This window comes from Streptomyces sp. NBC_01446 (assembly GCF_026340095.1).
GTDB lineage: Bacteria > Actinomycetota > Actinomycetes > Streptomycetales > Streptomycetaceae > Streptomyces > Streptomyces aureus.
The window spans coordinates 4,085,776-4,292,500 of record NZ_JAPEPO010000001.1 but is presented as its reverse complement, the minus strand read 5'-3'; the positions used below and the strand labels follow the sequence as shown (position 1 = coordinate 4,292,500).

176 protein-coding genes, 14 tRNA genes, 1 other RNA gene, 1 pseudogene and 2 riboswitches (2 of these 194 running past the window's edge) are annotated in these 206,725 nt (G+C 70.6%); of the genes and pseudogenes, 99 read left to right on the top strand and 93 right to left on the bottom strand.

The window, feature by feature from the left end; genetic code table 11:
* Nucleotides 1–1,048 carry the 3' portion of an MFS transporter gene (locus OG456_RS19265; RefSeq protein ID WP_266562616.1) on the top strand. The gene continues 254 nt to the left of window position 1, outside the view, so the window shows 1,048 of its 1,302 coding nt (coding positions 255–1,302); its start codon lies beyond the left edge, outside the window; it ends in the stop codon at nt 1,046–1,048.
* A 13-nt stretch (nt 1,049–1,061) separates the two neighbouring features.
* Here OG456_RS19265 and OG456_RS19260 read toward each other — a convergent pair whose 3' ends face one another.
* Both OG456_RS19260 and OG456_RS19255 read right to left on the bottom strand, forming a co-directional pair.
* Nucleotides 1,062–2,744: an ATP-binding SpoIIE family protein phosphatase gene (locus tag OG456_RS19260; protein ID WP_266562614.1), complete on the bottom strand. Its 1,683-nt coding sequence runs from the start codon at nt 2,742–2,744 to the stop codon at nt 1,062–1,064.
* 187 nt (nt 2,745–2,931) lie between these two features.
* Nucleotides 2,932–4,356 (bottom strand): NAD(P)/FAD-dependent oxidoreductase, encoded by a 1,425-nt coding sequence (locus OG456_RS19255; protein ID WP_266562612.1) that lies wholly within the window; start codon nt 4,354–4,356, stop codon nt 2,932–2,934.
* A gap of 378 nt (nt 4,357–4,734) precedes the next feature.
* On the opposite strand from OG456_RS19255, the gene OG456_RS19250 reads away from it, so the two are divergent.
* Together OG456_RS19250 and OG456_RS19245 are read left to right on the top strand one after the other, a co-directional pair.
* On the top strand, nt 4,735–5,526 hold the full coding sequence (locus tag OG456_RS19250) for a TetR/AcrR family transcriptional regulator (RefSeq protein ID WP_266562610.1): 792 nt from the start codon (nt 4,735–4,737) through the stop codon (nt 5,524–5,526).
* 270 nt (nt 5,527–5,796) lie between these two features.
* Nucleotides 5,797–7,749 (top strand): sigma-70 family RNA polymerase sigma factor, encoded by a 1,953-nt coding sequence (locus OG456_RS19245; protein WP_266562608.1) that lies wholly within the window; start codon nt 5,797–5,799, stop codon nt 7,747–7,749.
* 20 nt (nt 7,750–7,769) lie between these two features.
* Here OG456_RS19245 and OG456_RS19240 read toward each other — a convergent pair whose 3' ends face one another.
* Both OG456_RS19240 and OG456_RS19235 read right to left on the bottom strand, forming a co-directional pair.
* Nucleotides 7,770–11,033 carry a BTAD domain-containing putative transcriptional regulator gene (locus OG456_RS19240; RefSeq protein ID WP_266562606.1) on the bottom strand — a complete coding sequence of 1,088 codons (3,264 nt, stop codon included), beginning with the start codon at nt 11,031–11,033 and terminating at the stop codon, nt 7,770–7,772.
* A gap of 73 nt (nt 11,034–11,106) precedes the next feature.
* Nucleotides 11,107–13,212, bottom strand: coding sequence for an asparagine synthase-related protein (locus OG456_RS19235; RefSeq protein WP_266562604.1), 2,106 nt, complete (start codon nt 13,210–13,212; stop codon nt 11,107–11,109).
* A gap of 613 nt (nt 13,213–13,825) precedes the next feature.
* On the opposite strand from OG456_RS19235, the gene OG456_RS19230 reads away from it, so the two are divergent.
* From OG456_RS19230 to OG456_RS19215, 4 genes are all read left to right on the top strand, one after another.
* Nucleotides 13,826–15,253: an MFS transporter gene (locus OG456_RS19230; protein ID WP_266562602.1), complete on the top strand. Its 1,428-nt coding sequence runs from the start codon at nt 13,826–13,828 to the stop codon at nt 15,251–15,253.
* 105 nt (nt 15,254–15,358) lie between these two features.
* Nucleotides 15,359–16,561 carry an L-2-hydroxyglutarate oxidase gene (gene lhgO, locus OG456_RS19225; RefSeq protein ID WP_266562599.1) on the top strand — a complete coding sequence of 401 codons (1,203 nt, stop codon included), beginning with the start codon at nt 15,359–15,361 and terminating at the stop codon, nt 16,559–16,561.
* A 154-nt stretch (nt 16,562–16,715) separates the two neighbouring features.
* Entirely contained in the window at nt 16,716–17,561 is an 846-nt protein-coding gene (gene trmB, locus OG456_RS19220; RefSeq protein WP_266562597.1) for a tRNA (guanosine(46)-N7)-methyltransferase TrmB, read from the top strand.
* Nucleotides 17,562–17,604: 43 nt separating this feature from the next.
* A complete protein-coding gene (locus tag OG456_RS19215) occupies nt 17,605–18,951 on the top strand; it encodes a PrsW family intramembrane metalloprotease (protein WP_266562595.1) in 1,347 nt (448 codons plus the stop codon).
* Nucleotides 18,952–18,964: 13 nt separating this feature from the next.
* Here OG456_RS19215 and OG456_RS19210 read toward each other — a convergent pair whose 3' ends face one another.
* The 3 genes from OG456_RS19210 to OG456_RS19200 all read right to left on the bottom strand — a co-directional run bounded on the left by OG456_RS19210 (nt 18,965) and on the right by OG456_RS19200 (nt 22,596).
* Entirely contained in the window at nt 18,965–19,909 is a 945-nt protein-coding gene (locus OG456_RS19210; RefSeq protein WP_266562593.1) for an aldo/keto reductase, read from the bottom strand.
* A 110-nt stretch (nt 19,910–20,019) separates the two neighbouring features.
* Nucleotides 20,020–21,075, bottom strand: coding sequence for a M23 family metallopeptidase (locus OG456_RS19205; protein WP_266562591.1), 1,056 nt, complete (start codon nt 21,073–21,075; stop codon nt 20,020–20,022).
* Nucleotides 21,076–21,086: 11 nt separating this feature from the next.
* A riboswitch (cyclic di-AMP (ydaO/yuaA leader) is annotated at nt 21,087–21,230 on the bottom strand.
* 259 nt (nt 21,231–21,489) lie between these two features.
* On the bottom strand, nt 21,490–22,596 hold the full coding sequence (locus OG456_RS19200; RefSeq protein WP_266562589.1) for a PP2C family protein-serine/threonine phosphatase: 1,107 nt from the start codon (nt 22,594–22,596) through the stop codon (nt 21,490–21,492).
* A 200-nt stretch (nt 22,597–22,796) separates the two neighbouring features.
* Between OG456_RS19200 and OG456_RS19195 the strand changes: the two genes are divergently transcribed.
* Nucleotides 22,797–22,870 (top strand) — tRNA-Met (locus OG456_RS19195).
* A gap of 51 nt (nt 22,871–22,921) precedes the next feature.
* Here OG456_RS19195 and OG456_RS19190 read toward each other — a convergent pair.
* The gene (locus OG456_RS19190) at nt 22,922–23,377 is read right to left on the bottom strand and encodes a tellurite resistance TerB family protein (RefSeq protein WP_116512218.1); all 456 of its coding nucleotides are present in this window, start codon (nt 23,375–23,377) and stop codon (nt 22,922–22,924) included.
* Nucleotides 23,378–23,555: 178 nt separating this feature from the next.
* Here OG456_RS19190 and mgtA point away from each other — a divergent pair, with 178 nt between their 5' ends.
* A complete protein-coding gene (gene mgtA / locus OG456_RS19185; protein ID WP_266562587.1) occupies nt 23,556–26,156 on the top strand; it encodes a magnesium-translocating P-type ATPase in 2,601 nt (866 codons plus the stop codon).
* 73 nt (nt 26,157–26,229) lie between these two features.
* Here the strand turns inward: mgtA and OG456_RS19180 are convergent.
* The 5 genes from OG456_RS19180 to OG456_RS19160 all read right to left on the bottom strand — a co-directional run bounded on the left by OG456_RS19180 (nt 26,230) and on the right by OG456_RS19160 (nt 31,695).
* A tRNA-Lys gene (locus OG456_RS19180) sits at nt 26,230–26,302 on the bottom strand.
* Nucleotides 26,303–26,423: 121 nt separating this feature from the next.
* The gene (locus OG456_RS19175) at nt 26,424–27,968 is read right to left on the bottom strand and encodes an amino acid permease (RefSeq protein ID WP_266562585.1); all 1,545 of its coding nucleotides are present in this window, start codon (nt 27,966–27,968) and stop codon (nt 26,424–26,426) included.
* A gap of 169 nt (nt 27,969–28,137) precedes the next feature.
* Entirely contained in the window at nt 28,138–30,456 is a 2,319-nt protein-coding gene (locus OG456_RS19170; protein ID WP_266562583.1) for a DEAD/DEAH box helicase, read from the bottom strand.
* 231 nt (nt 30,457–30,687) lie between these two features.
* Nucleotides 30,688–31,212: a hypothetical protein gene (locus OG456_RS19165; RefSeq protein WP_266562581.1), complete on the bottom strand. Its 525-nt coding sequence runs from the start codon at nt 31,210–31,212 to the stop codon at nt 30,688–30,690.
* A 132-nt stretch (nt 31,213–31,344) separates the two neighbouring features.
* Nucleotides 31,345–31,695, bottom strand: coding sequence for a metallopeptidase family protein (locus OG456_RS19160; RefSeq protein ID WP_266562579.1), 351 nt, complete (start codon nt 31,693–31,695; stop codon nt 31,345–31,347).
* A gap of 81 nt (nt 31,696–31,776) precedes the next feature.
* On the opposite strand from OG456_RS19160, the gene OG456_RS19155 reads away from it, so the two are divergent.
* The 4 genes from OG456_RS19155 to OG456_RS19140 all read left to right on the top strand — a co-directional run bounded on the left by OG456_RS19155 (nt 31,777) and on the right by OG456_RS19140 (nt 33,775).
* Entirely contained in the window at nt 31,777–33,291 is a 1,515-nt protein-coding gene (locus OG456_RS19155; protein WP_266562577.1) for a metallophosphoesterase, read from the top strand.
* Between the two features lie 199 nt (nt 33,292–33,490).
* Nucleotides 33,491–33,563 (top strand) — tRNA-Glu (locus OG456_RS19150).
* A gap of 39 nt (nt 33,564–33,602) precedes the next feature.
* Nucleotides 33,603–33,677, top strand: a tRNA-Asp gene (locus tag OG456_RS19145).
* A 24-nt stretch (nt 33,678–33,701) separates the two neighbouring features.
* A tRNA-Phe gene (locus OG456_RS19140) sits at nt 33,702–33,775 on the top strand.
* Between the two features lie 160 nt (nt 33,776–33,935).
* Here OG456_RS19140 and OG456_RS19135 read toward each other — a convergent pair.
* On the bottom strand, nt 33,936–35,018 hold the full coding sequence (locus tag OG456_RS19135) for an ABC transporter permease (RefSeq protein WP_266562575.1): 1,083 nt from the start codon (nt 35,016–35,018) through the stop codon (nt 33,936–33,938).
* Between the two features lie 121 nt (nt 35,019–35,139).
* Here OG456_RS19135 and hrpA point away from each other — a divergent pair, with 121 nt between their 5' ends.
* From hrpA to OG456_RS19120, 3 genes are all read left to right on the top strand, one after another.
* The gene (gene hrpA, locus OG456_RS19130) at nt 35,140–39,123 is read left to right on the top strand and encodes an ATP-dependent RNA helicase HrpA (protein WP_266562573.1); all 3,984 of its coding nucleotides are present in this window, start codon (nt 35,140–35,142) and stop codon (nt 39,121–39,123) included.
* A gap of 94 nt (nt 39,124–39,217) precedes the next feature.
* Nucleotides 39,218–39,292, top strand: a tRNA-Asp gene (locus OG456_RS19125).
* Nucleotides 39,293–39,608: 316 nt separating this feature from the next.
* Nucleotides 39,609–39,809 carry a DUF6274 family protein gene (locus tag OG456_RS19120; RefSeq protein ID WP_266562571.1) on the top strand — a complete coding sequence of 67 codons (201 nt, stop codon included), beginning with the start codon at nt 39,609–39,611 and terminating at the stop codon, nt 39,807–39,809.
* A 559-nt stretch (nt 39,810–40,368) separates the two neighbouring features.
* Here OG456_RS19120 and bldC read toward each other — a convergent pair.
* Both bldC and OG456_RS19110 read right to left on the bottom strand, forming a co-directional pair.
* Nucleotides 40,369–40,575: a developmental transcriptional regulator BldC gene (bldC, locus tag OG456_RS19115; protein ID WP_003949541.1), complete on the bottom strand. Its 207-nt coding sequence runs from the start codon at nt 40,573–40,575 to the stop codon at nt 40,369–40,371.
* 468 nt (nt 40,576–41,043) lie between these two features.
* On the bottom strand, nt 41,044–41,889 hold the full coding sequence (locus tag OG456_RS19110; protein ID WP_266562569.1) for a hypothetical protein: 846 nt from the start codon (nt 41,887–41,889) through the stop codon (nt 41,044–41,046).
* Between the two features lie 220 nt (nt 41,890–42,109).
* On the opposite strand from OG456_RS19110, the gene OG456_RS19105 reads away from it, so the two are divergent.
* Both OG456_RS19105 and OG456_RS19100 read left to right on the top strand, forming a co-directional pair.
* Nucleotides 42,110–43,201, top strand: a complete 1,092-nt coding sequence (locus OG456_RS19105; RefSeq protein ID WP_266562567.1) for a Glu/Leu/Phe/Val dehydrogenase dimerization domain-containing protein — start codon at nt 42,110–42,112, stop codon at nt 43,199–43,201.
* A 289-nt stretch (nt 43,202–43,490) separates the two neighbouring features.
* The gene (locus OG456_RS19100; RefSeq protein ID WP_116512208.1) at nt 43,491–43,748 is read left to right on the top strand and encodes a DUF3073 domain-containing protein; all 258 of its coding nucleotides are present in this window, start codon (nt 43,491–43,493) and stop codon (nt 43,746–43,748) included.
* Nucleotides 43,749–43,874: 126 nt separating this feature from the next.
* Here OG456_RS19100 and purM read toward each other — a convergent pair whose 3' ends face one another.
* The 7 genes from purM to purS form a co-directional block, all read right to left on the bottom strand.
* Complete coding sequence (gene purM / locus OG456_RS19095) at nt 43,875–44,948, bottom strand: phosphoribosylformylglycinamidine cyclo-ligase (protein WP_227295803.1); 1,074 nt, start codon at nt 44,946–44,948, stop codon at nt 43,875–43,877.
* 34 nt (nt 44,949–44,982) lie between these two features.
* Complete coding sequence (gene purF, locus OG456_RS19090; RefSeq protein WP_266562562.1) at nt 44,983–46,509, bottom strand: amidophosphoribosyltransferase; 1,527 nt, start codon at nt 46,507–46,509, stop codon at nt 44,983–44,985.
* Nucleotides 46,510–46,881: 372 nt separating this feature from the next.
* Complete coding sequence (locus OG456_RS19085) at nt 46,882–47,691, bottom strand: META domain-containing protein (protein WP_266562560.1); 810 nt, start codon at nt 47,689–47,691, stop codon at nt 46,882–46,884.
* Between the two features lie 53 nt (nt 47,692–47,744).
* Complete coding sequence (locus OG456_RS19080; protein WP_266562558.1) at nt 47,745–48,539, bottom strand: maleylpyruvate isomerase family mycothiol-dependent enzyme; 795 nt, start codon at nt 48,537–48,539, stop codon at nt 47,745–47,747.
* Between the two features lie 128 nt (nt 48,540–48,667).
* Nucleotides 48,668–50,917, bottom strand: a complete 2,250-nt coding sequence (gene purL / locus OG456_RS19075; protein ID WP_266562556.1) for a phosphoribosylformylglycinamidine synthase subunit PurL — start codon at nt 50,915–50,917, stop codon at nt 48,668–48,670.
* Nucleotides 50,914–51,597, bottom strand: a complete 684-nt coding sequence (gene purQ, locus OG456_RS19070) for a phosphoribosylformylglycinamidine synthase subunit PurQ (protein ID WP_116512202.1) — start codon at nt 51,595–51,597, stop codon at nt 50,914–50,916. Before purQ ends, purL begins: the two co-directional genes overlap by 4 nt.
* Complete coding sequence (purS, locus tag OG456_RS19065) at nt 51,594–51,860, bottom strand: phosphoribosylformylglycinamidine synthase subunit PurS (protein WP_100598945.1); 267 nt, start codon at nt 51,858–51,860, stop codon at nt 51,594–51,596. The genes purQ and purS overlap by 4 nt, the downstream gene beginning before the upstream one ends.
* Nucleotides 51,861–52,187: 327 nt before the next feature.
* On the opposite strand from purS, the gene OG456_RS19060 reads away from it, so the two are divergent.
* The 8 genes from OG456_RS19060 (at nt 52,188) to OG456_RS19025 (ending at nt 56,750) form a co-directional block, all read left to right on the top strand.
* Entirely contained in the window at nt 52,188–52,529 is a 342-nt protein-coding gene (locus OG456_RS19060; RefSeq protein WP_116512201.1) for an Lsr2 family protein, read from the top strand.
* 111 nt (nt 52,530–52,640) lie between these two features.
* Nucleotides 52,641–52,712: transfer RNA gene (locus tag OG456_RS19055), tRNA-Gly, on the top strand.
* A 79-nt stretch (nt 52,713–52,791) separates the two neighbouring features.
* A tRNA-Gly gene (locus OG456_RS19050) sits at nt 52,792–52,867 on the top strand.
* 124 nt (nt 52,868–52,991) lie between these two features.
* A complete protein-coding gene (locus tag OG456_RS19045; protein WP_266562550.1) occupies nt 52,992–53,963 on the top strand; it encodes an ABC transporter ATP-binding protein in 972 nt (323 codons plus the stop codon).
* Nucleotides 53,960–54,769 (top strand): ABC transporter permease, encoded by an 810-nt coding sequence (locus OG456_RS19040; RefSeq protein ID WP_266562548.1) that lies wholly within the window; start codon nt 53,960–53,962, stop codon nt 54,767–54,769. Before OG456_RS19045 ends, OG456_RS19040 begins: the two co-directional genes overlap by 4 nt.
* 17 nt (nt 54,770–54,786) lie before the next feature.
* Nucleotides 54,787–56,046 carry a sensor histidine kinase gene (locus OG456_RS19035; RefSeq protein ID WP_266562546.1) on the top strand — a complete coding sequence of 420 codons (1,260 nt, stop codon included), beginning with the start codon at nt 54,787–54,789 and terminating at the stop codon, nt 56,044–56,046.
* Complete coding sequence (locus OG456_RS19030; RefSeq protein ID WP_266562544.1) at nt 56,043–56,651, top strand: response regulator transcription factor; 609 nt, start codon at nt 56,043–56,045, stop codon at nt 56,649–56,651. The genes OG456_RS19035 and OG456_RS19030 overlap by 4 nt, the downstream gene beginning before the upstream one ends.
* A 23-nt stretch (nt 56,652–56,674) precedes the next feature.
* A tRNA-Gly gene (locus OG456_RS19025) sits at nt 56,675–56,750 on the top strand.
* Nucleotides 56,751–56,807: 57 nt separating this feature from the next.
* Here the strand turns inward: OG456_RS19025 and OG456_RS19020 are convergent.
* The 6 genes from OG456_RS19020 to ffs form a co-directional block, all read right to left on the bottom strand.
* The gene (locus tag OG456_RS19020; RefSeq protein WP_266562542.1) at nt 56,808–57,704 is read right to left on the bottom strand and encodes a phosphoribosylaminoimidazolesuccinocarboxamide synthase; all 897 of its coding nucleotides are present in this window, start codon (nt 57,702–57,704) and stop codon (nt 56,808–56,810) included.
* Between the two features lie 104 nt (nt 57,705–57,808).
* Entirely contained in the window at nt 57,809–59,350 is a 1,542-nt protein-coding gene (locus OG456_RS19015; protein ID WP_266562540.1) for a N,N-dimethylformamidase beta subunit family domain-containing protein, read from the bottom strand.
* 196 nt (nt 59,351–59,546) lie between these two features.
* Nucleotides 59,547–61,457 (bottom strand): hypothetical protein, encoded by a 1,911-nt coding sequence (locus tag OG456_RS19010; RefSeq protein ID WP_266569340.1) that lies wholly within the window; start codon nt 61,455–61,457, stop codon nt 59,547–59,549.
* A 274-nt stretch (nt 61,458–61,731) separates the two neighbouring features.
* Complete coding sequence (gene purD, locus OG456_RS19005) at nt 61,732–62,985, bottom strand: phosphoribosylamine--glycine ligase (protein ID WP_266562538.1); 1,254 nt, start codon at nt 62,983–62,985, stop codon at nt 61,732–61,734.
* Nucleotides 62,986–63,199: 214 nt separating this feature from the next.
* Nucleotides 63,200–65,440 (bottom strand): DNA polymerase III subunit gamma and tau, encoded by a 2,241-nt coding sequence (locus OG456_RS19000; RefSeq protein ID WP_266562537.1) that lies wholly within the window; start codon nt 65,438–65,440, stop codon nt 63,200–63,202.
* 63 nt (nt 65,441–65,503) lie between these two features.
* Nucleotides 65,504–65,598, bottom strand: an RNA gene (ffs, locus tag OG456_RS18995) — signal recognition particle sRNA small type.
* Between the two features lie 110 nt (nt 65,599–65,708).
* Between ffs and OG456_RS18990 the strand changes: the two genes are divergently transcribed.
* Nucleotides 65,709–65,796: transfer RNA gene (locus OG456_RS18990), tRNA-Ser, on the top strand.
* A gap of 103 nt (nt 65,797–65,899) precedes the next feature.
* Nucleotides 65,900–66,286 (top strand): VOC family protein, encoded by a 387-nt coding sequence (locus OG456_RS18985; protein ID WP_266562536.1) that lies wholly within the window; start codon nt 65,900–65,902, stop codon nt 66,284–66,286.
* Between the two features lie 27 nt (nt 66,287–66,313).
* Here OG456_RS18985 and OG456_RS18980 read toward each other — a convergent pair whose 3' ends face one another.
* Nucleotides 66,314–66,787: a DUF5994 family protein gene (locus OG456_RS18980; RefSeq protein WP_266562534.1), complete on the bottom strand. Its 474-nt coding sequence runs from the start codon at nt 66,785–66,787 to the stop codon at nt 66,314–66,316.
* A gap of 194 nt (nt 66,788–66,981) precedes the next feature.
* Between OG456_RS18980 and OG456_RS18975 the strand changes: the two genes are divergently transcribed.
* Entirely contained in the window at nt 66,982–67,182 is a 201-nt protein-coding gene (locus OG456_RS18975; RefSeq protein WP_266562532.1) for a hypothetical protein, read from the top strand.
* Nucleotides 67,183–67,203: 21 nt separating this feature from the next.
* On the opposite strand, the gene OG456_RS18970 is transcribed toward OG456_RS18975, so the two are convergent.
* The 5 genes from OG456_RS18970 to OG456_RS18950 form a co-directional block, all read right to left on the bottom strand.
* A complete protein-coding gene (locus tag OG456_RS18970; protein WP_266562530.1) occupies nt 67,204–68,157 on the bottom strand; it encodes an MASE1 domain-containing protein in 954 nt (317 codons plus the stop codon).
* Nucleotides 68,158–68,218: 61 nt separating this feature from the next.
* Nucleotides 68,219–69,055, bottom strand: a complete 837-nt coding sequence (locus OG456_RS18965) for a PP2C family protein-serine/threonine phosphatase (RefSeq protein WP_266562528.1) — start codon at nt 69,053–69,055, stop codon at nt 68,219–68,221.
* A 33-nt stretch (nt 69,056–69,088) separates the two neighbouring features.
* On the bottom strand, nt 69,089–69,895 hold the full coding sequence (locus OG456_RS18960) for an isocitrate lyase/phosphoenolpyruvate mutase family protein (protein WP_266562521.1): 807 nt from the start codon (nt 69,893–69,895) through the stop codon (nt 69,089–69,091).
* Nucleotides 69,896–69,960: 65 nt separating this feature from the next.
* The gene (locus OG456_RS18955) at nt 69,961–70,287 is read right to left on the bottom strand and encodes a cupin (RefSeq protein ID WP_116512189.1); all 327 of its coding nucleotides are present in this window, start codon (nt 70,285–70,287) and stop codon (nt 69,961–69,963) included.
* Nucleotides 70,288–70,338: 51 nt separating this feature from the next.
* Nucleotides 70,339–71,235 carry a LysR family transcriptional regulator gene (locus OG456_RS18950; RefSeq protein WP_266562518.1) on the bottom strand — a complete coding sequence of 299 codons (897 nt, stop codon included), beginning with the start codon at nt 71,233–71,235 and terminating at the stop codon, nt 70,339–70,341.
* A gap of 102 nt (nt 71,236–71,337) precedes the next feature.
* Between OG456_RS18950 and OG456_RS18945 the strand changes: the two genes are divergently transcribed.
* On the top strand, nt 71,338–72,099 hold the full coding sequence (locus OG456_RS18945; protein ID WP_266562516.1) for a sulfite exporter TauE/SafE family protein: 762 nt from the start codon (nt 71,338–71,340) through the stop codon (nt 72,097–72,099).
* 12 nt (nt 72,100–72,111) lie between these two features.
* On the opposite strand, the gene OG456_RS18940 is transcribed toward OG456_RS18945, so the two are convergent.
* A complete protein-coding gene (locus OG456_RS18940; RefSeq protein WP_266562514.1) occupies nt 72,112–72,684 on the bottom strand; it encodes a GNAT family N-acetyltransferase in 573 nt (190 codons plus the stop codon).
* Nucleotides 72,685–72,897: 213 nt separating this feature from the next.
* Between OG456_RS18940 and OG456_RS18935 the strand changes: the two genes are divergently transcribed.
* Nucleotides 72,898–74,100 (top strand): IS110 family transposase, encoded by a 1,203-nt coding sequence (locus OG456_RS18935; RefSeq protein ID WP_266562512.1) that lies wholly within the window; start codon nt 72,898–72,900, stop codon nt 74,098–74,100.
* A gap of 5 nt (nt 74,101–74,105) precedes the next feature.
* Here OG456_RS18935 and OG456_RS18930 read toward each other — a convergent pair whose 3' ends face one another.
* Nucleotides 74,106–76,154, bottom strand: coding sequence for a penicillin acylase family protein (locus OG456_RS18930; protein WP_266562510.1), 2,049 nt, complete (start codon nt 76,152–76,154; stop codon nt 74,106–74,108).
* A 99-nt stretch (nt 76,155–76,253) separates the two neighbouring features.
* Here OG456_RS18930 and OG456_RS18925 point away from each other — a divergent pair, with 99 nt between their 5' ends.
* The 3 genes from OG456_RS18925 (at nt 76,254) to OG456_RS18915 (ending at nt 77,527) form a co-directional block, all read left to right on the top strand.
* Nucleotides 76,254–76,847 carry an HhH-GPD-type base excision DNA repair protein gene (locus OG456_RS18925; RefSeq protein WP_266562508.1) on the top strand — a complete coding sequence of 198 codons (594 nt, stop codon included), beginning with the start codon at nt 76,254–76,256 and terminating at the stop codon, nt 76,845–76,847.
* A 101-nt stretch (nt 76,848–76,948) separates the two neighbouring features.
* The gene (locus OG456_RS18920) at nt 76,949–77,305 is read left to right on the top strand and encodes a hypothetical protein (RefSeq protein ID WP_266562506.1); all 357 of its coding nucleotides are present in this window, start codon (nt 76,949–76,951) and stop codon (nt 77,303–77,305) included.
* Nucleotides 77,306–77,374: 69 nt separating this feature from the next.
* The gene (locus OG456_RS18915) at nt 77,375–77,527 is read left to right on the top strand and encodes a hypothetical protein (RefSeq protein WP_266562504.1); all 153 of its coding nucleotides are present in this window, start codon (nt 77,375–77,377) and stop codon (nt 77,525–77,527) included.
* Nucleotides 77,528–77,593: 66 nt separating this feature from the next.
* On the opposite strand, the gene OG456_RS18910 is transcribed toward OG456_RS18915, so the two are convergent.
* Nucleotides 77,594–79,300 (bottom strand): helicase HerA-like domain-containing protein, encoded by a 1,707-nt coding sequence (locus tag OG456_RS18910; protein WP_266562502.1) that lies wholly within the window; start codon nt 79,298–79,300, stop codon nt 77,594–77,596.
* Between the two features lie 121 nt (nt 79,301–79,421).
* Between OG456_RS18910 and OG456_RS18905 the strand changes: the two genes are divergently transcribed.
* The gene (locus OG456_RS18905) at nt 79,422–79,718 is read left to right on the top strand and encodes a type II toxin-antitoxin system VapB family antitoxin (RefSeq protein WP_003955420.1); all 297 of its coding nucleotides are present in this window, start codon (nt 79,422–79,424) and stop codon (nt 79,716–79,718) included.
* A 101-nt stretch (nt 79,719–79,819) separates the two neighbouring features.
* A complete protein-coding gene (locus OG456_RS18900; protein WP_266562500.1) occupies nt 79,820–80,458 on the top strand; it encodes a LytR C-terminal domain-containing protein in 639 nt (212 codons plus the stop codon).
* An 83-nt stretch (nt 80,459–80,541) separates the two neighbouring features.
* Here OG456_RS18900 and upp read toward each other — a convergent pair whose 3' ends face one another.
* A complete protein-coding gene (gene upp, locus OG456_RS18895; RefSeq protein WP_266562498.1) occupies nt 80,542–81,177 on the bottom strand; it encodes a uracil phosphoribosyltransferase in 636 nt (211 codons plus the stop codon).
* Between the two features lie 95 nt (nt 81,178–81,272).
* Between upp and OG456_RS18890 the strand changes: the two genes are divergently transcribed.
* The 9 genes from OG456_RS18890 (at nt 81,273) to OG456_RS18850 (ending at nt 86,615) form a co-directional block, all read left to right on the top strand.
* Nucleotides 81,273–81,467: a hypothetical protein gene (locus tag OG456_RS18890; RefSeq protein WP_266562496.1), complete on the top strand. Its 195-nt coding sequence runs from the start codon at nt 81,273–81,275 to the stop codon at nt 81,465–81,467.
* A gap of 153 nt (nt 81,468–81,620) precedes the next feature.
* On the top strand, nt 81,621–82,175 hold the full coding sequence (locus OG456_RS18885; RefSeq protein WP_266562494.1) for a hypothetical protein: 555 nt from the start codon (nt 81,621–81,623) through the stop codon (nt 82,173–82,175).
* Between the two features lie 128 nt (nt 82,176–82,303).
* Nucleotides 82,304–82,735, top strand: coding sequence for a tRNA adenosine(34) deaminase TadA (gene tadA / locus OG456_RS18880; protein WP_266569339.1), 432 nt, complete (start codon nt 82,304–82,306; stop codon nt 82,733–82,735).
* A gap of 92 nt (nt 82,736–82,827) precedes the next feature.
* Nucleotides 82,828–82,912: transfer RNA gene (locus tag OG456_RS18875), tRNA-Ser, on the top strand.
* Between the two features lie 211 nt (nt 82,913–83,123).
* Nucleotides 83,124–83,300, top strand: a complete 177-nt coding sequence (locus OG456_RS18870) for a hypothetical protein (protein ID WP_116512180.1) — start codon at nt 83,124–83,126, stop codon at nt 83,298–83,300.
* Between the two features lie 31 nt (nt 83,301–83,331).
* A complete protein-coding gene (locus OG456_RS18865; RefSeq protein WP_116512179.1) occupies nt 83,332–83,625 on the top strand; it encodes a Dabb family protein in 294 nt (97 codons plus the stop codon).
* A gap of 173 nt (nt 83,626–83,798) precedes the next feature.
* Nucleotides 83,799–84,614 (top strand): RNA polymerase sigma factor SigF, encoded by an 816-nt coding sequence (locus OG456_RS18860; protein WP_266569338.1) that lies wholly within the window; start codon nt 83,799–83,801, stop codon nt 84,612–84,614.
* Between the two features lie 246 nt (nt 84,615–84,860).
* A complete protein-coding gene (locus OG456_RS18855) occupies nt 84,861–85,721 on the top strand; it encodes an RNA polymerase sigma factor SigF (RefSeq protein ID WP_266562490.1) in 861 nt (286 codons plus the stop codon).
* Between the two features lie 69 nt (nt 85,722–85,790).
* A complete protein-coding gene (locus OG456_RS18850; protein ID WP_266562488.1) occupies nt 85,791–86,615 on the top strand; it encodes a hypothetical protein in 825 nt (274 codons plus the stop codon).
* Between the two features lie 78 nt (nt 86,616–86,693).
* Here OG456_RS18850 and OG456_RS18845 read toward each other — a convergent pair whose 3' ends face one another.
* Nucleotides 86,694–86,903: a hypothetical protein gene (locus OG456_RS18845; RefSeq protein WP_266562486.1), complete on the bottom strand. Its 210-nt coding sequence runs from the start codon at nt 86,901–86,903 to the stop codon at nt 86,694–86,696.
* A gap of 174 nt (nt 86,904–87,077) precedes the next feature.
* Here OG456_RS18845 and OG456_RS18840 point away from each other — a divergent pair, with 174 nt between their 5' ends.
* The 4 genes from OG456_RS18840 (at nt 87,078) to OG456_RS18825 (ending at nt 91,704) form a co-directional block, all read left to right on the top strand.
* Nucleotides 87,078–87,572 (top strand): MarR family winged helix-turn-helix transcriptional regulator, encoded by a 495-nt coding sequence (locus tag OG456_RS18840; RefSeq protein ID WP_266562484.1) that lies wholly within the window; start codon nt 87,078–87,080, stop codon nt 87,570–87,572.
* Nucleotides 87,573–87,585: 13 nt separating this feature from the next.
* A complete protein-coding gene (locus OG456_RS18835; protein WP_266562478.1) occupies nt 87,586–90,120 on the top strand; it encodes an MFS transporter in 2,535 nt (844 codons plus the stop codon).
* Nucleotides 90,121–90,352: 232 nt separating this feature from the next.
* On the top strand, nt 90,353–91,171 hold the full coding sequence (locus OG456_RS18830) for a YceI family protein (protein ID WP_266562475.1): 819 nt from the start codon (nt 90,353–90,355) through the stop codon (nt 91,169–91,171).
* A 71-nt stretch (nt 91,172–91,242) separates the two neighbouring features.
* Nucleotides 91,243–91,704 carry a PPOX class F420-dependent oxidoreductase gene (locus tag OG456_RS18825; protein WP_266562473.1) on the top strand — a complete coding sequence of 154 codons (462 nt, stop codon included), beginning with the start codon at nt 91,243–91,245 and terminating at the stop codon, nt 91,702–91,704.
* An 11-nt stretch (nt 91,705–91,715) separates the two neighbouring features.
* On the opposite strand, the gene OG456_RS18820 is transcribed toward OG456_RS18825, so the two are convergent.
* Nucleotides 91,716–92,495, bottom strand: a complete 780-nt coding sequence (locus tag OG456_RS18820) for a TetR/AcrR family transcriptional regulator (RefSeq protein ID WP_266562471.1) — start codon at nt 92,493–92,495, stop codon at nt 91,716–91,718.
* Between the two features lie 87 nt (nt 92,496–92,582).
* Nucleotides 92,583–94,131: pseudogene (locus OG456_RS18815) on the bottom strand (MFS transporter).
* A gap of 138 nt (nt 94,132–94,269) precedes the next feature.
* Between OG456_RS18815 and OG456_RS18810 the strand changes: the two are divergent.
* Nucleotides 94,270–95,124: an endonuclease/exonuclease/phosphatase family protein gene (locus OG456_RS18810; protein WP_266562469.1), complete on the top strand. Its 855-nt coding sequence runs from the start codon at nt 94,270–94,272 to the stop codon at nt 95,122–95,124.
* A gap of 6 nt (nt 95,125–95,130) precedes the next feature.
* Here OG456_RS18810 and OG456_RS18805 read toward each other — a convergent pair whose 3' ends face one another.
* From OG456_RS18805 to OG456_RS18775, 7 genes are all read right to left on the bottom strand, one after another.
* Nucleotides 95,131–97,362: a glycosyltransferase family 39 protein gene (locus tag OG456_RS18805; RefSeq protein WP_266562467.1), complete on the bottom strand. Its 2,232-nt coding sequence runs from the start codon at nt 97,360–97,362 to the stop codon at nt 95,131–95,133.
* Nucleotides 97,359–98,696, bottom strand: coding sequence for a bifunctional glycosyltransferase family 2/GtrA family protein (locus OG456_RS18800; protein ID WP_266562465.1), 1,338 nt, complete (start codon nt 98,694–98,696; stop codon nt 97,359–97,361). Before OG456_RS18800 ends, OG456_RS18805 begins: the two co-directional genes overlap by 4 nt.
* Before the next feature lie 26 nt (nt 98,697–98,722).
* Nucleotides 98,723–100,204 (bottom strand): cell wall metabolism sensor histidine kinase WalK, encoded by a 1,482-nt coding sequence (locus OG456_RS18795; protein ID WP_266562463.1) that lies wholly within the window; start codon nt 100,202–100,204, stop codon nt 98,723–98,725.
* Nucleotides 100,201–100,950 (bottom strand): response regulator transcription factor, encoded by a 750-nt coding sequence (locus tag OG456_RS18790; RefSeq protein WP_266562461.1) that lies wholly within the window; start codon nt 100,948–100,950, stop codon nt 100,201–100,203. Before OG456_RS18790 ends, OG456_RS18795 begins: the two co-directional genes overlap by 4 nt.
* 101 nt (nt 100,951–101,051) lie before the next feature.
* Complete coding sequence (locus OG456_RS18785) at nt 101,052–101,891, bottom strand: amidohydrolase family protein (protein WP_266569337.1); 840 nt, start codon at nt 101,889–101,891, stop codon at nt 101,052–101,054.
* 67 nt (nt 101,892–101,958) lie between these two features.
* Entirely contained in the window at nt 101,959–102,282 is a 324-nt protein-coding gene (locus OG456_RS18780; RefSeq protein WP_266562459.1) for an antibiotic biosynthesis monooxygenase, read from the bottom strand.
* A gap of 201 nt (nt 102,283–102,483) precedes the next feature.
* Nucleotides 102,484–103,458, bottom strand: a complete 975-nt coding sequence (locus OG456_RS18775) for a DUF2797 domain-containing protein (RefSeq protein WP_266562457.1) — start codon at nt 103,456–103,458, stop codon at nt 102,484–102,486.
* Between the two features lie 121 nt (nt 103,459–103,579).
* Between OG456_RS18775 and OG456_RS18770 the strand changes: the two genes are divergently transcribed.
* Both OG456_RS18770 and OG456_RS18765 read left to right on the top strand, forming a co-directional pair.
* Nucleotides 103,580–103,732, top strand: a complete 153-nt coding sequence (locus tag OG456_RS18770; protein WP_266562455.1) for a hypothetical protein — start codon at nt 103,580–103,582, stop codon at nt 103,730–103,732.
* Nucleotides 103,733–103,764: 32 nt separating this feature from the next.
* A complete protein-coding gene (locus OG456_RS18765; RefSeq protein ID WP_266562453.1) occupies nt 103,765–104,628 on the top strand; it encodes a GNAT family N-acetyltransferase in 864 nt (287 codons plus the stop codon).
* 128 nt (nt 104,629–104,756) lie between these two features.
* Here the strand turns inward: OG456_RS18765 and OG456_RS18760 are convergent.
* Nucleotides 104,757–104,829, bottom strand: a tRNA-Arg gene (locus tag OG456_RS18760).
* A gap of 186 nt (nt 104,830–105,015) precedes the next feature.
* Nucleotides 105,016–105,106: transfer RNA gene (locus OG456_RS18755), tRNA-Ser, on the bottom strand.
* Nucleotides 105,107–105,349: 243 nt separating this feature from the next.
* Here OG456_RS18755 and OG456_RS18750 point away from each other — a divergent pair.
* Together OG456_RS18750 and OG456_RS18745 are read left to right on the top strand one after the other, a co-directional pair.
* On the top strand, nt 105,350–105,796 hold the full coding sequence (locus OG456_RS18750; protein ID WP_266569336.1) for an SSI family serine proteinase inhibitor: 447 nt from the start codon (nt 105,350–105,352) through the stop codon (nt 105,794–105,796).
* Nucleotides 105,797–106,083: 287 nt separating this feature from the next.
* On the top strand, nt 106,084–110,358 hold the full coding sequence (locus OG456_RS18745; RefSeq protein WP_266562452.1) for a PAS domain-containing protein: 4,275 nt from the start codon (nt 106,084–106,086) through the stop codon (nt 110,356–110,358).
* A 222-nt stretch (nt 110,359–110,580) separates the two neighbouring features.
* On the opposite strand, the gene OG456_RS18740 is transcribed toward OG456_RS18745, so the two are convergent.
* From OG456_RS18740 to OG456_RS18700, 9 genes are all read right to left on the bottom strand, one after another.
* Nucleotides 110,581–112,230: a long-chain fatty acid--CoA ligase gene (locus OG456_RS18740; RefSeq protein ID WP_266562450.1), complete on the bottom strand. Its 1,650-nt coding sequence runs from the start codon at nt 112,228–112,230 to the stop codon at nt 110,581–110,583.
* 109 nt (nt 112,231–112,339) lie between these two features.
* Nucleotides 112,340–112,981, bottom strand: coding sequence for a SigE family RNA polymerase sigma factor (locus tag OG456_RS18735; RefSeq protein WP_266562449.1), 642 nt, complete (start codon nt 112,979–112,981; stop codon nt 112,340–112,342).
* 196 nt (nt 112,982–113,177) lie between these two features.
* Nucleotides 113,178–114,230, bottom strand: a complete 1,053-nt coding sequence (locus OG456_RS18730) for a glycoside hydrolase domain-containing protein (protein ID WP_266562447.1) — start codon at nt 114,228–114,230, stop codon at nt 113,178–113,180.
* A 52-nt stretch (nt 114,231–114,282) separates the two neighbouring features.
* Complete coding sequence (locus OG456_RS18725; protein ID WP_266562446.1) at nt 114,283–115,449, bottom strand: lipid-transfer protein; 1,167 nt, start codon at nt 115,447–115,449, stop codon at nt 114,283–114,285.
* On the bottom strand, nt 115,446–115,949 hold the full coding sequence (locus tag OG456_RS18720) for a MaoC/PaaZ C-terminal domain-containing protein (protein WP_266569335.1): 504 nt from the start codon (nt 115,947–115,949) through the stop codon (nt 115,446–115,448). The genes OG456_RS18725 and OG456_RS18720 overlap by 4 nt, the downstream gene beginning before the upstream one ends.
* Nucleotides 115,950–116,002: 53 nt before the next feature.
* Nucleotides 116,003–117,103, bottom strand: coding sequence for an acyl-CoA dehydrogenase family protein (locus tag OG456_RS18715; RefSeq protein ID WP_266562445.1), 1,101 nt, complete (start codon nt 117,101–117,103; stop codon nt 116,003–116,005).
* Nucleotide 117,104: 1 nt separating this feature from the next.
* A complete protein-coding gene (locus tag OG456_RS18710; protein WP_266569334.1) occupies nt 117,105–118,058 on the bottom strand; it encodes a bifunctional MaoC family dehydratase N-terminal/OB-fold nucleic acid binding domain-containing protein in 954 nt (317 codons plus the stop codon).
* An 8-nt stretch (nt 118,059–118,066) separates the two neighbouring features.
* The gene (locus tag OG456_RS18705) at nt 118,067–119,290 is read right to left on the bottom strand and encodes an acyl-CoA dehydrogenase family protein (RefSeq protein WP_266562443.1); all 1,224 of its coding nucleotides are present in this window, start codon (nt 119,288–119,290) and stop codon (nt 118,067–118,069) included.
* A gap of 232 nt (nt 119,291–119,522) precedes the next feature.
* Nucleotides 119,523–119,840, bottom strand: coding sequence for a hypothetical protein (locus OG456_RS18700; RefSeq protein ID WP_266562441.1), 318 nt, complete (start codon nt 119,838–119,840; stop codon nt 119,523–119,525).
* Nucleotides 119,841–120,171: 331 nt separating this feature from the next.
* Between OG456_RS18700 and OG456_RS18695 the strand changes: the two genes are divergently transcribed.
* Nucleotides 120,172–121,056 carry a bifunctional DNA primase/polymerase gene (locus OG456_RS18695; protein ID WP_266562439.1) on the top strand — a complete coding sequence of 295 codons (885 nt, stop codon included), beginning with the start codon at nt 120,172–120,174 and terminating at the stop codon, nt 121,054–121,056.
* Nucleotides 121,057–121,171: 115 nt separating this feature from the next.
* Here OG456_RS18695 and OG456_RS18690 read toward each other — a convergent pair.
* Nucleotides 121,172–121,256: transfer RNA gene (locus OG456_RS18690), tRNA-Ser, on the bottom strand.
* A 61-nt stretch (nt 121,257–121,317) separates the two neighbouring features.
* Nucleotides 121,318–122,790 (bottom strand): S1C family serine protease, encoded by a 1,473-nt coding sequence (locus tag OG456_RS18685; protein ID WP_266562437.1) that lies wholly within the window; start codon nt 122,788–122,790, stop codon nt 121,318–121,320.
* Between the two features lie 189 nt (nt 122,791–122,979).
* Between OG456_RS18685 and OG456_RS18680 the strand changes: the two genes are divergently transcribed.
* The 3 genes from OG456_RS18680 (at nt 122,980) to OG456_RS18670 (ending at nt 125,563) form a co-directional block, all read left to right on the top strand.
* Complete coding sequence (locus OG456_RS18680; RefSeq protein WP_266562435.1) at nt 122,980–123,795, top strand: glycerophosphodiester phosphodiesterase; 816 nt, start codon at nt 122,980–122,982, stop codon at nt 123,793–123,795.
* An 80-nt stretch (nt 123,796–123,875) separates the two neighbouring features.
* A complete protein-coding gene (locus tag OG456_RS18675; protein ID WP_266569333.1) occupies nt 123,876–124,496 on the top strand; it encodes an ATP-binding protein in 621 nt (206 codons plus the stop codon).
* Nucleotides 124,497–124,600: 104 nt separating this feature from the next.
* Nucleotides 124,601–125,563, top strand: a complete 963-nt coding sequence (locus OG456_RS18670) for a DUF5926 family protein (protein ID WP_266562433.1) — start codon at nt 124,601–124,603, stop codon at nt 125,561–125,563.
* A gap of 229 nt (nt 125,564–125,792) precedes the next feature.
* On the opposite strand, the gene OG456_RS18665 is transcribed toward OG456_RS18670, so the two are convergent.
* Both OG456_RS18665 and OG456_RS18660 read right to left on the bottom strand, forming a co-directional pair.
* The gene (locus OG456_RS18665; RefSeq protein ID WP_266562431.1) at nt 125,793–126,515 is read right to left on the bottom strand and encodes a hypothetical protein; all 723 of its coding nucleotides are present in this window, start codon (nt 126,513–126,515) and stop codon (nt 125,793–125,795) included.
* A gap of 55 nt (nt 126,516–126,570) precedes the next feature.
* Entirely contained in the window at nt 126,571–127,266 is a 696-nt protein-coding gene (locus OG456_RS18660) for a bifunctional DNA primase/polymerase (RefSeq protein WP_266562429.1), read from the bottom strand.
* A gap of 458 nt (nt 127,267–127,724) precedes the next feature.
* Between OG456_RS18660 and OG456_RS18655 the strand changes: the two genes are divergently transcribed.
* Nucleotides 127,725–129,248 (top strand): PP2C family protein-serine/threonine phosphatase, encoded by a 1,524-nt coding sequence (locus OG456_RS18655; RefSeq protein ID WP_266562427.1) that lies wholly within the window; start codon nt 127,725–127,727, stop codon nt 129,246–129,248.
* A gap of 154 nt (nt 129,249–129,402) precedes the next feature.
* Complete coding sequence (locus OG456_RS18650) at nt 129,403–130,872, top strand: aminopeptidase P family protein (RefSeq protein ID WP_266562425.1); 1,470 nt, start codon at nt 129,403–129,405, stop codon at nt 130,870–130,872.
* 81 nt (nt 130,873–130,953) lie between these two features.
* On the opposite strand, the gene OG456_RS18645 is transcribed toward OG456_RS18650, so the two are convergent.
* A complete protein-coding gene (locus tag OG456_RS18645) occupies nt 130,954–131,415 on the bottom strand; it encodes an ATP-binding protein (RefSeq protein WP_266562423.1) in 462 nt (153 codons plus the stop codon).
* Nucleotides 131,416–131,631: 216 nt separating this feature from the next.
* Here OG456_RS18645 and OG456_RS18640 point away from each other — a divergent pair, with 216 nt between their 5' ends.
* The 9 genes from OG456_RS18640 (at nt 131,632) to OG456_RS18600 (ending at nt 141,721) form a co-directional block, all read left to right on the top strand.
* On the top strand, nt 131,632–132,438 hold the full coding sequence (locus OG456_RS18640) for a hypothetical protein (protein WP_266562421.1): 807 nt from the start codon (nt 131,632–131,634) through the stop codon (nt 132,436–132,438).
* A gap of 148 nt (nt 132,439–132,586) precedes the next feature.
* Nucleotides 132,587–133,348: a YcnI family protein gene (locus tag OG456_RS18635; protein WP_266562419.1), complete on the top strand. Its 762-nt coding sequence runs from the start codon at nt 132,587–132,589 to the stop codon at nt 133,346–133,348.
* Between the two features lie 104 nt (nt 133,349–133,452).
* Nucleotides 133,453–134,151 carry an SCO family protein gene (locus tag OG456_RS18630; RefSeq protein WP_266562417.1) on the top strand — a complete coding sequence of 233 codons (699 nt, stop codon included), beginning with the start codon at nt 133,453–133,455 and terminating at the stop codon, nt 134,149–134,151.
* Nucleotides 134,152–134,183: 32 nt separating this feature from the next.
* Nucleotides 134,184–134,654, top strand: coding sequence for a copper chaperone PCu(A)C (locus OG456_RS18625; RefSeq protein WP_266569332.1), 471 nt, complete (start codon nt 134,184–134,186; stop codon nt 134,652–134,654).
* Between the two features lie 14 nt (nt 134,655–134,668).
* Nucleotides 134,669–136,696 (top strand): copper resistance CopC/CopD family protein, encoded by a 2,028-nt coding sequence (locus tag OG456_RS18620; protein WP_266562415.1) that lies wholly within the window; start codon nt 134,669–134,671, stop codon nt 136,694–136,696.
* Nucleotides 136,697–136,704: 8 nt separating this feature from the next.
* Nucleotides 136,705–137,958, top strand: coding sequence for an iron uptake transporter deferrochelatase/peroxidase subunit (gene efeB, locus OG456_RS18615; RefSeq protein ID WP_266562413.1), 1,254 nt, complete (start codon nt 136,705–136,707; stop codon nt 137,956–137,958).
* A gap of 10 nt (nt 137,959–137,968) precedes the next feature.
* Nucleotides 137,969–138,904 (top strand): prephenate dehydratase, encoded by a 936-nt coding sequence (gene pheA / locus OG456_RS18610; protein ID WP_266562411.1) that lies wholly within the window; start codon nt 137,969–137,971, stop codon nt 138,902–138,904.
* Nucleotides 138,905–139,600: 696 nt separating this feature from the next.
* Entirely contained in the window at nt 139,601–140,872 is a 1,272-nt protein-coding gene (gene serS / locus OG456_RS18605; RefSeq protein ID WP_266562409.1) for a serine--tRNA ligase, read from the top strand.
* A gap of 24 nt (nt 140,873–140,896) precedes the next feature.
* Nucleotides 140,897–141,721, top strand: coding sequence for an HAD family hydrolase (locus OG456_RS18600; protein WP_266562407.1), 825 nt, complete (start codon nt 140,897–140,899; stop codon nt 141,719–141,721).
* Nucleotides 141,722–142,047: 326 nt separating this feature from the next.
* On the opposite strand, the gene OG456_RS18595 is transcribed toward OG456_RS18600, so the two are convergent.
* The 5 genes from OG456_RS18595 to OG456_RS18575 all read right to left on the bottom strand — a co-directional run bounded on the left by OG456_RS18595 (nt 142,048) and on the right by OG456_RS18575 (nt 145,915).
* A complete protein-coding gene (locus OG456_RS18595) occupies nt 142,048–142,272 on the bottom strand; it encodes a hypothetical protein (protein WP_266562405.1) in 225 nt (74 codons plus the stop codon).
* Nucleotides 142,273–142,417: 145 nt separating this feature from the next.
* Complete coding sequence (locus OG456_RS18590; protein ID WP_100597167.1) at nt 142,418–143,137, bottom strand: ABC transporter permease; 720 nt, start codon at nt 143,135–143,137, stop codon at nt 142,418–142,420.
* Between the two features lie 9 nt (nt 143,138–143,146).
* Nucleotides 143,147–144,058: an ABC transporter ATP-binding protein gene (locus OG456_RS18585; RefSeq protein WP_266562402.1), complete on the bottom strand. Its 912-nt coding sequence runs from the start codon at nt 144,056–144,058 to the stop codon at nt 143,147–143,149.
* Nucleotides 144,055–144,960, bottom strand: coding sequence for an ABC transporter permease (locus tag OG456_RS18580; protein ID WP_100597169.1), 906 nt, complete (start codon nt 144,958–144,960; stop codon nt 144,055–144,057). The genes OG456_RS18585 and OG456_RS18580 overlap by 4 nt, the downstream gene beginning before the upstream one ends.
* Entirely contained in the window at nt 144,950–145,915 is a 966-nt protein-coding gene (locus OG456_RS18575) for an ABC transporter ATP-binding protein (protein WP_100597170.1), read from the bottom strand. The genes OG456_RS18580 and OG456_RS18575 overlap by 11 nt, the downstream gene beginning before the upstream one ends.
* A gap of 243 nt (nt 145,916–146,158) precedes the next feature.
* Between OG456_RS18575 and OG456_RS18570 the strand changes: the two genes are divergently transcribed.
* From OG456_RS18570 to OG456_RS18540, 7 genes are all read left to right on the top strand, one after another.
* Nucleotides 146,159–147,001 carry a M24 family metallopeptidase gene (locus OG456_RS18570; RefSeq protein WP_266562399.1) on the top strand — a complete coding sequence of 281 codons (843 nt, stop codon included), beginning with the start codon at nt 146,159–146,161 and terminating at the stop codon, nt 146,999–147,001.
* Nucleotides 147,001–148,782: an SDR family oxidoreductase gene (locus tag OG456_RS18565; RefSeq protein WP_266562397.1), complete on the top strand. Its 1,782-nt coding sequence runs from the start codon at nt 147,001–147,003 to the stop codon at nt 148,780–148,782. Before OG456_RS18570 ends, OG456_RS18565 begins: the two co-directional genes overlap by 1 nt.
* Nucleotides 148,779–149,723, top strand: coding sequence for a metal-dependent hydrolase (locus OG456_RS18560; RefSeq protein ID WP_266562395.1), 945 nt, complete (start codon nt 148,779–148,781; stop codon nt 149,721–149,723). Before OG456_RS18565 ends, OG456_RS18560 begins: the two co-directional genes overlap by 4 nt.
* Nucleotides 149,724–149,823: 100 nt before the next feature.
* The gene (locus OG456_RS18555; protein WP_266562393.1) at nt 149,824–150,774 is read left to right on the top strand and encodes a MerR family transcriptional regulator; all 951 of its coding nucleotides are present in this window, start codon (nt 149,824–149,826) and stop codon (nt 150,772–150,774) included.
* A 115-nt stretch (nt 150,775–150,889) separates the two neighbouring features.
* Nucleotides 150,890–151,432: an RNA 2'-phosphotransferase gene (locus OG456_RS18550; RefSeq protein WP_266562391.1), complete on the top strand. Its 543-nt coding sequence runs from the start codon at nt 150,890–150,892 to the stop codon at nt 151,430–151,432.
* Nucleotides 151,433–151,517: 85 nt separating this feature from the next.
* Nucleotides 151,518–152,456: an LLM class flavin-dependent oxidoreductase gene (locus tag OG456_RS18545; RefSeq protein WP_266562389.1), complete on the top strand. Its 939-nt coding sequence runs from the start codon at nt 151,518–151,520 to the stop codon at nt 152,454–152,456.
* Nucleotides 152,457–152,544: 88 nt separating this feature from the next.
* On the top strand, nt 152,545–153,465 hold the full coding sequence (locus tag OG456_RS18540) for an HAD-IIB family hydrolase (protein WP_266562387.1): 921 nt from the start codon (nt 152,545–152,547) through the stop codon (nt 153,463–153,465).
* Nucleotides 153,466–153,777: 312 nt separating this feature from the next.
* On the opposite strand, the gene OG456_RS18535 is transcribed toward OG456_RS18540, so the two are convergent.
* The 5 genes from OG456_RS18535 to hisC all read right to left on the bottom strand — a co-directional run bounded on the left by OG456_RS18535 (nt 153,778) and on the right by hisC (nt 163,044).
* Nucleotides 153,778–155,523, bottom strand: coding sequence for a GAF domain-containing sensor histidine kinase (locus OG456_RS18535; RefSeq protein WP_266562385.1), 1,746 nt, complete (start codon nt 155,521–155,523; stop codon nt 153,778–153,780).
* A gap of 146 nt (nt 155,524–155,669) precedes the next feature.
* Nucleotides 155,670–159,164, bottom strand: coding sequence for a thiol reductant ABC exporter subunit CydD (cydD, locus tag OG456_RS18530; RefSeq protein WP_266562384.1), 3,495 nt, complete (start codon nt 159,162–159,164; stop codon nt 155,670–155,672).
* A 27-nt stretch (nt 159,165–159,191) separates the two neighbouring features.
* Nucleotides 159,192–160,196 carry a cytochrome d ubiquinol oxidase subunit II gene (gene cydB, locus OG456_RS18525; RefSeq protein WP_266562382.1) on the bottom strand — a complete coding sequence of 335 codons (1,005 nt, stop codon included), beginning with the start codon at nt 160,194–160,196 and terminating at the stop codon, nt 159,192–159,194.
* 20 nt (nt 160,197–160,216) lie between these two features.
* On the bottom strand, nt 160,217–161,749 hold the full coding sequence (locus OG456_RS18520) for a cytochrome ubiquinol oxidase subunit I (protein WP_266569331.1): 1,533 nt from the start codon (nt 161,747–161,749) through the stop codon (nt 160,217–160,219).
* A gap of 215 nt (nt 161,750–161,964) precedes the next feature.
* Nucleotides 161,965–163,044 (bottom strand): histidinol-phosphate transaminase, encoded by a 1,080-nt coding sequence (gene hisC / locus OG456_RS18515; protein ID WP_266562380.1) that lies wholly within the window; start codon nt 163,042–163,044, stop codon nt 161,965–161,967.
* 412 nt (nt 163,045–163,456) lie between these two features.
* On the opposite strand from hisC, the gene OG456_RS18510 reads away from it, so the two are divergent.
* The 3 genes from OG456_RS18510 to OG456_RS18500 all read left to right on the top strand — a co-directional run bounded on the left by OG456_RS18510 (nt 163,457) and on the right by OG456_RS18500 (nt 167,010).
* Nucleotides 163,457–164,569: a LacI family DNA-binding transcriptional regulator gene (locus OG456_RS18510; RefSeq protein ID WP_266562378.1), complete on the top strand. Its 1,113-nt coding sequence runs from the start codon at nt 163,457–163,459 to the stop codon at nt 164,567–164,569.
* Between the two features lie 218 nt (nt 164,570–164,787).
* Nucleotides 164,788–165,954 (top strand): metallophosphoesterase, encoded by a 1,167-nt coding sequence (locus OG456_RS18505; RefSeq protein ID WP_323136339.1) that lies wholly within the window; start codon nt 164,788–164,790, stop codon nt 165,952–165,954.
* Nucleotides 165,955–166,137: 183 nt separating this feature from the next.
* The gene (locus tag OG456_RS18500; RefSeq protein WP_266562376.1) at nt 166,138–167,010 is read left to right on the top strand and encodes a hypothetical protein; all 873 of its coding nucleotides are present in this window, start codon (nt 166,138–166,140) and stop codon (nt 167,008–167,010) included.
* 146 nt (nt 167,011–167,156) lie between these two features.
* Here OG456_RS18500 and thiC read toward each other — a convergent pair whose 3' ends face one another.
* The gene (gene thiC / locus OG456_RS18495) at nt 167,157–168,941 is read right to left on the bottom strand and encodes a phosphomethylpyrimidine synthase ThiC (RefSeq protein WP_116512117.1); all 1,785 of its coding nucleotides are present in this window, start codon (nt 168,939–168,941) and stop codon (nt 167,157–167,159) included.
* Nucleotides 168,934–169,090, bottom strand: a riboswitch (TPP riboswitch). (Overlaps the previous gene by 8 nt.)
* Nucleotides 169,091–169,161: 71 nt before the next feature.
* Between thiC and OG456_RS18490 the strand changes: the two genes are divergently transcribed.
* Nucleotides 169,162–170,514 carry a YibE/F family protein gene (locus tag OG456_RS18490; RefSeq protein ID WP_266562373.1) on the top strand — a complete coding sequence of 451 codons (1,353 nt, stop codon included), beginning with the start codon at nt 169,162–169,164 and terminating at the stop codon, nt 170,512–170,514.
* A gap of 79 nt (nt 170,515–170,593) precedes the next feature.
* Here OG456_RS18490 and OG456_RS18485 read toward each other — a convergent pair whose 3' ends face one another.
* From OG456_RS18485 to OG456_RS18470, 4 genes are all read right to left on the bottom strand, one after another.
* Nucleotides 170,594–171,055: an SsgA family sporulation/cell division regulator gene (locus OG456_RS18485; protein WP_116512115.1), complete on the bottom strand. Its 462-nt coding sequence runs from the start codon at nt 171,053–171,055 to the stop codon at nt 170,594–170,596.
* 100 nt (nt 171,056–171,155) lie between these two features.
* Entirely contained in the window at nt 171,156–171,869 is a 714-nt protein-coding gene (locus OG456_RS18480; RefSeq protein ID WP_266569329.1) for an IclR family transcriptional regulator, read from the bottom strand.
* 354 nt (nt 171,870–172,223) lie between these two features.
* Nucleotides 172,224–172,436 carry a DUF5326 family protein gene (locus OG456_RS18475; RefSeq protein WP_266569328.1) on the bottom strand — a complete coding sequence of 71 codons (213 nt, stop codon included), beginning with the start codon at nt 172,434–172,436 and terminating at the stop codon, nt 172,224–172,226.
* A 144-nt stretch (nt 172,437–172,580) separates the two neighbouring features.
* On the bottom strand, nt 172,581–172,898 hold the full coding sequence (locus OG456_RS18470) for a cupin domain-containing protein (RefSeq protein WP_100597187.1): 318 nt from the start codon (nt 172,896–172,898) through the stop codon (nt 172,581–172,583).
* Between the two features lie 80 nt (nt 172,899–172,978).
* On the opposite strand from OG456_RS18470, the gene OG456_RS18465 reads away from it, so the two are divergent.
* The 5 genes from OG456_RS18465 (at nt 172,979) to OG456_RS18445 (ending at nt 176,762) form a co-directional block, all read left to right on the top strand.
* Nucleotides 172,979–173,359, top strand: a complete 381-nt coding sequence (locus OG456_RS18465; protein ID WP_266562370.1) for a phage holin family protein — start codon at nt 172,979–172,981, stop codon at nt 173,357–173,359.
* A gap of 9 nt (nt 173,360–173,368) precedes the next feature.
* Nucleotides 173,369–173,860, top strand: coding sequence for a low molecular weight protein-tyrosine-phosphatase (locus OG456_RS18460; RefSeq protein ID WP_266562368.1), 492 nt, complete (start codon nt 173,369–173,371; stop codon nt 173,858–173,860).
* On the top strand, nt 173,857–174,993 hold the full coding sequence (locus OG456_RS18455; protein WP_266562366.1) for a cystathionine gamma-lyase: 1,137 nt from the start codon (nt 173,857–173,859) through the stop codon (nt 174,991–174,993). Before OG456_RS18460 ends, OG456_RS18455 begins: the two co-directional genes overlap by 4 nt.
* Nucleotides 174,994–175,230: 237 nt before the next feature.
* Nucleotides 175,231–176,136 (top strand): LysR family transcriptional regulator, encoded by a 906-nt coding sequence (locus OG456_RS18450; protein WP_227296002.1) that lies wholly within the window; start codon nt 175,231–175,233, stop codon nt 176,134–176,136.
* 143 nt (nt 176,137–176,279) lie between these two features.
* Nucleotides 176,280–176,762: an NUDIX domain-containing protein gene (locus OG456_RS18445; RefSeq protein WP_266562361.1), complete on the top strand. Its 483-nt coding sequence runs from the start codon at nt 176,280–176,282 to the stop codon at nt 176,760–176,762.
* Between the two features lie 32 nt (nt 176,763–176,794).
* Here OG456_RS18445 and OG456_RS18440 read toward each other — a convergent pair whose 3' ends face one another.
* Together OG456_RS18440 and OG456_RS18435 are read right to left on the bottom strand one after the other, a co-directional pair.
* Nucleotides 176,795–178,327, bottom strand: a complete 1,533-nt coding sequence (locus OG456_RS18440) for a globin domain-containing protein (RefSeq protein ID WP_266562359.1) — start codon at nt 178,325–178,327, stop codon at nt 176,795–176,797.
* 389 nt (nt 178,328–178,716) lie between these two features.
* On the bottom strand, nt 178,717–179,355 hold the full coding sequence (locus tag OG456_RS18435; protein ID WP_266562357.1) for an HAD family phosphatase: 639 nt from the start codon (nt 179,353–179,355) through the stop codon (nt 178,717–178,719).
* A 77-nt stretch (nt 179,356–179,432) separates the two neighbouring features.
* Here OG456_RS18435 and OG456_RS18430 point away from each other — a divergent pair, with 77 nt between their 5' ends.
* Nucleotides 179,433–179,969 (top strand): DUF2269 domain-containing protein, encoded by a 537-nt coding sequence (locus OG456_RS18430; RefSeq protein WP_266562355.1) that lies wholly within the window; start codon nt 179,433–179,435, stop codon nt 179,967–179,969.
* A gap of 5 nt (nt 179,970–179,974) precedes the next feature.
* A complete protein-coding gene (locus tag OG456_RS18425) occupies nt 179,975–180,841 on the top strand; it encodes a GNAT family N-acetyltransferase (RefSeq protein WP_266562353.1) in 867 nt (288 codons plus the stop codon).
* Between the two features lie 111 nt (nt 180,842–180,952).
* Here OG456_RS18425 and OG456_RS18420 read toward each other — a convergent pair whose 3' ends face one another.
* Together OG456_RS18420 and OG456_RS18415 are read right to left on the bottom strand one after the other, a co-directional pair.
* A complete protein-coding gene (locus OG456_RS18420; protein WP_266562351.1) occupies nt 180,953–181,375 on the bottom strand; it encodes a heme-binding protein in 423 nt (140 codons plus the stop codon).
* Between the two features lie 93 nt (nt 181,376–181,468).
* Nucleotides 181,469–182,683 carry an MFS transporter gene (locus tag OG456_RS18415; protein ID WP_266562349.1) on the bottom strand — a complete coding sequence of 405 codons (1,215 nt, stop codon included), beginning with the start codon at nt 182,681–182,683 and terminating at the stop codon, nt 181,469–181,471.
* Nucleotides 182,684–182,824: 141 nt separating this feature from the next.
* On the opposite strand from OG456_RS18415, the gene OG456_RS18410 reads away from it, so the two are divergent.
* Together OG456_RS18410 and OG456_RS18405 are read left to right on the top strand one after the other, a co-directional pair.
* Complete coding sequence (locus tag OG456_RS18410) at nt 182,825–183,283, top strand: MarR family winged helix-turn-helix transcriptional regulator (RefSeq protein WP_116512102.1); 459 nt, start codon at nt 182,825–182,827, stop codon at nt 183,281–183,283.
* Between the two features lie 76 nt (nt 183,284–183,359).
* Nucleotides 183,360–183,812 (top strand): GNAT family N-acetyltransferase, encoded by a 453-nt coding sequence (locus tag OG456_RS18405; protein WP_266562346.1) that lies wholly within the window; start codon nt 183,360–183,362, stop codon nt 183,810–183,812.
* Between the two features lie 139 nt (nt 183,813–183,951).
* Here the strand turns inward: OG456_RS18405 and OG456_RS18400 are convergent, their stop codons facing one another.
* Both OG456_RS18400 and dnaB read right to left on the bottom strand, forming a co-directional pair.
* The gene (locus OG456_RS18400) at nt 183,952–185,337 is read right to left on the bottom strand and encodes a serine hydrolase (protein WP_266562344.1); all 1,386 of its coding nucleotides are present in this window, start codon (nt 185,335–185,337) and stop codon (nt 183,952–183,954) included.
* A gap of 159 nt (nt 185,338–185,496) precedes the next feature.
* On the bottom strand, nt 185,497–186,972 hold the full coding sequence (gene dnaB / locus OG456_RS18395) for a replicative DNA helicase (RefSeq protein ID WP_266562342.1): 1,476 nt from the start codon (nt 186,970–186,972) through the stop codon (nt 185,497–185,499).
* 458 nt (nt 186,973–187,430) lie between these two features.
* Here dnaB and OG456_RS18390 point away from each other — a divergent pair, with 458 nt between their 5' ends.
* Nucleotides 187,431–188,768 carry an MATE family efflux transporter gene (locus tag OG456_RS18390; protein ID WP_266562340.1) on the top strand — a complete coding sequence of 446 codons (1,338 nt, stop codon included), beginning with the start codon at nt 187,431–187,433 and terminating at the stop codon, nt 188,766–188,768.
* Between the two features lie 95 nt (nt 188,769–188,863).
* Here the strand turns inward: OG456_RS18390 and rplI are convergent, their stop codons facing one another.
* From rplI to rpsF, 4 genes are all read right to left on the bottom strand, one after another.
* Complete coding sequence (gene rplI, locus OG456_RS18385; protein ID WP_116512098.1) at nt 188,864–189,310, bottom strand: 50S ribosomal protein L9; 447 nt, start codon at nt 189,308–189,310, stop codon at nt 188,864–188,866.
* 18 nt (nt 189,311–189,328) lie between these two features.
* On the bottom strand, nt 189,329–189,565 hold the full coding sequence (gene rpsR / locus OG456_RS18380; RefSeq protein ID WP_003949403.1) for a 30S ribosomal protein S18: 237 nt from the start codon (nt 189,563–189,565) through the stop codon (nt 189,329–189,331).
* Between the two features lie 58 nt (nt 189,566–189,623).
* Complete coding sequence (locus OG456_RS18375; RefSeq protein ID WP_266562337.1) at nt 189,624–190,223, bottom strand: single-stranded DNA-binding protein; 600 nt, start codon at nt 190,221–190,223, stop codon at nt 189,624–189,626.
* A gap of 75 nt (nt 190,224–190,298) precedes the next feature.
* On the bottom strand, nt 190,299–190,589 hold the full coding sequence (gene rpsF / locus OG456_RS18370) for a 30S ribosomal protein S6 (protein ID WP_052578287.1): 291 nt from the start codon (nt 190,587–190,589) through the stop codon (nt 190,299–190,301).
* 266 nt (nt 190,590–190,855) lie between these two features.
* Between rpsF and OG456_RS18365 the strand changes: the two genes are divergently transcribed.
* The 3 genes from OG456_RS18365 to OG456_RS18355 all read left to right on the top strand — a co-directional run bounded on the left by OG456_RS18365 (nt 190,856) and on the right by OG456_RS18355 (nt 193,559).
* The gene (locus OG456_RS18365; protein WP_266562333.1) at nt 190,856–191,170 is read left to right on the top strand and encodes a hypothetical protein; all 315 of its coding nucleotides are present in this window, start codon (nt 190,856–190,858) and stop codon (nt 191,168–191,170) included.
* A gap of 116 nt (nt 191,171–191,286) precedes the next feature.
* The gene (gene femX, locus OG456_RS18360; protein ID WP_266562331.1) at nt 191,287–192,408 is read left to right on the top strand and encodes a peptidoglycan bridge formation glycyltransferase FemX; all 1,122 of its coding nucleotides are present in this window, start codon (nt 191,287–191,289) and stop codon (nt 192,406–192,408) included.
* 119 nt (nt 192,409–192,527) lie between these two features.
* Nucleotides 192,528–193,559, top strand: coding sequence for an alanine racemase (locus tag OG456_RS18355; RefSeq protein WP_266562329.1), 1,032 nt, complete (start codon nt 192,528–192,530; stop codon nt 193,557–193,559).
* Between the two features lie 85 nt (nt 193,560–193,644).
* On the opposite strand, the gene OG456_RS18350 is transcribed toward OG456_RS18355, so the two are convergent.
* Both OG456_RS18350 and OG456_RS18345 read right to left on the bottom strand, forming a co-directional pair.
* Nucleotides 193,645–195,147 carry a glycosyltransferase family 87 protein gene (locus tag OG456_RS18350; protein ID WP_266562327.1) on the bottom strand — a complete coding sequence of 501 codons (1,503 nt, stop codon included), beginning with the start codon at nt 195,145–195,147 and terminating at the stop codon, nt 193,645–193,647.
* Nucleotides 195,148–195,296: 149 nt separating this feature from the next.
* Entirely contained in the window at nt 195,297–198,065 is a 2,769-nt protein-coding gene (locus OG456_RS18345; protein ID WP_266562325.1) for a transglycosylase domain-containing protein, read from the bottom strand.
* A 385-nt stretch (nt 198,066–198,450) separates the two neighbouring features.
* Between OG456_RS18345 and OG456_RS18340 the strand changes: the two genes are divergently transcribed.
* From OG456_RS18340 to OG456_RS18325, 4 genes are all read left to right on the top strand, one after another.
* Nucleotides 198,451–199,131, top strand: a complete 681-nt coding sequence (locus OG456_RS18340) for a PadR family transcriptional regulator (protein ID WP_116512092.1) — start codon at nt 198,451–198,453, stop codon at nt 199,129–199,131.
* 43 nt (nt 199,132–199,174) lie between these two features.
* Nucleotides 199,175–200,257 (top strand): inositol-3-phosphate synthase, encoded by a 1,083-nt coding sequence (locus OG456_RS18335; RefSeq protein ID WP_266562323.1) that lies wholly within the window; start codon nt 199,175–199,177, stop codon nt 200,255–200,257.
* 115 nt (nt 200,258–200,372) lie between these two features.
* Nucleotides 200,373–201,629, top strand: coding sequence for an MFS transporter (locus OG456_RS18330; protein WP_266562321.1), 1,257 nt, complete (start codon nt 200,373–200,375; stop codon nt 201,627–201,629).
* A 114-nt stretch (nt 201,630–201,743) separates the two neighbouring features.
* On the top strand, nt 201,744–202,232 hold the full coding sequence (locus OG456_RS18325; RefSeq protein WP_266562319.1) for a hypothetical protein: 489 nt from the start codon (nt 201,744–201,746) through the stop codon (nt 202,230–202,232).
* Nucleotides 202,233–202,342: 110 nt separating this feature from the next.
* Here OG456_RS18325 and OG456_RS18320 read toward each other — a convergent pair whose 3' ends face one another.
* Nucleotides 202,343–203,794, bottom strand: coding sequence for a CCA tRNA nucleotidyltransferase (locus tag OG456_RS18320; RefSeq protein WP_266562317.1), 1,452 nt, complete (start codon nt 203,792–203,794; stop codon nt 202,343–202,345).
* Nucleotides 203,795–203,987: 193 nt separating this feature from the next.
* On the opposite strand from OG456_RS18320, the gene OG456_RS18315 reads away from it, so the two are divergent.
* Both OG456_RS18315 and murJ read left to right on the top strand, forming a co-directional pair.
* Complete coding sequence (locus OG456_RS18315; RefSeq protein WP_266562315.1) at nt 203,988–206,324, top strand: DUF6049 family protein; 2,337 nt, start codon at nt 203,988–203,990, stop codon at nt 206,322–206,324.
* Between the two features lie 45 nt (nt 206,325–206,369).
* Nucleotides 206,370–206,725, top strand: partial view of a murein biosynthesis integral membrane protein MurJ gene (gene murJ / locus OG456_RS18310; protein WP_266562313.1) — the start only. It continues 1,882 nt past the right edge of the window; the window shows 356 of its 2,238 coding nt (coding positions 1–356); its start codon is at nt 206,370–206,372; the stop codon falls past the right edge of the window.

The window sequence follows — 206,725 nt, the reverse complement described above, 5'->3', positions numbered from 1 at the left end:
CGGTGCCCTCGGGCTGGGGCTCGCCGGCGTTCAGACGACCGCGATCCTGTCGGCGGCGGTGCTCGGTGCGGGCACCGCGGTGATCCAGCCGGCGCTCGCCACGATGATCGTGTGGACGTCCACGCCGGACACCCGTACGCGCGCCTTCGCCATGCAGTTCTTCCTGCAGAACCTCGGCCTGGGCATCGGCGGGCTCATCGGCGGCCAGATTGTCGACGAGAGCCGCCCGTCGAGCTTCACGCTGCTCTTCGGTATCGAGGCCGTGATGTTCCTGGTGCTCGCCGGGGTCGTGGGTTTCGTGCGGATGCCGTACGCGCCGACGATCGGCGGGGCGGTGCCGAAGGGTGGCTCCGGGACGGGCGGCGGGCTGCGGGCGCTGCTGCGACACCGGGCGATGGTGCAGCTGTGCGTTCTCGGGTTCGTGCTGTTCTTCGCCTGCTACGGGCAGTTCGAGTCGGGCCTGAGCGCGTACGGCGTGGAGGCGGCCGGGATCTCCCCGTCGACGCTGGGCATCGCGCTCGCCGCCAACACCGCGATGATCGTGGTCGCGCAGTTCGCGGTCCTGAAGTTCGTCGAGCGGCGCAGGCGGTCCCGGGTGATCGCCGCGGTCGGGCTCGTGTGGGCGATCGCGTGGCTCGCGGCCGGGTACGCGGGCGTCGGGCACGGCAGTCAGGCCATGGCGACGGCCGCGTTCATCTCGACGTACGCGCTGTTCGGTCTCGGTGAGGCGATGCTGTCGCCGACCGTGGCCCCGCTGGTCGCCGATCTGGCGCCGGCCGGGATGGTCGGGCAGTACAACTCGGCGTTCGCGCTGGTCAAGCAGCTCGCTCTGGCCGTCGGTCCGGCGGTCGGCGGGCCCATGGGGGCCGCGCTGCACGGTCCGTACATCGTGACGTTCGTGCTGTTCTCGCTGGGGATCACGTTCCTCGCGGTGCGGCTCGGGCGGCATCTGTCGCCCGTGCAGGACCAGCCGTCGCTGGCGAAGAGCCGGATCGTGGCGGAGGGCGGGGCGTCGGCAGAACCGGTGCCCGCGGCCGCGTCCGTCTGAGGCTCCGTCCGGATTACGGGGTCCGCGGCAGGGCGAATTCGCACCAGACCGCCTTACCGCCGCCCGGGGTGCGCCGTGACCCCCAGTTCGAGGCGATCGTGGCGACGATGGCGATGCCCCGGCCCGCCTCGTCGGCGGGTTCGGCGCGGCGGCGGCGCGGGAGGTGGTCGTCGCCGTCGGTGACCTCGATGATCAGTCGGCGGTCGGTGCGGCGGAGCCTGAGGCGCATGGGCGGGGTGCCGTGCTGGAGCGAGTTGGCGACGAGTTCGCTGGCGGCCAGGACGCCCAGGTCGTGCAGCTCGGGCGAGAAGCGCCAGCTGGCGAGTACCCCGGAGGCGAAGGCACGCGCGCGTGGGGCCGCTTCGACGCCACCGAGGAGTTCAAGGGCGGCGTTGCGGAACAGCTCTCCGTCGGGTCCCGTGCGCGCCGGGTGCTGGAGGACGAGGACGGCCACGTCGTCGTCGTGGTCCGCGGTGACCCCTGCCGCGCGGATGAGGCGGTCGCACACGACCTGGGGTGTGCCGGTGGCGCCGGCGAGCGCGCGCTCCAGGGACGCGATGCCCTCGTCGATGTCCTCGTCCCTGCGTTCGACCAGGCCGTCGGTGTACATGACGGCGGTCGATCCGGGGCCGAGCGGCACCGATCCCGAGGCGTGCAGCCAGCCGCCGGTGCCGAGCGGGGGCCCGGTGGGCTCTTCCGCGCGGTGGATCGTGCCGCTCTCGTCGCGTACGAGGATGGGGAGGTGTCCGGCCGACGCGTACACGAGGCGGCCCTCGTTCGGGTCATGGACCGCGTAGACGCACGTGGCGATCTGGTTGGCGTCGATCTCGATGGCGAGGCCGTCGAGGAGCTGGAGCACCTCGTGCGGCGGCAGGTCGAGGCGGGCGTAGGCGCGGACGGCGGTGCGCAGCTGGCCCATGACGGCGGCGGCGCGCACCCCGCGGCCCATGACGTCGCCGATGACGAGAGCGGTGCGCCCGCCGCCGAGGGTGATCACGTCGTACCAGTCGCCGCCGACCGCGGCCTCGGTGCCGCCCGGCTGGTAGGTGGCCGCGATGCGCAGGTCGTCGGGCTGTTCCAGCTCCTGGGGCAGGAGGGAGCGCTGGAGGGTGACGGCGGTCTCGCGCTGGCGGCGCTCGCTGGTGCGCAACCGCTCGGCGGCCTCGGCGTGGTCGGTGACGTCCGCCGCGAAGACCAGCACACCGGAGCCGCCCGCCCCTTCGTGCGCACTCTCTGCGCCGTCGGCCGGGACCGTCACGGGTGTGCAGGTGAACGTGTACGAGCGGCCGCCGGCCACCTTGCGGGACTTGACCGTGCGCGGCTTGGCGCTGCGCAGGACCTGGTCGAGCAGTGGCAGCAGGCCGAGTTCCTCCAGCTCGGGCAGCGCCTCGCGCGCGGGTGCGCCGGTGGGGCGGTCGCCGAAGGCCGCGACGTACGCGTCGTTCACGTACGCGATGCGGTGGTCGGGGCCGTGGACGAGGGCGACGAGGGCGGGGATGCGGTCGAGGACCTCGCGTGCGGGCAGTTCGTCGATGCCGGCGGCGGGCGTGGGCGCGTCGCCGTCGGAAGCGTGTTCGTGGCGGGCGGCGGGCACGGCGCCTTCCCCTCGCTGGCTTTGGGAGACGCCATGGTCGGACCGCGCTGCCGCGCGGCGCTGCGTTCCGGGGAGCCGGGCGCTCCAGCGCGTGAAGTTCACTATGGGGAAAGCCTCGTGAGGTCGGGTGGGGGCTCCCCTGCCCGGCCGGGGCCGGGAGCAGCGGGGAAGGGCAACGTGGCGGTCGGTCCGCCCACGGTCTGGGGCCGGCCAGGGTCATGGACCAGTCTGACCGACCGGACTGACATCCGTCAGACGCCGGTGGTTGAGGGGGAGTTCCCCGGTCCGGTCAGGTCGACCCCTTCGGGTCCCGCGGCGGGTTCGCCGGAGGGCTGCCGGGTGGGTTTCCCCCGGCAGCGAGTTCGAACTCCGCACGAGGGCGTTCGAGCGAGCCGAGGGAGACGATCTCGCGCTTGAAGAGCCCGGAGAGTATCCATTCGCTCAGGACACGGGCCTTCCGGTTCACGGTCGGCACCCGGCTCAGGTGGTAGACGCGGTGCATGAACCAGGCAGGGTAGCCCTTCAGCCTGCGCCCGTAGACGTGGGCGACACCCTTGTGCAGGCCGAGCGAGGCGACGGAGCCGACGTATGCGTGCGCGTAGTCCGTCAGGGGCTCGCCGCGCAGGGAGGCCGCGACGTTGTCGCCGAGGACTTTGGCCTGGCGCACCGCGTGCTGGGCGTTGGGCGCGCATTCCTTGCCCTCCTCGCCGGCCGTGATGTCGGGGACCGCTGCCGCGTCGCCCGCGCCCCACGCGTGCGGGGCGCCGTCGACGGCGAGCTGGGCGGTGCATTTGAGGCGGCCGCGTTCGTTGCGCGGCAGGTCGGTCGCGGCGAGCACGGGGTGGGGTTTGACGCCCGCGGTCCACACGACGGTGCGGGTCGGGAAGCGGGAGCCGTCGTCGAGGACGGCGACCCGGTCCTCGCAGGATTCGAGCCGCGTCCGCAGGCGTACGTCGATGTTGCGGCGGCGCAGTTCGCTGACGGTGTAGCGGCCCATCTCCTCACCGACCTCGGGGAGGATGCGGTCGCTGGCCTCGACGAGGATCCATTTCAGGTCGTCCGCGGTGACGTTGTGGTAGTAACCCGCGGCGTAGCGGGCCATGTCCTCGAGTTCGCCGAGTGCCTCCACACCGGCGTAACCGCCCCCTACGAAGACGAAGGTGAGGGCCGCGTCGCGGATGGCGGGGTCGCGGGTCGAGGAGGCGATGTCCAGCTGTTCGATGACGTGGTTGCGCAGCCCGATGGCCTCTTCGACGGTCTTGAAGCCGATGCCGTGGTCGGCGAGTCCCGGCACGGGCAGGGTGCGCGAGACGGAGCCGGGGGCCAGGACGAGTTCGTCGTACGTGATCTCGACGGCGCCCGTGCCCTCCTCCTCGGTGGCCAGGGTGGTGAACGTGGCGGTGCGCTTGCTGTGGTCGACGGACGTGACCTCGCCGACGATGACGCGACAGCGGCCGAGGACGCGGCGCAGCGGCACGACGACGTGGCGCGGCGAGATGGATCCGGCGGCGGCCTCGGGCAGGAACGGCTGGTAGGTCATGTACGGGTCGGGGGTGACGACGACGATCTCGGTCCGGCCGCTTCTCAGTTCCGGTTTGAGTTTCTGCTGGAGGCGCAGGGCGGTGTACATCCCGACATAGCCGCCCCCTACGACGAGGACGCGCGTACGCGGGACTTCCGGGGCCGTCCCCCGGGAAGAAGCAGTCTTCGGCATCGACACCACCCCATGACGCATCGGCCACCTGAGTTTGTCCACAGCCCCGGCAAATTGTGTGACCGGCGCTTGCGCCGGCCGCCGGGTGGGCGAATTGCCGGAGTCCGGGACATGTCCGCAGGTCAGCGCACATGTGGCGGGTGAGGTGCGGGGGTGCAATCGGGGTGGAATCGTCGCTTACTCCGTTCGGGGGGCGCTCCGTGCGGAACCTGCCCCTTCTGAATTGACTCCGGCTCAACTATGTTCGTGTGCTGTCGGGGTGTCGGGGGATGCGCTGACGGATCCGTCGGACGGATCCGTGGAACCTGTTCCTCACGCTCCGGTTGCCGATGGCGGGGAGAGTCTCCGGGGGGAGACGTCATTACCGGGGGAACACATATGCACATTCAGGACTCTCAATGGACTTCGACGGCTTCCGCTTCGGCCGTGGCCGGCGGACCGGCCGCCGCGAGCGGTAACGGTCGTGGCGCGGGCGACAGTTCGCGTGCGGCGCCGCTCCGGGTGGATGCCCAGCGCAATCTCGAGCACGTCCTGCGCGCGGCGCGCGAGGTCTTCGGCGAGCTGGGGTACGGCGCGCCGATGGAGGACGTGGCGCGGCGCGCCCGGGTCGGTGTCGGCACGGTGTACCGGCGCTTCCCGAGCAAGGACGTACTGGTGCGGCGCATAGCCGAGGAGGAGACCTCCCGGCTGACCGACCAGGCGCGTGCCGCCCTCGGCCAGGAGGACGAGCCGTGGTCGGCGCTGTCGCGCTTCCTGCGCACGTCCGTCGCCTCCGGTGCGGGGCGGCTGCTGCCTCCGCAGGTGCTGCGCGTCGGCGTCGCCGACGAGCCGGCCGACGCGGCGGGCGCGGTCCGGGACGAGACGCGGGTTCCGCAGCAGCGGCACGCCGTCGTCCCGTCCGACCTGCGTCTCGTGGAGCAGCGCACGTCCCCGGCCACCGAGGCCGTACCGGCGGACGACGCGGGCGTCGCCGCGCTGCTCGACGTCGTCGGGCAGCTCGTGGACCGGGCGCGCGCGGCGTCGGAGCTCCGCGAGGACGTGACGGTGGCGGACGTGCTGCTGGTGATCGCCACGGCGGCGCCTTCGCTGCCGGACGCCGCACAGCAGGCCGCGGCGTCGTCGCGACTTCTGGACATCCTGCTCGAAGGGCTGCGGTCGCGGCCCGCGTAGGGGCGGGCGGCACCGCGTAGGGGCTGGGCTCCCCGAGCGGACGCGACAGGCGTGGGGACGGCCGTGGGTGGCGCATGTGCGTCGCGCGCGGCCAACTCCCGTTTTTGGCACGCTCGTTGACCACTACCCGTACGAGTGAAAGCTAGTACTTCGTTGTGCGAAGTTTCCACGGATGAGTGGTTGCCGAGCACGGGCAGGCGATGCGGGCCACCCGTGTGGCACTCTTTCCCGCGTGTTCGGGTCTGAGTGTGCAGTCGGGGGCTTTCCGCGATGAGCGTTGACGGGCGGGACGAGCCACTCGAGAGCAGTGGTGCGGGCGGCACCGAGACCGGTGGGCTGCCCGCGCGGCAGGTGCCGAGCCAGGGAGGTCCACTCCGGGACGACTCGCCGGGCTCCGAACGCTCCGGCTCCTCCGGTCCCTCCGAAACCTCCGAAGCCCCGGGCGGGGACCTCCCCGGCCCGAGCGTCCCGCAGCAGCGCGAGCCCGGCGTCGGCTCCGGGAAGTCCGTCCTGCCGCCCCCGCGGGACACGCCTCCGGCGGACGCCGACCTGATCGCCCGTATGCGGTCCGGCGACGACACCGCGTACGAGGAGCTGTACCGCCGGCACTCGACCGCCGTCCACCGTTACGCACGCACCTGCTGCCGGGACGGGCACACCGCCGACGACCTCACGGCCGAGGTGTTCGCGCGCATGCTTCAGGCCGTGCGCGGCGGCAGCGGGCCCGAGCACGCGGTGCGCGCCTATCTGCTGACCACCGTGCGCCGCGTCGCCGCGGGCTGGACGAAGTCGGCGAAGCGCGAACACCTGGTCGAGGACTTCGCGGTGTTCGCCCAGCAGGCCGCCCGCTCCAGCGAGGTCTCCGACGACGACACGCTGGATCTCGGCGCCGACGTCCGCGCGATGCACGAGGCCGAGCAGTCCATGGCCATGCAGGCCTTCCGGTCCCTGCCCGAGCGCTGGCAGGCCGTCCTGTGGCACACGGAGATCGAGGACGAGTCGCCCAGCGAGGTCGCCACGCTCTTCGGGCTCGACGCCAACGGCACGCGCGTGCTGGCCAAGCGCGCCCGCGAGGGCCTCAAGGAGGCGTACCTCCAGGCCCATGTGAGTACCACCCTCACCCAGGACGAGGAGTGCGCGCGCTACGCCGACCGGCTCGGCGCGTACGCCCGCGGCAGCCTGCGCACCCGGGCCGAACGCGGTCTGCGCAAGCACCTGGAGGAGTGCGCCAAGTGCCGGCTCGCCGCCGGTCAGATCAAGGAAGTGGCCAGCGGGATCCCGGGTGTCGTGCCGGTCGCGGTCATCGGCTGGTTCGGTGCCGCCGGGTACGCGAAGGTGGTCGCCCTCATCGGGGGCGGCGCCGCGAGTGCGGCGGGCGCCGGTGCGGCGGCCGCGGCGGGGGGCGGCTCCGGAGGGGCCGCGGGCGGTGGCGCCGCGGCGTCCGAGGGGCTCGGCGCGCCCGTGAAGGCGGGCATCGCGGCCGGTGTGGTCGCGGCGGGCGTGGCCGTGGCGGTGGCGATCGCCCTCGCGGGCGACCCGCAGAAGTCCAAGCCGGAGGCGCACAAGGAGAAGCCGGCGGTCTCCCAGCCCAGCACCCCGCCGAAGCCGACGCCTCCCCCCGAGCCGAAGCCCGAGCCGCCGGCCCCGCAGCCGACGCCTCCCCCCGAGCCCGCGCCGAAGCCGACCCCCACCCCGAAGCCGGCGCCGAAGCCCACGCCCAAGCCGACGCCGCCTCCGAAGCCGACGCCCGAACCCACCCCGAAGCCCACGCCTCCCCCGCCGCCCGCCCCGGCCGTCTACCAGCTGAACCAGCTGTCGTACGGCGGGCTCGGTGACGGCACCAAGCCGGAGATCCGGCCCGGCGAGAGCAGTTGGGTGTGGCAGCGGTGGGGCCTGCGCGTCGCGGACAAGGAGTACGCGAACGGGGTCACCGTCCACGCGAACTCCTCCGTGACCATCGACCTCAACCGCAGCTGCACCGTGTACGACGCCTTCGCCGGTGTCGACGACATGACGCTGGGCACGGGAGCGGTGCGGTTCACCGTGTACGCGGACGGGGTGCGGCTGTGGAAGTCGCAGGTCCTCAGGGGTGGGGACCCGGCCGTTCCGATTCATGTGAATCTCGCGGGACGCAAGGCGATCCGGCTGGTCACCGAGCCGCAGACGAAGCTCGACTCGCTCGCGGTCGGGGACTGGGCGGAGTCCCGATTCACCTGCCGGTGAGCTGCCTCGGCTGAGGGGCCTCAGTTGAAGCGGCGGACGCGTTCCGTCAGGAACGTGACCTCCTCGGCCGCCGTGTGCCCGGCGCCCGCGGCGCGCGCGTCGGCGTACCGGGCGGCGCCCAGCGCGGCGGCCGCCTCCGCCTCCAGCGCCTCGATCTCGGCGCGTTCGGGCAGGGGCCGCTCGGAGTCACCGCGCCAGCCGTCGGACGCGGCGACCAGCCGTACCGCGCCCTCCGTGTCGCCCAGCTGGGCCAGGAAGAGCGCCCCGCGGCCCGCGAGGTCCGCGCAGACGCTCTCCGCACAGCGGTTCTCGACCGCGTACCGCAGGGCGTCGGTGAGGACCGCGAGGCCGCGCGCGGGCCCCGACTCGGCCGCCGTGATCCGCGCGTCGACACCGCCGACGAGCGCCGTGAACTGCGGTGGCGGGGTGCCCCGCGACGACTCCGTGGCCGCGTCGTCGCACAGCGCGCGGGCCCGCGCCACCTCGCCGTCCTCCACCGCCATCAGGGCGTTCAGGAGCAGCACGTACGCGTGGGGATCCGGCACCCCGTACCGGTCGGCCTCCCCGATCGCCTCGGTCAGGAGCTTGCGCGCCGCGTCGCGTTCGCCGGAGCGGTAGGCGATCTCGCCGAGCCGGGCGATGAGGAACGGCGCCTCCGCGTACGCGCCGACCTCGTAGGCGAGGCGCAGTGCCTCCTCGAACTCTCCCTTCGCCTCGTCGAACCGGCTGCGGGCGATGGCCGCCTCACCGGCGGCGCTGCACACCTGGGCGCGCATCCACCGGTCCCCGACGCGGCGGCTGATGGTCCGCAGCTCGGCGACGTCGTCGTCGACGCCCGTGAGGTTGCCCGGCCCGTCGACGGCCGTGTGCGTACGGAACATCAGGGTGACGCCGATCTCCCACTCGGCGCCGTACACACGGCAGTTGGCGACGGCCTGGTCGAGGGCGGTCCTGACGTCCTCCGGGTTGTTCAGGAAGTGCACGGTGAACGGCCAGATGATGCCGGGGAAGCGCGCCCCCGCGGGCCCGGGCCGCGCGAAGGCGTCGCGCACCCGCATGAGGTACTCCCGGTCGGCCTCGCCCCGCAGGGCGCTCTCGGGCAGGGTCTGGGCCACGAAGAAGATGTGCAGGAGGCGCAGCTCCATGAGCGGCCAGTACAGGGGGTCGTCCTCGTCCGCCAGGTCGTCCGCGGCGGGGAACGTCCGCCCTTCGCGCGGGGGGACCCGGCAGACGGACAGGGCCGGACGGTCCGGGCGGTGCGTCGGGAGCAGCTGCTCCAGGATGTGACCGACCCACTCGGCTCCCTCCCTGCGGTAGTTGCGCAGCCACCAGAACCAGCCGGTGGAGAGCGCGAGTGCGACCGCGGACTCCATGTCGCCGGTCACCGTGGAGCGGTGGAGCGCGGCGCGGAGGTTGTCGAGTTCTGTCTCCAGGCGCTCGATCCACGGGAGTTGTTCGGCGGAGCGCAGGAGCGGGTCGGCCTTCTCGACGAGGGCGCGGAAGTAGGCGACGTGGCGCCGCTCGGCCTCGGTCCGCAGCTGTGGTGTCTCGGCGGCGCGTTCGGTCGCGTACTCGTGGATCGTCTCCAGCATCCGGTACCGCATGCTGCCGTCGCCCGGGGTGGCGACCAGGAGGGACTTGTCGACGAGCGCGCCGATCAGGTCGGATGCGGGTCCGGTGCAGACGGCCTCCGCGGCCTCCAGGTCCCAGCCTCCGGCGAAGACGGACGCCTCGCGCAGGACCGTGCGCTCCTGCTCGTCGAGGAGGTCCCAGGACCAGTCGACGACGGCGCGCAGGGTCTGCTGGCGGGGCAGTACGGTGCGGCTGCCGCTGGTCAGCAGGCGGAAGCGGTCGTCGAGCCGGTCCGCGATCTGGCGGGGGGTGAGCAGTCTGAGGCGGGCCGCGGCCAGCTCGATGGCGAGCGGCAGGCCGTCGAGGCGGCGGCAGATCTCGGCCACGGCCTCGGGGTCGCCGGTGACGTCGAAGTCGGGGCGCACGGCACGGGCGCGCTCCGCGAACAGGCGGTGCGCGGGGTCGGGCGGCAGGGGTTCGACGGGGCGCACGGACTCGCCGGGCACGCCCAGGGGTTCGCGGCTGGTGGCGAGGACCGTGAGGCCGGGGCAGTGGGTGAGGAGGGTCTCGGCGAGCGCGGCCGCCGCGCCGATGACGTGTTCGCAGTTGTCGAGGATCAGGAGCAGGCTGCGCGCGGCACAGTGTTCGACGAGCAGGGCCACGGGGTCGTCCTGCGGCGCCGTGTGCTCGCTGGTCATCAGGACGGTCTCGCGCAGGCCGAGGGCGCTGACGACGGCGCCGGCCACGGCCTCGGGCTGGTCCAGCGGGGCGAGCTCGGCGAGCCAGGCGCGGGGGTGTTCGGCGGCGGCTTCCTCGGCGAGGCGGGTCTTGCCGGAGCCGCCGGGTCCGGTGAGAGTGACGAGGCGGGCCGCACGCAAGTCGCAACGGATGGCGTCGAGTTCGGGTTCCCGGCCGACGAACGAGTTGAGGCGTGGCCGCAGATTGCCGTCGCGCTGCGGCTGCCGGGGTGGTGCCGGGCGGCCGGAGTCGCGGGCGGGGTCGAGCAAGTCGGCGTACAGGGCGGCCAGTTCGGGTCCGGGGTCCGCGCCGAGGCCGTCGGCGAGGGTGCGGCGGGCCGTCTCGTATGCGGCGAGCGCGTCGGCGCCGCGGCCCGCGTCACGCAGGGCACGGATGAGCAGGGCGTGCAGCGGCTCGTCGTACGGGTGCGCGTGCGTGAGTTCGGTCAGCTCCGGTACGACGTCTGCGGCGCGGCCGAGGTGCAGATCGGCCGCCACGCGCGCGCGTGCCGCTTCGAGGCGCTGGGCCTCGGGGCGGGTCGCGGCGGTGCGGTCGGCGAGGTCGGCGAGCGCGGGCCCGCGCCACAGGGCGAGCGCGTCGCCCAGGGCACGGGAGGCGGTCGCCGGGTCGTGTGCCGTGAGAGCAGCCGTGCCCTCACGGACGAGGCGCTCGAAGACGTACAGGTCCACGTCCTCGGGGCGGGCGGCGAGGCGGTAGCCGCCGCCCGCCTCCGATGTGACGGCGTCCTTGCCGAGGGCGCGGCGGAGCCGGCCGACGAGGGCTTGGAGGGCGGCGGTCGCGTCGGCCGGTGGCTCGTCGGCCCATACGTCGTCGATGAGCGCGTCCGCGGGGGCGGTTCGGCCGGCGTGCAGCGCGAGCGACGTGAGCAGGGCGCGCAGCCGCTGTCCGCCCACGGGCAGGGGGGTGCCTTGATCGTCGTACGCCTCGGTGACGCCCAGAATTCGGTACCGCACGGGTCCATTCTCACGGGTGGGGGCGGCCTCAGTCGCGCGGATTCCGGTTCGGGGGTGCTGGGGGTGCGGCTCTTCAGCGCCCGGCGCCCAGCGCGCCTCGCTGCGGTGCGACGCTCCCCGTGGGGACGGCGCGCTGGCGGGCCGGGGTGCCGGTCCAGCAGGTGCCGCGGCGGGCGATGAGGCGGCGCAGCCAGAGTTCGAGGGAGACCAGGTCGGCGAGGCCGTCCAGCGGCAGGGGTTCGCCGTCGGCCGCCGCGCGCAGGGCCTTGCGGACGACGCGGGCCTCGATCAGGCCGGTCTGGGCGAGGAGCGGGGTGTCGAAGAGCTGGATGAGGTGGTCGGCACCGACGCGCAGGCCGGTGCGGGCCGCCGCGGCGGACGACGCGTGCGAGGGCGCGCCCCAGCCTGCGGGGAGTTCGCTGACGCCGGCGCCTTCGAGGACGGCGCGCAGGATGTCGGCGCGGGCACCGGGCCGCACGCGGAGCGCCTCGGGCAGGGCGCGGGAGGCGCGGACGACCTGGTTGTCCAGGAAGGGGGCGTGCAGGCGCTGGAAGCGGACCTCGGCGGCCTGTTCGAGGACGCGCAGGTCGGCCGCGTGGCGGGCGAGGGCGGCGCGAGCCCGGAACGCACCCGGCCGCTGCCCCGGTCCCGGGCCCGGCCGCGTCGCGCCGTCCTGGAGGCGAACCGATACTTCAGCGAGGGCCTCGCCCGTCAGCCAGCGCGCGGCGGGCCCCGGTCTCGCCCACGCGAGAGCCGCGAGCGATGCGCCGACGGCGCCCGCCTCGCCGCCCGGATCCTCGAAGTTCCGCTGCAACAGCCGCTCCGCGAGGCTTTCGACGCCCGCCCTGTACGGCGTGCGGGCCAGCTTGCGCGCCGCGCCGTACACGCGCGCGGGCACCAGCACGGATCCGCCGTCCGCCTTGGCGAGCGCGGCGACCGGCTTGACCATGTGGCGCCGGCGCCGGTCCATGAGGAGGTCGGCGAGGCGGGCGGGGTGCGCGTCGAGGACCTGGCGGGCGCCGTAGCCGGTGAAGTGGTCGGCGCTGCCCGACAGGAGGCGGGCGCGGTGGCGGGCGGCGGTGATCAGGGAGGGGCCGGGTTCGTCGGTGAGGGGGCCGTCCAACTCGGCGTAGGGGAGGGCCTCTTCGCCCGCGGTGACGACGACGTGGTGCAGCCGCGGATTCGCGGCGATGGCGCCCGCGCGCTGGAGTTCGGCCTCGCGCCCCTCGGCGCCCGCGGACAGGTCGTTGAAGGTGACGGCGAGGAGGCGCTCGCCCGCGCCCGTGCCGTGGCCGAGGACCGTGCCGGGCAGTCCGGGCAGTCCGGCCGCGAGCAGCGCGAGTGTCCCGGACGCGGGTCCTCCGGAGAGGTCGGAGCCGATGCCCGGCACAGGCATGCCGCGGGCGGCGCGCCGCTCGGCGGGGCCCATGCCGGGGACGGGCCCGGGGTCGATGTCGGCGCCGGGGACGTGCCGGGGCGCGGCGAGCCGGGCGCGTACGGCCTCGACGAGCGCGTCGCGCAGGGCGTCCACCGCGCCGGCCGGGTCGGCGGAGGGGGCGGCGACGGCGAGCGATGCGACCGGTTCGTAGCCGGCGATCTCACGGGCACCGGCGCGCAGGATCAGCGCGTGGCCCGGCGGGATGCGGCGCACGCCCTGGTACGGCGTCGAGTCGTGCAGGGCCTCGGGCACGTCGGGGGCGGCGAGCAGGGCCGCGAGATGGCCGATGTCGAGGTGGGCCTCGATGAGGTCGGCGAGCGGCAGGGCGGCCGTCGCGTACGCGGTGCCGCCGGCCCAGGGCGTGTAGAACACGGGGCGCGCGCCCGCGAGATCACCGGCGATCATGAGGCGCCTGCCGACCTGGACGACGGCGGTGTAGCTGCCGGACCATGCGGTGAGGTGGCGCAGGGCGCCCCCGCGCGCGGCGAACAGGCCGACCCGCAGCTGCTCGTCGGTGGCGCCGCAGGTGCCGAGTACGGCGATACGGGTCCGCTCGTCGGCGCTGACGATCCTGACCTCGTCCGGGCGCCAGTCTCCGACCGCCCACAGCGGGTCGGGGTCACCCCACAGGAGCTGGGAGCCCACGGGGTGGACGGTCTCCCCGTCGGGTCCGGTCGAGCCCGCGGACCCGAACCGCACGGGCCCGGCGGCGGTACTGCTCCACCCCACCAACCACCGCATCGCCGCCTCCACAGGTTGTGGACAGAACCTCGTCAGAAGGAATCAGAGGAAATCACAGGAACAGAGTCCCCATGCTGCCACGAAGGAGACGTACGGGAGGGGCGACGGGGCGGCACGTGCGCCACCGAATGCGCCCCTTTTGAGCGGTAGTTGAACCCCCCGAGGGCCACTCGGAGGCATCGGTGACGCCGTACGGCACCGTCGATATTCGGCCAAATCGACTGTGGATGGCCAGACCTGTGCACACCGCATCGGCCACGGCGCGCAACGCACGGTCCGGGAGGCGCCCTTCACCTCCCGGACCGGTCCGCCACCCGCGGGGATGAAGGCGGCGGTATCCCCCAGCCCGCTGGATCCAGTACAGCGGGCCGACCCACGCACCATCATGGAAGCGCTCCCCCCATGGCCGCAGAAGAGCGCACGCACAGGCGCACGGCCACACGGGCGGAGCACACCGTGACGGCGCTGCCCCGGGCACGTACTCCCGTACGGACAATATTCCCGCCATCCGGAACTATGCCCCTTAACGCTTGGGATCCGGCGAACTACGCTGGGTGTACGAATGCCGCGCGCTTATGCCACCGCGGCAGCCGGCTGTGTCGAGGGGTGGCGCATGTCCAGGGAGCAACGCGGGCCGAACGAGAAACTCGGCACCGTTCTCGCCCTCGCGGGAATCAGCAACGCAGGCCTGGCGCGGCGCGTCAACGACCTTGGCGCCCAACGCGGTCTGACGCTTCGCTACGACAAGACCTCGGTGGCCCGCTGGGTCTCCAAAGGCATGGTGCCGCAGGGCGCGGCGCCGCACCTCATCGCCGCCGCCATCGGCCAGAAGCTGGGCCGGCCCGTGCCGCTGCACGAGATCGGCCTGGCGGACGCGGACCCCGCGCCCGAAGTGGGCCTCGCCTTCCCGCGCGACGTGGGGGCGGCGGTGAAGTCGGCGACGGAGCTGTACCGCCTCGACCTCGCGGGCCGCCGCACGGGCGGCGGCATCTGGCAGTCGCTGGCCGGGTCCTTCGCGGTGAGCGCGTACGCGACGCCCGCGTCGAGATGGCTGATAACGCCGGCCGACTCGTCGGTCGCACGCGAAGCGCAGCCGCTGGAGAGCGGCGGGGACAACACGCCTCAGAAGGTCGGCCACAGCGATGTCCAGAAGCTGCGCGAGGCGGCCGAGGACGCGCGGCGCTGGGACTCCAAGTACGGGGGCGGTGACTGGCGTTCGTCGATGGTCCCCGAGTGCCTGCGGGTCGAGGCGGCTCCGCTGCTGCTCGGCGCCTACTCGGACGACGTGGGGCGCGCCCTGTTCGGGGCGAGCGCCGAACTGACGCGCCTGGCCGGGTGGATGGCGTTCGACACGGGCCAGCAGGAGGCTGCACAGCGGTACTACATCCAGGCGCTGCGGCTCGCGCGCGCGGCGGCGGACGTGCCCCTGGGGGGCTACGTGCTGGCGTCGATGTCGCTCCAGGCGACGTACCGCGGGTTCGGCGACGAGGGGGTGGACCTGGCGCAGGCCGCCCTGGAGCGCAATCGCGGGCTCGCCACCGCCAGGACGATGAGTTTCTTCCGGCTCGTGGAAGCACGCGCGCACGCGCGCGCCGGTGACGCGCACGCCGCGGGGGCCGCGCTGCGGGCCGCGGAGGGCTGGCTGGAGCGGGCGCGCGACGGGGACCACGACCCGTCGTGGCTCGGCTTCTACTCGTACGACCGCTTCGCCGCCGACGCCGCCGAGTGCTACCGCGACCTGAAGGCACCCCGCCAGGTGCGGCGCTTCACGGAGCAGGCCCTGTCGAAGCCCACGGAGGAGTTCGTGCGCTCGCACGGGTTACGCCTCGTGGTGTCGGCGGTCGCCGAGCTGGAGTCGGGGAACCTGGACGCGGCGTGCGAGCAGGGCACGCGCGCGCTGGAGGTGGCGGGGCGGATCTCGTCGGCCCGGACCACCGAATACGTGAAGGACCTGCTGCACCGCCTCGAGCCGTACGGGGACGAGCCGCGCGTGGTGGAGCTGCGCGAGCGGGCCAGGCCGCTCCTCATGGCGCCGGCGTAGGGCAGCGGTGTGAAGGTTCCGGCGCAGCCGAAGGCCTACCGCCCGGGTTTGAACGCGTTGTCAGTGGCGCAGTGCAGTATCGGGGGCGGGAGGTGAGGCACGGTGATGACGAGCGGGTACGACTGCGATGTGCTGGTGATCGGCGGCGGGATCGTCGGTCTGTCGACGGCGTACGCCCTCACGCGCGCGGTACCGGGCACCCGTGTGACCGTCCTGGAGAAGGAACACGGCCCCGCCAGACACCAGACGGGGCGTAACAGCGGGGTCATCCACAGCGGCGTGTACTACCGGCCCGGCTCGCTCAAGGCCCGCTTCGCGGTGCGGGGCGCGGCCGAGATGGTCGAGTTCTGCGCGGAGTTCGGCATCGCGCACGCGGTCACCGGCAAGCTGATCGTGGCCACCGAGCGCGACGAGCTGCCCCGCCTGCACGCCCTGGTCCAGCGCGGCCGGGAGAACGGGATTCCGGTGCGGGAGCTCGGCCCCGCCCAGATCGGCGAGTACGAGCCGTATGTGCGCGGCCTCGCCGCGATCCACGTGGGCACGACGGGCGTCGCCGACTACGTCTCCGTGGCGCGGCATCTCGCCGAGGCCTCGGGCGCGGACATCCGGTACGGCGCGGAGGTGGTGCAGATCGACCGCCGCGCGGAGCGTGGCGTCGCGGTGCGCACGGCCGCCGGGGACATCGTCCGCGGGCGCGTCATGGTGAACTGCGCGGGGCTGCACTGCGACCGGATCGCCCGCCTCGCGGGGGACGACCCCGGCATGCGGATCGTCCCCTTCCGGGGTGAGTACTTCGAGCTGGCCCGCCCCGAGCTGGTGCGCGGCCTGGTCTATCCGGTGCCGGACCCGGCGTTCCCCTTCCTCGGCGTCCATCTCACGCGCGGCATCGACAAGAGCGTGCACGTCGGACCGAACGCGGTGCCCGCGCTGGCCCTCGAGGGCTACGACTGGTCGACGGTCAGACCGCGCGAGCTCGGCGCCACGCTGGCCTGGCCCGGCTCCTGGCGGATAGCGCGCCGGCACTGGCGGTACGGGGCCGGCGAGCTGCGCCGCTCGGTGTCCCGGGACGCTTTCACGTCGGCGGTGCGCAGGCTGCTGCCCGCGGTGACCGCGGACGACCTGGTGCCCGCGCCCGCCGGCGTCCGGGCGCAGGCGGTCCTGCGGGACGGGACCCTGGTCGACGACTTCCTGATCCGCGAGGCCCCGCGCACGGTGCATGTGCTGAACGCGCCGTCCCCCGCGGCGACGGCCTCGCTCCCGATCGGCCGGGAGGTCGCCCGGCGGGCCCTGGCCGCGCTCGGGTCCTGAGCACGGGTCCTGGGCTCGGGCCCTGGGGGCTCCGGATCCTGAGCTCCGGGTTCTGGGCTCCGGTCCCTGAGCTCCGTGTCCTGAGCTCCGTGTCCTGAGCTCCGGGTTCCGGGCTTGGGCCCCGGCCGGATCCGGCGTCTAAAATCGCCTCACTGTGTCTGAGTCACCCCGCACCCCCGAAGCCCACACCCCTGAGGCCCCCGGTTCCGAAGCCTCCGGTCCCGTACGCGCAAAGGGCGAGCCGCGCTTTCCCGACGGGCCCGCGCCGGACCCCGCCGGTTCGCACTTCGAGCGGCGCATCCGCAGCTTCCAGCCCCGCCGCAGCCGCGTCACGACCGGCCAGGCGGACGCCCTCCAGCGGCTGTGGCCCCTGTGGGGCCTCGACATCGACGGGCAGCGCGTCCTCGACCTCGACGAGCTGTTCGACGGCAGGGAGCGCGTCGTTCTGGAGATCGGCTTCGGCATGGGCGAGGCGACGGCGCAGATGGCCGCCGACGACCCCGACACCGGCATCCTCGCGGTCGACGTGCACACGCCGGGCCAGGGCAACCTCCTGGGCCTCGCCGAGCGGAACGGCCTGACGAACGTACGGGTGGCGAACGGCGACGCGATCATCCTGCTCCGCGAGATGCTCCCCGCGGCCTCCCTCGACGGGCTGCGCGTCTACTTCCCCGACCCCTGGCCGAAGAAGCGCCACCACAAGCGGCGCCTGATCCAGCCGGAGTTCCTCAGCCTCGCCAAGGTCCCCCTCAAGCCGGGCGCGCTGGTGCACTGCGCGACCGACTGGGAGCCGTACGCCGAGCAGATGCTCGAAGTCCTGACCGAGCACCCGGACTACGAGAACACGCAGGCCGACGGCGGATACGCGCCCAGGCCCGCGTTCCGCCCCCTCACGCGCTTCGAGGGCCAGGGCCTGGACAAGGGCCATGTGGTCCACGACCTGCTCTTCCTGCGCGCGGAGCACGCACCGCAGTCCCCACCGGTCACCGCCGCGGACTGACACCCCGTCGCGGCCGGGCCCGTCGCTCGTTAGGGTCAACGCTGTGGCGACCTATCCCTCGTATCCGAATGCGTTTCCGCACGCGCCGCCCGGAGCAGGCGCTCCCGGGCCCGGCACGCTGCGGCATCCACGCTGGTGGGAGCGGAAGGCCGTGCACGCCTGGACGCTCGTCTCGCTCCTCGCGCTCTCCGGCCTGGTGATCCTCGCCCTCGTGCGGGAACAGACCGGCACCAAGGGGTTCCTGGTCGGGCTCTGCCTCGCGGTCCTGCCCGTCCCGCTGCTGATAGCCGCGTTCCGCTGGCTGGACCGGGTCGCGCCCGGCCCCTGGCGGAACCTGCTGTTCTCGTTCGCCTGGGGCGCCTGCGCCGCCGCGCTCATCGCGATCGTCGCCAACAGCTTCGCGACCCACTGGATCGCCACGAACTCGGCCGACCCCTCGAACGCCGACACCCTCGGCGCGACGGTCATAGCGCCCATCGTCGAGGAGTCAGCGAAGGCCTGCGCCGTCCTGCTCATCTTCCTGTTCCGCAGACGGGACTTCACCGGGATCGTCGACGGCGTCGTGATCGCCGGGGTCACCGCCACCGGCTTCGCGTTCACGGAGAACATCCTCTATCTGGGCAACGCCTTCGGCACCGACCAGCTGAACAGCGGCACCGGCATGGCCTCCGTGACAGCCGCCACCTTCTTCGTACGCATCGTCATGTCGCCGTTCGCGCACCCCCTGTTCACGGTGCTCACCGGCATCGGCTTCGGCGTCGCGGCGTGGACCGCGCCCGGCCGCGGGCCGGTGCGGCGCGTCCTGCTGCCCCTCGCCGGACTGCTGCTCGCCATGGGCATGCACGCCACGTGGAACGGCTCGTCGGCGTTCGGCCAGTTCGGGTTCTTCGGGGTCTACGCGCTGTTCATGATGCCCGCGTTCGGACTGCTGACCTGGCTCGCGATCGGGACCCGCCAGCGCGAACTGCGCACCGTGCGCTCCGAGCTGCCCGCGTACGCGGTGGCCGGCTGGGTCGGCCCGGACGAGCCGTTCGCCCTCGGTTCGATGCGCGCCCGCCGCCTGGCGCGCGAGTTCGCGCAGCACCACGGCGGCAAGGAGACGGGCAAGGTCGTCGCGCAGTACCAGCAGTACGCGACGTCACTCGCGCTGCTGCGCCACCGCGGCCGGCGCGGCAGGGCCGGCACGGACTATGTCGTGCGGGAGCGGGAGCTGCTCGACGAGCTGTGGGCGCGGCGCCACGCGGCCCGCCCCGCCCTCGCCTACGCGTCCCGCGCCACCGCGCCTCCCGTGTGGGTACCGCCGATGTACGCGGGGCCGGTGTACGCGGGGCCGGTCGCCCAGTTCCCCGCGCACCACGCCCACAACGCCCACAACCCGTACCGCTACTGAGAGCGCCTCCGGGTCAGGCGGACGCCTTCGTGAGCTTCGAGAGCTCCGCGTCCGTCAGCTCCAGGTCGGCCACGGCCACCAGCGCCGGCAGCTGCTCCACGGTGCGGGCGGACGCGATCGGGGCGGCCACCGTCGGGCGGGACGCGAGCCAGGCGAGGGCGACCGTCGCGACCTCGGCGCCGTGCGCCTGCGCCACCTCGTCGAGCGCCTTGAGGACGCGCACACCGCGCTCGGTCTGCAGGTGCTTGCCCGCGCCCGCGGCCCGCGCGCTGTCGACCTCGGTGCCCGGCCGGTACTTCCCCGTGAGGAACCCGGCCGCCAGGGCGTAGTACGGGACGGCCGCGAGACCGCTGCGCGAGGCGACCTCCTGGAGCCGGCCCTCGTAGGTGTCGCGCGAGACGAGGTTGTAGTGCGGCTGGAGCGCCGCGTAGCGGGCGAGGCCCTCACGGTCGGAGAAGTCCAGGGACTCCTGGAGGCGCTCCGGGGTCAGGTTCGACGCGGCGATGGCGCGCACCTTGCCGGCCGTCACCAGGTCGTCGAGGGCGGAGATGATCTCCTCGACCGGCACGGACGGGTCGTCGAAGTGCGTGTAGTAGAGGTCGATGTAGTCGGTGCCGAGGCGGCGCAGGGACTCTTCGGCGGCGGACTTGATGGTGTGCGCGGACAGGCCCTTGAAGTCGGGGTGGGCGCCGACCTTGGTGGCGATGACGACATCGGAGCGGTTGCCGCGCGCGGCCAGCCACTTGCCGATGACGGTCTCGGACTCGCCGCCCTTGTTGCCCGGGACCCACGCCGAGTACGCGTCGGCCGTGTCGACGAAGTTGCCGCCCGCGGCGACGTACGCGTCGAGTACGGCGAAGGACTGCGCCTCGTCGGAGGTCCAGCCGAACACATTGCCGCCGAGGGAGAGCGGGAACACCTCGAGGTCTGACGAGCCAAGCTTGCGAAGAGAAGTCATGGCCTGCCAGAACACCGATATGGATCAAGATATTCCGGGCACGGCGGACCGGCAGCCCTGACGTCGGGGGGTTGCCGTCAGGACCGCCGGGGTTCGGAGGGTTACGAGCCTCAGAACGTCAGGCCGTTGGAGCGCAGCCACGGCGCGGGGTCGACCCCGGTCGCCTGGCCGCCGGGGTGGACCTCCAGGTGGAGGTGCGGCCCTGTCACGTTGCCGGTGGCGCCGACACGGCCGATGACGTCGCCGCTGGTCACCTTCTGGCCCACGCTGACGTTGAGGGACGACTGGTGGCAGTACCAGAGCTCGGTGCCGTCCGGCAGCTCCAGGACGGTGCGGTAGCCGTACGCGCCCGCCCAGCCGGCCTCCTTGACGGTGCCGGAGTGGATGGCCTTCAGCGGCGTACCCGTCGGAGCGGCGAAGTCGAGACCCGTGTGGTAGCCGGAGGACCACATCGAGCCGGGCTGACCGAAGGTGCCGGTGATCGTGTAGGAGGCGACCGGCAGCGTGAAGCTCTTGGCGAGCTTGGCGAGGCGCTCGGCCTCGGCCTTCTTCTTCGCCGCCTCCTCCGCCGCCTTCTTGTCGGCGGCGGCCTTGGCCTTGGCGGCGTCCTGCTCCTGGGCGGCGTCCTCGGCGGCCTTCTTCGCGGCGGCCTCCTCGGCGGCCGCGGCCTCGGCGTCGGCGGCCTGGTCCTGCTGCTGCTCGGCCTGCTGCATGATGCGGGCGCGCAGGGCCTCGCCGGCGGTCGCGCTTTGCTGGGCATCCGCGGTGGTGAGGCCGGCGCCGGTCAGCGGGGTCGCGTGGGCGCCGGACTCGTCGTCATCCCCGGAGACGTCGGATATCAGCGCGCCCACGCCGGGCAGGGACTTGGCGTCGGGCAGCGAGTCCTTGACGGCCGAGAGGTCGGGCATCGAGATGTGTACGGGAGGCTTGCCGCCCTGCGCGGTGGCGATGCCGCCCGCGCCGACGGCCGCGATCACGCCGACACCGAGAACAGTGGAGCTGCGCGCGAGACCGCCGCGCTGCTTGGCTACGCGGTGCCTGCCGCGTACGGGACGGACGGAATCCTCGGTGGGGTTCCACTCCTCCCAGGTCCGCTCGTCCGTTTCGCCGAACTCGTCGTCGATCGGGGCGTAGGAGAACTCTGGGGCAGGCCGGTTGGACGCCACTGGGGCGCGCTCCTTTCCTTCCTTCTCGCCTACCGGGTTAGCTGACGGGTTCGGAGCAGGAAGGTCTCCTACCGACGCCTTCCGCAAGGAGACGTCCGATTCACCCCAAGTTGGTGGTTCCCCGGCTCCCTTGCGGGATTAGGCGCGTGCGCACGGAGCCATCTCTTGTGACGGCTGGGACGACCGCGCTGCGTTATCGAACGTTAATAGACACCGGGGCCCGATTCCAAGCCGTTCCGACTGATCGTTAACGCCTTTGGCCTGGACTTAACGGGGCACGAGCGGGCGGAATCGGGCGAGTTGACCCAGCGCCGGAACGGGCCGTTCATCTGACGGTTTGTCAAATGTTATGCGCAGCGACGCTGTTCGACTACGTAAGGTGATGACGGTGCTCACCGCTGCTTCACGGCTGCTTCACGGCCGCCTCACCGCGAGCAGTGCCATGTCGTCCGTCGTGCCGCCCCCGGTGTGCCTGCGGACCTCGGCGGTGAGCGCGGCAAGCAGCGGATCGGGCCCCGAGAACATCCGCCCCGCGAGCCGGGCCGCCGGGTCGTAGAAGGTGCCCTGCGCGTCGCGCGCCTCCGAGAGACCGTCGGTGTGGAGCAGCAGCGTCGCCCCGCTCGGGAACTCCGTCTCGGACGCGCGGTCGGGCCAGGTGCCGAGGTCCCCCATCCCGAGCGGCAGCGCGGGCTCCGGCGCCGACAGGACCTTGAGCGCCCCGTCGCCGCCCAGGAGCAGGGGTTCGGGGTGGCCACGGTTGATGACGCGTACGAGGCCGTTGCCGTGCGGGATCTCGGCGAGCACGGCCGTGGTGAAGCCCTCGAACGCGTCGAGGCCGTTGCGCCGCAGCCCCTCCCGCGCGAGCGCCCGCTCCAGGCGCTGCGCGACCGCCTCCAGGGTCGACTCCTGCTCGGCCGCCTCCCGGAAGGCGCCGATGACGACGGCCACGGCGGACACCGCGCCCATGCCCTTCCCGCGCACGTCGCCCACGACGAGCCGCACACCGTGCGGGGTGTCCTGCACCGCGTACAGATCGCCCCCGATGAAGGCCCCCTCCTGGGCCGCCTCGTAGCGGGCCGCGATCTCCAGGCCGCCGATGCGCTCGGCGGGCTCGGGCAGGACGGCGCGCTGGGCCGCCTCGGCGATCTGGCGCACGGAGGTGAGCTGCTCGCTGCCGCGCCGCACGACGCGGTTCATGACACAGGCGAGTACGGCGACGGTGGAGACCGTGACGAGTTCGGTGATGGCGTCGGCGTCGTAACTGCGGGTGTATCTGAGATGCACCCCGAGTACGACGGCGACCGTCGCGAGGCCGGTCAGGAGAGTGCCGCGGGGCGAGAAGAACGGGGCCCCGACGAGCGGGGCGGCGGTGAACAGGGGCACGCCGGTGAACGTCGACGGCGTGACGTAGTCGTAGATCGCCCCGACGACGATGAGCAGCACGGGCACCAGACGTACGAAGAACCGGGCCCGGGACAGGCCCTGCTCCGTCTCTCGCCCGTGTCCTCCTCGCTGCCCCACCACTCGTCTCCCGCCACCGTCCGCGTCGGTCCCGCGTCTGCGCACGTCATCGGGCCCCACCCCAGCGTTCACCCCGGACAGGCGGCGGGCGACCTGGTGGGACCGACCGGGTGAAAAGGGGTCCGAGACGGCGGAGCACGGAACTCCGGGCAACCGATTCGCGTTCTGTCGCCGCAATGGCGTAGAGTCGTGTTTACCGACGCGGGGTGGAGCAGCTCGGTAGCTCGCTGGGCTCATAACCCAGAGGTCGCAGGTTCAAATCCTGTCCCCGCTACTGAAGGCCGAAGGCCCGGAACCAATGGTTCCGGGCCTTCGGTGTATCCCCCTACAGGTCGAACTCGTGCGGCGGCAGGTCGAGCATCAGGCAGGCCTCGCGGACGACGGCCTGCTCGGTCTTGTCGAAGTCGCCGTCGGCGCCGCCGATGACGATGCCGATCTGGATGACCGCGCGCGCCTCGGCGGGCTTCTTCTTCGCCTTGGCGATCTCCTGGAGAACGCTGACCTTGCCGAAGTCGAAATCGGCGGTCAGCTTGTTCAGGTTCGCGTCGAAGCGGCTCTGGAGCTGGTCCGCCGGGAAGTTCTGCAGCACCTCGTTCGTGGAGATGAGCTGGGCCACGCGGCTGCGCTCGGCCGGGTCGACGTTCCTGTCGGCCGCCGCGACCAGCGCGCACATCGCCATGCTCGCGTCACGGAAGGCGCCGCTCTTCAGGTCGTTCTTCTTCGCCATGAGCTGCGTCTGCATCGTCGACGCGGACTCCTTGAAGCGATCCCACAGGGCCATGACTCTCCTCGTTCGGCGTGTACTGATCTTCTACAGCTCTGTAGAAACTAGCGGGGAGCGGCAAAAGTTCCGCCTCTAAACTGAAGACCCGAACTCTCTGCTGGGGAGCCTTTCGTGGTCCGATGAACGGGAGAAGACGACGGTGCCGACACCCGAGAAGCCCTGACGGCGCCCGAAAGTGACCGACACCGCCCCGGCCGACGTCGCCGCCCCGTCCCCAGGCCGTACGACCCTCCAGCTCCTGCGCTCCCTCGACAGCGGCCCGCGCGGCCTCACCGAGGCGGAGGCCGAGCGACGCCTGGCCCGGCACGGCGAGAACGTCCCGCCGGGTACGCGCCCCCTGTCCTGGCCCCTGCTCGCCGCCCGCAGCCTGCGCGACCCGTTCACCGTGGTCCTGCTCTGCCTCGGCCTCGTCTCGGCGACCGTCGCGGCCTGGGGCACCGCCTGCGTGATCCTCGTCCTGGTCGCCGTCAGCTGCTGTCTGCGCTCCGCGGGCGAGCGCCGTGCGGACAGCGCCATGGCGGGCCTGCGCGAGCTCGTCGCGACGACGGCGACCGTGCTGCGCCGCCCCGGCGCCGACGAGACAGCCTCACCGGCCGAACACGAGCTCCCGGTGAGCCAGTTGGTGCCCGGCGACGTGGTGCGGCTCGGCCCTGGCGACCTGATCCCCGCCGACGTACGCCTTCTACGGGCGCAGGGCCTGACCGTGCAGCAGGCGGCGTTCACCGGGGAGTCCGTGCCGGCCGACAAGCGTCCCGTGGACCTGCCCGCGGACGGTGAGTCGGCGCATCTGTGCTTCCAGGGCGGCAGCGTGGCCTCCGGGAGCGCGAGCGCCGTGGTGCTCGCGACGGGCGCCGGCACCCGCTTCGCCGCCGCCCACCGCACGGTCGGCGCGGAGCGCGGGGCGAGCGCCTTCGACCGCTCGGTGCACGGCATCTCCTGGACCCTGATCCGCTTCATGCTGCTGACGCCGCCGCTGGTCCTGATGGCCGGCGCCGCGCTGCGCGGCCGGGGCCTGGAGACCCTGCCGTTCGCCGTCGCGGTGGCCGTCGGGCTCACCCCGGAGATGCTGCCGGTCATCGTCACGACGGCGCTCGCCCGCGGCTCCGCGCTGCTCGCCCGCACCCACGGCGTCATCGTCAAACGGCTCCCCGCGCTGCACGACATCGGCGCCGTCGACATCCTCTGCGTCGACAAGACGGGCACCCTCACGCAGGACCGCCCGGCCGTCGACCCGGCCCGCACCGACCCCGACGCCCTGCACTGGGCGGCCGTCTCCGCCTGGTGGACGCTCCAGCTCGCCGACCTGCCGACCGCGGACGCGCTCGACGAGGCGGTCATCACGCACGCTCTCGCAAAGGACCCGGCCTTCACCGAGGCGTACGACGGCATCACCGCCCTGCCCTTCGACCCCGTACGCCGCCTCGCGACCGCCGTCGTCCGGCGGCCCGGCACGCTCGGCACCGTCACGCTCGCCGTCAAAGGCTCCGTGGAGAACGTCCTGGAGCGGTGTGCCCTCGACGACGCCGAGCGCGCGAGCCTGCTCGCCCGGGCCGCGGACATGTCCGGCGACGGGCTGCGGCTCCTCGCGGTGGCAACAGCCGATCGCCCCGCCCGGCACCGCCCGGGGGCCCTCCCGATCCCTTCAGGCGGTGGGGGAAGCACCGCCGACGAACGCGGCCTCACCTTCACCGGCTTCGTCGCCTTCACCGACGCCCTCGTGCCGACCGCCGCGCAGGCCCTGCGCGACCTGGGCGAGCGCGGCGTCATGGTCAAGGTCATCACCGGCGACCACCCCGGCACCACGTCCCGCGCCCTGCGCGATCTGGGCCTCGCCCCCGGCGACATACACACCGCGGACACCCTCGACGCGCTCACGGACGAGGAACTGGCCCGCCTCGCCAGCCACACCACCGTCTTCGCCCGCTGCACCCCCGCCCACAAGGCGCGCATCGTCACCGCCCTGCGCGCCGGCGGGGAGACGACCGTCGGTTTCCTGGGCGACGGTGTGAACGACCTGCCCGCGCTGCGCGCCGCCGACGTCGGGATCTGCCCGCGCGACGCGGTCGCGGCGGCGCGCGACGCGGCGGACATCGTGCTCGCGCAGCCCGCGGACCGGCCGGGCAAGGACCTCACCGCGATCGGCCACGCGATCACCGCGGGCCGTCACAGCAGCGGCAACATCGCCACGTATCTGCGCGTCACGCTCTCCTCGAACCTCGGCAACGTGATCGCGATGCTGTCGGCGGGCCTCCTGCTGCCGTTCCTGCCGATGCTCCCGGCGCAGGTGCTCGCGCAGAACCTGTGCTTCGACGCGGCCCAGCTGTCGTTCGCCTTCGACCGCCCGGCGGCCGCCGCCCTGCGCCGCCCCACGACGCTGCGCCCGCGCGACTTCCTGCGCTTCATCACCGGGTTCGGCGTCCTCAACGCCGCCGCCGACCTCGCGACCTTCGGCGTCCTCCCGCTCGCCCTGCACTCCACGGCGGGCCCGGCCGACGAGGCGGCGTTCCACTCGGGCTGGTTCACCGAGAACCTCCTGACACAGGGTCTGGTGATGCTGCTCCTGCGCACCGGCCGCGCCCCGCGCACCCCGGGACCGGTCCGCTGGGCGGTCGCGTCCCTGGCCGTCGTCGGCGTCGTGCTGCCACTGACCCCCGCGGCCCACCCGCTCGGCATGACTCCCCTGCCACCCGTGTACTACGCGCTCCTCGCGGCGGTCCTCGCCCTGTACGCGGTCGCGCTGACGGCGGTGAAGAGGCGGTACGTACGGCAGGCGTGAGGGGCAACGGAGTTCGGCGGGAACAGCGCAGCGGCCCGGCCGGCCGAAGCCGTCCGGGCCGCTGTTCACGCGGTAGACCCTGTGGGACTCGAACCCACAACCAATGGATTAAAAGTCCACTGCTCTGCCAATTGAGCTAAGGGTCCACACGCCGGCCCGCGCCGACGCATCCCCGAGCATAGCCCGCCGGGACCGGGAGGCCGATCGGGTATCGGCCTCCACGGCCTGTCGGAGGTCACACGGGCGGCCGGACGGCGCACCTGACGCTCACGGATCGACCGGTTCCGGCGCTCCCACACGCCCCGCCTCACGCGCGACGGTCCGCGCGTGCTCCGGGTTGAGGAACCAGTGCCGGGCCGACACCAGCCACCACACGCCGGCGAACCCGAGGACCACAAGGACCGCGATCGGGGCGTAGTTGAACGTCTCCCACGTGACCGGCGAGACCTGCGGCAGCATGAAGAGGACCGTGATGACGGCGACCCACACCACGGCCACGATCCCGATCGGCCGCGACCATCTGCCCAGGTGCCAGGGCCCGCGCTCGAAGGCGTCGCCCTTGCGCAGCCGCAGCAGGGTCGGCACGACGTACGCGATGTAGAGACCGATGACGGCGATCGAGGTCACGGCCGCGTACGCCGTGACGTTGATGAGGTACGGCAGTCCGAGCACGAGGGCGCCGAGCGCGGCGAGCCACACCGCGGCGACGGGAGTGCGGGTGCGCGGGCTGACGGTGTGCCAGACGTGCGAGTACGGCAGCGCTCCGTCACGCGAAAAGGCGTAGATCATACGGCTGTTGGCCGTGACGGAGGCCATGCCGCAGAAGAGCTGCGCGCCGATGACGACGAGCAGCAGCAGCTTCCCGGCCGTCGCCCCGAGCGCGTCGAGCAGGATCTGCGCGGGCGGTGCGCCCGTGGCCGAGCCGAGGGCTCCCTGGTACGACTGGATGGCGAAGGTGAAGCCGAGCAGCAGTACGAACCCGGCGATCCAGGACGTCCAGATGGAGCGCACGATGCCCTTCGGCCCCGCGGTGGACGCGTCGTGGGTCTCCTCGGTCATGTGCGCGGAGGCGTCGTAGCCCGTGAACGTGTACTGGGCCATCAGCAGTCCGATCAGGACGACGTAGAACCCGCTGCCCCAGCCGGTGTTGTTGACGAACTTCGTGAAGACGAAGGACGCGGACTGGTGGCTGTCCGGCGCGAAGGCGAGCGCGCCGACGATGACGGCGACGCCGACGACGTGCCACCAGACGCTGACGCTGTTGAGCAGCCCGACGATGCGCACGCCGAAGGTGTTGAGGAGCCCGTGCAGCACGAGGATCGCCGCGAACAGCAGGATCGTCCGCCCCGGCGTCACCGCGAAGTCGAACTGGAGGTTCAGGTACGCGCCGAGGAAGGACGCGGCGCCGAAGTCGATGCCGGCGGTCACCGCGACCTGTCCCAGGACGTTGAACCAGCCCGTGAACCACGCCCACGCGGCGGCCGTCCGCGCGGGTGCGAGCCGGTGCGCCCAGAAGTAGAGGCCGGCGGAGGTCGGGTACGCCGAGCAGATCTCCGCCATCGCGAGCCCGACGAACAGCGTCATCAGCCCGACCCCGACCCACCCCCAGGTGATCAGGGCGGGGCCGCCGGTGTTCATCCCGAACAGATACATCGTCAGGCACCCGGAGAGCACCGAGATGATCGTGAAGGAGACGGCGTAGTTGGAGAACGCCGACATCCTGCGGGCGAGGACCTGCGTGTAGCCGAGCTGGGCGAGACGTTCCTCGTCGGTCGAAGGCGGCGGTTGCTGCGCCACTGGGTCACTTGTCATGCCCCCAGCGATTCCCGTGCCGGGGGCGGGACATGCGCGGGCCTTGGCCAAATAATGCCCGCGGGTGGACGCCGGTACGGGGGCGGAAAAGAAGAAAGGGCCCGGGAGACGTGATCGTCTCCCGGGCCCTTCTCAGCTCAAGCCGTCAGGCCATCAGGCCCTGCGGCTGTCAGCCGTTGCGCTTCCAGCGCGGCTTCTCGTCGCGGCGGAACGAGGAACCGCCGGTCGAGCCGGAGCCCGCACCGCGGTGGTCGTCACGGCGGCCCTGGGGACGGTCGTGGCCACCGGCGCGGAAGCCGCCGCCGGCGGGACGGTCGTCGCGACGGTCACGGTTGAACGGACGGTCGCTGCCGCGGTGGCCGCCGGAGGGGCGGTCGTCACGGCGGAAGCCGCCGCCCGAGGGGCGCTCGTCACGACGGTCACGGTTGAAGCCACCACCGGACGGACGCTCGTCACGACGGTCACGGTTGAAGCCACCACCGGACGGACGGTCGTCACGGCGGAAGCCACCGCCCGAGGGGCGCTCGTCACGACGGTCGCGGTTGAAGCCACCACCGGACGGACGCTCGTCACGACGGTCACGGTTGAAGCCACCACCGGACGGACGCTCGTCACGACGGTCACGGTTGAAGCCACCACCGGAGGGACGGTCGTTGTCGCGACGGTCGCGGTTGAAGCCGCCACCGGTCGGACGGTCGTCGCGACGGAAGCCACCACGGTCGTTGTCACGACGGTCACGGTTGAAGCCACCACCGGACGGACGGTCGTCGCGACGGAAGCCACCACGGTCGTTGTCACGACGGTCACGGTTGAAGCCGCCCGAGGGACGGTCGTCGCGACGGTCGCGCTTCTCGTAGTTGCCCCGCTCGTCACGGCGCTGCGGGCGCTGCTCGTACGAGGACGAACGCTCCTGGCGCTCGGCCGGCGCGGCAGCCTGCTCCGGGACGGACGCCTCGGCGGCCTTCTCGGCAGCGGCGGCGACGGCGGCGGCGACACCCTCGGCGTCCTCGCCACGCTCACGGGCGGCACGCGCGGTGAGGCGGTCGGCCTCCTCGCGCAGCTCGCCGGCGCGGCGCGTGGCACGCTCCAGCTCCTTGGTGAGGGAGGTGACCTCACGCTCGGCCTGCTGCGCGGCGTTGCCCGCGGACTCGGCCTGGACCTCGGTCATGGACCGGGCACCGGTGATCTCGGCGACCTCCGGGTCGAAGGCCGCACCGCCCTGGATGATGTGGCGCGAGGCGTCGACGCCCGCGTCCTCCATGAGGCGGAAGATCTGGCGGCGCTGGTGCGGCAGCGACAGCGAGACGACGACACCGGACTTGCCGGCACGCGCGGTACGGCCCGAGCGGTGCAGGTAGTCCTTGTGGTCACCGGCCGGGTCCACGTTCAGGACCAGGTCGATGCCGTCGACGTGGATACCGCGGGCGGCGACGTCGGTGGCGACGAGCGTGTTGACGTAGCCGTCCTTGAAGTCGGCGAGGACGCGGGTACGAGAACCCTGCGTCATGCCGCCGTGCAGCGCGTCGGCCTTCACACCGGCGTCCTGGAGCTGCTCGGCGATGCGGTCGGCGCCCAGCTGGGTGCGGACGAAGATGATCGTGCGGCCCTTGCGGGAGGCGATCGCGGCGGTGACCGGCGCCTTGTCCTTGGGCTTCACGATCAGGATGTGGTGGGTCATGGTCGTGACGGCGCCCTGGGCGGCGTCGACCTCGTGCGTGACCGGGTTGGTCAGGTAGCGCTTGACCAGCGTGGAGATCTCGTTCTCCATCGTGGCCGAGAACAGCATGCGCTGGCCGTCGGCCGGGACCTGGTCGAGCAGCTCGGTGACCTCGGGCAGGAAGCCCAGGTCGGACATCTGGTCGGCCTCGTCCAGAACGGCGATCTCGACGTTCGCGAGCGAGCAGGCGCCGCGGTTGATGATGTCGCGCAGACGGCCCGGGGTGGCGACGAGGACGTCGACGCCGCGCTCGAGGGCGTAGATCTGGTTACCCATGGACGTACCGCCGCAGACGACCTTCATCTTCAGGCCGAGGACGTCGCCGTAGGGCTGGAGGGCGTCGGCGACCTGCATCGCCAGCTCGCGGGTCGGGGTCAGGATGACCGCGCGGGGCTTCTTCTTCTCGGTGTGACCGCCGGCGAGGCGCGCCAGGGTCGGCAGACCGAAGGAGAGGGTCTTGCCGGAGCCGGTGCGGCCACGGCCGAGGATGTCCTTGCCGGCCAGGGCGTCCGGGATGGTCGCGGCCTGGATCGGGAACGGCGCGGTCACGCCGTTCTGCGCGAGCTTGCGGACGATGCCCTCGGGCAGACCGAGGTCGCCGAAGGTCAGGGTGGGCTCGGCAGGGGTGTCGTTGTCGGTGTCGGCATCGGCCGAGGCGCTGACAGCGGCCTCTCCGACGGCAACGGCAGTCACGTCCTCGTCGACGGCGAGAACCTGCACGGCCTCGTCGTTCTCGGGCATGACGGAGTGGTCAGAACTGGAAATGGACATGCGAAATGCGAAACCTTCCGGAGTCTCGGCACGCGCCCGTCAACTCCGTGAATTTCGCAATCGACCGCCTCAATGCGGTCCAGCCACGGCTGGGGAGAGAACGCGCCACGCGGCGCTCTCTTAACGGCGCCGGGCAATGGGATCAAACGATCTACCACCATACTCACCGACCACCCGCCAGCGCAAACCGATCCCCTGAGACCCCGCTCACAACCACCCTCGCGGCCGCTCCTACGCAGGCGTCCCCGCCTGCGGCGCCGGCTCCCGGACGATCTGCACCCGGGCAGACGCCTGCTCGTGCGCCGACGACGAGGGCTCCGCGGTGGTCGGGTCGGGCGTGGGCGTGGGGGTGTCCTGGGTCGGCGTGGGCGTGTCCGGCGGGGTGCGCGTCGGGGTCGGCCGGGACGGCGGCGTGGTCCGCCCGCTCGCCGACGGCTTCACCGGACCCGGCCCGCCCTTCGTGGCGCTCGCGGAGGGCGAGGCGGCACCCGAGGCCGCGTCGGACGCGGTGCCGCTCGGCCCCGCCGGCGGCGACCCGTCCGCACCCTCCCGGCCGCCCGCCTGCGCCCCGCCGCCCCCGGGGACCACCGCGCCGCCGTCCGGGGCCGCCCGCCCCCCGTGCCGCCCCGCCGAGTGCGACGGGGCGGGCCCGCCCCCCTCGTGGGCGACGCTCATGCAGCCGGTGGCCGCCGCCGTGACGGCCACCACCGTCGCGGCCAGTCGAACCAGACGAGGGGGTACGGACAGCTGGCGCACGGGCGAGCACCTCCGGGGCGCTGAAAAGCTGGGGCTGAAGCTGAAACGGGAACGGGAACCGCCGGAAAACCGGCGTCACCGTTCCCAACTCCCGCCCCCCGCAAGAGGACACGCCCGCTCACGGCCCGGCCGTCACCCGTATCCGAGGGCGTGCAGCCGCGCGTCGTCGATCCCGAAGTGGTGGGCGATCTCGTGGACCACGGTGATCTCCGTCTCCCGGACGACGTCCTCGCGGGCCTCGCACATCCGCAGCGTGGGTCCTCGGTAGATGGTGATGCGGTCGGGCAGCACGCCCGCGTACCACTCGCCCCGGTCGGTCAGCGGCGTCCCTTCGTAGAGGCCGAGCAGCCCAGGGTCCTCGGTGGGGGGCTCGTCCTCGACGAACACCGCCACGTTGTCCATGAGCCGCGTCAGCTCCGGCGGAATCCGGTCCAGGGCTTCGGCGACCAGTTCCTCGAACTCCTCGCGCGTCATCTCCAGCACACGGCCATTGTCGGCCACCCGCTCGTAGATCGGCCTGTCCGTCCGGGCATACGGCACCATCCGCATGGGCATACGGGACCAATGGCCCGCGCCCCCGCTGTCGCCGCCCTGTCCGCCCTGCGGAACATCCCCTCCGCGGTCGGCCGCCGTCATCGCGGCCGCCGCCCCCGCCCCACCGGCGATCTCACCCTCCAGCCCCGCCCGTACCTCCGCGCCCTGGGCCTCGCCGCCGTCGTCCTCATGGGCGCGTGGCTCGGCCTGCTCGCCGTGGGGAACGTCCGCGTCCCGGTCGGCCCGATGGACACCCGGATGACGCTGCGCCCGTCCCTGACCGGCGGCACGAAGATCAATGTCTCGCCGCTCGGTTCCCTGGAGTTGAAGTCGCACACGGCCCCCGTCCGCCTCGACGTGGACGTCGACCGCCTCGACCCGGTCCGCTCGGAGGCCCTGGTCAACCACCCCGAGCGCCTCTCGGGCCTCCAGGACGAGATCACGCGCGACATCGAGCACGGCACCCTCGACCTCGCCCTGCGCTCCTGCGTCGCCGTCGTCTCCGGCGCCACCGCGCTCGGCCTCGCGGTCTACCGCCGCCCCCGCCGCGCACTGGGCGCCGGCGGTCTCGCGCTCGCCCTCCTGGCGGCCTCGGGAGGGGCGGCGTACGCGACTTGGAACCCCAATTCGGTCCTGGAGCCGAAGTTCTCCGGCCTGCTCTCCTCGGCCCCCTCGGTCGTCGGCAGCGCACGCTCGATCGTCACCGAATTCGACGTCTACCAGAAGGAGTTGGCGCGCCTGGTGACCAATGTGACGAAGCTCTACGACGTGACGTCGACGCTCCCCGCGTACCGGCCGGACCCGTCCACGATCCGCGTCCTGCACGTCTCGGACATCCATCTGAACCCGGCCAGCTGGAAGATCATCTCCTCTCTCGTCGAGCAGTACGACATCTCGGTCATCGTCGACTCCGGCGACACGATGGACCACGGCTCGGCGGCCGAGAACCCGTTCCTCGACCCGATCAAGGACCTCGGCGCCCCGTACATCTGGGTCCGTGGCAACCACGACTCGGCGACCACCCAGCGCTACCTCGAACACATCAAGAACGTCCGCGTACTCGACAACGGCAAGGCGGTCACCGTCGCCGGGCTGCGCTTCGCCGGCACCGGGGACCCCCAGTACACGCCGGACCGGGCGGTCAAGGCGCAGGGCGACCCGGCCGAGCGCTTGGCGGGCATCCGGCTCGCCTCCGCGCTGCGCGACCAGCGGGCGGCGGGCACGCCGGTGGACATCGCGATCGCCCACAACCCGGTGGCCGCCCGCGAGACGGACGGCACGGTCCCCCTGGTCCTCGCGGGCCACATCCATCACGAGCGGACCGAGGTGATGAAGCTGGGCACGCGGCTGCGCGTCGAGGGCTCGACCGGCGGCAGCGGTCTGCGCGCCGTCGACGACGCGTCCCCCGACCCGGTGCAGGCGTCGGTCCTCTACCTGGACCGCGACACCCGCCGCCTGCAGGCCTGGGACGAGATCGAACTGGGCGGCCTCGGCCTGACGACGGCGCAGGTCAGCCGCCATCTGCCCAAGGAGAACCAGCCTTGAGAGCGGCCTTCCCTATTCGGTTTGGCCCAGATCCCGGCCCCGTAGTACAGTCTGGTCGTGCCCAAGGGCCGCGGTCAGGGCTTGACCGTCCCGAACTCCGTGAGGAGCGAAGGAGAAGCTGAACCCTTCGGGGGGAGGCAGAGTCACATGCTTCTCACGTCCCTGGACGCACAGACGAAGCAGAGCAACATTGCTAGTCGCCCTCATCGTCTAGTGGCCCAGGACGCCGCCCTTTCAAGGCGGTAGCACGGGTTCGAATCCCGTTGGGGGCACGCAACACCCTGTGCGACACTTGTGTCGCACAACAGCTTGGTCCTGTGGAGCAGTTTGGAGTGCTCGCCACCCTGTCAAGGTGGAGGCCGCGGGTTCAAATCCCGTCAGGACCGCTGCGATTCGTTCGCGAACCGCGTGGCTGGGTAGCTCAGTTGGTACGAGCGATCGCCTGAAAAGCGATAGGTCGCCGGTTCGATCCCGGCCCCAGCCACAAGATTCAGGCCCCGTCCCCGGACGGGGCCTGTTGCGTTTCCCCGGCGGACCTCGGCCCGGGCCGTCTCCCGCCGCCCGAAGGCCGCGCCCAGTCACCTCCCGAAAGCCCTGTCTCCGGCGGGGCTTTCGGCGTATCCGGGTGCAGTCACCCGACTGGGTCACTCCCCCGGCGCCACCGCGTGGGCCGGTTCCGTGGTGCGGCCGCCCGGATGGCGGTGGCGCCAGACCCAGAAGATCGTGCTCGACAGGAGGGCCCACGCCGTGAGGACGACGAACGGGAACGCGTGCTGGTGCCCGCCGAAGTACACAGCCGTGTGCTGCGCGTTCACGGACGCGCCCGGCGGGAGCCACCGGCCGATGCGGCCGAGCACCGACGGCAGCAGCGGCCACGACACCGCGCCGCCCGACGACGGGTTGCCGAGGAGCACCATCAGCCCCCACGTCGGGATCATCGCCCAGCGGCCGAACAGCGTGTTGAACATCGTGAAGACCATCCCCGACGTGAACATCGTCAGCGCGAGGATCGCCCAGGACTCGGCGAACGGCAGATCGAGCGCGCCGAGCCACCAGTCCACGACCGCCGCGATCACGAAGGCCCCGAGCATCGCGTACGCCACCGTGTACGCGATGCGCTCCAGCGGTTCGAGGGCGCGCGCGTGCACGCTCAGCTGGATCGCGCCGACGAAGCCGATGATGACCGCGGCCAGCGAGATGTAGAAGATCGCGAGGCCGCGCGGGTCGCCCTTCTGGAGCGGTTTGATGTCCGTCACGGTGACGGGTACCCCGAGCCGGGCCCCGACCTCCGGGGCGGTCTCGGCCAGGACCTGCGCGACCGAGGCACCGGAGGCGCCCGAGACCTCGAGCGCGACGCGGTCACCCTGCCGCACGTCGAGGATCGCGAAGACCTTCTGCTGGTTCACGTCCTCCACGGCCGCCGCGATGCTGTCGTAGGGGTGCACTTCGAGGGACGCGTTCAGCGCCTTCTCCATGCCGGTGAGGAACGCCCCGCCGTGCGTCGCGTTCGCCGCCCCCACCACCGCCGCCGGAATCCGGTGCGGCGTCGGATTCGCCATCGTGTACGTGTACGAGCCCGCGAAGAGGCCCGCGGCGGCGGCCAGGATGAACACGAGGACGGTCGCCGGCAGGAACGGCGACTTCTTGAAGTCCTCCCAGCGCTCCCCGCGCGTGGGCGCTCGCCCGTGGGCGCCGTGCTCATGATCGTCGTCGCTCGGCTCCGGCATACGGACACGTTAAAACACTCATAACGGACCTTCAGCACCAATCACCCTGTTATCCGTCGAAACCGGCCCACCTCAAAACCATTCGCCACCCGTTTCTCCGAGGTGAGATCCTGGAGGACGTATGTCTACGCAGCCTGCCCCCGTCCTCGGCACCCTCGCCCAGCGCCTGTCCGAGCTGTCCCTGCGCGATGCGCACCGGCTCGGCCGCAGGCTCGAAGGCGCGCGCCGCATCCACAAGCCCGAAGCCCGGGCCGCCGTACTCGCCGAGATCGAGGCCGAGGCCGAGAAGGCCGAGGCCCGGACGGCGAAACGCCACGGCCGCTACGAGGCACTCGAGATCACGTATCCCGAGCAGCTTCCCGTCAGCCAGAAGAAGGACGAGATCGCCGACGCGATCCGCGACCACCAGGTCGTGATCGTCGCGGGCGAGACCGGCTCCGGCAAGACGACCCAGATCCCCAAGATCTGTCTCGAGCTCGGCCGCGGCGTGCGCGGCATGATCGGCCACACCCAGCCCCGCCGGCTCGCGGCCCGCACGGTCGCCGAGCGGATCGCGGACGAGATGGACACCCCGCTGGGCGAGGCCGTCGGCTGGAAGGTCCGCTTCACGGACCAGGTCAACCCGGACGCGACGTTCGTGAAGCTGATGACGGACGGCATCCTGCTCGCCGAGATCCAGACGGACCGCGAGCTGCGCGCGTACGACACGATCATCATCGACGAGGCCCACGAGCGGTCCCTGAACATCGACTTCCTGCTCGGCTATCTGGCGCAGCTGCTGCCCAAGCGCCCGGACCTGAAGGTCGTCATCACCTCCGCGACGATCGACCCCGAGCGCTTCTCGCGCCACTTCGGGGAGGCCCCGATCGTCGAGGTCAGCGGCCGTACGTATCCCGTCGAGGTGCGCTACAGACCCCTGCTCGAAGAGGACTCCGACGAGGCCGACCGGGACCAGATCACCGCGATCACGGACGCCGTCGAGGAGCTCCAGGGCGAGGGCAAGGGCGACATCCTCGTCTTCCTGTCCGGGGAGCGCGAGATCCGCGACACGGCGGACGCGCTGGAGAAGAAGAAGTTCCGGTTCACCGAGGTCCTGCCGCTCTACGCGCGCCTGTCGCACGCGGAGCAGCACCGCGTCTTCCAGCGCCCCTCGGGCTCGGTCCGCCGCATCGTCCTCGCGACGAACGTCGCGGAGACGTCCCTGACCGTCCCCGGCATCAAGTACGTGATCGACCCGGGCACCGCCCGCATCTCGCGGTACTCGCACCGCACGAAGGTGCAGCGCCTGCCCATCGAGGCGATCAGCCAGGCCAGCGCCAACCAGCGCAAGGGCCGCTGCGGCCGTACGTCGGACGGCATCTGCATCCGCCTGTACTCGGAGGACGACTTCCTCGCCCGCCCCGAGTTCACGGACGCGGAGATCCTGCGGACGAATCTCGCCTCCGTCATCCTCCAGATGACCGCGGCCGGGCTCGGCGACATCGAGAAGTTCCCCTTCATCGACCCGCCGGACCACCGCAACATCCGCGACGGCGTGCAGCTCCTCCAGGAGCTGGGCGCGCTGAACCCGGCGGAGAAGGACGTCCGTAAGCGCCTCACCGAGCAGGGCCGCAAGCTCGCCCAGCTGCCGGTGGACCCGCGCCTGGCCCGGATGGTCCTGGAAGCCGACAAGAACGGCTGTGTGCGCGAGGTCATGGTGATCGCGGCCGCGCTGTCCATCCAGGACCCGCGCGAGCGCCCCAGCGAGAAGCAGGCGCAGGCGGACCAGCAGCACGCCCGCTTCAAGGACGAGACGTCCGACTTCCTGGCGTTCCTCAACCTCTGGCGCTATGTGCGCGAGCAGCAGAAGACGCTCGGCTCGTCCGCGTTCCGCCGCATGTGCAAGTCGGAGTACCTGAACTTCCTGCGCATCCGCGAGTGGCAGGACATCTATACGCAACTGCGCACGGTCGCGAAGCAGATGGGCATCCATCTCAACGAGGACGACGCCCCTGAGCAGCAGGTCCACATCTCCCTCCTCGCCGGTCTCCTCTCCCACATCGGGATGAAGGACGTGAAGGAGTCCACGGACAAGGACCCCAAGCAGCGCGGCGGACGGAACGAGTACCTGGGCGCGCGCAACGCCAAGTTCGCGGTCTTCCCCGGCTCCGCCCTCTTCAAGAAGCCCCCGCGCTTCATCATGTCCGCCGAGCTCGTCGAGACGTCGCGCCTGTGGGCCCGCGTCAACGCGAGGATCGAGCCGGAGTGGGTCGAGCCCCTCGCCGAGCACCTCCTGAAGCGCACATACAGCGAGCCGCACTGGGAGAAGGACCAGGCGGCCGTGATGGCGTACGAGAAGGTGACGCTGTACGGCGTCCCGCTCGTCGCCCAGCGCAAGGTGAACTACGGGCGCATCGACCCCGAGGTGAGCCGCGAGCTGTTCATCAGGAACGCGCTCGTCGAGGGCGACTGGCGCACCCACCACAAGTTCTTCTCGGACAACCGCAAGCTGCTCACCGAGGTCGAGGAGCTGGAGCACCGCGCCCGCCGCCGCGACATCGTCGTCGACGACGAGACGCTCTTCGACTTCTACGACCAGCGGGTCCCCGAGCATGTCGTCTCGGGCGCCCACTTCGACAGCTGGTGGAAGCACAAGAAGCGGGACGAGCCCGAACTCCTGGACTTCGAGCGCTCGATGCTCATCCGCGAGTCCGCGGAGGCCATCACCAAGGACGACTATCCGGACTCGTGGCGCCAGGGCCCGCTGAAGTTCCGGGTGACGTACCAGTTCGAGCCGGGCGCGGACGCGGACGGCGTGACCGTCCACATCCCGCTCCAGGTCCTCAACCAGGTCACCGCCGAGGGTTTCGACTGGCAGATCCCCGGCCTGCGCGAGGAGGTCGTGATCGAGCTGATCCGCTCCCTGCCGAAGCCGGTCCGCCGGCACTACGTCCCGGCGCCGAACTACGCGAAGGCGTTCCTGGAGCGGGCCGTTCCCCTGCAGGAACCGATGCCCACCACGCTCGCCCGCGAGCTCCAGCGCATGGTCGGCGTCCCCGTCACGGCGGACGACTTCGACCTGTCCCGCGTACCCGACCACCTGGAGATCACGTTCAGGATCGTCGACGAACGCCGCAGGACCCTCGCCGAGGACAAGGACCTGGAGGCGCTCAAGCTGCGCCTCAAGCCGAAGGCCCGCAAGGCGATCTCGCAGGCAGCGGCGGCTACGGCAGAGCGCTCGGGCGGCGAGTCCGTGGAGCGCTCGGGCCTCACGGACTGGACGATCGGCACGCTGAGCCGCGTCTTCGAGACCCGGCGCGCCGGCCAGCCCGTCAAGGCGTATCCGGCGCTGGTCGACGACGGGGACACGGTCTCGGTTCGGCTCTTCGACACGGAGGCCGAGCAGCAGCAGGCCATGTGGCGGGGCACGCGCCGGCTGATCCTGCGCAACATCCCGGTCAACCCGGGCAAGTTCGCCTCGGACAAGCTGACCAACCCCCAGAAGCTCGCCCTGTCCGCGAACCCGCACGGCTCGGTCCAGGCACTCTTCGACGACTGCGCCATGGCCTCCTGCGACAAGCTCATCGCGGACTTCGGCGGCCCCGCCTGGGACGAGGAGTCGTACCGCAAGCTCTACGACAAGGTGCGCGCCGAGATCGTCGACACGACCGTAAGGACGGTGGGCCAGGTACAGCAGGTCCTCGCCGCCTGGCAGGCCTGCGAGCGCCGCCTGAAGTCGACGAAGAGCCCGACGCTGCTCGCCAATCTCACGGACGTACGGGCGCAGTTGACGGCGCTGATCCGCCCCGGCTTCGTCACGGACACGGGCCTGCGGCGCCTGCCCGACCTGGTGCGCTACCTGGTCGCCGCCGACCGGCGCCTGACCCAGATGCCGACGAACGTCCAGCGGGACACGTCGCGCATGGAGAAGGTCCACGAGATGCGGGACGAGTACGCGTGGCTGCTCGAACAGATGCCGCAGGGGCGGCCCGTGCCGCAGGAAGTCCTGGACATCCGCTGGATGCTGGAGGAGCTGCGGGTCAGCTACTTCGCCCACGCGCTCGGCACCGCGTACCCGGTCTCGGACAAGCGGATCGTGAAGGCGATCGACGCGGCAGCGCCGTAACGGACCCGGCACGTTAAGTGAGTTCGACCGCCGGGCCTGCGCTGCTGTACAGTCTCATCTCGCAGCACAGAGCAACACCAAGTGCCGCGAGCAAGGTCCTGTGGAGCAGTTTGGAGTGCTCGCCACCCTGTCAAGGTGGAGGCCGCGGGTTCAAATCCCGTCAGGACCGCACGTAAGACTGAGGCCCGCACCCCGCAAGGGGTGCGGGCCTCAGTCGCGTGTCCCCAACCCGCGTCGTGCGCCCCCGACCCGCAGGCCACGCCCGCGGCGCAGCCGCCATCAAACACAGCAACTCCCGTCAGGACCGCACGCGGAACCGAGGCCCGTACCCCGCAGAGGGGCGCGGGCCTCAGTCGTGTGCGCGCACACGCGTAGGGCCCCCGCACCGCCCGTCCGCGCCTGCGCGCCCCGCCCCCCGCCGTCTTGACGGCATCCCGCTCCCCCGGTACTCAGACAGCAAGGGATTCCCGACCCGGAGGTGGCGCATGGCGGCATCCGCCCGGCACGAGACGCGCGCCCTGCTGCGCGCCCACCTCTCCGCCGCTTCCGGCTACCGCCATCTGACCCGGCACTGCCCCGTCTGCCACCAACTCCTGCGCCTCGCCCTGGAGCCCGGCAGAGAGCCCGCAGGAGGCCCGGAGAAGGACTACGGGGCCCCGGAGGACGAAAGTCCCTCCACCGCCTGACCAAAGGCGCCGGACGGCGGCCCCAACCGGCGGGAGCCCGGGGGGGAGCACGGCGGACACCGCGACGCGAATCCCCTCTAACCCAAGGGCCGCGCCAGCAACAAGTGTGCGAGTGTGTGACGGGTGTCACGGGACCAGTTTTAGAAACAGCGTTTCTTACACCCGCCCTACAACACCTCAATTTAATATGTGCAATTGCACTACCCCTGGGGCCCGCCCGGGCACTCCCGAAGACCCACCCCGGGACCCCTCGGACGGACCTCCCCGCCGACCCGCCGAGCACCCGCCCGCGGCCCCCGGCAGGATGCCGCCGGCACTCGATCAGGGGCCCACAGGGCCGCCCACAAAGCCACGCGCCGGACCCCGGCGCACCGCCCCACCCGCACGGATCCGCGCATAAAAAAATCGCGCTGGACCCGGCGGAGTCCAGCGCGATCGACGACGCACCCGTGAAGCATGAGCAGGCGTGGGCCTGTTGGGGCAGACCCGCGTCGTATGGAGCTATAGGTTGGGCGCGAAAAGGGCTGGGGAGCCCGGAACGCCCGGTTTATTCAGTTGTTCAGGCCTCGCTGCGCTGCTGCGGAATGCCCGCGAGCAGTGCACGGACCTCCGCCTCGCGGTAGCGGCGGTGCCCGCCGAGCGTGCGAATCGACGTGAGCTTGCCAGCCTTTGCCCAGCGCGTCACCGTCTTCGGGTCGACGCGGAACATCGTGGCGACCTCAGCCGGGGTCAGCAGCGGCTCGGCATCAGGGGTGCGAGCGGTCATGAGCGGCCTCCTCGGGAGAACCGAACCTTCTCGGTTCATTCCTCTAAATTCTGCACCTTGACCCGCGTTGCCCGAAATGGCGGACGCGGGTCGAGTCGGTTATAGGACGAACGGCTTGTCCTCGGCACTACAACTACACCATCCGTCCAGCCACGTCGGCCAAACCGATGGAATTGCCCTCCCAGGTGTTCATCAGCGACGGAAGCCGATGGACCATGCCATAGCGGACAGTCACGCCACTGTGACGATCAGTCACAGTGGCGCCAGGAGTCACGAGACCCCCCATAGCGTGCAATGCTGAGATTCCGGCTGAACGCGGACGAAAGCAGCCGAGTGAAGTCCTCCCCGGACTCCTTGTCCTATTTTGGCACGAGGAGGGGTGATGGGCGCAAGGGCGTAGTAAGTGCGGTCCATCACGCTTGGGGCAAAAGCCCGGATCGGGACCTACGTCCCCGCACACCCGTACGGTCAGTTCGCGAACTGCCGGTCCCGCACGGCACGCCAACGTTCCATCAGCCGCGCGTACGCCGCCTCGGCCCCGTCACCGTCACCGCGCCGCAGCGCCTCGATCCCCTCCGCCACGTCCGCAGCGGAATGATCACCGTCCAGATCCTCCGCGGACAAAGCGTGCACCAGGCCGCCGTAGTCGAGTTCGACGAATGAACGCGGATGGAACTCTTCGAGCCAGCGCCCCACATCCACCAGACCGTCGATCAGCGGCCCCTCGTCCATCGTGTCCCGCAGCGTGCGAAGCCCCCGCGCCACCCGGCGCCGCGCCTGCACCATCGGCGTCCGGTAGCGCAGCACCGGCGCCTCGCCGTCCGCGGCCCCCTTGCCGTACTCGCGCTCCTCGTCCGAGACGAGCACGAACCAGTTCAGCGGGATCTGCCAGGTGGACGTGCGGATCCAGGGGCGGGCGTCCGGGTTGCGGGCGAGCCAGCGCTCGTAGTCCGCGGCGGACTGCCGGCGCACCACCGGCGGGAGCACCGCGTCCAGCACCGGTGTCGGCAGTCGGCCGGGCAGCTCGTCCAGCGCCTGCCAGCCGCGCAGCCGCGTGCGCCACGGACACACGCACACCACCCCCTCCGTCTCGATGACGAACGCGTCGTCGCTCTCGTGCACCGGCACGGGCACCGGCGGCGTCGGCAGCAAGTCGGCCAGCGAGCGGCGCAGTTCGTCCTGGTAGGAGGGGCGTTCGCGACGCTGCGCGTAGCGCTCCCAGTGGCTCCGCTCGGGCTCGGGGAACGCCGCTAGAGGTTCGTACACGCGTAGATACGACGCGTAGGGCACGGTCACCGAAGACACCTTGGGCACGGCTGCTCCCTCCCCCGGACTGCGCCTGGAAAACACTGCAAATCGTCCCATGGCCGAAGGTGAACGCACCTGGCCGGACACGCGCGTACTCCAGGAGAGGGTGATCCTCGGCACTGCGCATCTGGCGGCTCGGCGCAGGCTCTAGTCTCTTGCCCAACGGGACCCGCCACCCGTACGGGCACCGTCTCCAATCGCCGCTACTTACCCGGGAGTCACCACAGTGACCGACGTAACCGGCGCCCCTGCCGATGTTCTGCACACCCTGTTCCACTCGGAACAGGGCGGCCACGAGCAAGTCGTGCTCTGCCAGGACCGCGCCAGTGGCCTCAAGGCCGTCATCGCCCTCCACAACACCGCCCTGGGCCCCGCCCTCGGCGGCACCCGCTTCTACCCGTACGCGAACGAGGCGGAGGCCGTCGCCGACGCCCTGAACCTCGCGCGCGGCATGTCGTACAAGAACGCCATGGCCGGCCTCGACCACGGCGGCGGCAAGGCCGTGATCATCGGTGACCCCGAGACGATCAAGAGCGAGGAACTGCTGCTCGCCTACGGCCGCTTCGTCGCCTCGCTCGGCGGGCGCTACGTGACGGCGTGCGACGTCGGCACCTACGTCGCCGACATGGACGTCGTCGCGCGCGAGTGCCGCTGGACGACCGGGCGCTCCCCCGAGAACGGCGGCGCCGGCGACTCGTCCGTGCTCACCGCCTTCGGTGTCTTCCAGGGCATGCGGGCCTCCGCCCAGCACCTGTGGGGCGACCCGACGCTGCGCGGCCGCAAGGTCGGCATCGCGGGCGTCGGCAAGGTCGGCCACCACCTCGTGGAGCACCTCCTCACGGACGGCGCCGAGGTCGTGATCACGGATGTGCGCGAGGAGTCCGTACGGCGGATTCAGGACAAGCACCCGTCCGTGCAGGCAGTGGCGGACACCGAGGCGCTCATCACCACCGAGGGCCTCGACATCTACGCCCCGTGCGCTCTGGGCGGCGCGCTCGACGACCACTCCGTCCCGGTCCTCACGGCGAAGATCGTCTGCGGCGCGGCCAACAACCAGCTCGCCCACCCGGGCGTGGAGAAGGACCTCGCCGACCGCGGGATCCTCTACGCGCCCGACTACGTCGTGAACGCCGGCGGAGTGATCCAGGTCGCCGACGAGCTGCACGGCTTCGACTTCGACCGGTGCAAGGCCAAGGCGTCGAAGATCTTCGACACGACGCTGGCCATATTCGCGCGTGCGAAGACGGACGGGATTCCGCCGGCCGCCGCGGCCGACCGGATCGCCGAGCAGCGCATGGCGGAGGCCCGCCGCCACTGACGTTCGGGGTGCCCGGGAGCGGCCCGTGGGCGGATACGGGAGACAAGACTCACGCCCGTCGGCGGGTCGCTCACCAAGAAGAGGTTAAAATCGCAGCTGACCAGCGAGGACAGGGCACCTTGCTGGTCCTGCGCCCAGGCGCGTCCTGCGGGCGACGTACCGTATGGCCGCGGGAGCAGGTACCGTGGAAGCCCTAAGGACGGGTCTCTCTGCGGAGAGCCCGTTCGAGATCATGAACGCGTGTCAAGACTCTGGGGCCGTCGAGCCCCGTCACCGAGGGGGTCGAGCCATGGGGCGCGGCCGGGCAAAGGCCAAGCAGACGAAGGTCGCCCGCCAGCTGAAGTACAGCAGCGGCGGGACTGACCTCTCGCGTCTGGCCAATGAGCTGGGCGCTTCGACCTCGAATCAGCCGCCGAATGGCGAGCCGTTCGAGGACGACGACGAGGAAGACGACCCGTACGCCCAGTACGCGGATCTGTATAACGACGACGAGGATGACGAGGACTCTGACGAGTCCGGTCCCTCGTCGCAGCGCCGCGGCGCTTGACCTCGCAGTCCTGCAGTCTGCAGTCCAGCAGTAGTTCTTCGCAGTTCTCGTTTTCGTAGCAACTGCACTTCACCCGGTCCGGGGTGGTCACACCGCCGGACCGGGTTTTGTGCTGCCCTGCGGGCCTTACTTGCTGTAGTCACCCGTGAGCGCCGCGCCCGTGGTGTGCTCGCCGCGCTCGGTGATCTCACCGGCGACCCACGAGTCCACGCCGCGGTCGGCGAGCGTCGCGAGCGCGGAGTCCACCGCGTCCTGGGGGACGATCGCCATCATGCCGACGCCCATGTTCAGCGTCTTCTCGAGCTCCAGGCGCTCCACGGCGCCGGCCTTGCCGACGAGGTCGAAGATCGCGCCAGGCGCCCACGTGGAGCGGTCCACGGTGGCGTGCAGGCCGTCCGGGATGACCCGGGCCAGGTTGGCCGCGAGACCGCCGCCCGTGATGTGGCTGTACGCGTGGACGTCCGTGGTGCGGGTCAGCGCCAGGCAGTCCAGCGAGTAGATCTTGGTGGGCTCCAGAAGCTCCTCGCCGAGCGTGCGGCCGAGCTCCTCGATGTGCTGGTCGAGCTTCAGGTTCGCGCGGTCGAAGAGGACGTGGCGGACCAGCGAGTACCCGTTCGAGTGAAGGCCGGAGGACGCCATGGCGATCACCGCGTCACCCGTACGGATACGATCCGGGCCGAGCAGCCGGTCGGCCTCCACGACGCCGGTGCCGGCGCCCGCGACGTCGAAGTCGTCCGGGCCGAGCAGGCCCGGGTGCTCCGCGGTCTCGCCGCCGACGAGGGAGCAGCCGGCGAGGACACAGCCCTCGGCGATGCCCTTCACGATGGCGGCGACACGCTCGGGGTGCACCTTGCCGACGCAGATGTAGTCGGTCATGAACAGCGGCTCGGCGCCGCACACCACGATGTCGTCCATGACCATCGCGACGAGGTCGTGACCGATGGTGTCGTACACGCCGAGGCGGCGGGCGATGTCGACCTTCGTGCCGACTCCGTCCGTGGCGGAGGCGAGCAGCGGACGCTCGTAACGCTTGAAGGCGGAGGCGTCGAAGAGACCGGCGAATCCGCCGAGACCGCCGAGGCCGGCGACCTCGGGGCGCTGCGTCTTCTTCACCCACTCCTTCATCAGTTCGACGGCGCGGTCGCCCGCTTCGATGTCGACGCCCGCGGACGCATAGCTGGCACCAGGTGTCTCAGACATGGCTTGAGAACTTTCGTGTCGTACGACGGGGGTCTTACGGGCGACGGAGGGCGTCGGCGGCGGCGGTGTTCGCCGGTCCCGCCGCGAGCTCGGTCTCCAGGAGCTGCTTGCCGAGCAGCTCGGGGTCGGGGAGGTCCATCGGGTACTCGCCGTCGAAGCAGGCGCGGCAGAGGTTCGGCTTGTCGATGGTCGTGGCCTCGATCATGCCGTCGATGGAGATGTAGGAGAGGGAGTCGGCGCCCAGGGACTTGCCGATCTCGTCGATCGACATGCCGTTGGCGATCAGCTCGGCGCGCGTCGCGAAGTCGATGCCGAAGAAGCACGGCCACTTCACGGGGGGAGAGGAGATCCGGATGTGGATCTCGGCCGCGCCCGCTTCGCGGAGCATGCGGACCAGGGCGCGCTGGGTGTTGCCGCGCACGATCGAGTCGTCGACGACGACCAGCCGCTTGCCCTTGATGACTTCCTTGAGCGGGTTGAGCTTCAGCCGGATACCGAGCTGCCGGATGGTCTGCGAGGGCTGGATGAAGGTCCGGCCGACGTACGCGTTCTTGACCAGTCCCGCGCCGAACGGAATGCCGGAGGCCTCCGCGTAACCGATCGCGGCGGGGGTGCCCGATTCCGGCGTCGCTATGACCAGGTCGGCCTCGACCGGTGCTTCCTTGGCGAGTTTGCGGCCCATCTCCACGCGGGAGAGGTACACGTTCCGCCCGGCGATGTCGGTGTCGGGGCGGGCCAGGTACACGTACTCGAAGACACAGCCCTTGGGCTTCGCTTCTGCGAATCGGGAGGTGCGCAGGCCGTTCTCGTCGATGGCGACGAACTCGCCCGGCTCGATCTCGCGCACGTAGCTGGCGCCACAGATGTCGAGGGCGGCGGACTCGGAGGCGACGACCCAGCCGCGCTCGAGCCGGCCGAGGACCAGCGGGCGGATGCCCTGCGGGTCGCGGGCCGCGTACAGGGTGTGCTCGTCCATGAAGACGAGGGAGAAGGCGCCCTGAACATCCGGAAGGATCTTGGCGGCGGCGTCTTCGATGGTCAGCGGCTTGCCGTCGTCGTCGACCTGGCCCGCGAGGAGCGCGGTGACGAGGTCGGTGTCGTTGGTCGCCGCGAGCTGGGTGTTGCGGCCGTTCTCCTTGGGGAGGGCCGCGACCATCTCGGCGAGCTGCGCCGTATTGACCAGGTTGCCGTTGTGGCCGAGCGCGATCGAGCCGTGCGCAGTGGCCCGGAACGTCGGCTGGGCGTTCTCCCACACGGAGGCGCCGGTGGTCGAGTAGCGGGCGTGACCGACCGCGATATGACCTTGGAGCGAACTGAGGGAGGTCTCGTCGAAGACCTGGGACACGAGGCCCATGTCCTTGAAGACGAGAATCTGGGAGCCGTTGCTCACCGCGATTCCCGCGGATTCCTGACCTCGATGCTGGAGGGCGTAGAGCCCGAAGTAAGTGAGCTTGGCGACCTCTTCACCGGGAGCCCAGACACCGAAGACGCCGCAAGCGTCCTGGGGGCCTTTCTCGCCGGGGAGCAGATCATGATTGAGTCGACCGTCACCACGTGGCACGCCTCCGAGTGTAGGCGAGATCGACCACTGGTCCGAATTGGCGAACGTGATCCCGCGCCTGGTCGAGCCGGTGGCACCCGCCCCTGAGGCCGTGGCCCGGGGTGCTTCACCCCTCACCACCCCTTTCCCGCCCACCCCGCCCCTTCGGCGCGATCATGGCGCTGACCTGGTTCTTCGTGTGCTAAGGGCATCGCTGGGCGGGCTCGGGGGCGGCGCCGGCGGCGGGTGCGGGGCGGTGGGCGCCGGAGGGGGCGGCGCCGGGCGCGACGGCGGGTGCGAGTGTGACGGAATTCGCTGCGGAGGCACGGGGGCGGGGGCCGGGGATGGGGTCGCCGGGAGCCGGGGGGCCCGGGGCCCGGGGGTGCCGTCCGGTCAGCCGCGGCCGGCCCCCGCCACGGCGCCAGTTCCGTCGGGGGCCGTCAGCGTGAGGGTGCGGCCCTGGACCTCGTACGACAACTTCTGGGCGAAGAGCTTCAGGAGGGCGCGTTCGGTGGCCATGCGCGGGCCCTGGCAGAGCACGCGGGTCGTGACCGGCCTGCCGAGCGTGAGGTGGCCGTCGCGGAACTCGGCCTTCGCGCGGAAGCGATTGCAGCCGAGGCTGCCGGTCGCGGTGCCGTCCTTGCCCGCCTTGCCCGCCTTTTCGAAGGTCATCCTGGCCCGGCCTGCCACGTCCTTCGGCAGCGAGGTCGCGACGTGGTCGGAGAGCAGGCTCGTGACGGTCCACTCGGTGCCGGTCAGCGGGGCCGGATGCTCCTTGACCAGGGCGATCGTGTCGCCGTCGTCGGTGGTGAGGGTGAGGTGGTCACCGTCGGTCCTGGCCTTGTTGCTGCCCCCGATGGCGCGACTGAAGGTCTTCTCGAAGTCCCGCTGCTCCTTGTCGTTGCACATCGACATCGTCACGGTGCTCCTGCCGATACGGATCGTGTCGCCGTCGATCTCGGCCTCCGCGTCGAAGCTGTTGCAGCCGTTGTTGCCGCGCGCCCGGTCGGCCGAGGGGAACTCCACGTACGCGCTCTCGGGGGCCTGCGCGGTGGCGCCGTCGACGGTGACGCTCTCGACGTTCCACCGGACCCCGGTGACGGGCGCATCCCCGACGGACACGGTCTGTGATCCGCACGCTGCGACGGCCGCGAGGGGCAGAAGCGCGGCCAGGACGGTGAGGTTCCGGGATTGCGTGTGCATGGCGGTTGGACGGGCGGGGTGGGCCAATCGGTTCCACCGGTCCGCCGTCGGGGTCAGCCCATGAGCGGCAGCAGCTTGCTGAGGTCGGCCCGCTCGCCGCTCGCGCTGACCTTCGCGTCGTCCAGGGCGGCGCGCCACTCGGCGCGTCCGGTGGCGAGGCGGATCCAGGTGAGCGGGTCCGTCTCGACGACGTTCGGCGGGGTGCCGCGAGTGTGGCGGGGGCCCTCGACGCACTGGACGACGGCGAACGGCGGGATCCGCACCTCGGTCGACGCGCCGGGCGCCTTCACGGCGAGGGCGTCGGCGAGCAACCGGGTGCAGGCGGCGAGCGCCTGGCGGTCGCACGGGACGTCGAGGCCGGGCAGCGCGTCGTTCAGGTCGTCGGTGTGGACGACGAGTTCGACGGTACGGGTGACGAGGAAGTCGGCGAGGGTCATGGCGCCGAATCTCGTGGGGACGAGACGGGTGTCGGGGGCCGCGGCCAGGGCCTCTTCGATACGGGCCGTGGTGCGCGCGAAGAGGTCCGCGGGCGGGGCGCTCGCGGCGAGTTCCCGGGTGCCGTCGGCGATGGCGGCGGACTCGGTAACCGTACCGAACGGCCAGTCCAGGAGCGGCAGTTCGTGCTTCTGCGGCTCGGGCATCTCCAGACCCCTGGCCACGGCTCCGACCGCCATCGTGCAGTGCGCGGCCAGCTCCCGTACGGTCCAGTCGCCGAGCCGGGTCGGGGCGCCGAGCTGCTCGTCCGTGAGACCGGCGACCGCTGCCCGTACGAGCGCGAACTGCGCGAGGACGGCCGTACGGATCTTGGCGGAGTCATAGGTGCGTGCACGCTTCTTGGCCGGTGACATGGGGCGAGCCTATGCCTTGACGGCGTACCCGCTCAGGCCCTTTTCGACCGGGCCCAAGACGCGCGTCAGGCCCCACCCGGGGCACATTCATCCGGGTGGGGCCTGACGTTCGTACGGGAGGAAGCCGATCAGGCCAGCAGCGCCGGGATCGTCGCCTCGTGGACCTCGCGGAGTTCCTCCAGGGAGAGTGCGAACTCGCCCTGCACGTCCACCGCGTCGCCGTCGACCACGCCGATGCGGGTGGCCGGGAGGCCGCGTGCGCCGCACATGTCGGTGAAGCGCAGCTCCTCGCTCCGCGGGACGGCGACGACCGCGCGGCCCGCCGACTCGGAGAACAGGAACGTGAACGCGTCCAGGCCGTCGGGCACGATGAGCCGCGCGCCCTTGTCACCGAGCATCGCCGACTCGACCACGGCCTGGATCAGGCCGCCGTCGGACAGGTCGTGCGCGGCGTCGACCATGCCGTCGCGGGACGCCGAGATCAGGATGTCGGCGAGCAGCCGCTCCCGCTCCAGGTCGACCTGCGGGGGCAGACCGCCGAGGTGGTCGTGGACGACCTGCGACCAGGCCGAGCCGCCGAACTCCTCGCGGGTGTCGCCGAGCAGGTAGAGGAGCTGGCCCTCTTCGCTGAAGGCGACCGGCGTGCGGCGGGCGACATCGTCGATGACGCCGAGCACGGCCACGACGGGCGTCGGGTGGATCGCCGCCTCACCCGTCTGGTTGTACAGCGAGACGTTGCCGCCGGTCACCGGGGTGCCGAGGATCTGGCAGGCGTCGGCGAGACCGCGGATGGCCTCGACGAACTGCCACATGACGTCCGGGTCCTCGGGCGAACCGAAGTTCAGGCAGTCGGAGATCGCGAGCGGCTTGGCGCCGGTCGTCGCGACGTTCCGGTACGCCTCGGCGAGGGCGAGCTGCGCGCCGTGGTACGGGTCGAGCTTCGCGTACCGGCCGTTGCCGTCGGTCGCGATGGCGACGCCGAGCCCCGACTCCTCGTCGATGCGGATCATGCCCGAGTCCTCGGGCTGCGCGAGGACGGTGTTGCCCTGCACGAAGTGGTCGTACTGCGAGGTGATCCACTTCTTCGACGCCTGGTTCGGCGACGAGACGAGCGCGAGGACCTGCTGCTTCAGCTCGTCCGACGTGGACGGCCGCGGCAGCTTGTTCGCGTCGTCGGCCTGGAGCGCGTCCTGCCACGCGGGGCGGGCGTACGGGCGCTCGTAGGTCGGGCCCTCGTGGGCGACCGTGCGCGGGTCGACGTCGACGATCTTCTCGCCGTGCCAGAAGATCTCCAGGCGGTCGCCGTCGGTGACCTCACCGATGACGGTGGCGATGACGTCCCACTTCTCGCAGATCTCGAGGAAGCGGGCGACCTTCTCCGGCTCGACGACCGCGCACATGCGCTCCTGCGACTCGCTCATGAGGATTTCCTCGGGCGAGAGCGTGGAGTCGCGCAGCGGTACGTCGTCCAGCTCGACGCGCATGCCGCCCGAGCCGTTGGACGCCAGCTCGCTGGTGGCGCAGGAGATTCCGGCGGCTCCGAGGTCCTGGATGCCGACGACGAGCTTCTCGGCGAACGCCTCCAGGGTGCACTCGATGAGGAGCTTCTCCTGGAAGGGGTCACCGACCTGGACGGCGGGACGCTTCGAGGGCTTCGCGTCGTCGAAGGTCTCGGAGGCCAGGATCGAGGCGCCACCGATGCCGTCGCCGCCCGTCCGGGCCCCGTACATGATGACCTTGTTGCCCGGCCCCGACGCCTTCGCGAGGTGGATGTCCTCGTGCCGCATGACACCGATGGCGCCCGCGTTGACCAGCGGGTTGCCCTGGTAGCAGGCGTCGAAGACGACCTCGCCGCCGATGTTCGGCAGGCCCAGGCAGTTGCCGTAGCCGCCGATGCCGGCGACGACACCCGGCAGCACACGCTTGGTGTCGGGGTGGTCGGCCGCGCCGAAGCGCAGCGGGTCGACGACCGCGACCGGGCGCGCGCCCATCGCGATGATGTCGCGCACGATGCCGCCGACGCCGGTGGCCGCGCCCTGGTAGGGCTCGACGTACGACGGGTGGTTGTGCGACTCGACCTTGAAGGTGACGGCGTAGCCCTGGCCGACGTCCACGACACCGGCGTTCTCACCGATGCCGACGAGCAGCGCGTCGGACTGCGGCGCCTTCTCGCCGAACTGGCGCAGGTGGATCTTGGACGACTTGTACGAGCAGTGCTCGGACCACATCACGGAGTACATGGCGAGCTCGGCGCCGGTCGGGCGGCGGCCGAGGATCTCCACGACCCGCTCGTACTCGTCCTTCTTCAGGCCGAGCTCGGCCCAGGGGAGCTCGACGTCGGGGGTCTTTGCGGCGTTCTCAACGGTGTCGAGGCTCATGAGGCGGCGACCAGCTTCTTGAGGATCGAGGTGAAGAAGGGGAGGCCGTCGGTGCGACCGGAGCCGACGAGCGGCTCGACGGCGTGCTCCGGGTGCGGCATCAGACCGACGACGTTGCCCGCCTCGTTCGTGATGCCGGCGATGTCGCGGAGCGAACCGTTCGGGTTGAAGCCCACGTAACGGAAGGCGACGCGGCCCTCCGCCTCCAGCATGTCCAGCGTGTGCTCGTCGGCGACGTAGCGGCCGTCCATGTTCTTCAGCGGGATGTGGATCTCCTGGCCTGCCGTGTAGTCGGCGGTCCAGGCGGTGTCCGTGTTCTCCACGCGCAGCTTCTGGTCACGGCAGATGAAGTGCAGATGGTCGTTGCCGAGCATCGCGCCGGGGAGCAGGTGCGCCTCGGTGAGGACCTGGAAGCCATTGCAGATACCGAGAACGGGAAGACCCGCCTTGGCCTGGTCGACGACGCTCTCCATCACCGGCGAGAACCGGGAGATGGCACCCGCCCGCAGATAGTCGCCGTAGGAGAATCCACCGGGCAGGACGACCGCGTCGACCTGCTTCAGATCCTTGTCCTTGTGCCAGAGGGCTACGGGTTCCGCGCCGGCGAGTCGGATCGCGCGCTGCGTGTCCCGGTCGTCGAGGGATCCAGGAAAGGTGACGACTCCAATACGAGCGGTCACTTTTCTGCCCCCACCGCGGGTTCTTCCACCTTCACGGTGAAGTTCTCGATCACGGTGTTGGCGAGGAACGTGTCGGCCAACTCATGGATACGGGCGAGGACGGCATCGTCGACGGGCCCGTCAACCTCGAGTTCGAATCGCTTTCCCTGACGTACGTCGGAGATGCCCTCGAAACCGAGGCGCGGCAGTGCACGCTGCACCGCCTGGCCCTGGGGGTCGAGGATCTCCGGCTTGAGCATGACGTCGACTACGACGCGTGCCACTGGCACTCCCGGTGTGTGGTGCTGAGCAGGTCCCTTCAGACTACCCGGACAAAATTTCTACTCGCGTAGACCGTAGGAAGCTACGAGAGCCGGATCACGTTACTGCAACAGCGCGGTGACCCCGTGGAAAATCGGGGGAAAGATTTCGGAGACCCATTGCCTCCGGACACGCGGGGGGATTTAGTCGGTCTTCACAATGCAATGCCAGGCAAGGTAAAAAGGAAATGGCGAAAGCGAGCAGTTCGCCTCTGCTTTGCCCCATAACAGCCGGACAGTCGACATCGGCGCACGTCAAGGTGCAGATGTCGCACGAAGGGACCGATATTCGTGGCGCAGCGTGTCGTGGTCACTCTCTCCGACGACATCGACGGCGGAGATGCCGCAGAAACGGTCGTGTTCGGTCTCGACGGCAAGTCGTACGAGATCGACCTGAATCCAGCCAATGCCAAGAAACTGCGCACGGCCCTGGCCCCCTTCCTCCAGGCCGGCCGCAAGCAGACCGGCTCGGGCAAGGGCGCCTCGGGGAAGACCGTCAGGAGCTTCAAGCACACCGCGGTGTCCGCCGACCCGGCGGCCGTCCGCGCCTGGGCGCGCTCGCACAAGATGGACGTCCCGCCGCGCGGCCGCATCCCCAAGCGGGTCTACGAGGCGTTCGAGGCGGCCAACTGACCCCCTCGGGCAGCCCGCAGAGCAGCCGACTTGCGCTCCACCCCTGTTGATCAGCTAAAGTCTGGAGCACGCCGAGGGGCGAGGCCGAAAGGCCGAACCTCACGGAGTCTTGCGGGTGTAGTTCAGTAGTAGAACATCCCCCTTCCAGGGGGAAGGCGCAGTGTGCAATTCCTGTCACCCGCTCTGCATGGCGTACCGACCACTCTTCGGAGTGCGGTAGGCTGGTGCTCGCGCCGATCGATGAGAGTCGATCGGAGGCAGTGCGAACGTAGCTCAGTTGGTAGAGCGCAACCTTGCCAAGGTTGAGGTCGCGAGTTCGAACCTCGTCGTTCGCTCCAGTTGAAGGCCCCGGTCCATCGGACCGGGGCCTTCTGCATGTCCGAGCCCCGCTCTGACATTTGTCATGCGGTCCGGTGACAGCGCGCACTGCTCCTCGCCCCGGCACCGGGAGAGGCTCGGGGCATGGAAACGAACGAGCGCGTGATCGACGTCACCGATCTGCGACGCGTGTACGGGGGCTCGTACGAGGCGGTGCGCGGAGTGACCTTCTCCGTCGCCCGCGGAGAACTCTTCGCCCTCCTCGGCACCAACGGCGCGGGCAAGACCTCCACCGTCGAACTCCTCGAAGGACTCGCCGTCCCGGCCGGCGGCCGTGTACGGGTCCTCGGGCACGACCCGTACACGGAACGCGACCTGGTCAGGCCGCGCGTCGGGGTCATGCTCCAAGAAGGCGGCTTTCCGTCCGAGCTGACCGTGGCCGAGGCCGTCCGGATGTGGGGCGGATGCACGAGCGGCGCCCGGCCCGCCGGTGAGGCCCTCGAGCTCGTCGGGCTCGAACGGCGGTCCCGGGTCCGTGTGAAGCAGCTGTCCGGCGGCGAGAAGCGGCGCCTCGACCTGGCGCTCGCGCTGCTCGGCCGGCCCGAGGTCCTCTTCCTCGACGAGCCGACCACCGGCCTCGACGCCGAGGGGCGGCGCGCGACCTGGAACCTGGTGCGCGAGCTGCGCGCCGAGGGCACCACCGTGCTGCTGACCACCCACTACCTCGAAGAGGCCGAGGAGCTCGCCGACCGGCTCGCCATCCTCCACGAGGGGCGGATCGCCGCCGAGGGCCGCGTCGACGAGGTCGTCGCGGCCCAGCCCTCCCACATCTCCTTCGAACTGCCCGACGGCTACTTCCCCGGTGACCTCCCGCCGCTCGCCGAGCTCGGCGTGAGCGGCCACGAAACGGACGGCCGCACCATCCGGCTGCGGACGGACGAGCTCCAACGGGCGGCCACCGGGCTCCTGTTGTGGGCCAGGGACGCCCGGGTCGAGCTGCGGGGGCTCGACGTGCGCAGCGCGTCCCTCGAAGAGGCGTTCCTGCGGATCGCGCAGGACGCGCGTACGGAAACCAGGGCCGGCACGCAGAACAGGGATGAGGTGGCGGCGCGATGAGCGCGGTCGTGACGGACAGGACGAAGCCCGCGGCCACGGCCGGCACGACGGCCGCCGGGCGGATGCGGGCGCTCGCCCGCGCGGAGCTGACGCTGATCGGCCGCAGCAAGGGCACGCTCTTCACCGCGGTGTTCGTGCCGCTGGTGCTGCCGTTCAGCGTGCGCTCGTCGATCGACAGCATGGACCTGAAGGGCACGGGGCTCACCGTCGGCTCGGTGCTGCTGCCGTCCGCGATCGGCTTCTCCCTCCTCTTCGCCGTCTACAGCGCGCTGGTCGGCGTCTACGCGGCCCGGCGCGAGGAACTCGTCCTCAAGCGGCTGCGCACCGGTGAGCTGCGCGACGGGGAGATCCTCGCCGGTGCCGCCGTGCCCTCCGTCTCCATCGGCCTCGCGCAGAGCCTCGTGCTCGTCGCCGCCTGCACGGCGTTCCTCGACGTGGGGGCTCCGCAGGCGCCGTATTACGCCGTACTCGGGCTGCTGCTGGGCCTGGTGATGTGGCCCGCGCTCGCCGCAGTCACCGCGAGTTTCAGCAGGAGCGTCGAGAGCGCGCAGGTCGCGGCCATGCCGCTGCTGCTTCTCTCGATGCTCGGCTCCGGCACCGTCGTGCCCCTCCAAGTCATGCCGGACCGCCTCGCGTCGGTGTGCGAACTGCTGCCCCTCACACCGGTGATCACCCTCGTACGGGGCGGCTGGACCGGGGACCTCTCCGCGCACGGCGCCTTGGGCGCCGTCGCCACCGCTGTGGCCTGGACCGTCCTCGCCGTGTTTGCTGTACGACGGTGGTTCCGCTGGGAACCGCGGCGTTGATCCGACGGAGCGGGGACATGAGGCGGCCTGGCGCATGGTGGCGGGGGAAGAGCACCCCGGCGAAGGTGGAGACGTACACACGGTGGTCTCTGCAGTCCTTCGGGCTCGTCGAGATCTTCTGGCTCGGCCCCCTCGCCTTCGGTGAGGTGCCGGCCGCGCTCGCCTGGACCCTGCTCCTCGCGCTCTGCGCGCACGCCGTGCTCGGCGCGGTGACCACGTCCAAGGCGCTCGACTGGACGCGCGGCCGGCGCGAGCAGCCGGTCCGACTGGTCATCGCGTACGGGGTCGCCACCGCCGTGATCTCCGTCGGGACGCTCGGCGTGATGCTGCGGGTCCCCCCGGACGAGGAGGCCGGCACCCGCACGGCGCTCGTCCTCTTCGTCGGCATCCTCATGGTCGGCGCGGGCTGTGCCACGCCCGGACTGCGCACCCGCAGGCGGGTGATCGGCGCGGCGCTCGGCGCGTCCCTCGGTGCCGGGGCGGCGTCCGTGCCGTCCGGGCTGCCCGCGCCGGCCGCCCTCATCACGGCGGCCACCGTGCTGTTCACCACCGCGATCTTCGCCCTGACCGCCGGATTCTCCGTCTGGCTGCTGAACGCCCTCCACGAACTCGACGAGGCCCGCGAGACCAGGGCGCGGCTCGCCGTCGCCGAGGAACGGCTGCGGTTCGGGCGCGATCTCCATGACGTGATGGGCAGGAATCTCGCCGTGATCGCGCTCAAGAGCGAGCTCGCGGTGCAGCTCACGCGGCGCGGGCGGCCCGAGGCCGTGAACCAGATGACCGAGGTCCAGCGCATCGCCCAGGAGTCGCAGAAAGAGGTACGGGAGGTCGTACGCGGCTACCGCGAGGCCGATCTGTCGGCCGAACTGTCGGGCGCGCAAGGCGTGTTGACCGCGGCGGGGATCTCCTGCGACGTGGCGGGCCCGGCCGCCGGGCTGGCCGGCCCCGTGCAGTCCGCCCTCGGCTGGGTCGTGCGCGAGGCCACGACGAACGTCCTGCGGCACGGGGACGCCCGGCGCTGCGACATCGGCGTACGGGTGGGGCCGGACGCGGTGGTCCTGAGCGTGGAGAACGACGGGGCCAAGGCCCCGGGGGCCCTGAGCGGCGGGTCCGGGCTCGCAGGACTGAGGGAGCGCCTCGCCGAGGTCGGCGGGACGCTTGAGGCGGGTGCGGTGGCAGATGCGGACGGGGTGTTCCGGGTGGTGGCCGAAGTGCCGCTGGCCGGGCGCACCGTGGGACCGCGGCGCGACGCCGCGTACGAAAGGAGCGCCGGGTGACCGTGCGCGTGCTGCTCGCCGATGACGAGCACCTCATTCGCGGGGCGCTCGCCGCGCTGCTCGGCCTCGAGGACGATCTGGTCGTCGTCGCCGAGGCCGCCACCGGGCCCGAGGCGCTCGCCATGGCGCGGGCCCACCGGCCCGATGTGGCCGTGCTCGATCTGGAGATGCCGGGCGCCGACGGTGTGAAGGTCGCCACAGCGCTGCGCGGTGAACTGCCCGCGTGCCGGGTCATGATCGTGACCGGCCATGGGCGTCCCGGACATCTGAAGCGGGCCCTGTCCGCCGGGGTGCGCGGGTTCGTGCCGAAGACCGTGAGCGCCCAGCGGCTCGCCGAGATCATTCGGACCGTGCACGCGGGAAACCGTTATGTGGACCCGGAGTTGGCGGCCGACGCGATCGCCGCGGGCGACTCCCCGCTGACCGCGCGCGAGGCCGAGGTCCTCGAATTCGCCGCCGACGGGGCGCCCGTCGCGGAGATCGCCGAGCGCGCCGCGCTCTCGCAGGGGACCGTGCGGAACTATCTGTCGTCCGCCGTCTCGAAGCTCGGCGCCGAGAACCGGCACTCGGCAGTGCGGCTCGCGCGGGAGCGAGGTTGGGTATAGTTGCTCTCGCGCCACGGCGCAGTGCGAACGTAGCTCAGTTGGTAGAGCGCAACCTTGCCAAGGTTGAGGTCGCGAGTTCGAACCTCGTCGTTCGCTCCACAGAAAGCCCCCGGCACCTCAGGTGCCGGGGGCTTTCGCGTGTCTGCGGCGCCGTGATTACCAGCTGACGCCGGTCAGGCGCTCGTACGCCTCGATGTACTTGGCGCGCGTCGCGTCCACGACCTGCTGCGGCAGCGCGGGCGGCGGCTGCTCGCTCTTGCGGTCCCAGCCCGACTCGGGGCCCGTCAGCCAGTTCCGCACGTACTGCTTGTCGAACGACGGCTGCGCGTGCCCCGGCTCCCACTCGGCCGCGGGCCAGAAGCGGGAAGAGTCCGGGGTGAGGACCTCGTCGCCGAGGATCAGCGTCTCGCCGTCGAAGCCGAACTCGAACTTGGTGTCCGCGAGGATCACGCCGCGCTCCCGCGCGATGTCCCGGGCCCGGCAGTAGACGGCGAGCGTCATCCGGCGCAGCTCGGCGGCTGTCTCCGCGCCGACCTGGCGGACCACCTCCTCGTACGACACGTTCTCGTCGTGCTCGCCGACCTCGGCCTTCGTGGCGGGCGTGAAGATCGGGGCGGGCAGCTCCGAGCCGTCGGTCAGGCCCTCGGGCAGGGCGAGGCCGCAGACCGTGCGCGAGTCGTTGTACTCGACGAGGCCGGAGCCCGTGAGATAGCCGCGGGCCACGCACTCGACGGGGACCATGCGCAGCGACTTGCAGATGAGGGTGCGGCCCTGCCAGTCGGCGGGGGCGCCGGGCGGCAGCTCGGTCGACAGGACGTGGTTGGGGACCAGGTCGGAGAGCTGGTCGAACCACCACAGCGACAGCTGAGTGAGCACACGGCCCTTGTCGGGGATGGGGGTGGGCAGCACCCAGTCATAGGCGGACATGCGGTCGGAGGCGACCATCACGAGGTCGCCCGCCTCGTTCCGGTACAGGTCCCGCACCTTGCCGGTGTGGAGGTGTACCAGGCCCGGCACCTGCTGGGGTTCGGGCTTTTCGACGAATCCGGACACGGTTCCTCCCCGTGGATATGTACGAGTGCACCTGATTCTCGCTCATACGGGGACGAGTTTTGGCCACGGGTCCGGCGGGTGCGGCAGCGGTGGGGCGGGACCGGTCAGTCGCGTTTGCAGATCCGGTCGAGGAGGTTGGCCGTCGCGCGCTGGATCCGCGGGTCGACGTGGCCGGGGCGGTCGAGCGCCGGGGACCAGGCGAACGTGCCGGACGCGAAGACCAGCGATCCGGACGGCGCCCGGTACAGGGACGTCTCCTGGTGGCGCGGCGCCCGCTCGCTGTCGCGGTAGGGCGAGTGGGCGAGCAGGATGCGGTCCTCGTGCTCGGGCAGCGCGGTGCGCGGGAAGTAGCGGTCGGCCTCGCCGGCGACCAGGCCGTCGATCTCGTCGCCGTCGTGCGCCCCGGTGGCCTCCCACAGCCAGTGGTCCGCGTTCCGCACGACGAGGGGGTGCGGATCGGGGACGCGGCCCGCGTACTGGATGCCCATGAGCTGCTGCTCGGGGCGGTCGATCTCGCGCCACAGGGCGGACTTCCCGGGTGCTCTGCGCTTGTGGCAGGTGAGCAGCCGGTCCGGCACACCGGACGGGGACGGGCCCAACTCGACCTGCCAGTACATGGTGTTGGCGGAGAGGAACACGAGCGAGGTGCCGCGCTCGCGGGCCACTTCCGTGGTGCGGCGCATCGGCGTCGACCAGTACTCGTCGTGGCCGGGGAAGACGAGGCCCCGGTAGCGGGTCGGGTCGATGCGGCCCGCGTGCAGGTCGCGGGCGTCGGCGTACGCGAGGTCGTAGCCGTATCGCTCGGCCCAGCGGATGAAGTCGTAGGCGTGGCCGACGTGCAGGGGGAGGCCCGCGCCGGCGTACGGGCGGTCGAAGGAGACCGTCGTCGCGGCGTCACCCTCGCCGAGCAGCCGCCCCTCCTCGTCCCACGCGTGGTAGAGACTCGCCCCCGTGTGCCCGTCCTCCGGGTAGAGGTTGTACGCCTGCCAGGTCACGTCCGGCAGGAGCAGGAGGAGGTCGGCGGGGCGGCTGTCGCGGACCGTGAAGGGGACGTGCGAGCGGTAGCCGTCGACGGTGGTGAGGACGGCCACGTACGCCCCCACGCTCCAGAACGACGGGATCTGCAGGCGCCAGGACAGCCACCAGTGGTGGCAGGAGACCGTGCGGTCCGCGGTGAGCGGGGGCGGCTGGACGATGCCGGAGAGCCGCGGACTGGTGATGATCTTGCTGGCGCCGTCGCCGCCGTAGTGGCCGATGCGGTAGATGTCGACGCTGAACTGCTGGGGCGGGTCCACCGTGATGTGGAAGTCGATCGCCTCGCCGGGCGCGGCCGCTCCGGTCGACGTGAAGCCCTTGATCTGGCGGTGCACGTCGTCGGCCATGCGGGGGCCGCCGGTGCGGGGGCTCGGGATGCTGGTCGCGATGTTGCTCGCGCCGGGCTGGGGGACGTGGTCGACGTACCAGGGGACCACCTGGCCCGTGTCGTCGAAGTAGTGCTCGCTGCCGCGCAGCCACGGCAGGGGGCCCTGGCCGAAGGGGTCGCTCACGGCGTGGGCGAGCGCGCCCGACTCCCAGCGGCGGATGGTGCGGGGTGACCGCGCGTGTTCCGGCCGTCCGACCTTCTGCCCCTCCCGTTCCGGCCCCATGCCCGCTTCCCTCCCTCGCTCCCCCGAGCCCTTGTGTGCTCCGTCTGTCAGCGACCGCCCCCAGCACATCACATTACGCACGCACTCCGTCACCGTTCGTCGCGAATTGACGTGAACGGAACGTGGGCCTCCGGGGGCTGGAGGTTGGGCGGTGCGGATGTGAGGGGTGTGGGTGTGCCGCGATCGCCGTCGCGGCCTACACCAGTCGGACCGGCTTCTCGGGGCGGATGCCGAGGCGGGTGAGCCAGGCGCGCAGAGGCTCCGGGTCTCCCTCTTCCACGAGGCTCAGGACCCGCGGGGTCAGGTCCTTGGCGCGCTCGCCGTCGACCAGGAGCGAGGGGCCGTCCAGCCAGTCGAGTCCGGGGGCGGCTCCGGCCGTGTCCACGGCGGCGCAGCACACCATCGCCGTGACGTGGTCGGCCACCAACTCGCGTCCCGTACGAGGTGGTTGGAGCGGGAAGAGCGGGAGCATGCCCTCGTCCCACAGCGCGCCGTCGGGCCCCTGTCCGGCGGCGGGCACGGGCGGGGCGGGGCGCTCACTCTCCTCGCGGGCCGACTCGGCACTCAGGCCGGCGGCGAGCAGAGCGGTGGGGGTGTCCTCGCGGTCCTCGGCGTCTTCGAGGTGCTCGAGGGCGGTGGGGTCGGTGTCGGGGGCGACGGTGGGGCTGGTGTCGGCGACGGTGAAGTCGGTGTCGGCGGCGACGGTGAGGTCCTCGGCGGGGAGGGTGGGGGCCGCGGCGGGGACGGTGGGGTCTTCCGGGTCTACGGGGGCCACGGGTCCCGGTCCTACGGAGTCCCCGGCGCGCGTCGCCGTCGCGAGGTGCTCCATCACCCGGGCGAGTGTCGGGCCCTCCGGGTCGGGGGACGCGGGGTCCGCGGAGCCACGTACGCCCAGCGCGTCGAGGACTCGGTGGAGGCGCGCCGCGTCCATGCGCCACTTACGGTCCACGACCTCGTCCGGATACTGCTGCCAGTCGACCGGCGCCCAGTCGGGGCCCGGCTCGGCGGGGCCTCCGTGGAACAGCCGGGCCGCGAGCAGCGACGCCGCCTCGTCCACCGTGCCGGGCTCCTCCAGCAGATCGCAGGCGGGCCGCTCCCCGAGCCGGGAGGCGAAGCCCTCGGCGAGGCGGTCGCGCCGGGACAGCTCGGTGAGGGCGGCGACGACGCCCACGTCCAGACGTGAGGGCCAGCGCCCCATGCGCCAGGCGGGCAGCGCTACCCGGGTGAGGAGCCGGTCCCAGCCCGCGTAGGCCAGGCCCACCTGCTCCTGGGCGACGATCCGCACGCCGTAGTCCACCGTCTGTGCGCGCTCGGCGGCGGCCGCGGCGACCCCGCGCTCCATCTCGCCCGCGTGGCCCCGGCAGCTGCGAAGGAGCAGGCGCGCGACCCAGCCGACGCACCCGAGGACCGCCCGCCCCAGCGGTCCGCGGCCGGGCGCCGCGGCGACGGCGACCGCCGCGTCCAGGCCCCGCACGAAGCGGCGCGCGGCCGCTATGTCCGGGTGTGCCGACGGCCCCGTACCGGCGACGACCGGGGCGAGCACGGCGCGCAGCTCGCCCACGCGCATCCACCACAGGAAGGGGGAGCCGATGACCAGGACGGGCGCGGCGGGCACCCGGCCTCTGCCTGCGCCGCCCCGGATCCCCAGGTCGTCGGCGTCATGCGGGATCCGGCCCTCGTCGTCCTTGGGCTTGGGCGGTCCGTGCGCGGGATGCGTACGGTCCTCCAGCCAGCTGTCGCAGTCCGGGGTGAGCGCTATGGCCGAGGGGGCCGGTACGTCGAGCCGGTCGGCCAGATCGCGCACCAGGCGGTAGAGGTCGGGGGCCCGCTCCTCGGCGATCGGCACCGTCGGGCTGATCGCCGGGCGGGCGCGGGCCACCACGAGGGCGATGCCCGCCGCCGCGGCCAGAACGACCAGGGCGATGACCGTGACGATCCACCGCGCCGTCCGCCAGCCGTCGCCGACCATGTGCCCGGTGGCGGCGCCCGCGGCCAGCACGACCGCGAAGGCCGCGGGCAGCAGGGCGACGGCCAGCGCTCTGCCGCGGATGCGCAGCACCGCGAGAGCCCGGGAGCGCGCGGCCTGCGCGCCCACCTCCGCACCCATACCGGACACGACCGACGTCACCCCCTGCTGCCTATGTTGCCTGCACCCATGGCGTTGTCCACTCCCCCACTGTGGCATCCGTCACTGACATCGCAATGCCGGTGGGCCAAGTGCCGGAACGCCTGCGCCGCACCCTAGTTGGGGCACACGGCATCGTCAGCCGGATGGACGAGCGGTCACTCGATGGAATGGCTTTGGGTAGAGGTGGATGACATTCAGGCCCCTGATCCGCTTCGGATCAGGGGCCTGAGGTTCACGCAGGTGAGGCTTTCGGTCAGGCCTCCGCGGCCGCCTTCGCGGCGATGTCGGTGCGGTGCTGCGAGCCGTCGAGGCCGATGCGCGACAGCGCCGCGTACGCGCGTTCGCGGGCCTGCGTGAGGTCCGAGCCGGTCGCGGTCACCGAGAGCACGCGGCCGCCGGCGCTGACGACGGCGTCCCCGTCCCGCTTCGTCCCGGCGTGCAGGACGTACGCGTGGGGCGCATCCTGCGCGGCCACGTCGGCGAGTCCGGTGATGGGATCGCCGGTACGCGGCGTCTCCGGGTAGTTGTGGGAGGCCACGACCACGGTCACGGCCGCCTCGTCGCTCCAGCGCAGAGGCGGCAGGTCCGCGAGCGTGCCGTTGGCCGAGGCGAGGAGGACGCCCGCGAGCGGGGTCTTGAGGCGGGCCAGGACGACCTGGGTCTCCGGGTCGCCGAACCGGGCGTTGAACTCGATGACCCGTACGCCGCGCGAGGTGATCGCGAGCCCCGCGTACAGCAGACCCGAGAAGGCCGTGCCGCGGCGGCGCAGTTCGTCGACGGTCGGCTGGAGGACCGTCTCCATGACCTCGTCGACGAGCTTCGGGTCGGCCCACGGCAGCGGCGAATAGGCACCCATGCCACCGGTGTTGGGGCCCGCGTCGCCGTCGAGCGCGCGCTTGAAGTCCTGCGCGGGCTGGAGGGGGACGACGGTCACACCGTCGGTGATCGCGAAGAGCGAGACCTCGGGGCCGTCGAGGAACTCCTCGATGACGACGCGGTCACAGGCGTTGGCGTGCGCGCGGGCGGCCTCGAGGTCGTCGGTCACGACGACACCCTTGCCGGCCGCGAGCCCGTCGTCCTTGACCACGTACGGGGCGCCGAAGGCGTCGAGCGCCTCGTCGACCTCGTCCGGGGTGGTGCAGACGTACGAGCGGGCGGTCGGCACGCCGGCGCCCGCCATCACGTCCTTGGCGAACGCCTTGGAACCCTCCAGCTGTGCGGCTTCCCCGGAGGGGCCGAAGCAGGGGATGCCCGCGGCGCGTACGGCGTCGGCGACCCCTGCGACAAGGGGTGCCTCCGGGCCGACCACGACGAGGTCCGCGGCCAGTTCACCGGCCAGCCGGGCCACGGCGGCGCCGTCGAGGGCGTCGACCGGGTGCAGCTCGGCGACCTCGGCGATTCCTGCGTTGCCGGGCGCGCAGTACAGCGCGGTGACGTCGGGGTCGAGGGACAGTGAGCGGCACAGGGCGTGTTCGCGGGCGCCGCTGCCGATGACAAGGACCTTCACGCCAGCCAGCATAGGCGGCGGGCCGGTGTGCTCTTGTACGGGCCGCCGAGCGCGGGGGCGCTGGGGGTTCGTGCGTTTCTCCATGGGGCGAGGTGTCAGGGCCCGGTCCGGCGGCTTTCCGGGGTCGGGAGGCTGCGGCTCGGTGGGCGCGGCCGCTCCACGTGGGCGTGACTGCTCTGCATAGGTATGTCCGCCCGACCCGTGCTGCTGCCGCCTATTCGTTCGTGAACTCCTCGACGACCGTCGCACCGAGCTCGCGGACGATCAGGTCGTGGCCGGAGAGGACCGACTCGTCGAGGTCGGGGTCGTCGTCCGCCGGGATGTCGTCCTCGATGGAGACCGGGGGCGGCTCCGGGGCGGCCGGTCTCGGCGCGGGGGCCGGGGCGGGCGCGGACGCCTGCGGCGCGGACCGGTCCGGGGGTCTCGGCGCGGCCGGGGCCTGGGCCTGCGGGGCCGGCGGGCGCGGCGAGGTCGGGGCCGCGGGAGCGCCACCGCCGCCGTGGCCCGGATAGCCGCCGCCCGGCGCGGGGGGCGGTGCCTGGCCGCCACCACCGCCGCCCGAGGGGTCGACGACCGCCTCGACCTTCCAGTGGACGCCGAACTGCTCGGCCAGCGCCGTCCGCAGGACGTCTTCGCTGCCGCTGCTCGCGAAGTTGTCCCGCGCTCCGGCGTTCAGGAAGCCGAGCTGGAGGGTCGTGCCGTCGAAGCCGGTCACCTGCGCATTCTGGCTGAGCAGGATCCAGGTGAAGCGACGCTTGTTCTTGACCACTTCGAGGATGTTCGGCCACAGGCTGCGCGGGTCGAGCCCACCGGCGGCGGGCGGTGCCGCGACGGGGGGCTGAGCGGGTGCCTGGGGCTGGGGCTGGGCGGTCGGCGGCGGGGGCGCCGCGGCGGAGGGCTGGCCTCCACCGGCGCCTCCACCAGTACCTCCGCCGGTGGGCGCGGCCGTGGGCCACCCGCCGGGGCGCCTGCCGCCACCGGCCGGGGCGGCGGTGGGCCATGCGCCGGGTGCGGCCCCGGCGGGCGGCGCCGCGGGCGCGGGTTCGGCGGGAGCGGCCGGGGGCGCGGACGCCTGCGGAGCGGGCGCGGCCTGAACAGCGGGAGCCGGGGCAGGAGTGGGCGCCGGAGCAGCAGGCACGGGCGCGCTCTCGCCGCCCGGTCCGGGCCCCCGCACCGCCGCCCGGACAGCGGCAGGACCGCCGCCCGCAGGGACCTGCGCGGCCGCACCGGGGTGGGCGTCGGGCGCGGGCACGTACCCCATGGCAGGACCGGAGCCCTGTCCCGCGGGTACGAACTGGCCGCCGCGCTCCAGGCGGTCGAGCCTGGCCATCACGGAGCGGGCGTCGTCGTACGCGGCGGGCAGCAGTACGCGCGCGCAGATCAGCTCGAGCTGGAGACGGGGCGAGGTGGCGCCCCGCATCTCCGTGAGCCCCTCGTTGACCAGGTCGGCGGCGCGGCTGAGCTCGGCGCCGCCGAAGACTCCGGCCTGGGCCTGCATCCGCTCGATGACGTCCACGGGGGCGTCGATGAGGCCCTTCTCGGCCGCGTCCGGGACGGCCGCCAGGATCACCAGGTCCCGCAGTCGCTCCAGGAGGTCGGCGACGAACCGGCGCGGGTCGTTGCCCCCCTCGATGACGCGGTCGACGACCTCGAAGGCGGCCGCGCCGTCACCCGAGGCGAAGGCCTCCACGACGGAGTCGAGGAGCGAACCGTCCGTGTACCCGAGGAGAGACGTCGCCATGGCATACGTCACACCGTCCTCGGCCGCGGCGGCGAGCAGCTGGTCCATGACGGACATGGAGTCACGCACGGAACCGGCGCCGGCCCGCACGACCAGCGGCAGCACACCCTCGGCGACGGGGATGTCCTCCTTGCCGCAGACCTCTCCGAGGTAGTCCCGGAGCGTCCCGGGCGGCACGAGGCGGAAGGGGTAGTGGTGCGTGCGCGACCGGATGGTCCCGATGACCTTCTCGGGCTCGGTGGTGGCGAAGATGAACTTGAGGTGCTCCGGGGGCTCCTCGACGACCTTCAGAAGGGCGTTGAACCCCGCCGACGTGACCATGTGGGCCTCGTCGATGATGTAGATCTTGTAGCGGCTGCTCGCGGGCCCGAAGAAGGCCTTTTCGCGCAGGTCACGGGCGTCGTCGACACCACCGTGCGAAGCGGCGTCGATCTCGATGACGTCGATCGAACCCGGACCGTTCCTCGCCAGGTCGCGGCAGGACTGGCACTCGCCGCACGGCGTCGGCGTGGGCCCCTGCTCGCAGTTCAGACACCGCGCGAGGATGCGCGCGCTCGTCGTCTTGCCGCAGCCGCGCGGGCCACTGAACAGGTACGCGTGATTGACCCGGTTGTTCCGCAGCGCCTGCTGCAGCGGGTCGGTCACATGTTCCTGCCCGATGACCTCGGCGAACGACTCCGGGCGATAGCGGCGGTAGAGCGCGAGAGACGACACGTATACGAGGTTATAGGCGCCCACTGACAACCACGGCCGCCGAGGGCGAACCGCCCCGGAACGCAAGACGCCCCTCACGCACCCGCCAGAGCCGACCTACCCTTGCTGCCTTCCGGCCCTGGGGGAGTTCAGTCAGATAGCGCCACGTGAGGGGCTGGGCTCCACAGTAGCGGATGCCCGGCCGGAATCACGAGCCCGGTCCCCGGCCCGATCACCGCCCCCGGATCATGTTCGCGAGCACCCCCCAACGTCTTGTATTGTTTGCGGCGGAGGATTCGCCTAGTGGCCTAGGGCGCACGCTTGGAAAGCGTGTTGGGGGCAACCCCTCACGAGTTCGAATCTCGTATCCTCCGCCATTGCTCTCACCGGGCAATACGTCGAAGGGCCTCACCGCTTGCGGTGGGGCCCTTCGACGTTCTGTGATTGCGTAGCCGGACACCCAGACCGGGAGGTCCTGACATGACCAGTAAGTTCACCGAGCTCGCGATCGACTGCGCCGATCCCGACGCTCTCGCCCGCTTCTGGTGCTCGGTCCTCGGCTACGAGGTGCGGGACGCGGAGGACGGACTTGTCACCATCGGCCTGCCCGCGGTGCCTGAAGGCAAGGACCGCCCCGGCCCGGTGCCACCGGCGTTGACCTTCGCGCGCGTGCCCGAGGGCAAGATCGTCAAGAACAGGCTCCACATCGACGTCAATCCGACCGACGGGGAGCAGGACGAAGAGGTCCGTCGCCTGCTCGACCTGGGTGCCCGGCACGTGGACGTCGGGCAGGGCGATGTGAGCTGGGTCCCACTCGCCGATCCGGAGGGGAACGAGTTCTGCGTCCTTGCGACCCGTCACCCCTGACCGGGGCGCGCACGGCGGTTTCCCGGCTCAGGGTTCGTCGGGGTTGGCGACGAGGAGTTGCGCGGCCTCGGTGATGTTGTCGTCGCGGACCGCGCGGGCCATCGCGGCGCGGGCCGCGACGGGCTCCGACTCGGGAGGCACGACCAGCAGGACGAAGTAGTCCCCGTTGCCGCGGGTGACGAGGGCGGTGCCGTCGCCGATCTCGTGGGCGTCGAGATGCACGACTCGGTCGTCGATGATCAGGCGGGTCGGGAGTGCCTCCCAGGCATCGGAGTCGAGTCCGACCCGTGTGATGGGGCCGAGACGTGAGGTCAACTCCGTGATCAGGGCGGGCAGCTCGGCCGTGATGCTGTGGGACCGGGGCCACCATGCGCCGTCGAGGAGCCCTTCGCGGGACTGGGTGGTCTGCAGCCTCAGCGGGGCCGTTGCGGGGGGCGCCCCTTGTTGGGCCGCGTCCGGCAGAAGCAGTGGGGGCTGGTGGGGGGTGTCGGATTCAGCCATGGTGGTTCGCCCGCCTCGGTCGTACGGACGGCGCCCACCGTGTGGCCGTACCGATGACGGGGCGGGCGTCGGCCGGCGCGATGCCGTCGTAGCTTCACGGTAACCCCGGGGGCCGCGCCCAGCGCGTCGCAGCGGCCGCGACCGGCGGCGGCCGGAGTTACGGTTAAAGCAGTGGAAAGCGGGAGGTGACGGCCATGGAGGCGATCATCCTCATCGGCGCCATCGTTCTCGTGACCCTCATGGGCATGCGCCTGATCCACCGGATCAACGCCCGGCATGACGCACGCATCGCCTCGCACACCTTCAGCGATGCCATGCCGGGGGTCGGCAGACGGAGCCGCAAGCACCACCGGCGGGTCCCCGAAGACCCCTCCGGCCCGACTGACCCCGGCTGATCCCGGCCGACCCCGGCCACGTCATTCCTCCTGCCGTGGCGCCGCCAGGTGTTCCACCACTTCCGTCAGGTCGCTGACCGCCTGCTCGATCTTCCGGCGGACGCTCTTCTGTTCGGTGACGATCGCCGCGAGCAGGAGCCCGGTGAGCGCGGCCGAGCCGTTGAGTGCCTGGAGGTTGACCATGACCTCGAAGAGGGTGTGGTGGGCGAACGGGCCGACGTGGTCGGTGGCCGCCGAGATCCCCAGTACGGACACGAACAGCACGCACGGCGCCGCCCCCGCGAGCTGGAAGCGCAGCGCCGCCCACGTGAGCAGCGGGAAGACGAGGAAGAGCAGGGCGAGCGCGCTTCTCGTGGCCAGGGGTGTGATGACGGCGGCGGTGACCACCAGGGCCGCGACCTCCGGCCACCGGCGGGTGTTCCAGGGGAGTCGGGCCCTGCTCAGCGCGATCAGCAGCGGGGTGCCGACGAGTACGCCCATCGCGTCGCCGGCCCACCACGCCGCCCACACCGGCCAGAACGCGCTCCACGCCAGCTTGCCGCTGAGTGCCAGCACGCACGTACCGACGGTGGCGCTGAGCAGTATCGGCAGCAGTCCGCCCAGGAAGACCAGGGCGACCCCGTCCCGCAGCCGGTCCATCGCGATACGGAAGCCGACCTTGCGCAGCAGCAGGTAGGCACACACCGGAGCGAGCGTGTTCGCGGCGACGATCCCGAGGTCGGACAGGCTGAAGGGGCCGATCGACTCGATGAGCAGGAAGGCGCCGAGCGCGATGCCCGGCCAGATCCGCAGGCCCATCCAGAGCAGGCAGGTGACGGCGACGCCGGTCGGGAGCCAGAGCGGGGTGACGACCGCGCCTTCGAGCACGATCCGCTGCCACAGGCCGAGCCGTCCGGTCGCGTAGTAGGCGGCGGCGACGGCGAGGACCTTCAGCAGGGCCTCGGAGAGGCGTCGGAGTTCCTCGGTGCGCACCACTGGATCACATAATCACTCCCGTCGAGTGGCGGAGCGTGACACGCGCCGCCGGGGGCCACTGTCACCCGGGCAGGACCGCCGGTGGCGCGTCGTGGCGCAGGACGAGTACCGCGGAGTCGTCCTGGTGGCCGGTGCAGTCGGCGACCTCCATCACCGCGGCGGCCAGTTCCGCGGGTTCGGCGCCCGCCCCGGCCGCGACGACCCGGGCCACCCGCTCCATGCCCGCCTCGATCGGGAACGAGGGGCCTTCGACCACGCCGTCGGTGACCAGGACGTACGCGCCCGGCGTCGAGAGGCGGTGCCGGGTGACCGGGTAACCGGACCCGGGCAGCATGCCCAGCGGCAGCCCGCCTTCGTCCAGCGAGATGCCGTACCGGCCGTCGACCGTGGCCCAGATGGCGGGGACGTGGCCCGCGCGGGCGGACTCCAGTACCCAGGTCGTCGGGTCGAAGCGGAGAAAGCTGCAGGTCGCGAAGAGATCGCGGTGCATCGACAGCAGCAGGTCGTTGGCCTGGGCGAGCGCCTCGCCGGGGTCCGGGGCGAAGGCGGCCACCGCACGCAGGGCGATGCGGATCTGCCCCATGAAGGCGGCGGCCTCGACGTCGTGGCCCTGTACGTCCCCGATGGAGAACCCGAGGGCGCCGTCGGGGGCGGCGAAGGCGTCGTACCAGTCCCCGCCGATGTCCAGGCCGTGGCGGGCCGGCGAGTAGCAAGCGGCGGTCCGCAGTCCCGGCAGGGCGGGCAGCGAGACGGGGAGCATTTCGCGCTGGAGCGCTTCCGCCAGTTCGACCCGCGCATGCTGGAGTTCCGCCCCGGCACGTGCCTGTGCGGCAAGGCGGCCGAGCCTGGTCAGCAGGTCGTCGGCGCTCTCGGGCTGGCTGGCACGACGCTGCGTCATGGACCGCTCCGGATACGGAAAACCCCGGGTTCATCATATTTCCGTGGCGTCCCCACCGCCGCTCAGCTCCTGGACCTCGCCGTACGTCGGCGCCGCGGGGGCGACGTCCCGGCCCGCCCGTACGTCGAGCGCCGCCGTGACCGCGGCGCCGAGTGCCACGCGGAACAGGAGCGAGCCGAGGCTGACCCGGCGGACGCCCAGGGCGGCGAGCTCGGGAACGGTGGGGCCTGTGGGGGAGTAGAGGATGTTGAGGGGTACGCCGGACGGGCGCAGGTACGCCACGAGTTCTTGGATCGCGGCCGGGTCGGTCAGACCCGGTACGAAGACGCCGTCGGCGCCCGCCTGCCGGTAGGCGTCGAGCCGGCGCCGGGTCTCCGGCTCCGGCGCGGTCCGCGGGTCCGGGAGCCAGTACGTGTCCGTGCGGGCGTTGACGAACAGGTCCGGTACGGCGGCCTTGACCGCGGCGATCTTCGCCGCGTGGACGGGGGCCGGGGTGAGGGTGCCGTCGGCCCTGCCGTCCTCCAGGTTGATCCCCACCGCGCCCGCCCGCGCCAGCTCACGGGCGAGGCCGGCGACCTCTGCCGGGTCGTCGCTGAAGCCGCCCTCCGCGTCCACGGACAGCAGGAACGCTCCCCCGCCCAGGCGACGGGCCAGGCGCAGGGTCTCCTCGCGGGTGGCGGCGTGGCCGTCGGGGAGCCCGGCCGCGGCGGCCACGCCGAGGCTCGTCGTACCGATCGCGGCGAACCCCTGCCCGGCGAGCGCGGCGGCGGAGGCGTGGTCCCAGGCGTTGGGGAGGAGGAGGGGGCCGTCGGGGTCGTGGTGCAGGGCTTTGAAGACCATGCGGCCCACGCTAGGCGCCGAACGGTTCGGCGCCCGCCGAAATGTCCGGGAGCGGCGGGCGCCCCTCAGTCGTTGACCGCCGTCAGCAGTACCGCCGCGTCCGTGACCGCGCGCAGGCCGTGCCGTTCCTGCGGGAGCGCGTGGAGCCGGCCCTCCGTGAGCGTCACGTCGCCCGAGACCGCCGTCAGCACGACCTCGCCCCGCAGGATCTGGAGCGTCGCGGCGGGCGGCGCGTTGTGCTCCTCCAGGACCTCGCCCGCCGTCAGGGCGATCACGCTCTGGCGGAGGGTCTCCTCGCGGAGCAGGAGATGCGCGCTGCGGCCGTGGGGGGAGGTCCGGGCCGCGGCGACGTGCTTGTCGGCGAGAGCGTTCAGGTCGTACGTCGTGGTCATGCTTCCAGCGTCCCCCGGGGACCGGCCCCCCGCCACAGGCGCGTGAAGCCGCTACCTCCCGCAGTGCTCCGTCACCAGGTCGGCGAAGGCCCTCGCCAGCGGGGTGAGCGTGGCCCAGCGCCGGACCGCCCAGCCGACGGCGAGGGGCGGCAGGTCCGGTACGGGGACGAGGACCGCGCCACCGGCGCGGTCCGGGTCGCGCCAGCCGGGCAGTTCGGGGACGAGGGCGTGGCCGAGGCCCAGTTCGGCGAGGTGCACGGCGGTGGCCCAGTCGGCGACGCCCGCGTCGGACCCGGCCGTCCCGGCGATCCCGAGCCCGGTGAAGTGCCGGTCGAGATGGGAGCGCGACGTGGACTGTTCGGGCGGCCTGATGAGGTGGGCGGCGGCCAGGTCGTCGGGGCCGATCCTGGTCCGGCCGGCCAGCGGATCGTCGGGGCGCACCGCGAGGACCCAGGGGAGCTCGACGACGGGGCGCTGCTCGACGCCGCGTTCCGGCGCGCCGATGGTGACCCACGCGAGGTCGAGGTCGTGCGCGGCGAGCGCCTCGTAGGCGCTGTGGCTGGAGCTGACCGTCTGGAATTCCAGGCTCGCCCGGGGGTGGCGGCGCCGGAAGCCGACGATGGCCTCGGACATGAAGTGGCGCACGGTCGTCGCGCCCGTGGTGACGCGCACCGCGCCGCTCTCGCCGCGGGCCAGGTCGCGCAGGCGGCGCAGCGCGACGTCGATGCCTCCGATGCCCTCGGCGGCCGCGGTCTGCAGGATGCGCCCCGCGGGGGTCGGCAGGACACCGCGGGCGTGCCGTTCGAGGAGGCTGACGCCCACTTCGCGTTCGAGGCGGCGGATGTGCTGGCTCACCGCCGACTGCGTACAGGAGAGGTCGCGGGCGACGGCGCTGAGGCTGCCCGCCGCGCACACGGCGACGTAGACACGGAGATCGTCGAGGGTCACGGCGCCAACGTAGCCATGCGGACCCTTCCAAGCCAGAGCTTGGTGCTTCCGAAGTAATTCGGAGGATTGACTTGGGTCTTGGGCTCCGAAACGATCTCGGACGTGGATGCACTTGAAGCAGTGGCCGTCGGAGCGGCCGGTGTCGCCGCCGGCGCGATCAACGCGGTGGTCGGCTCCGGAACGCTCATCACCTTCCCTACGCTCCTCGCGTTCGGCTATCCGCCGGTGCTCGCCAACGTGTCGAACAACATCGGCCTCGTACCGGGCGTGCTCAGCGCCGCGTACGGGTACCGGCGCGAGCTGAAGGGGCAGAAGAAGCGGCTGCTCCGGTTCGGTACGGCCTCGCTGATCGGCGGGATCACGGGCGCGCTCCTGCTGCTGAAGCTGCCGGCCGACGCGTTCACCTCGGTGGTGCCCGTCCTCATCCTGACCGCCTGTGTCCTCGTCGTGCTCCAGCCCCGGCTCAGCCGCTGGTCGAAGGAGCGCCAGGCCACGGCGACGCGCGCCGACGGCGGCGTGCCCATGTGGCTCGGGGTGCTGGGGACGGGCGTCTACGGCGGCTACTTCGGCGCCGCGCAGGGCGTGCTGCTCATGGGCATGTTCGGCAGCTTCCTCCAGGACGACCTCCAGCGCCTCAACGGGGCGAAGAACGTCCTGGCCTCGATCGTGAACGGGGTCGCGGCGGTCATCTTCATCGCCGTCGCCGACGTCGACTGGGTGGCGGCGGCGGTGATCGCCGTCGGCTCCACGCTGGGCGGCCTGACCGGCGCGAAGTTCGGCCGCAGACTGCCCCCGGCGGTCCTTCGCGCGGTGATCGTCGTGGTCGGCGTCACCGCCTCGGTGATCCTGCTCGTACGGGGCTGAGCCTGCGGGCCGTCAGCGCTTGAGGAACGCGATCCGGGCCCGCTTCTCCGGGAGGAACACCTCCGGCAGGTCGATCTCCGGGAGCACGATCTCGGGGCCGAGTTCGAAGCCCGCGCGCTCCAGGAGCGCGACGGCCTTCGTGTTGCGCGCGTCGGGCTCGACCACGATCCGCCGCTTGCCGTGCCCTTCGAGCGCGTACGCGACGAGGACGGTCATGAGCGCTCCGGTGAAGCCGCGGACGGCTCCGTCGGCGGCCGGGGCGATCAGGAAGTGCACGCCGATGTCACCGTCCTCGACCTCGTAGCACTCGCTGACCCGGTCGGCCTCGGGCTCGTACGTCTGGAAGAGCGCGACGGGTTCGCCGTTGAGACGGACGAGGTGGGCGTGGTGCGTGGTGAGCGAGTCGAGGTGTTCGTACGTCTCGCGCACCTGCTCGCGGCTCGCGCCCTCCATGCCCCAGAACCGGGCGCGCTCCTCGCGCACCCAGCCGTGGATCACGTCGAGGTCGGCGGCGGGGTCGACCGGGCCGACGCGGACGGTGCCGAACCCTTCGACGGTCCGCTCGTACACGGCGCTCTCGCGCATGGGGGTCTCCGTAAGTTGTTAGGCGGCCCGGGAGGGCCGGGTGTGGCTTATGGGTTCTTGCCTTCAGTGGCTTCCAAGGAGTGGCCGCCCGGCTCTCCGGGGAGCCCTGGCTGCTGATTGAGATGTGCGCGCTTCGTGCGGTCGCTGATTACGGAGATGACAGCGGGGTGTTCCTCGGGCCGACGGCATGCCGAGCGGTGCGAGGAGGGGCAAGTGAACGAGCGGAAAGCCCGGGTCTGGGCTGGCGTCGACGCGGGCAAGGGCCACCACTGGGCAGCCGTGGTTGACGAGACCGGCGCCACGCTGTGGTCGAAGAAGATCGACAATGACGAGTCGGCGATCCTGACCGCGCTCGGCGAGATCCTCGCCCTGGCCGGCCAAGTGCACTGGGCAGTGGACATCTCCGGCACGTCCTCCGCGCTGCTGCTGGCTCTGCTGGCAGCCCACGACCAGCGGGCCGTCTACGTGCCCGGACGCACGGTCAACCGCATGTCCGGCGCCTACCGCGGTGAGGCGAAGACCGACGCCAGGGATGCCTACGTCATCGCCGAAACCGCCCGCCACCGCAACGACTTCGCGGCGATCGACGTGCCCGCCCAGCTTGCCGCCGACCTCGCGCTGCTGACCGCGCACCGCACGGATCTGATGGCCGACCGGGTGCGGATGATCAACCGCCTGCGGGACGTGCTGACCGGCGTCTTCCCTGCTCTGGAGCGGGCGTTTGACTACTCCGCCCACAAGGGCGCCCTGGTGCTGCTGACCGGTTATCAGACCCCGGCGGCGATCCGCCGACGCGGCCGGGCAAGGCTGACGGCCTGGCTGGCCAACCGCAGTGTCCGCGGCGCCGACATGGTGGCCCGGGCCGCATTGGAAGCCGCGCAGGCCCAGCAGACCGTGCTGCCCGGCGAAGATGTCGCCGCGCAGATCGTCGCCGACCTGGCAGGGCAGATCCTGGCCCTGGACGACCGCGTGAAGCGGATCGACCGGCAGATCCGGGAGACGTTCCGCAGCCACCCGCACGCAGAGATCATCGAGTCCCTGCCCGGCATGGGCCCCATCCTCGGCGCCGAGTTCATCGTCGCCGCCGGTGACCTGTCGGCCTACGCCGACGCCGGCCATCTCGCCTCGGCGGCCGGGCTGGTGCCCGTCCCGCGTGACTCTGGCCGGCGCACCGGCAACCTGCACCGGCCCAAGCGCTACAGCCGCCGCCTGCGCAGAGTGTTCTACATGTCCGCGCAGTCCAGCATCGTCCGCGAAGGGCCGAACCGGGACTTCTACCTGAAGAAGCGCGGCGAGGGCTGCAAGCACGTTCAGGCCGTCATCGCCCTGGCCCGCCGACGAGCTGGCGTGCTCTGGGCATTGCTGCGTGACGGACGGATCTTCACCTCCGCCCCACCGGTCACACAGGCGGCTTGACTTCGTCATTGAGACTCCTTGGTGAGGCGGTTCCAGTCGGTGATCACGGGGACCAGGCCGCCCCCCAGCCACAGGGGGAGCTGGTCGCGGCGGTGCGCGGAGCCGGGGATTCCGGAGGCGCCGAGCGGAACGACCCACAGGCTGTTCGCACGGTCGGCGACGTCCCACACGTAGCGGGCGGCCGGGCCGCGGGCACTGAGGTCGGTGACGCCGGGAACGCTCGACGTGGACAGGACGCAGTCGTGATCGCCGGGCAGGCCCGGACCGGCCTCATCGCCGTCAGGGAGTGCCCGCCAGGCGGCGAGCCGGTGCCGGTCGCCCCAGGTCTCCCCGGCCACCGTGGCCCCGGCGGCTTCCTCGACCGCCTCGCGGACGACCATCTCGCGGTCGACATCCGGGAATTGATCGGTCGTCAGCAGAGTCTCCAGCGCGTACGCGATGCGCGGCGCGAGGGCCAGCCACGGCCGGAAGACCTCCGGGTACGCCTCCCCCATCCCCGTGAGCGGCGCGAACGCCGGATGCGCGGCCAGCTTCCGTACGACCGCCGCCCGCACCCGCGCGTACGCGGCGGCGTCCACGCTCTCCGCGTCCATGTGCCGGTCCCAGGCGAGCAGCCGTTTCCTCAGTGCCGCCGCTTCGGGGCCGAGGCCGTCGAGGCGGGCCACCAGGTCGAGCAGCGGGCGGGCGGAGGCGAGGCGGGTGTCGGTGTGGACGGCGGCCATGCCGGGCGCCGTCCACACCTCCCGCGCGTCGAGCAGCTCCCGTATGCGGTCCGCCCGGTGCGGCGGCGCGAACTCGATGCCGAGGGGCGCGGCGAGGCCCCGCTGGTTCGCCATGACCGCGACGGTGCCGACCGGCTCGCGGGGCAGCTCGCGCAGGCCGCGCCAGGCGTGCCGGGGCTCGTGGGCGGGGACGACGCGCAGCAGGTTCTCGGGGTCGCGCTCAGGCACGGCGCCCGCGACGCGGTGCAGGAGGCCGCCCTCGGTGTCGGCGGCCTGGACGACGTTGACGGGCTCGGCCCAGCGGTCGAAGGCCCGGTCCACGTCGGCGACGGTGCGGGCGCGGAGCAGGGCGGGCAGCGCGGCGAACCCGAGGTCCTCGCGTACGCGCGGTGGCTGGCGCAGCACGATGCCCTCGCCCTCGTCGGGACCGCCGATGACGACCGTCCCGCGCTCGGTCTCGACGACCTCGACCTCCTGCGGCCGCTCGCCCGCCACCTCGAAGGTCTCCACGCTGCGGAACGCGGGCCGCCACCCGTCGGGCCCGAGCGCCTCCACGCCGCCGTCCGGGAGCCGCCGCAGCCGCTCCCGGTACAGGTCCTGACAGTCGGCCATGGCGTTGGTGATCGCCCAGGCGACGGTGCCGGTGTGGCCGAAGTGGCCGACGCCGGGTACGCCGGGGACGGCGAGGCCCACGACGTCGTACTCCGGGCAGGCGAGCCGTATCTGCTGGTAGACGCCCGGGTCCTCGATGTAGCGGTGCGGGTCGCCCGCGATCAGAGGGCCTCCGGTGGCGGTGCGGTCGCCGGTGACGAGCCAGCCGTTGCTGCCGGAGGCGCCGGGGCCGTCCGTGGCGAAGAGGCCGACGGCTCCGGGCCCGACGCGGCGTGCGACCTCGTCGCGCCAGAGCTTGCCGGGGAAGCCGGTGAACAGGATGTGGGTGGAGAGCCAGATACCGAGGGGGGTCCAGGGCCGCCAGCGGCCCGGTTCGAGGCCGGCGCGGGCGAACTCCGGTGCGGCGCCGCCGAGTTCACGCAGTCCGGCGTCGACCCCGGCCACGTACGCGTCGAGCCAGCCGCGCGTCTCCTCGTCGAGCGCTTGGTAGCAGCGCCGGGCCGTGTCGTCGATACGGGCCTGCCGGGCGAACCGGTCCCAGCCGGCGGCCTCCCGGCCGAGGAAGGCGGCGGACGTGCCCTGTGAGCGGTGCCGCTCGACCTCGATCTGCCAGGCCCGGTCGGCGGCGGCGTTGCGCCCCTGGGCGTGGGCCAGTTCCCGCACGCTGTCGGCACGGAGGTGAGGTATGCCCCACTCGTCCCGGTAGACCTCGACGCTCACGCTTTCCCCGCCCCGCCCTCACCCGCCTTACAGATTAGGGCAGCCTAACCTAAGCCGGAAAGGGGTGCGCAGGGGCCCACGCCGCGCGATCATCGACACATGGACGTCACTCTGCACCTCGCCCAGGAGCCGGACGCCGACGCACTCCTCGGCCGGAGCCCGCTGGCCGCGCTCGTCGGCATGCTGCTCGACCAGCAGGTCCCCATGGAGTGGGCGTTCGCGGGCCCGCACACGATCGCCCGGCGCCTCGGCGCCGACGATCTCGACGCGCACGAGATCGCCTCGTACGACCCCGAGGCCTTCGCCGAGCTGCTGGCCACGAAGCCGGCCGTGCACCGCTACCCCGGCTCCATGGCCAAGCGGATCCAGCAGCTGTGCCAGTACCTCGTCGAGCACTACGACGGGGACGCGAGCGCCGTCTGGGAAGGCGTCAAGGACGGCAGGGAACTGCTCAAGCGCCTCAACGACCTGCCCGGCTTCGGCACGCAGAAGGCCCAGATCTTCCTGGCCCTGCTCGGCAAGCAGCTCGGGGTGCGCCCCAAGGGCTGGCGCGAGGCCGCGGGCGCGTACGGCGAGGCCAAGTCCTTCCGTTCGGTCGCGGACATCACGGGACCCGACTCGCTCACGAAGGTGCGGGCGCACAAGCAGGAGATGAAGGCGGCGGCGAAGGCCGCCAAGGCCGCGGGGAGGTAGGACCCGCGACGCGTCAGCTCACACCGCGTCCCGTAGCCCATGAGGGCGGATCTCACCTTCGTTGATCGTCTCCGGGGCGCCACCGGGGGACATTGACGTCCATGAGCACGCACGCCTCCCCCACGGGCGCGGGCCGCCGCACCGCGCGCCGGCCCGCGTGGGCCCGGGCGCTGCTCATCCTCGTCGCGCTCCTCGGCATGGGGTTCGCGTCCGCTGCCCCGTGCGCCGAGGCCGCGGCCGCGCACGCCGAGGCCTCCTCCACCCAACCCGGCGAGCTCCACCAGGACGCCCCCGACACCGCGCTCCGCCTGCCGACGGCGCACGCGACGCGTCTCCCCGCTGAACGCGCCACCCCCGTGCCCCCTGCGCGCCCCTCCGCGCCATTCGCGCGCCCCCGTGCGCCCCGCGCCACCCTCAACTCCCTGAACATCCTGCGCTGCGTCGTCCTGCGCTGCTGACAGCACTGCTCCGCCCTCCCGGCGGACCGAGCCTGCTCACCCCCCACGCACGACAAGGACGACACCCTCATGCCCATCGACCCTTACGCGGTCCTGCGCGCCCTCCTGCTCGCCGAAGCGGCACGCGACGGACGCGCCGTACTCCCCGCGCGCGACACCCCGGACCCCGAGCAACAGACCGACGACAAGGACCAGGACACGGGCCCCCAGGACCGCGCCTGATAGCTCACGGCGATGGTCCCGGCACCGCACCCGCGGGACCGGGACCATCCCGGAGGCGTACGGGCCTTACCTCCGCCGCGTCCCGAAGAGCGACCGCGAGATCTCCCGCCCCAGCTGCGTACCGACCGACCGGGCAAGCGACTTGAAGACCCCGCTGCCCATCACCTGTTCCACGACCGACGTGTCCTCCTTGGGCTTCCCGCGCCCCCCGGAACCCCGCGCCGCCGCCTTCTCGGCCTTCGCCGCCTGAGCCGCCTGCGCCTCGGCGTCCCTGCGCGCCTGCGCCTCGGCCTCCTGGGCCGTGAGCTTCTCGTACGCGGACTCACGGTCGACGGCGTTCGCGTAGCGCGGGTAGAGGACCGACTCCTTCACGGCCCGGTCGAGCGCGGTCGCGTCGATGGGCCCCATCAGCGACTCGGGCGCCCGCAGCCGGGTCGCGGCGACCGGCGTCGGCGCGCCCTTCTCGCTCAGCACGGTGACCACGGCCTCGCCCGTACCGAGCGAGGTCAGCAGCTCCTCGAGGTCGTACGCGGAGTGGGGGAACGTCCTGACCGTCGACTTCAGCGCCTTCTGGTCGTCGGGCGTGAAGGCGCGCAGCGCGTGCTGGACGCGGTTGCCGAGCTGGGCGAGGACGTCGGACGGCACGTCCTTCGGCGTCTGCGTCACGAAGAACACGCCCACGCCCTTGGACCGGATCAGCCGCACGGTCTGCGTGATCGCCTCCAGGAACGCCTTGGACGCGCCGCTGAAGAGCAGATGCGCCTCGTCGAAGAAGAAGACCAGCTTCGGCTTCTCCACATCGCCGACCTCGGGAAGGTCCTGGAAAAGATCCGCGAGCAGCCACATCAGGAACGTCGAGAAAAGGTGCGGCTTGTCCTGCACGGCGGGCAGTTCGAGTACGGAGACCAGGCCGCGGCCGTCCGGGGCCGTGCGCAGCAGCTCGCTGCTGTCGAACTCCGGCTCGCCGAAGAAGTCGCCCATGCCCTGCTGCTCGAACGCGGTCAGCGCGCGCAGGATCACCCCCGCCGTCGTGGTGGAGAGCCCGCCGATGGTCTTCAGCTCCTGCTTGCCCTCGTCGGAGGTGAGGAACGTGACGACCGCGCGCAGGTCCTTCAGGTCGACGAGTTCGAGGCCCTTCTGGTCCGCGTAGTGGAAGATCAGGCCGAGCGACTGCTCCTGCGTCTGGTTGAGCTGGAGGCACTTGGAGAGCAGGACCGGGCCGAAGCCGGTGATGGTGGCCCGCAGGGGGATGCCGGGGCCGATGCCGCCGAGCGCGTAGAACTCGCTCGGACAGCCGGTCGCCCGCCACTCCTGACCGACCTCGGCCGCCCGCTGCGTCACCCTGTGGCCCGGCTCGCCCGGGGCCGAGATGCCGGAGACGTCGCCCTTGATGTCGGCGAGGAAGACGGGGACGCCCTGCGCGGCCAGCTGCTCGGCGATGAGCTGGAGCGTCTTGGTCTTGCCGGTGCCGGTGGCGCCCGCCACGAGGCCGTGCCGGTTGAGCATCCCCAGCGGAATCCGGATCTGCGCGTCCGGCAGGCACTGCCCGTCCCACACGAGCGCGCCGAGATCGAGCGCGGGCCCGGTGAAGGCGTACCCGGAGGCGATCTCCAGGGCGGGGGCGGGGAGGGCGGCGGCGGTCGTGACGCTTTCGGAGGCAGTGGTTCCGGTTGTGGGGGCGGTGGTTCCGGGCGTCAACCCGGCGCCCGCGTCTACCCCTGAAGAAGGGTCCGTATTCGCCGGCGCGGCCGGGATCGGCTCACTGTCACTCATTTCTGGCCCCTGTCCCCGGATTGAGTGTTCCCGGTTTGCCCTTGTTTAGGACGTCATTTCCCAGGCTCGCACTCCGTCTCCATGGCTGCGCCCGGAGAGCCGGGCCCGGTAGGCTTTCCGTGTGATCTTCAAGCGCATCGGAAACGGCCGGCCGTACCCCGACCACGGCCGGGAAAGCACCCGGCAGTGGGCGGACGTCGCGCCGCGCCCGGTCCGCCTCGATCAGCTCGTGACGACCAAGGGCCAGCTCGACCTCGAGACGCTCCTCGCCGAGGACTCGACGTTCTACGGCGACCTCTTCGCGCACGTCGTGAAGTGGCAGGGCGATCTCTACCTCGAGGACGGTCTGCACCGCGCCGTGCGCGCCGCGCTCCAGCAGCGCCAGGTGCTGCACGCCCGCGTCCTGGAGCTGGGCTGAGCGGCGGGCCATGGGCCCGCGTTGACCCTTTCGGGTAGTACCTGGCGCGGGCCAATGATCATTTAGTAGGAATCACCGCCGGGGCGCACTACGCTGCGCCCATGAGCATGCTCACTCCCCCCGGCATGGGCGGCAAGTACCGCATCACGGGAGCCAAATATCCGCGTATGCGCCGGAGCCGCGGGCGCAGCAGGATCGTGCTCGCCGTCGTCGCCTCGGTCGTGGCGGTCGGCCTGATCGGCTGGGGCACCCTGCAGCTGATCGACGTCTTCACCGGCGGCGGTGACAAGGCCTCGGCCGCGGGCGTCACCGGCGACTGCCGGACGAAGTCCTCCGCATCCGCGAGCCCGAAGATCCTGCCGAAGCCCGGCCAGGTCACGGTCAACGTCTTCAACGCCACGCCCCGCAGCGGCCTCGCCAAACAGACGGCGGACGAGCTGAAGAAACGTGGCTTCACGATCGGCGACGTGGGCAACGCGACGAAGGCGTACGACAAGAAGGTCAAGGGCCCCGGCCTGCTGCTCGGCGCCAAGGGCGCCACCGATGCCGCGCTGCCGGTCCTCGGCACGCAGCTCTCCGGCGCCGAACTGAAGACCGACACCCGCGCCAAGCCGGCCGAGGTCGACCTGATCATCGGTACCACGTTCAAGCAGCTCACGACGAAGGCGGACGCCGACAAGGCCCTGGCCGCACTGGCCAAGCCCTCACCGACGTCCGCCACATCGAAGAAGCACTGCTGAGCTGCTGAACCGAACTGCTGAACTGAACCGCTGAACCGCACGACCGAGATCCCGTGAGGGATCCCGCACGGGGTACGGGGTGGCTACTCGGCCGCCCCGTACATCCGGTCGCCCGCGTCGCCGAGGCCCGGGACGATGTACCCGCTCTCGTTGAGCCGCTCGTCGACCGAGGCCGTCACGACCGTCACCGGCGTGCCGGCGAGCTCGCGCTCCATGATCTCCACGCCTTCGGGGGCGGCGAGCAGCACCACGGCCGTCACGTCGTCCGCGCCGCGCTTGATCAGCTCCTGGATCGCCGCGACGAGCGTGCCGCCGGTGGCCAGCATCGGGTCGAGGACGTAGACCTGGCGCCCGGACAGGTCGTCCGGCATGCGCGTCGCGTAGGTGGACGCCTGGAGCGTCTCCTCGTCGCGCACCATGCCGAGGAAGCCCACCTCGGCGGTCGGCAGTAGCCGCACCATGCCGTCGAGCATGCCGAGACCGGCCCGCAGGATCGGCACGACCAGGGGCCGCGGGTGGGAGAGCTTCACGCCGGTCGTGCCCGAGACCGGGGTCTCGATGTCGACCTGCTCGGTGCGCACGTCCCTGGTGGCCTCGTACGCGAGCAGAGTGACCAGCTCGTCGGCGAGGCGCCGGAAGGTCGGGGAGTCGGTGCGCTTGTCGCGCAGCGTGGTGAGTTTGTGCGCCACCAGCGGGTGGTCGACGACGTGGATCCGCATGTCCTCAACAGTAACCGGGTCCGGGCCGCACCCGTGCTGGCATCAAACCCGCCATCGGAGGGAACGTGGAAATGGCGGACTGGGGTGGTGTGCCTATGCCGGAACAGGGACAGCACGACCGGGGACAGGACCCGGAGCGGGAGGGGACCGAGGACGAGCGCCTGCGGCGCCGAGCCCAGTTCCTGCGGGAACTCCGGGAGGCGCGCGAGCTGCGCGACCGGGTCCGCCCACGCCGTGCCAGGGCGGCACGAATGCGGCAGCAGATGCGTATGCGCACGTTCCGCTGGTGACGCCGCGCGAACACAGCGGGCGGAAGACCTCTCCTGAAGCGATGGTTTCTGCCACGATTCCGATTGGGCGGGGCTCGGAACTGCACACCCCGCCTCCCGAGTCCGCCGGGGGGAACTCCAACCGGCACACCTGAGACCAGTGGGAGAGTCACGGTGTACTTCGCCGCACTGCTCGCGCGCACCGAAGACGGGTGGGAAGCGAGCGATACAGAGCTCGACGACGTGGAGGCCCTGTCGGATCTGACCGACCTGGCCCGTGAAGCCTCGGCCGGCGCTGCCGAGGACGACACAGTGCTCGTCTTCATCGAACAGGAGGACGCCTGGTTCGGCGTCGTCCGTGTGGACGGCGAGGAGGATCCTCGTATCTACGTCTCCGACGCGGCAGCGGCCGCCCGGAGTTCGTACGGCGAGATCCTGCTCACCGACGAACTGCTCGGAAAGGATCCCGACCAGGACGAGCTGGATGCCCTGGACCTCGACGGGACCGAGGACGGCGAGCCCGACCCGGCCGACGAGGACGAGGCCGGGGACGACGACGCGGCGGGCACCCCCGCCGAGGCCGTGCCCCCGGGCCCGATCGGGGACCGGATGATCCTCGCCGACCTCGGAGTCTCCGAGAAGGAGCTCCTCGCCCTCGACCCCAACGACGCCCTCAGCGAGATCGCCGAGGTCCTGGGAGCGGCGGAGGTCCTCGAAACGGTCCGATAGGTCCCGCCCGCCCATCATCTGTCCATTTCTCCACGACGATGCCGGTGCCGGCCACGGTCGGCTACATTCCGCCCGTGAGCACCGCAGAACAGGCACCGGACCCCGTACGCGACCCCTGGCGGCAGGCCATGCGCCTCGCCGTCCGGGAGGCGCGGCTCGCCGCCGAGGGCGGTGACGTGCCCGTGGGGGCCGTCGTGCTCGCCCCGGACGGCACGACCGTGCTCGCCTCGGGACACAACGAGCGCGAGGCGACCGGGGACCCGACCGCGCACGCGGAGGTGCTCGCGATCCGGCGGGCGGCCGCGGCACTCGGGGAGTGGCGGCTCACCGGGTGCACGCTCGTCGTGACCCTGGAGCCGTGCACGATGTGCGCGGGTGCCCTCGTGCAGTCCCGGGTCGACCGGGTCGTCTACGGGGCGCGCGACGAGAAGGCCGGGGCGGCCGGGTCCCTGTGGGACGTCGTCCGCGACCGGCGCCTCAACCACCGCCCCGAAGTGATCGAGGGCGTGCTCGCGGACGAGTGCGCGCAGCAGCTCACTTCCTTCTTCCGGGACCGTTAGCCGGGACGCCGGAAGCCCCGCGGGCGGGCCTGTGACGGGCCTCCCGGATACGGATTTCAGACCACGGCCCAACTTGGGCTAGGATCTCTCTCGGTAGCGTGTCCGAGCGGCCGAAGGAGCTCGCCTCGAAAGCGAGTGTGGGGAAACTCACCGAGGGTTCAAATCCCTCCGCTACCGCTGACAACGCCCCTCTTCCCCGGGTCACCGGAGAAGAGGGGCGTTCTGCATGTCCGCCCATGTCCAGCCGCACGCAGACCGATCGGGCAAAACGCCCCGCCCGCCGGGCCGTTGGCGGGAAAAACCGGATAACCAGCTGAACAGACGTCCGGGATACACTCACGCCCGGCAACAGGGGTCACACGGGACACGGGCACGGGGAGGCCAGAGCGTGGTGCAGACGAAAAAAATAGGTCTCTTCGTCGTCGTCGTGTTCGTTCTCTACGTGATCATCACGGACCCGGCCAAGGCCGCGGACTACGTCCAGATAGGCTTCGAGGGCGTCTCGACCGCTGCTCAGAGCATCGGCGACTTCATGACCTGGGTCGTCAACGGCGGCGGGAACTGAGCTACCTCGTCAGCGTCTGCAAGGAGTGCCCGTGATCCGCCATCTGGTCCTCTTCAAGCTCAACGAGGGCGTCGAGCGCGACGAGCCTCGCGTCGTCGAGGGCGTCAAGGCCTTCCGTGCGCTCGGCGGGCAGATCCCGGAACTGACGTTCTGGGAGTGCGACTGGAACATCACCGACCGCCCCATCGCGTACGACTTCGCCATCAACTCGGCGGTCGAGGACACCGATGCGCTCAAGCGGTACATCGAGCACCCGGCGCACCAGGCGGGCGTCGCGCAGTGGCGCGAGTTCGCCACGTGGGTGATCGCGGACTACGAGTTCTGAGCGAATCGCACGGCAAAGCGGCCCTTCACCGGAACGGTGAAGGGCCTTTCTGCGCCTTATGCCTCAACTTGCCCTTCAACACGTGGTTATGCGGTGCTTGCACACAGTGCACCTGTCTTGTGATGCTATGACCGCTTTTGACGGATGAGTTGACGGAGCTGACAGAGACAGAGGTGGCGTTGACCGTGCCGGCCAGTACAGCGCCCCAAGCACCGCCCGCGAAGAGCCGGGGCGCCGACACCCGCGCGCTCACCCAGGTCCTCTTCGCCCAGCTCAAAGACCTGCTGCCGGGGACTCCCGAGCACACCAGGGTGCGCGCCGCCCTCATCGAGGCCAACCTCCCGCTCGTGCGCTACGCGGCGGCCCGCTTCCGCAGCCGCAACGAACCGATGGAGGACGTCGTCCAGGTCGGCACGATCGGGCTCATCAACGCGATCGACCGCTTCGACCCCGAGCGGGGCGTGCAGTTCCCGACGTTCGCGATGCCGACCGTCGTCGGCGAGATCAAGCGCTACTTCCGCGACAACGTGCGCACGGTCCACGTGCCGCGCCGGCTCCATGAGTTGTGGGTGCAGGTGACCGGCGCGACCGAGGACCTCACCACGGCGTTCGGGCGCACCCCCACCACCGCGGAGATCGCCGGGCGCCTGCGCATCGCCGAGGACGAGGTTCTGGCGTGCATCGAGGCCGGGCGCTCGTACCACGCGACCTCGCTGGAGGCGGCCCAGGAGGGCGACGGGATGCCAGGCCTGCTCGACCGGCTCGGCTACGAGGACCCGGAGCTCGACGGCGTCGAACACCGCGATCTCGTACGGCATCTGCTCGTTCAGCTGCCTGAGCGTGAGCAGCGGATCCTGCTGCTGCGCTATTACAGCAATCTGACGCAGTCACAGATCAGCGCGGAATTGGGCGTTTCCCAGATGCACGTGTCAAGACTGCTGGCCAGGAGCTTCGCGCGGCTCAGATCCGCAAACAGGATCGAAGCGTAACCGGAACGGGTGGAGTGCCCTTCCCGGCACTTCCCCGCCGAAATACGTCAGTTCCCCGCCACACCCCCCTTTTCCTGCACCGATTCACCCCATCCATGTCGACATGTCACTACAGCGTGTTGCCGACATGTGACATTCTGCTGGAACCGCGTTTGCCGCGGCCCCGCCTCCGGTATTCAGGTGGAGGCTGCGTTCCTTCCAGACGGGAGCGCCCGCCGCGACCGTCCGCGACCTCAAGGGGGTGGCATGTCCGCAGACCAGGGCAGCTCGAAGGTGCTCACGCTCAGCAAGAGCGCGTCCGCGCCCGACGTGCTTCACAGCTCGCCTGTATCCGGGGCTTCCGAAGCCATCGACACCCGCACCCTGTCCCGCTCCCTCTTCCTGCGGCTCGCCGCACTCGACGAGAACAGCCCCGAGCGTGCCTACGTGCGGGACACCCTCATCGAGCTGAACCTCCCGCTGGTCCGGTACGCGGCGGCGCGCTTCCGCAGCCGTAACGAGCCGATGGAGGACATCGTCCAGGTCGGCACGATCGGCCTGATCAAGGCGATCGACCGCTTCGACTGCGAACGCGGCGTGGAATTCCCGACGTTCGCGATGCCGACCGTCGTCGGCGAGATCAAGCGCTTCTTCCGCGACACGTCCTGGTCGGTGCGGGTGCCCCGGCGCCTCCAGGAGCTGCGGCTCGCGCTGACCAAGGCGAGCGACGAGCTGGCCCAGAAGCTGGACCGCTCGCCGACCGTGCCCGAGCTGGCCGTGGTGCTCGGCGTCTCCGAGGACGACGTGGTCGACGGGCTCGCGGTGGGCAACGCCTACACCGCCTCCTCCCTCGACTCCCCGGCGCCCGAGGACGACGGCGGCGAGGGCTCGCTCGCGGACCGCCTCGGCTACGAGGACACGGCCCTGGAGGGCGTGGAGTACCGCGAGTCGCTCAAGCCACTGCTCGCCAAGCTTCCGCCGCGCGAGCGCCGCATCATCATGCTGCGCTTCTTCGCGAACATGACGCAGTCGCAGATCGGCGAGGAGGTCGGCATCTCGCAGATGCATGTGTCGCGCCTGCTCACGCGGACCCTGTCGCAGCTCAGGGAAGGCCTCATCGCCGACTGAGGCACCGTACGCGGCGCCGGTGCCGTTGACGGGGTTCCGAATTGACGGACCGTCAGACACACTGGCGCGATGCGACGAGGATCGATACGCGGCCGCCGAGGCGCCCTGACGGGCGCGACGGCGGCCGTCGTCTGCCTGGGCGGTCTCCTTGCGGCGTGCGGGAGTTCCGGCGGCGGGGACGGTTATGTGGCGGTCGGCGCGGCCGGTGCCACACCCGACAGGACGCCGGGACGCACGGTGGCGCCGACCGGTGACGTGGAGCTGGTGCCGCTGGACGGGGCCGCCTCGGGGCCACCGGGCCCGTCGGGGTCCGGGACGGGCGGCGGCGAAGATGGTGGCGGCGGCGACAAGTCCACCGGTGAAAGCGGCAGTTCGGGGGATGCGGGCGCCGGGGCTGGAGCAGAGGCACGTACGGGCAGTGGCTCCGGGACACCCGAAGCATCAGGACCCGACGGGTCCGGGCAGCCGTCCACCGGCGCGGGCGGGTCCGACGGCAGTGGCTCCGGCAGTAGTGGCTCCGGAAGTAGTGGCTCCGGCGGCGGGGCGACGACCACGCCGTCCGCCCCCGGCACCGGCACCCCGAGCGGGCCCGCCGCCTTGAAGGTCGGGGACCCGGAGCGCAAGGCCGCGGACAAGCGGTGGTGCGAGGACGTGACCCTGGACATGGTCAACACCGGTGGTGCCGCGGTGCGTTCGGGCACCGTGACGTTCGGGACGCACATCATCGGCGCGCTCGGCATCGACTGGGCCACCGTCGAGTCCACCCAGGACCTCCCCGTGCCGATCGGCGCGGGGAAGCGGAAGAAGAAGACCTGGACGGTGTGCGTCGACGCCTGGCGGGTGCCGCTCGGCATGCACGTGGAGACGCGGGACGTCTCCGTCAAATGGAAGTGAGCCGCTCTCCGGTAACGGGAGGTGAGCGGCTCTCCGGTGAAGGGAAGGGGGCGGCTCTCCGGCGAGAGCCGCAGCGACCTATTTGAGGGCCAGCCAGGCCACGCCGGCCACGATGACGACGGCGAGCACGATGCCGATGATCAGACCCGCGCCGGGTCCCGACTTCGCCGGGGCGGCCTGCTGGCGCGTCTGCGCGGCCGGTTCGTCGACGAAGGCGCGGAACATCTGGGTGCTCCCCGCGGGGTCGTAGTTGCCTTCGGGGGCCGGGCCCTGGGGGTTGTGTGCCATGGGGAAGGACCCTAGCGAATACGTGCGGGCAATGCCATACCCGTGCTGAGCTGCGACTTTACATGTGCAACCCCTCCCCTTTACCGGGTTTTTAGGCTCGTACACCCCTTTTAGTTTGCCTGCGGCAACCAACTGTCTCTATGGTTGCCCTAAGCAACGAAAGTAGGAGGTGCCGTGGCGGAGCAGAGTCAGTACGAAGAGCTCGCCCGACAGTTCAGTGCCTTCGGTGCCGTCAAACGAGACCTCCAGCGGTCCCTGCCGCACGACTGTCCGGCCGGTTCGGCCGCGGTTCTCATGCTCCTCGGCCGGTACGGCGAGATGCGGATGAGCCGCCTGGCGGAACTGCTCGCCGTCGACATGTCCGTGACCAGCCGCCACGTGGCGCACGTCGCCGACCGTGGCTGGATCGACCGGTCGCCCGACCCCGCAGACAAGCGCTCCCGCATCCTCAGCCTTACCGATCAGGGCCTGAAGCAGATCGAACTGCTCTCCGAGCGTTCGACCGAACTGCTCGCCTACCGGTTGAGCGACTGGTCCGACGACGAGGTCGGGCAGCTGATCGCGATGATGAGCCGGCTCCGCGACAGCTTCGGCGACTGCCGGTACACCCCGGGGCTCGTGCAGGCACTTCCGGACGCCACCGAAGAGACCACCCGTACACCCGCTTAAGTAAAGGAACCCCATGGCAACAACCACACCGGCAGGTGTGCGGGGCAGCCACGCCAAGCATGGAGGCGCAGCCCCCGGCAGCGGCGCTCCGATGACACACAAGCAGATCATGGAGGCGCTGTCCGGGCTGCTGCTCGGCATGTTCGTCGCGATCCTGTCGTCGACGATCGTCACCAACGCGCTTCCCGAGATCGTCGGCGACCTGGGCGGCGGCCAGTCCGCCTACACCTGGGTCGTCACCGCCTCGCTGCTCGCGATGACCGCGACGACGCCCCTGTGGGGCAAGCTCGCCGACATCTTCAGCAAGAAGGCGCTCGTACAGATAGCTCTGATCATCTACGTGGGCGGCTCGGTCGTGGCCGGCCTCTCGCAGAGCCCGACCATGCTGATCGCCTGCCGCGTGGTGCAGGGCATCGGCGTCGGCGGTCTGTCCGCCCTCGCGCAGATCGTCATGGCCGCGATGATCTCCCCGCGTGAGCGGGGCCGTTACTCCGGCTACCTCGGTGCGACCTTCGCCGTCGCCACCGTCGGCGGCCCGCTGCTCGGCGGTGTCATCACCGACACCTCGTGGCTCGGCTGGCGCTGGTGCTTCTACGTCGGTGTGCCGTTCGCGATCATCGCGCTCATCGTCCTGCAGAAGACGCTGAAGCTCCCCACGGTCAAGCGCGACAACGTGAAGGTCGACTGGGCCGGTGCCTTCTTCATCACCGCCGCGGTCTGCACCCTGCTCCTGTGGGTGACCTTCGCCGACGACAAGTACGACTGGCTCTCCTGGCAGACCGGCGCGATGGTGGGCGGCGCCGTCGTCCTCGCGCTGATCTTCATCTTCGTGGAGACCAAGGCCGCGGAGCCGATCATCCCGCTGCGGCTCTTCCGCAACCGCACCATCACGCTCGCCTCGATCGCCTCGCTCTTCGTGGGTGTCGCGATGTTCACGGGCACCGTGTTCTTCTCGCAGTACTTCCAGCTGGCGCGCGGCAAGTCGCCGACGATGTCCGGTGTCATGACGATCCCGATGATCGGCGGTCTGTTCATCTCGTCGACCGTCGCGGGCCAGGTCATCACCAAGACCGGCAAGTGGAAGGCGTGGCTGGTCTCCGGCGGCGTGCTCATCACGGCGGGCCTCGGCCTGCTCGGCACGATCCGCTACGACACCCCGTACTGGCACGTCGCCATCTTCATGGCGCTCATGGGTCTCGGCATCGGCATGATGATGCAGAACCTCGTGCTCTGCACCCAGAACCAGGTCGCTCCGGAGGACATCGGTTCGGCCAGCTCCACGGTCACCTTCTTCCGCTCCCTCGGTGGTGCGATGGGTGTCTCGGCGCTCGGTTCGATCATGGCCACGCGCATCACGCACTACGTCAAGGACGGCCTCACCGACCTCGGTCCCAAGGGCGCCGCCCTGGGCCACGGCGGCACCGGCGGCGGCGCCATCCCGGACCTGGACAAGCTCCCCGCGCCGCTGCGCACGATCATGGAGAGCTCGTACGGGCACGGCATCGCGGACGTCTTCCTGATCGCCGCTCCGATCGCGCTGCTCGCGCTCATCGCCACGCTGTTCATCAAGGAGATTCCGCTGCGTACGTCGAACTCCCAGGCTGTTCCGGCCGCCGAGGCCGAGGCCGACGTGCCCGCGGTCGCGGGTGCCGGCGCTCCCCAGGCGGAGGAGCTGGTTCCGGCCATGGCGGGCGCGGTCTCCGCGCCGTCCTCGGACGGCGCGACCCAGCGTCTCCAGGCGGTCGTCACGACGGCGGGCAGCGTCCCGGCGACGGCGTCCACCGGTGGCGGCACCCCGGTCCGCGGCTTCGTCCGCGGCTCCGAGAGCGCCCCGGTCCCGCGGGCCGCGGTCACGCTGATCTCGCTCGGCGGACGCCAGCTGGGCCGCGCGGTCTCCCAGGGCGACGGCGCCTACGGGCTCGACGCCCCCGGCGCGGGTTCGTACGTCCTGATCGCCTCGGCCGACGGCTACCAGCCGCAGGCCTCCACGGTCGTCGTCGGCGAGGAGCCGGTCGCGTACGACATCCTGCTCAGCGGCACCAGCGGCCTGAGCGGCGTCGTGAAGTCCGTGGACAGCAAGCTGCCGGTTCCCGGCGCCATGGTCATCGTGACCGACGTCCGCGGTGACGTCCTCGCCACCGGGCTCTCCGGCGAGCAGGGCGAGTTCACCTTCGCCGAGCTGGTCCCGGGTGCGGTGACCGTGGCGGTCACCGCGGCAGGACACCGTCCGCTCGCGCTGCCCGTCGAGGTCGGCGGCACCGGGGTCACCCGGGTCGAGATCGGGCTGCACTCCGGTGCGCAGGTCGCCGGTGTGGTCCAGGCCGCGGGCGGTCCGCTGAACGACGCGCGGGTGACGCTCGTCGACGCGGCGGGCAACGTGGTCGCCACGGCGACGACCGGTCACGACGGCGCGTACGCCTTCACCGACCTGGACAGCGGCGAGTACACGGTCATCGCGACCGGCTACCCGCCGGTGGCCACCGGTCTGACGGTCAACGGCGGCGGCGCCGAGGGCCACGACATCACGCTCGCCCACCCCGGCGAGTGACGACCCCGGGCAGGGGCGCGCTTCGAGCGGAGACGCGCCCCCGCCCGGTAGTGGGAAAAGGACCCCGGAACCGGTGGCGGCACTACGGCAGGGGACGGCCGGCCGCCACCGGACCGGGGTCCGGCCCGTTTACGGGCCATCGACCAAGGGGCCTCAGCCATCGATTGAGGGCCCCAGCGGCGGACGACCACGTCCGCGAGAGCGGCGCCGGTATACGGCGCAAGGGAGAAGCATGGGACTGAGCGCGCGGATCCGTACCAGGGACGGATGGGCTCTGCCGCACGCCGTCGTGACGGTGACCGACATGACGGGTGCGCAGGTGCTGCGGGCCGAGGCCGACGACGAGGGGGCCGTGCACGACGCGGTGACCCTGACCCCGGGCCCGTACGTGGTGATCGTGACGGCGGTCGGTTACGCGCCGACGGCGTCCACGGCGATGGTGACGGCGAGCGGCCGTGCCGACGTCGGCACGGTGGTCCTCGCCCGGCAGGGCGGCGCGGAACTGCCGCCGCCCGGACCGTGGACGATCGACCCGGCGCACTCCTCGGTGGGCGCGGTCGCGCAGCACCTCGGCATCTCGAGCGTGCACGGCCGGTTCACGGAGTTCGGCGGCCGGATCGAGATCGCCCAGGACGTGGAGAAGTCGCGGGTGGAGGCGGTCATCAAGGCGTCCTCCATCGACACGGGCAACGGCATGCGGGACGGGCACCTGAAGACGCCCGACTTCCTGGACGTCGAGACGTTTCCGGAGATCACGTTCCGCTCGACCGGCCTGGAGCCGGCCGGGTCCGACCGCTGGACGGTGCACGGCGAGCTGACGCTGCACGGCGTCGTACGGCCCGTGGACCTGGACCTCAGCTACCTCGGCACGGGCGCGGACCCGTGGGGCGGCACCCGGGCGGCGTTCCGGGCGACGACCGAGCTGAAGCGCGAGGACTTCGCGATGAACTACAACCAGGTCGTCCAGGCGGGCATCTCCGCGATCGGCACGACGCTGAAGGTGGAGCTCGACATCCAGGCCGTGCAGGGAGACACGCTGCCTCAGAGCTGAGGGAGCGGCACGAAGCGCACCCGAGGGCTGAGCGGGGGTTCGAGCACGGTCCAAGTCGTAGGGTGCTGGACATGGCACCCAGCATCGCGACCAACACCCGTGTCTCCCTGGACGAGTTGCTCGACTTCGTCCGCCCGCGCCACCGCGCGCTCCTGCTGACCGCCCGCGCCGACGGAACCCCGCAGGCCTCCCCCCTGACCTGCGGGGTCGACGACTCCGGGCGGATCGTCGTCTCCACCTATCCCGAACGCGCCAAGACCCGTAACGCCAAACGGAATCCGCGGGTGAGCGTGGTCGTCCTGAGCGACGACTGGAACGGCCCGTGGGTGCAGATCGACGGCACCGCGGAGGTCATCGACTCACCCGAGTCGGTCGAGCCGCTGGTCGAGTACTTCCGCAACATCTCGGGCGAACACCCGGACTGGGACGAGTACCGCGCGGCGATGCGCAAGCAGGGCAAGTCCATCATCCGGATCACACCGGAACGATGGGGTCCCGTGGCGACCGGCGGATTCCCGGCTCATCTGGCCTGAGGGCCCTGACGTCAGGTGGTCCGCTGGGCCGTGACCATCGTGTCGATGCCGGCCAGCAGCAGGTCCAGCGCCACCTGGAAGTCCGCCTCGCGGATGTCCTCCACCTTGTGGCCCTCGGTGCCCGCCATCAGCGCCCGCGCGTTCTCGTAGTCCTCGGCCATCTCCGGGGCCAGCTCGCCGAAGGCGCCCATCGCGTGGTGGTAGTACTCGTCCTGGGTCATCCCGGCATCCGCGCAGCGCTGTACGAAGTGGCCCTCGATGGTCCCGTACCCGTACACGAACTGGAAGACGGCGGCGATCGCGCCCCGCTGGCCCTGCAGGTTGAGCCCGGTGTCCTCGATGATGCGCTGCACCTGGCGCGAGAACGCCAGCGAGTGCGGGCCGATGTTGAGGAAGTGGCCCGTGAGCGGGGAGGTCCAGGGGTGGCGCACCAGGCTCGCGCGGTACACCCCGGCGAGCTGCCTCAGCGGGGCGCGCCAGTCGCCGCCCGGCGCCGCGGGCTCCGGCAGTTCCATCTCGCCGAAGACACGGTCGAGGGCCAGCTCCAGGAGGTCGTCCTTGGTGTCGACGTACCAGTAGACGGACATCGCGGTCACGCCGAGTTCGGCCGCGAGGCGCCGCATCGAGAACTTGGCGAGGCCCTCGGCGTCGAGGAGTTTCACGGTGGCCGCGGTGATCCGCTCCCGGTCGAGCGTGCTGGGCGCCTCGCTCCTGCGGGCACGCGGCGTCTTGCCCTCCAGCCAGACGCTCGTCCGCGCCGGACGCCCCGCACGGTCGGCTGCCTTCGCCATGGCGCACCTTCCCAAAGTCCTCGTACCGGCCCGGTTCCGGCAGCGGACCGGAATAGCCCGGTCCGCCACCACCGATGCTAAGTGCAGCTACGCCGCGGCCTTCACCGCTGAGTCTGCCCGCTCCGCCCTCCTGAGCAACGCCGCGGCGAGGAGGCCGCCCACGAGCACGGCGACCGCGCCGACCAGCTGGCTCGTCTCCAGGCCCGAGGAGAACGCGTCGGCGATCCGCTCCCGCTCCGCCCCCGACTTCGCCGCGGCGGAGCGCCGCCGGGAGCGAGGCCGCGGAGACGGATACGAGCGCGGCGAACCGCGAGTTCAGCACGGCGCCGAGGACGGCCACACCGAGACCGTTGCCGAACTCGGCGAGCGTGCCGTTGACTCCGGCGCCGACGCCCGCCTTCTCCGGCGGGATCGCGCTCATGATGGCGTTCGCCATGGCGGGCATGGCGACGGAGATGCCCGCGCCCATCACGACGAGCCCGAGCAGCATGCCCCCGTACGAGTCCCCGCCGAGCAGGGCGATCGCGGCGAGGCCGGCCGCGAGGCACGACATGCCGGTGGCGATCGTCGCGGGGGTGCCGAGCTTCGGCAGGATGCGCGCGCCGACGCCGGTGAGGTTGAGGGCGACGACCGTGAGGGCCATGGGCGCCGTGCGCAGACCGGCCTCCAGGGCCCCGTAACCCAGCACGAACTGGAGGTGCTGGGTGAGCAGGAAGAGCGAGCCGCCCATGCCGAAGGCGACCAGGATCGCGCCGGCGACGGCCCCGGTGAACTGCTGGTTGCGGAAGAAGTGCATGTCCAGCATCGGGTACGGGATCCGCAGCTCCCACACGACGAACGCGGCCAGGACCACGAGGCCGACCAGCGCGGAGAAGCCGACGTGCGCGGACGTCCAGCCGTGCTGCGGGCCCGAGATGATCGCGTAGACCACGCCCGTCATACCGACCGTGGACAGGAGCGCGCCGACCAGGTCGGGCCGGTCGCCGAGCGGGTTCTTGGACTCGGGGACGAGCGCGAGGACCGCGATCAGGCCGATCACCGCGACCGGGATGTTGATCAGGAAGATCGCGCCCCACCAGAAGTGGTCGAGCATGACGCCGCCGATGAGCGGGCCCGCCGCGAAGCCGAGGGAGTTCACGGTGGCCCACAGGCCGATCGCCCTGACGCGCTCCGTGTCGTCGAAGATCTGCACGACGACGGCGAGCGTGGTGGTCATCAGGAGCGCGCCGCCGACACCCATCCCGGCGCGCGCGGCGATCAACTGCCCGGTGGACTGGGCGAGTCCGGCGACCAGCGATCCGGCGCCGAACAGGACGAGCCCGGCCGCGAGCATCTTCTTGCGTCCGTAGCGGTCGGCCGAGCTGCCCGCGGTGAGCAGGAGACCCGACTGGACCAGCGAGTACGCGTTGATCATCCACTGGATGTCGGAGGTCGAGGCGTCCAGTTCCCGGGTGAGGGAGGGGATCGCCACGTTCAGGACGGTGTTGTCGAGCAGCACGGTGAGCTGGGCGAGGCAGATGACGCCGAGGATCAGCCAGCGATGGGGGTCCCCCCTGGTCGAACGAAGTTGAGAGCTTGGGGGAGGATGGCCGCCGCCAGTGGCGGCCGTTGAGTTCTCGGCGCTCGTCGCCATCATGTCCAGATTCCCCTATACGGTGTACGTCGAGTGGCGTCGTACACCGTATAGCCGTCTGCGTGCGGCGGCCAAGTCACTTTTCGGCGCCCGACACCCGCTAGCGTTCTCCCGCCTGAAACCTGACGAGTGAGGGGTCGGATGTCCAAGCACCGCCGCACACCGCAAGTTCTGCTCGCCGCCGCACTGCTGGGGGGACTCGCCGCCGCGCCGCAAGCGCAGGCCGCCGGGGGACCACCGCCCGTCCCGCTGCGCATCGCCACGTACAACATCCACGCCGGGTCCGGCATGGACAACGTCTTCGATCTCGACCGCCAGGAGGCGGCGCTGCGCGCCCTGCACGCCGACGTCATCGGGCTCCAGGAGGTCGACGTCCACTGGGACGCGCGCAGCCAGAACCGGGATCTCGCCAAGGAGCTGGCGGACCGGCTCGGGATGCATGTGTCGTTCGCGCCGATCTACAGCCTCGACCCGGTCGAGGAAGGAGGGCCGCGCCGCGAGTACGGGGTCGCGATCCTGTCCCGGTATCCGGTCCGGGGTGCCGTCAACCACGAGATCACCCGCCTGTCGACGCAGGACCCGAACCCGGTCCCGGCGCCCGCCCCCGGTTTCGGGGAGGTCGAGCTGAAGGTGCGCGGGGTGCCGGTCCAGGTCTTCGTGACGCACCTCGACTACCGGTCCGACCCCTCGGTACGGGCCGCGCAGGTCGCCGACACCCGCAGGATCATGGCCGGGGAACGTACGTCGCCCAAGGACCGCCAGATCCTGCTCGGCGACTTCAACGCGGAGCCGGGTGCCCCCGAACTCGCCCCGCTGTGGAAGGAGCTGACACCGGCCGACCCGGGGGCGTACACCTTCCCGGCGGCGGATCCGGTCAAGCGGATCGACTACGTCGCGGTGGGCGAGGGCGTCCGGGTACGCGACGCGGCGGTGGCCGAGACTCTCGCCTCGGACCACCGCCCCGTTGTCGCCGATCTGTCGCTGAACAGGAGTTAGGCAGGCCTAGGACTTCGGCTGCGTCAGGTCGTAGAAGGTCGCGCTGCCCACGGTGACCTTCGTGTAGTTCTTCTCGACCCAGGACTGGATCTTGGAGGCGGAGCCGCTGCCGCCGCCCGTCCCGCCCATGCCGCCACCGATGAAGTAGTGGATCTTCCCGTCCTCGACGTAGCTCTTGAACTGGGCGAGCGTCGGGGACGGGTCACTGCCGTTGAAGCCGCCGATCGCCATGACGGGCTTGCCGGTGGAGAGCTGGTAGCTCGCGGCGTTCTGCGAGCCGATGGCCGCGGCGGCCCAGGTGTAGTCGTCCGCGTTCTTCTCGACGAGGGCCTTGGCCTTGGCGCTGACCTGGGCGCCGTTGAGGAGCCCGCCCATGCCGCCCGCGCCACCGCGTTCGCCCATGCCGGCGGCGCCCGGCATCGTGCCGGCGCCGCCCTGCTGCTTGCCGTTGCCTCTGCCCTGGTTCTGTCCCTGGCCCTGGTTCTGTCCCTGGCCGGGCATGCCGCCGGTCGGGGGCTGGCCCATGCCGCCACCCTGCTGGCCCTGCCCGCCCTGGCCGGGCTGCTGTCCCTGCTGGCCCTGCTGGCCCTGGCCGTTCTGCTGGCCCTGGCCGGGCGGCTGCATCCCGCCGCCGCGCATGCCGCCTTCGCCGCCACCGGGGCCGCCGCCCCGGCCGCCCATCATGCTCGCCCCCGCAGGACCGGCCGTCACGATCGACCCGCTGTGCCCGGTGTCGAGCGTGCTGATGGTGTACGCGGTCGGCCCGGCCAGCGCGGTCACAAGGCCCACCCCGGCGGCGCCGAGCGCCAGTTGACGGTTCAGCCGGCCCGCGACGGCGATGCCGAGGCCCGCCGCGACGCCGCCGACGAGGATCACCCAGCGCAGCCACGGCACATAGTCGGGCGTCCGGTTCAGCAGGACGTACGACCACACGGCCGTCACCGCCACCGTGACGCCGAGCGCGGCGGACGCCGTGAACCTGGCCCGCTCCTCCCACAGCACGCTCGCGCCCATGCCGACGAGCGCGGCGGCATAAGGGGCGAGGGCCACCGTGTAGTACTGGTGGAAGATCCCGGCCATGAAGCTGAAGACGACCATGGTCATCACCAGCGAGCCGCCCCACGCGAGGAACGCGGCGCGTGCCGTGTCGGTGCGCCGCGCCTTCCAGGTGACGACGACACCGGCGACGAGCAGCAGCAGCGCGGCCGGCAGGAGCCAGGAGATCTGGCTGCCGATCTCGGAGTTGAACATCCGGTCGATGCCGGTCTCGCCCCACTGGCTGCCGCCGCCGCCCATGCCGCCACCGCCGCCGCCGACGCTGCCGGTCTCCTCGCCGTTGATCCGGCCGAGTCCGTTGTAGCCGAAGGTCAGTTCAAGGAACGAGTTGTTCTGGGAGCCGCCGATGTACGGGCGCGAGGACGCGGGCCACAGCTCCACGACCGCGACCCACCAGCCGCCCGCGACGACCATCGCGAGCCCGGAGAGCAGCAGCTGCCCGATCCGCTTGAGCGGCCTGCCCGGCGCGAACACCGCGTACAGGACGGCCAGCGGCGGCAGGATCAGGAAGGCCTGGAGGGTCTTCGCGAGGAACGCGAGGCCGACGGCGACGCCCGCCCACACCAGCCACTTCGTCCGGCCGTTCTCCATGCCGCGCAGGACGCAGTAGACCGTGACGGTCATCAGGAGCGCCAGCAGGGCGTCCGGGTTGTTGAAGCGGAACATCAGGGCGGCGACGGGTGTGAGCGCGAACGCCGCCACGGTGAGCAGCCCGGCCGCCGCGCTGAACCGGCGCCGCACGGCCGCGTACAGGACGCCCGCCGTCGCCACGCCCATCAGGACCTGCGGGACGAGGATCGCCCAGGAGCCGAGGCCGAAGATCCGCACCGAGAGCGCCATCGGCCACAGCGACGCCGGGGGCTTGTCGACGGTGATGGCGTTGGCCGAGTCGAGCGACCCGAAGAACATCGCCTTCCAGCTCTGGCTCCCGGCCTGCACGGCCGCGGAGTAAAAGGAGTTGGCGTAACCGGAGGCGCTCAGGTTCCACAGGTAGGCGAGCGCCACGACGAGCAGCAGGCCGAGGAACGCGGGGCGCGCCCAGCGCGGGTCGTCGGACCGGCCGCGCCAGACCCGGGTGAGCGGGGGCTGCTTCGGGCGGCCGTGGCCTTGGCCCTGAACAGCCGGTGCGGCCGGGGGCTGTGGCAGCGCGGGTGCGTCGGCGGGGAGGTGTGGCTGGGTCATCGTCCGGTCCTCAGTTCGTGGTCGTACGCAGGTCGGGAGGCGTCCGGCGCACCGGGTACGGGCAGCGACGCGGCGGCGGGCGGCTCGGGGAACACCCAGGCCCGGAAGAGCAGGAAGCGCAGCACCGTCGCCGCGAGGTTGGCGGCGACGAGCACCGCCAGTTCCGTGGAGTGCGCCGGGTCCGCGGAGGCGGCGCCGAGCGCGGCGAGCGAGCCGCTGGTCAGGGCGAGCCCGATCGCGAACACGACGAGGCCCTGCGCCTGGTGGCGGACGGCCCGGTCCCGGCCGCGGACGCCGAAGGTGAGGCGCCGGTTGGCGGCGGTGTTGGCGACGGCCGACACGAGCAGGGCCAGCGCGTTGGCGACCTGCGACCCCGTGAACGTACGGAATCCGGAGTAGAGCAGCAGATAGACGAGGGTCGACAGGACGCCGACGACGCAGAAGCCGACCAGCTGGCGGGCCAGTCCCCTGGGCACGCCCGGTACCTGACGGTCGCGCGGGTCGTCGCCGAAGGGGCGGCCGAGCCGGTCCAGGGGGAGCGCGCCGACCGCGAGCGCCCGGCCCACCCGCCACACGCCCTTGAGGTCGTCGGTGGCCGTCTTCACGAGGTGCACCGTCGAGTCCGGGTCGTCGACCCAGTCGACCGGCACCTCATGGATACGCAGCCCGGCCCGCTCGGCCAGGACGAGCATCTCGGTGTCGAAGAACCAGCCGCTGTCCTCGACGAGCGGCAGCAGGACCCGTGCCACATCGCGCCGGATCGCCTTGAAGCCGCACTGGGCGTCGGAGAAGCGGGCCTGGAGGGAGCCGCGCAGGATCAGGTTGTACGCGCGGGAGATGAACTCGCGCTTCGGCCCGCGCACGACGCGTGAACTGCGCGCGAGGCGCGAGCCGATCGCCAGGTCCGAGTGGCCCGAGATGAGCGGGGCGACCAGCGGAAGCAGGGCGTTGAGGTCGGTGGACAGGTCGACGTCCATGTAGGCGAGGACGGGCGCGTCGGACGCGGACCAGACGGTGCGCAGGGCGCGCCCGCGGCCCTTCTGCTCCAGGCGGGCGTTCCGCACCTCGGGGAGCGCGGCCGCCAGGGCGGCGGCGACGTCCGGGGTCGCGTCCGTGGACGCGTTGTCCGCGATCGTGATGCGGAAGCGGTAGGGGAAGGTCCCGACGAGGTGCTGATGCAGCCTGCGCACACAGGGACCGAGGTCCCGCTCCTCGTTGTAGACCGGGATCACTACGTCCAGAACCGGTGCATCGCCCACGCCGGCCGGGAGGTGCTCCCGTGCAGGCAGCACCCCCAGGGAGGGGTCGGTGCCCGGAGAAGAGTCGGTTCGCATGACACCGACATTCGCCAACTGCCCTGTCAGACCTGTGTGGTGAGACTGTGGCCCGCCTGTGAGTGCGTGACGGGTTCGGCACACGCCGGCAGATGGACGGTGAACACGGTCCGGCCGGGCACGCTGTCGACGGTCACCGCGCCGCCGTGCGCGGCCGCGACCGCCTGCACGATGGCGAGGCCGAGACCGGTCGAGCCGTGGGCCCGGGAGCGGGAGGTGTCGCCGCGCGCGAACCGCTCGAAGACGTGCGGGAGCAGCTCGGGCGGTATGCCGGGGCCGTTGTCCTGGACGTCCAGGCAGACCCACGGCCCGTGCCGGTGCACGCGCGCGGTCACGGTGGTGCCCGGCGGCGTGTGCGTACGGGCGTTGGCCAGGAGGTTCACGAGCACCTGGTGGATGCGCGGCCCGTCGGCGAGCACGAGAGCGGGGTCGTCCGGCAGTTCGAGCCGCCACGCGTGGTCCTGGCCGGCCGCGCGGGCATCGCTCAGCGCGTCCACGACCAGCGGCGACAGGTCGGTCGCCTCGTACGACAGGGGGCGGCCGGAGTCGAGCCGCGCGAGCAGCAGCAGGTCCTCGACGAGCCCGGTCATGCGGTGGGCCTCGGACTCGATACGGCCGAGCGCGTGCCGGGTGTCGGGCCCGGTCTCCTCGCGGCCGCGCCGGGTGAGCTCGGCGTAACCGCGGATCGAGGCGAGGGGGGTACGCAGCTCATGGCTGGCGTCCGCGACGAACTGGCGCACGCGCGTCTCGCTCTGCTGGCGCGCCTCCAGCGCTCCGTTCACATGGTCGAGCATCCGGTTGAGGGCGGCGCCGACCTGGCCGACCTCGGTGCGCGGGTCGGCCTCGGTGTCGGGGACCCGTTCGTGGAGGGCCACTTCGCCGCTGTGCAGGGGGAGTTCGGAGACACGGGTCGCGGTGGACGCGACGCGGCGCAGCGGCCGCAGGGCTACGCCGACCATGGCGGCGCCGGCGAGTGACGCGGCGACGAGACCGGCCGCGGTGACGCTGATCTCCACGACGATGAGGGTGCTGAGGGTGTCCTGCACCTCGGTCTCGGGCAGGCCGACCATGGTGTTGCCGCCCGGCTTCGAGGAGATCCGGTAGTCGCCGAGTCCGGGCACGCTGACGCTGTGCGTCTCCCCGTCCTGCGGCACGTTCCCCAGCGCGGTGATCTGCGCGCCCGTCAGCGGGACGATCGGGTTGTCCCGGTCGGCGACACTCTTCGCGGCCTCGGTGACGCTTCCGTCGGACTCCACGAGGGCGCCGATGGTGCCCGGCCTGCTCGGACCGCCGAGAAAGCTCAGGTTCTGCGCCTGTCGCTCCGGACCGGGACCGCCCGTGGACTGGAGGACGGCACCGTGCACCTGCTTGTCGAGCTGCTTGTACAGATAGGTGTGCAGCGCGATCGTGGTCACCGTTCCGATGACCGCGCACACCAGGGCGATCAGCGCGACAGCCGTGATGACGAGCCGCTTGCGCAGGCTGCGCGGCTGCCGCCGCCCGCTCATGACGCGACGGGCACAGCGGGCTTGATGAGATATCCGGCGCCGCGCCGCGTGTGGATCATCGGCTCGCGCCCGGCGTCGATCTTCCGGCGCAGGTACGAGATGTACAGCTCCACGACGTTGGCCTGGCCGCCGAAGTCGTAACTCCATACGCGGTCCAGTATCTGCGCCTTGCTCAGGACCCGGCGCGGGTTGCGCATCAGGTAGCGAAGCAGCTCGAACTCGGTGGCGGTCAGATGGATGCCGTCCCCGCCTCGCGACACCTCGTGACTGTCCTCGTCGAGCGTCAGGTCACCCACGACGAGCACGGACTCGCTGCGCCGATCGGCTGCTCCCGAGCGGCGGATGAGCCCGCGCAGCCGGGCGACGACCTCCTCCAGGCTGAACGGCTTGGTCACATAGTCGTCGCCGCCGGCCGTGAGCCCGGCGATCCGGTCCTCGACGGCGTCCTTCGCGGTCAGGAACAGCACCGGCACGTCCTGGTGCTCGCGCCGCAGCCGGCCGAGCACGGACAGGCCGTCCATGTCGGGCAGCATCATGTCGAGCACGATGGCGTCGGGCCGGAACTCGCGCGCGGTCTGCACCGCGCCCATCCCGTCCGCGGCGCTGCGGATCTGCCAGCCCTCGTAGCGCAGGGCCATGGAGAGCAGCTCGGTGATCGACTGTTCGTCGTCCACGACGAGGACCCGGACGGGGCTCCCGTCCGGCCTCAGCAGTTCGGTACGCCCCTGGGGCGAGGTCGCGGTCATGTTCCACACCTTGCGCGCCCGCTCTGAGAACCGGCTTTCGGCAACCTGTGAATTCCCTGAGAAACGCACAGCGGGCTCGCAAGGAGCGTCAGTCCAAGGGGTTACGCCAAGGGGTCAAGGCCGAACAGCCGTGCCCCGTTCCCGTGGCACACGGCCCGCAGCCACTCCTCCCCGAGACCGAGCCGCTCCAGGGCCTCCAGCTGGTGGACATAGGGGTACGGAATGTTCGGGAAGTCGGTGCCGAGCAGGATCCGGTCACCGAGATCGGCGAGCCGGGCCAGCTCGCCGCGGGGGAACGCGGCAAAGCGTTCACTGAAGTCGGTGAACGCCATCGTCGTGTCGAGGCGCACCTCCCCGTACCGCTCGGCCAGGTCGAGGAAGTCCGTGTACTCGGGCATCCCCATGTGGGCCACGATCACCGGGAGCCGCGGATGCCGGGCGAGCAGCCGGGCGACCGGCTCGGGCCCGGTGTGCTTGCCGGGGGCCGGCCCCGAGCCGCAGTGCATGACCACCGGGAAGCGGGCCTCGGCGAGCATCCCCCACACGGGGTCGAGCAGTTCGTCGTTCGGGTCGTACGCCCCGACCTGCACATGCGCCTTGAAGACGCGCGTGCCCGCCTCGACGGCCTCCCGCACGTACCGGTCGACGCCCGGCTCGGGGAAGAACGTCGACGTGTGCAGACAGCCGGGGGTCCGGCGCGCGAAGTCGACTGCCCACCCGTTGAGCCACTCGGCCATGCCCGCCTTGTGCGGGTAGAGCATGGACGTGAAGGCACGCACCTCGAACTCCCGCAGGCGCGCGAGCCGTTGCTCCTCTTCCTCCCGGTACGCGATGGGCCAGGCCATCCCGGTCAGCGGCCCCGCCGCGTCGAAGTACTCCCACACCTTCTTCAGGACCCGCTCGGGCATGAAGTGCGTGTGCACGTCGACGATCCCGGCCAGGCCGTGCCGCTCCCGGAACCGGGCGACCCGCTCCGCCTCGCCGCCACCCGCCGCGCCGCTCTCCGCGTTACTCTCCGCGCTCAAATCCGTGACTCCGTTCGACCTTGGCGACATGGAGCGAGTAGCTCTCGTACCACTCGGCGCGGCCGCGCCGCTGTGCCTCCCGGTGCTCCCCGTTCCCGGCCCACTTCCTGAGCCCTTCCTCGTGCAGGAAGTAGGCGACGGTGATCCTCAGCCCGTTCTCCGAGGCCGCGAAATCCTCCCCCAGGAACCCGGGTATCTCCCTGACCAGCTCCGACATCCGCTCGGCGGTCACCCCGTATCCGTTGTCCCCCGGCGTGCGCACCGAGGTGAACACAGCGGCGTAGTAAGGCGGTTCGAAGACGGGCACGGGCCGGACGGTACGGGCGGGACCGGCGCCGCTCTCCGGCCCGACAGGCGCTACTCCGTGATCACTCATGTCACTCACGATGCGGCCCGGCGACGGACGATGTCCACCCCCATTGCCCTACGGGAGGCGAGACTTGACCATTCGGTCGACGAAGCCTGCCGCCCTCCCCGCCTGGCCGGAGAACGGAACGGCCGATGCCGCTCAGAACAGCCCAGCCTGCAGCGCAGGCGCCTCTTTCACCGGTTTCACCGGCACGGAGGACACCACGTCGGCCGCCGCCCCCTCCGCCTTCCCCAACGCCTCGAGCTGCCACCCGCCGAGCAGCCGGGTGTCGACCACGAGCCGCCGCCCGCCCCGCTCCACGAGATGCAGATCCGGCCCCGCGGCGGCGACCAGCGTCCCCATGACCACACCGCCGTCGACCAGCTCGCTGACGACGGCCCCCACGCCCCCGAGCCGCCCAACCTCTGCCGTGCCCTCTGCCCCGCCCTCTGCCCCGCTTGCTGTTCCGTTCCCTGTTCCGCCCTCGATCCCGAAGACCTCCGCGTGATCGACCACCTCGCACGGGAGCCGCTCCAGCGACTCGGGCCACCCGGCGAGCGCGACCGCGGTGGCATGCGCCGTCGCCAGCTCCGCGGCCCGCTCACCGGCCGGGGGCAGCGCCGCCCGTACGGCCCGCTTCTGCGCGTACGGAATCCGGTCCGGAACGCCGAGCGCGCTACGCAGCAGCTCCTCCGCCCGCCGCGCCGCCATGAGCGGCCCGCGCCCCAACCACGTGAACGCGACGGCCCCTTGTTCGAGCAGCCGGGCGGACCCGCGCCCGACCCCGGTGATCCCCACCTTCACCATCCCGCTCCCGAACCAGGCGAGATACACGTGGTACGGCCTCGGGTCGTCCGCCATCGTGTCCGCGGCGACGGAGTGCGCCCGGTCGATCCCGGCGCACTCGGCACACTGTGCCCGCGTCCCCCGCCCGGACAGCACCGCACCCGCCGGACACGGCGTACGCCGCCCGCCCCGCCACACCCCGAGACATCGGCGCCCGCCCACGGCCCGGAAAGCCAGCACGTCCCCGAAGGCGAGGGGACTCTCGCGCTCCCCCTTCCCCTCCCCGTACCACCCCAGCGCGGGCCCGCCCCCGACCCGCCACCGCACCCCGGTGCACCACCACGTCATGCTCAGGACGCTACTCCCGGGCACTGACATCGCCGGGGGCTGCGGTACGTTCCCGCTGCTCGGGGACGGGATCAGGGGAGGGGACGGTGGCAGCGCTGGGCTTCTTCTTCATCACGTTGCCGTGCCTCGCGATCGCCGCGCCTCCACGGGCTTCGCCGCCTGCCGGGCCCAGCGCCGGAGGGCGTTCAAGGTCCTGGCCGCCGTACCCCTGACCACCGGCCTGACCCGCGCGCTCATACCGATCGGGATCATCATCTGGTTCCTGACGCTCTAGCCGGAGCGGGAGCCCATCGGAAACCATGCAGCATGCGACCGGATGACTGGCACCTCACCGAAGACGTCGACGAGTTTCTCGCCCGAGCCGGGGACTTCCTGCGCTCACGCCCCGCTCTGCACACCACACCGCTGACAACGACCGAGAAACTGCGAACGCTCGGCACTGAGGCGTACAGGGCCGATGCCCCCGTCTTCGGCTCCCTGGAGCGAGCGGGCGAGGTCCGCGCCATCTTCTACCGCCGCACCCAGCACGGTCCCCTGAGCCTCACCCCCGTCACCCCCGCGGACGCCGACGCCCTCGCCGCCCGTCTGGCCGGCCTCGGCCTCGTCCTGCCCGTCGTGAGCGCGGCCCACGACACCGCCACCGCCTTCGCCGAGGCCTGGCAGCGGCACACGGGCGCGACGCCCACACTCGGCACACGGATCCGTCTGTACCGCCTCGGCACGCTCACCGCACCGGAACCGGTCCCGGCGGGCCGGGGCCGACGCGTGGGCGAACAGGACCGCGAGCAACTCTTCCGCTGGCACCGCGAGTTCGCCGCCGACGTCGGGGAAGACGTCACCATCGACGCCAACACGTGGGCCGACACCCGCTTCGGCGACAAGCACTACACGTTCTGGGAGACCCCGGACGGCACCCCTGTCTCCATGGCGGGCATGACCTCGCTGGTCGGCGGCATGGTCCGGGTGGACCCCGTCTACACCCCGGCCCATCTACGCGGTCGCGGCTACGCGGGCGCGGTGACGGTCGAGGTGAGCCGAGCCGCCCTGGCCGCAGGCGCCAAGGAGGTCGCGCTCTACGCAGACCCGGCCAACTCCACCAGCAACGCCCTCTACCGACGCATCGGCTACGTCCCACTCACCGAATGGGCCGTGTACGACTTCGCACGCTGACGGCGGCACGGCCGACGACCCGGCACACCGTCACGACGTGAACTGATCGGTCGCTGTCCTGGTTGCCAGACCTCGCCATGACATAACGCAAGAGGCCCCCGGATCTCTCCGGGGGCCTCTCGTCTGTGTGCACTCGGCAGGATTCGAACCTGCAACCTTCTGATCCGTAGTCAGATGCTCTATCCGTTAAGCTACGAGTGCTTGTTCTGTTTTTGTCTCGGTCCCGGCCCCTTCGGCCCGTTCTCGGCGACAGGAAGAACATTACATGACTGCCGCCGTCATGTGAAATCCGTTTGCCGCACCCCTTGTGAGCTGGGCAAACACCGTCTTGCGGGTCCGAAACGCCGAAGCCCCGGTCCATCAGGACCGGGGCTTCAGATCTTGGAGCGGAGGCGGAGGGATTTGAACCCTCGATGGGCTTTAAGGCCCAAACCGCATTAGCAGTGCGGCGCCATAGACCGGACTAGGCGACGCCTCCAGCACGACCCCCCGCGCGAGCGCGAGTGGTGCGTCCAGATGATGACACAGCATCGCGCGGTGTCACCAATCGGCCCCCACGGTACTAGGCGTCCAGGCCGAAGAGCAAAGCCCTTCTGTTCGTCCTCGTGTCCCGGGGCCCACCGCAACATCACGGGCCGCGCGGCGTTAGACGCGATGGAACCGCTCTGGACGGTGCGGTTCCTCAGTCTTCTCTTCTCACTCATTCGTGGAGCCCCTCATGTTGCTGCGCCGCATCGCCCTCACCGCCGCATCCGCCGCCGCGCTCTGCGCGGTCCCCGCCGCCGCCCACGCCGACACGGGACCGCTCGGCCTCCCCCAGTTGTTCGCCGAGCCCGCCACCCAGGACCAGCTACGGGTCACCGTCACCGACACGGGTGATGGACGGGACGGGACGTACGAGCTGGAGTGCGGGCCCTCGGGCGGTACCCATCCGGAACCCGCGAACGCGTGCGCCCGGCTCGACGAGCTCTCGGCGAACGGCCACGACCCGTTCGCGCCGCCCTCGTCGGACGCCCAGTGCACGATGCAGTACGGAGGCCCCGCGACGGCCCGCGTCACCGGAACGTGGCACGGCCGGCCCGTCGACGCGACCTACAAGAGGACCGACGGCTGTGAGATCTCGCGGTGGCAGGGTCTCGTTCCCGTGCTGCCCGCGACCGGTCGGTGAACGCGGGCGGGCCATTGTGTGGGGAACGTGCCAAGGTGGGGCGCGGCTCCGGACACCCTGTGACCAGGCATATGCCCACGCGTGCGCCGCCGTCACGCGGCCGGGTGGGGCCACGCACCCACGCATCTTCATTCCACGGGCACATCTTCCGCGTGCGACCTCCCTCTCATCCGGCGCCGCGACCGCAACCTCTGCCCGTAGACTCCCTCCCGTGACATGCCGCGAGCCACGTAGGAAGATGGCTCGCGCGGTCGGCAAGGTGCGGTAATCAGGGAGGAAGCGTCGTCGTGAGCAGCAGGCCATCCCGAGGCGCTGCTCGCCTCGCAGCCATACTCGACGCGCTCCCGGACGCGCTGGTGCTGGTCAACGCCAACGGGACCGTCGTCAACGCGAACACCATCGCCCTGGAAGCCTTCGAGACCCCGGGCACCGCTCTCGTGGGGCGCGGACTGCTCGATCTGCTGCCCGAGTTCGACTCGCGGCTCATCCCCGGATCGATGCGCAGGCCCGACACCACGGACGAGCGCGGACGCACCAAGCCGACCCGGATGATGGCCCGCCGCACCGACGGCAGCGAGTTCCCCGTCGAGGTCACTAGCGCCAACCTCGCCGACGGCCGCGACGCCGTCGACGGCTACGGCAACAGCTCGTACGGGAGCGGGAGCTACGGCAGCGGCGCCTCCGAGCTCCTGATGCTCGTCGTGCGCGACCTGTCGGGGACCGTCGACACCGAGGCCGAACTCGCGCGTTCGCAGCGCCAGACCGAGATGATCCTGCGCGCCGCCGCCGAGGGCGTCGTCGGCACCGACACCGACGGCCGGATCGTGCTCGTCAACCCGGCCGCCGCGCAGATCCTCGGCTTCCGCGCCAGCGACCTGGGCGGGCAGGAACTGCACGCGCTCGTCCTCCACTCACGCGCCGACGGCGAGCCGTTCCCGTACGAGGAGTCCCCGCTCGCCGACACCCTGCGCTCCGGACGCAAGCACCGGGTGCGCGGGCAGGTCCTGTGGTCGAAGAGCGGCGCGCAGGTGCCCGTCGACATGACGACGGCGCCCGTGCGTGACGGTGACCAACTGGTCGGCGCCGTGATGACGTTCACCGACCGGCGGCCCTACGACGAACTCGTCGTGGCGCACGCGGAGGAGATCGACCGGCGCGACAAGGAGGCGGAGCGCGCCGCCGCGGAGCACGCGGAGACGCTCGCCCGCACCGTCGAGGAGCATGAGGCGCAGACCGCGCGTACCGAAGAGGAGCACGCGGCCGAGCTCGCCACGATCACCGAACAGCACACCGAGGAACTCTCCGCCGAGAAGGACCGGATCGCCGCTCTCGCCGAGCGCGAGAAGGACCGTTACGAAGCGCTCGCGGCCCGGCACGAGCAGCTCCTCGCCGTCCTCGGCCAGTCGCTGCGCGGTCCCCTCGACGAACTGCGCGGCCAGCTCACCACCCTGGCCGCGGACGACGCGGGCCAGCTGTGGCCCGAGGCCAACCAGATCCTGCACCACCTCGCGGCCGGCTACAGCCGCATGACCACCCTCGTCGACAACGTGCTCGGCTATCAGCTCCTCGACTCCGGCGACGCGCAGCTGACCCGTACGAACGTGATGCTCGACGCGGTCGTCGCCGCGGGCGTCGACGGGGCGGTCGAGCTGATCGGGCCCGGGCGCGCGCAGTTCGCCGTGCACGCCCCGCCCATCGAGGCCGAGGTCGACGCGGCGCGCCTGGCCACCGCGCTCGCCCACCTCGTCGCGGACGTCGCAGGCATTGACGCCACCGGCAACGCGCGCGTGGGCGTCGTTCCCACGAGTGGCGTCGGCGGATACGTGGACTCGACGATCGTCGTGGCGGCGGCGCTGCGCGGCGAGAGCGTCCGTATCGAGGTACGCGGGCCCTACACGGGCGGCGACCCGGTGCACGAGCCCATCGTGCGCGGCATCGTGCGGGCACACGGCGGTGTGCTCCAGACGCACGAGGTGCCCGGGATGAGCGGCAGCGCGTACGTGCTCGAGGTGCCGATCGGGGGCGGCGCCGGGGCGGTTCCGGTAGCCGATCCGTCGGGTGTTGTCGGGGTGGCCGGTCCTGGTACGTCTGTTCCCGGTACGGCTGTCGAGATCGCTTCGGCGGCTGGTGCCGCCCGTGCGGAGGCCGGTGCCGAGGTCGTTGCGGGGCTGCCCGAGCAGGCGTCGGGTACGCGCGGCGGGCGGCGGCGGGCACGGCGCGCTTCGGGCGCGTCGGTGGACTCGTTCCTGGAGAGCGGTGTCGCGGGGGCCACGGGTGCGGTGCCGGGTGCCGACGAGGCCGGGCAAGGCGGCGGCTCGGAGGCTGCCGCTCCGACCGGGCGGCGCAGGCGGCGGGCCGAGGAGTCCGCGGCGGCGGGTGCGCCCGGGAGCGCTCAGGGTCAACTGCCGGCGCAGGCCACGCAGACTCCGGCCGGCGGGACGCCTGCCGGTGACGCGGGGGCCGGTACCGGTACGGGACGTCGGCGCGGGAGGCCCAATCCGGCCGAGGTCGCCGTTCCGGCGGGAGCCGATGCCGGTCCCGGTGCCACCGAGGGTTCCGTGATGACCGCTGCCGAACACGCGGCTGGATCCCCCGCCCTGGGTGAGACCGTGCCGCCGCAGGGTGTGCCGGCCGGGGCGTCCTCGGGGCGCCGGGCCCGGCGCAACCCCGAGCAGGCCGCGCTGCCTGCCGGTGGTTCGGGTGCATCGAGTACATCGGGTGCATCGGGGGCTTCCGATGCGTCGCAGGCCGGCCAGAACGTCCCCGCCGGGCGTCGCGCGCGCCGCGCTCTCGGCAGTGCTCCGGAGCGGGAAGCCGAGCAGGCCGGCGCCGCGCGCACCGTATTCGCGCTGCCGCCCGCGGAGGCCGACCGGACGACGCCCGAGCCGGGCACCGCCACGGAGGCCGACGCGGATACGACTACGGGTTCGGGTACGGGAACGGGTACGAGTGCTGACGGCGAGCGGCACGACGCCGCGCAGCGTCACCCCGCCGACGACCACACTCCGCCGCAGCCCCACCCTGTCCAGACGGTTCCGGGCGCGCGCGCCGCGCTGCCGCCGGAGAACGGTGCCAAGCCCCGCGCCGCGCAGCCCCTCCCCGCGGAGGCCCCGTCTGCTGACCCCAACTCGACTCAGGGCCGCGCCATAAGCGTACGAACGCTGGGGCAGGGCGTTCCCTTCGGACGTCAGATCGCCGAGCAGCAGCGCCCGCTGCGGCCGCAGTCGCCGGCCCCCGGCACGGCCCAGCCGCTGCCGAACCCGGCGGTCCCGAACCAGCAGGCGAACCCGCGGCCGAATGCGCAGGCGCCCGCACAGCCGAACCAGGCCGCTCCGGCGACGGGCAAGCAGCCCGGCCCGCAGGCGAAGCAGCCGTCCGGCGCGCAGGGCGGTCCGTCCGGCCCGAAGACCGGGCAGCAGCCTCAGTCGCCCGGCGGCAACCCGTCGCTCCAGGTCCCGCTGCCCCCTCAAGTCCCGCAGCCCGCGGCGGCCCCGCAGGAGCAGATGCAGCACACGCTCGGCGGCTCCGGCCGTCGCCGCAGGCTGTCCACCCGGCCGGATCCCGCCGGTACCCAGCCGGAGACCGCGGCCCGCCCGCACCCGCAGTCCCCGTCGCAGTCGTCGCCCACGCAGCCGAAGGCTCAGCCCCAGACGCCGTCCGGCCAGTCCCAGCCAGGTCAGCCGCAGTCGCTGCTGTCGTCGTCATCGGAGGGCCCCGGACGTTCGTACGCGATCGGCGCCCCCGACCAGGACGCCGACGAGGGACCCGAGCCGCTGGACGGGCCCGGCGGCGCCGTCGAGGTGGCGATCCGGCCCCAGCCTCAGCCGATGGACGACGAGCTGCCCCCGGAGCCGCTCGACAACCCACGCCGTCTCCTGGTCTGGCCCGCGCCCGACGCGACCACACAGCAGGCCCTGAGCGACCGCGGCTACCGACCGGTGACCGTGCACTCCCGCGAGGAGGTCGACGCTCAGATCGCGGCCTTCCCCGCCGCGCTCTTCGTCGACCCGCTGACCGGACCGATCACGCGCACCGCCCTCCAGTCGCTGCGCCAGGCCGCCGTGGCCGCCGAGGTTCCCGTCCTGGTGACGGCCGGGCTCGGACAGGCGACGCGTGAGGCCGCGTACGGGGCCGATCCCGCTGTCCTGCTGAAGGCCCTCGCGCCGCGGGACAGCGAGCAGCACCCGTCGCGCGTCCTGCTTATCGAGGAGCGCGAGGAGATCGCGCTCGCGCTCACCGCGACGCTGGAACGACGCGGGATGCAGGTCGCGCGGGCGAGTTCCGACGCGGACGCGGTGACGCTGGCCGCGCAGATGCGGCCGAACCTGGTGGTGATGGACCTGCTCCAGGTACGTCGCAGGCGCGCCGGAATCGTCGACTGGCTGCGCGCGAACGGCCAGTTGAACCGCACGCCCCTCGTCGTCTACACCGCCCCCGTCGAGGAGGCCGACCTGCCGCGCCTGGCCGCGGGCGAGACCGTCCTGTTCCTGGCGGAACGCTCGACGAGCGACGAGGTGCAGGGCCGGATCGTGGACCTGCTCGCGAAGATCGGCACCAACTGAGGAAGCCGTCACTGCGAAACCCACAACTGACAAACAGGGGCGGCCCGTTCGGACCGCCCCTGTTTCACGTGAAACCGTCGCCGAGCTCTGGGCTCGGAGCAGTGGCGTGGGCTCAGAGCCGTAGCGGCGCGGATTCAGAGCAGTCGCGCCGTGGTCTCAGAGGAGTGGTGCTGCGGGTTCAGAGCCGTCGTGCCGTGGGCTCGGAGCAGTGGCGCTGCGAGCTCAGAGCCGCGTGATGTCCAGCTCCCCGTCCGCGTACTGCTTGCGCAGCACCTTCTTGTCGAACTTGCCGACGCTCGTCTTCGGCACCGCCGTGATCACCGTCCAGCGCTCCGGGAGCTGCCACCTGGCGACCTTCTCGCCGAGGAACGCGCGCAGGATCCCGAAGTCGGCACTCGCGCCCTCCTTCAGGACCACGGTGGCGAGCGGGCGCTCGCCCCACTTCTCATCGGGGACGGCGACGACGGCCGCCTCGGCGACGTCCGGGTGGGACATCAGGGCGTTCTCGAGGTCGACGCTGCTGATCCACTCACCGCCGGACTTGATGACGTCCTTGGCGCGGTCGGTGAGGGTGAGGAAGCCGTCGGGACTGATCGTGCCGACGTCGCCCGTCTTGAGCCAGCCGTCGTCGCTGAACTTGTCGGAGGGGCGCAGCGGTTCGCTGTCCGGGCCCGAGTAGTACGCGCCGGCGATCCACGGCCCGCGGACCTCCAGCTCACCGGCCGACTCGCCGTCCCAGGCCAGCAGTTCGCCGCCCGGACCCGACAGGCGCGCCTCGACGCCGGCCGGGAACCGGCCCTGGGTGAGGCGGTACGCGAACTCCTCGTCGGTGCCGACCGCCGCGGCCGGCGGCCGGGCGACCGTGCCGAGGGGAGACGTCTCCGTCATGCCCCAGGCGTGGCAGACCCGCATGCCGAGCTCGTCGAAGGCCTTCATGAGCGAGGGCGGACAGGCCGAGCCGCCGATGGTGACCTGGCCGAGCGAACTCACCTCGCGGGGCTTCGCGGTGAGCTCCGCGAGCAGGCCCTGCCAGATGGTGGGGACGGCCGCCGCATGCGTGGGGCGCTCGCTCTCGATCATCTCGGCGAGCGGCGCGGGCTGGAGGAAGCGGTCCGGCATCAGCATGTTCACGCCGGTCATGAACGTCGCGTGGGGCAGGCCCCACGCGTTCACATGGAACTGCGGCACCACGACGAGCGAGGTGTCCTCGTCGGTCAGGCCCATGGACTGCGTCATGTTGACCTGCATGGAGTGCAGGTAGATCGAACGGTGCGAGTAGACGACGCCCTTGGGGTCGCCGGTGGTGCCGGAGGTGTAGCAGAGCGCGGCGGCCTGGCGCTCGTCGAGCTGCGGCCAGTCGTACGTCACCGGCTTTCCGGCTATGAGCTCCTCGTACTCGTGGACCTGGGGGCGCGCTCCGTCGAGGAGCGAACGGTCGCCCGGCCCGGAGACGACGATGTGCTCGACACTCGTCAGGGACGGCAGGAGCGGCGCGAGCAGCGGCAGCAGGGAGCCGTTGACGATGATCACGCGGTCGGCGGCGTGGTTGACGATCCACACCAACTGCTCTGCGGGGAGGCGCAGGTTCAGGGTGTGCAGTACGGCACCCATGGAGGGAATCGCGAAGTAGGCCTCGACGTGGTCTGCGTTGTTCCACATCAGGGTCGCGACACGGTCGTCGTCCACGATGCCGAGGTCGGCGCGCAGAGCGTGCGCGAGCTGGGCGCTGCGGTCGCCGATCTCGGCGAAGCTCCGGCGCTGCGGCCCGCTCTCACCGGTCCAGGTCGTCACCTGTGAAGTGCCGTGGATCGTCGACCCATGGGTCAGGATCCTCGAGATCAGCAGTGGTACGTCCTGCATCGTGCTCAGCACGGCGTCCTCCCGGTGGGCGCTACGGCGCAGTAATGTTCCGCCGATTCTCACCGCATACCAGTCGGTATGTCACTAGCCCTGGGAATGATCGATCAGTGAATCGTCCCGGTCAGCCCTTGGCCGGGCGCAGTTCCGGGTCCTCACGGAGCTTGCCGAGTGCCCGCGAGACCGCGCTCTTGACCGTACCGACGGACACCCCGAGCACCTCGGCCGTCTGCACCTCACTCAGGTCCTCGTAGTACCGCAGCACGACCATCGCACGCTGCCGGGCGGGCAGCTTCATGATCGCGCGCCACATCGCGTCGTGCAGGGCCTGGTGCTCGGCCGGATCGGCCTCCGCCACGGTCTCCGGCTCGGGCAGCTCGTCGCAGGCGAACTCGTCGACCTTCCGCTTACGCCACTGCGACGTACGCGTGTTCAGCAGGGCCCGGCGCACATAACCGTCGAGCGCCCGGTGGTCCTCGATGCGGTCCCACGCCACATACGTCTTGGTGAGTGCGGTCTGGAGCAGGTCCTCGGCGTCGCAGGGGTTCGCGGTCAGCGACCGGGCGGTCCGCAGCAGTACGGGCTGCCGCGCGCGTACGTATGACGCGAACGACGGGTACGACTTGTGCGGCGCGTACGGCGTCGAATGGGCGGCCGGCGCGTACGGCACCTGGTGGGAAGAGTGAGGCGTCATCGCGGCTCGCGGCGCGCTGCGCGTCGCGGCATCCGATGCACTGGAGCAGACAGGCGCCATGGTTGCGGTCATGGCTCCACGCTAGGAGCGCCCCCTACCCTCGCGGATCGGCCGCAGGTCCCGAAGCGGTCTCCGCCTCAGGTTGTAGGAGTGGTGGTATCCCCACCTCCTGAAGGTGGAGGACGCGGTACGCACCCCTGAGGGTTCGTCCCTGAGAGCCATTCCATGGGCTTCCTTCCACTCTGCCACTTCCGCGGACCGGGGCGGCTCATCGGATGCGGGCCACCGGCGCGTGCACCAGGTTCCGGTCGATGACGAGGGTCCGCCCGCCGTGCCGCTCCTTCACGTTCCCCGCGTACTGGTGGATCCTGCGCCGCGAAGTCCAGGCGGACCCCTGCAGCACGGGCTCCCGGGCCAGCCGGGGCCGCGTGTGCCAGCGCGCGAACCAGATCACCGACGGCAGATCCCGCACCCCCGCCCGCGCCGCGGCCCGCATGTGTGCCACCCCGGAGTCGGCACTGCTGTAGAACCCGGGCACGTAGCCCTTCCGGCGCACCTGCCGGTCCCAGCCCCGCACAAAGGCGAGCGTCGTGCGGGCGCACTTCTTCTGCCGGTACTTGTATGCCTCCATGTCGAGATAGAGCGGGCTGCCCGGCCGGATGCCGACGGCCCGCGCCCTGCGTACGGCGTCCCGCCCCTCCCGCACGCCCTGACTCCAGGCGTTACCGCCGATGCGGTAGGCCTTCTTGGAGCCCGCGACGACACACGGCGACTGCGAACCGACGTACACCGGCAGCACCCGCCACCCCAGCCGCTGCACCCCCTTCATCCAACGGTGCCCGAGCCGGGGCTGATGAGGACAGGCCCGCCCACGGCCCCCGTAGTACACGCCCACCGCCCCGTACTTCGACGACCGCCAGCGCCGCATGGTGTCGAGCGACGGCGCCACGCACGTGTCGAACGCCCGCCCTCGGAACATCCGCGGATCGGAGAGGGCAGGGAGCAGGGGTTCGGAGGAGGGACCGCCGACGGCGGCCGGTACCCGCGGGGCACCGCCAGCGGCGGCCGGTGCCTCCGGGACCCAGGCCGGGCCGGTGGCTCGGCCGTCGGGTGCGAGGTCTCCGAGTACGGAGCCGGGGATGGTGGCGAGGTCGGGCAGGGTGAGTCCGGCCAGGGGGTCGGGGTGGGGGTCGTACGTCGGGGACGGCTGGGGGAGGCCGGGTCCGGACCGCGCCGACGCGGGGAGAGCGGTCAGCGCCATCAGGAGCAGCACTAGACCCACGACCAGCTTCAGGCGGCGCCTACGGCGAGTGCGGTGCATAGGGCGAGTGAAGGGGGCGGGGTGCGGACCGGACCCGGGACACACCCCGCGTTCAGCCGTCCGCTCCCAGAATCAGACCCGATGTGGGGACGCCGGTCCCCGCGGTCACCAGCGCCGTGGCGGCGCCGGCTATCTGGTTCACCGCCGTGCCCCGCACCTGTCTGACCGCCTCCGCTATGCCGTTCATCCCGTGCAGGTACGCCTCACCGAGCTGCCCGCCGTGGGTGTTGAGCGGGAGCCGACGCTCCGCCACGAAGTCCGCCGCCTCACCCGGCCCGCAGAACCCGAATTCCTCCAGCTGCATCAGCACGAACGGCGTGAAGTGGTCGTAGAGGATCCCCACGTCGATCTCGCCCGGCGCCAGCCCCGCCGACCGCCACAACTGCCGTGCCACGACCCCCATTTCGGGCAGGCCCGTCATGTCGTCCCGGTAGAAACTCGTCATCTGCTCCTGGCCACGCCCCGCCCCCTGGGCCGCCGCCGTGATCACGGCGGGACGGTGTGGGAGGTCGCGGGCCCGCTCGACGCTGGTGACGACGATCGCCTGCCCGCCGTCGGTCTCCTGACAGCAGTCGAGCAGCCGCAACGGCTCCACGATCCACCGCGACGCCGCATGGTCCTCCAGCGTGATCGGCTTCCGGTGGAAGTACGCCGCCGGATTGGTGGCCGCGTACGCGCGGTCCATGACGGCGACATGACCGAACGCCTCCGGCCCCAGCCCGTACGCGTGGAGGTAGCGCTGCGCCGCCATCGCCACCCACGACGCGGGCGTGAGCAGCCCGAACGGCAGTGCCCAGCCGAGCGCCGCCCCCTCCGCCGACGGCTCCCGATGCTGCACCCCGGAGCCGAACCTCCTGCCTGAGCGCTCATTGAACGCCCGATAGCAGACGACCACTTCGGCCACCCCGGTCGCCACGGCGAGCGCGGCCTGCTGAACGGTCGCGCAGGCCGCACCTCCGCCGTAGTGGACCCGGGAGAAGAACGAGAGGTCCCCCATCCCGGCCGCCTGCGCGACGGTGATCTCCGGACTGGTGTCCATGGTGAACGTGACCATGCCGTCGACATCGGCGGGGGAGAGCCCGGCGTCGTCGAGCGCCGCGCCCACCGCCTCCACCGCGAGCTTCAGCTCACTGCGCCCGGAGTCCTTGGAGAACTCGGTCGCCCCGATCCCGACGATCGCCGCCCGCCCACCGAGACTGTCCTTCGTCCGCACACTCATGCCGGCCTCCCCGGCGGCGAGGGACGGGACGGCGTACTCGTGGGGTTCGCAGGGCTCGCGAGACTCGGGAGCGTGACCGTCACCGTCCCGGTGACGTGCGTGCCCAGCCCATTGACGCCGGTGATTCGCACCACCGCCGTGGCACCCCCGCCGCCGGACTCGCCCCCGCTCCCGTCTTCGACCTCAGTAACCGTCCCCGTCAACACCATCGTGTCCCCTGGGTAGTTGGGCGCCCCCAGCCGTATGGCGACCTTGCGCAGAACCGAGGCGGGGCCGAAGTGATCGGTGATGTAACGGCCGACGAGACCGTTCGTCGTCAGGATGTTCATGAAGATGTCGGGGGAGCCCTTCTCCTTGGCGAGCTCCGCGTCGTGGTGCACGTCCTGGTAGTCACGGGACGCGATGGCCCCGGAGACGATCAGCGTCCGGGTGACCGGGATCTCCAACGGCGCCAGCTTCGCGCCGACCCCGGCCCCGATCCCTGTCGAGGCATCCACCATCGCCACTTCCCCCTCCTCCCGGTCCCTTGCCACGCGGTCCATTCCCTCTGCCTTCACTTCCGCGCTGCCCATGTCGCCCCCGCCTCCTCCGTGCCGCCCCCCTCGCCACCGGCGATCAAGTCGCCCAGCTCCGCGAGCAGTTCACCCCCGCATCCCAGATACGCGTCGAGCTGCCTGCCCCACAGGAAATGCCGGTGCACGGGATGCTCCAGGTCGGCGCCCATGCCGCCGTGCAAATGCTGTCCGGCGTGCACGACCCGTCTACCCGCTTCCGATGCCCACCAGGCCGCGGTCAGCGCATGGCCCGCGTGCGGCAGCCCTTCGTCCCGTCGCCATGCCGCCTCGTACGCGGTGACGCGGATGGCCTCCGTGTCCATATAGGCGTCGGCCGCCCGGAGTTGAACCCCCTGCTTCGCGGCGAGCGGTCTGCCGAACTGCTCCCGCTCGTTCGTGTACTCCACGGCACGCGCCAGCGACCCCGCGCAGACCCCGGCCTGGAGCCCCGCGAACGAGGTCCGCGCCATCGCCAGGATGTCGTCGTACGCACCGGGCCCGCCGACCTTCTCCGCCGGCGCCCCGTCGAGAACCAGCCGGCCCGCCGACCAGGGCGCGGTGAGCTCGACCGCGTCGCAGCCGGCATCGGCCGTACGCACTCTCCACAGGCCCCGGTCGGCCGCCGCCACCAGAACCCAGGACGCGTCCCGGAGCCACGGAACCCAGGGCACCACCCCCGTGAGCCGCCCCGTGCCCCCGCCCGTCCCCGTCTCCCCGGCCTCCGCTCCGTCGACCCGCACCCCCGCCTGCGCGGGGAACGCCCCCGTCGCCACCTCCGTCCCGTCCCTCAGCCCCGGCAGCAACCGGTCCCGCTGCTCGGAGGTGCCATGCCGCGCCACCGCGAGCAGCCCGTACGCGCAACTGGCGGCGAACGGCACCTGCGCCGTCGTCCGGCCCTGCTCCTCCAGCATCAGCACGAGCCCGAGCAGCCCGGTCTCCTCCACCGCCCCCGGCAGCCCCGCCGAGCCGAGCGCCTTCCACAGCTCGGGGTCCGTTCCCTTGCCGGCCGCCGCGAGGTGCTCGGGGGTCGACAGGTCACCGAAGATCCGCGCGGCCAGGTCGGCTGCGGCCACCTGGTCCTGCGTAGGTGTGAAGTCCACGTCAGCCCTCCCGTCCCGCGGCGACACCCGTAGCAGCCCCCACAGCGGCACCGTCACCGCCCCGGAAGACCGGCAGCTCCAACTCCTCGTCCACCCGAAGGAATTCGAGCCGCAGCGGCATCCCTATTCGGACCTTGTCGTACGGCACCCCCACCACGTTGCTGATGATCCGGACGCCTTCGGCCAGCTCGATCAGGCCCACCGCGTACGGCGGGTCGAAGGCGGGGAAGGACGGGTGGTGCATCACCACGTACGAGAAGACGGTCCCCTCGCCGCTCGCCTCGACCGTGCTCCAGTCCTGCGAGGCGCACGCGCCGCACCCCGGCAGCCAGGGGAAGCGCAGCGTCCCGCACGCCTCGCAGCGCTGGATGAGGAGGCGGTGCTCGCGGACCCCTTCCCAGAACCCGGCGTTGTCCCGGTTGACCACCGGACGGGGCCGCCGGGCCTGCTGCTCCCGCGCCTGCCCCACCGCCAGCCCTGCCCGCGCCGCCGGGGCGTACTTGAGGATCCGGAAGCTATGTGTCCCGGCGAGCTCGCCGTCCGCCCTGACATCCATGCGCGTCGTGACGAAGTGCCCCGTGCCCAGCTTCGTCGTCTTGCGCTCGGACACCGACTCGATCACCGCGTCGAAGGTGATCGCGTCACCGGGCCGCAGCGGACGCAGATACTCCTGCTCGCAGTCGGTGGCGACGACCGAGGTGTACCCCGCGCCGTCCAGCAGCGCGAACAGCTCGTCGTGGGCGCCGCTGCGCCCCTGGTGCCCGGATAGCCCACCCATCGTCCAGGCCTGGAGCATGGTCGGCGGCGCTATGGCGTCGGGCCCCTCGTACGCGGGGTTCGTGTCGCCCATCGCCTCGCACCAGTGCCTGATCATCGGCGCGTTGACCAGGTCCCTGCCCACCCCCGCGGTGGCCGCGGGCAGCCCTTCGAAAGCCTTCAGCGCGTCGTACGTCATGTCGCCGGTCACCGCCGTCCCCTCCTCATCCCGAGCCGCATCGTCGCGACGATCTCCCGCTGCACCTCGCTCACGCCGCCCCCGAACGTGTTGATCTGCGCTGCCCTGTTCATCCGCTCCAGCTCCCCCTCCGCCGTCCCGCCCCAAGCACCACCGCCCGACCCGCCACCCGCGCCACCACCAGCCCCACCACCGAACGCCCCCGGCGACCCGGCTCGAACCAGCGCCGCGTCTCCCGCGATCTCCTGACACATTCGGTACACCTCGACCGCCGATTCGGTTCCCATGACTTTCACGCCGCTCGCGTCGCCCGGCGCGAGCCGCCCCGCCCCGACGTCCCCCACCAAACGCCAGTTGAGCAGGCGCGTTGCCGCGAGACGGGCATGTACCTCGGCCAGCCGAGACCGGACCCACGGCACGTCGATCCGGCGTTCTCCCGTCACCGGATCGGGTGAACGAACCGCTTCGAGCACCGCCGCGTAGAAGTCCTCGGCCTGCATCCCGATCGCGGCGAGCGCGACCCGCTCATGGTTGAGCTGATTGGTGATGAGACTCCAGCCCGCGTTCTCGTCCCCGACGAGATTCGAGGCGGGGACGCGGATCCCGTCGTAGTACGTGGCGGTGGTGGTCAGGCCGCCTACGGTCTCGATGGGAGTCCAGCTGAAGCCGGCGGCGTCCGTCGGCACGAGAACGATCGAGATGCCCTGGTGCTTGGCGGCTTCGGGGTCCGTACGGCAAGCCAGCCAGATCCAGTCGGCGTTCTGCGCGTTCGACGTGAAGACCTTCTGCCCGTCGATGATCCAGTCGTCGCCGTCGCGGACCGCCCGCGTCCGCAGCGAGGCCAGGTCGGTCCCCGCCGACGGCTCGCTGTACCCGATCGCGAAGACGAGCTCGCCCTTGAGGATCCGCGGCAGGAAGTACGCCTTCTGTGCCTCGGTCCCGTACTTGATCAAGGTCGGCCCGACGGTGTTCAGGGTCACCATGGAGACAGGCGCGCCCGCGCGATACGCCTCGTCGAAGAAGACGAACTGCTCGTCGGACCCCCGGCCCCGGCCTCCGTACTCGACGGGCCAGCCGAGCCCGAGGAGGCCGTCGGCACCGATGCGGCGCAGCAGGCACCGCTGGGTCGTTCGGTCGTCGTGCGCGGGCGGCCCGTCCGGCATCAGTTCCCGGAAGTAGGCGCGCAGTTCGGCGCGGAGTTCATGCTGGCGTGCGGTGGGGGCGAGGTGCACGGCGGCGGCCCTCCCGGACCTCGTACGAACAAGGGTCTCTGACCGTCGATTTCTGACTGACCGTCAGATTCGGTACGACTGTCCGCCAGGTTCGGTACGGGTGTCAAGGGATCAGCACGCGCGCGTGAAGGGCTGTCGGGTGCGCGAAAACGCCTGTGCGGCGATGCCGAAGCACCGCCGCACAGATGTCACGCACCCCTGGCAATGGCCCCCGCCGACAGGAGCCTGCGGGTCACCAGAGCTTGGTGAAGCGCACCGCGATGTTCTCGTTCGACTGGTCGATGGCCGTGAACGCGGAGCCGTTCACCTGGGCCGTGTTGTTCTGGTTCGAGGCGCCGGAGCCCACCGCCTGCTGCTGCGTGGTGGACGAGTTGCCGTGGTTGTTGCCGCCGACACCGCTGCCGCTCACGGTCGCCACACCCGCGTTCGATCCGTTGTCCGCGAAGGACCCGTTGTCGGCCATCGCCACCCCCGAGAAGAGGGCTGCCGCGAGGGGCAGGGCGGCGACGGCGGCGAGGGCGAGGGCGCGGGCGGTACGGACGTGTGCCATGTCAATTCCTCCAGGAACAGGTAACTACGGGTTGCTCCAAGGCGGTTGGCCGACCACCTCGGTCGTTGCTCACGACGTCGCGAGATCAGAATTGCCCACCGAATCCCCGTCGAACCAGGGCGGAAGGCCGTATTCCCTCGCAAGCGTGAGGACATGTCGATAAACCTGCTTCACGGCCTTAAAGCCCCAGCTCAGCCCGGATTACGCCCGACCGGTGCGGGACGGGGCGGCCACCGCAGGAGCTGAAGCGTTTCGGCACATTTTTGGTAAATACGCTCCACCCGGGCGAGCCCCTCTTCCTTTACTCGAACATTCGTACGAACATGGATGCATGGCCACCACCGACCGGCATGCCGTACCCCTTGCGACCCTGGCCCTCGCCCACGCCCTCTCCGCCGCCGAGCGTGGACTGGCCGTGATCCCGCTCTCCCGCACGAAGCTCCCCGCCCTGCGCTCCCCGCACCGCGACGAACCCGACCCGGCCCCGTGCCACGGCGAATGCGGCCGCCCCGGCCACGGCGTGTACGACGCCACGACCGACCCGCGCCGCATCCGTGACCTCTTCGCGGCGGCGCCCCGCGCCACCGGCTACGGCATCGCGTGCGGACTCCCACCGCACCACCTCATCGGTGTGGACCTCGACACCAAGTCCGGCACGGACTCCTCGTCCGCGCTGCGCGAACTGGCGCTGCGCCACCTCTTCACGATCCCGGACACCGTCGTCGTGGCCACCCCAAGCGGCGGCCGTCATGTGTGGCTCTCCGGACCGCCGGACGTCGTGGTCCCCAACTCGGCGGGACGCCTCGCGCCGGGCATCGACATCCGCGGCGCGGGCGGCTACCTCGTGGGCCCCGGATCGCGCACGGCCCAGGGCGTCTACAGCGCGGTCCCCGGCACCGCCCACCTGCCCGTCGCGCCCTGCCCGCCGGCACTCCTGCGCCTGCTCACGCCCCCGCCACGCGTGCATCACCCGTCACCGGCGCATGCGGGCCAACACGGCCAGGGCCTGGTCCAGTTCGTGCTCGCGGCACATGAGGGACAGCGCAACACCCGTCTGTTCTGGGCCGCTTGCCGCGCCTACGAGAGCGACCTCGGCGACAGTCTCACGAACGCCCTCGTGGAAGCCGCGACTCGCACGGGCCTGACGGAACGCGAGGCCCGATCCACGGTCGCCTCAGCAGCCCGCCTTACCCAGCGCAACGACGCGGAGGCGTAAGACGTGACGTCCCGGAGGGCAAGCCCTCCCCGCACCCGGACGAACCCGCCTCCCTGGGACACGCGTAAGGGGCGCCCGCCATAGCGAACGCCCCTTACGAACACCTACCTACCGGCGGTGGGTGTGGGATTTGAACCCACGGTGACTCGCGCCACGACGGTTTTCAAGACCGTTCCCTTAGGCCGCTCGGGCAACCCACCCTCGCCCCGCCGGCGACCGGCGGAGCGAGGACCAGGGTAGCGGGTTCGGCCGGGAGTTCGGTCAGCTGTCGCCCTTGCGCTCACCGAGGACCACGTCGACCGTGTGCTCCGTGCCGCCGCGCTTGTACGTGATCTTGACCGTGTCGCCCGGCTTGTGTGTCCAGATCTGGCCGATCAGGGTCGGACCGCTGTCGATCACCGAGTCGTCGAGCTTGGTGATGACATCGCCGGGCTTCAGGCCTGCCTTGTCCGCCGGGCCGTTCGCCGTGACCGCGGACGAGCCGCCCGCGCCCTGCTCGGTGATCTTCGCTCCGCCACTCTGCTCGTCCAGCGCGACCGACGCGCCGATCACCGGGTAGACCGGCTCGCCCGTCTTGATGAGCTGCTTGGCGACGTTCTTCGCTTGGTTGATCGGGATGGCGAAGCCGAGGCCGACGGAGCCCGACTGGCCGGAGCCCCCGATGCCGCCGCTGCTCCCCGGCTGGATCGCCGAGTTGATGCCGATGACCGCACCCCGCGCGTTGAGCAGCGGACCGCCCGAGTTGCCCGGGTTGATCGACGCATCGGTCTGCAGCGCGTTCATGTACGACGCCTTGCTGCTGCCCGAGCTGTCGCTGGAGGCCACCGGGCGGTTCTTCGCCGAGACGATGCCCGTGGTCACCGTGTTCGACAGGCCGAAGGGCGCGCCGATAGCGATGGTCGAGTCACCGACGGCGACCTTGTCCGAGTTGGCGAGCGACAACGGCTTCAGGTTCGACGGGGCGTTCTTCAGCTTGATGACCGCGACGTCGTAGCCCTGGGCACGGCCGACCACCTCGGCGTCGTACTTCTTGCCGTTCGAGAACGTGGCCGAAAGCTTCCCTCCGTCGGCTGCGGAAGCCACCACGTGGTTGTTGGTGAGGATGTGGCCCTGCGTGTCGTAGACGAAGCCGCTGCCCGTGCCACCCTCGCCGTCGCTGCCCTCGGCCTCGATGGTGACGGTGCTCGGCAGCGCGTTCGCCGCGAGGCCGGCGACCGAGGACGGGTCACGCTTGAAGTCGGCCGGGTTGTCCGAGGCGGAGACCGTCGTCGAGCCCGAACCACCGTCGTCGTTGCGCTCGGCGGCCCAGTAGCCGACGCCGCCGCCGACACCGCCCGCGATCAGGGCCGCCGCGACCACCGCGGCCAGCAGCCCGCCACGCCGGGGGCCCGGCTTGGGCTCCGGAGCCTGGTAGGAGGCGCCCCAGGAGTGCCCACCGCCGCCGCCGTCCGCGTACGCGGGAACGGCGGGCGGCGGAGGTGGCCAGCCGCCCGAGGCCGCGTTCGCGGCCTCGGGCTGCCCGCCGGGTCCCGGTGCAGCCCCCGAGGCCGCGCCGGAACCCTCGTACGCCCCCGGCGCCGCGCCCTCGACCGGCGGCAACGCCGCGGTGGGTGCGTCGGCGGGCTCCGGAGGAGGTGCGGAACCGGCGGGTGCGGGAGTAGCGGGAGATTCCACCGGCACGGGAGGTGCGGACGGGGCCGGGGGTACTGAAGTGCCCTCGTTCTCGGTGCTCACAGCTCTTCTCCTCGATCCACGGCTGTACCACTGATTCCATCGTCATTGCTGTTTGTATGCGGTCAGCTTTTCCCATGGGACGTCAGGGCACCATAAGGCGTTCCTGTGTGTCCGGTGCCATCCTTTACTCCGGGTGAAACCGATGCATCCCCTGGGCGGCCCAGCGCCTCGCAATGGCACCATGACGCGGTGACCCTCGCACGACAGCAGCAGATCCAGGTCGTCGCCCACCGCGGAGCCTCCGACGAGGCCCCCGAGCACACGCTGGCCGCGTACAGAAGGGCCATCGAAGACGGTGCCGACGCCCTCGAATGCGATGTGCGGCTCACCGCGGACGGCCATCTCGTCTGTGTGCACGACCGCCGCGTCAACCGTACGTCGAACGGACGCGGAGCGGTGTCGGCCCTGGAACTGGCGGATCTCGCCGCCCTCGACTTCGGCTCCTGGAAGAACAGCGAAGCCAGCCGCACCAGCACGGAGGGCCCCGACTGGGAGGACACCTCCGTCCTGACCCTGGAGCGGCTGCTCGAACTGGTCGCCGACGCGGGCCGCCGCGTGGAACTCGCCATCGAGACCAAGCACCCCACCCGCTGGGCCGGCCAGGTCGAGGAACGCCTCCTGATGCTCCTCAAGCGGTTCGGCCTGGACGCCCCGACCGGAGCCCCCGACGCACCGTCCCCAGTGCGCGTCATGAGCTTCTCGGCCCGCTCCCTGCACCGCATCCAGGCAGCGTCCCCTCACCTGCCGACGGTCTACCTGATGCAGTTCGTCTCGCCCCGCCACCGCGACGGCCGCCTCCCCAGGGGAGTGCCGATCGCAGGCCCGGGCATCCGGATCGTGCGCAGCCACCCCGGGTACGTGGAGAAGCTCAAGCGGGCGGGCCACCAGGTGCACGTATGGACGGTCAACGAGCCGGAGGACGTCGACCTGTGCGTCGGCCTCGGCGTCGACGCGATCATCACGAACCGGCCCCGCGCGGTTCTGCGCCAGCTCGGGAGGGGCTAAATCCGGCCATCACCCTCACAGGGAGTGCTCCGGCGCGTTCGCTCCGTATTCGATCGTTACGAGTGCGTCACTGAGCGTGGATTGGCCGGTTTCCGGTCCAGTCCATTGGGGCATTCACACCGTGGCGTGGGGCAAAGGAGGTCTCGGGGGTGGCGTTGGTGGTGGCACAGGAGGTGCCCACGTCGTCGAGCATGGCCGTACCCCATGGCCCTGCGGGCGTGGGCGAAGCAAGGCACCGCATGCGTGATCAACTGCGCGTCGGCGGGGTCTCGGAAGCGGTCATCGACGATGCCGTACTGATCCTTTCCGAACTGCTGAGCAACGCCTGCCGGCACGGCAGGCCGCTGGGCGGCGACATGGCCGGGGACGGCGACGTCCGGGCCGCTTGGAGGGTCGATGCGCGGGGCTGTCTCACCGTCGAGGTGACGGACGGTGGTGGTCCGACCCGCCCGGTTCCGGCCACGCCCTCGGTCACCGCGCACGGCGGCCGCGGGCTCAACATCATCTCGGCGCTCGCCGACGACTGGGGCGTACGTGACGACGCCTCCGGTGAAGTCACCGTCTGGGTGGTCGTGCACAAGGACGTGCGCTCCGAAGCCGAAACACAGAGGCAAGGCAACTTCGCTACGCGCGTGGCGAGCCGCGCGCCCGCGGGCATGTCCGACCTCGGTTTCGCCGACGCCTTCGAGGACTTGGGCTGAAACCCGCTCCGGCCCGGCGACCCGGCCTGATCCCCGCCCCCGGCCGTACGAGGGGCTAGGCTCGCGCCCGTACGTACGAGAGCCGTAACCGGGAGACACCCAAGATGGCCAAGAAGCGCCCCCAGACCAAGGGCAAGTCGCACGTCAGCAACGGGGAGATCCCGGTCGTCGGCGCCCGTGAACCCTGCCCCTGCGGGAGCGGCCGCCGGTACAAGGCCTGCCACGGCCGTGCCGCCGCGCACGCGGTGACCGAGCTGGTGCAGCGCCCGTTCGAGGGCCTCGCGGGAGAGGGTGACTGGATCGCGCTGCGCGAGTTGGTGCCCGCCGCGACGGTGCGGCTCACCCTCAAGGAGAGCCTGCCGGACGGCGTTCCGTCCGTGACCCTCGCGACGGTGCTTCCGATGGCCTGGCCCGCACTGCGCCGCGACGACGGCTCGGTTTTGCTCGGCCTGCAGAACGACACCTCGTCGGGCGACCTGAGCCGTGACCTCGCCGACACCCTTCAGCGCGCGCTCACCGCCGAGCCCGGTACGCCGGTGCAGGCGCGCCGCGCACCCGCCGAAGGCCCGCGGCTGCAGGACCTACTCGACCCCGCGGCCGCCTTCGAGCCGGTCGTGCACACGGGATTCGAGTTCTGGATTCCCGACTCGGAGAACGCGAGCCCGGAGGTCGCCGCCTCCCTGGAGCGGGCCAACGCGGCCGCCATCCCGACCGTGAAGCTGTCCGGTGTCGACGGCGCGTACTGGTGCGAGACCCCCGACAAGAACCACCTGCGCTGGGTCATGCCGCACCCCGAGGAGCGGCTGCTCGACGCGCTCTCCCGGCTGCACGCGGCCGGCATGTCCTCGCTCGGCGAGGGCACGCGCCTGGTCGGCTCGTTCCGCGCGCACGGTCTGACCGTTCCCGTCTGGGACCTGCCCACCGGGGTGAGCGCCGAGGATGTCGAGAAGCCGGCGGCCGAGTTCGCCGAGCGGCTCGCCGCGGCCCTCGACTCCGAGGCGCCGCTGACCGTCGAGGAGCGCAGGGCGCGCGGCGGCCTCACCAATCGACAGGTGACGCTCAGCTGACCGACCGGTCAGCCACAGGGAGCCCTCAGAACGGGTGACTCCGGTCACAACTCCCCGTAGCGGCAGGTAAATCCGCATACGAATAGCCGAGATCGAATTTGCTAACGGCCGATCTCTTGTTACCGTTCGAGTAGCCCGGTTGCTGGTGCATCCCCCGTCGCCAGCAACCGGGTCCTTGTTTTTCCGGGACTTCCCCGTGGGCCTGCGCCCGGGAAATCGTTCCGCCCGCTCAGCGTCCGGCCGACGTCGGCGCGTTGCTTCCCGACCTGAGCAGCAGCGGCCCCGCGTCCCCGGCTCCCGCGAACTCCGCCACCGCCGAGTAGTCGCCCGCCTCACCCGAAGTGCGCTCCCGCGGCGTGTCACACGTCCCCGGTTCGTCCTGAGCACCCACCGCACAGTGCATCTGTACGGTGCGGCCTCCTGGCGCCATCAGGGTCAGCACGGAACTCAGCGGCCCCCCTGTCGCGTTCCGGTAGTAGGTCCTCGCCCATGTGTCCCGCCCCTGGGTCAGTACGCAGGTCTGCGCCTCGATGCCGTCGGGAGAGGCGAGTTCGGGTCCACACCGAGCTTTCGTGGCGATCCCGAGACCGGCGGCGAGGAGGGAGGTGCCCGGCGGTCGCTCGTGAGACCGGCGCGCCTCGCCGGCCGTGTCCGACGCCGACGTATCCGCTGCTGCCGTATCCGACGCCGCGGCAGCCGCCGGGTCGCTCGTACCTGCGCCCGGTTTGTCATCGACCTTGTCGGCGCTGCTCGTGCTGCCGGCGTTGCCGGTGGCCAGTTCGCCGGAGTTGAGGTTGTCCTCTGCGGCGGTGTCGCCGACGGGGCCCGCGGACGCGCCCGCCAGCGGGAGGAGAACGGTCAGGACCACGACCGCGAGAAGACCGAGCAGGCGGAGGCGCGAATGGGGTCTCCCCTGCTCGAGGCTGGTCGAGAGCCTGGGGAAGGAGGGCATGCGCCGAAGATATCGGCGCCGCCCCTTCGCACCCCTCGCCGCGCGCCCAATTCCCCTACAACTCGGGCGCGCTCACACCCGTACGAGTGAGGGCATCCACCACCGCGTCCACCACGGCCTCCACATCGGGCACCCAGGGTGCCGCGGAGCCGGGCAGCGGGGCGCGCTCCCACCGGACCTGGCCGAGGCCGGTGTCGGACGGAGGCAGTGCCAGATAGCCGCCCTCGCCGTGGAAGCGCAGGGACCCCGGCACCCAGTCCTGGGCGTAGAGGAGCTCGCCCAGCTGCTCCATGGAGTAGGGCGCCACGAGGATGAAGAGACGATCCCTCGTGGCCACGACCGGGCCGAGCCTGATGTCCGTACGGTCGAGCGCCTTGAGGGCGCGGGCACCGGCGACCGAGGGGAGGCTGACCGCGCAGGGGGCGCGGCCGCCGCTCGCGCCCGCACCGGCCCCCGTGGCCAGCACGATCGGCGCGGCCGGACGGTTGGTCCACCACCAGCGGATCATGCGCTCGTCCGTGGTCGCGGCGAGCAGCCCCGGGTCGAAGGGGTGCGCGCCGGGCACCGTGCACTCCGGGTCGGGGCAGGCGCAGCTGACGCCGTCACGGCGCCCCGCCCCTACGAGCCCCACACCCGGGAGCACGGGCCACTGCCATGCGGTCGCGAAGGTCAGGGCCGCGCTGAACTGATCAGACTTCCCGTTGTTTCGCCTGGACAGGAGCCTGCGTCGCCTTCCGAGGATCTCGCGCATGAGCGCTCGTTCCTTTCCGTAGACCGAAGAGAACGCTGTGGGCCATCACACCATGTGTCGATCACTTCACTGAGCGTACGTACGGGGAGCGCCGCACCCCAGCCTTGAGCAGGGGGAACCCCTATTGTCCGAGCGCCGGCCGCGTACTTGAAAAGCCTGGCGTGGGGTGGCGGCGCCTGGCGTTTGCCGTCGCGCGTGTTACTCGCCGTCTCCGCCACGGGAGGATGGGGCACGGTCGTCGGTGGTTAAGACGCCCGGGTCCGTCGCCAGGTTCCGGGTCGATCCCAACTGCCCCTGGCCTTCTCCGAGTACGTACCCATCACGACCGCTGTGACGCTCTGTCGAACAATGCCAGTCGACCGCAATATGCCCTTACCCGAGGCACTTTTTGGCCAAGTTCGATCAGAGATCACTAATGCCGCACGGGCCTCCTGGACACCAGGAATCCCAGCAGGACAATGCTGGACATCCCCTCATCAGTGCGTGTAGATGTGGAGGCACTGCTGGCGGCGCAGAATCACATGGGGGTTTGCGATGCTATTGAGCAATACGCACCGGTCGGAAAGCCGGACACCATGACAGCCCCGCACTTTCCGAAAGTGGCTGGAATCGATTCAACGGTTCCCCCACCGGCACACACTGTCGCGCCCGCGTCACCCGCGCCCGCGCCCTCTTCCTCCCCCGGAGCGCCCGGAGCGCCCGGAGCCCCCGGAACGCTGATCCAGGACCGGCTCGCCGGCTGGGTCTCCGACCTCACCACGCTGCACGAACTCACCGAGCGCCTGGCCAGGACGGCCTTCATGGACGACGCCCTGCACGAGGTGCTCCGCGCCGGTGCCGCACTCGTCGGCGCGCGCCGCGGACTCGTCGTCCTGGAACCCGCCGACGGCCTGGGCCCCGACACCACCGTGGGGCTCGGCCTCGCCCGCGCCGACCTCGGCCACATCGAGACGGTGCCGCGCGGCGCGACCTCGTACGGAAGGATCCTCGACCGCACGGACAGGACCGGCGAGCCCGAGGTGCACGCGGATCTGCTGTCCGAGGACGGGCTCGACCCGCGTCACCGCGAGGTCGCCGCCCGGCTCGGCTACGCGGCGAGCTTCGCGCTGCCCCTCGCGACGGAGGCGGCGGGCCGGCTCGGCGCCGCGGTGTGGCTCTACGACGAGCCCGCCGAGCCCGTCGAACGCCAGCGCCATCTGGTCGGTCTGTACACGCGCTACGCCACCGAACACCTCGCGCGCCTGCTCGAACTGGAGCGGGCGCGCACCAAGTCCCGCACCATCGCGGAGGAGTTGCTGCCGCCGCGGCTCCCGCGGGTCGCGGGCGTCCAGCTCGCCGCCCGGCACCGCACGGGCCCGCGAGGCGGCGGCGACTGGTACGACGCGCTGCCGCTGCCCGAGGGCGCGCTCGGCCTCACCGTCGGGTCCGTCACCGGCTCCGGGGCGAGTGCCGTCGCCGCGATGGGCCGGCTCAGGGCCAGCCTGCGGGCGTACGCGGTGATGGAGGGCGAGGACCCCGTCGCCGTCCTGTCCGATCTGGAGCTGCTGCTCCGGCTGACCGAGCCCGCGCGCAGCGCCACCGCCCTCTTCGCGTACTGCGAGCCCGCCCTGCGCAAGATCGTCCTGGCCGGGGCCGGGCACAGCCCGCCGCTGGTGATCGGCGAGAGACGCACCGAATTCGTGGAGACGTCGCTGTCCGCGCCGCTCGGCATGCTGGCCTGCTGGGAGGCGCCGAGCGTCGAGTTCAGCCCCGAGCCCGGCGAGACCGTACTGATCTACACGGACGGCCTGCTGCACCGCTCCGGTGACCCGATGGACCGCGCCTTCGCCCGCCTGCACGCGGCGGCCGCCGGCGTCCCGCGCACCATCCGCAACGACCCCGGCGCGATCGCCGACCACGTCCTGCACACCGTCCTGCCGGACGGGCTCGACGCCGCCGACAGTGACGAGGACGTCGTGCTGCTCGCCGCGCGCTTCGAGTGATTCCGGTGACCGGGGCGGTACGCCCCGTAGCCCCCGATGTAACAGGTCTTCCGGCCCTGGGCCCCCTTCCGTGCGACCGTACGATGGAGAGGGTCCACCGTTGTACCCAGGCCGCACCCTTGGCCGTTCCCAGGGCCGTATCTAGGAGGAAGACGTGTCGGAGGAGCTCATCCCGGAGAACCCGGAGATCTCTCAGACCGAGAGCGACGAGCCGATCAAGCAGCGCAAGAACGGCCTGTACCCGGGCGTGTCCGACGAGCTCGCCGAGAGCATGAAGTCCGGCTGGGCCGACACGGAGCTGCACGGCCTCGAGCCGATCGCGCAGGCGTCCGAGACCGCCGCCCGTCGAGCCGCCCTCTCCGCGCGCTTCCCCGGTGAGCGCATCGTCGTCCCCGCGGGCAACCTCAAGACCCGCTCGAACGACACCGAGTACGCCTTCCGCGCCTCGACCGAGTACGCGTACCTGACCGGCAACCAGACGGAGGACGGCGTCCTCGTCCTCGAGCCGACGGCCACCGGGCACAACGCGACGATCTACCTGCTGCCGCGCTCCGACCGCGAGAACGGCGAGTTCTGGCTCGACGGCCAGGGCGAGCTGTGGGTCGGCCGCCGCCACTCCCTCACCGAGGCCGAGCAGGTGTACGGCATCCCCGCCTCCGACGTGCGCGAGCTCGCCGGCAAGCTGGCCGAGGCCACCGGCCCGGTCCGCGTGGTGCGCGGCCACGACGCCGGCATCGAGGCCGCCCTCGCCGACAAGGTCACCCGCGAGCACGACGAAGAGCTGCGCGTCTTCCTCTCCGAGGCCCGCCTCGTGAAGGACGCCTTCGAGGTCGGCGAGCTGCAGAAGGCCGTCGACTCGACGGTCCGCGGCTTCGAGGACGTCGTGAAGGTCCTCGACAAGGCCGAGGCCACCAGCGAGCGCTACATCGAGGGCACGTTCTTCCTGCGCGCCCGCGTCGAGGGCAACGACATCGGCTACGGCTCGATCTGCGCCTCCGGCCCGCACGCCTGCACCCTGCACTGGGTGCGCAACGACGGCCCGGTCCGCTCCGGCGACCTGCTCCTCCTGGACGCGGGCGTGGAGACGCACAGCCTCTACACCGCCGACATCACGCGCACGCTGCCGGTCAACGGCCGCTACACCGAGCTCCAGAAGAAGATCTACGACGCCGTGTACGAGGCCCAGGAGGCCGGTATCGCGGCCGTGAAGCCGGGTGCCAAGTACCGCGACTTCCACGACGCCGCGCAGCGCGTGCTCGCCGAGAAGCTCGTCGAGTGGGGCCTCGTCGAGGGCCCGGTCGAGCGCGTCCTGGAGCTCGGCCTCCAGCGCCGCTGGACGCTGCACGGCACCGGTCACATGCTCGGCCTCGACGTCCACGACTGCGCCGTCGCGCGCACGGAGACGTACGTGGACGGCACGCTGGAGCCCGGCATGTGCCTGACCGTCGAGCCCGGTCTGTACTTCCAGGCCGACGACCTGACCGTGCCGGAGGAGTACCGCGGCATCGGTGTCCGGATCGAGGACGACATTCTCGTGACCGAGGACGGCAACCGGAACCTCTCCGCCGGTCTGCCGCGCCGTTCGGACGAGGTCGAGGCGTGGATGGCTCAGCTCAAGGGCTGAAGCACGCGCGCGTAGAGACGCGTCTGCGAAGTGGCCGGGCACGGCAGGACGGTGCCCGGCCGCTGTCGTGTCCGGAGGGGGTCAGGCGGAGACGAGGGGCGCGTTCTCGCGCCACTTGAGCACCTTGTCGAAGCTGACGACCGCGCCGCCTCTGCCCGGTCTGTTGACGAAGTGGACGTGGTCCGCGAGCTCCCGGATGAGACAGAGTCCGCGGCCGTGCTCGGCGTGGTCGGGGGCGGGCTTGAGCAGGGTGGTGCCGCGGCCGCGCAGTGCCGGGAAGCCGGGACCGGAGTCGGCGACCTCGATGCGACAGGTCTCGCCCTCGAGGTAGGCCGTGACCCGGTAGGCGCCGGCAGGATCGTCGGGGTCCGGATCGCCGCCGTGCTCGACGGCGTTGGCACACGCCTCGGTGAGCGCGACGGACAGGTCGTACGAGATGTCGGGGTCCACGCCCGCGGTCTCCATGGTGTCGATCAGCAGGCGCCGGGCGAGCGGGACGCTCGCGGCCTCACGGCGCAGGTGCAGAGACCACCAGATGCTCATGCTCCAGCCTCCAGGCCACGGCTCGACATACCGATACGTATTGCCGCAACGACCCCTGTGCAATCGCGTGCTTCGCGTGATACCGCCCATACGGCGGACGCGCGGACCGGTGGCGGCGGTGTACGGAGTCGGCCGCAAGGGGGCGGGACGGAAGATTCCGGACCTTGCGGACCTGCCGTATGAGGCGGGTAAGCCCAGTGCGATGATGAGCCCGCCATGTCTGCCCCCCACCAGCGCGAGGCGCGCACCGGAACGGATGTCCGGCTGCTGAGGGCCGCGGTGTTCACCGCGGTCTGCGTCGCGTTGTCCGCGGCCGGACATGTGCTCGCCTCGTGTGCCACCGTCCCCCTGTGGACGCTGGGCGTCGGGTTCCTCGCGGTGTTCGCCGTCGCGGCGCCGCTCGCCGGGCGCGAGCGCTCTCTGCCGGGCATCGCCGCCGCTCTCGCGGTCGGTCAGACCGGTCTGCACACCCTCTTCGGAGTGGGCCAGCACGGCACCGTGACGATGGCGCAGACCGCCCAGGAACCCTCGGTCGTGGAGCGCGCGGCCCGGCTCATGTGCGGCACGGGCATGGCGGCGATCAGCCCCGCGCAGGCGCAGAAGATCCTGTCGGACGCCGGCGTCGAACCCGGTTCCGGAACGGCCATGCACCACCACGCAGTCACCGAAGCGGCCACCTCCATGCCGCTGCTGCCGTCCCTGCCGATGCTGCTCGGGCACCTGCTCGCCGCGGTCGTCGCGGGCTGGCTGCTGCGCCACGGGGACCTCGCTCTCGGCCGGCTCGTCCGCCTTTCGGCGAACTCGGCGCATGGAGTCGCCCAGGGGGCGCTCGTCCGTTCCCTGCGCGCCGCTCTCGCTCTCGTACGCGCCCTCAGGGCGGGCCTGCCCGGGGCTTCCGAAGCCGCGCCCCACGTGGTGCGCGTCGAGCTCCTCGCGCCGCTGCCCCTGCGCACGACGGCACTTCAGCACTCGGTGATCAGGCGCGGCCCGCCCACGGGCGACGCATTCCGTCTCGCTGCCTGACACGACACACGTACTCCACGCGGGGCCCTTGTACGGGTTCCCGCACAGTGCGGAGGGGTGTCGTGCGGCACGCGCGCGTGCCCCTTTGCCGGTGCGCGCACTCACCGTTCGCCTGATCCCGCTGAACCCGAGTGGAGTGGTTTCCGCCATGAAGAAGATTTCCCGCGTCGCCGTAGTCGGCGCCGGCGCCGCGTCCGCCGTCCTGGTGCTCTCCGTCCCCGCCTTCGCGCACGTGAGCGTGCAGCCGGAGGGCGTCGCCGCCAAGGGCGGATACGCCGTCGTGAACTTCAAGGTGCCGAACGAGCGCGACGACGCCGCGACCACGAAGGTCGAGGTCAACTTCCCGACCGACCACCCGCTGGCCTCGGTCATGCCCGAGCCCATCCCCGGCTGGACCGCCAAGGTCACCAAGTCGAAGCTCGACAAGCCGCTGGAGATGCACGGCGAGAAGATCGACCAGGCCGTCTCCCAGGTCACCTGGACCGCCGACGGCTCGGGCAAGGACAAGGGCATCCAGCCCGGCTTCTTCCAGAAGTTCCCGCTCTCCATCGGGCAGCTGCCCGAGGACACGGACGAGCTCGTCTTCAAGGCGATCCAGACGTACGACAACAAGGAAGTCGTGCGCTGGATCGAGCCGCAGGCCAAGGGCCAGGAGGAGCCGGAGAACCCGGCGCCCACCCTGGAGCTCTCGGCCGCGACCGAAGACCACCACGGCGGCGCCGCGGCCGGCGACAGCGCCACGTCGGGTGACGACAAGGCGGCCACGGCCGCGTCCTCGTCCGACAGCTCCTCCGACGGCTCTTCCGGCAGCGACACCACCGCACGCGCCCTCGGCATCGCCGGCATCGTCGTCGGCGCCGCCGGCGTGGCCTTCGGCGTGCTCGCGGGACGCCGTCGTACCAACAGCTGAACAAGCCGCGGGTGTGCACCGGGGCCGGCGCAGGCGGCGGCCCTCCGCGGCCGCCGGCCGGCCCCGGTGCACAGCGGCCCGCCTCACATCTGGGACATTTTTCTATGCGCTCTCCCCGTAAGACCCCGCACACAGCTCCTCGCCAGGCCCTCCGTAAGAAGACGCTGCTCGCCGCCGGGCTCATCGCCGCGGCGTCGCTCACCCTCTCCGCCTGCGGCAGTGGCGACGACGGCAACAAGCCCGTCGCCGAGGTCTCCGCCGAGACCGGCTCGAACAAGGCCGCGACCGTCCTCGACTCGCCCTTCAAGAAGCCGGACCTCGTCCTCACGGACACCCACGGAAAGAAGTTCGACCTGCGCGAGCAGACCAAGGGCAAGCCCACGCTGATCTACTTCGGCTACACCCACTGCCCCGACGTGTGCCCGCTGACGATGAGCAACATCGCCGTCGCCAAGAAGGCGCTGCCCAAGGCCGAGCAGGACAAGCTCCAGGTCGTCTTCGTCACCACCGACCCGGACCGCGACACCGCGCCCGTCCTCGGCAAGTGGCTCAAGGCGCAGGACCCCGACTTCATCGGCCTGACCGGCGACTTCGCCACCATCCAGGGCAGCGCCCGCACCCTCGGCATCTCCATCGAGCCGACGCAGAAGGACAAGAACGGCAAGCTCGTCTCGATGCACGGCACGCAGGTCATCGCCTTCTCGCCGAAGACCGACGCCGGGTACGTCCTGTACGGCGAGGACGCCACCGTCGACGACTACACCAAGGACCTCCCCAAGATCATCAAGGGGGAGCAGCCGTGAGGCGTACACAGCTCGCCCTCGGCGCCACCGCGCTGGCGGCCGGACTCGTCCTCACGGCCTGCGGCTCCGGCGACCCGTCGGCCTCGGCGTCCTCCGGCAAGCCCGCGGTGAAGGTCGGCGGGGCGTTCATCCCGGCGCCCGCGGGCGGCGACATGGCGGCCGGCTTCTTCGTCGTCCACAACAGCGGCGGCGCCGACACGCTCACCTCGGTGACCAGTGCCATCGCCCAGCAGGTCACCCTCCACAGCACCAAGGGCGGGGTGATGAAGGAGCAGAAGTCCTTCCCCGTCCCGGCCGACGGCGAGCTCGACTTCGAACGCGGTGGCAACCACCTCATGTTCGAAAACCTGAAGCAGACACCCAAGGAGGGCGACAAGGTGTCGGTGGAGCTGCACTTCGCCAAGTCCGGCACCGTCACGGTGACCTTCCCGGTGAAGACCGCCACCTACAACCCGACGGCGAAGTCGGCGCACTCGTCGATGACGTCGCACACGTCGCACTGAGGGGCTGACCGTTCGTGAAGACCATCGCTCCCCGCTTCCGGCACCTGTTGCTGCTGCTCCTCGGCGTCACCGGCGCCCTCCTCGCCGGCGCCGCGCCCGTCTCCGCGCACGCCGCGCTGACCGGGAGCGACCCGAAGCAGGGCGCGGTGGTCGAGCAGGCACCCACCCGGGTGTCCCTGACCTTCTCCGAGGAGGTCGCGATGTCCGACGGCTCCGTACGGGTTCTGGACCCGGCCGGGAAGCGCGTCGACACCGGGAAGACGACCGACCTCGGCGGCACGACCTACGGCGTCCCCCTCCACTCCGGGCTGCCCGACGGCACGTTCACCGTCGCCTACCAGGTCGTGTCGGCCGACAGCCACCCCGTCTCCGGGGCGTTCACCTTCTCCATCGGCGCCCCTTCCAAGACCACCGCGGCCCTGCCCGACCAGACCGCGGGCGGTGGCGTCGTCGGCGGGCTCTACGGCGTCGCGCGGTACCTCTCCTACGCGGGCTTCATCCTCACCGTCGGCGGCGCGGCCTTCGTCCTCGCCTGCTGGCCGCGCGGAGCAGGTGTCCGCCCCGTGCAGCGGGTCGTGGTGGGCGGCTGGATCACCCTCACCGGCGCGACCCTCGCCATGCTCCTGATGCGCGGCTCCTACACGGGGTCCGGCGCGGTCGGTGACATCTTCGACCTCACCCTTCTCGGGCAGGTCCTGCAGACCAAGTCGGGCGCGGCCCTGGTCTCACGGCTCCTGCTGCTGGCCGCCGCCGCCCTCTTCATCGCCGTGCTCTTCGGCGCGTACGAGAAGCGGACCGACCCCAAGGAGAAGAAGGACCTCACCTTCGGGCTCGCGATCGGCGGCGCGGTCGTCGCCGCCGGTCTCGCCGCGACCTGGGCGATGGCCGAACACGCCTCCACCGGCATCCAGGCCGGACTCGCCATGCCCGTCGACGTGCTGCACCTGCTCTCGGTCGCGGCCTGGCTCGGCGGGCTCACTACCCTGCTCGTCGCCCTGTACCGGGCGCCCTCGATCGAGGCCAGGGCCGTCCGGCGGTTCTCCCGGGTGGCGTTCTGCGCGGTCTCCACGCTGGCCGCGACCGGGCTCTACCAGTCCTGGCGTCAGGTCGGTTCCTGGTCGGCGCTCACCGGCACCCGTTACGGGCAACTGCTGCTGCTCAAGATCGGGCTCGTCGCCATCATGGTCGGCGTCGCCTGGATCTCGCGGAAGTGGACGGGGCGCCTGTCGGAGGCGCTCGCCCCGGAGGCCGCAGCAACGGTGGTCGAGGAACGCACGCGGTCGGAGGAGCCGGTGACGGTACCGACGGGTGGCCCGTCGAAGGGGTCGTCGTCGGGGGACGCCGGGGGCGATACGGGTTCCGGCTCCGATGCCGGTGTCGACGGCCTCGGTGCCAATACGGGTTCCGGCTCCGATGCCGGTGTCGACGGCCTCGGTGCCAATACGGGTTCCGGCTCCGGTGCCGGTGTCGACGACAAGCGGTCCGCCCAGCTCGCCCGGCAGCGCGCAGCGCTCGCCACCGCCCGTGACAAGCGCATTCGGGACGCCGACCCGGGCCGCTCCGGACTGCGCCGCTCCGTACTCACCGAGGCCGGTGTAGCCGTCGTCCTGCTCGTCGTCACCACCGTGCTCACCTCCACCGAGCCGGGCCGCACCGAGGAGGCGGCCAAGGCCGTCACCGCGGCGTCCTCCCAGCGGTCGGGGCCGCTCTCCCTGAAGCTGCCGTTCGACACGGGCGGCCAGGACGGCAAGGGCACGCTCCTCCTGGATATGGATCCCGGACGCACCGGCAGCAACGACATGCACGTCTATGTGGAGCGCCCCAACGGCAAGGCGTTCGACATCCCCGAGGTGAAGGTCTCCTTCACCCTCGCCGCGAAGAAGATCGGCCCTCTACCGGTCGTTCCCGACCACATCGCCACCGGACACTGGAGCGCGAGCGGCGTACAGATCCCCGGGGCGGGCGACTGGAAGATCGCGGTCACCGTGCGCACGTCCGACATCGACCAAGTGACCGTCAACAAGAACGTGAAGATCGGCTGAACCACACCATGGCTGACTCCGAGAACCGGATCGACTCCGGCATCTCCCGAAGGCGACTCCTCGGCACCGCGGGCGCGACGGGCCTCGCCCTGGGCGCCGTGGGCGGCGCCGCCGGGTACGCGACCGCGTCGTCGAACTCCCCCGACGCCGCCGCGTCGCTGACCTCCCTCGGCGCGGACCGCGTGATGTTTCACGGGAAACATCAGCCCGGCATCACGACCCCGATGCAGTCCCGCGGGCACTTGATCGCCTTCGATCTCGCGCCGGGCGCCGGACGCAAGGAAGCGGCGGCCCTGATGCGCCGCTGGTCGGCCACCGCCCGGCGGCTGATGGCCGGCGAGGCGCTCGGCGACTCCGACACCGACGTCGCCCGCGACGCCGGCCCTTCCTCGCTGACGCTCACCTTCGGCTTCGGCCACAGCTTCTTCTCCCGTACAGGGCTGGAGAAGCAGCGCCCGACGGCTCTCGACCCGCTGCCCGACTTCTTCTCCGACCACCTCGACAAGGCCCGCAGCAATGGCGACCTGTGGGTGCAGATCGGCGCGAACGACGCGCTGGTCGCGTTCCACGCCCTGCGCGCGGTCCAGCGGGACGCGGGGGAAGCGGCCCGGGTGCGCTGGCAGATGAACGGCTTCAACCGCTCGCCCGGCGCCACCTCCCACCCCATGACCGCCCGCAACCTCATGGGCCAGATCGACGGAACGAACAACCCGAAGCCGGCCGACGCCGACTTCGACAAACGGATCTTCGTCCCCGCTTCGGGCGACCCCGCCTGGATGGCCGACGGCTCGTACGCCGTCGTACGACGCATCCGCATGCTGCTCGACGACTGGGAGAAGCTGTCGGGGAAGGCGCAGGACGACGTCATCGGACGCAAGAAGTCCGACGGCGCGCCCCTGACAGGCGGCACCGAGACCACGGAGCCGGACCTGGAGAAGACCGGCGCCGACGGCAAGCTCGTCATCCCCATCAACGCGCACGCCCGCATCACCCGGCCCGACCAGAACGGCGGCGCCGCGATGGTCCGCCGCCCGTTCTCGTACCACGACGGCATAGGCCACGACGGGGTGCCGGACGCCGGGCTGCTCTTCATCTGCTGGCAGGCGGACCCCCTGCGCGGCTTCGTCCCGGTGCAGCGCAAGCTCGACCGGGGAGACGCCCTGTCGGACTTCATCCGTCACGAGTCGAGCGGGCTGTTCGCGGTGCCCGGCGGGGCAGGCGAAGGCGAGTACGTGGGGCAGGCGTTGCTGGAGGCCTATTAGGGTGACCAATATGTCAGCCAGCTACGCGTATCTCGGCCCCCAGGGCACCTTCACCGAGGTTGCTCTGCGCACGCTCCCGGAGACCGCCACCCGGGAGCTCGTCCCGATGGTGTCCGTGCCCGCTGCACTCGACGCCGTACGCAACGGCGAGGCCGAGGCCGCGTTCGTGCCGATCGAGAACTCCGTCGAGGGCGGCATCACGACCACGCTCGACGAACTGGTGGCCGGCGAGCCGCTGATGATCTACCGCGAGGTGCTGCTCTCCATCACCTTCGCGCTGCTGGTCCGGCCCGGTACGCAGGTGTCGGACATCAAGACGGTGACGGCCCACCCGGCGGCCCAGCCGCAGGTCCGCAACTGGATGAAGTCGAATCTCGCCGAGGACGTGACGTGGGAGTCCGCGGCGTCGAACGCGGATGGCGCGCGCCTGGTGCAGGAGGGTCGCTACGACGCGGCGTTCGCGGGCGAGTTCGCGGCCGAGCGCTACGGCCTGGTGCCGCTGGTCACCGAGATCCACGACGCGGAGAACGCGCAGACGCGGTTCGTCCTCGTCGGCAAGCCGGCCCGCCCCGCGGCGCCCACCGGTGCGGACAAGACCTCCGTGGTCATCTGGCAGCGAGACGACCACCCGGGCGCGCTGCTCGAACTGCTCCAGGAGTTCGCGGTACGCAGCGTCAACCTGATGCTGCTGCAGTCCCGCCCGACCGGTGAGGGCATCGGGAACTACTGCTTCGCCATCGACGCGGAGGGCCACATCTCGGACCGCCGCGTGGGCGAGGCGCTGATGGGGCTCAAGCGGGTCTGCCCGCAAGTGCGCTTCCTGGGCTCGTACCCGAGGGCCGGGGTCACTGTGGCGGACGTCCGGACTCCGCGGACGGGGACGTCCGACAGCGATTTCATGGCGGCGTCCGACTGGCTCGCACGCTGCCAGGACGGCCGTTTCTGACGCCTTCGGGTTCCAGGTCGCGGCGTCTTCGGACATACGGGTTCTGATGGCTTTCCGGCGTCTTCGGGCGCCGGTTTTCGACGTTCCGAGAACCGGTCCTACCTGCAGATTTTCGCCATCCACAGAAGTTATCCACAGGCGTGCTTCTCGACCTGGGGACAAGTCGACACCATCTCGCTACATGGTCGACAAATCGCTCCACAGCCCCCAAGTCCGTCCACAGGAGCACACGTCACCCCTCGTCCACTCTTTTCCTTTGATCAACTCTATAGAGCGAACCATTTCCACTCGAAAGTGCGTGTGAGATGGGTTTGGATCGGGAATCCTTCGCCGCGCATGCGGCTTTCGGAACGATCTCTTCCGGCGTCCACAGATCTTTCGCACAGCCTGTGGATAACTTTTCGGAGAGTCACATTCCTGTGGACAACCCCGCCCTCAAGTCCCGCCGCACACAAGGGGATTTGGTCAAGCGGCCATGCCGCGTCTGCCCCATTTCGGGGAAAGGGGCCCTTTTCATTGACCGGCGCCCACCGCGTCCGACCGGTCCCGAGAAGATCCATTTCGGCCATGCGCTTCACCGCGCTTCACCGCGCTTGACCTCTACATTGCCGAATTCACATTCCGGCATATCGGGCATAAGGTAACGCACGGGATATCGGTTCGTGCGGTGGAACCGCGCACCGGTAGCCTTGAGGGGTGATTGACCTTCGCCTGCTCCGTGAGGACCCCGACCGTGTTCGCGCCTCCCAGCGCGCCCGTGGAGAGGACGTCGCACTCGTCGACGCCCTGCTCTCCGCCGACGAGCGGCGCAGGTCGTCCGGGCTCCGCTTCGACGAGCTCCGTTCCGAGCAGAAGTCGCTCGGCAAGCTGATCCCCAAGGCCTCCGCCGACGAGAGGCAGGAGCTCCTGAAGAAGACCGGCGAGCTCGCCGCCGCCGTCAAGAGCGCCGAGGCCGAGCAGCGCGAGGCCGACGAGGAGACCCAGCGCCTCGCCCTCCTGCTGGGCAACATCGTGCACGCGGACGTCCCGGTCGGCGGCGAGGAGGACTTCGTCGTCCTCGAGACGCACGGCACGATCCGTGACTTCGGCGCCGAGGGCTTCGAGCCCAAGGACCACCTGGAGCTCGGCGAGGCGCTCGGCGCCATCGACGTCGAGCGCGGCGCCAAGGTGTCGGGCTCGCGCTTCTACTACCTGACGGGTGTCGGCGCGCTCCTCGAGCTCGCCCTGGTGAACGCGGCGATCGCGCAGGCCACCGAGGCCGGCTTCATCCCGATGCTGACGCCCGCCCTGGTGCGCCCGCGTGCCATGGAGGGTACGGGCTTCCTCGGCCAGGCCGCGGAGAACGTGTACCACCTGGAGAAGGACGACTACTACCTGGTCGGCACCTCCGAGGTCGCGCTCGCCGGGTACCACATGGACGAGATCCTCGACGCGGACAAGCTGCCGCTGCGTTACGCCGGCTTCTCGCCGTGCTTCCGCCGCGAGGCCGGCACGTACGGCAAGGACACCCGGGGCATCTTCCGCGTGCACCAGTTCGACAAGGTCGAGATGTTCTCGTACGTCGCTCCCGAGGACGCCGAGGCCGAGCACATGCGGCTTCTGGAGTGGGAGAAGCAGTGGCTGACCGGCCTCGAGCTGCCCTTCCAGGTCATCGATGTGGCGACGGGCGACCTCGGTTCCTCGGCCTCGCGCAAGTTCGACTGCGAGGCGTGGATCCCGACGCAGGGCAAGTACCGCGAGCTGACCTCGGCGTCGAACTGTGACGGCTTCCAGGCCCGCCGCCTGTCCATCCGGATGCGCGACGGCAAGAAGGTGCAGCCGCTGTCGACGCTGAACGGCACGCTGTGCGCGGTGCCGCGCACCATCGTGGCCATCCTGGAGAATCACCAGCAGGCCGACGGCTCCGTGAGGGTGCCCGAGGTGCTGCGTCCGTACCTGGGGGGACGAGCCACTCTTGAACCGAAGTAAATGCAGTCTGGAGCCGAACAACAAGTGAGCCGCCCTGCTCCGCTCGATCACCCGTTCCCGTACAAACTCGTCGCGACCGATCTCGACGGGACGCTCCTGCGGCCCGACGACACGGTCTCCGAGCGGACGCGTGAGGCGCTCACCGCGGTCACCGCGGCGGGCGCCGCCCACATCATCGTGACCGGGCGGGCCGTGCCCTGGACCCGGCACATTCTCGACGACCTCGGCTACGAGGGCCTCGCGGTGTGCGGGCAGGGCGCGCAGGTCTATCACGCCGGCGAGCACCGGCTGCTGACGTCGGTGACGCTCGACCGGCAGCTGGCCGGTCTCGCGCTCTCCAAGATCGAGGCGGAGACCGGGCCGCTGGCCCTGGCCGCGAGCCGTGACGGCCTCGAGGGCGAGGTCATCGTGGGGCCCGGCTACCAGGTGCAGGAAGGCCCACTGCCGGTCATCCCGTTCACGGATGCCACCGAGCTCTGGAAAGCACCGCTGAACAAGGTGTACGTGCAGCACCCCGGCATGACCGACGACGAGCTGGCCGCCGTGGCGCTGGCCGTGGCCGGTGATCTGGTGGGCGTCACGATGGCCGGCGAGGGCATCGTCGAGCTGCTGCCTCTCGGTCTGTCCAAGGCGACCGGTCTCTCGCTCGCCGCGCGCCGGCTGGGCGCGAAGGCGGCCGACACGATCGCTTTCGGCGACATGCCCAACGACATCCCGATGTTCGGCTGGGCGGCGCACGGCGTGGCGATGGCCAACGCCCACGCGGAGCTCAAGGCCGTCGCGGACGAGGTCACGACGTCGAACGCGGATGACGGCATCGCGATGGTCCTGGAACGTCTGCTGGGCTGACGGCCTGCCGTCGGGGCGGCCGTCTGCGGCTGCCGTTCCCCTGAGGGGCCCGGCATCGAAAAGTCTGGGTGGGCGGCCCGCGCACCCGGAAGGTGCGCGCTCGAAGCGGCCGCCCCGGGCAGCCTCCCCGTGAGCCGGCTCGTACGGAGTGAGTGACTACTCCGGAGCCTGCCGTGGGCTGCCCTGCCGGGAGCTCGACGGAATCTTGACCGACATCGTCTCGCTCCTCTCCCAGCAGGCGGGCGCCGTGGGCGGCGCGGTTACAGAACTACTGTGCCCGTACTGGGAGTTGGGTGCCACCGAATAAAACCGGAACCGGCACGCGGCTAGCGTCTGCGCCACTTGCGGCGTCGGGCGCGGCTGAAGAACCAGCCCGCGGGGGGCTTGTCCGAGCGCCACAGCTGCGGCTCGGGGGACTCGTTCCGCCAGCGGGCGGCGAGCATGCGGGCCCGCGCGGACGGCTCCGTGGTCTCGGCGGACCGTATGAAGTCCTCGTCGAAGGTCACGTCCTCCCACGTCTCGTCCCGCTCGTGCTCCGGATCCGCCGCCATCTCCACTCCTCCTGGAACGGGCCCGCTTCCTGGGAACGATTCGCTCTCCTGGAAGATCGCTCTCCTGGAAGATCGCTCTCCTGGAAAACAGGTCACCCTCCCGACCAGTGTCCTGATGGGAGGGTGAAGCCGCTGTCAAGAGCCGTCACTCCTCGCCGGCGAGCTTCAGCGTGCGCAGCTTCTGGCCCGCGTACCAGGTGGCGAGCACCGTGACCCCTGCGAGCAGGACGGTGGCGAGGGGCAGGCCGACGTCCGAGGTGATCAGGTCGCCGCCCGCCACCTTGTGGGCCACGGCGAGGGACCACTGCTGCACGCTGAGGGTGCGCGCACCGGCCACGAGCGACCCGAAGAGCGCCTCCCAGACCAGGGCGTAGACGAGGCCGAAGACCACCGCGTGGCGCGTGATCGTGCCGAGGAGCAGGAAGAGCGCGGCGTACGCGATGGAGGCGACGAGGGCCGCGATCGTGTAGGCGACGGCGATCTGCTGCCCGTTCCCGTTCAGGATCAGGCCCGCGATGAGCGTGGGGACCGCGGAGAACACCATCGTCACGGCGATGGCGACGATCAGCTTGGTGAAGATGATCGTCGGGCGCTTGATCGGCTTCGCGAGGAGGTAGACGACGGAGCCGTCGTCGATCTCGGGGCCGATCGCGCCCGTACCCGCGATGACGCCGATGATCGGCACCATCGTGGCGAGCGCGAACCCGCCCAGGACGTCGGCGGCGATCTGGTCGTCCGCTCCGGTGAGGCCGCGCACGAGCGCGGAGATGGCGATGAGCAGGACGGGCAGGGCACACAGGATGAGGGCCCGGCGGCGGCCGAGCAGGGCTCGGTAGGTGAGCCGGGCGACAGTGGGGTCGTACATCAGGGCCTCCTACGCCGCGACCAGATACGAGAACACGGACTCGAGGGACTCGTCGGACGGCGAGACCGTGAGCAGTCTGATGCCGTGGGCCTTGGCGACCTGGGGCAGCAGGGTGGTGAACCGGCCGAAGTCGACGGCCTGGACGCGCAACGCGCCCTCCTTGAGGTCGACTTCGATGCCCGCGGTGGACGGGTCCGCGATCAGCACGGCCGCGAGGGCGCGGTCGTCGCTGGAGCGGATGAGGTAGCGGTGCGGACGGTCGGTCATCAGGCGGCGGATCTTGCGGAAGTCACCGCCGGCCGCGTGGCGCCCGGCGACGATCACCTCGATGTGGGAGGCGAGCTGCTCGACCTCTTCGAGGATGTGGGACGAGAAGAGGACTGTGCGGCCCTCGGCGCCCATGCGGCGCAGGAGGTCCATGAGCTGCATGCGCTGGCGCGGGTCCATGCCGTTGAACGGCTCGTCGAGCAGCAGCACGGACGGCTCGTGGACAAGGGCGGACGCCATCTTCACGCGCTGCCGCATGCCCTTGGAGTACGTCGAGATCTTGCGGTCCTGCGCGTACTCCATCTCGACCGTGGCGAGCGCCTTCTGCGCCTCGTGCGTGCCGAGTCCCTGCAACTCGGCGTTGGCGACGACGAATTCGCGGCCGGTGAGGAAGTCGTACATCGCCTCGCGCTCGGGGACGATGCCGATGTGGCGGTAGACCTGCTCGTTGCGCCAGATCGGCTCCCCGTCGAGGGTGACCGTTCCGTTCGACGGGGCGAGGAAGCCGCCCATCATGTTGATGAGGGTGGATTTTCCCGCGCCGTTCGGGCCGAGGAGGCCGGTGACGCCGGGGGAGATCGTCATCGTGATGTCGTTGACCGCCACCACGTTGCCGAACCAGCGCGATACGTGGTCGATGTTGATCGTGGTCACAGTCCGACCTTCCGGTAGCGGCGCATCAGGAGGCCGTAGCAGCCCGCGATGAGTCCGAGCACGACGAGCAGATAGACGACGCCCTGGCCGGTCGAGGGGCCGTGTCCGCCGGGGAAGGCGGAGGTGGCACCGAGGAAGGCGGTCTGCACGCCGTCGATGAGGGTGACCGGCGAGAAGAGGCCGAGCCACGTGATCGCGCCGCCGTTGTCCTGCGAGTCGGCGATGGCCTGGACGGTGGAGACCGCTCCGTAGGAGATGGTCATGACGGCGATGACGGCGGCGATGCCGAAGCCGCGGCGGGGGGTGACCGCCGAGACGACGAGGCCGATGCCGGCGAAGAGCAGCGAGAGCAGAGCCACGGAGACCAGTCCCTGGGCGAATCCCTTGGTCTGTTCGGCGAAGTCGAGCTTGGCGAGCAGCGCGCCAACGTAGAGCACGATCAGCGGGGCCGCGGTGAGGGCGAAGAGGGCGGAGGTCATGGCCGCGAATTTCGCCAGGACGTAGTCCCCGCGCTCGATGGGGCGTGAGAAGTACAGGGGGACCGTCTTGAAGCGCAGGTCGCGCGAGACGGACTGAGGTGCCTGGGAGGCGAGATAGAGACCGATGACGGCCTGCAGGAGGATCGCGTAGCGCGTGTAGTCGACCGGCAGGTCCTTCATCTTGGTGGTGACGGCCACCGCGACCATGATCAGCGCGGGGACGCACATCACGACGAAGAGCAGCATCGGCAGCACTTTGGACTTGGCCGACCGCCCGAGGCCGTAGGCGCCGCGCAGGCTCTGGGAGAAGAGCGAGCGGCGGGCGTAGGCGCGGCCGAGGCGCGGGCCGTCGTAGTGGCGGTAGCCGATGTTGTGGATGCGGGTCTGCTCACCGGCGGGGGTGAGGGACTGCTCAACCGCCATGGGTGACCGCCTCCTTCCGCTCGTTGTCCGTCTCTGAGCGGAAGACTTCCGCGATGTGGTGCCTGCGCTGTTCCATCCGGATCAGCCCGAGGCCGAGCTCGGCGACGATGTCGCGCACGAGGTCGTAGGTGTCGTCGCTCTGGGTGGTGATCAGCACCGTGTGTCCGGCGCCGGGCAGCTCTCCGCCGGTCGCGGTCTCGATGCCGCGCAGGGCGAAGGCCTCACGCAACGCGCGCGTGCCGTCCGGGTGTTCGTCGGAGTCGGTGACCTCGATCGCCAGCGTCGTCGTGGTCTGGGTGAAGTCCGTGGTGGAACTGGAGCGCAGGAGCTTTCCGCCGTCGACCACGACGACGTGGTCACAGGTGCGCTCGAGCTCGCCCAGGAGGTGCGAGGTGACGAGGACCGAGATGCCGAAGTCGGTGTGGACGCGACGGATCAGGTCGAGCATGTCGTCACGGCCGACCGGGTCGAGACCGTTCGTCGGTTCGTCGAGGAAGACGAGCTGCGGGTCGTGGACAAGAGCCTGCGCGAGCTTCACGCGCTGCTTCATGCCCGTCGAGTAGCCGCCGATGGGGCGGTAGCGCTCTTCGTAGAGGCCGACATGGCGGAGGGTGTCGGCGGTGCGCTCGCGGGCCGCGGTGGGCGGCAGGCCCGACATGCGCGCCATGTGGACGACGAACTCGGTGGCCGAGACGTCGGGCGGTAGGCAGTCGTGTTCCGGCATGTAGCCGACGCGTTCGCGGATGGCGGCGCCTTCGGTGGCCACGTCGAGGCCGAGCACGGCGGCGCGGCCCTCCGTGGCGGGGGACAGACCCAGAAGGATCTTGATCAGTGTGGACTTGCCGGCTCCATTGGCTCCGACGAGTCCCGTCACACCGGGCCCGATGTCCATGGAGAGCCGGTCAAGCGCGGTCACCCGGGGGAACCGCTTGCTCAGGCTTTCGGTCGCGATCACAGTCACACCTCGAAGGTAGTGGCGCAGACCACACGGATCGTCAGACCAGGGGCTTGTCCCCGTCTCAGACTCGAGTACTACGGGTCCCTAGGGGTTCCTCCCTGAGTCGCCCTCCGTGAGCTCCCGGAGTTTTCCCCCGGCGCCCGTGCACACCCCTTGACGCAGCCGCCAACCATTGTCACATTCATCAGTGTCAAGTTACGAGCGCGTACGGCGACGGCCCGGACACGGACGGACGGTGGCATGACCCCAGCAGTGGTACGTGAACTCTCCGCGGAGCTGCGGGGGTTCAGAGAAGTCCAGTCCCTCGCGTACGAGTGCGCGGAGGCGGTCGCGGCGCAGCTCAAGCCCGGCGTGACGGAGCGCGAGGCCGCCCGGATGCAGCGGGAGTGGCTGCGGGAGCGCGGGGTGCGCGACTGGTTCCATCTGCCGTTCGCCTGGTTCGGCGACCGCACGGCGTTCGCCGGCTTCCGGATCCCGCTCCAGTTCTTCCCGACGAACCGGAAGCTGGAGGCGGGGATGCCGTTCATCCTCGACATGGCCCCGGTCTACAAGGGCTGTACGGCGGACATCGGCTACTCGGGCTCGCTCGGCCCCAATCCCGTGCAGGACAAGCTGCTCGCCGACCTGGAGGCACATCGCGAGCTGATCGTGCGCGAGGTCCGTGAGCGCCGTTCCCTGCGGGAGATCTACGAGGACGTGGACCGTCTCATGGTCCGCCAGGGCTATGCGAACCGGCATCGCGCGTACCCGTTCGGGGTGATCGCGCACAAGGTGGACCGGGTCAAGGAGCGCCGGATCTCCCCGACGCTGTTCGGCTTCGGCACGCAGTCCCTGAAGGGGCTCGCGAGCGACGCGGTCCATGGGCACCGGGACGGCTGGTCCCCCCTGTGGTCGCCGTACAAGTTCTCCGACCATCCGCCGCAGCCGGGCCTGTGGGCGGTGGAGCCGCACCTCGGCTTCCGGGGTACGGGCGCGAAGTTCGAGGAGATCCTGGTCGTCACCGACTCCAAGGACCCCGAGCAGAGCGCGTTCTGGCTGGACGACGATCTGCCGCATGTGCGGCGCTGGGCGGAGGGCATCTGATGGCGGAACTCAAGGGGCTGGCCGGAGCGCGGGAGCGCTGGGTGAGCACGGGCGGTATCGAGCTGTGCGTGGCCGAGCTGGGCGACCCGACCCGGCCCACGGTGGTGCTCGTGCACGGCTACCCGGACTCCAAGGAGGTGTGGTCGCAGGTCGCCGAGCGGCTCGCCGACCGCTTCCATGTGGTCCTGTACGACGTGCGGGGCCACGGCAGGTCGACGGCGCCGACGCCGCTGCGCGGCGGGTTCACGCTGGAGAAGCTGACGGACGACTTCCTCGCGGTCGCCGACGCGGTCAGCCCGGACGAGCCGGTCCATCTGGTCGGCCACGACTGGGGCTCGGTGCAGTCCTGGGAGTTCGCCACGGTCCGGCGTACCGAGGGCAGGATCGCGTCCTTCACCTCGATGTCGGGCCCGTCGCTCGACCACTTCGGGCACTGGATCAAGAAGCGCATGGCGCGGCCGACGCCCCGCAGGGTGGGCCAGCTGCTCGGCCAGGGCGCCAAGTCCTGGTACGTGTACATGCTGCACACGCCCGTGCTGCCCGAGCTCGCCTGGCGCGGGCCGCTCGGCAAGCGCTGGCCGAAGATCCTCGAACGCATGGAGAAGGTGCCGGCGGGCGACTACCCGACGCCGTCCCTGCCCTCGGACGCCGCCCACGGCGCCTGGCTCTACCGGGACAACGTACGGGCGCGGCTGAGCAGGCCACGCGCCGACGCGTACGCGCACGTGCCGGTGCAGCTCGTCCTGCCCCTCGGCGACATCTTCCTGTCCGAGCGGCTCTATGACGAACTGGAGCTGTGGGCACCGGGATTGGTCCGACGCACGCTGCCGGCCAAGCACTGGGTACCGCGCACCCGCCCGGATCAACTGTCCGCGTGGATCAGCGAATTCGTCCTGGCGAACGAGGAGCGGGAGGCGGGCGTGCCCGCTCAGCGCACGAAGGCCACGGGCAAGCACGCCGAGCGCTTCGGCGGCCAGCTCGTGCTGGTCACCGGCGCGGGAAGCGGCATCGGGCGGGCCACCGCCTTCGCGTTCGCCGAGGCCGGCGCGCGCGTGGTGGCCGTCGACCGGGACACGGAGAGCGCGGCCCGCACCGCCGAGATGGCCCAGCTCATAGGCGCCCCTCAGGCATGGGCCGAGACCGTGGACGTCGCCGACGAACAGGCCATGGAGAAGCTCGCCGAGAAGGTCGCCGCCGAGTACGGCATCGTCGACGTGCTGGTGAACAACGCGGGCATCGGCCTGTCCGGGTCGTTCTTCGACACCACGCCGGAGGACTGGAAGAAGGTCCTCGACGTCAATCTGTGGGGCGTCATCCACGGCTGCCGCCTGTTCGGCAAGCAGATGGCCGAGCGCGGACAGGGCGGCCACATCGTGAACACGGCGTCCGCCGCGGCATTCCAGCCCTCCAAGGCGCTGCCCGCCTACAGCACGTCCAAGGCGGCAGTCCTCATGCTCAGCGAGTGCCTGCGCGCCGAGCTGGCAGGCCAGGGGATCGGTGTCTCCGCGATCTGTCCCGGCCTCGTGAACACGAACATCACGGCAACAGCCCGCTTCGCCGGGGTCGACGCCGAGGAGGAGAAGCGCCGCCAGAAGAAGTCCTCGCGCCTGTACGGCCTGCGCAACTACCCGCCGGAGAAGGTCGCCGACGCGATCCTGACCGCCGTCGTGCGCAATCAGGCGGTCGTCCCGGTCACACCGGAGGCCCGCGGCGCCCACCTCATGTCCCGCTTCACGCCCAAGGCCCTGCGCGCCGTCGCACGCTTGGAGCCGCCGTTGTGAGCACCGAGGAGAGCACCGGGCACACCGGACACACGGAGCCCACCGGGCACTACGCGATCACCCCGCGCCGCGTCTCCTTCGACTGGGAGACGACGCCGCTGCACTGGATACCGGACGAGCCCACAGCGACGCACGTCATCAACGTGCTGCACCTGCTGCTCCCGGCGGGGGAGCGGTGGTTCGTGAAGGTCTTCAAGGAAGGCCTGCCGCTCGTCGACGATCCCGAACTTCTGGGGGACGTCAAGGGATTCATGGGCCAGGAGGCCACGCACAGCGTGCAGCACGCGTACGTGCTCGACCATCTGGCCGCGCAGCGGCTCGACACCGGGGACTTCACGAAGCACGTCGACTTCCTCTTCGAGAAGCTCCTCGGCGAGCGGCCGCCGCTGGGCGCCCCGATCTCCACCCGGGAGTGGCTGCGCTTCCGCCTCTCCGTCGTCGCGGCGATCGAGCAGTTCACCGCGGTCCTGGGGAACTGGGTGCTGCACGCCGAAGGGCTCGACGCGGCGGGCACGGACGAGGTCATGCTCGACCTGCTGCGCTGGCACGGCGCGGAGGAGGTCGAGCACCGCGCGGTCGCGTTCGACATGTACCAGCACTGCGGCGGCGAGGGCCTGCCTCGCTACGCCCGCCGACTCGCGGGCATGTCCGTCACCGCTCCCGTGATGCTGTACCTGTGGGCCTGGGGCGCGGCGTATCTCATACGTCACGACCCGCAGCTCGCCGGACGGATGCGCTACTCGCCGGCGGAACACAACAGGGCGGTGCGCAAGGGACTGCTGCCCAGCTGGCGGGAGCTGGGTGCGGCGATACCCCGCTATCTGCGGCGGTCGTACCATCCCTCGCAGGAGGGGTCACTGCGCAAGGCCGTCGAGTATCTGGCGCAGTCGCCCGCGGCCAGGTCGGCGGCGGGTGCGATCGGCCGGACCGCTCTGTCCTAGGGACTTTCGTCCGGCCCGCACGCGGTCGACGTCCGGATACGGGTCGGCGCCACCTTCCCGCAGGCACGGCGGCCACAGGCACGGCAGAAGGATGTGAAGCGTGACGGAACAGGCTGTGGCCGAGTACCGGATCGAGGACCTGGCGCACCGCAGCGGCGCCACGGTCCGCACCATCCGCGCCTACCAGGACCGCGGGCTGCTCCCCCGCCCCGAGCGGCGCGGCAGGGCCAATGTGTACGGGGACACGCATCTGGCCCGGCTGCGGCAGATCGCCGACCTCCTCGACCGCGGGTACACCCTGGCCTCGATCAAGGAGCTGCTCGAGGCGTGGGACGCGGGGCGTGGGCTCGGTGGTGTGCTCGGCCTGGTCGCGGAGGTGGACGGGCCGTGGACCGACGAGGAGGCCGACCGGATCTCGCGCGCCGATCTCGCGGCACGGTTCGGAGGCAGCGAGGACGAGGCGGCCATCGCCGACGCGGTGGCGCTCGGGATCCTGGAGAAGATCCCGGGGCACAAGGACGAGTTCCTGGTGCCGAGTCCTCAAGAGCTGGCGGTAGCCGCCGAGTTGCACGCGTCCGGCGTCCCGTTGCCCGCGATCTCCGCTCATCTGAGGGAGTTGAGGGGGCAGATCGAGCATATCGCCACCCGTTTCCTGGAGTTCACGACCGAGCATGTCTTCGCGCGCTACCTCGGCCCGTTGCCCCCGACGGACGCTGAAGCGGCCGAGGCGGCCTCGCTCGTACGCAGACTACGGCCGCTCGCGCAGCAGTCGGTCGACGCCGAACTGGCGCGTGCCATGAAGCTGTTCGCCACTCGCCACCTCCACCGGCACCTGGCGGAGGGCCCGGTCACCTCGCATGTGGAGGAGGCCCATTCGGTTGCTCTTCCCGCCGACACGATCCGCGCTGTACAGAGCCTGGTTGGCGACGAGAGCGTCGCCGAGTTCATCACCGCGGCGACCGAACGGGAAGTACAAGCAAGGGCATTGGACACTCTTACCTCAAACCATCGCAATTCACTTTCTGTTGACCAAATGCCGCCAACGGCATGACGGTTGTCCACAGAATCGCCAAATCCCCTGTGGATAACCGGACTTGGCTGTGGATCAAACCTGCGAACAGAAAAATCACGTGCACGAGGAGTGAGACGCCCGCCACTCTGGCGGGATGGACGAAAGACGCACCGTCAAGGTGTCGAAGTACCTCTCGAAGCATCTGCGGCACCAGCCGGAGCGGATCGGACTGACCCTCGACGAGGGCGGCTGGGTCAAGATCGGGACGCTGCTCGCCGCGGCCGCCGCCCACGGCTTCCGCATCACACGGGACGAGCTCGACCATGTCGTCGCCGCCAACGACAAGAGGCGCTTCGCGATCGAGGGCTCCCGGATCCGCGCCAGCCAGGGCCACACCGTGGACGTCGACCTCGGGCTGCCCCCGGCCACCCCGCCCGCGTACCTCTACCACGGCACCGTCCCCGCGGCCCTGGGCGCGATCCGCGCCGAGGGGCTGCGGCCCATGAGCCGGCACGACGTCCATCTCTCGCCCGACCGCGAGACCGCCACCCGTGTCGGAGCCCGCCGCGGCCGCCCCGTCGTGCTGTCCGTCGACGCTGGAGCGATGCACCGGGACGGCCACACGTTCCGCGTCAGCGCCAACGGCGTATGGCTCACGGAGGCCGTTCCAGCCCGCTACCTGCGGTTTCCCGGCTGAGACCGACCGGACCCGCGAGACGCGGTCCCCCACGGCGCCGTCACCCCCGGCCCACGCCCGGCGCGCGCCGCTTAGGCTCTGGGGCATGAGCGATCAGCCCCGTCAGCCCACGTCCGCCCTGCGCCTGAGCACCGTGATCCTGCCCTACCGCCGCTGGCACGAGGGCAGCCGAGCCGCGTGGCAGCGCGCCGAAGAGCTGGGCTTCCACACCGCGTACACCTACGACCACCTGGCCTGGCGGACCTTCCGCGACGGCCCGTGGTTCGGCGCCGTGCCGACCCTGACCGCCGCCGCGTCCGTCACGGAGCGGATGCGCCTCGGCACACTCGTCACCTCGCCGAACTTCCGGCACCCGGTCACGCTGGCCAAGGAACTGATCTCCCTCGACGACATCTCCGGCGGCCGGATCACCCTCGGCATCGGCGCGGGCGGCAACGGCTTCGACGCGACGACGCTCCTGAAGGCCGGCGAGGAGCCGTGGACCCCGCGCGAACGGGCCGACCACTTCGCCGAGTTCGTCCCGCTGCTCGACCGGCTGCTGAGCGAGGACTCGGTGACGTACGACGGTGAGTTCTACTCGGCCCAGGAGGCGCGCAACATCCCAGGATGCGTGCAGCGGCCCCGGCTGCCCTTCGCGGTGGCCGCGACGGGACCGCGCGGACTGAGGCTGGCCGCCCGGCACGGGCAGGCGTGGGTGACGACGGGCGACCCGAAGCTGTTCGAGACGGGCACGCCCGAGGAGTCGATTCAAGCCATTCGCGGACAGGCCGCCAAGCTCGCCGACGCCTGCGCCGAGATCGGTCGGGACGCCGCCGAACTCGACAAGGTCCTCCTCACCGGCTTCACCCCGGACCGCAGCCGTCCGCTGGAGTCCGTGGACGCCTTCGTCGACTTCGCCGGCAAGCACGCCGCCCTGGGCATCACCGAGATCGTGATCCACTGGCCCATCCCCGACTCGGAGTTCTCAGCCGACCAGAAGGTCTTCGAAAGCATCGCCACGGAGGCCCTCGCCCAGCTCGGCTGAAGACCCGCGCCGACCCGGCGGAACCGGTGGGGCGCCTGCGCGAGGACCGTACTCATCTGCGCGCCCCACCGCACGCCCGTGCGCGCATATGCGGGACAATGGCGCGGTGACCTCACCGACTCCTCGGCCCTGGACCCCGGCCGCCAACGCCCCCGCGCCCCGGCTCGTCGCCACGGACCTGGACGGCACGCTGCTGCGCGACGACAAGTCCGTCTCGCCGCGGACGGTCGCCGCGCTCGCCGCCGCCGAGCGGGCGGGCATCGAGGTCTTCTTCGTGACCGGCAGACCGGCCCGCTGGATGGACGTCGTCAGCGACCACGTGCACGGCCACGGCCTGGCGATCTGCGGGAACGGCGCGGCCGTGGTGGATCTGCACGGCGGCCCCGGCCACCACCGGTTCGTGAAGGTCAGGGACCTCGCCCCCGAGATCGCCCTCGACGTCGTACGCATCCTGCGCGCCGCCGCGCCCGGCACAGCATTCGCCGTCGAGCGGACCGGTGGCCTCCACCACGAGCCGACGTACCCGCCGCTGCACCTGGAGGCGGGGGAGAGCGTCGCGGCCGCCGAGAAGCTCCTCGCCGACGGCTCGCCCTGCGCCGACCAGCCCGTGCTCAAGCTGCTCGCCTACCACGCCGACCTCGCCCCCGACGAGTTCCTCGCCCTCGCCCGGGCGGCCGTCGGCGACCGCGCGGCGATCACCCGTTCCAGCCCCAGCGCGCTCCTGGAGATCAGCGGCCCCGGCGTCTCCAAAGCCAGCACCCTCGCGCTGTGCTGCGCCGAGCGCGGCATCACGGCGGCCGAGGTCGTCGCCTTCGGGGACATGCCCAACGACATGGAGATGCTCCGCTGGGCCGGCACCTCGTTCGCGATGGGCAACGCGCACCCGGACGTGCTCGCCGCCGCGTCGGGGCACACGGTGCCGAACAACGAGGACGGCGTGGCCGCGGTCATCGAACAGATCCTGGCGGCGCGTCAGCCCTCCGAGGACAGCGCACCGGGCGCCTCCTAGAAGCAGACTCCCAGAAGCACTGGAAGAAACGGTCCTCCACACGTGGGTCCCGGCCCTCTCGGCCACCCCTCGACCGCCTCGGCGCCGCCTGACCCTTCGGACGCCTGCGTGCGGGTCCCGGCGAACGCGATCAGCGCGCACAGCAGGACCGGTACGGCAAGAGGACGACTACGGCGTTGGCGCATGTCTCGGATCGTGGCCCGGGCTTACGGCGACGGCCTGCTGAACTCGTACCCCCAGGGGGAAGCGGGCGCCCGTACGGCTCAGATCCGGACCCCCGAACAGGGCCCGGCGCGATACCTGGTCGCGCCCTCAGTGAGGCGCCTGCCAGACCACCGTCGTGCCGTCCCCGTCCTCGCCGATGCCCGGCCCGTACCAACTGTCGCCGCCCAGGGACTCGGCCCGTCGCTTGAGGTTCTTGAGGCCGCTGCGCCGGCCGTCCTCCGGGATGCCGACGCCGTCGTCGGAGACCGTCAGCCGGACGCCGCGCTGCCCGTCGGGGAGCGTGACGTTCGCGTCGACGACCACGTCGATACGGGCGGCCTCCGCGTGCCGGAACGCGTTGGACAGTGCCTCTCGCAGGGCCGCGATGAGGTTCTTGCCGGTGAGTTCGCCGACCACGGTGTCGACGGCGCCGGCGAAGTGGTGCGTGGGCTTGAAGCCGAGCGGCACGGCCGCCATGTTGATCTCGCGCAGGACGCGTGTGCGCAGGCCCGAGGGCGCCTCGGCGGGCCCCTGTTGGAGCGCGAAGATGGCCGTGCGGATCTCCTGGATGGTGACGTCCAGCTCGTCGACGGCCTTGCCGATACCGACCTGCACCTCGGGCACGACGGATCTGCGCTGGGCGCTCTCCAGCATCATCCCGGTGGCGAACAGGCGCTGGATGACGAGGTCGTGGAGATCGCGGGCGATCCGGTCGCGGTCCTCGTACACCGCGAGCCGCTCCCGGTCGCGCTGCGCCTCCGCCATCATCAGCGCGAGTGCTGCCTGGGAGGCGAACTGGGTGGCGAGGGTGCGCTCCGCGTCGGTGAAGGGCCGGGCGCCACGCGCGCGTGGCGTCACGAGTGTGCCGAGGACGCGGCCGTCGCTCTGGAGGGGCAGCATCATCGCGGGACCGTAGTCGCGAGCGAGATCGGTCAGTATGCGTGGGTCGGTGGACGCGTCGTCGACGAACACCGTCGCGCCGCCCAGGAGTTCGGCGACGATCTCGCTCTCTGCCGGGATGATCATGCCGAGGGCCTGCGACGGATGGTCCGACGAGACGGCGACGATCTCCATGCCGCCCTCCTCGGCCGGCAGGAGGACGATGCCGGCCGCCGAGCCCGACAGGTGCCTGGCCTGTTCGGCGACGACCTGGAGGGCTTCCTCGGCGTCACTGCCGGACAGCAGTGCGGTCGTCACGGCCACGGACCCGTCGATCCACCGCTCGCGCTGCCTGGCGGCCTCGTACAGGCGCGCGTTGCCGATGGCGATGCCGGCCTCCGTGGCGAGGACGCGGACCATGTTCAGGTCGTAGTCGTTGAACTCGACCCCGCCGTGCTTCTCCGTCAGATAGAGGTTGCCGAAGATCTCCCCCTGTACGCGGATGGGGACGCCCAGAAAGGTCCGCATCGGCGGGTGGTGGGCCGGAAAGCCGCAGGCACGGGGGTCGTCCGCCAGGTTCGCGAGGCGTACCGGGCCCGGGTCGTGGATGAGCGCTCCGAGGAGTCCACGGTGGCCGTCGGGGAGCCGTCCGATGAGCTCAGCCGTCTCCGTGTCGACTCCGTGGAAGACGAAGTCCGAGAGCGCCTCGCCGTCCTCGGAGACGACGCCGATCGCCGCGTAGCGGGCGTCGGCGAGCTCGGCGGCCGTCTCGCAGATGCGGTCGAGGGTGGAGTGCAGTTCCAGACCGGTGCCCACGGAGCGCATCGCTTCGAGCAACTGCGGTACCCGCGCGGCCAGCTCGGCGGACAGTCCCTGGAGCCCGCGCGTCGCCTGTGTCGCCGCCTCCAGCGCGTCGGAGGAGTCCCGCTCGCCGTCGGACGGTGGGGTGGCGCCGGGCACCGGTGCAGCTGACATGCCTCGAGACTAGTTAGTCCCGTTTGGAGAGGAAAGTCGGCGTTACGGACCACTGCCCGGGCCACTCGGTACACGAGGCCGCCCGGTACGCATGGCCACCTGGTAGGCGTAGCCACCCGGTACACGTGGCTACCCGGTACACGTGGCTACCCGGCCACCAACAGCTCCGCCTCGCGTTCGCGTTCCCGCAGCGCGCGCAACGGTCCGTCGACCGCCACCAGATCCTCGTACCTGCCGCGCTGCACGACCTGTCCCGCGTCGAGGACGATCACCTCGTCCACGGCGTCGAGGCCGACCATCCGGTGCGTGATCAGCAGCGTCGTGCGGCCCTCGGTCGCGGACAGGAGGTCCGCCGTGAGCGCGTCCGCCGTCGGCAGGTCGAGGTGCTCGGCGGGCTCGTCGAGCACGAGGACGGGGAAGTCGGCGAGCAGAGCACGGGCCAGGGCGAGCCGCTGCCGCTGGCCTCCGGACAGCCGCGCGCCGTGTTCGCCGACGAGGGTGCTGAGCCCGTCGGGCAGCGAATCGGCCCACTCCAGGAGGCGCGCGGCGGCCAGGACTTCGCGCAGTTCGTGGTCGGTGGCGTCCTTCTTGGCAAGGAGCAGGTTCTCGCGCACCGAGCTGTCGAAGAGGTGCGCGTCCTGCGCGCACAGCCCGACGAGCCGCCGCACCGCATCCCCTTCGAGCCCGTACGCGTCCTGCCCGGCCAGGGTGTACGCGCCCTCGCCCGCGTCCAGGAACCGCAGCAGGACCTGGGCGAGCGTCGTCTTTCCGGATCCCGACGGGCCGACGACGGCGACCCTGCGGCCCCGCTCCAGCGTGAGATCGACCCCGTGGAGCGCGTCCCGGCCCTGCCCGTCGTGGCGCGCGGCGAGACCGCGCACCAGCAGAGGGAAGGGGTCCTGCGGCGCCTGCGCGGGCGATTCCGGCTCCCGTACGGGGTCCGGCGCGTCCAGGACCTCGTGGACACGTTCGGCGCTCTTCTTGACCCGCTGGCGGTACTGCACGGCGAGCGGGAGACCCATGACGGCCTCGAACGCGGCCAGCGGCGTGAGGACGACAACTGCGAGCTGGACCCCGTCGAGGCGGCCCTCGCGCACTCCCTGCACCCCGGCGAGCGCGGCACCGGCCACGGTGAGGCCGGTGATCAGCGCGGTGAGACCGTCGCCCAGCGCGGTGGCGGTGGCGGCGCGGGACGCGATCCGCGTCAGCACGGAGTCGGCGGCCTTCGCCTGTGCGGTGCGCGCGGGCAGCGCTCCCGCGACGGTCAGTTCGGCGGTGCCGGTGAGGAGTTCGGCCACGCGGGTGGCGAGCGTCCCGCGCGCGGGGGCCAGGCGGCGCTCGGCGCGGCGGGCGACAGCTCCGGAGAGCAGCGGCACGCCGATTCCCGCGAGCAGCAGGCCTACGGCGAGCACGGCACCGGCGGCGGGCAGCATCCAGGCGGTGAACGCGACGGAGGCGGCACCGACCACCGCGGCGGCCGACGCGGGCAGCAGCCAGCGCAGCCAGTAGTCCTGGAAGGCGTCAACATCGGAGACGAGCCGGGAGAGGAGATCGCCTCGGCGCGTCGCGCGCAGGCCCGCTGGGGCGAGCCGCTCCAGCCGCCGGTAGACGGCGACCCGGGTGTCCGCGAGCATCCGCAGCACGGCGTCGTGCGACACGACCCGCTCGCCGTACCGGAAGCAGGCGCGCCCGATCCCGAAGGCGCGGGTGGCCGTGACGGCGACCATCAGGTACATCACGGGCGGCTGCTGCGAGGCCCGCGAGATGAGCCATCCGGAGGTCGCCATGAGCCCGACGGCGCTACCGAGGGCGAGCGCGCCGAGCAGCAGCGCGAGAGCAAGCCGCCCTCGCCGCGCCCGTGTGGCGCCTCGCACCCGCGAGAGCACACTGCCCCGGCCCTCTCCGGAGCGGGCCGATTCGTGACCCTCCTCTACAGAGACGGGCAGTTCGTCCGCCTGGGCCGGCGGCACCGGACGTACCGCAGGCTCCTCCACCGCCGCGGGGGAACGCGGTACGTCGAGGCGCACCACCCGGTCGGCGACGGCCAGCAGCGCGGGACGGTGCACCACCAGAAGGACGGTCCGGCCGGCAGCGAGCCTGCGGACCGCCTCGACGATCCCCGCCTCGGTCTCGCCGTCGAGCGCGGCCGTCGGCTCGTCCAGCAGCACCACCGGCCGGTCGGCGAGGAACGCCCGTGCCAGGGCGAGCCGTTGCCGCTGCCCGGCCGAGAGCCCCGCCCCGTCCTCACCGAGCAGGGTGTCCGCACCGTCGGGCAGCGCACGGACGAAGTCCTGGGCCCCCGCCTCGCGCAACGCCTCCTCGACCTCCGCGGGCGACGCGTCGGGTCGCGCGAGCCGCACGTTGTCCGCGATCGACCCGGCGTACAGCTGCGGCCGCTGAGGCACCCAGGCCACGCGCGCGTGCCACGCCTCCCGGTCGAGGCCGGCCAGATCGGCGCCCCCGACGAGAACCCGTCCGGCCTGGGGACGGACGAATCCGAGCGCCGCGCTCAGCAGCGTCGACTTGCCCACGCCGCTCGGGCCGACGAGTGCCACCGTCTCCCCGGGTGCGATCTCGAAGTCGGCCTCCGAGACGGCGTCCGCGGACCGGCCGGGATAGCGGACGGTCACTCCGTCGAAGGCGATACCGGTGGCCGCGGGCACCGCGCCGGCGCCCGACGGCGGCACCGGGGTCTCCAGGACGGCGAAGATCTCCTCCGCGGCGGCGAGCCCCTCGGCCGCCGCGTGGTACTGAGCGCCGACCTGACGCAGCGGCAGATAGGCCTCGGGCGCGAGGACGAGGATGACCAGTCCCACGTAGAGGTCCATGTCGCCGTGCACGAGCCGCATGCCGATGGTCACGGCCACCAGGGCGACCGACAGCGTCGAGAGGAGTTCGAGGGCGAACGACGACAGGAAGGCGATGCGCAGGGTCCGCATCGTCGCCTGCCGGTACTCGCCGGTGATCCGGCGGATCGACTCGGCCTGCGCCTTGGCCCGGCCGAACACCTTCAGCGTCGGAAGGCCGGCCACCACGTCCAGGAAGTGCCCCGAAAGCCGGGACAGGAGCCGCCACTGACGCTCCATGTGGGACTGGGTGGCCCAGCCGATGAGGATCATGAATACGGGGATCAGGGGCAGTGTGCAGACGATGATCGCCGCGGACACCCAGTCCTCGGTGACGATGCGCGCGAGCACCGCCACGGGCACCACCACCGCGAGGCCCAACTGCGGTAGATAGCGCGAGAAGTAGTCGTCGAGCGCGTCCACACCCCGCGTCACGAGCGCCACCAGGGATCCGGTCCGCTGCCCACTGAGCCACCCCGGGCCCAGCTGGGAGGCGCGCTCCAGGAGCCGTCCGCGCAGCTCCGACTTGACCGCCGCGCTGGCCCGGTGAGCGGCCAGCTCGGTCAGCCAGGAGACCAGACCGCGCCCGGCCGCCACCAGAGCAAGCAGCAAGAGCGGTGTGCGCAGGGCGGAGGCATCAAGCCCGTGCTCGAAGGCCCCCACCACCACTTCGGAGATGAGCATCGCCTGAGCGATGACCAGGCCCGCCCCGGCCATGCCGAGGACCACCACCGCGATCAGGAAGAGGCGAGTGGCCCTGGCGTACCGGAGCAGACGCTGGTCGATCGGTTTCACGTGAAACACACCCTCGTCATCAGGGGCTCAGTGTGCGGCGTCGGCGATGTGCTGCGTGCCGATCCGCTTGCGGAACACCCAGTACGTCCACGACTGGTAGAGCAGCACGATGGGCGTCGCCACCGCCGCGCACCAGGTCATGATCTTCAGGGTGTAGGGGCTCGACGAGGCGTTGGTGACCGTGAGGCTCCAGGCCGGGTCGAGCGAAGACGGCATGACGTTCGGGAACAGCGTCAGGAAGAGCATCGCGAAGGCTGCCGCGATCGTGATGCCGGACAGCGCGAACGACCAGCCCTCGCGCCCCGCCTTGATGGCGACGACGGAGCCGACGAGGGCGGCCACCGTGACGAGCATCGCGATCAGCGACGAGCCGTCGCCCTTGTCGGCCTGGGTCCAGATCAGGAAGGCGAGCGCGAAGGCCGCAGCCAGCAGACCGAACCCCAGCGCCATCTTCCGCGCCCGCACCCGGATGTCGCCCACCGTCTTGAGCGAGGCGAACACCGCGCCGTGAAAGGTGAACAGCGTCAGCGTCACCAGACCGCCGAGAATCGCGTACGGGTTGAGCAGGTCCCAGAAGCTGCCTACGAACTCCTTGTGCGCGTCGATCTTCACGCCGCGCACGATGTTCCCGAAGGCCACGCCCCACAGCACCGCCGGGATCAGCGAGGTCCAGAAGATCGCGTGCTCCCAGTTGGTCTGCCACTTCTCCTCGGGCCGCTTCGCCCGGTACTCGAAGGCGACACCCCGCACGATCAGGCAGACCAGGATCATCAGCAGCGGCAGGTAGAAGCCCGAGAAGAGCGTCGCGTACCAGTCCGGGAAGGCGGCGAAGGTTGCACCGCCGGCGGTGAGCAGCCACACCTCGTTACCGTCCCAGACGGGTCCGATGGTGTTGATGAGGACGCGCCGCTCGGTGCGTCCGCGAGCGAGCACCTTGGTCAGGACCCCGATCCCGAAGTCGAATCCCTCCAGGAAGAAGTAGCCGATCCACAGGACCGCTATGAGTACGAACCAGACGTCGTGAAGTTCCATGCCTCAGCAGCTCCTCAGTCTCAGTACGAGAAGGCCATGGGCCGGTCGGCATCGGAAGCGTCGCCGGAATCCGCTCCGGATCCCGGGCCGCCGATCTTGGTGGGCGGGTTGAGGTCGGCCTCGGTGAGTTCGGGCGGCCCCTGCTTGATGTACTTGACCATCAGCTTCACCTCGATGACGGCGAGCGCGGCGTAGACCAGCGCGAACACGATCAGGGAGGTGAGCACCTCGCCCTGCGAGACGCCGGGGGAGACCGCGTCCCTGGTCCGGAGCACGCCGTAGACCACCCACGGCTGGCGCCCGGTCTCGGTGAAGATCCAGCCCCAGGAGATGCCGATGATCGGGAAGATCAGCGTCCACTGGGACAGGCGCCACCACCAGATGCCCAGCTTCGGCATCAGCTCCTTGTTCTTGGTGAGCATCAGCTTCGGCACTTCGTCCTCGCCCGTGCGGTGCTCCGGAGCCAGCCAGAACCTGCGGCGGGTGAGCCACAGACCCGCCGTGCACAGGGCCATCGACACCCCGCCGAAGCCGATCATCCAGCGGTACGACCAGTAGGCGGTGGGGATGTTGGGGCGGTAGTCACCGGGCCCGAACTTCTTCTGCTCCGCCTTGTTGATGTCGTTGATCCCGGGGATCTCGGCGTTGAAGTCGTTCTTGGCGAGGAAGGACAGCACGCCGGGGACCTCGATGGCGACCGTGTTGTGGCCCTTGGAGACATCGCCGTACGCGAAGATCGAGAACGGCGCCGGCTTCTCCGTGTCCCACAGCGCCTCCGCGGCCGACATCTTCATCGGCTGCTGCTCGTACATCACCTTGCCGAGCGTGTCCGCGCTGACGACGGTGAGGAGCGTGCCGACCATCGCCGTCACCAGGCCGAGGCGCAGCGACATCCGCATGGTGCGGATGTGCTGCTTCTTGCGCAGGTGGAAGATCGCTATGCCGGTCATGAACGCGCCGCCGACCAGGATGGACGCGCTGATCACATGCCAGAAGTTGACGAGCACGGTCTCCTGGAAGAGCACGGCGGCGAAGTCGGTCAGCTCGGCGCGCTTGGTGCCGTCCCGCTCCACGATCCGATAGCCGACCGGATGCTGCATGAACGAGTTGGCGGCCATGATGAAGTACGCCGACAGGATCGTGCCGATGGACACCAGCCAGATCGTGGCGCAGTGCAGCTTCTTCGGGAGCTTGTCCCAGCCGAAGATCCACAGACCGATGAAGGTCGACTCGAAGAAGAAGGCGATCAGCGCCTCGAAGGCGAGCGGGGCGCCGAAGATGTCGCCGACGAAGCGCGAGTAGTCCGACCAGTTCATGCCGAACTGGAACTCCTGCACGATGCCGGTCACGACACCCATGGCGATGTTGATCAGGAAGAGCTTGCCCCAGAACTTGGTCGCCCGGAGGTAGTGCTCCTTACCCGTCCGCACCCAGGCCGTCTCGAGGATCGCCGTCAGGGCGGCGAGCGAGATGGTCAGGGGGACAAAAAGGAAGTGATAGACGGTCGTGATGCCGAACTGCCATCGCGCCAGAGTTTCCGGCGCCAGAGCCATCAACGTCGGGTCCACTGCGTCATCTCCTTAAGTCGCCGTGGTCCAGCGGCAATTTGCCCCTTTAATCCCACTGCTCTCTGGATCAACAGGGCACGCTTGTGAAAGCGTTCACATTCACAAGCATTATGTACTACCGGCTCAGGACAGCAGAAGGGGGGTCCCCCCTTACTCCGGGGAACCCCCACCGCGCTACGGAGCGGCCGCAGCCGCCGGGCCTAGAGCTCCTTGCGGAACGCCGCCGCCGTGTTCAGGAAGACGTCGTTGGCCTCGGCCTCCGCGATCGTGGCCCGCATGCCCTCGCCGGCGAACGGCCGCACGACCACACCGGCCTGCTCGCACGCCGCGGCGAAGTCGGCGGTGCGCTCCCCCAGCCGCAGCCACACGAAGTTCGCGTGCGTCTCCGGCACAGTCCAGCCCTGCGCCCGCAGCGCCTCGACCACGCGGTTGCGCTCACACACCAGCGAGCCGACCCGGCCGAGCAGCTCGTCCTCGGCCCGCAGCGAGGCGACCGCCGCGTCCTGCGCGAGCTGACTCACGCCGAACGGCACCGCCGTCTTACGCAGCGCGGCCGCCACCGGCTCATGGGCGATGGCGAAGCCGACCCGCAGGCCCGCGAGCCCGTACGCCTTGGAGAACGTCCGCAGCACGGCGACATTCGGACGGTCCCGGTAGATCTGGACGCCGTCCGGCACCTCGGCGTCACGGATGAACTCGCGGTACGCCTCGTCGAGGACGACCAGGACATCGGACGGGACCCGGTCCAGGAACCGCTCGAGCTCGGCCCGGCGCACCACCGTGCCCGTCGGATTGTTCGGGTTGCACACGAAGATCAGGCGCGTGCGGTCGGTGATCGCGTCGGCCATCGCGTCGAGGTCGTGGACCTCGCCGGACGTCAGCGGCACCTCCACCGCCTTGGCGCCGCTGATCTGCGTGATGATCGGGTACGCCTCGAAGGACCGCCAGGCGTAGATGACCTCGTCACCGGGGCCACTGGTCGCCTGGAGCAGCTGCTGCGCGACCCCGACCGAGCCGGTGCCCGTGGCCAGGTGCGTGACCGGCACCGCGAATCGTTCCGCCAGCTCGTTCATCAGCCCGGTGCAGGCCATGTCCGGGTAACGGTTGAAGGAACCGGCCGCCGCGACGACGCTCTCCATCACGCCGGGAAGCGGCGGATAGGGGTTCTCGTTAGAGGACAGCTTGTACGCCACCGGCCCCCCGGCCGCGGCAGCCTTGCCCGGCTTGTAGGTGGGAATACCCTCCAGCTCGGCACGCAGCTTGGGGCTCGTCTCGCTCACCGCAGTCCTCCTCGCGACCACCATTTCAATACTGCTCACCTTAAGAGGATTCGCGACAGACCCCAATGGCCCGGGGCCCCCGACATCCCGGGTGGTCGTCCGACACCACCCCTGACGACGGCCGCGGACCTCCCGAAGGCGTACGGAGGAGGGGGAGCGCTCCCTTTCGCGGCGCGCGCCGGTAGCTCGCGCCGTGGCGCGCATCGCCCGTGAAGGTGAGTTGAGACCTACTCGCAACATCGCCGACTTGGCAGGCCCATGCGCGCCGACAAGTGACGTCCCAGCGTCGATACCCACAACTTCCTTGATTTCCAAGGTCATTGACTTTGTCCGGCCATGCAGAAACGTGCCTGTCAACGCGTGCATATGCACTCACGCCACCCCGCCACATGAGCCCTACTATCGGGTCGCCATGACAGCAGCAGGGAAGCACCAGGTGAGCAGGGCGGAGACCACCCGTCGGGGCACCCGGCAGGTGCGGGCGGGCATCAGAGACGTTGCCGCCGCCGCCGGGGTCTCCATCACGACTGTCTCCGATGCGCTCAACGGTAAGGGCCGGCTCCCGGACGCCACCCGACGCCATGTCCGCGAGGTCGCCGACCGGTTGGGCTATCGCCCCTCCGCGGCGGCCCGAACGCTCCGTACCGGAAAGTCGGGCCTCATCGGCCTGACCGTCACGACCTACGGGGACGAACCTTTCACCTTCACCGAATTCGCGTACTTCGCGGAAATGGCGAGAGCTGCCACCTCGGCGGCGCTCGCCCGCGGGTACGCCTTAGTCATCCTGCCCGCCACCTCACGCCACGACGTATGGTCGAACGTCGCTCTCGACGGCACCGTCGTCATCGACCCGTCCGACCACGACCCGGTGGTGACCGAGCTGGTCCGCCAGGGTCTGCCCGTCGTCTCCGACGGGCGTCCCGCCGGCACGCTCCCCGTCACCGCCTGGGTCGACAACGACCACGAGGCCGCCGTCCTCGGCATCCTCGACCACCTCGCCGCCGCGGGGGCCCGCCGCATCGGACTGCTCACCGGCACGACCACGGACACGTACACCCATCTGTCCACCTCCGCGTACCTGCACTGGTGCGGGCGGATCGGACAGGAACCCGTGTACGAGTCCTATCCCGCGCACGATCCGTGCGCGGGGGCCGTCGCCGCCGACCGGCTCCTGGCCCGCCCCGACCGGCCCGACGCCGTGTACGGACTCTTCGACCCCAACGGCACGGACCTGCTCGCCGCCGCCCGCCGGTACGGCCTGCGCGTCCCCGAGGACCTGCTGCTCGTCTGCTGCAGCGAATCGACCGTCTACGCCACCACGGAACCCCCCATCACGACCCTCTCGCTCAAGCCACGGCGGATCGGCACCGCGGTCGTCCAGCTCCTCATCGACGCCATCGAAGGGGTTGAATCGGACCGGATGGTCGAGCAGGTGATACCGACGGAACTCATTGTCCGGACCTCGTCCCAGCGCCGTCCGCCCCGCACGACGGTCAGCCCGCCCCGCTCCCCGGGACAGGGCTGAACGACGGCTTCCGGGTGGTCACCCCGAAGACCACCCGGAAAAGCCCGTACCAATTCGGGAGAAAAGCACGGTGAACAACCTTCCGGATCCGATTCACCACCCCTGGTGCATCACACAGCGCGAGCCGCATTCCTATGATGGGCGCACGACACCGCGGGCCGCTGCGACCAGGCAGTCCGATCGGGTGCAGAGGCGGCGCAATGGTGGTGGAGGGGTCGATGACTCAGGGGGCCGGTCAGGGACCCGAGGTGCGCACGGCGACGCTGCGCGACTTCCGCGTTCCCGCGTACGTCCATGACGTACCGGCGAACGTCCAGGAGCCCGGCCACGACCCCGCTCCGCCCGCCCCTGCTGTGCCCCCGCAGGCGGAGCCGGATCCCGCGTACCAGGAGCCGTCGCTCTCGCAGCCCTCCTATGCGGAGCCGTCACCTCAGGACCCCGCGTTCGACCAGCCCGAGGGGTACACGCCCACCCAGCGCGACCTGCCGGTCATCAACCGCGGTGACACGGTCCAGGTGCAGATCGACAGCGAGCCGGCGCCCCGTCCCACCGATGGCCTCGGCCCGTTGTATGTCGTCGGCGACGTGCACGGCTACCTCGACGAACTGATCGAGGCCCTGTACGAGCAGGGCCTCATCGACGCCGAGGGCAGCTGGTCGGCGGGCACCGCCCGGCTCTGGTTCCTCGGTGACTTCACCGACCGCGGGCCCGACGGCATCGGCGTCATCGACCTCGTGATGCGGCTGTCCGCGGAGGCCGCGGCCGCCGGCGGCTACTGCAAGGCCCTCATGGGCAACCACGAACTGCTCCTGCTCGGCGCCAAGCGCTTCGGCGACACCCCGGTCAACTCGGGCGCCGGCACCGCCACTTTCCAGGCGGCCTGGCTGCTCAACGGCGGCCAGAAGTCGGACATGGACCGTCTCCAGGACGTCCATCTGCAGTGGATGTCCCGGCTGGACGCCATCGAGCTGGAGGACGACCACCTCCTGATGCACTCCGACACGACCGCGTACCTCGACTACGGCGACTCGATCGAGGCGGTCAACGACACGGTCCGCGAGACCCTCACGCGCAACGACGCGGACGAGTGCTGGGACCTCTTCCGCAAATTCACCAAACGCTTCGCGTTCCGTGACGAATCCGGACCCGAAGCCGTGCGCGAGCTCCTCGACGCCTACGGCGGCGCGCGCGTCGTCCACGGCCACAGCCCCATCCCGTACCTCCTCGGCGAGGTCGGTACCGAGGACGCGGCGGACGGATCCGAGGACAGCCGCCCGCAGATCGAGGGCCCGCATGTGTACGCGGGCGGGCTCGCGATCGCGATGGACGGCGGAGTGACCATGGCCGGAAAGCTGCTGGTCCAGCAACTCCCCATGGATAGCTAGGCATTCCCCGGGCAGGCGCACCGAACGGGGGCTCAGTCCGGCCACCGGGCCGAATTCGGGAAACCCCCTGTCACCGCGTGCCGTCACCGCTCTACCATCGGCTTATCCGTAGCAGGCTCCCCTCCGTTTCTGCCCGACGGCTCGTAACCATGCGAGCCCCCAAGCCCTACGGAGCATCGGGGGATGCAGATGAACAGCGCTCCGCACCTGCTGAACGAGGACCGCCCCGAGTTCGAGCGGATCCTCGATGATGCGCTGCGTACCGCACCGGACCGCCCTGATCTCGCCGCAGTGGGCCAGCGGCTCAACCCCGAACAACTACGCACCATGGCGCTCAACGCCACCGCGCTGATCACGGCCGCCGCAGCGACCGAGTACCAGAACTACGTGAAGGTCCGCGCCGACCTGCGCGCCTCGCCCCGGCCCGTACCTCCGCTGCGCCAAGGAGGAAGCGCGGCGGAGTCCGGCGGCGGAGCGATCGGCCTGGCCGCCACTGTGGGCGAGGTGGCGGAGACCACCGGCGCCGGCGTCATAGCCGTCGTCGCGGTGCTCGCCCCCGTGCTCGCCGGGACGGCTGCCGCGATCTTCCTGCTCGTCGGCTACATCCTGAAGATGCTCGATCCGGAACCGGCCTTCGCCCAGACCTTGTTGACGGCCGGCTGGGTGTTCGGCGCGCTCACGGCGGCGGGGATTCTTGTCGCCGGCGTGGGCCTGCTGCTCACCGCTCTGCGCAACGGCGCGACGTCCTTGCAGGCCGGCGCGCACAGCGAGTCGAACGAGGAGGTGGACCGGGCCAGGGAAGCCTGGTGCCTGGTGTTGCTGGAGCGCGGCATCCTGCCGTTCCTCCGGGAGGCCCTCGCGGAACCACCGCCGGCCCCCGCCAACCGCGGGGGCGTCCCCGGAACCGCGGGCCGCATGCCGCATCTCGGATACAACAGGCCCGGGTTCAGCAGCCCGGGCACCGACAGCGGCTCCCCTGCGGCCCCGCGCCCGACGTACTCGAGCCCGGACTTCACGAGCCCCGACTTCGGAGGCCCGGAACACCAGCCGGACTAGGGTCTTTCGTTTGGATCGGGCGAGTCCGACCTGATCCGAACGAGAGGCCCTGGGACCTGCCGGGACTCGGTCCGGAACACCCTGTCCACCGGCCGCGAAGGGCCGCCGGTGGACAGCGCGTGGTGCCCGCGTGGGCGCGGGAGAGGTCAGTCCGCGATCGGCAGATAGACCCGGTTGCCCGCGGCGGCGAACTCCTTGGACTTCTCCGCCATGCCCTCCTCGATCTCGCTCTTGGTCCCGCCGTGCTGGCGGCGGATGTCCTGCGAGATCTTCATCGAGCAGAACTTCGGCCCGCACATCGAGCAGAAGTGGGCCGTCTTCGCGGGTTCGGCCGGGAGCGTCTCGTCATGGAACTCCCTTGCCGTGTCCGGGTCGAGGGCGAGGTTGAACTGATCCTCCCAGCGGAACTCGAAGCGCGCGTCGGAGAGGGCGTCGTCCCACTCCTGGGCACCCGGGTGCCCCTTCGCGAGGTCCGCCGCATGGGCCGCGATCTTGTAGGTGATGACGCCGGTCTTCACGTCGTCACGGTTGGGCAGGCCCAGGTGCTCCTTGGGCGTGACGTAGCAGAGCATCGCCGTGCCCCACCACGCGATCATCGCGGCCCCGATGCCGGAGGTGATGTGGTCGTACGCGGGGGCGATGTCGGTCGTCAGCGGACCGAGTGTGTAGAAAGGCGCCTCCTCGCACACTTCCTGCTGAAGGTCGATGTTCTCCTTGATCTTGTGCATCGGGACGTGCCCGGGGCCCTCGATCATCGTCTGGACGTTGAAGCTCTTCGCGATCGTGTTGAGCTCCCCGAGCGTCTTCAGCTCGGCGAACTGCGCCTCGTCGTTGGCGTCCGCGATCGAACCCGGCCGCAGGCCGTCGCCCAGCGAGTACGTGACGTCGTACGCCGCGAGGATCTCGCAGAGCTCCGCGAAGTTCTCGTAGAGGAAGCTCTCCTTGTGGTGCGCCAGGCACCAGGCGGCCATGATCGAACCGCCGCGCGAGACGATGCCCGTCTTGCGGTTGGCGGTGAGCGGGACGTACGGCAGCCGCACGCCCGCGTGGACCGTCATGTAGTCCACGCCCTGCTCGGCCTGCTCGATGACCGTGTCCTTGTAGATCTCCCAGGTCAGTTCCTCGGCGCGGCCGTCGACCTTCTCCAGCGCCTGGTAGAGCGGGACCGTGCCGATCGGGACGGGGGAGTTGCGCAGGACCCATTCGCGCGTGGTGTGGATGTTGCGGCCGGTGGAGAGGTCCATGACGGTGTCGGCGCCCCAGCGGGTCGCCCATGTCATCTTCTCCACCTCCTCCTCGATGGACGAAGTGACCGCGGAGTTGCCGATGTTGGCGTTGACCTTCACCAGGAACCGCTTGCCGATGATCATCGGCTCGATCTCCGGGTGGTTGACGTTGGCCGGCAGGACCGCGCGGCCCGCGGCAATCTCCTCGCGGACGACCTCCGGCTCCACGTTCTCCCGGATGGCCACGTACTCCATCTCGGGCGTGACCTCCCCTCGCCTGGCGTACGCGAGTTGGGTCACCGCCTGGCCGTCACGCCCGCGACGAGGCTGGCGGGGGCGGCCGGGGAAGACCGCGTCGAGGTTGCGCAGACCGCCGCGCGGCGAGGTGTGCTTGATGCCGTCGTCCTCGGGGCGGACCGGGCGGCCCGCATACTCCTCGGTGTCGCCACGGCTGATGATCCAGTTCTCCCGCAGCGGCGCGAGGCCCCTGCGGACGTCGGTGTCGACACTCGGATCGGTGTACGGCCCGGACGTGTCATAGAGCGTGACCGCCGTGCCGTTGGTGAGGTGCACCTGGCGGACCGGCACCTGGAGGTCGGGGCGTGAGCCCGTGACGTACCCCTTGTGCCAGCCGATGGACTTCCCGGCCTCGCCCGTCTCTGCGGACAGGTTGGAGGCAGGCGTGCGTGCGTCCGATGTGGTCATGAGACCTACTCCCTACGCCGGCATTACCCGGTAACAGGTTCGGCGGTCGACGCAGCGGCTTCCGTCGGGCGATGTTTCATGTGAAACATCGCCGAAGCGGAGGTCAGCGCCCTCTCAGCCCGGTGCTCCGAGCTCCCGCGTGTGCAAAGGTGCCCCCACGCTAGCGTCACTTCTGGCGCGCTGAACAGAGGGCCCCTGCCGTTCTTGCGATGATCGGGCGGTGACCAGCACGCAGCAGTCTCCGTCCTCGCCGCCGCATCCGCCTCATGTCCAGGGGGGCGGAGGGCACGGGCACTCGCACAGCCACGGCCCTGCCGCGCCTGTTTCCAAGCATCTGCGCAAGGTCATCGCCGCGGTGCTCATCCCGTTCTCCGTGGCGGTTGTCGTCGGCCTCGTGGTGCTCTGGCCCGGCGGCGCCCCCTCCCATGCCCGTACGGGCGTCGGCTTCGACCGGCAGACCCAACAGGGCACCGTCACACAGGTCGACAAGGTCGACTGCCGGTCCGTGAACGCCTCCGGCGACACGCCCACCGGCGATACGTCGACCGCCGAGGGACGGTCCGCCGAGCAGCAGACGAAGGGCACGTGCGAGAAGGCGACGGTCCGCGTCGACGGCGGCAAGGACACCGGCCATACGTTCACGGAGATCGTGCAGCCGGACTCGCCGCGGCAGTTGCACGAGGACCAGAAGGTGATCGTGGCCTACGCGCCCGACGCACCCAAGGAGCTCCAGTACTCCGTCACCGATGTGAACCGCAGGCTCCCGATGACGCTCCTCGCCGGGATCTTCGCGCTGGCCGTGGTCGTCGTGGGCCGGCTGCGGGGCGTCATGGCACTCGTCGCGCTGGCCGTCAGCTTCATGGTGTTGACCTTCTTCATCCTGCCCGCGATCCTTCAGGGCTCAAATCCGCTGGTGGTGGCGGTGGTGGGGGCAAGCGCCATCATGCTGATCGCTCTCTACATGTGTCACGGGCCCACGGCCCGAACGTCGGTCGCGGTGCTCGGCACGCTGGTGTCGCTGCTCCTGATCGGGCTGCTCGGCTCGCTGTTCATCGGCTGGGCCGCGCTGACCGGCAACACCGACGACAACACGGGCCTGATCCACGGTCTCTACCCGTCCATCGACATGAGCGGTCTCCTGCTCGCCGGCGTCATCATCGGTTCGCTCGGCGTGCTCGACGATGTGACGGTCACACAGACGTCGGCGGTGTGGGAGCTGCATCAGGCCGACCCGACGATGGGCCGGCGCGGCCTGTACCGCGCGGGCATCCGGATCGGCCGCGACCACATCGCGTCCGTGGTCAACACGCTGGTCCTGGCATACGCGGGCGCAGCGCTGCCGCTGTTGCTGCTCTTCTCGATCGCGCAGAGCAGTGTGGGCACCGTGGCCAACAGTGAGCTGGTGGCCGAGGAGATCGTCCGCACTCTGGTGGGCTCGATCGGGCTGGTCGCCTCGGTGCCGGTGACGACCGCGCTCGCGGCTCTGGTGGTCTCCGCCGACCGACCGGGATCCCCGTCCGCTGCCGCGCCCGGTCCGGCACGCGGAGGTAGGGGACGGCGTCGGAAGCGCTGAACCCCTGCGAGGGCACCCCGAGGGCGCCGGTCTGCTGAAGCGTTACGTCAGTTGATCGTGCGCGGACTCCTGGAGCCCGTCAGCCCGCGCTCTGCTCCTCGGCGAGGATCCGGTCGAGTGCCTCGTCGAGATGCGTCTCGAAGTCGGCGAGCGCCCGCTCCTGGCCGAGCGGGACGAGCTTGTCGGTGCGGTCGAGGAACGCGACGAGGGGGGCGACGCCCGCCTTGAACAGTGCCTGGTCTCCGCCCACTTGGAGCCGGATGTGCACCTCGCCCGGCATGTCGCCCGGACTGCCCGCCAGTTCCACCGGCTCGATGCGCACATCGCCGTCGCCGCAGGGACCGGCCACGCCGTCCACCAGGAGCTCCCTGCCGAACGCCCACGTCACCGGGGCGTCCCCGGGGAGGTGGAAGGTCAGCCGCACGGCGTAGGGATCAGCTGCGGCGTACCTCAGCTCCACCGGGATGCGGAACGAGAGTTCCTCGGAGACGAGGAAGCTCATCATGACCTCTGCTTGTACTGCCTGTACCGACTCGCGCATCGCCTACCCCGTCAATTTGCCGTCGATCGGCCGGGAATAGCCTTCCCGACGCTCTTCGCATCTTGCTTAACGTACATGCGGGATCACAAGGAGTGAGTTTTCAGATGCTGATAGAGAAGGCGAGTGTCCCCACGAGTTTCCCGACTTCGTTCTGCAACTGCCGGGCCGCGGGCAGCAGACGACCGGCCTGATGAGACGGGAGGGAGACCGCCATCGTCGCCGCGGTGGACCCGACGGTGATGGGAAACGCGGCGCAGACCGTGCCCAACGCGTACTCCTGACGCTCCACGACCGGCTGCATCCGCCCCTGCCCGTCCAGCCGTCGTAACAGCGCGCGGTCGTCGCGCACCGTGTACGGGGTGATCGAATACGCGGGATAGCGGTCGAGGTGATCGCGTCGGCTCTCGTCGTCGAGCTGGGCGAGGAGGCACTGGCCGATCGCGTGGGCGTGCCCCGTCTCGCGGAAGTCGGCCCATTCTGCGACCGCGGGATTCCCGGGCGTGTCGGCGACGGCCACGACTTCGATCTCGCCCTCGCGGTAAACCGAGAAGTACACCGGGACACCGATGGCGTCGCGCCAGTGCTGCAGGGCGTCGGTGATCATGCCGCGACGATTCTGCTGCGCCCCGCTGCTACTCAGCCTCTCGGCCGCCACCCCCAGGACGAACAGGCCCTTCTCCTTGCGGAGATAGCCCTCGTGGGCGAGCGTGCGCAGCAGGTGATACGCCGTGGGAAGCGCGAGACTGGCCTCCCGGGCGAGCTGCTTGGCCGGCGCTCCCTCTCCGTGCGACGCGACGGCCTCGAGAAGGCGCATCGCACGCTGGACGGATCCGATGAGGGTGGGCGGGGCGCCGGCCGGGCCCTCGGGGTGAGCCTCGGCCTGGGCGTCGCCGTAGGTGTGCGGGCGACAGCCGTGGGGTGGGGCCACCGCGTGTGCGGACATGGCGTCGGAAGACATGGTGTCGGGGGACGCGATGTCGGCGGACAACGGGGCGGCGGAAAGCGGTTCAGCCGTGGCCAAGGTTCACTCCCGAAGCGCGTGGGGTCCCCCCCGCTTCTCGGGAATCACGGGGGTGCGGCCGTCGAGTTCCGGACTCTAGCCCTGGCCACCACTTCGAGAGGGCCGCGCGGGGAAACTTCCCCCGCGCGAGCGAACCGTTGCCCGGCGCTACCAGTCGCTGCGCGAGGACGAGCCCGTGATGAACTTGCGTACGACGTAAATGAGTCCACCGACCAGGGCCACGAAGACCAGCACCTTGAAGAGCAGACCGATCACGAAGCCCACGACGCTGGCTATCAGCCCGCCGAAGACGACCAGGGCGATGACCGGCACCGCGACCCACTTAACCCACCACGGCATGCCCGTGAAGATCTCTCGCACTGCCATCGCCCTTACCTCTCTCCTGAGCCGTACCTCTTCGATACGGCTTCTGCATTCGATGCTGGCACGCCGAGGCGCTCCGTGGGGACCGCGGACCCCTTGTCGTCCCCTGAGTGACCCCCTAGGGAACCCCGAGATCCGCCGTCAGCTCTCAGGCGGAGAGAACACCACCAGAACCCGCAGGTCCTCGCTGATGTGATGGAACTTGTGGGCCACCCCGGCCGGCACGTACACGACGCTGCCGCGCGCCACCTGAGTCGTCTCCATGCCGACGGTGATCGAGCCGCGACCGCTGACGACGAGGTAGACCTCGTCCTGCTGGTGGGGCTGCTGCGGGTCCTGGTCCCCCGCGTCGAGGGCGTAGAGCCCGACCGACATGTTCCGCTCACGCAGGAACTGCAGATATGCGCCGTCGTTCGCGGCACGTTCCGCTTCCAGTTCGTCCAGCCGGAATGCCTTCATCCCTCTTGTCCGCCCCTTGCCCGTGAGTGGCCTCGCCGGCCCACTCTCATGATCCGGTCTCGTCTGCCACGATCAGACACATGAAGAATTTCGTAGTCAAGACGATCGCCAACGCCGGGGCCCTGGCCGTCGCTGTGTGGCTGCTCGACAAAATCACGCTGACGGGTGACAGCACCGGCAAGAAGGTCGGCACGCTGATCATCGTGGCGCTGCTCTTCGGCCTGGTGAACTTCCTGGTCAAGCCGATAGTGAAGGTCCTCACCTTCCCGCTCTTCATCCTGACGCTCGGCCTGATCACGCTCGTGGTCAACGCCCTGATGCTGCTGCTGACCTCGTGGCTGGCCGAGCAGTTCGACCTGAGCTTCCACGTTGAGGGGTTCTGGACCGCTGTCCTCGGTGGCCTGATCATCTCGGTTGTCTCCTGGGCGCTGAACGTCGTCCTGCCCGACGACAAGGACTGAGCCCGGCCCATGCCCTTCCGCGTGTGCTTCGTCTGCACCGGCAACATCTGCCGCTCGCCCATGGCCGAGTCGGTCTTCCGCGCGCGCATCCACGAGGCCGGTCTCGACGGCCTCGTGGAGGTGGACAGCGCGGGCACCGACGGCTGGCACGAGGGGGACGGTGCCGACCACCGCACCGTCTCCGTGCTGGCGGCCGGCGGCTACGAAAGCGGCCATAGGGCCCGGCAGTTCAACGCCTCGTGGTTCTCCCTGCTCGATCTGGTGATCGCCCTGGACGCCGGGCATCTGCGCACCCTGCGCCGCCTGGCACCGACCCCGGATGACGCCGAGAAGGTCCGCCTGCTGCGCTCGTACGACCCCTCGACAGGGACAGACCTGGACGTACCGGACCCGTACTACGGCGGCATCGATGACTTCGAGGAGTGCCTGAGAATGGTGGAGGCGGCGAGCGACGGTCTGCTCGACGCGGTACGCGCAGCACTGGAAGGACGGGCGGCATGACGCAATCGGCGCAGATCGGGGATGGCACGAGGGCAGTGAGGGCGGGGCTGCCCGAGGCCTTGAAGAACGAACCGACACTGCCAGGGCCTGTCTTCGCCGCACACTTCCACCTGCCGGGTGATGTCTCGGGGCCCTACACGTACGGCCGCGACGACAACCCGACGTGGACCCACCTGGAGCGGGCCATCGGCGAGCTCGAGGCGCCCGGCCAGGAGGACGTCGACACCCTCGTCTTCGCCTCGGGAATGGCCGCCATCTCGGCCGTGCTGTTCTCTCAGCTCAAGGCCGGCGACGTGGTCGTTCTGCCGAGCGACGGCTACCAGGTGTTCCCGCTCGTCCGCGAGCAGCTCACGGCGTTCGGCATCGAGGTCCGCACCGCCCCCACCGGCGGCGACGCCCAGCTCGACGTCCTGGACGGCGCGAAGCTCCTGTGGATCGAGACGCCGTCGAACCCCGGCCTCGACGTGTGCGACGTGCGGCGGCTCGCCGAGGCGGCACACGCGTGTGGCGCCCTGGTAGCGGTCGACAACACGCTCGCCACGCCGCTCGGCCAGCGCCCCCTGGAGCTCGGCGCCGACTTCTCCGTGGCCAGCGGCACCAAGCAGCTCACCGGCCACGGCGACATCCTGCTCGGCTACGTGACCTGCCGCGACGCCGAGCTGACCGCCTCGGTGCGGGGCTGGCGCAAGATCGTCGGCGCGATCCCCGGCCCGATGGAGGCCTGGCTCGCCCATCGCTCACTCGCCACGCTCCAGTTGAGGGCGGAGCGGCAGAACGCCAACGCGCTCGCTCTCGCTCTCGCCCTGCGCGACCGCGACGACATCGAGGGCCTGCGCTACCCGGGTCTTCCCGACGACCCCTCGCACAAGATCGCCGCGCAGCAGATGCGGCGCTTCGGGTGCGTGGTCTCCTTCACGCTGCCCACGCGCGCGCGTGCCGAGCGGTTCATGAAGGCCCTGACGCTCGTGGACGACGCCACGAGCTTCGGCGGCGTGCGGTCCACCGCCGAGCGCCGTCGTCGATGGGGCGGGGACGACGTCTCGGAGGGCTTCATCCGCTTCTCCGCCGGTGCCGAGGATCCGGACGACCTGGTGGCCGATGTACTGCGCGCGCTCGACGAGGCGGCCGTCTAGGGCCTCCCGCGGGCCGTTTCGCGCCGCCGTAGCCTCGGCCCAGTAACCGACTACGCACAACGGACGGCCCGAGCCTCCCCCCTCGTGGCTCGGACCGTCCCCGGTTCCTGCGCGCCAAGAACCGCGCGCATAAGGCTAGTTGACTCTGTGTCAGTGTCCAATCACCGTAGCGACAGAGACCTATCGACATATTTATAGTTGAGGCCGACCCGGGGGCCGAGAGGGGAGGACACCGTCATGGATCTCGCCCTGCTGCGCACCTTCGTGACCGTGCACCGGGCAGGCTCCTTCACACGGGCCGCCGCACTGCTCGGCCTTTCGCAGCCCGCGGTGACATCTCAGATCCGCACCCTGGAGCGGCAGTTGGGCCGCCCCCTGTTCCTTCGCCAGGCGCGTGGCGTGACCCCCACCTCCATCGGTGACGAACTCGCCCACAAGGCCGCTCCGCATCTCGACGCCCTCGTGGAGATCACCGAGACCGGCATCGACGAGGAGTCGCCGGTACGCACGCTGCACCTCGCGGGGCCTCCGGAGTTCACCGCCGAGCGCGCGCTGCCCGCCCTCACCGCGCTCACCCGTGACGACGGCCAGAGCTTCGCCCTGCGCGCCTCCTTCGGTAACGCCGAGGAAGTCCTGGAGGGTCTTGGCGCCGGACATCATGATCTGGCCATCACGACGGCGCGGCCGCGCGGCGCCCTGCTCACCGCGACTCCGCTCTGCGACGAGGAGCACGTCCTCCTTGCCTCACCCCGGTGGGCGGCCCGCATAGGGCCCGGCACCCTGCGCCGTAACGGCGCGGCCGCGCTGGAGGATCTGCCACTGGTCGAGGCACACGAGTCGCTGCCGTTCGTCGCCCGGTACTGGGCCGCCGTCTTCGACTCACGCCCTGCCACCTCGGGCACCGTCATCGTGCCGGATCTACGCGCGGTACTCGCCTGCACCATCGCCGGTGCCGGGCTCTCGGTGCTCCCGCGCTACCTCTGCGCGCCGGCTCTCGAACGTGGCGAGGTCGTAGCGCTGCTCGATCCTCCGGTGCCTCCGCTGCGGACGTACTTCCTCGTCGTGCGTACCGGCACGCTGGCCATGCCGCACATCGCGCGGTCGCACGAGTGGCTGCTGCGCGCCGCCGTCGATTGGTGCTGATCAGTTCATGGTGGTCAGTCGGTGGCGATCAATCCTTGGTGACCAATCCCCGGTGATCAACTAGCGCTGATCAATTGGCGCTGTCCTGAGGCCAGGTCGGTACGGAATGTTTCACGTGGAACCGGCGGGGCCACATTTCTCCCATGACCGTCCGACCCGTGGTCAAGCGCACCGCACGCGCCGTTCTGCTCGACGGCAACGACCTGATCCTGATCAAGCGGACCAAACCCGGCATGGATCCGTACTGGCTGACCCCCGGCGGCGGGGTCGAACCCGAGGACGAGACCGTCGTCGACGCCCTGCACCGCGAGGTGCACGAGGAGCTCGGCGCCAAGATCCTCGATGTGGTGCCCTGCTTCGTGGACACCGTCGAGCACATCGGCGAGGACGTCGGCGCCACCGGAGTGAAGGTCCAGCACTTCTTCGTCTGCCGCCTGGAGTCCATGGACCTCAGCCAGCGGCACGGCCCCGAGATCGAGGAGCCGTGCGGTGAGTACGAGATCGTGCGAGTGCCGTTCACCCGCGTCGGCATCGCATCGGTCCATCTCGTCCCACTGTCCCTGCGGCACTATCTCGACGGCAACATCGAGGGTGTACGGGCGATGCACGCACCTGACCTGGGCTGACGGGGCGAGGGCGGCCTTGTTCAGGCCCGGCCTCAGTTGCCGGTCGCGACGAGTTCCTCCACGGAGTCGTGGCGGATCCGGTTCACCGGGATCCCGATGTCCCGCAGGGCGTCCACCCCGTTGCGGATCATGCCGGGCGGACCCGACAGATAGGCGTCGTACTCGTTCCAGGGGCCGTACTCGCGCACCGCGTCGGGCAGTTGCAGATGGGCCTGCTGATCGACGATCGGGCGGACCGCCAGCCAGGGGTGGGTCTGCTGGAGCCTCAGCATCGTGTCGATGTCGTACAGGTCATGGTCGGTGCGAGCCCCGTAGAACACCTCGACCGGGCGCCGCCGGCCGTGCTCCGCGACGTCCTCGACGAGTGCCTTGATGGGCGCGATGCCGGTGCCTCCGCCGAGACAGAGCAGCCCGCTGTCGGAGCTGTGGTCCACCGTCATCGAACCGGAGGGCGGGCCGAGGCGGATCACATCGCCCGGGCGGGCGCGGTGCACGAGCGCGTTGGAGACCCACCCCGCCGGGACGGCCTTCACGTGGAACGAGAGCAGCCCGTCGGAACGGGGCGCCGAGGCGAAGGAGTAGTGCCGCCAGATCCGCGGCCACCACGGCGTCTCCAGGCTCGTGTACTGCCCGGCGAGGAACGGGTACGGCTGGTCGGGCCGGACCGTGACCACGGCGATGTCCGAGGTCCTCAGATCGTGCGAGACCACCTCGCCGTACCACCACGCGGGCGCGCGCAGCTCGTCCGCCGCCGCCGCGTCGATCATCACCTGGGAGATCGTCGTGTACGTGCGTACCCAGGCCGCCTCCGTCTCCTGGTCCCACGTCGTCGTCGCGTACCGGGTCAGCGCGCCGATCAGGCACTCGCCGACTGCGGGGTAGTGATCGGGCTGCGTGCCGTACTTACGGTGTCCGCGGCCCAGGTTCTTCAGGTACGGGACGAGGACGTTCTTGTTGTCGGCGTGCTCGGCCGCCGTCAGCAGCGCCTTGAGGAGCCGGTCGCGCTGGGTGTCCATCGAGGCGGGGAACAGGGGTCGGAGTTCGGGGTGGCGCACGAAGAGCAGCGCGTAGAAGTACGAGGTGACCTTGTCGGCGTCGGGGCCGACTTCCTCCAGCGTGCGGCGGATGAGCCGCGCGTCGGGGGAGGCCTCGGGCGTCGGAGCGGGGCGGGGGGTGGTCTCTGCCCTGGGCGCAGTTGGTGCCTGCGCCCAGGGCGCGGAGTGCGGCGGGTGCGCGGGGCTCGACCCCTGGCCGTGCTGGGCCGCGTGGGGGCGCGCGGTCGCGTGCGGGCCGGGCTGCTGCGGGGGCGTGCCGGCAGCTGACGCGTACTGAGGGGCGGGAGCGGCCTCCGCGGCCGGGGCGGCGCTCTGCGCGGGCACCGTCTCCTCGTGGCCGCCCGATATCCGCTCGGGCCGGCCCACGGGCCGTATCGGCGTGACCTTGCGCCTCTCTGACGGCGTCTCCTGGTCCGTGCTCGCGCCGGCGGGCGGCGCCTTGCGCGGCGTGAACCAACCGCCCCCGCCGCCGGAACCGGAGTCGGCCGACGTAGTGGTCGGAGCGTCCATGCTGTGCCTCGCCTCGAACATCTTTCGGTCGGTCTGCGTACTTCCGCGATCGGAAGTCGCTCTTTCCCCGTTCTGCCGCGGCAGAATGCGGCGGCCCAAGTGAACCCGCATTCCGGTCCGCTACGGACAAGTAAGGGAGGAATGTGACATTGCCCGCAGTTCCTCCCCGCAGCGTGCCATCCGGCGTGACCAAGCAAGCCGCATAGCGGAAATAACAGGTCTTCGATCTCTCCGTCCCGTTAGGCTGTCTTGGCCTGCGTGCATGGCCCGGGATGCGCCGAGCGCGCCTGCCGTGAACCGGAGTCGACCCTACCGGCACCCGCCAAACGCACAAGTCCCCCTTGCCCAGCAAGGAATTCGACAGGCCATATGCCCCTGCAATCTCTCAATTAGCGGGCGTGCCGCACCAATTCGTACGCCTCCCACAGATCGCGGCCGGCATACGAGTGCGTCGCCAGGGCTACGACGTGCTGATCCGCATTGATCGCGACCGATACCGGCACGGCGCCGAACAGCTCCACATCGGAGAACGAGTCGCCGTAGGCAAGGCAATCGGCCCGGGACACTCCGAACTGTTCACGGAGTCGGTCCGCGATCTTCAGCTTCGCCGCGGCGCTGAGAACGCCCGCGGGGTCGACGGGCTCGGTGAAGGGCACCGCGGGAAAGCGGGACCCGTACGCCGCATGGGCGCCCCACCCCGTCAGCCGCTCCACGAAGAACGACGGCGAGAGCGAGACCACCGCGCAGTACTCGCCGCGCGCCCGTATCTCCGCCCAGGTCTCCCGGATACCCGTCAGCCAGGGCGCACCCTCGAACGCGGCCGTCACGTGCTCGGGTGTGAGGCCCTCCCACAGGGCGTGCACCCGCCGCGCGTACTCCGGCGGACCGATGCGCTGAGCGCCGATCTCACGGTCCAGGGCCACGGTCTCGGCCTCGGCCTCGAGCCCCAGTTGACGGGAGATTTCCACGGGCGCCGACGTGCCGTGCAGCAGCGTTCCGTCCAGATCGAAGAGATGCAGTCTCGCCATGTACGCCGAGGCTAGTACCCGGAGTTACTCCCTCTGTCGGACGCCCTCGAGGGGCCACTCCCAGCACGGTGTTTCACGTGAAACTACGCCGTCCCGCCCGCCGGGCCATCCTCGTCGTCCATGTGACGTCCTCCGCTTGCTGGCTGGGGCTCACGCTCGGCCTGCTCGCGCTCGCCGTCACGGCGATCACCACGGGTTCCGACCCGATGGTCGAGGCCGCCTGCCGCGCGATGAAGGTCTTCACGGACTGGCTGGTGATCCCGCTCGCTCTGCTCACCCTCCTGAGCGGCCTGCTGCTGTCACTGGGTACCGCGTGGGGCCTCGCCCGACACCGCTGGGTCTATGCCAAGTTCTGGCTCACGCTCGCCACCACCGCCGCTTCGATCTTCGCGCTGCGTCCCGGCGTCGACACCGCGGTCGCGACGGTGGCAACAGGTGCTCCGCTGCCCCATCCGAGCGACTTGGTGGCCGGTCCCATCGTCTCCCTCACCGCCTATCTCTTCATGACGGTGATCTCGGTACTCAAGCCATGGGGACTGACGCGACGTGGCCGAAAGCAGCGGCTTGCTGCCCGCAAAGCGGTGGACGCGGACCGGCTGAGTCAGACAGCCTGACCTGCGTGTCGACACCTCCCCTCTCCGCTCTGCCCATCCGCCGACTGACCCCGCGTGATCTCACGGCGTGCGCCGACCTCTCCGAGGATCGCGGCTGGCCCCGCGAGGAACACAAGTGGGGCCTGCTACTCGCGGCCGGCACCGGCTACGGCATCGACGACCCCGACGGGGGCCTGGTGAGCGCCTGCGTGGTGACCGACTACGGCCCGCCGAACCGGCCCACACTGAGCGCCATCGGCATGGTCCTCGTCGCCGAACGCCACGCCCGCCGAGGCGTCGGCCGCCGCCTCATGCAGTACGTGGTCGAGCAGGCGGACACCACACCGCTCACCCTGCACGCGACTCCGTACGGCCGCCCGCTCTACGAAGGGCTGGGCTTCAAGGTCACCGGGCGTGCGGAGATGGTGCGGGGACACTTCACCCCCGGCGGACCTACACCGTCCGTGGCCACGCGCGCCGCGACCGCGGAGGATCTCTCGGCCATCCTTCGCCTGGACGCGGAGGTCTTCGGCCCCGATCGCACCCACGTCCTGACCCGCCTCCCGGCTTTTGGCGACCAGCTGCGCGTGGCCGAGGACGGGGGCGAACTCATCGGCTTCGCGGCCGCCTGGCCCAGCATGGACACCCACGTCATCGGCCCGCTGATCGCCCGCGACACCGAGACGGCGAAGGCTCTCGTCACCTCGCTCGCCGCCGCCACGGATCGCCCCCTGCGTACCGACATCGACGTACGCCACGAGGAACTGCTGGCGTGGATCAAGGAACGAGGAGTGGAGTCCCAGGCCTTCAACGCCGTGATGACCTATGGCGCCCCCGACCTCCCCGGCGACTGGACGCGCCGTTTCGCGCCCCTGACGGTCGCCGCGGGCTGACCTGGACCAGGCGGCGCATGGTACGAAGTCCGCCCCGGACACCGTGGGATCACGGTGTCCGGGGCGGACTCTTGTATGGGCAAGGATGGCGCGCTTACGCCTCGTGGAGCGTCAGACGAGCTCGGCCACGGCTGCCGTGGCGAACCCGTGGTCCTGCTCCGGTGCGCCGCCACCGACACCGATGGCGCCGATGAGGCGCCCATCGCGGTGGACGGGGATGCCGCCCGCGATGAAGAGCAGCGGACGGTCCAAGGCTGTGGGCAGGCTGTGGAAGGGGCCGTCAGGCTTGACCAGGTCGACGAGGTCCGCGGTCGGGGCGTTCAGCTGGAGGGCGGTGTATGCCTTGCGGGTGCTGGTCTCACCGGAGATCAGCACGGCCCGGTCGTCGCGCCGGAAGGCGAGCAGGTGCCCGCCGGCGTCGAGGACGGTGACGCTGACGGTCACTCCGGCGGACTCGGCCGCACGGCTGGCGGCGGTCACGAGGATCTCCGCGTCCTGGATGGTCAGCGGCGCGACAGCGGTGGTGGTGCTCATGAGGGGTCTCTCCTTGCGGGGGTGTGCGGTGGAACGGGTGCGGGGACGACGCCGGCCCTACGGATGGGGATGAGGTGAAGTGCTGCGGGACGCTCAGCTGTGAGCGGGTTCCGCCTGGCGGGTTCCTTCGGGCGCCGCACTTGCGACGACCAGGTTCGAGACCTTGGTCCGGCGCTCCAGGCCCGCGGACACGACGGCCAGGACGAGCGCGGCGGCTGCGAGCACGGCTCCGACCCAGTTGGGGGCCGTGTAGCCGAGGCCGGCCGCGATGACGAGGCCGCCGAGCCAGGCCGAGAGAGCGTTGCCGAGGTTGAAGGCGCCGATGTTGACCGCGGAGGCCAGCGTCGGGGCGCCGTGGGCCTGATCGAGGACCCGCTTCTGGAGCGGCGGCACCGTGGCGAAACCGAGGGCGCCGATCAGCGCGATGGAGATCGCCGCCAGAACCTTGTTGTGGGCGGTCAGCGTGAACAGGGCCAGCACGACCGCCAGCCCGCTCAGGGCGACGTACAGCATCGGCATCAGCTTGCGGTCGGCGAACTTGCCGCCGATCAGGTTGCCCGCGACCATGCCGAGCCCGAACAGGACGAGGAGCCAGGTCACCGACGTGTCGGCGTAACCGGCGACGTTCGTCATCATCGGTGCGATGTAGGTGATGGCGGCGAAGACTCCGCCGAAGCCGAGCACCGTCATGGCCATCGCCAGCAGGACCTGGACGTTCTTGAAGGCCGCGAGCTCGTGCCGCAGGTGGACGCCTTCGGCCTTAGGCATGTCGGGAACGAGCTTGGCGATGCCGAGCAGTCCGACGACTCCGAGCGCCGCGACGACCACGAAGGTGACCCGCCAGCCGATGCTCTGGCCGATGAGCGTGCCCAGGGGTACGCCGACGACGTTGGCGACGGTCAGGCCGGTGAACATCATGGCGATGGCTCCGGCCTTCTTCTCGGGGGCGACCAGCTCGGCCGCGACGACCGCGCCGATTCCGAAGAAAGCGCCGTGGGCGAGTGAGGCGACCACGCGGCCGATCACCATGACGAGGAAGACGGGCGCCGCCGCGGAGAGCACGTTGCCCACGATGAACAGGCCCATCAGGAGCAGCAGCATCCGCTTGCGTGACATGCGGGTGCCCAGAATGGTCATGAGGGGTGCGCCGAGCATGACGCCGAGGGCGTAGCCGGTGACCAGAAATCCGGCTGTGGGGATGGAGACGCCGAAGTCGCCCGCGACCTCGGGGAGCAGCCCCATGATCACGAATTCCGTGGTTCCGATCCCGAAGGCCCCGATCGCGAGAGCCAGAAGCGCGAGAGGCATAGGGTTCACCTTCCCAGACTGTTGCAGATGCGCTTTGCGTGCGTTCACAATACTTGCAGGCGCGCATTACTTGCAAGCGCCGGCAATTTCACACGTGGACTATCCTGGGTTCAGCTGCTTCGGGACGGAGGAACTAGAGCCATGACCGCCACAGACCCCGCACTCACCGCCCTGGCCCAGGGCTGGTGCGCTCTCTCCCTGCTCCACGGGAGGATCGAGACCCATATCGAGCGCGCTCTGCAGGCCAAGCACGACCTGAGCGTGCGGGAGTACTCGCTGCTCGATGTCCTCAGCCGCCAGCACGACGGTGAAGGCGGTCACCTGCAGATGAAGCAGGTCGCGGACGCCGTCGTCCTCAGCCAGAGCGCCACCACGCGCCTGGTGACCCGCCTTGAAGACCGCGGCCTGCTCGCCCGCTACCTCTGCCCCACCGACCGACGTGGCATCTACACGGACGTGAGCGAGGCGGGCCTGGCTCTGCTCGCCGACGCGCGGCCCACCAATGACACCGCCCTGCGCGAGGCACTCGACGAGGCGGCGAAGAACCCCGAACTCGCCCCGCTGGTCCGCGCGGTGGAAGCCGTACGCGTCCCCGCCTGAGGCATCACGTCGGCAACACCGTCGGCTCGCAAAGGAGTCCCGGACCGACGACGCCATGGCCGCATAGGCTGCGGCCATGGGAGATCTTGAGATACGGCCCGCCGTGGCCGCCGACGTCCCGGCCATCGTGGCGATGCTGGCGGACGACGCTCTGGGCGCCAGCCGCGAGTCACCGGACGACCTCACGCCATATTTGGAGGCGCACGCGCGCATCGCCGGGGACCCCAACCAGCACCTGGTCATCGCCGTGCGCGAGGGGCTCACTGTCGGCACCCTTCAGCTCACCGTCGTCCCCGGGCTGTCACGGAAGGGCTCCACGCGCTCGATCATCGAGGGCGTCCGCATCCACGCGGACGAGCGTGGCAGCGGGCTCGGCACGTTGCTCATCGAGTGGGCCGTGGACGAATCCCGCCGTCAGAACTGCCAGTTGGTGCAGCTGACGTCTGACGCCACCCGTACCGACGCCCACCGCTTCTACGAGCGACTGGGTTTCGAGGCCTCACATGTGGGCTTCAAACTCCAGCTCTGACAACGCCGAGGGGCCGGGTGGTCGTCTGTTTCACGTGAAACAGACGACCACCCGGCCCCTTCACCATGCCGGCCCCTTCACCATGCCGACCCCGATCGAGGCCGACCGGGAGAGCGAAGCTGACCAGGAACGAGATCAGCTAGGAACGCGGAAGCCCCCGCCAGCCCTCCGGGTCCACCCCTCCAGGAACCGGCGCCCCCTTCTCGTACGGCTCGCGCGTGAAGACGAACGATCCGAGATCTAGATGGCTCACAGACCCGTCGGGCCGGCGCTCGACGCGCAGGAGCTCCCCCGCGTAGTAGCCGTCCAGTCCCGTCCAGGTTCCGTCGCCGTTCGGGCGGAATCGCGAGTCGCGCACCCCACCCGTCACCGGCCCGAGCGAGACGCCCTCGTCGGCCGTAAGCCGCAGCACCGTGCTCTGCGTCCCCCAGTACCAGGGCCCGGCGAGCTCCAGCAGCGCCGAATCGACCTCCGGCAGGGGCCGCCACGGCTCAGGGATGCGCGGCTCGACCTCGGCGACGATACGGAGAAGGTCCGTGCTGACCGTCGACGCGGGAACGCCCGACGTGCAGTTGGCGAGCGTGACCGCGGCCAGGCCGTCCTCCTCACTCAGCCACAGCCCCGCCACGAACCCGGGCAGGGAACCACCGTGCCCGGCCAGCACCCGGCCGTTCCTCCGTACCAGCTGCAGACCGAGGCCGTACGAGGAGTTCCAGTCCCCCGGCAGCGTGGGTGCCGCGGGCGTGCGCATCTCGCGTACGGACTGCGCACTCAGAACCCGGTCGTCACCCTCCATGAGGAACACGGCGAACCGCCCCAAGTCAGCTGCCGTCGACCAGAGTTGGCCCGCCGGAGCCATCAGCCCCAGGTCCTCCGAGGGCTCCGGCATCATCACATCGGCCCAAGGGTGCACGGCCCAGCCACCGGCGTGCGGGGCCCGCGGCTGCCCGCTCGTCCGGTGCAGACCGAGCGGCTCCAGGATCTCGCGGCGCAGGACGTCCTCCCACGGAGCACCGCGCAAGGCCTCGACCAGCGAACCCAGCAGCGTGTAGCCGGGGTTGGAGTAGTGATGCTGCTTGCCGACCGGATGCCGGAACGGCTCCTCGCCCAGCACATCGGCGATCTCGGGGCGCAACGACGACGACGAACGCTCCCACCACGGACCGGGGGTCTCGGCCGCCAACCCACCGGTGTGTGCCAGGAGTTCGGCGATGGTGACCTGGCCGACGCCGGTGCCCGGCAGATGCTTCTCCAGCGGGTCGCCGAGGTCGAGCACCCCCTCGTCCCGCAACCTCAGCACCAGCACGGCCGTGAACGTCTTCGTGATCGAGCCGATCCGGTACTGCACGTCCTCGTCCGGAGCATGCCCGTCCACGCAGGTACGCCCATCGCTCCACACCAGCTGACCGTCACGCACGACCGCGGCCACCAGCGAAGGCGATCGACCTTCCGCCTGTGCCGTGGCGATGCGGTGCAACAGAGTTCGGCGCGTCGTGGGCAGCAGTTCTTCAGGGGATGTCGTCATGCCCCAAGTCCACCCCGCCGGCCGCCGGGCGTCGACCGCTTTTAGGCCGACGGATCCGTGTGGAGCAGGTCCGGAGCGCGCACGTTCAGAGCGCGCAGGTCCAAGCCGTTCGGGACCAGGTCGGTCGGGATCAGTCGTGCGGGACCAGGCCGGTCGGGATCAGGTCTGCGCCATGTCCACGAAGCGCGAGTAGTGACCCTGGAAGGCGACCGTGATCGTCGCCGTCGGACCGTTACGGTGCTTGCCCACGATGATGTCCGCCTCGCCGGCGCGGGGAGACTCCTTCTCGTAGGCGTCCTCGCGGTGCAGCAGGATCACCATGTCCGCGTCCTGCTCGATCGAGCCGGATTCACGCAGGTCGGACACCATCGGCTTCTTGTCCGTACGCTGCTCGGGGCCACGGTTCAGCTGCGAGAGCGCGATGACCGGCACTTCCAGCTCCTTGGCGAGGAGCTTCAGGTTTCGCGACATGTCCGAGACTTCCTGCTGACGGCTCTCGGAACGCTTCGAACCGCCGGCCTGCATCAGCTGCAGATAGTCGATGATCACGAGCTTGATGTCATTGCGTTGCTTGAGGCGCCGGCACTTCGCGCGGATCTCCATCATCGACAGGTTCGGGGAGTCGTCGATGTAGAGCGGTGCCGCCGAGACCTCGGGCATCCGGCGCGCGAGCCGGGTCCAGTCCTCGTCCGTCATGGTGCCGGAGCGCATGTGGTGCAGCGCGACCCGTGCCTCCGCGGACAGCAGACGCATCGCGATCTCGTTCCGGCCCATTTCCAGGGAGAAGATGACGCTGGGCAGGTTGTGCTTGATCGAGGCGGCACGGGCGAAGTCGAGCGCCAGTGTGGACTTACCCATGGCGGGACGGGCGGCGATGACGATCATCTGGCCGGGGTGCAGGCCGTTCGTCAGGGAGTCGAAGTCCGTGAATCCGGTGGGCACACCGGTCATCTCACCGCTACGGGAGCCGATCGCCTCGATCTCGTCGAGCGCGCCCTCCATGATGTCGCCGAGCGGCAGGTAGTCCTCGCTGGTGCGCTGCTCGGTGACGGCGTAGATCTCGGCCTGCGCACTGTTCACGATCTCGTCGACGTCGCCGTCGGCCGCGTATCCCATCTGCGTGATGCGCGTGCCCGCCTCGACGAGGCGGCGCAGGACCGCACGCTCGTGGACGATCTCGGCGTAGTACTCGGCGTTCGCCGCCGTGGGAACCGTCTGGACGAGGGTGTGCAGATACGATGCGCCACCGACCTTGGTGATCTCGCCACGCTTGGTGAGCTCGGCCGCGACCGTGATCGGGTCGGCCGGCTCGCCCTTCGCGTACAGGTCGAGAACCGCGGTGAAGATCGTCTCGTGCGCGGGGCGGTAGAAGTCGTGCCCCTTGATCACCTCGACGACGTCGGCGATCGCGTCCTTCGACAGGAGCATGCCACCGAGGACCGACTGCTCGGCATCTAGGTCCTGGGGCGGCACCCGCTCGAAGGACGGAGCTCCGTCGTCCCAGCCGCCGTCACCACCGCGGTCGTGCCGCTCCTCGCGCCCCCGCCCACCGCTGCCACGCTGGCGGGAAGCAGGCAGACGGTCACTGGGACCGCTGTCGGCCCAGGGGTCGTCCAAAGGCTCGGAGATACTCACCGGGCCACCTCCTCCAGTCCGCCGTGCGGACCTCGCCGTGCCCTCTTTCTTACGGCACGACACTGACAAATATGGGGACCCGACTCCGGTTCTGAGGCGTCGGTTCATGACGTTTCCGAGGCCTGAAATCGTGGCGGGCGCCGCACCACGGTAGGCCCCTCGGCACCTTCAGCCAATCTGGTTATCCACAGGCGGTGTGGATGAAGAGCCTCTCGCTGTGGAGAACTCCGCAAAACCTGTGCACGACACGGTGGACAGCCCTGTGAACAAGCCCTCAGGAGACGCGCAGAAACGTGTCTGACCAGCGACTTTCCCGTCCACCGGCTGTGCAGAAAAAATACTTTCCCCGTCGGCTCAAGATCCCTGTAAACGGTGCGTGACACAGCGCCCGAGAGGCAGCAAAGTAAGGACTCAAAGGCGGTTGCATCTCTTACCTGTGGAAGATTACATTGGTGCTCATGACACAGGTTCCCGCGGCGTCCAAGGCCGCCCTGCGGCGGCATGACCGCGAGATCGTCGCGCTGGCCGTCCCCGCCTTCGGCGCGCTCGTCGCCGAGCCTCTTTTTGTGATGGCCGACAGCGCCATCGTCGGCCATCTGGGCACCGCCCAACTGGCCGGTCTCGCGGTCGCCTCGTCCCTCCTGATGACCGCCGTCAGCGTCTTCGTCTTCCTGGCCTACGCGACCACGGCCGCGGTGGCCCGCCGCGTCGGCGCCGGAGATCTCCAGTCCGCGATCCGTCAGGGCATGGACGGGATCTGGCTCGCGCTACTGCTCGGCGCCGCGGTCATCGCCATCGTCCTGCCCACCGCCCCCGCGCTCGTCGAGCTGTTCGGTGCCTCGCACACCGCGGCGCCCTACGCGATCACCTATCTGCGGATCTCCTCGCTCGGCATCCCCGCGATGCTCGTCGTCCTCGCCGCCACAGGAGTTCTCCGTGGTCTCCAGGACACCAAGACCCCTCTCTATGTCGCCATCGGAGGCTTCGTCGCCAACGGCGCGCTCAACGCAGGGCTCGTCTACGGCGCCGGCCTGGGCATCGCAGGGTCCGCTTGGGGCACCGTCATCGCCCAGCTCGCCATGGCCGGCGTCTATCTCGTCGTCGTCGTACGCGGGGCCCGTCGTCACGGCGCTTCCCTGCGCCCCGACGCCGCCGGAATACGAGCCTGTGCCCAGGCAGGCGCTCCGCTGCTCGTCCGCACCCTCTCGCTGCGCGCGATCCTCATGATCGCCACCGCGATCGCAGCCCGGCTCGGAGACGCGGACATCGCCGCGCACCAGATCATCATCTCCCTGTGGAGCCTGATGGCCTTCGCGCTCGACGCCATCGCCATAGCTGGCCAGGCCATCATCGGGCGCTACCTCGGAGCGGACGACGCCCAGGGCGCACGGGATGCCTGTCGCCGCATGGTGCAGTGGGGCATCGCCGCAGGGGTCGTCCTCGGACTCCTGGTGATCGTCTCGCGACCGCTCTTCATTCCACTGTTCACGAATGATCAGGCGGTGCAGAACGTGGCGCTGCCCGCTCTCCTCATGGTCGCGCTCTCCCAGCCCATCTGCGGCATCGTCTTCGTTCTCGACGGAGTCCTCATGGGTGCGGGAGACGGTCCGTATCTCGCCTGGGCAATGCTCGCGACCTTGGCGGTCTTCACGCCGGTCGCCGTGCTGGTACCGGTTTTCGGAGGTGGGCTCACCGCTCTGTGGGGCGCGATGACTTTGATGATGACCGTGCGCATGCTCACCCTGTGGCTGCGCTCGCGCTCCGGCCGCTGGATCGTCACAGGCGCCACGCGCTGACCCGGTTTCACGTGAAACGGTGACCGTGAAACGCGTTGGGCCGCACCCCGAGGGGTGCGGCCCGACGTTTGCTTCAGCTCTGCCAAGCGCAGTGCTTAGGCGGAGACGACCTCGACGCTGACCTTGGCGGCAACCTCGGGGTGCAGACGCACGGTCGCCTCGTGGGCGCCCAGCGTCTTGATCGGCGAGCCCAGCTCGACGCGGCGCTTGTCGACCTTCGGGCCACCAGCGGTCTCGATCGCCGAAGCGACGTCAGCCTGGGTGACGGAACCGAAGAGACGACCGGCGTCGCCGGAGCGGACGGCCAGGCGGACCTTGACACCCTCGAGGCGGGCCTTGATCTCGTTGGCCTGCTCGATGGTCGCGATCTCGTGGATCTTGCGGGCGCGGCGGATCTGCGCCACGTCCTGCTCGCCACCCTTGGTCCAGCGGATCGCGAAACCACGCGGGACCAGGTAGTTGCGGGCGTACCCGTCCTTGACGTCGACGACGTCGCCGGCGGTGCCGAGGCCAGAGACCTCGTGGGTCAGGATGATCTTCATTAGTCGGTCACCCTTTCCTTATCGCGCGGTGGACGTGTAGGGCAGCAGCGCCATCTCACGGCTGTTCTTCACGGCCGTGGCGACGTCACGCTGGTGCTGCGTGCAGTTGCCGGTCACGCGGCGGGCACGGATCTTGCCGCGGTCGGAAATGAACTTCCGCAGCATGTTCGTGTCCTTGTAGTCCACGTACGTGACCTTGTCCTTGCAGAAAGCGCAGACCTTCTTCTTAGGCTTGCGCACAGGCGGCTTCGCCATGGTGTTTCTCCTGTGTGATCAAGAAGTGTGGGTACGGCCCACCCCTTGGCCCTGAGGCCTAGAAGGGGGGCTCGTCCGAGTAGCCGCCGCCGGAGGAGGACCCGCCGGAGCTTCCGCCCCAGCCGCCTCCGCCGCCCTGCTGGCCGCCGCCGGCCGGCGTACCGGTCGCCCAGGGGTCGTCGGCGGGAGCACCGCCGCCGCTCTGCTGCTGACCGCCACCGGAGCTACCGCCCCAGTTGCCGCCGCCCTGCTGGCCGCCGCCACCGCCGCCGTATCCGCCCTGGCCACCGCGACCGGTGGTCTTGGTGACCTTGGCCGTGGCGTTCTTCAGGCTGGCGCCGACTTCCTCGACGTCCAGCTCGTAGACCGTGCGCTTGACGCCCTCACGGTCCTCGTAGGACCGCTGCTTCAGCCGGCCCTGCACGATGACGCGCATGCCTCGCTGGAGCGACTCCGCGACGTTCTCCGCCGCCTGACGCCAGACCGAGCAGGTCAGGAACAGGCTCTCGCCGTCCTTCCACTCGTTCGTCTGACGGTCGAAGGTGCGGGGAGTGGACGCGACACGGAACTTCGCGACCGCCGCACCGGAAGGGGTGAAGCGCAGCTCGGGGTCGTCGACAAGATTGCCGACGACCGTGATGACGGTCTCGCCTGCCATGGGGGAACCTCTCGGCGGGTTTGCTGCTGGCTGCTTGCTGCTACTCGAAACCCGAGTGCCGCTGAGCTAGGAAGCTCAGTGGGTCTCGGGACGGAGGACCTTGGTCCGGAGGACCGACTCGTTCAGGTTCATCTGGCGGTCGAGCTCCTTGACGACCGCAGGCTCGGCCTGCAGGTCGATGACCGAGTAGATGCCCTCGGGCTTCTTCTTGATCTCGTACGAGAGACGACGACGGCCCCAGGTGTCGACCTTCTCGACCTTTCCGTTGGCCTCACGGACAACAGAAAGGAAGTTCTCGATCAGCGGGGAGACAGCGCGCTCCTCGAGATCGGGGTCGAGGATGACCATCACTTCGTAGTGACGCATGTGGAACCCACCTCCTTTGGACTCAGCGGCCACGGTCGTTCCGTGGCAGGAGGGTCGTGATGCGTACGCAACGGTATCGGCGACCACTGACAATCGGGCCCCCGCTGGCGGGGATCCCTGGTCAGGGCATGAGCAGACACCGGTGCAGACGGTACAGACTACCCGCACCACGGCTTCCGGTTGAAATCCGGCCGCGAGAGGGCACAATCTGTACACATCGGGTGTGTATGGCGCTACGATGCGCCGCCTTCCGCAGGAGGTGCCACATGGCACAGGCAGTGCGACCCAACACCACGACATCTCTCCTCGCCACGGACGGGAAGCCTCATCCCCTCCAGGACTCGCTTGTCGCGGTGACGCTGATTCTCGGGGCGATCGCCATCATCTCTTCGCTCTTCAGCAGCCTCCACCTGCTCAGCTCCTGGGCAGGGCTGATCGGCGTCCTGACCGGCGCGTACGGCCAGTTCATCTCAGTGACCACGCGCGAGCGCTTCGGTCTCATCCTGGGCCTCGGCGCCTCGGCCATCGGCCTCTTCATCGGCATGGCCCACGGTGGCCTGTTCGGCGGTCTCATCGGCTGACCGCCCGCGTAGCATCCATAGGCCCATTCGGGGCGCTCCCAGGGCGCAGTAGGCTTCGGCGCGAGAGCCGGAGCCCTTGTACCCATGGGGACACACCAGCCCGAGGAGCGCCCCGAATGAGCCTGACCCTGAGGACCATCAGCCGAGAGCAGCATCTGGCATACATCCAGAGCCTGCCCTCGGCTAGCCACATGCAGGTCCCGGCATGGGCTGATGTGAAGGCGGAGTGGCGCTCCGAGAGCCTGGGATGGTTCGACGAGCGGACCGGCGAGATGGTCGGCGCGGGCCTGGTCCTGTACCGCCAGCTGCCCAAGATCAAGCGCTATCTCGCCTATCTGCCCGAGGGCCCGGTCATCAACTGGTTCGCTCCGAACCTCGACGACTGGATGCGTCCGATGCTGGCGCACCTCAAGCAGCAGGGCGCCTTCTCCGTGAAGATGGGCCCGCCGGTGATCATCCGACGCTGGGAGGCCACGTCGATCAAGAAGGGCATCCAGGACCCGGACGTCAAGCGCCTGCGCGACATCGAGGCCGACTTCATCGAGCCGCGCGCCTTCGAGGTCGCCGACAAGCTCCGCCGCATGGGCTGGCAGCAGGGTGAGGACGGCGGCGCCGGCTTCGGCGACGTCCAGCCCCGCTATGTCTTCCAGGTGCCGCTGGCCAACCGCTCCCTCGAGGACGTGCACAAGGCCTTCAACCAGCTCTGGCGCCGCAACATCAAGAAGGCCGAGAAGGCCGGCGTCGAGGTCGTCCAGGGCGGCTACCAGGACCTCGCCGAGTGGCAGCGTCTCTACGAGATCACGGCTGTGCGCGACCACTTCCGGCCCCGCCCGCTGTCGTACTTCCAGCGCATGTGGACGGCCCTCAACAGCGAGGACCCCAACCGCATGCGGCTGTACTTCGCCCGCCACGACGGGGTGAACCTGTCGGCGGCGACGATGCTCGTGGTCGGGGGGCACGTCTGGTACTCCTACGGAGCCTCCGACAACATCGGCCGTGAGGTCAGGCCCTCGAACGCGATGCAGTGGCGGATGCTCCGCGACGCCTACGCGCTCGGCGCGACGGCCTACGACCTGCGCGGCATCAGCGACTCGCTCGACGAGTCGGATCACCTCTTCGGTCTGATCCAGTTCAAGGTGGGCACCGGTGGGCAGGCTGCCGAGTACCTCGGCGAGTGGGACTTCCCGCTCAACAAGCTGCTGCACAAGGCTCTCGACATGTACATGTCGAGGCGCTGAGCCCCGCCCCGTCCGCCTGGTCCACGCGGCCCGGGCGGACCCTGCACAATTCACGTAGCTCAAAAGCTTCTTCATACCTCTGATACACCGCAGCCACGAGAAAGGTTCCGGGACCGGCCATGGCGCTCACGCTCTACGTCGACACCGCGCGCTGGCGGGCACACCACAAGCACGTGCTCGAGCAGTTTCCGGGGATCGTCCCGGTCTGCAAGGGCAACGGCTACGGCTTCGGCCACGAACGGCTCGCGGACGAGGCCACCCGCTTCGGCTCGGACGTCCTCGCCGTCGGCACGACCTACGAAGCCGCCCGGATCAAGGACTGGTTCAGCGGTGACCTGCTGGTCCTGACCCCGTTCCGGCGGGGCGAGGAGCCCGTGCCGCTGCCCGACCGTGTGATCCGCTCCGTCTCCTCCGTCGACGGCGTGCACGGCCTCGTCGGCGCCCGCGTCGTCGTCGAGGTGATGTCCTCGATGAAGCGGCACGGCGTGAGCGAGCAGGAATTGCCCCTGCTCCACTCCGCCATAGAGGACGTCCGGCTCGAGGGCTTCGCGATCCACCTGCCCCTGGACCGCACCGACGGCTCCGACGCCGTCGAGGAGGTCATCGGCTGGATGGACCGTCTGCGCGCGGCCAGGCTGCCGCTGCACACGATGTTCGTCAGCCACCTCAAGGCCCAGGAACTCGCCCGCCTTCAGCAGCAGTTCCCGCAGACCCGGTTCCGGGCGCGCATCGGTACGAGGCTCTGGCTGGGCGACCACGAGGCGACCGAGTACCGCGGCGCGATCCTGGACGTCACCCGCGTAGCCAAGGGCGACCGCTTCGGTTACCGCCAGCAGAAGGTCGCCTCGGACGGCTGGCTCGTGGTCGTCGCCGGCGGTACGTCGCACGGCGTGGGCCTGGAGGCGCCCAAGGCGCTGCACGGCGTCATGCCGCGCGCCAAGGGCGTGGCCCGCGCGGGCCTCGCGACCGTCAACCGGAACCTGTCGCCGTTCGTCTGGGGCGGCAAGCAGCGCTGGTTCGCGGAGCCCCCGCACATGCAGGTCTCGATCCTCTTCGTACCGTCCGACGCCCCTGAGCCCCGGGTGGGCGAGGAGCTGGTGGCCCATCTGCGGCACACCACCACGCAGTTCGACCGGATCCTCGACCGCTGACCGAGGCTTAGTTCACCGCGAGTCCTACGGACAGACGAAAAGGGCCGGACACCATCACGGTGTCCGGCCCTTTTCGTGCGTTCGCTCAGAGCGAACGCCCCTCGTCCTTGTCCCAGCCCCAACTCACTTGTGGCCGCTCCTCGTTGTGTACCGCGTGCCGTGGGGGATGGGCGGCGTATCCGAGCACGAACACGTCCGGCGCTCCGTCCAGGACGCCGCCCGACGGATCGTCGTCCCCGGAGCCTCTGACCACGTCCCGTTCCGGCATCAGGATGTCGCGGACGATCACGGCGCACAGATAGAGCGTGCCCAGCAGGTGGATGAGGATGACGAGGTGGTAGCCGTCCGTGGGCAGCCCCCGGTGCTTGTCACCGCTCGTGGTGTACGCGAGGTACATCCAGATCCCGAGGAAGTACGCGACCTCGCACGCCTGCCAGATCAGGAAGTCCCGCCAGCGCGGCCTGGCGAGGGCAGCGAAGGGGATCAGCCACAGGACGTACTGCGGCGAGTAGACCTTGTTGGTGAGGATGAACGCGGCGATGACCAGGAAAGCGAGCTGCGCGAGGCGAGGCCGTCGTGGCGCGGTGAGGGCGAGTGCGGTGATGCCCAGGCAGGCCAGGACCATCAGCACCATCGCGTAGGTGTTGGCGTCGTCGGGGCTGATCTGCACGTCCCACCGCTGCTGGATGATCAGCCAGATGGAACCGAAGTCGACGCCGCGCTCCTGACTGAAGCGATAGAACTTCGACCAGCCCTCGGGGGCGAGCAGCATCACCGGCAGGTTCACGACGAGCCACGCGCCCACCGAGCCGGCGAGGGCCTTCCCGAAGTCCCGCCAGCGTCCGGCGCGCCAGCAGAGCAACAACAGCGGGCCGAGCACCAGGAACGGATAGAACTTCGCGGCCGTGGCCAAGCCCAGCAGGACACCGAAGGCGACCGACCGGCCCCGCGACCACATGAGCATCGCGGCCGCCGTGAGGGCCACAGCGAGCAGGTCCCAGTTGATGGTGGAGGTCAGCGCGAACGCGGGCGCGAGGGCGACCAGGAGGCCGTCCCAGGGCCGTCGCCGGTGGGTGCGGGTCACGCAGATGGCGATCGCCACCGCGCAGATCATCAACATCCCGGCGTTGACCATCCAGTAGACCTTCTCCAGGTGCTGGATGGAGCCGCCGCCCAGGGTCAGCCAGGACGCGACCTCCATGAACACGCCGGTCAGCACCGGGTACTCGAGGTAGTCCATGTCGCCGGGCAGCTTGTCGAAGTACGGCACCAGGCCGTCGGCGAAACCCCGCCCCTGATAGAGGTGCGGGATGTCTGAGTAGCAGGCGTGCGTGTACTGCGAACTGGCGCCGAAGAACCACGCGCCGTTGTAGCAGGGGGCTTTCTGCACCATGCCCAGCGCGAACATGCCGATCATCACCAGCGCGATGACGCGTACGGGGGTCCACCAGGAACTCCCGAGCAGCGCCCATCGTCCGATCGGTCCGCCGATCAGCTCGCTCCCCGCTGCGGCGACCTCGTCCTCCTTGGTCGGCCGTACCGGGTCCGGCTGTTGCACATGCGTGCGCGTCGTCTCTGCACTGGGCATGTCGCACATCCTGCCGTACGCGCCTGAGAACGGGGCGAGGGCCGCCGCACCGATCGGTGCGGCGGCCCTCACTTGGCGCGGATCACGCGCTGTTTCACGTGGAACACGCAGCGTTTCACGTGAAACAAGCGGCGTGAGATCAACTCCGGCTAGCCCGCTGGGCCTCCGAAGATGCCTCCATTGCCATTTCCGTTGCTGCCGCCGTTGCTGCCGCCGTTGCCGCCTCCTGGCGTCGACGGCGAGCTGGTGACGCCTCCGTCGGTGCCTCCCGTGGGGGTCCCACCGGTGCCGCCGTTCGACGTTCCGCCGTTGTTGTTGCAGTTCCACGACCAACTGCTGCAGGACTCGCTGGTCGACGGCGACGGGCCGGGGGAGGACTGACTGGGCGACGGTTCCACCGTTGCCGAATCCGAGGGAGAAGGAGTCGCCGAGGGAGTGATGCTCGGGCTCGGGGTGGCGCCGACGATCGAACCGATGGGCTCGGCAGCGGGGAACGCCTTCGGTGCCACTCCCTTGAGGGCCTCCATCATGTAGTCGTGCCAGATCTCGGACGGGAACGAGGCTCCGTGGATCTTCTCCTGGTTACCCGTGCCGTACATCTCCAAGAACTCGCGCTTCTTGCTGTTCTCGTTGTCGTCCATCCGGTACATCGTGATGGCCGTCGACAGCTGCGGGGTGTACCCCACGAACCACGCGGACTTGTTGCCGTCGGTCGTACCGGTCTTGCCCGCGACCTGGCGGCCGGGCAGCTTCGCGTTGGTACCCGTTCCCTTGTCGACGACGGTCCTCAGGACGTCGGTGACGTTGTCCGCGACCGCCGGCTGGAAAGCCCTGACCGGCGCCTTCTCGTGCCGGTAGACCGTCTCACCTGCGTGGTCGACCGACGTCACCGAGAACGGATCGTTCCGCTGCCCGCTGGCCGCGAACGTGCTGTAGGCGCCGGCCATACGGATCGCGCTCGGGTCGGAGGTGCCCAGAGAGAAGGACGGGTAGTTGGCGCTGGCGAAGCTGCTGTCCTTGATACCCGCGTCGCTGGCGGCCTGCTTCACCTTGTCCAGACCCACGTCCATGCCCAGTTGGACATAGGCGGAGTTCACGGACTCCCGCATCGCCTCACGAAGGTCGATCTGGTAGGTCGGACGGTTGTAGGACTGCCCGCCGTCGTTCTTCTGGAGCCACTCCTTGCCGTCCTTGTCCGTCCAGACCTCGCCGTTGTACTTCTTGATCTTCAGCTTGTTCTGGCCGCTGTAGAGGCTCTTCGGGGAGACCTGGGTGCGCTCGTCGTCACTCTGGATCTCGCCGCCCTTGGGGTCGCGAACCCCGTCCCTCATCGCGGCGGCCAGCACGAACGGCTTGAAGGTCGAGCCCACCTGCGCACCGGTCTGGTCGGCGTTGTTCGTGTAGTGCCTTGTCGCGTCCTCACCGCCGTAGATGGCCTCGATCGCGCCGCTCGTGGGGTTCACCGAGGCGCCGCCGAACTGGACGTACTTGTCCGTCTTCGGGCGGAGCTTGGTGTTGATGTTCTCCTTGCGGACCTTCTTCACGGCCGCTTCGAGCTTGTACACCTTCTTCTTGTCGAAGGTGGTGTGGATCTCGTAGCCGCCCTTCTGCAGGTCGAGGGCGGTGATCTTGCCGTGACTGTTGTTGATGACGTAGGCCTTGGCGAGGTCCACGAGATAGCCGGTCTGGCCAGCCAGCGAGGGGTTGGACCGCGGGCTCTGCAGCCTGGGGAAGCCTTCTGCCTTGAATTTCTCCCGGTCCGTGGCGCTCAGACGCTTGTCCTTGACCTCTTCGTCGAGGATCCAGCTCCACCGCTTCTCGGCCCTGGCCTTGTTCTTCTCGGCCGTCGCCTGCACCGGATCGATCTCCGGCGCGCCGGCGGGGTCGTAGTACGTGGCGCCCTTGAGCACCGACGCGAGGAACGCGCACTGGCTCGCGTCCAGATGCGAGGCGTCGTCGTTGAAGTACGTGCGAGCCGCAGCCTGAATACCGTAGGCACCGCGCCCGTAGTACGCGGTGTTCAGGTAGCCGGCCATCACCTTCTCCTTGGACTCCGTACGGCCCACCTTTATGGAGACGAGCAGCTCCTTCACCTTGCGCGAGACTGTCTGCGACTGGTCATCGAGCATGGCGTTCTTCACGTACTGCTGGGTGATCGTCGAGCCACCCTGCGTCTCGCCGCCCTTGGCCATGTTGAGGACCGCGCGGGCGATACCCATGGGGTCGACGCCCTTGTCCGTCTCGAACGTCTTGTTCTCGGCGGACATGACGGCGTACCGCATGGCCTCGGGGATCTCTTCGTACTTGATGATCTGCCGGTTCGTCTCGCCACCGGTCGCGACCATCTGCTTGCCGTTGGCCCAGTAGTAGACGTTGTTCTGGGCCTTGGCCGTGTCCGCCATGTTCGGGATGCCCACCATGGCGTACCCGATACCGGCCGCGACCATGAGGCTCCCGCAGAAGCCGACGACCAGACCCGTCACCAGTCGCCAGGACGGCAGCCAGCGGTGCGCCCCGTACTTGTCGGAGCGCGGGTAATCGATGAACCTCTTCTTCTGCGGCGGCCGGGAGGGTCCGCGGCCTCTGCCGCGCCCGGGCCCGCCCGCCCCCTCGGGGCCTCCTCCACCGCGCCGGCCGCCGCCTCCGCGGCCACCGCCGCCGTCGGGAGCCTTCCTGCGGCTCCCTCCGGCGCTGCGCTGCGCGGCTCGGCGCGCTTCCGCCCGGCCTCCGTAAGGGCGGTCGTCGCCCGTCGAGCCGGACGATCCTGTGGACCCCGGCGTTCCATATGCATCAGAAGGTGATCCGGTGGCGTCACGCGGTGCCGCGCGACGGCCCGGCGATGCGCCGGACGTGCCACGACGGGCCGCGGCACGTCCGCCGCCCTGTGGCTGCGGCGGTTTGCGACGGTGCTCGCTCATCGAACGACTACTCCTCGGGCAGGCGCTGACATGCGCGCCTGGAAACGGCGGCTGGTTTCCGGTCCCCCCGAAATACGGATGCGCCCCTTCTGGCACTCACCCGCAATGCACCGGGGACAACGACGCCCACAGGCGTCACTTGGTTCCCGGCGGTCTGCATGGCGGACAGACTACGCACCGCCAAAACCCGCCTAGGGGTGAAGTTCACCCCAAATCAGGCAACTCGCTTGGTATGAATCGGTGATGTGACGCCGTTCACCGTGATCCCTCTTGTCCCATCCGTGGGACCGTTCTATCGTCGTGATGTATCGAGTCGATACATCAGCTCGGCATAAAGAGTCCGTAAGAGGTCGTGACACCGACCGCGGCAGAGGAGGAGGCGACGATGAGCCGACGTTCCGGCATCCTCGAGTTCGCCGTCCTCGGGCTGCTCCGCGAGTCCCCGATGCACGGCTACGAGCTGCGGAAACGACTCAATACATCGCTGGGGGTCTTCCGCGCCTTCAGCTACGGGTCCCTCTACCCCTGCCTCAAGACGCTGGTCGCAAGCGGCTGGTTGATCGAGGAATCGGGGAGCACACCCGAGGACGCCCTCGCCGCACCACTCGCAGGGCGTCGCGCCAAGATCGTCTATCGGTTGACGGCGGAAGGTAAGGAGCACTTCGAGGAGCTGCTCTCGCAGACCGGCCCGGACGCGTACGAGGACGAGCATTTCGCCGCGCGGTTCGCCTTCTTCGGGCAGACCTCGCGTGACGTACGTATGCGCGTACTCGAAGGCCGTCGCAGCCGGCTCGAGGAGCGCCTCGAAAAGATGCGCATCTCCTTCGCCCGCACCCGGGAACGCCTTGACGACTACACCCTTGAGCTCCAGCGGCACGGAATGGAATCCGTGGAGCGCGAAGTGCGCTGGCTGAACGAGCTCATCGAGAGCGAGCGGGCGGGGCGGGATCAGCGGCGATCCGACCCCTCCGACGCAGCTCAGCAGGACACATCTGGAGAGACGGGCGGCCTGCCCCGGCACCGGGACAGCACCCGGCCGGATCCGTCCGACGACACCGCCACGTGAGGCCCATTCGGGGTTTCACCGATACACACAGGGAGCAACCGGAATGGGTTCGGTTCGCGTAGCCATCGTCGGCGTGGGTAACTGCGCCGCCTCGCTGGTCCAGGGCGTCGAGTACTACAAGGACGCCGACCCGGACGCCAAGGTCCCGGGCCTGATGCACGTCCAGTTCGGCGAGTACCACGTCGGTGACGTCGAGTTCGTCGCCGCCTTCGACGTCGACGCGAAGAAGGTCGGCCTCGACCTCTCCGACGCCATCGGTGCCAGCGAGAACAACACCATCAAGATCTGCGACGTGCCCAGCGCGGGCGTGACCGTCCAGCGCGGCCACACCCACGACGGCCTGGGCAAGTACTACCGCCAGACCATCGAGGAGTCCTCCGAGGCCCCGGTCGACGTCGTCCAGGTCCTGAAGGACAAGCAGGTCGACGTTCTGATCTGCTACCTGCCCGTCGGTTCCGAGGACGCCGCGAAGTTCTACGCGCAGTGCGCCATCGACGCCAAGGTCGCGTTCGTCAACGCCCTTCCGGTCTTCATCGCCGGCACCAAGGAGTGGGCGGACAAGTTCACCGAGGCGGGCGTGCCGATCGTCGGTGACGACATCAAGTCCCAGGTCGGCGCCACCATCACGCACCGCGTCATGGCGAAGCTGTTCGAGGACCGCGGTGTCCGTCTCGAGCGCACCATGCAGCTGAACGTCGGCGGCAACATGGACTTCAAGAACATGCTCGAGCGCGAGCGCCTGGAGTCCAAGAAGATCTCGAAGACGCAGGCCGTCACCTCGCAGATCCCCGACCGCGACCTGGGCGAGAAGAATGTCCACATCGGCCCGTCGGACTACGTCCAGTGGCTCGACGACCGCAAGTGGGCCTACGTCCGCCTCGAGGGCCGCGCCTTCGGTGACGTTCCGCTGAACCTGGAGTACAAGCTCGAGGTCTGGGACTCCCCGAACTCCGCGGGTGTCATCATCGACGCCCTGCGCGCCGCGAAGATCGCCAAGGACCGCGGCATCGGCGGCCCGATCCTCTCCGCGTCCTCGTACTTCATGAAGTCCCCGCCGGTTCAGTACTTCGACGACGAGGCGTACGCGAACGTCGAGAAGTTTATCAAGGGCGAGGTCGAGCGCTAACCACACACAGTGCGGCGCGTAGCAGCGGTAACGCGCCTCTCCTTGTGGGCTGTTGAGGTCCCCGGATGCACACACGTGCACCTGGGGACCTTTCCCGTATGTGAGGCTTGACCCCATGGCTGTCGTCCGTGACCTGCGCGTACTCCTGCGCTTGAGGGACTTCCGGCGCCTGTTGGCGCTGCGGCTGCTCTCCCAGGGCGCGGACGGCGTCTACCAGGTCGCGCTGGCCACCTACGTGGTGTTCTCGCCGGAGAAACAGGCTTCGGCCGGCGCCATCGCCTCGGCCATGGCCGTACTGCTTCTCCCGTACTCGGTCGTCGGCCCGTTCGCGGGCGTCCTCCTCGACCGCTGGCGCCGTCGTCAGGTCTTCCTCTACGGCAACCTCCTGCGGACCGTCCTGGCATCCCTGACGGCCGTCCTGATGCTCAGCAATGCGCCGGACTGGCTCTTCTATGCCTCCGCCCTGTGCGTCACCGCCGTCAACCGCTTCATCCTCGCCGGGCTCTCCGCCGCCATGCCGCGCCTGGTCGACGCCGAGCGCCTGGTGATGGCGAACTCCGTCTCGCCGACCGCGGGCACCCTCGCCGCCACGCTGGGCGGCGGACTCGCGTTCGCCGTGCGGCTGCTCATCTCGGACTCCGACGCCCTGGTGGTGCTCGTCGGGGCGTCCCTCTACCTGTGCGCGGCGCTCGCGTCCCTGCCCATGTCCGCGGAACTGCTCGGTCCGGACGCGGAGTTGGTGCGTCCGGGCCTACGGACGGCGCTCACCGGCACGGCACAGGGGCTCGCCTCGGGCGTACGCCATCTGACGGCGCGCCCCGCGGCCGCCCGCGCCATGGCCGCCATGACGCTGATGCGGTTCTGCTACGGGGCGCTGACCGTCATGGTCCTCATGCTCTGCCGCTACTCCTGGTCGTCCGCGGAGTCCGACGGACTTGCCCTGCTGGGCCTCGCCGTGGCGATCTCGGGGGCCGGATTCTTCGCCGCCGCCGTCGTCACGCCCTGGGCCGCGGGGCGGCTGGGACCCGCCAGGTGGATCATCGTCTGCGCAGGGGCGGCAGCCGTCCTCGAACCCGCCCTCGGGCTTCCGTTCGCACCCGCCCCCATGATGGCCGCCGCCTTCGTCCTGGGCCTGACGACCCAGGGCGCGAAGATCGCCACCGACACGATCGTGCAGTCCTCGGTGAACGACGGCTTCCGTGGCCGGATCTTCTCCGTTTACGACGTGCTGTTCAACGTCGCGTTCGTCGGCGCGGCCGCAGTGGCCGCGCTGATGCTGCCTCCTGACGGACAGTCGGTCCCGCTGGTGCTCACCGTGGCCCTGATCTACGCGGTGATTGCTGTCGCTATGGCCCGGTTCGACACCCAGTAAGTGTCACATCAATGACACAGAGCCCCTCCCGACTTCAGAGATGTCAGTCGGTACGGATAACTTACGGGCGTCTTATCCGCGCCATCGCGCCTAAGTTCGAGGGGGACCCCCAAAGTGACCACTCCGCCGCCGCAGGGCCAGAATCCGTTCGCCCAGGGCCAGCAGCCCGCTGGCCCGCCGCAGGGCGGTCCGTACGCTCCGACCGCCGGCCAGCCCGGGGTTCCTCAGCAGCCTTATCCGCCGCACGCCCCGGGTACGCCCATCCCGCCCGGGCGCCCGGCGGGCAGCGGTAAGAAGAAGGCACTGCGCATCGTCGCGCTGATCGTGGTCGCCATCGCGCTCTACGGAGTGAAGTGGTACCTCGGCCAGAGCGACGCCGAGACGACCGCGGTCGGCAGTTGCCTGCACAACAACGGCACGACGTCCGCTCCGGACCTGAAGGACGTCGACTGCTCGTCGAGCGACTCCGAGTACAAGGTCATCGAGAAGTTCGACGGCACCAGCGACGTCGACAAGTGCAACTCGGTCAAGGGCACCGAGGTCTCCTACTACCAGAGCGGTGGCAGCCACGACGTGGTGCTCTGCCTGAAGGAAACCAAGTAAGAGCAAGCACACGCATCACCATGCCGAAGGGCGCTGTTTCACGTGAAACAGCGCCCTTCGGCATGTCCGCACCGGGTCGATGTTTCACGTGAAACATCGACCCGGGTCACTCACTCGGCGTCCTGCTGCGCCGCCCACCATTCCTTGAGCGCCGCCACAGCCGCGTCATGCTCCATCGGCCCGTTCTCCAGCCGCAGTTCCAGCAGGAACTTGTACGCCTGCCCGATCGCCGGCCCGGGCTTGATTCCCAGGATCTCCTGGATCTGATTGCCGTCGAGGTCGGGACGGATCGAGTCCAGCTCCTCCTGCTCCTTGAGACGCGCGATGCGCTCTTCCAGGCCGTCGTACGCACGCCCCAGCGCATTGGCCTTCCGCTTGTTACGCGTCGTGCAGTCGGAGCGGGTCAGCTTGTGCAGGCGGTCCAGCAGCGGACCCGCGTCACGGACGTAGCGGCGGACCGCGGAGTCGGTCCACTCGCCGGTGCCGTATCCGTGGAAGCGCAGGTGCAGCTCGACCAGTCGCGAGACATCCTTCACGAGCTCGTTCGAGTACTTCAGCGCCGTCATGCGCTTCTTCGTCATCTTGGCGCCCACCACCTCGTGGTGGTGGAAGGAGACCCGGCCGTCGTCCTCGAAGCGCCGCGTCCTCGGCTTGCCGATGTCGTGCAGAAGGGCCGAGAGACGGAGCACGAGATCCGGGCCGTCCGACTCCAGCGCCATCGCCTGCTCAAGGACGATCAGCGTGTGGTCGTAGACGTCCTTGTGCCGGTGGTGCTCGTCCCGCTCAAGGCGCAGCTCGGGCAGCTCAGGCAGGACGTGGGCGGCGAGACCCGTGTCCACGAGGAGGGTGAGGCCCTCGCGGGGGTGCGCGGAGAGGATCAGCTTGTTCAGCTCGTCCCGCACCCGCTCCGCGGAGACGATGTCGATGCGGTCGGCCATGTCCTTCATGGCCTTGACGACCTCGGGGGCCACCTCGAAGTCCAGCTGCGCGGCGAACCGTGCGGCCCGCATCATCCGCAGCGGATCGTCGGAGAAGGACTCCTCAGGGGTTCCGGGCGTACGCAGCACGCGCCCGGCAAGGTCGTCGAGCCCGCCGTGCGGGTCGATGAACTCCTTCTCCGGCAGGGCCACGGCCATCGCGTTCACCGTGAAGTCGCGACGCACGAGGTCTTCCTCGATGGAATCGCCGTACGAGACCTCCGGCTTGCGCGAGGTCCTGTCGTACGCCTCGGAGCGGTACGTGGTGACCTCGACCTGGTAGCCGTCCTTCTGGCAGCCGACCGTCCCGAAGGCGATCCCGACCTCCCACACGGCATCCGCCCAAGGCCTGACGATCTTGAGCACATCTTCGGGACGCGCGTCCGTGGTGAAGTCCAGATCGTTGCCGAGCCTGCCGAGGAGCGCATCCCTGACCGAGCCACCGACCAGGGCGAGAGAGAACCCGGCCTCCTGGAATCGACGGGCGAGGTCGTCGGCGACAGGGGCCACCCGCAGCAGCTCGCTCACCGCGCGGCGCTGCACCTGGCTCAGGGCACTGGGATTGTCTTCATTGGCGTTCGGCACAACAGAAAAGGGTACGTGGCCCGAGCCCAGGGTTCCGCCTCGTTTTCGGTGGGTGTGCGCGAGCCCTGCCGGATGCCCCCTACCCTGTCTTCCGATCATGTGGAGCAGTCCGCGGCACTTCGCCACAGCGCACCTCGTTACCATGCGTGGACTATCCGACGACCACTGACGACGACGAGGGACGGGCGAGCGCGTGGCCGAGGCGGCAGACTTCCAAGGGATGACTCCCTCACCTGCCCGTCGAAGGTGGCGGCGCACGGGGGCGTTGCTCTCCGGAGCGCCTCTGCTGGCCGCCCTGACCCTGTTCGGCGGCTCCCCCGGATACGCCTCCCCGCAAGCACCTGCGGCCGACGCGATCGGCACGAGCACCGTCGATGTCGCCGTGAACTCGCTCACTCCGAGCGCACCGTCCGACGGCGACACGGTCACCGTCACCGGCACGCTCACGAACGACAGCAAGCAGGCCGTCACGAACGCCCACGTGGCGCTCCGCCTCGGTTCTGCCCTCGGTGGGCGGGCCTCGATCGACAACGCCTCCCGGCACGCGGCGGGGGGAGTGCCGGACGGCAGGGAGATCGGCGGCAAGTACGCCAAGAAGATCTCCAAGCTGGCCCCCGGCGCGACGCAGGACTTCAGCCTCTCCGTCCCCGTCAAGGAGATGGACCTCGGCGCCGACGGCGTCTACCAGCTCGGTGTCGCCCTGACCGGCCAGACCTCGACTCAGGCCTACCAGCAGACGCTCGGCATCCAGCGAACCTTCCTCCCGTGGCAGCCCGACGCCGCGGAGACGAAGACGAAGACGACGTACCTGTGGCCGCTCATCTCCCAGACCCACCTCACGGCGGAGACGGGCTCCGACGAGCAGCAGACGCGCATCTTCCATGACGACAGCCTCGCCAAGGAGATCGCTCCGGGCGGTCGTCTCCAGCAGATGCTGGCCCTCGGCACCGCCCTCGATGTGACCTGGGTGGTCGACCCCGACCTCCTCGCCTCGGTCGACGCCATGACGAGGCCGTACAAGATCAAGGAGCTGGACGGCACTGAGATCAACGGCAAGAATCAGACGGTCGCCAAGCAGTGGCTGAACGACCTGAAGAACGCCGTCGCCGACCAGAAGGTCGTCGCCCTCCCCTTCGCCGACCCGGATCTCGCGTCGCTGGCCCACAACGGCACGAAGGTGACCGGTTCCCTCGGGCACCTCAAGGACGCCACCGATGTGGCCTCCAAGACCGTGGAGACGGTCCTGCACGTCAAGCCGGACACGAGCTACGCCTGGCCCGCCGACGGAGCGATCGACCCCAGCATCGTCAATGTCGCGACGTCCGCCGGCGCCGACACGGTGATCACCCGCAGTGACAGCCTCCAGGAGCGGAACAACCTGCCGTACACGCCGTCGGCAGCCCGCCCCATCGGCAGCGGCACGACGGCCGTGGTGACCGACGCGCGGCTGTCCGAAGCCTTCCAGGGCGACATGACGAAGGCCGAGAACTCGACGCTCGCCGTGCAACAGTTCCTCGCGCAGAGCCTGACGATCAACCTTCAGGAGCCCGACAACGAGCGCAACGTCGTGGTCGCGCCGCAGCGCATGCCGTCCGCAAGCCAGGCGCAGTCCATGGCTCAGGCGATCAAGGCCGACCAGGACAGCAGCTGGTCGGAGTCCGAGGACCTGGCCGCAGCCACGAAGGCGAAGCCGGACCCCGAAGCGACGACCCGGATCCCCTCCTCCCGGTCCTACCCCTCGTACCTGCGCAAGCAGGAGCTGCCCCAGTCGGCCTTCCAGGCGATCCAGGACACCCAGACCAAGCTCACCAACTTCCAGGTGATCCTCTCCGACCCGTCCCGCGTGGTGACGCCGTTCGGGCGGGCCATGGACCGGCAGATGTCCACTTCCTGGCGGGGCCGCCCCGCCGAGGCGCAGGCGTACCGCGACGGTGTCGCCGACTACCTCACGGCGCTCACCAAGCAGGTCAGGCTCATCGAGAAGTCCGAGGCGAAGCTCTCCGGACGCAGCGCGACGATCCCGGTGACGGTCCAGAACAACCTGGTGCAGGGCGTCGAGCACCTCGTCCTGCGCCTCACGTCGACGAACGGCACACGCCTCAAGATCGGTGACGGGCCGTACTACGAGCAGCGGGTGAAGGTCGCCGGCGGGCACAGCCAGTCGGTGAAGTTCACCACCACCTCGAATGCCAACGGCAGGGTCCCGGTCTTCGCCCAGCTGTACACCGAGGACGGTCAGCCCTACGGCCCCGAGGTCCGGTTCGACGTGAACGTCACCGAGATCACCCCGACCGTGATGCTCGTCATGGCCGGCGGCGTCCTGCTCCTCGTCCTCGCCGGGTTCCGCATGTACACCCAGCGCAAGCGCGCCGCCGCGCAACGGGCCGAGGAGGGACCTGACGACGGTCAGAACGGGGAGTCGGGCTCCGAGCCCGGGGAAGGCGACCCCGAGCAGCCGAGTGACCCGACACCGGACACCGCTCCGGAAAGCACGGACCCGTCCGGCACGGGTGAGAGAGTGGACCGTTGAGCGATGTCGTGGCCGTGGGCCCGGGGACGATGAGGTGGGGTAACCATGAACGCGCCGTACGACGGTGACCGTGGCCAGGGCCCGGGCGGCTCGGCCTCGGCCGGGGGCCCGCCTCCCGGTCATCAGGGAGCGCCCGGCCAGGTCCCGCCGCCCCACCCGGCCCCGGACGCGTATCCGCAGGATGCGTACCTCCAGGACGCCTATGACCAGGATCCGTACCGGGCCCAGGACCTCACGGCCCAGGATCCGGTGTCGGAGGCGCTCTACGACCGCGCCGCGCACCCTCCGCCCCCTCCGGGCTCCTATGAGGCTCCTCAGCCGCTCTACAACCCGCCTCCCGCAGCTCAGTACCCCCCGGACCCCCGCGTGTGGGCCCAGACGCCCGCTCCCGAGCCGGAGGG

Coding starts and splice junctions, on each gene's coding strand:
- cydB (WP_266562382.1), bottom strand. CDS start 160,196: ATGGAACTTCACGACGTCTGGTTCGTACTCATAGCGGTCCTGTGGATC.
- purL (WP_266562556.1), bottom strand. CDS start 50,917: ATGAGCCTCGACACCGTTGAGAACGCCGCAAAGACCCCCGACGTCGAG.
- OG456_RS18980 (WP_266562534.1), bottom strand. CDS start 66,787: ATGGCTGAATCCGACACCCCCCACCAGCCCCCACTGCTTCTGCCGGAC.
- OG456_RS18570 (WP_266562399.1), top strand. CDS start 146,159: ATGACCCCAGCAGTGGTACGTGAACTCTCCGCGGAGCTGCGGGGGTTC.
- OG456_RS18455 (WP_266562366.1), top strand. CDS start 173,857: ATGACGCAATCGGCGCAGATCGGGGATGGCACGAGGGCAGTGAGGGCG.
- OG456_RS18500 (WP_266562376.1), top strand. CDS start 166,138: ATGCAGATGAACAGCGCTCCGCACCTGCTGAACGAGGACCGCCCCGAG.
- OG456_RS18730 (WP_266562447.1), bottom strand. CDS start 114,230: ATGCACCGCACTCGCCGTAGGCGCCGCCTGAAGCTGGTCGTGGGTCTA.
- OG456_RS18920 (WP_266562506.1), top strand. CDS start 76,949: ATGAGCACGCACGCCTCCCCCACGGGCGCGGGCCGCCGCACCGCGCGC.
- OG456_RS19175 (WP_266562585.1), bottom strand. CDS start 27,968: ATGACAAGTGACCCAGTGGCGCAGCAACCGCCGCCTTCGACCGACGAG.
- OG456_RS18915 (WP_266562504.1), top strand. CDS start 77,375: ATGCCCATCGACCCTTACGCGGTCCTGCGCGCCCTCCTGCTCGCCGAA.
- efeB (WP_266562413.1), top strand. CDS start 136,705: ATGGCTGACTCCGAGAACCGGATCGACTCCGGCATCTCCCGAAGGCGA.
- OG456_RS18975 (WP_266562532.1), top strand. CDS start 66,982: ATGGAGGCGATCATCCTCATCGGCGCCATCGTTCTCGTGACCCTCATG.
- femX (WP_266562331.1), top strand. CDS start 191,287: ATGAGCCTGACCCTGAGGACCATCAGCCGAGAGCAGCATCTGGCATAC.
- OG456_RS19170 (WP_266562583.1), bottom strand. CDS start 30,456: ATGTCCATTTCCAGTTCTGACCACTCCGTCATGCCCGAGAACGACGAG.
- OG456_RS18505 (WP_323136339.1), top strand. CDS start 164,788: ATGACTCAGGGGGCCGGTCAGGGACCCGAGGTGCGCACGGCGACGCTG.
- OG456_RS18335 (WP_266562323.1), top strand. CDS start 199,175: ATGGGTTCGGTTCGCGTAGCCATCGTCGGCGTGGGTAACTGCGCCGCC.
- OG456_RS19235 (WP_266562604.1), bottom strand. CDS start 13,212: ATGCGGTGGTTGGTGGGGTGGAGCAGTACCGCCGCCGGGCCCGTGCGG.
- OG456_RS18645 (WP_266562423.1), bottom strand. CDS start 131,415: ATGAGCATCTGGTGGTCTCTGCACCTGCGCCGTGAGGCCGCGAGCGTC.
- OG456_RS18365 (WP_266562333.1), top strand. CDS start 190,856: ATGGCACAGGCAGTGCGACCCAACACCACGACATCTCTCCTCGCCACG.
- OG456_RS18940 (WP_266562514.1), bottom strand. CDS start 72,684: ATGCGCGAGAGCGCCGTGTACGAGCGGACCGTCGAAGGGTTCGGCACC.
- OG456_RS18390 (WP_266562340.1), top strand. CDS start 187,431: ATGACACAGGTTCCCGCGGCGTCCAAGGCCGCCCTGCGGCGGCATGAC.
- OG456_RS19045 (WP_266562550.1), top strand. CDS start 52,992: ATGGAAACGAACGAGCGCGTGATCGACGTCACCGATCTGCGACGCGTG.
- OG456_RS19230 (WP_266562602.1), top strand. CDS start 13,826: ATGTCCAGGGAGCAACGCGGGCCGAACGAGAAACTCGGCACCGTTCTC.
- OG456_RS18640 (WP_266562421.1), top strand. CDS start 131,632: ATGTCTGCCCCCCACCAGCGCGAGGCGCGCACCGGAACGGATGTCCGG.
- OG456_RS18520 (WP_266569331.1), bottom strand. CDS start 161,749: ATGGCTCTGGCGCCGGAAACTCTGGCGCGATGGCAGTTCGGCATCACG.
- OG456_RS19210 (WP_266562593.1), bottom strand. CDS start 19,909: ATGACTTCTCTTCGCAAGCTTGGCTCGTCAGACCTCGAGGTGTTCCCG.
- OG456_RS18795 (WP_266562463.1), bottom strand. CDS start 100,204: ATGAGCGGGCGGCGGCAGCCGCGCAGCCTGCGCAAGCGGCTCGTCATC.
- OG456_RS18900 (WP_266562500.1), top strand. CDS start 79,820: ATGAGCATGCTCACTCCCCCCGGCATGGGCGGCAAGTACCGCATCACG.
- OG456_RS18775 (WP_266562457.1), bottom strand. CDS start 103,458: ATGACGTGGTGGTGCACCGGGGTGCGGTGGCGGGTCGGGGGCGGGCCC.
- OG456_RS18485 (WP_116512115.1), bottom strand. CDS start 171,055: ATGCGCGAGTCGGTACAGGCAGTACAAGCAGAGGTCATGATGAGCTTC.
- OG456_RS18350 (WP_266562327.1), bottom strand. CDS start 195,147: ATGCCCAGTGCAGAGACGACGCGCACGCATGTGCAACAGCCGGACCCG.
- OG456_RS18480 (WP_266569329.1), bottom strand. CDS start 171,869: ATGCGCCTTCTCGAGGCCGTCGCGTCGCACGGAGAGGGAGCGCCGGCC.
- OG456_RS19080 (WP_266562558.1), bottom strand. CDS start 48,539: ATGTCACCGGCCAAGAAGCGTGCACGCACCTATGACTCCGCCAAGATC.
- OG456_RS19155 (WP_266562577.1), top strand. CDS start 31,777: ATGGCCCGCGCCCCCGCTGTCGCCGCCCTGTCCGCCCTGCGGAACATC.
- OG456_RS18725 (WP_266562446.1), bottom strand. CDS start 115,449: ATGAGTGTGCGGACGAAGGACAGTCTCGGTGGGCGGGCGGCGATCGTC.
- tadA (WP_266569339.1), top strand. CDS start 82,304: ATGCGCCTCGCCGTCCGGGAGGCGCGGCTCGCCGCCGAGGGCGGTGAC.
- OG456_RS18635 (WP_266562419.1), top strand. CDS start 132,587: ATGAAGAAGATTTCCCGCGTCGCCGTAGTCGGCGCCGGCGCCGCGTCC.
- OG456_RS19010 (WP_266569340.1), bottom strand. CDS start 61,457: ATGGGTGCGGAGGTGGGCGCGCAGGCCGCGCGCTCCCGGGCTCTCGCG.
- OG456_RS19015 (WP_266562540.1), bottom strand. CDS start 59,350: ATGGGGCCGGAACGGGAGGGGCAGAAGGTCGGACGGCCGGAACACGCG.
- OG456_RS18805 (WP_266562467.1), bottom strand. CDS start 97,362: ATGACCCAGCCACACCTCCCCGCCGACGCACCCGCGCTGCCACAGCCC.
- OG456_RS18830 (WP_266562475.1), top strand. CDS start 90,353: ATGGGACTGAGCGCGCGGATCCGTACCAGGGACGGATGGGCTCTGCCG.
- OG456_RS18410 (WP_116512102.1), top strand. CDS start 182,825: ATGACCGCCACAGACCCCGCACTCACCGCCCTGGCCCAGGGCTGGTGC.
- OG456_RS18375 (WP_266562337.1), bottom strand. CDS start 190,223: ATGGCAGGCGAGACCGTCATCACGGTCGTCGGCAATCTTGTCGACGAC.
- OG456_RS18960 (WP_266562521.1), bottom strand. CDS start 69,895: ATGGTCTTCAAAGCCCTGCACCACGACCCCGACGGCCCCCTCCTCCTC.
- OG456_RS18810 (WP_266562469.1), top strand. CDS start 94,270: ATGTCCAAGCACCGCCGCACACCGCAAGTTCTGCTCGCCGCCGCACTG.
- OG456_RS18630 (WP_266562417.1), top strand. CDS start 133,453: ATGCGCTCTCCCCGTAAGACCCCGCACACAGCTCCTCGCCAGGCCCTC.
- OG456_RS18580 (WP_100597169.1), bottom strand. CDS start 144,960: ATGGCGGTTGAGCAGTCCCTCACCCCCGCCGGTGAGCAGACCCGCATC.
- OG456_RS18565 (WP_266562397.1), top strand. CDS start 147,001: ATGGCGGAACTCAAGGGGCTGGCCGGAGCGCGGGAGCGCTGGGTGAGC.
- OG456_RS18540 (WP_266562387.1), top strand. CDS start 152,545: ATGCGGGACAATGGCGCGGTGACCTCACCGACTCCTCGGCCCTGGACC.
- OG456_RS18735 (WP_266562449.1), bottom strand. CDS start 112,981: ATGACCGCAACCATGGCGCCTGTCTGCTCCAGTGCATCGGATGCCGCG.
- OG456_RS18445 (WP_266562361.1), top strand. CDS start 176,280: ATGACCGTCCGACCCGTGGTCAAGCGCACCGCACGCGCCGTTCTGCTC.
- OG456_RS18670 (WP_266562433.1), top strand. CDS start 124,601: ATGGCCAAGAAGCGCCCCCAGACCAAGGGCAAGTCGCACGTCAGCAAC.
- OG456_RS19190 (WP_116512218.1), bottom strand. CDS start 23,377: ATGGCCCTGTGGGATCGCTTCAAGGAGTCCGCGTCGACGATGCAGACG.
- OG456_RS18595 (WP_266562405.1), bottom strand. CDS start 142,272: ATGGCGGCGGATCCGGAGCACGAGCGGGACGAGACGTGGGAGGACGTG.
- pheA (WP_266562411.1), top strand. CDS start 137,969: ATGTCAGCCAGCTACGCGTATCTCGGCCCCCAGGGCACCTTCACCGAG.
- OG456_RS18800 (WP_266562465.1), bottom strand. CDS start 98,696: ATGCGAACCGACTCTTCTCCGGGCACCGACCCCTCCCTGGGGGTGCTG.
- OG456_RS18835 (WP_266562478.1), top strand. CDS start 87,586: ATGGCAACAACCACACCGGCAGGTGTGCGGGGCAGCCACGCCAAGCAT.
- thiC (WP_116512117.1), bottom strand. CDS start 168,941: ATGACCACATCGGACGCACGCACGCCTGCCTCCAACCTGTCCGCAGAG.
- OG456_RS18590 (WP_100597167.1), bottom strand. CDS start 143,137: ATGTACGACCCCACTGTCGCCCGGCTCACCTACCGAGCCCTGCTCGGC.
- OG456_RS18470 (WP_100597187.1), bottom strand. CDS start 172,898: ATGAAGGCATTCCGGCTGGACGAACTGGAAGCGGAACGTGCCGCGAAC.
- OG456_RS19255 (WP_266562612.1), bottom strand. CDS start 4,356: ATGCCGAAGACTGCTTCTTCCCGGGGGACGGCCCCGGAAGTCCCGCGT.
- OG456_RS18340 (WP_116512092.1), top strand. CDS start 198,451: ATGAGCCGACGTTCCGGCATCCTCGAGTTCGCCGTCCTCGGGCTGCTC.
- OG456_RS18510 (WP_266562378.1), top strand. CDS start 163,457: ATGACAGCAGCAGGGAAGCACCAGGTGAGCAGGGCGGAGACCACCCGT.
- OG456_RS18925 (WP_266562508.1), top strand. CDS start 76,254: ATGGACGTCACTCTGCACCTCGCCCAGGAGCCGGACGCCGACGCACTC.
- OG456_RS18955 (WP_116512189.1), bottom strand. CDS start 70,287: ATGACCACGACGTACGACCTGAACGCTCTCGCCGACAAGCACGTCGCC.
- OG456_RS18345 (WP_266562325.1), bottom strand. CDS start 198,065: ATGAGCGAGCACCGTCGCAAACCGCCGCAGCCACAGGGCGGCGGACGT.
- rpsR (WP_003949403.1), bottom strand. CDS start 189,565: ATGGCGAAGCCGCCTGTGCGCAAGCCTAAGAAGAAGGTCTGCGCTTTC.
- OG456_RS19100 (WP_116512208.1), top strand. CDS start 43,491: ATGGGGCGCGGCCGGGCAAAGGCCAAGCAGACGAAGGTCGCCCGCCAG.
- OG456_RS18460 (WP_266562368.1), top strand. CDS start 173,369: ATGCCCTTCCGCGTGTGCTTCGTCTGCACCGGCAACATCTGCCGCTCG.
- OG456_RS18655 (WP_266562427.1), top strand. CDS start 127,725: ATGCTGGACATCCCCTCATCAGTGCGTGTAGATGTGGAGGCACTGCTG.
- OG456_RS18420 (WP_266562351.1), bottom strand. CDS start 181,375: ATGAGCACCACCACCGCTGTCGCGCCGCTGACCATCCAGGACGCGGAG.
- hrpA (WP_266562573.1), top strand. CDS start 35,140: ATGTCTACGCAGCCTGCCCCCGTCCTCGGCACCCTCGCCCAGCGCCTG.
- OG456_RS18985 (WP_266562536.1), top strand. CDS start 65,900: ATGACCAGTAAGTTCACCGAGCTCGCGATCGACTGCGCCGATCCCGAC.
- OG456_RS18545 (WP_266562389.1), top strand. CDS start 151,518: ATGAGCGATCAGCCCCGTCAGCCCACGTCCGCCCTGCGCCTGAGCACC.
- OG456_RS18330 (WP_266562321.1), top strand. CDS start 200,373: ATGGCTGTCGTCCGTGACCTGCGCGTACTCCTGCGCTTGAGGGACTTC.
- OG456_RS18965 (WP_266562528.1), bottom strand. CDS start 69,055: ATGACGCAGCGTCGTGCCAGCCAGCCCGAGAGCGCCGACGACCTGCTG.
- lhgO (WP_266562599.1), top strand. CDS start 15,359: ATGACGAGCGGGTACGACTGCGATGTGCTGGTGATCGGCGGCGGGATC.
- OG456_RS18855 (WP_266562490.1), top strand. CDS start 84,861: ATGTCCGCAGACCAGGGCAGCTCGAAGGTGCTCACGCTCAGCAAGAGC.
- OG456_RS18400 (WP_266562344.1), bottom strand. CDS start 185,337: ATGACGACATCCCCTGAAGAACTGCTGCCCACGACGCGCCGAACTCTG.
- OG456_RS18790 (WP_266562461.1), bottom strand. CDS start 100,950: ATGACCGCGACCTCGCCCCAGGGGCGTACCGAACTGCTGAGGCCGGAC.
- OG456_RS18825 (WP_266562473.1), top strand. CDS start 91,243: ATGGCACCCAGCATCGCGACCAACACCCGTGTCTCCCTGGACGAGTTG.
- OG456_RS18765 (WP_266562453.1), top strand. CDS start 103,765: ATGCGACCGGATGACTGGCACCTCACCGAAGACGTCGACGAGTTTCTC.
- OG456_RS18845 (WP_266562486.1), bottom strand. CDS start 86,903: ATGGCACACAACCCCCAGGGCCCGGCCCCCGAAGGCAACTACGACCCC.
- OG456_RS18665 (WP_266562431.1), bottom strand. CDS start 126,515: ATGCCCTCCTTCCCCAGGCTCTCGACCAGCCTCGAGCAGGGGAGACCC.
- OG456_RS19245 (WP_266562608.1), top strand. CDS start 5,797: ATGAGCGTTGACGGGCGGGACGAGCCACTCGAGAGCAGTGGTGCGGGC.
- OG456_RS18700 (WP_266562441.1), bottom strand. CDS start 119,840: ATGGCACACGTCCGTACCGCCCGCGCCCTCGCCCTCGCCGCCGTCGCC.
- rpsF (WP_052578287.1), bottom strand. CDS start 190,589: ATGCGTCACTACGAAGTGATGGTCATCCTCGACCCCGATCTCGAGGAG.
- OG456_RS18910 (WP_266562502.1), bottom strand. CDS start 79,300: ATGAGTGACAGTGAGCCGATCCCGGCCGCGCCGGCGAATACGGACCCT.
- OG456_RS18890 (WP_266562496.1), top strand. CDS start 81,273: ATGCCGGAACAGGGACAGCACGACCGGGGACAGGACCCGGAGCGGGAG.
- OG456_RS19035 (WP_266562546.1), top strand. CDS start 54,787: ATGAGGCGGCCTGGCGCATGGTGGCGGGGGAAGAGCACCCCGGCGAAG.
- OG456_RS18535 (WP_266562385.1), bottom strand. CDS start 155,523: ATGTCAGCTGCACCGGTGCCCGGCGCCACCCCACCGTCCGACGGCGAG.
- OG456_RS18435 (WP_266562357.1), bottom strand. CDS start 179,355: ATGGCGAGACTGCATCTCTTCGATCTGGACGGAACGCTGCTGCACGGC.
- OG456_RS18710 (WP_266569334.1), bottom strand. CDS start 118,058: ATGACGTACGACGCGCTGAAGGCTTTCGAAGGGCTGCCCGCGGCCACC.
- rplI (WP_116512098.1), bottom strand. CDS start 189,310: ATGAAGATCATCCTGACCCACGAGGTCTCTGGCCTCGGCACCGCCGGC.
- OG456_RS18695 (WP_266562439.1), top strand. CDS start 120,172: ATGGCCACCACCGACCGGCATGCCGTACCCCTTGCGACCCTGGCCCTC.
- OG456_RS18660 (WP_266562429.1), bottom strand. CDS start 127,266: ATGCGCGAGATCCTCGGAAGGCGACGCAGGCTCCTGTCCAGGCGAAAC.
- OG456_RS19085 (WP_266562560.1), bottom strand. CDS start 47,691: ATGCACACGCAATCCCGGAACCTCACCGTCCTGGCCGCGCTTCTGCCC.
- OG456_RS18465 (WP_266562370.1), top strand. CDS start 172,979: ATGAAGAATTTCGTAGTCAAGACGATCGCCAACGCCGGGGCCCTGGCC.
- OG456_RS18850 (WP_266562488.1), top strand. CDS start 85,791: ATGCGACGAGGATCGATACGCGGCCGCCGAGGCGCCCTGACGGGCGCG.
- bldC (WP_003949541.1), bottom strand. CDS start 40,575: ATGACCGCTCGCACCCCTGATGCCGAGCCGCTGCTGACCCCGGCTGAG.
- OG456_RS19040 (WP_266562548.1), top strand. CDS start 53,960: ATGAGCGCGGTCGTGACGGACAGGACGAAGCCCGCGGCCACGGCCGGC.
- OG456_RS18820 (WP_266562471.1), bottom strand. CDS start 92,495: ATGGCGAAGGCAGCCGACCGTGCGGGGCGTCCGGCGCGGACGAGCGTC.
- OG456_RS18440 (WP_266562359.1), bottom strand. CDS start 178,327: ATGGACGCTCCGACCACTACGTCGGCCGACTCCGGTTCCGGCGGCGGG.
- OG456_RS19120 (WP_266562571.1), top strand. CDS start 39,609: ATGGCGGCATCCGCCCGGCACGAGACGCGCGCCCTGCTGCGCGCCCAC.
- OG456_RS18415 (WP_266562349.1), bottom strand. CDS start 182,683: ATGCCTCTCGCGCTTCTGGCTCTCGCGATCGGGGCCTTCGGGATCGGA.
- OG456_RS19250 (WP_266562610.1), top strand. CDS start 4,735: ATGCACATTCAGGACTCTCAATGGACTTCGACGGCTTCCGCTTCGGCC.
- upp (WP_266562498.1), bottom strand. CDS start 81,177: ATGCGGATCCACGTCGTCGACCACCCGCTGGTGGCGCACAAACTCACC.
- OG456_RS18355 (WP_266562329.1), top strand. CDS start 192,528: ATGGCGCTCACGCTCTACGTCGACACCGCGCGCTGGCGGGCACACCAC.
- OG456_RS18720 (WP_266569335.1), bottom strand. CDS start 115,949: ATGGTGGATGCCTCGACAGGGATCGGGGCCGGGGTCGGCGCGAAGCTG.
- OG456_RS18450 (WP_227296002.1), top strand. CDS start 175,231: ATGGATCTCGCCCTGCTGCGCACCTTCGTGACCGTGCACCGGGCAGGC.
- OG456_RS19135 (WP_266562575.1), bottom strand. CDS start 35,018: ATGCCGGAGCCGAGCGACGACGATCATGAGCACGGCGCCCACGGGCGA.
- purM (WP_227295803.1), bottom strand. CDS start 44,948: ATGTCTGAGACACCTGGTGCCAGCTATGCGTCCGCGGGCGTCGACATC.
- OG456_RS18550 (WP_266562391.1), top strand. CDS start 150,890: ATGGACGAAAGACGCACCGTCAAGGTGTCGAAGTACCTCTCGAAGCAT.
- OG456_RS18405 (WP_266562346.1), top strand. CDS start 183,360: ATGGGAGATCTTGAGATACGGCCCGCCGTGGCCGCCGACGTCCCGGCC.